Source organism: Pseudomonas anguilliseptica, assembly GCF_021375795.1.
In the GTDB taxonomy this organism is placed as follows: domain Bacteria; phylum Pseudomonadota; class Gammaproteobacteria; order Pseudomonadales; family Pseudomonadaceae; genus Aquipseudomonas; species Aquipseudomonas anguilliseptica_A.
On sequence record NZ_JAEIOI010000001.1, the window covers coordinates 677,644 to 902,236 of the forward strand.

Below are 224,593 nucleotides of genomic sequence, written 5' to 3' on the forward strand. Positions count from 1 at the left end.
GTGAATTCGTCGCCGCCCATGCGCGCCACAGTGTCGTCGCTGTCCACGCAGGCGCTCAGGCGCACGGCCACATCCTTGAGCATGCGGTCGCCGGCGGCGTGGCCGAGGGAGTCGTTGATCGGCTTGAAACGGTCGAGGTCAAGGAACATCAGCACCACCCATTCCTGGTGCCGTTCGCCGTGCTGCAGCGCGCTGTGCAGGCGGTCCTGGAACAGTGTGCGGTTGGGCAGCTGAGTCAGGGCGTCGTAATAGGCCAGGCGATGGATGCGCTGTTCGCTGGCCTTGCGCTCGCTGATATCGCTGAAGAAACACACGTAGCTGACCAGGTCGCCTTCATCATCCCGGACCGCTGTGATGCCGACCCAGGCCGGGAATTTCTCGCCGCTCTTGCGCTTGAGCCACACCTCACCCTCCCAGCTACCCTGCTGGTTGAGCTGTTTGATCACATAGGCCAGGTGGCTGGCCTGTTGAGTGTCTGCCGTCAGCACGCTGGGCAGTTGATCGAGAATCTGCTGCGAGCTGTAGCCGCTGACCCGGCTGAACGCGTTGTTGACCTGAACGATATAACCGGCCGGGTCGGTGACCAGAATCGCCGCCGTGGAGTGTTCGAATACCGTGGCGGCCATGCGCAGGTCTTTTTCTGCGCGGCGTTGCAGGCTGATGTCGCGGCCCACGCCGAGCAGGCCCTCGAAGCGCCCGCTGTCATCCCACATTGGCACCAGGCGCAGTTCCACCGGGATTTTCTGGCCGTCGGCGCGCAGCGCATCGAAGACGAACAGCTGCGGCAGGAACTGCGCGCGCAGTTCAGCCAGGCGCTGTGGGTCGCCCAGGGCGTTGCGCACGCGGTCGAGCAGGGCGTAGAAGCCAATCAGCTGGCGCGGGTTGGTGGCCAGGCTCTGGAAGCCGTTGGTCAGCGCCCATTCGCTGTCATAGCCGAGCACCGGTTTGACCGACGGGCTGACGTAGTTGAGTTGCAGGTGACTGTCGGTTGAGAAGATCACGTCGCTGATGCTTTCCGCCAGCAGGCGATAGCGCTGCTCACTGGTGCGCAGCGATTCGCTGTGGGTGATCTGCTCGGTGATGTCCTTGGCCACGCCGATCAGTCGGCTGACCCGGCCGTGTTCATCGCGGGCCAGGGCCTGTTCGCGGATATCGAACCAGTGCCAGCTGCCGTCGCGGTGTCGCCAGCGCAGCTCGAACTGCATCAGCAGGCCGTTGCCGACCACCTGCTGGATATTGCGCATGCGCTGGTACAGCTCGACGTCATCGGGGTGCAGGATCTTTTCCCACAGGCGATCGCCGAGCTGATGAATCTCGGCCTTGCTGTAACCCAGTTGCGGGCCGAGGTGGTTGTTGCTGTACATCACCCGCTTGCTGCACATGTCGTGCACATAGATAGTGTCCGGCACGGCCTTGACCACATCAGACCAGAAGCGCTCGCGCTCGATCAGCGAGGTTTCGATGCGCTTGCGGTTGGTGATGTCACTGATGCTCAGGGTGACCGCTTGCAGGTCATCGACGCTGTCTGGCAGGCGCAGCAGCAGCCACAGGTGGCGCTCATGGCCCTGCGGGGTGCGGATCTGTCGCTCCATTTCCAGCTGGCCGCTGCCGTTGATCAAGGCGTTGAGCAACTGCATGCGGAAACCATCCGGGCGCAGCGGGCCGCTGTTGAACAGGTGCTGCCACGCCTGCTGGTTAGTCTCCACACCGAGCAGTTGCAGGGCCACCTGGTTGGTCTCGGTGAGGCGCAGGCGCTGGCACAGCTCCGTGTGTCGCTGTGGCTCGCTGTCTAGCCAGTGCTGCAATTGCGCCGGGCTGTGCAGCTGATGCTGTTGCAGATAATGGTGCAATTCGGTGAGGTCGAGCACGCAAAGGGCGGTGCCGGTGCCGTCGAAAATATCCTGGTAACGTCGACGGGTTTCCTGCAGCACGTGGGAAGCGTGCTGTTCTTCGGTGACATCGCGTAGCACCCAGACAAAGCCGGCGCGTCGGCTGTCTTCATTGAAGTCGCTGCGGCTGATATCGAACAGGTGGGTGCGACCGTCCTGTTGGATCTCCACCAGGTCGGGACCAAGGTCGTTGTGCAGTGCAGTGTCATGCAGCAGCAGTGGGTCGAGGCGCGGCAACAGCTTGAGCAGGTGCCAGTGCTGAGCTTCCTCGCTGCGCAGGCCGAACATCGCCTCGGCTTGCGGGTTGAGGTACTGCAACTGGCCTTTGCTGTCGGTGACCAGTACGCGCTCCTCGATCGCCCCGAGCACGCTGGCAGCCTGTTGCAACGAACGCCGTGAGGCGGTGTTGAGCGCGTGCAGGGTGCGCTGTTCATGCAGCAAGCGATACAGCGCGAGCAGCGTCAGGCTGGCGCAGAGAATGAACAGCAGCAGTTTGCTGGCCTGTTGCGGCAGTTGCTGGGCGCGTACCTTGCGTTCGTTGAACAGCGCGCGCAGCTGCCAGTCGCTGCCCTTGAGCGGGGTTTCCAACATGCTCTGGTCAAGGTTCTCTGCGGTCACTGGTGGCGCTACGGCGGCGCTGTCGGTGGCCGGCGAGACATTGCTGGCAATCACCCGCTGCACGTTGCGATCTTCCAGCAGCCACTGGTGCGGGCTCTGGTGGTGCTCATGTAGCCAGCTGCTCAGGGCGCGATTGGTCAGGCGCAGCACCCAGAAACCGCTGGCCGGGCTGTCGGGGTTGTGTCGCAACAGCAGGTAGATGCGGCCCTTGTCGTTGGCACTGAAGGTATAGAAGAAGCTTTCACCACGACCACGCTGCACCAGCTCATCCAGGTACAGGCGGTCTTCGGTCGGCGCATGGCTGTCGGCGATCACTTCGCCACGGGCATTCAGCCAGGCCAGGCTGCGCAGGGTCGGGAACACGCCGCGCAGAGTTTGCAGCAGCTCCTCCAGCTCGTCAGGGCTGCTTGGTGGCAGCACATGGCCTTGCAGCAGGGCCTGGCCAGCGCTGGCCTTGAGGTCCATGTTCAGGCTCAGGTGGTTGGCCAGTTGCGAGCTGTAGGCCAGGCCCAGCTGGCGCTGGTTGTCGAGCAGTTGCTGGGACTCCTGACGCAGTTGCCAGAGCAGTAACACCAGCATGCACAGCACCAGAACCACCAGCGCGCCACGGGTCGGCCCACGCATCGCCTCAGCCGGCGGAGCGCCAGGTGTACGCGGTGGAGGTGTGGGCGTGACTGTTGGCAAAGAGGTGCATCCTGGGGCTGGGGGCTTTCGGCGAGTCCCTGGGTGGTGCGCGCTCGGAGCGGCAGGCAGGGGGCGGCTAGCATGCCATAACCGTGGCAAAGTGCCAGCGCTGCCGACGAGCGTTGTTTGCCCTGTCTCGCGCATTCCGGTAGCTTTGCCGCACGCGCGCGCGACTGTGCAAAGCCCGAGGCTACACGCCTGCGTTGGCATCGTCTGGCGGCTCCGCCCCGCCGTGCAGCTTTAGCCAGCATGCACGCATTTGTTGGCGGCTCTCTTTCGTTTCAACCCAGAACCAAGGTCACCATGGCTCAATACGTTTACACCATGCATCGGCTCGGCAAAGTTGTGCCGCCGAAGCGGGAAATCCTCAAGAACATCTCCCTGTCGTTCTTCCCGGGCGCCAAGATTGGCGTGCTCGGCCTCAACGGCTCGGGTAAATCCACTCTGCTGAAAATCATGGCGGGCGTCGACACCGAGTTCGACGGTGAAGCGCGGCCGATGCCGGGGCTGAATGTCGGTTACCTGCCGCAGGAGCCGCAGCTCGACCCGAGCAAGACCGTGCGTGAAGTGGTGGAGGAGGCAGTCAGCCAGATCAAGGACGCCCAGGCGCGTCTGGACGAGGTGTACGCCGCCTACGCCGAGCCGGATGCCGACTTCGACAAGCTGGCCGCCGAGCAGGCCAAGCTGGAAGCCATCCTGCAGACCAGCGACGGCCACAATCTCGAGCGTCAGCTGGAAGTCGCCGCCGACGCCCTGCGCCTGCCGGCCTGGGATGCCAAGGTCGAGCACCTCTCCGGTGGTGAGAAGCGCCGTGTCGCGCTTTGCCGTCTGCTGCTGTCGGCCCCGGACATGCTGCTGCTGGACGAACCCACCAACCACCTGGACGCTGATTCGGTAGCCTGGCTGGAGCACTTCCTGCACGACTTCCAGGGCACCGTCGTGGCGATTACCCACGACCGTTACTTCCTGGATAACGTCGCCGGCTGGATTCTTGAACTCGACCGCGGTGCGGGCATCCCTTATGAGGGCAACTACTCCGGCTGGCTGGAAGCCAAATCGGAGCGTCTGGCCCAGGAATCCAAGCAGCAGTCGGCCCATGAAAAGGCCATGAAGGAAGAACTGGAGTGGGTGCGCAAAGGCGCGAAAGCCCGCCAGTCCAAGTCCAAGGCGCGCTTGCAGCGCTTCGAGGAAATGCAGTCGCAGGAATTCCAGAAGCGCAGCGAAACCAACGAGATCTATATCCCGGTCGGCCCGCGTCTGGGCGACAAGGTCATCGACTTCGTTAACGTCAGTAAGGGTTACGGCGACCGCATGCTGATCGACAACCTGTCGTTCAGCATGCCCAAAGGTGCCATCGTCGGCGTGATCGGCGGTAACGGTGCCGGTAAGTCGACCCTGTTCCGCATGCTGATGGGCAAAGAGCAGCCGGACTCCGGCAGCATCGAGATCGGCGACACCGTGCAGATGGCTTGCGTGGATCAGAGCCGCGACGACCTCGACGGTGGCAAGACCGTGTGGGAAGCCGTGTCCGATGGCTTCGACATGATCAAGGTCGGCAACTACGAGATGCCGTCGCGTGGTTACGTCGGTCGCTTCAACTTCAAGGGCGCGGACCAGCAGAAGTTCGTCAAGGACCTCTCTGGTGGTGAGCGTGGCCGGCTGCACCTGGCCCTGACCCTGAAAGAGGGCGCCAACGTGCTGCTGCTGGACGAACCGTCCAACGACCTCGACGTGGAAACCCTGCGTTCGCTGGAAGAGGCACTGCTCGACTTCCCTGGCGCCGCCATTGTGATCTCTCACGATCGCTGGTTCCTGGACCGCGTGGCGACCCACATCCTGGCGTATGAAGATGACTCGCATATCGAGTTCTTCGAGGGTAACTACACCGAGTACGAAGCCGACCGCAAAAAACGCCTGGGTGATGCTGCCGCGCAGCCGCACCGCGTGCGCTACAAGAAGCTGGCTCAGTAAGCCAGGTCGTCAACAGGAACGGAGCCGCAAGGCTCCGTTTTTGTTTGGCATTACAGCAGCCAGGTGGCCAGGCTGAAATAGAACAGCAGGGTGCAGAGGTCGGCCAGAGCCAGCGTCACCGGGCCGGCGGCAATCTTCGGGTCCAGTTTCAGGGCGTGCAGCAGGGTGGGAATGCTCAGGCCGATCAGGCTGGCGGCGCACAGTGAAAGCACGATGCTGCTGCCGATGACCAATCCGGCAAAGGCTTCGCCGCGCCACAGCCAGACGATCAGCGCAACCACACTGCCGCAGGCGCTGCCGAGCAGAAGGGCGGTGCTCAGCTCCTGGCGCAGGTTGTGCGCATACCCGTGCAAAGTCGGTCTTACGCTGCGCAGGGCCTGGATAGTCAGCGACATCGACTGGATGCTCACGCTTTCGCCCAAACCCAGTACCAGAGTGAGAAAAAAGGCCAGCACCAGGCTGTTGGCCAGGGTCAGTTCATAGAAACTGGCGAGAATGGCGCACAAGGTGCCGCTGGCAATGGTTGCCATCAGCCACGGTACGCGCAGGTGAAAGGCGCGCAGCGGCGATGCGCTGCCCAGTTGCGCCATATGAAAACCCAGGGTTTCAAACAGCGCATCGGCCTGATCGCGTTGGCGTAGGTCATAGCTCTCGTCATGCAGCAGGGCGATGTCGACCAGGCCGCAGATGCGCTGCTGGGCATCCACCACGGGCAGCGCCAGGTACTTGTGTTGGGTCAGCAGCTGGCAGGCCTGGAGGATGCTGGCGTCGTCTCGCAGGCTGACCACGGCGGTGTCCATCAGCTCGTTCAGGCGCGTATCCAGTGGCGCGGTCAGCAGGCGACGGCTGGGCAATACACCGAGTAGCACCTGCTGGTCGTCGACCACATAGAAATAGATGATGCGCTCGCCCAAGCCTTGCTGGCGGATATCCTCCAGTGCTTCGCGCACGCTGAGGCGGTGCGACAGGGCGGCGAAGTCATGCCGCGCCACATGCAGGACGGGCAAGTGCAGGTGCTGCTGAGTAGGCATGGCGGTTTATCCGTGACACAGGTTCTAGCGCGCAGGGTACACCACCGTTGCGTCCAGGCTTTTGTGCTGAATCAATCCTTGATCGCGGCCGTGGCGCTGGCCCAGAATCAGGGCATCTTTGCGGCTAGAGCCGCCCGATGTAAGGATTCATCATGCCCAAGCCCAACCTTGCCGCTTTACGTTTGTCCCCCGAAGCCCTGACCCGCCCCTTTGCCCCCGAGCAGTTCAACTTCAGCAGCACCGCAGATCTGGAACCCTTCCGTGGCGTATTGGGCCAGGAACGCGCCGTCGAGGCGCTGCAGTTTGGCGTGGCGATGCCGCGTCCCGGTTACAACGTGTTTGTCATGGGCGAGCCTGGTACCGGCCGCTTCTCTTTCGTCAAACGCTACCTCAAAGCAGAAGCCAAACGCCTGGAAACCCCGGCAGACCGGGTTTACGTCAATCATTTTGATGAGCCGCGCGAGCCGCGTGCACTGGAGCTGCCGTCTGGCACTGCCAGCGAGTTTATGGCCGATATCAACGGCCTGATCGACAACCTGCTGGCGACCTTCCCAGCAGTGTTCGAGCACCCTTCGTTCCAGCAGAAGAAGAACGCCATCGACCGCGCCTTCAACAAGCGCTACGACCAGGCGCTGGATGTGATCGAGCGGCTGTCGCTGGAAAAAAGCGTGGCCCTGTACCGCGACAGCAGCAACATTGCCTTCACCCCGATGCTTGAAGGCAAGGCGCTGGATGAGGCCGAGTTCGCCCAGCTGCCGGAAGCCGAGCGCGAGCGTTTCCACGCCGACATCGCCACCCTGGAAGAGCGTCTCAACGAGGAGCTGGCCAGCTTGCCGCAGTGGAAGCGCGAATCGAGCAACCTGCTGCGTCAGCTCAACGAAGAAACCATCACCATCGCCCTGCAACCGCTGCTGGCACCGTTGTCGGAAAAGTACGCCGAGAACGCCGGCGTCTGCGCGTACCTGCAAGCGGTGCAGGTCAATCTGCTGAAGACCGTGGTCGATCAACTGGTTGAAGTGGAAAAAGCCGATGCACAAACCCGCAAGCTGCTCGAAGAGCAGTACTGCCCGAGCCTGGTGGTCGGCCATCACGCTCAGGGCGGTGCGCCGGTGGTGTTCGAGCCGCACCCGACCTACGACAACCTATTTGGCCGCATCGAATACAACACCGACCAGGGCGCGCTCTACACCAGTTACCGCCAGCTACGCCCCGGTGCGCTGCACCGCGCCAACGGTGGTTTTCTGATTCTCGAAGCTGAGAAGATGCTCGGTGAGCCGTTTGTCTGGGATGCGCTCAAGCGTGCCCTGCAGTCGCGCCAGCTGAAAATGGAGTCGCCGCTGGGTGACCTCGGCCGCATCGCCACCGTGACCCTGACCCCGCAGATGATTCCGCTGCACCTCAAGGTGGTGATCATCGGCTCGCGTCAGCTGTATTACACGCTGCAGGACCTCGACCCGGACTTCCAGGAGATGTTCCGCGTGCTGGTCGACTTCGATGAAGACATCCCGCTGGCCGACGACAGCCTGGAGCAGTTTGCCCAGCTGATGAAAACCCGTACCTCGGAAGAGGGCATGGCGCCGCTGACGGCGGCGGCGGTGGCGCGGGTCGCGACCTACAGCGCGCGCCTTGCCGAGCACCAGGGGCGCTTGTCGGCGCGGATTGGTGATCTGTTCCAGCTGGTCAGTGAAGCGGACTTTATCCGCAGCCTGGCGGGCGATGAAGTGACCGACGCCGGGCATATCGAGCGCGCACTCAAGGCCAAGGCCACCCGCACCGGGCGTGTGTCGGCGCGGATCATCGACGACATGCTGGCCGGGATCATCCTCATTGATACCGCCGGCGCCGCTGTGGGCAAGTGCAACGGTTTGACCGTGCTGGAAGTTGGCGACTCGGCCTTCGGTGTGCCGGCGCGAATTTCTGCCACGGTCTATCCGGGCGGCAGCGGCATCGTCGACATCGAACGCGAGGTGAATCTCGGCCAGCCGATCCACTCCAAGGGCGTGATGATCCTTACCGGTTACCTGGGCAGCCGTTATGCCCAGGAATTCCCTCTGGAAATCTCCGCGAGCATCGCCCTGGAGCAGTCTTACGGCTATGTCGACGGTGACAGCGCCTCGCTGGGTGAGGTGTGCACGCTGATCTCGGCGTTGTCGCGCACGCCACTCAAGCAGTGCTTCGCCATTACCGGCTCGATCAACCAGTTCGGTGAGGTGCAGGCAGTCGGCGGGGTCAACGAGAAAATCGAAGGCTTCTTCCGCCTCTGCGAGGCACGTGGCCTGACCGGTGAACAGGGCGCGATCATCCCGCACTCCAATGTCACCACCCTGATGCTCGATGAGCGGGTGCTGCAGGCGGTGCGTGCCGGGCAGTTCCATATCTATGCGGTGCGTCAGGTCGATGAGGCGCTGAGCCTGCTGGTCGGTGAAGATGCCGGCTCGCCCAATGAGCAGGGGCAATTCCCGGCCGGTAGCGTCAATGCGCGGGTGGTTGAGCGTCTGCGCGATATCGCCGCCATGGGCATGGAAGAGGACGATAAGGAAGAGCCGAAAAAGGCCGAGCCGGTGGCCGCCAAGGAGAAGAAGCCACGGGCGAAAAAGCCAGCGGCGGAATGACCTGCAGGTACGCACCATTCGTCCGGTGGCTGATCAGTCACTGAACGAATGGGCTGGGTGGGCGGGGCGACTGGCTCTGCCCGCCTTTTCCTCACTTCATCCACACAGTTATCCACAGCTTGCGGGGATAACTGCTGGCTTCCCAGGGGCGTGTGCCCGGGTGTAGGCTGAAACCCTGCTCCCGAGAGGGTCGTCGCCATGTCGCGTCACCTCAACCTCACCCGGCACTGCCTGGGCCTGGATACCCGAATCGAGTGCGTGGTGCTGCCACTGGCCGGCAATAATGGTCTCTGGACGCTGATCTGCGCGGCGGGTATGTCCGGTGCGCAGCCTTCTGCCATGAAGGCGCAAGGCCCATTCCACGGGGCTTTCGCGGCAGAAGATATCCTCGCTGAAATCGCTGAAAACCTCTGCGGCATGGGTTATGAGCCCTGTACCGATATGCCCATCTGGCGTTTGCATATCCAGGCCGAGCTGCGTCGGTTGAATGCCGAGCGTGGGCATGCGCTGAGCGATTGCCAGTTCCGCCCGGAAACCTGAGCTGCGACCTGGCGCGTATTTGACCAATCGCCGAAAAGCCTTTGTCGGGCTGGCTTGGCGCAATTAATCCTGACCCCATGCACAAGGTTATCCACAGTTCTCGGGGATAACCCGGCAGCGCCTTTACTGCGCTTACGCCAGGCTTGTCTGGCCCGGTGCGCTGGGTATACTCGCCGGCAGTTTTGAACCCCTGAGTGAGCCCTTATGGAACGCTTTATCGAGAACGCCATGTACGCCTCCCGCTGGTTGCTGGCTCCCATCTATTTCGGTCTGTCGCTGGCTCTGCTGGCGCTGGCGTTGAAGTTCTTCCAGGAAGTCTTCCATATCCTGCCGAACGTGTTTGCCATGGCTGAGGCCGATCTGATTCTGGTGCTGCTGTCGCTGATCGACATGGCGCTGGTGGGCGGCCTGCTGGTGATGGTGATGATCTCTGGCTACGAGAACTTCGTGTCGCAGCTGGATATCAAAGAGGGCACCGAAAAACTCAGCTGGCTGGGCAAGATGGACTCCAGTTCGCTGAAGATGAAAGTGGCAGCGTCCATCGTGGCGATTTCCTCGATCCACCTGCTCAAGGTCTTCATGAATGCGCAGAACATCGATGACAGCAAACTGATGTGGTACGTGATCATTCACATGGCCTTCGTGCTGTCGGCCTTCGCCATGGGCTACCTGGACAAGCTGACCAAGCACGATCACTGATCGACTGCCTGCGTGACCCGCCGCCCGGCCGTTGCAAAACGGACGGGCGGTTTGCTTTGTGCCTTGTGCTTTTGCTTGATTGTACAAAAATTGTATTTGTATAGATTTTTGTATAACTTTGCTCGCCCGAGGACATGCCATGAACCTGCAAGATCTGTCGCTGCACGCCCATGCCGGGCATATCGACGCCCTCAACCTGATCTCCATCGAAGGTGGCATCTACCTGTTGGAGGCGCATATGGATGGCCGTGCCCACCCGCTCAGCGATGGCCATGGCAAGACCCTGCACCTGCGTTCGGTCGAGCATGCCCGCGACCTGCTGCAGGATCTGCCGCGCGTTCCCTTCCACCTGGTGCATGCGGTGGTGCATGACGAGATGTGCGGTATGCAGGACGGCACCCAGGACACCTTGCGCGTGCCGATTTCCTTCAACTCGTCCTGGTAATGCCTTGAGTCCCTCAACTCCGCTGTTTGCGCGCCCGCTTGCCGTGATTGATGTACAGGTCACCGGTCTGCACCCCATCAAGGACTGCATTTGGGAAATTGCCGTGCTGCAGATTGAGGCGGGCGCGGTTGTCGCGCGACATGCCTGGTTGTTGAGGCCCGATTGTGCGCTGCCAGCCAGCGTCTCGCGGCTTTGCGGCGTGCTGCCGGCCGAACTGGACGCACAGCCGACCTTTCGCGAGATCGCCAGCGAATTGGCCAGCGTGCTGGAAGGGCGAGTGGTGGTCGGGCACAACCTGCGTATTGCCCATGCCTTTCTGCGACGTGCATTTGCTGTGGCGGGTCAGTCGGTGCGTTACCGGCAGCTGTGCACCTTGCAGTTGGCCCGCGCCGCCTGGCCGGATTTGCCGGAGTATGGTCTGGATGCGCTGTGTGAGGCCCAGCAGATCAGCCGCTTCTTTCGTCACCGGGCGCTACCGGATGCTGAAGCCATCTGGCTGTTGCTCACGTGTCTGCTCGAGCAGGTGCCTGCGGATTCTTTGCAGCGGCAGATTGGCCGGCAGCTGCGCAAGGCAGCAGTGCCGCGCTATTTAAGCGCCGAGCGTTTGCAGGCGCTGCCGACGCGCCCGGGGGTGTATTACTTCTATGGCGAGAATCAGGCGCTGCTGTATATCGGCAAAAGCCGCAACCTGCGCCAGCGCGTGCAGTCGCACTTCCAGAATGACCACCACAGTCGCCGAAGCCTGCAAGTGGCTCAGCAGATCCGCGACATTCGCGTGCAGCCCACGGCGGGTGAGCTAGGTGCGCTGTTGCTCGAGGCTGCGGAGGTCAAGCGCCTGTTGCCGCTGTACAACCGCCAGTTGCGGCGCCAGCGGGAGTTGCTGAGCTGGGGGCTTGAGCATGCTGAGCAGGGGTGGCGAGTTACCTTGCAGGACGTGGATGCAAGTGCACAGGTCTGCGACAGTGTTGGCCTGTTCCGCTCGCGACGGCAGGCTCAGAGCTGGTTGCGCAACCAGGCGCGCCAGCATCAGCTGTGCTTGCGGCTGCTCGGTCTGGAGGCAGGTGCCGGAGCCTGTTTTGCCACGCAACTGGGCGGCTGTAAGGGCGCGTGCTGCGGACAGGAACCGCGTGCCGAGCATGACGCACGGCTGCTGGCGGCGTGCGAGCAATTGCGCGTGACGGCCTGGCCTTGGCCGGGCGCGGTGGCGCTGGTTGAGCGCGACCCTGAGCATGGTTTCGCGCAGTGGCATGTGCTGGATCAGTGGCGCTACCTGGCCACTGTCGATGATCCGGCCTTGATCGATGCCGCCCGTCAGCAACCGCCCCAGGCATTCAGCCTGGATGCCTATCACATTGTGCTCAGCCATCTGCGGCGCTACCCACACACCGAGGTTGTTGTGTTATGACCATTCGCCGGCTCGCCCTGATCCTGGGTGATCAGCTGTCATTCGACCTGCCCAGTCTGCAGGCCCTGGATTCGCAGCAGGACGCCGTGCTGCTCGCCGAGGTGGCGGCAGAGACCGACTATGTGCCACATCATCCGCAGAAGATCGCGCTGATCTTCAGTGCCATGCGCCATTTTGCCGAGGCTCTGCGTGAGCGCGGCTGGCGGGTGCATTACGTGACGCTGAACGATGCGCAGAACAGCGGCTCGCTGCCGGGTGAGTTGCGGCGCTGGGCGGCGCAGTTGCACGTGGCTGAGGTGCATATCACCGAGTGCGGCGAATGGCGGCTGGAGCAGGCGCTGCAGTCTTGCGGTCTGCCGATCACCTGGCATGCAGACAGCCGCTTTATCTGCGGCCGGGGCGAGTTCGCGTGCTGGGCCGAGGGGCGCAAGCAGTTGCGCATGGAGTTCTTCTACCGCGAGATGCGTCGCAAGACCGGTTTGCTGCTCAATGGCGACAGCACCCCGGTGGGCGGGGCGTGGAACTTCGATGCGGAAAACCGCAAGGCGCTGCCCAAGCAGATCAAGGCACCGATGACCGTGCGCTTTCCGGCGGATGGCATCACTCAGGAAGTATTGGTGCTGGTGGCCGAGCGCTTCAGTCATCACTACGGCAGCCTGGCAGCTTTCGATTACCCGGTAACCCACGCCGAAGCCGAGGCGCTGTGGCAGCACTTTCTCGATTTTGCCCTGCCGGCTTTTGGTGACTATCAGGACGCCATGGCCGTCGGTGAGCCGTTTCTGTTCCATGCGCGGATCAGCGCGGCGCTGAATATCGGCCTGCTGGATGTGCGCCGGCTGTGTGCGGATGTCGAGGCCGCCTACTGGCGCGGACAGGTGCCGCTTAACGCTGCCGAGGGTTTTATCCGCCAGTTGATCGGCTGGCGCGAATACGTGCGTGGCATCTACTGGATGCACATGCCGGAGTACGCCGAGCGCAACGCCTTCGGCAACACGCGGCCGTTGCCGGAGTTCTACTGGACCGGAAAAACGCGGATGAAGTGCATGAGCCAGGCCATCGGCCAGACCCTGGAGCATGCCTATGCCCACCATATCCAGCGGCTGATGGTCACCGGCAACTTCGCCCTGCTGGCCGGTATCCAGCCCAGCCAGGTCTGCGACTGGTACCTGGCGGTGTATATGGACGCCTTCGACTGGGTCGAGCTGCCCAACACCCTGGGCATGGTCATGCATGCCGATGGCGGCTACCTGGGCTCCAAACCCTATTGCGCCAGTGGTCAGTACATCAAGCGCATGTCCAATTACTGTGGCGACTGCGCTTATAAGGTCACGGAAAGCGTGGGTGAGCAGGCCTGCCCGTTTAATGCGCTGTATTGGCATTTCCTCATGCGGCATCGCCAGCAGCTGTCAGGTAACCACCGCTTGGGCATGATCTATCGCGGCCTGGACAAGATGAGCGACGCCAAGCAGCAGGGCTTGTGGGCGCGCGGTGAGCAGTTGCTGGCGCGGCTGGATGCCGGTGAGGCGCTGTGAAGAAGGCCGAATTGCCGATCAAGACTTGCGCGGTGTGCGGGCTGCCTTTCACTTGGCGCAAGAAATGGGCGCGCTGCTGGGATGAGGTGAAGTACTGCTCCGAGCGTTGTCGACGTCATCGTCAGGGTGCAGCAGGCGGGTAGGGCGGGCAGGTTGTTTGTGCTAGGCTGGCCGACCTTTTTTAGCCCCTAGCGGAGCCGTGCTATGTCCGAACTCAATCTCTCGACTGACGAAACTCGCGTCAGCTACGGCATTGGCCGTCAGCTGGGTGGTCAGCTGCGCGACAACCCGCCGCCGGGCGTGAACCTGGACGCGATTCTGGCCGGCCTGACTGACGCCTTCAACGGCCAGGCAAGCCGCGTCAGCGAAGCCGAACTGTCGGCCAGCTTCAAAGTTATCCGCGACATCATGCAAGCCGAAGCCGCTGCCAAGGCTGAAGCCGCTGCAGGTGCTGGCCTGGCATTCCTGGCTGAGAACGCCAAGCGTGATGGCATCACCGTACTGGCGTCCGGTCTGCAATACGAAGTGCTGACCGCAGGCAGCGGCGCCAAGCCTTCCCGTGAAGACACCGTGCGTACCCATTACCACGGCACTCTGATCGACGGCAGCGTATTCGACAGCTCCTACGAGCGCGGTGAGCCGGCTGAGTTTCCGGTGGGCGGCGTGATCGCCGGCTGGACCGAAGCCCTGCAACTGATGAACGCTGGCAGCAAATGGCGCCTGTACGTGCCGAGCGAGCTGGCCTACGGCGCACAAGGCGTGGGCAGCATCCCGCCGCACAGCGTGCTGGTATTCGACGTGGAGCTGCTGGACGTTCTCTAACGTTTAGTCGCTTCACCTTCGCGGGCATGCCCTGCTCCTACGCTCCAGTAGAAGCCGGCCATGCCCGCGATGCGTTTAAGCGCAGATAGTCAGGGGCGCAAGGCCCGGGCGTAGCAGTAGAGAAACAGATTGCGCACCAGCTCCTTGAGCACCAGCGGCTCGCTGGAATTCAGCTCGTGCAGATCCAGATCGCCCTGGTCGCGCAGCTCATCCAAGGCGTCTTCCTTGAGCAGAGCACAGACTTCGCCGGTGTTGCGGTTGAGGATGCGCAGGTAAGGGTGCGGGCGGTCCAGCCAGGCATCGATCAGATAGGTCATGACTCATCTCCCTTCAAGTGGTTAGATGAGAATAATTCTTATTGTATTTATAGCAAGACTTAATCGCTGCCTTTTGTCGTGCGGTGGGGTTGTAGCGGATCGTGGGCAATAAAAAGCCCGCCATATGGGCGGGCTTTTGTTTGCTCAGGCGGCTTTAGTGCGTGCGGGCTACGGCAAAGCGGCTGAGTTCGATCAGGGCGTCGCGGTATTCGCTGGCGGGCAATGCATCCAGGCAGGCGATGGCGCGCTCGGCGTAATCGCGTGCCTGTTGAGCGGTGTAGTCCAGTGCGCCGGCAGCCTCCACGGCGTTGCGGATGCTCTCCAGATCCTCAATGCCGCCTTTCTGGATCGCCTGGCGTACCAGTGCGGCCTGTTCGGGCGTGCCTTCGCGCATGGTGTAGATCAGTGGCAGAGTCGGTTTGCCTTCGGCCAGGTCGTCACCGACGTTCTTGCCCAGGGTGCTGGCATCGCCCTTGTAGTCGAGCAGGTCGTCGACCAGTTGGAAGGCCACGCCAAGATGATCACCAAAGGTGCGCAGGGCTTCGCTCTGTTCGGTGCTGGCACCGGCCAGTGCCGCTGCGCTATGGGTTGACGCCTCGAAGAGCATCGCGGTCTTGCCGCGGATGACTTCCATATAGGTTTCTTCGGTGGTGCTGGCGTCGCGGATCTTCGACAGCTGCAGCACTTCACCTTCGGCAATCACGCGCGTTGCCTTGGAGAGGATCTTCATCACCGGCATGGAGCCGAGTTCGACCATCATTTCGAAGGAGCGCGAATAAAGGAAGTCGCCGACCAGTACGCTCGGCGCATTGCCCCACTGGGCGTTCGCGGTGCTGCGGCCGCGGCGCATGTCGGACATGTCGACCACGTCGTCGTGCAGCAAAGTGGCGGTGTGCAGAAATTCGATGGTAGCGGCGAGCAGGCGCAGGTTGTCGCCTTCAATGCCCAGGGCCTTGCCGCTGAGCAGAACCAGTAGCGGACGCAGGCGTTTGCCGCCAGCGGAGATAATATAGTCGCCGATCTTCTCTACCAGCGGTACGCGCGACACCAGTTGGGCGCGGATGATGCCGTCGACGGCGGTAAAGTCATCCGCCACCACGCGGTAGAAAGCCTGGGGTTGCATCGCTTGCACCTGCTACTCATGGGTTGCGCGGCATGCTAGGGGGCAGGGTAGGGGCTGTCAAGGCGAGTGGCTGGGCGTGAGTGCCTGGGTCTTGCGTCGTGCGGGCGGCTTGCGTACAATCGCGCACCCTGAACTTCCCCCTGGGTATTTCCCTGCCTTACGCAATTGCAAGGGTGTCCTTCCGGCCCCAAGCAGCCATGCCAGCCGACACTTATTCCTATAAAGCGCTGGGTGAGCAGGATTAACGGAGATTTACCATGTACGCAGTAATTGTTACTGGTGGCAAGCAATACAAAGTCACCGAAGGCGAATTCCTCAAGGTCGAAAAACTCGAGCTGGCCACTGGCGCAGCTGTGACTTTTGACCGTGTTCTGCTGGTCGGCAATGGCGACGACGTAAAAATCGGCGCTCCGGTTGTTGACGGTGCCAAAGTTGTGGCTGAAGTGGTTGCTCAAGGCCGTCACGACAAGGTCACCATCATCAAGTTCCGTCGTCGTAAGCATCACATGAAGCGCCAGGGCCACCGTCAGTGGTACACCGAGATCAAAATCACCGGTATCCAGGCCTGATTCGTTTCGGTCTGATCCCTTTATAGGAGTATTGAACTCATGGCACACAAAAAAGCTGGCGGTAGTACCCGCAACGGTCGCGACTCAGAAGCCAAACGACTTGGCGTGAAGATGTATGGCGGCCAGGCTATCAAAGCAGGCAACATCATCGTGCGTCAGCGCGGCACCCAGTTCCACGCCGGTTACGGCGTTGGCATGGGTAAAGATCACACCCTCTTCGCGAAAATCGAAGGCGTGATCAAGTTTGAAGTAAAAGGCGCGTTCAACCGCCGTTACGTGAGCGTCGTTGCGGCTTAATTGCGCGACTGCTGGGAAAGCCCCGTCCATGCGACGGGGCTTTTTTGTTTCTTGGGGTTCTTGCCAAACTGTCCTGGGTGTTAGCGTTCGATTTGAATGCAGGTCAATTTTGCAAGAACCTAGTGTTTCTCGTTAGAGCCTGTTCAAGGTCTCGCGAGCTAGAGTCCGGCAAGGCAAAAGCAGGCGATAAATGAGCATTCGAGCCTGTTTTTAGCGCAGTAGGGTCGGCGCGCAGCAGACGTTGAGCAAGTTCTTAGATAACCCGCTTGATTGCGGGAGGCGTACCCATGAAATTCGTCGATGAAGTATCGATTTATGTAAAAGCCGGCGACGGCGGTAACGGCATGATGGCTTTTCGCCGTGAAAAGTTCATTGAAAAGGGCGGCCCCAACGGTGGCGATGGTGGTGACGGCGGCTCGGTGTATATCGAGGCAGTCGAGAACTTCAATACCCTGGTGGATTATCGCTATACCCGTCGTTTCCAGGCGCAGAATGGCGAGAAGGGCGGCAGTACCGATTGCACCGGCGCCAAGGGCGAGGATTTGATTCTGCCTGTGCCGGTTGGTACCACTGTGATCGATGCAGGTACCCAGGAAGTGATTGGTGATCTGGTCAAGCCAGGTCAGCGCCTGCTGGTGGCGCAAGGTGGTTGGCATGGTCTGGGCAATACCCGTTTCAAATCCAGTACCAACCGTGCGCCACGTCAGACCACGCCAGGCAAGCCGGGCGAGGCGCGTGATCTCAAGCTGGAGCTGAAGGTACTGGCTGATGTTGGTCTGCTGGGTTTGCCAAATGCCGGCAAGAGCACCTTTATCCGTTCGGTATCGGCAGCCAAGCCGAAGGTTGCGGACTACCCGTTCACTACCTTGGTGCCGAACCTGGGTGTGGTCAGCGTGGATCGCTACAAGAACTTTGTCATTGCCGACATTCCGGGGTTGATTGAGGGGGCGTCTGACGGTGCGGGTCTGGGGATTCGCTTCCTCAAACATTTGTCGCGTACCCGTCTGCTGCTGCATTTGGTCGATATGGCACCGCTTGATCTGACTGATCCGGCTGAGGCGGCCGCGACCATCATCGCAGAGCTGACCAAGTTCAGCCCGGCGCTGGCCGAGCGTGAGCGTTGGCTGGTACTGAACAAGGCTGATCAGATACTTGATGAGGAGCAGGAGGCGCGGGTTGCTGAAATCGTCGAGCGGATTGAGTGGGATGGTCCGGTTTATGTGATTTCCGCATTGGCGCGCCAGGGCACTGAAAAGCTCTGTTATGACATCATGGACTTCCTTGAGGCGCGTGCTGAGCGCATCCAGGAAAATCCAGAGTACGCCGCCGAGTTGGCCGAGCTGGATGCGCGCATCGAAGATGAAGCGCGTGCTCAGTTGCAGGCGCTTGATGACAAGCGTGCGCTGCGTCGTTCTGGGGTCAAGGCGGTTGGTGATGTCGATGAAGACGACAGCTTCTGGGATGAAGAAGACGAAGAGGATGGCCCGGAAATCATTTACGTCCGGGATTAAGCAACTACAAAACGCCGCTTAATTGCGGCGTTTTTGTAATCACAGGTCGCGGCTAGGGTTGGATGATCATGCGTGACAAGGTAACCGGTGCTCAGCGCTGGGTGGTGAAGATTGGCAGTGCGTTGCTGACGGCCGATGGTCGTGGTCTGGATCGGGCTGCCATGGCGGTATGGGTCAAGCAGATGGTCGCGCTGCGTGAGCAGGGCGTCGAGTTGGTGTTGGTGTCTTCCGGTGCAGTGGCGGCGGGGATGAGCAAGCTGGGCTGGAGCGCGCGTCCGAGCGCCATGCATGAGCTGCAAGCGGCTGCGGCGATCGGTCAGATGGTGCTGGTGCAGGCCTGGGAATCGAGTTTTGCCGAGCACGGCCGGCGCACCGCGCAGATTCTACTGACTCACGACGATCTCTCGGACCGCAAGCGTTACCTGAATGCGCGCAGTACCTTGCGCACGCTGGTTGATCTGGATGTCGTGCCGGTGATCAATGAGAACGACACTGTGGTCACTGATGAGATCCGCTTTGGCGACAACGACACGTTGGCTGCATTGGTGGCCAATCTGGTCGAGGCTGACCTGCTGGTAATCCTTACCGACCGTGACGGCATGTATAACGCCGACCCGCGACATAACCCTGATGCTGAGCTGATTTTTGAGGCGCGCGCCGATGACCCTGCACTGGATGCTGTCGCTGGCGGTGTCGGTGGCGCCCTGGGGCGTGGCGGTATGCAAACCAAGCTGCGTGCGGCGCGCCTGGCTGCGCGTTCTGGTGCGCATACGGTGATCGTGGGTGGTGCGATTGAACAGGTGCTGGCGCGGCTCAAGGCTGGTGAGCGGCTGGGTACGTTGTTGGCGCCTGAGCGCGGCATGCTGGCTGCGCGTAAGCAATGGCTGGCCGGGCATCTGCAGACGCGCGGCACGCTGGTGCTCGACGATGGCGCGGTCAAGGCGCTGGCCACTGGTACCAAGAGCTTGTTGCCGGTGGGTGTCAAGGCGGTGCAGGGTAGCTTCCGGCGTGGCGAGATGGTCGTGTGCGTGGCGGCAGATGGTCGTGAGATTGCTCGTGGCCTGGTCAACTACAGCGCGCTTGAGGCGCAAAAGATCATTGGCCAGCCCTCCGATGCCATCGAGAAGCTGCTGGGGTATGTTGACGAACCCGAGTTGGTGCATCGGGATAATTTGATCCTGGTATGAGGGGAAGTTGATGCGAGTACTAAAGGGATTGCTGGGTGTGCTGGTGCTGTTGCCCGGGTTGGTGGCGGCTGAGCAGATTGGTGAAGTGTCGACGGTGTTCAAAATAATGGGGCCGAACGACAAGATTGTCGTCGAGGCCTTTGATGATCCGAAGGTGGCGGGGGTGACCTGCTACCTGTCGCGCGCTAAGACTGGTGGGGTCAAGGGTGGTCTAGGTCTGGCCGAGGATCGTGCCGAAGCCTCGATTGCCTGTCGTCAGGTGGGGCCGATCAGCTTTCTGGATAAGCTCAAAGAGGGCGAAGAGGTGTTTCGTGAGCGCACTTCGCTGGTATTCAAGACCATGCAGGTGGTGCGTTTTTTCGATCAGAGGCGCAATACCCTGGTCTATCTGGTCTACAGCGATCGGGTAATTGAAGGTAGTCCGCAGAATGCGGTGACCGCCATCCCGATTCTGCCCTGGCCGGAAAAGCCCTGAGCTGAGTGCTGTGATTGAAAAAAAGCCCGAAACCATTCGGGTTTTTTTATGGGGGTATTTTTCAGGCAATAAAAAACCGGCGTTTAAGCCGGTTTTTCAAGAACAGCAGCGAGTGCTTGCAGCTTAGGCTGCAGCAGCTTCGCCCAGGGCCTTGATGTGGCCATTCAGGCGGCTCTTGTGGCGAGCTGCTTTGTTCTTGTGGATGATGCCTTTGTCGGCCATACGGTCGATTACCGGCACAGCCAGGGTGTAGGCGTTTTTAGCCAGATCGAGGTCTTTGGCTTCGATAGCCTTGACCACGTTCTTGATGTAGGTACGAACCATGGAGCGCTGGCTGGCGTTATGGCTACGACGCTTCTCAGCCTGTTTTGCGCGTTTTTTGGCAGAAGGTGTATTGGCCACCGTCAAGCTCCTCGAAAAAACTGGGGGGTTACAAACAAATAAGGCCGCGAATCATGCCGATATGAGGGAGTGCTGTCAAGCCTGTTGGCTTTTCCCTGTGCTGGCCTGACCAGTGGCGGCCCGTTACACTCGACGCCTTTGTGCGCCAGTGCTGGTTTGCGGAGCCGGGATATTACATGAATTTGCTCAAGTCGTTGGCCGCTGTCAGCTCCATGACCATGCTTTCGCGTGTGCTGGGCTTCGTGCGCGATACCATCATCGCCCGCACCTTCGGCGCTGGCGTGGCCTCGGACGCTTTTGTGGTGGCGTTCAAATTACCCAACCTGTTGCGCCGGATCTTTGCCGAGGGCGCATTTTCCCAGGCTTTTGTGCCGATTCTGGCTGAGTACAAAACCCAGCAGGGCGATGAGGCGGCGCGCACCTTCCTGGCTTACGTGAGCGGTTTGCTGACCCTGGTGCTGGCGCTGGTGACCTTTATCGGTATTCTGGCGGCGCCCTGGATTGTCTGGATATCTGCGCCGGGTTTTGCAGATGAGGTGGAGCGCTTTGCACTGACCACTGATCTGCTGCGCATTACCTTTCCTTATATTCTGCTGATCTCCCTGTCTTCGCTGGCCGGCGCGGTGCTCAATACCTGGAACCGCTTTTCGGTGCCTGCCTTTGTGCCGACGTTGCTGAATATCAGCATGATCGTCTTCGCCCTGTTTCTGACGCCCTATTTCGATCCGCCAATCATGGCGCTGGGCTGGGCGGTGCTGGTGGGTGGTTTGGCGCAGCTGCTGTTTCAGCTGCCGCATCTACACAAGATCGGCATGCTGGTGCTGCCACGCCTGAATCTCAAGGACGCCGGCGTATGGCGCGTGGTCAAGCAGATGGGGCCGGCGATCTTCGGGGTGTCGGTCAGCCAGATTTCGCTGATCATCAATACCGTCTTCGCGTCCTTTCTGGTCGCAGGTTCCGTGTCCTGGATGTATTACGCCGACCGTCTGATGGAGTTGCCGGCCGGTGTGCTCGGTGTGGCGCTCGGGACCATCCTGCTGCCGGCTTTATCGAAAACCCATGCTGGCGCCAGTCGTGAGGACTACTCCAAGTTGCTCGATTGGGGGCTGCGTCTTTGTCTGGTATTGGCGCTGCCCAGTGCGGTGGCGCTGGCGATCATTTCCGAGCCGCTGATTGCCTCGCTGTTTCAGTACGGCAAATTCACTGCTGCCGATACCTTGATGACCCAGCGCGCTTTGATTGCCTACTCGCTGGGTTTGGTCGGGATCATTCTGGTGAAGATTCTTGCCCCGGCCTTCTACGCCCAGCAGAACATCAAGACGCCGGTGCGTATCGGTCTGGTGACGCTGCTGGCAACCCAGGCGATGAATGTGCTGTTTATCTTCGTGATTCCCTTGGCGCATGCCGGCTTGGCGCTGGCCATCGGTTTGGCCGCTTGTCTGAATGCGGGCTTGTTGTACTGGCAGCTGCGCAAACGTGACATGTTTCAGCCACAGCCCGGATGGGCGCTATTCCTCTGCAAGCTGATGTTGGCGTTATCGACGATGGTGGGTGTGCTGCTACTGGCCATGCAGCAGCTGCCCGCCTGGGCGGACGGCACCATGCTTTGGCGTTTGCTACGCCTGGGGGGGCTGGTTAGCGTGGGTATGTTGGCCTATTTGGCCGTGCTGGCGCTGCTGGGTTTTCGTTTGAAGGACTTTGCGCGCCGCAGCGTGCTCTGATGGCGGCTGATTTGCCGCCTGTTGTCCGCTGCGTGGTGTGCGTATAATCGGCCACTTTATGAGCAAGAAGCGCGCTATGCAGCTGGTTCGAGGCCTACACAATCTGCGGCCCCAACATCGGGGCTGTGTTGCCACCATCGGTAATTTCGACGGCGTCCATCGTGGCCATCAGGCCATTTTGGCGCGTTTGCGTGAGCGTTCCGCCGAACTTGGTGTGCCCAGCTGTGTGTTGATTTTCGAGCCGCAGCCGCGCGAGTTCTTTGCTCCGGATGCGGCACCGGCCCGCTTGGCACGGCTACGTGACAAGGTCGCTTTGCTCGCGGCCGAGGGCGTTGATCGGGTTTTGTGCCTGAGTTTCAACCGGCGTTTACGCGAGCTCAGTGCTGCCGAGTTCGTCGACCGTGTGTTAGTGGAAGGCCTTGGCGTGCAGCACCTGGAAGTGGGCGACGATTTCCGTTTTGGCTGTGATCGGGCAGGTGATTTTGCCTTCCTGGCCGAAGCTGGTGAGCGCGAAGGCTTTAGCGTCGAGGCCGCCACCACGGTTGAGTTGGATGGCATTCGTGTCAGCAGTACGCGGGTGCGTGAGGCTCTGGACGTGGGTGATTTCGCCCTGGCGCAACACCTGCTCGGGCGACCTTTCCAGATTGCCGGGCGTGTCCTGCATGGACAGAAACTGGGGCGTCAGCTGGATGCGCCGACTGCCAATGTGCAACTCAAGCGCAAGCGGGTGCCGCTCAAGGGCGTGTACCTGGTGAGCACCGAGATTGATGGCCAAACCTGGCCGGGGGTTGCCAACATTGGTGTGCGCCCAAGCGTGGCCGGTGATGGCCGCGCTCATCTGGAAGTGCATTTGCTGGACTTTGCCGGTGATTTATATGGCCGGCGTTTGACGGTGGCTTTCCACCACAAGCTGCGCGATGAGCAGCGTTTCGCCTCCCTTGAGGCATTGAAAACGGCTATTGCTGCCGATATTGCTGCCGCCCGTGCCCATTGGCGCGTTTAAGCCCCGGTTTCAAGTGCCGGGTGCCAATCGCTTACGAAGAGCCTGAAATGACCGACTACAAAGCCACGCTGAATCTGCCTGATACCCAATTTCCGATGAAAGCCGGCCTGCCGCAGCGCGAGCCACAGATTCTGCAGCGCTGGAACGAGATTGGCCTGTATCAGAAGCTGCGCGCGCAAGGCGAAGGTCGGCCGAAGTTCGTCCTGCACGACGGCCCGCCCTATGCCAACGGCAGCATCCACATCGGTCATGCGGTCAACAAGATCCTCAAGGACATCATCACCCGTTCCAAGACTCTGGCCGGCTTCGACGCGCCCTATGTGCCGGGCTGGGACTGCCACGGTCTGCCGATCGAGCACAAGGTGGAGACCACCTTTGGCAAGAATCAGCCGTCCGACCTGACCCGCGAGCGCTGCCGCACCTATGCCGCCGAGCAGATCGAAGGGCAGAAAGCCGACTTCGTTCGCCTCGGGGTGTTGGGCGACTGGAGCAACCCGTACAAGACCATGGACTTTGCCAATGAAGCCGGCGAAATCCGTGCGCTGGCCGAGATGGTCAAGCAGGGTTTTGTGTTCAAGGGCCTGAAGCCGGTCAACTGGTGCTTCGACTGCGGTTCCGCACTGGCGGAGGCCGAGGTCGAGTATCAGGACAAGAAGTCCGACGCCATCGACGTGGCCTTCGTGGTTGAAGACGCCGATAAGCTGGCTGCCGCGTTTGGCCTGGCCAGTCTGCCGAAACCGGCTTCCATCGTGATCTGGACCACCACGCCATGGACCATTCCGGCCAACCAGGCGCTGAACGTTCACCCTGAATTTACCTACGCGCTGGTCGATACCGGCGAGCGTCTGCTGCTGCTGGCTGAAGAGTTGGTGGAGGGTTGTCTGGCCCGTTATGGCCTGCAGGGCGAAGTCATCGCCACCGCGCCAGGCGCGGCGCTGGAGCTGATTCGCTTCCGTCATCCGTTCTATGAGCGCTTTGCCCCGGTCTATCTGGCCGACTACGTTGAGCTGGGCGCTGGCACTGGCGTGGTGCACTCGGCGCCTGCCTATGGTGAGGATGACTTCCGTTCCTGCAAAGGCTACGGCATGAGCAACGACGACATCCTCAGTCCGGTGCAGAGCAACGGCGTGTATGTCAGCGATCTGCCGTTCTTTGGTGGCCAGTTTATCTGGAAGGCCAACCCGGCCATCGTCGCCAAGCTGGAAGAAGTCGGCGCGCTGCTCAAGCACGAAGCCATCCAGCACAGCTACATGCATTGCTGGCGCCACAAGACCCCGCTGATCTACCGCGCCACGGCGCAGTGGTTCGTCGGTATGGACAAGCAGCCTAATGAAGGCGGCACCCTGCGCGAGCGCGCGCTGGCAGCCATCGAGCAAACCCAGTTCGTCCCCGCGTGGGGTCAGGCTCGCCTGCACAGCATGATCGCTGGGCGTCCGGACTGGTGCATCTCGCGTCAGCGCAACTGGGGTGTGCCAATCCCGTTCTTCCTGCACAAGGCTACGGGTGAACTGCACCCGCTCACTGCCGAGTTGATGGAGGATGTGGCCAAGCGTGTCGAGCAAGAGGGCATCGAGGCCTGGTTCAAACTGGATGCCGCCGAGCTGCTCGGCGATGAAGCCGCCGACTACGACAAGATCAGCGACACCCTGGACGTCTGGTTTGACTCCGGCACCACGCACTGGCACGTGCTGCGCGGCTCGCACAATCTGGGCCACGCCAGCGGCCCGCGTGCTGACCTGTATCTGGAAGGCTCCGACCAGCATCGCGGCTGGTTCCATTCCTCGCTGTTGACCGGCGCGGCTATCGACGGCCATGCGCCGTACAAAGAGCTGCTGACTCACGGTTTCGTGGTCGATGAGAACGGCCGCAAGATGTCCAAGTCTCTGGGCAATGTGGTCGCGCCGCAGGAAGTGAATGACAGTCTGGGTGCCGATATCCTGCGTCTGTGGGTGTCGTCCACCGACTACTCCGGCGAGATGGCGGTGTCCAAGGTCATCCTGCAGCGCAGCGCCGATTCCTACCGGCGTATCCGCAACACCGCGCGCTTCCTGCTCTCCAACCTCAGCGGCTTCGACCCGGCCCAGCACCTGCTGCCGGCGGAAGATATGCTGGCGCTGGACCGCTGGGCTGTAGATCGCGCCCTGCTGCTGCAGCGCGAAATCGAAGAAGCTTACGACAGCTACCGTTTCTGGAACGTCTATCAGAAGGTGCACAACTTCTGTGTGCAGGAGCTGGGCGGTTTCTACCTCGACATCATCAAGGACCGTCAGTACACCACCGCCGCCGATAGCGTGGCGCGTCGCTCCTGTCAGACCGCGCTGTTCCATATTGCCGAAGCCCTGGTGCGCTGGATCGCCCCAGTGCTGTCGTTCACTGCCGATGAGCTGTGGGAATACCTGCCAGGCGCGCGCAACGAGTCGGTGATGCTCAATGGCTGGTATCAGGGGCTGAGTGAATTGCCGGAAGGTTTCGAGCTGGACCGAGCCTTCTGGGAGCGCGTGATGGCGGTCAAGGTCGCGGTAAACAAGGAAATGGAAAACCTGCGTGCAGCCAAGGCCATTGGCGGCAACCTGCAGGCGGAAGTGACCCTGTATGCCGAAGACAGTCTGATCGCCGATTTGAACAAGCTCGGTAACGAACTGCGCTTTGTGCTGATCACCTCCACCGCCAGTCTGGCTCCGCTTGCCAGTGCGCCAAGCGATGCCGTGGAGACAGAAGTGGCGGGGCTCAAGCTGAAAGTATTGAAGTCCGGACACGCCAAGTGCGGTCGTTGCTGGCATCACCGCGAGGACGTTGGGGTGAACCCGGCGCATCCGGAAATCTGCGGTCGCTGCGTGGATAACATCGAAGGCGCGGGCGAGGTTCGTCATTATGCTTAACAACGGCACGCCTAACGCCAGTCGTTTCGGGCGCCTGGCCTGGCTGTGGCTGAGCCTGCTGGTGTTTGTGGTCGACCAGGCGAGCAAGTTCTGGTTCGACAACAACCTGACCATGTACCAGCAGATCGTGATCATCCCCGACTACTTCAGCTGGACCCTGGCTTACAACACCGGTGCTGCCTTCAGTTTCCTGGCTGATGCCGCCGGCTGGCAACGCTGGTTCTTCGCCGCAATTGCCGTGGTGGTCAGCGCAGTGCTGGTGGTCTGGCTCAAGCGCCTTAAGCCAAATGAAACCTGGTTGGCGGTGGCTTTGGCGTTAGTGCTGGGTGGTGCGCTGGGTAACCTGGTGGATCGCGTGGTGTTTGGCCATGTGGTCGACTTTATCCTGCTGCACTGGCATCAGCAGTGGTACTTCCCGGCCTTCAACGTGGCCGATATGGCCATCACCGGCGGTGCCATCCTGCTGGCGCTGGATATGTTCAAAAGTGAAAAGTCCGGAGAAACAGGCAAATGACTGACGTGCGTATCGGTCCGGACAGGGAAGTGACTCTGCATTTCGCCCTCAAGCTGGACAACGGCGATGTAGTCGACAGTAACTTCGATAAAAAGCCCGCCACCTTCAAGGTCGGCGACGGTAATCTGTTGCCAGGCTTTGAACAGGCCATCTATGGCTTGAAAGCGGGCGACAAGCGCAGTCTGTCGATCAGCCCGGAGCAGGGCTTTGGTCAAGGCAATCCGCAGAATGTCCAGGTTATGCCACGCAGCCAGTTTCAGGATATGGAGCTGTCGGAGGGCCTGCTGGTGATCTTTAATGACGCCGCCAATGCCGAGTTGCCGGGGGTGGTCAAAGCTTTTGACGATAACCAGGTAACCATCGACTTCAACCACCCGTTGGCCGGCAAGGCGCTGAGCTTTGAGGTGGAGATTATTGAGGTCAAAGCGCTCTAAGGTTTAGCCCGCTCCTGTGGGGGCGGCTTTAGCCCTGAGTGTTCCCGCGTGCTCCTCGCGATCACGGCGGCTTATACAGATTGCTTTCCCAGTGCCTGCGGCCGCGCCGTACACTAGTCCGCAAGGCCTACCGTCGAGATACCCGCCATGTATATCAAACTCGCCAATCCCCGTGGCTTCTGTGCCGGTGTCGATCGCGCCATTGAGATCGTCAACCGTGCCCTGGAAGTGTTCGGTCCGCCCATCTATGTGCGCCATGAAGTGGTACACAACAAGTTCGTGGTCGAGGACCTGCGTTCGCGTGGCGCGGTGTTTGTCGAGGAACTGGATCAGGTACCGGACGACGTCATCGTCATCTTCAGTGCCCACGGCGTCTCTCAGGCGGTACGCAGCGAAGCTGATCGACGTGGCTTGAAAGTCTTCGATGCCACCTGCCCGCTGGTGACCAAAGTGCATATGGAAGTGGTGCGCTATAGCCGAGAAGGGCGCGAATGCATCCTCATCGGCCACGAAGGGCACCCGGAAGTCGAAGGCACCATGGGCCAATACGACGCCAGCAACGGTGGCAGTATCTACCTGGTGGAGGATGAAGCAGATGTGGCCGCGCTTGAGGTACGTAACCCCGAAGCGTTGGCGTTTGTGACCCAGACCACTCTGTCCATGGATGACACCAGCAAGGTAATCGATGCCCTGCGCAGTAAATTCCCCGCCATCGGTGGCCCGCGCAAAGACGATATCTGCTACGCCACCCAGAACCGCCAGGACGCCGTCAAGCAGCTTGCTGCCGAATGCGATGTACTACTGGTGGTCGGCAGCCCCAACAGCTCCAACTCCAACCGCCTGCGCGAGCTCGCCGAACGCATGGGTACGCCCGCTTACCTGATCGATGGTGCAGAAGACCTCAAGCAAGAGTGGTTTGCAGGTGTTGCGGGTATCGGCATTACGGCAGGTGCATCAGCGCCTGAAGTGCTGGTGCAAGGCGTAATTCAGCAACTGAGCGAGTGGGGGGCAAAAGGCGCCCAAGAGCTGCTGGGGCGCCCGGAGAACGTGACGTTTTCGATGCCGAAGGAGTTGCGGGTCATTACTCGGCAGTAGGCACGTCTATTGCGCAATAAAAAGGCCGGTATCCCGGCCTTTATTCGTTCTACCAGCAGGTAGCTGCAGTTCCTGTTCCCCCTGTTATGCCTTTAACACCGCGACTGTTGATAGTTAGCGTGCTGCATGTGGCATCCGCAGCTTGAGAGCCCTGAGGCGCTGCTCTTAACAGCACGCAAGCCGCTATGGGGATGCCTGCCGCACAAACTGCTGCAGTTATCAGGTAGCGCCTGTCTTCTGAAGGGGCAGCCGCATTGGCGGCTACACCTGCATACCCAAGTCCGCCTGCTCCGGCTCCAAGATTAGTGGTATAGGTCTGGTTCTGTGAGTAGAAGCGTTCCTGCATCTGCATCACTTCTAACAGCTTGGCCTGACCTTCGCTGCGACCACTCCTCAATAGGTATTCCTGGTAGTTAGGCACCGCAATGGCTGCTAATACAGCAAGAATCACTACGACGATCATCAGTTCGATCAAACTAAAGCCTTGCTGGCGGTGCATTAATTTTCTCTCCAGTAGGTTGGTTTCAGTCCACCTGCGTTTGGATCGCAGAACAGAGCGGTAGGTTTGCACTTAGGCGGTGGTTTAATTCCATCGTCTTCACCACCTTCGCAACGCTCTGCACCGCAGAGTAAGCCTGGACGACCGTCTTCGCGAAGAATAACTGCAGGCTGAGGTGGAATTCCTCCGTGAGTCAGGTCAAATCCGCGCTTATCTGTAGCTACACCGCTTATTGTTTCAGTAAAGATTGATGTGGCGTCTGTCAGGTTGAGGGCATAGAACCTTCCACGTCCGACATCTGGTCCGCAGGTCGTTACCTGCTGTCCACTGGGGCGGAATGTCGAGAACAGCACTGCGCCGCGGAAGCTTATTGAGCTAGACAGTACTTTTTCGCCAATTGGGAAGCGCATAAACCAGCCTTTGCTGTTATTGAGTGCAGACAGATCTGGAACATAACTATTGCCAGGACTGAGTTGTGCATACAGTTCATTGATGTCGTTGCGCAGAGTTGGTATTCGGTTTACTGCCTCCAGGCGTTTGGCTTCAATTAAGTAGTTAAAGGCATCAAAAATACTCAGCGGTGGTACAACGTCCGCTGCTGTTGCCGCCGCCACCTGCGCTGGCGTGAGAGCGGGTTCGCTGCCGTCATAGGGTTTGTCACTGATCGCTGCAAGATCGGCGAGTTGGCTGGCTGCCTGGCTGTTCAGAGCGGTCTGCTCACTTTGCAGCGTTGAAAGGCGTGCCGCCTCGCTGTTCAGCGGTGTGCTGATTGCAACACTGTCGGCTTGGCTTTGCCGAGTAGCTGCTTCTACAGAAAGAATGTCGCTGTTGGTTGTTGGTCCGGTCGCATTCTGGCTCAAACCTGGGATTAACGAACTGACCTCTGTTTTGAGCGTGTCTAGTGCTGCCAAATCTGCACTTACATTAGTAGCGTCATTATTGATAAGTGTTTGGAATATGCTGTTTTGTAGTGCCAGAATTTGATTGAGTTTGTTTCCAAGTTCGCTCTGGTTGTCAACTATCTCTTGCCGCTGAATAAAGGCCGATGACGCTTCGTGGGCAGCAACGGCAGAGGCAAGTGATGCTTCCAAGGCTGTTGTATCAGGTTGGTTGTTGGCCCGTGCCGTTTTGAGCGCATCTTCTGCTGCTACTACGGCCTGATATTCAGTGTCGGGGATTGTGTTAAGAACCTGTAGGTTCAAATGAAGTTGCCCCCAATCCGCTGTGTTGGCATTGCTAAGCTGGGCAGCCAGGAATGCCTGGGCATTAGGGTGTGTTACGGGGGCCGAAAGCGAATTTAATGACTTGAGTCCATCAAGTGTTTCAACAATAAGGTTGTTGAGTTGTGCGCGCGCATCCATTTCTGTTGCGTGTTCAACAATAAAAGGGTCAGCGCTTATGATCGCTTCAATTGCCGCCTGTTTGGAGTTGATGTCATTGTTGGTTTGTAAGAGGGCCTGTTGTTTTGCAATGTAGCCGACACTTGACTGGTAGTTTGATAGCGCGTCGCGCGCAGCTGCTTCAGCCGCGGTCAGTGTGGCAATTTCAGTGCGTTTTCCATTGATACGGTTTTGTATATCAGTTGCAGTCGTTCCGGTCGGATCAATGCTGCTGACATCTACCATGTCAGATTCAGTAATGGTGACGTAAGTAGCAGGCTTCTTGGCTACATTCGTATCTCGGATTACATAGAACCGATCAATGGTGTCTTCGTTAAGTGGATGACCGCGATAGCCGGAGCCCAGTGCGATCGTATAAAAGGGTTGCTTACCTCGTTCTTTTATCAGGGCTACGTCTGGTGCGTTATAGAACCGACGGTTGTCCAGTGCGGTTGTTCCGCCAAAATTGGCAACCCGTCCACCTGTTGCCAGGTTGCTTGCACCCGTGCTGAGTGGGTCAAGGTCAAAGCGAAATAGTTGTCCGCGCGTATCTGCGACAAAAATAGTATCAATCAAGCCGTCACCCGTGATGTCGATCAAGGTTGGGTCTGCTGGGATACTATTGGTCATACTTGTTATACGCAGGTTTGCAGGTGAAGTTTCTCCTGTGACTGGGTTAGGGCCAGCCATCCAGAGACGTTCACCTGTGTTTGCGTCAGCAATATAGAGTGCATTTCCGTAACTGTCATTGCTAGGGGTATTTGGTGTGTCATCGTCTTGATTAGGATCATAACCACCGGTGAAGATGAGTACGTCCCGCGCACTGCCGTTCCACTTTATTTTGCTAACTTTCGGGGTCGACCACGTTTGGCCTAACCGCTGGTAGGGTGTGCCATTTGTCCCACCAACAATTGCCCATTTCAATTTTGGCTGAATAGTGGAAGGCTCTCCGCTGTTCGCTGGGCTAACATCCAGAGCATAGTAATTACGGCCACCGCGTCCCATGCCTGCATACAGTATGACTTCAGAAACCGGGCGAACCTTACGTATTGCATCCGCCGAGCCGTAGCTAACTTTAAGGCCGAACTGCCCGTCTATACCATACTTCTTGCTAGCGCTACCTTTAGGGTTGTCATAATAAGCCTTGAGATTTGGCAGGAGTTCTTTCGGGATATAAACAAAAAGCTCTGCGCCTGTCTCTGGGTCTATCGCAGCAATGTGACCTTCGTTTGTGCCATAGAACAAGACGAGTTTGTCCTCTGTATTTCCTGCATCTACACGGGCCAAGTCCTCATCACTAATATAGGCGACAACTTTGGGGGCGTTGTGCAGTACATCGGCAACTTGAAGGCGCGCCGGAGAGCCTGCTAAACCTGGGTCGCTACCGCGTGCCCAACTGATGAGTTTAGTTTTATAGTCATCTGACATAGAGGCATCGCCCAGCAATGCTTTTGAAACATTGCTGGTGTTTAAGGCATTCGAACTGAGAGTCAGGTTGATTGTGCCGGTAGCTCCTGGGCCCGCCAGTGGAGTTGTGCCTGTATATGTAAACATTTTCCTCATGCTAGGGTTGGTAAGTTTGCTTGCTGCGCCACCACTTTCAGCATTTCGACCATCAGCCGAGGGGCTCCAGAAACTTTGTGCGGTATCCTTGAAAAAGCCTGTCGAAGAATCAACAGCGTTGCGGCCGTTAACATCAGTAACGATAAGGTCGCCAGTTGTTGTGTCGGTTACGGCCTTGTATTTTTTTACGTTACCGACCCAGCGGGCACCTTCGGCAGGTCTGAATAGTGCGTAGTAAAGATCGTTGCGATAGCCAAAGTTACTGTAGGCGCTTACTGATACAGTGGGCGTGGTAAATGATGTGTTTTCTGCAAGAATGTCCACCACAATACTTTTTAAAGCACTGACCAAGCCCGACGTATCGCTGGTTGTGAAGAATTTTCCGCCGCCATAGTCTGCTGTGTCTTGAAGCAGTTGCGAATTGCCAATATTGCCGAAGCCAACTGTGTAGGTGTTGATGGTTTGTTTGCCAGCTGCTGGGGAGTTGTCCTGATTCGCGAGGTACTCGGAGAGCCCCGGCATCCAGCAGCCATCGGCTGCCGCACCGTCTGTTGGGTAGTTTCGGTTGCACGAGGTGTATTGAGTGTTCTTGCCCGCTACCAAGGTCTGAATGGCAGAGTTACTTCCTACGTCGCCGTTAGGTAGTCCGTCAGTCAGTACAATAATGTTGGACTTCTGGCATGAATTTTCTATTGGTGACTTGTAACTGCTGCCTGTAAAAGCGGCGCTATTGCTTCTCCATGGGTTCACGGTTCGTGAGCCGGTCCCGTCTTCTATGACTCCACGTGTAGAGTTGCCATAGCGTGGGCTTTCTCCGCGCAGATAAAGTGCTGCTTCGTGATAACTTTCAAGGAGTGGTGTTCCCCCACTGGCATAGTAGCTGCGGAGTTGTGTCTTGAAGTTGCTGGCAACAGTTGCAGCGCGGCCAACAGGAACATTGATAAAGCCGCCGTTGCTGTTCGAGTCAAAGCGTGCAAGGCCAATATTTGAGTCGTTGGAAACAGCCAGTTCATCTACCAGTTGGCTAACGACTTGTTTGACCACTTCCATGCGTGTAAGCGTGCCATTGTTCCTACTGTCGTTGGGTAGCCTGGTGCTTGTGCACCAGTTCTGTGGTGTTGATCCATAGTTATTAGGGACAACTAGGGCGCGACAGTTTGTGCCGGGTACGCCGTTTAGCATGGAGCCTGATGTGTCAATAACAAACATGATGTTAGGACGGACACGTTGGTCGGCAGGAAGCTCCCGCGTCAAATAAATTTCAGTGTCATCGGCAAAGGTTATGCCGCTTTGTAATGATAGGAATAGGTAGCTGAATGCTAGTGTGCCGGTCGCTATTTTTTTCTTTTCGAACATGATTTTTTCCTCAGCTCACTGCAGCATTAGTCGAGTGGCTATGGCAGGTGAGCCACTGTTGAAAAACACCATGCCTTGCCAGTCAATTTTCAGAGCCAATGCATCTAATTTTGTAGGTTTTCCATTCAGGAATATTTCGGTGTACTCATTTACTTCAATACGGGTCTGTGTGCAGTTTTCGCACGGTTTTGCGAGTAAATAACCGTGGGCATTCTCTGTTCCGTCAGTGCGCTCCAGGTTAAGAATTATTTCTGCATGCTCTATGTATCTTTCGCCTGGCGTCTCCGCATTGGCAAGGCTATATGCAGTAGTCGCAAAAATAAAGATAAAGGCGCTAAGTAAAATTTTCATCGGGTGTCCTCGATTCATTTGGGCGTGGACATAACCAGCCCGCCGACTTGTTCGGAGAAGGCTCCGCTGGTTAGGGTTGAGCGTGTTGTTAATTCAAACTGGTCGCAGTTAAATTTTTCTGCAGAAGTACCGTCGCCGAATAATAAGCAGTCAACGCTACCCAGCGAGTTTGTGTTAGTTGCTTGGGTGAGGTTTGCTTCGGCTATGCGGGGCGCGAGCCCTAATGCAGCACGGCGTTCAGGGTAGCGTGCGGTTGCTTCCAGTGGTCTGGCTTTAGCATTTAGCAATGGTTGCCTATTGGCTACGCTCGTGTTCATGTTGAAAACTTGCGCTTTTAATTCACTCTGAGCCAATTGAAATGCAGATCCTCTGAATTGGCTGTTGCTTGCCATGTGTTCACTAGTGGTTGATAGTCTGACAGCAGTGACACCTGCAACGGTTAATATCAACAGAAATACAAGGGCGACAATCAGTGTTGCGCCTTGTTGTTTGTGTGGTCCGGCTGTGCTTGGCATACCAACCTCAATAAATATTTTTGAGTTGAACTGTTGTTGTGAATATCTGCCGGGATAGTTGATCGCCTGCCGCTGGGGTGATTGGAGGGGCATCCAACAAGTAATAATTTCGCTGTACGGGTGGTGGGCTAACCGGGTCAAGGCTATTGGCTAGAACTGCAATCCGCACGGCGAGTACATCTTTCCATTTGTTTTGAGCTTCCACTCTGTCGGCAGAAATAAAGCTTCCGACACTGAATGGGTCTGCGTTCGACGCAATACCGTAGAGCACTTGAAGCGACTCAATGCCGTCAATCAGTCGTTGATTTTGCACCAACCAATCACTATCCGATCGGTTATAGGAGCTGCAGCCTAGTGAAGGCTGCGGGTTGTTTGCATCTGGAGGGATGATGAAATATGAGTTGATTATGATTTTGTTAATCGGAACAGCGCTGCCAGTACAGTCACGCAGGCTCCCATCAATTACAACCGCGGGTTCGGCACTGAAACTAACTCGGTCGGACGCGTTTCCAGCCCCACTGAATGTACATGGGTTGCTAGCTGCGGAGCCTCTCCCACAGTTAATAGGCTCTACCGGAAATGGCATGCCTTCTGATGAACCGGGCGAGAGGTAACCGGCCTGTCTTGCCGTTGCTGCAATGAACTCTAGGGCGAATCGTCCATTTTCCTGAAGTTTGGTCATTGCATCATTGGTTGCGAAGGTTTGCCGGCTGGAGAGGAAAACCTGACTCACGCCCAGCAGCAGAATCAGTCCAATTACCATCGCTACCAGTAGCTCAATAATGCTGAGGCCTTTTTGCCGTGTACTAATCACCGCTGTACCTCCAGGCGATTCGAAAGATTCTCGCCTGCGCCCACGCCGGCTGCCGATCGGGACGCAGTGCTTAGCCAGTTGGTCGTTATGCTCAGACGAGTGCCGTTGACCTGAAGTGCAAGGGGGGGGGCTGCGCCGGCAGGTCGGGCAAGAAAGTCACGGCTGTTGTAGCGGCCTTCGGCAGCCACTGCATCCGCTTGGTAGGTAGCTGTGCCACTGTATGTGCACCTTGCCTCCCAGAGATCAAAGGCTGCCATTTGTGCAGCTGTGCAATTCGCAGCGTTGACCTTGGCAGAATTGACTGGGTCATAGTGATCAGCACAGATCTGGGCCGGTAGTGCGGCGCAGTTGGTAGCCACAGCAGCATAAACCGCGTTGCTAGCTTCAGGGTTCGCCCGGATACGTTCTGCAAGCTCCTGGCTGATCCATACCGCCTGCGATCGCTGGCTGCTATCAGCTGTACTTTGTAAGGCGTTGAGTTGCAGCCCCGCAAAACCCAGAAGCCCCACCGCAAAGATGAGTAGCGTAATCAGAACTTCGATCAGTGATGATCCCTGGCAAAACTGGTTGAATTTAGCAGTCGACATCAGGTTTCACCTTGGTGATTGTGGCTTTTCCGAGGCCGTTGAGGTTGACACAGCGGGCATTACTACTTGTTGCAGTGAGGCGAACGGAAGTGATCTTGAATGGTGCCGCAGCACCTGGAGCCAGTAGGGTCCCATCGCGCCGAAAAGTCAGGCGGTTACCGCTTTCCAAGTAAGTAGACGTAATAGTCACGTCGCTGGCTTTGGGTTGGTAGTGGGTAATTACATCTGCATGGAGGCAGTTATTAATGGTCGCAGGGCCTGTACACCAGCCTCCACTCCAGCCATTGGGGGCGTTCGTGACTGGGAGCACAACAATATTTGCATTGCGTTTACTGGCCTCGCTACGTGCGAATGCCAGAGAGCTGATCAGTTCGTTGGCTTGAGCCGAGACGCGTTGATTGACAAGGAACTGCGTCATGTTTGGAATTGCAACTCCCATGAGAATGGCTAGCAGCGCTAGCGTTATTAGAAGCTCAATCAGCGTGAAACCATTTTTTCTGTGCATGCCAGACCCCTTATGCCTTAGGTTGACCATAAGGTTACGAGCGGTATAGGGCAACCACGGGGGGATGGTCGGCGTTACTCAGGGCGTAGGCGGCGCAGCGATTACTTCGGATTTGATTTTTCCCAGGCGGTTGATGGTCAATCGTATCGTTCGATTGCCGCCTCGTAAGTGAAAGCTGCCATTGCTGACAAACGTGATGCCCTGGCGGTTGAAGTGAAGGCTTTTACTGTTGCCCATTCCTCGCCAGCTGATTTCTACAGAGCTGGGGCTTTCATAGGTATTGAGGATTTGATCCTCTGGATCAAGCCGGCGATTACCATTGAGATCTGTAAAAATGCTGATTGGTAATTGCCAGTTGGCTGAGCATTCGCCAGTCATAGCAAGTGGGCACAGTGAAACTCTTGTTTGACGGTTTATTGCGCTGAGTCTTGCCTGATGCGTCAAGCTATAGAGTGCGTTGCTGGTGTTTGTTAGCTGATGTCTGGTAAGTGCGTCCTGTAGAGTGGGTATGGCCAGCGACGCGCTGATGCTTAGAATGCCTATACCTGTCAAAAGCTCAATCAGGCTCGTACCTTTACTATTCCGTTTCATCCTGTCTGTATCCCTATCCGTGGGAGCAATTTGATTAAAGATGATTATTCAAGGGTTGCCAGTTTGAAATCTTCATGCCGCGATATTGTTATTGGTGGTGGGGTTGTCGGGTTGCTTTCTGCGTTGTCTTTGGCAAGGCAAGGCAGGCCTCTTGAACTTGTCGAGAGGTGTCTGGCAGGCAGCGAATCTTCCTGGGCCGGTGGCGGTATCGTCTCGCCGCTTTACCCCTGGCGTTACAGTTCCGCAGTGACTGCATTGGCGCATTGGTCGCAGGATTTCTATCCGCGGCTGGCCGAGCAGTTGCTGGCGCAGACGCAGATTGATCCTGAGGTGCATGTCACGGGGCTGTATTGGCTGGATCTGGACGATGAAGCGGGCGCGTTGGCCTGGGCGCAGCGTGAGGGTCGGTCGTTGCGGTCTGTGGATATGTCCGCTGTGCGACGTGCGGTGCCTGCGCTGGCGGAAGGCTTCGGGCGGGCGGTGCAGATGGCGGATGTGGCTAATGTGCGCAACCCGCGGCTGGTCAAGGCACTGCGTGCGGCGCTAGAGCAGATGCCCAATGTCACCGTGCATGAGCAATGCGCGGTCAGTGGCTTTATCCGAGAGGGTGGCCGTGTCACGGGGGTGCGCACGGCGCAAGGCGATATGCATGCTGATCAGGTGGTGCTGTCTGCGGGTGCCTGGAGTGGTGAGCTGATGAAAACCCTCGGTATCGAGTTGCCGGTGGTGCCGGTCAAGGGGCAGATGATTCTGTACAAATGCGCCGAGGATTTCCTGCCGGCGATGGTGTTGGCCAAGGGGCGTTATGCGATTCCGCGGCGTGACGGTCATATCCTGATTGGCAGCACGCTTGAGCATGCAGGCTTCGACAAAACGCCGACCGACGAGGCGTTGGCCAGTCTGAAAGCATCCGCAGTCGAGTTGTTACCGGCGCTGGCGGATGCCGAGGTGGTGGGGCATTGGGCTGGCTTGCGCCCGGGGTCGCCAGAGGGCATTCCGTTTATTGGGCCGGTGCCCGGGCATGAGGGTTTGTGGCTGAACTGCGGGCATTACCGTAATGGTCTGGTGCTGGCGCCGGCGTCCTGCCAACTGCTCACAGACCTGATGTTGGGGCGAGAGCCCATTGTCGATCCTGCGCCTTATGCGCCTGCTGGGCGGTTAGATTTGGCCGTTTAAGGTTAAGGCGCTTTGCGGCTAAAGCGTCTCGTGTCGTTGTGTATTAATCGATACCAAGCTTCTTCAGGCGATAGCGCATTGAGCGAAAACTCAGGCCCAGGCGCTGTGCCGCGGCGGTGCGGTTCCAGCGGGTTTCTTCCAAGGCCTGCATGATCAGTTTGCGTTCGATGGCTTCGAGGTAATCTTCCAGATTATCGATCTGCGCAAGATTGGCTTCGCCGTTCTCGCTGAGCGGCATGCTGTCGGCCAGGCGCAGGTCGCTGGCGGTGATGCGGTCGTCTTCGCAGAGGGTATACGCGCGTTCGAGCATGTTTTCCAGTTCGCGCACGTTGCCGGGGAAGCGATAGCTCTTGAGCTTTTCCAGAGCTTCGTCATCTAGTTTGGCGGCGCTCAAACCAGTGCCCTCGGCCAGGCGCTTGAGCATGATGTCGGCCAGCAGGGCGATGTCTTCGCGTCGTTCGCGCAGGGCGGGCACGCGCAGTTCGATCACGTTGAGGCGGTAATACAGATCCTGGCGGAAGCGTCCGGCCGCGACTTCGCCGGCGAGGTCCTTGTGGGTGGCGCAGAGGATGCGCACGTCGACGATCAGTTCCTGTTGGCCGCCCACAGCACGCACGGCTTTTTCCTGAATTGCACGCAGCAGTTTGACCTGCATCGGCAGCGGCAGATCGGCGACCTCATCGAGGAACAGGGTGCCGCCGTTGGCCGCCTGGAACAGCCCTTGTTTGTCCTCAATGGCACCGGTGAAGCTGCCTTTTTTGTGGCCGAAGAACTCGCTTTCCATCAGTTCGGTGGGAATGGCGCCGCAGTTGACCGGAATAAAGGGCTGTTCACCGCGCGAGCCTTGCTCGTGAATCAGGCGCGCGACCAGTTCCTTGCCGCTGCCGGATTCGCCGCTGATATAGACCGGCGCCTGGCTGCGTGCCAGTTTGAGGATCTGTTTGCGCATCGCCTTCATCGGTGGCGAGTCACCGAGCAGGCGGCTGTCTACGGGCAGTTCTTCACTATCGGCACTGCGCAGACGCAAGGCAGCAGCGACCAGCTCACGCAGGCGGCCGAGATCGACCGGCTTGGTCAGGAAGTCGAATGCCCCGGCTTTCAGGGCATTGATCGCGGTGTCCAGGCTGCCGTAAGCGGTGATCATCGCCACTGGCACTTGCGGGTGGCGTTGCAGAATGTGTTGCACCAGTTCGAGGCCGGTACCGTCGGGCAGGCGCATGTCAGTCAGGCACAGGTCGAACGGTTCCTTGGCCAGCCATTCGCGTGCTTCTTTGACGTTGCGCGCGCTGCGGGTGTCGAGCTTCATGCGCCCCAGGGTGATTTCCAGCAGTTCGCGAATATCGGGTTCGTCATCGACGATCAGGGCTCTCTGGCGGGTCATGGTCAGCTCAGTTTGCGCGGGTGGGCGAAGGTGATACGCAGGCAGCTACCGCCACCTTCACGCAGTTTATAGTCGAGGCGTGCCTGGTTGCTTTCGCACAGTTCACGGGAAATATACAAACCCAGCCCAGTGCCTTTGTTTTCCGTGGTGTAGAAGGGTTCGAACAGGTGGTGCAGTTGTTCTTCGGCAACCCCGGGGCCGTCGTCCAGCACTTCGAGCACGGGTAGCTCGCTGTCCGGGTCGCGAAACAGCTTCAGCCAGACCTGGCCCTGCTTGTGCTTCTGCGCGCTGTAGCGCAGGCCGTTCTCCACCAGGTTGCTCAGCACCTGAGTGAGCTGGTGCGGGTCCATGCGGGTCTGGATACTGCCGCTGCTGGTTTCCAGGTGCAGGGTCTGGTTGGGTGCTGCGCTGTTGCGAAATTCGCTGGCAAAACGGTGCAGCCAGTATTTCAGATCCAGTAATTGCGGCTCGGCCTGGCGTCGCCGTGACAGTTGCAGGACGTTCTCGATCACCAGATTCATTCGGCGCGAGTGATCCTGAATGATTTGCGCCAGGCGAAGGTCTGGGCCTTGAAGTTCTTCTGACTCCTGCAGCAACTGTGCGGCGTGGCTGATCGCGCCTAGCGGGTTACGGATCTCGTGAGCAATGCCGGCTGTCAGGCGGCCCAGGGAAGCCAGCTTGAGCTGTTGCGCCTGTTGCGCAATCTGCGAGATGTCATCGAGGAAAATCAGTGTGTGTTTGTGCGCACCACGCTGCAGGGCAATAAAACTGGGCTGTAATACACGGCCATCGGGCGCTGCCTGCAGGCTGGCGGGGCGCAGGCTGGGGTTGTGCAGCCATTGCTGCATGCGTTTGATCAACTCGGGGCAGTGCGGGTCGAGGATCTTGCCGGTCAGGTCGGCATGCCCCAGCAGGTGATTGGCACCCTGGTTGGCCAGCAATACGCGGTGCAATTCATCGAGTACCAGAATGCCGGTGCGCATGCGCTGCAGGATTAGGGCGTTCAGTGCTTCCAGATTGGCCACGTCGGCGGCGCGTTGTTCAGCCAGGCTTTCGCTGACCTGCAGGCGGCGGGTCAGGCCTTGTACAAACAGGGCCGCGGCAAAGCACAGGGCGCCAAATGCCCCGACCTGCACATACTGACTGGTGGCAGCTGGACGGCTGAGACTGAGGTAGAAGGTCAGGTAGATCATGCCGATGGCTGCGATGGCGGCAATCAGCAGGCCGATACGGCCGCGCAGCAAAATGTTGGCAATTGCTACAGCGACGATCAGCAGGTTGCCGATGCCACTGGGGGTGCCGCCGGCGGCGTAGAACAGGCCGGAGAGCAGGATGACGTCGACCAGCGCCAGGCTGAATATCTGCGCCAGGCGCTTGGGGCGGCGCACGGTGGCGATGATCAGGATGTTGAGTGCCAGGTACAGCCAGCTGCCATTGCGAAACAGCGTCGGATGGGCCATTTCCAGCAATTCTGTGTGCAGCTCGCTGGAGACTACCATTACCAGCGTCAGGCCGATCACTAGGCGGTACAGGTGGTAGAGCCGCAGGATGCGCCGGCTTTGCTCTCCGCTCAGGGCGAAGTCAGCGCTCATTATTGCGGGGGCCTTGCTCAAGGTGGGCCTGGCTGCAATACCACTGTTCGTCCATGGCTAATGCGTGGTCGCGCGGTACATGCACGCCGCAATGCTGGCAACGCACCATTGGTGCTGGTTGTGCAGAAGTGTTTTGCGCCTCAGGGCGGGTGGTTGTTGGTCGGCTAAAGCGTCGCCACAGCCAGAAGGCGCCGGCGATGATGGCAATCCAGAACAGCAAGCGAAACAGGCCCATGGTGTTCTCTTCTTATCGGTAAGCAGGCAGTTTAGCTAACCCGTCTATGTGCGCCCAGCGTTGAAACAGTCTGCTTGGCGTCGTTTTATGAGGTCTTATCAGGTTTTGTGCCGCGGTGCTGCGGCTAATAAAAAGGGAGGCACCTGGCCTCCCTTTTTAATGATGTGCCTTGGCTTAGTCGAACAGGCCAAAGGTCAGGTAGCTGAACCAGGAGCGGCTTGGCTGCTCTTCGGTTGCGCCGGCTTTGAGTTCATCCGGGATCTGCTCTTCTGCGTCTTCGTACTGACGAATCACATCCTGGCTGGCGCGGGTTTCACCTGGCGGCAGCGGTGTGTCGGTTTCGATCAGGCCCAGGGTCGCCTTGGCCAGCCAGGAGCGGCTGTCGGCTTCTGCTTCGCGCGGGACGAACTGGCCGTCGACCAGACTTGGGTGATCTGGGTAGTTGAGCTTGAGGGTTTCCAGGCTGGTGGCTGCCAGGTCGTCCAGAGTCAGGCGCTGGTAGGCTTCGGTCATCACGGCCAGGCCGTCGCCAACGGCTGGGGTTTCCTGGAAGTTTTCCACCACGTAACGGCCGCGGTTGGCCGCTGCTACGTAGGCGTTGCGGGTCAGGTAGTAATGCGCCACATGAATTTCGTAAGCCGCCAGCAGGTTGCGCAGGTAGATCATGCGCTGCTTGGCGTCTGGCGCATAGCGGCTGGTGGGGTAGCGGCTGGTGAGCTGGGCGAACTCATTGTAGGAGTCGCGTGCGGCGCCGGGGTCGCGCTTGGTCATGTCCAGCGGCACAAAACGAGCAATCAGGCCGCGGTCCTGGTCAAACGAAGCCAGGCCTTTGAGGTAGTAGGCGTAGTCGACGTTGGCATGCTGCGGGTGCAGGCGGATAAAACGGTCGGCTGCGGATTTGGCCGCTTCCGGCTCGACGTTCTTGTAGTAGGCGTAGATCAGCTCCAGCTGTGCCTGCTCGGCGTAGCGGCCGAACGGATAGCGCGACTCCAGTGCCTTGAGCTTGGCTACGGCAGCGGTGTAGCTATTATTGTCCAGGTCGGCTTGTGCCTGCTGGTAGAGTTCGGTCTCGCTCAGGTTTTCGTCAACGACCTGCTTCGACGAGCAGGCGGCAGTGAGGGCGAGGATTGCGATCAGCAGCAGGTGTTTCACTTGCATGGCGGCTTGCGTCCCTGTGACGGCGGCTGTCTTGAGCAAAGCCGTCCTGTTATGATGAGCGCCCCCGGTACCCCTGGGGCAAAGACGCCGTATTTAACCACAAGCGTGTAGCCGAAACCAAAGGCTAGACCCCCTCTGTTGCCGAGCATGTCCTCTATTAATAAGCAGATCATTGAACTGAACGCCGAGGTGCCCTATGAAATGGGCGGTCAACGCCTCGATCAAGTCGCCGCACTCCTGTTTGCCGAGCACTCGCGTTCGCGTCTGTCTGCCTGGATTAAAGAGGGGCTGCTGACGGTTGACGGTGCGGTGTTGCGTCCGCGCGACATCGTCCATGGTGGTGCCCTGTTGGCACTCAAGGCCGAACAGGAAGCGCAGGGCGAGTGGGTTGCTCAGGATATCGCGCTGAATATCGTCTACGAAGACGAGCAGATCCTGGTCATCGACAAACCGGCCGGCCTGGTGGTGCATCCGGCTGCCGGGCACGCCGACGGCACCTTGCTCAACGCCTTGTTGCACCACGTGCCGGACATTATCAACGTGCCGCGTGCCGGCATTGTGCATCGTCTGGACAAGGACACCACCGGCCTGATGGTGGTGGCCAAGACCATCGAAGCGCAGACCCGCCTGGTCGATCAATTGCAGAAGCGTAGCGTCAGCCGGATCTACGAGTGCATCGTGATCGGGGTGATCACCTCGGGCGGCAAAATCAATGCACCGATCGGGCGCAGTTCTTCGCAGCGTCAGCGCATGGCGGTGAGCGATGGTGGCAAGCCAGCGGTCAGTCATTACCGCGTGCTGGAGCGCTTCCGCTCGCACACGCATACGCGGGTCAAGCTGGAAACCGGGCGCACGCACCAGATTCGCGTGCACATGAGTCATATTGGTTATCCGTTGGTGGGTGACCCGGTCTACGGCGGGCGTTTCCGCATCCCGCCGGCAGCCAATCCGAGCATGGTGCAGACGCTCAAGGAGTTCCCGCGTCAGGCCTTGCATGCGCGGTTTCTCGAACTGGATCATCCGCTTACCGGCGAGCGGATGAAGTGGCAGTCGCCATTGCCGGATGATTTTGTCTGGTTGCTGACGCTGCTGCGCCAGGACCGTGAGGCGTTTATTGGTTAACCAGATTGGGTGAAGGGATGCACGACTGGCTGACACCGCAATGGCCTGCTCCGGCAAGGGTAAAGACCTGTGTGACCACCCGCACTGGCGGTGTGAGTCTGGCGCCTTATGACAGCTGCAACCTGGGTGAGCATGTCGGTGATCAGTCGCCAGCGGTGCAGAAGAACCGTCAGCGTCTGGTCAGTCTGCTCGGCTGCAAGCCGGCCTGGTTGCAGCAGGTGCATGGCGTGGCTGTGGTTGAGGCCGATCCGCTGCGAGTGCACGAAGCCGATGCCAGTTGGAGCAACAAGCCAGGCGTCGCTTGCACCGTGATGACTGCCGACTGTTTGCCGGTACTGTTTTGCGACCGCGCCGGCACCCGTGTTGCCGCCGCACACGCCGGTTGGCGTGGCTTGGCTAACGGCGTGCTGGAAGCCACGCTGGACAAACTGGGCGTTCCGGGTGAACAGGTGCTGGTCTGGTTTGGCCCCGCAATCGGGCCGCAAGCCTTCGAGGTAGGCGGGGAGGTGCGTGACGCCTTTGTCGCCCAGCACGCATCGGCTGCAGCGGCCTTTGTGCCGAGTGGCAATCCAGGCAAGTTCCTCGCCGATATCTATCAACTGGCACGTATACGCCTGGCCGCTCGTGGTGTTGAAGCGGTGTATGGCGGTGACTTCTGTACGGTCAGTGATCCGCGTTTCTTCTCCTATCGCCGCGCTGCGCAGACCGGGCGCTTCGCCAGCCTGATCTGGCTGGTCAACTGATTCTGGCCTGCCGCGTCTGCGGCAGCTGACTCAGGTCAACGTCGCGCGGCTTGAAACCCGCACAATCGACCTCATCTACTCTTCATCCGCAGGCTTTTCTGTTTTGGGTGCGATTCAGTGCACCGGCCTGCCACCACCACGAGGGTTGATTGTTTATGCGTATTGATCGTTTAACCAGCAAGTTGCAACTCGCGCTCTCTGATGCGCAATCCCTGGCTGTGGGGCTGGATCACGCAGCCATCGAGCCGCTGCACCTGATGCAGGCGCTGCTTGAGCAGCAGGGTGGCTCGATCAAGCCACTGCTGATGCAGGTCGGTTTTGATGTCAACAGCCTGCGTCTGGCCCTGGGTAAAGAGCTCGACCAGTTGGGCAAAATCCAGAATCCATCCGGCGACGTCAACCTGTCGCAGGATCTGGCGCGCCTGCTCAACCAGGCTGATCGCCTGTCGCAGCAGAAGGGCGACCAATTTATCTCCAGCGAGCTGGTGCTGCTGGCGGCCATGGATGAAAACACCAAGCTGGGCAAGCTGCTGCTCGGCCAGGGTGTCAGCCGCAAGGCGCTGGAAAATGCCATCGCCAACCTGCGCGGTGGCGATGCGGTTAACGACCCGAACGTCGAAGAAAATCGCCAGGCCCTGGACAAGTACACCGTCGACCTGACCAAGCGCGCCGAAGAAGGCAAGCTCGACCCGGTGATCGGTCGAGACGACGAGATCCGCCGCACCATTCAGGTGTTGCAGCGTCGGACCAAGAACAACCCGGTGCTGATCGGTGAGCCGGGCGTGGGCAAGACCGCGATTGCCGAAGGCCTGGCCCAGCGTATCGTCAACGGCGAAGTACCCGATGGCCTCAAAGACAAGCGCCTGCTGTCGCTGGATATGGGCGCGCTGATCGCGGGCGCCAAATTCCGTGGCGAGTTCGAGGAGCGCCTGAAGGCTGTGCTCAACGAGCTGAGCAAGCAGGAAGGGCGAATCATCCTGTTTATTGACGAGTTGCACACTATGGTCGGCGCCGGCAAAGGCGAAGGCTCAATGGATGCCGGCAATATGCTCAAGCCATCCCTGGCGCGCGGTGAGTTGCATTGCGTCGGGGCGACCACGCTCAATGAGTACCGCCAGTACATCGAGAAGGATGCGGCGCTGGAGCGGCGTTTCCAGAAGGTGCTGGTCGATGAGCCGAGTGAAGAAGACACCATCGCCATTCTTCGTGGCCTGAAAGAGCGCTATGAGGTGCACCATAAGGTGGCTATCACCGATGGCGCGATCATCGCCGCGGCCAAACTGTCGCACCGCTATATCACCGACCGTCAGCTGCCGGACAAGGCCATCGATCTGATCGACGAGGCAGCCAGCCGCATCCGTATGGAGATCGATTCCAAACCTGAAGTGCTGGATCGTCTGGAGCGTCGCCTGATTCAGCTCAAGGTTGAAGCCCAGGCACTGAAGAAGGAAGACGACGAGGCGGCGATCAAGCGTTTGGCCAAGCTCAACGAAGACATTGCCCGTCTGGAGCGTGAGTACGCCGACCTGGAAGATATCTGGAAGTCGGAAAAGGCCGAGGTGCAAGGTTCGGCGCAGATCCAGCAGAAGATCGAGCAAGCTCGGCAGGAGCTGGAAGCGGCGCGGCGCAAGGGCGATCTCAATCGTATGGCTGAGTTGCAGTACGGGATTATTCCCGATCTGGAGCGCAGCCTGCAGATGGTCGATCAGCACGGCAAGAGTGAGAACCAACTGCTGCGCAGCAAGGTCACCGAGGAAGAAATCGCCGAAGTGGTGTCGAAGTGGACCGGTATTCCGGTGAGCAAGATGCTCGAAGGCGAGCGCGACAAGCTGTTGAAAATGGAAGGCCTGCTGCATCAGCGAGTGATCGGTCAGGATGAGGCCGTAGTGGCCGTGGCCAATGCGGTGCGGCGTTCCCGTGCCGGTTTGGCCGATCCGAATCGGCCGAGCGGCTCGTTCCTCTTTCTCGGCCCAACCGGCGTTGGCAAAACCGAGCTGTGCAAGGCGCTGGCCGAATTCCTCTTCGACACCGAAGAGGCGCTGGTGCGCATCGACATGTCCGAGTTTATGGAGAAGCATTCCGTGGCACGGTTGATCGGTGCGCCGCCGGGTTATGTCGGCTACGAGGAAGGTGGCTACCTGACCGAGGCTGTGCGCCGTAAGCCCTATTCGGTGATCCTGCTGGATGAGGTGGAGAAGGCGCATCCGGATGTGTTCAACGTGCTGTTGCAGGTGCTGGAAGATGGCCGCCTCACCGACAGCCATGGTCGCACCGTGGACTTCAAGAACACCGTGGTGGTGATGACCTCCAACCTGGGCTCGGCGCAGATTCAGGAGCTGGTCGGTGATCGTGAGGCGCAGCGTGCGGCGGTGATGGATGCGGTGGGCTCGCACTTCCGGCCGGAATTTATCAACCGGATCGATGAAGTGGTGATCTTCGAGCCGCTGGCCCGCGAGCAGATTGCCGGTATTGCGCAGATCCAGCTGAGCCGTTTGCGCCAGCGTCTGGCTGAGCGTGAGCTGAGTCTGCAGCTGTCCGATGAGGCGCTGGACAAGCTGATTGCTGTTGGTTACGACCCGGTTTACGGCGCGCGGCCGCTCAAGCGAGCCGTACAGCGCTGGATCGAGAACCCGCTGGCACAGTTGATCCTGTCGGGCAAATTTGCCCCTGGCGGCAGCATTGTCGGGCGGGTTGAGGCCGACGAGATTGTCTTCAGCTAAATCATAGTCAGGCGAAAAAATGAAAACACCCCGGTTCAGCTAGGCTGGCCGGGGTGTTTTTATATAGGGCTTACAAGTGTTTGAGCAGAACTTCCAGTGCGGCAGCCTGGTCATCGGCCAGGTCGATAATGTGAAAGCCCGCCCAACAGTGCTGGCCATCAGCGCCTGGGCGGCTCCATAGACAGTCGGCGCCCAGGGTGATCTCACAGACCCCCTCAATTTCCTGTTCGCTGACCAGACGGCATTCAATCAGTTCATCTGCGGTCAGCGGGGTATCGCTGAACAGCATGAAGCCATCGGCAGACAGGTCCACCACGCGGCCCAGGCGCTGGCCTGAGTGCAGATCGAAGACCTCCAGCTGCAGCTCGGCGTTATGCCGGCTATGCAGGCGACGTTCGTCATCCATACGACTTCCTTATTCTTGAGGCTCTGTCGCGCGCCCGGTAAAACGCTGCAGCACGCGATAAATGGCGGTAAGGGCACGGTCCACCAGCGGTGCACCTCGTTCAGGGGTGACGATGCGCGCCAGCCCTTGTTCCATTTCGCTGGCCAGTTGGGTGATCGGTTTGATGGCCACCCGTTGGCCGCTTTGATCGACAAACATGTAGTTGCGGGTTGTCGGGCTGAACCAGGACAGCTTGAGTGTGCGCACCTGCTGGCCGTTGACGAACTCGAACCAGGTGCCGAACTCGATATGGCTCAGCTCCTTGATCAATGCCTGGGCGCGCGCTGAGAGGGTCGACTCGCGGGGCGCCAGGGTGGCCAGGGCAGCATCTTCGCCGAGCATGGCGCCCAATGGGCTTTCGGGTAGATTGGGTGTGAGCTTGGCTGCAACCAGGGGCTGTTTGGCCTGTACGGCGTGTTGGCAGGCAACCAGGTCCTGCAGCAGGCGGCGAATGCCGTCCTCGTGGTAGCCGCCGAGCAGCTCCAGGCCTTTGCGCAGGTCTTCAAGCAGCGGCACGCGCAGTTTTTGCAGGCGCTCACGGCCGGCTTCGTCGAGCAGGGTGCCGCTCCAGGCCAGTTGCTCGGCTGCTTCGCAGGCGCGTTGCCATTCCGGGCTGCGTTCGCCGTTGCGCAGCAACACGAAAACCAGGACGTCGGCCCAGGTCAGCCCAAGGAAGTTGCGAATGATGGTGGGCGGTTGGCGATCGGTCAGGCTCTTGGCGATGACCTCTACTGCGCGCTGGCGTGCGCCGAGCAGCTTGTCGCGACCTTTGGCAGCCTCCACGGCGCGGCGTTCGCGCAGTTCGACCTTGTGTCTGAGGGTGGCAACGAATTCGTTGAACTCTTCCAGCAGTCCTTCAAACAACTGCAGGTCGCCGAAGAAATCATGGATGACTCGTTCGACCACCCACTGCATCTTGGCTAGCAGGCCGCGCTCATCGCCTTCGCCGCCATACAGCACGCCAGCCTGGGCCATGGCGTTGAGCAGGCGGCGGGCCGGGTGGTGGTGTTGGGTAAACAGCGCTTTGTCCTGCAACGCAACCTTTAGATATGGCGTGTGCAGGTGGGACAGGGTGGTCTTGCAGCTGTCAGGCAAGTTGTCGTCGTCGAGAATAAAGTCGAACAGCATGCCCACCAGGTCGATTACATCGGCTTCCTGATCGGAAACTTTCTGCTGGCCAGGCAGCTCGCTGTGGGCTTCCAGCTGTTGTTGCAGGTCCGCTTTGAGGCCTTCTACCTGCTGCGGGCGGCTCAGGCGCTGTGACAGGTCATTGGCCGATTGCTGCTGCATGCGGTTGAGGGCATCCAGCAGGGCTGAGGCGCTGTAGGTGCTGGTCGCTTCACGCGGGGTGAAGCTGGCAATGCTGCGTGTGCCGCCAAGCAGCGGGGCGTCGAGGTCGCGTTGGCGGTGTTCGCCGAGCAGGGCTGCCAGGCTGCCGAGCAACTCCAGCGGGTCGTTAGGCGGAGGGCCGCTCAGATCCGTATTGCTGGAGTTGTATGTGCTTGCGCCTGGTTGCGTGGGCGTTGGGTTGGCGGTGTTTCTGCCAGCACCGCTGTGGGTTTCTTGCGGCGTCTCGGCCGTGGCGCTTGTGGGGCTCTTGGGGCGCGCCTGGCTGTTGCGTTGAGCGCTGTACTTCAGATTGGGCAGTACGCCGGCTTCGATCAGGCGCTGGTTGAGCGCGGTGTAGATGCTGTCCAGGCTCTGCATGACGTGGGTGTCAAACAGGGTATAGAGGATCACCTTTATACGCAGTGGAAACGGGCAGGGCGTCAGGGCGTCACGGAACGCCTGGGCAATCATCTGTGGGCCGAAGGGGTTGATGTCTTCGCCAAGTTTCTGGCCGTTGTTTAACAGAGCCAGGCGTTGTTCCAAGGCAAACAGCGGTTGGGCACAGCGTGCTTTGACCCGGCTGACCATGTTGGTGACTTGCAGGCTTTCTTCGTAATCCTCGTTCTGCACCAGTGCCATCTGCTCAGCATCCAGCTCGGTGGTGCTGGGCAGCGGCTTGAGCTTGCCTTCGAGGAAGTCGGAGAAGTTCTGCGCGATCTGTTGGTGGTAGCTGCGCTCTATGTGCGGACGCTGTTTGCGGATCTCACGCATGTTGTCGAAGAACAGCGTTTGTACCTGATTGTTCTCGGCTTTTTCAGCGCACTCGAACAGCGTGTCGTCGACCTGGGCGAAGACCCCGGTCAGGTGCTCAGCCAAACGATTCATCACCAGCTTGCGGCAGCTCTGCACCAGTTCGCCGAAGCGTGGCTGAATGCCACGGTTGGCAAGGGTCTGCACTGAAGAAGGTGGGGTTGGCGGTATGCCCTGGTTGCTCATGGACTTTCCTGGCTGGAGCCTTGCGGCTGGTGCGTCCTGCAATGAATACAGACATAGGGAAGATATAGCAGCCGCTCACGCAGCTGCAAATCATTGTACTAAAAGCAATTTAAGGGGTTGACAGGTGCGCGCGGAACCGTAAAATGGCGCGCCTCAGAACAGCAAACGAGATTAACACCTCCAAGCGACTTCTGAGAAAGGATGTAAGTAGTTCCGCGATAGCTCAGTCGGTAGAGCAAATGACTGTTAATCATTGGGTCCCTGGTTCGAGTCCAGGTCGCGGAGCCAATCCTTCATCGGGGTATAGCGCAGTCCGGTAGCGCGCCTGCTTTGGGAGCAGGATGTCGGGAGTTCGAATCCCCCTACCCCGACCATTTTTGGGTCGTTAGCTCAGTTGGTAGAGCAGTTGGCTTTTAACCAATTGGTCGTAGGTTCGAATCCTACACGACCCACCATTTCAAGCGAGCTTGAAAGTAGAAAACCCGCCTAGAGCGGGTTTTTTATTGCCTGCGATTTATTCCGGCAACTGCCAGGGGCGTCGCGCGGGTGGCACTGCCTGCAGGCGCGGCGACGGCCGCTCCTGCAGGGCTGGCGCACAAATCAGTGCAGCTTGAGGCGAGGTTCGGTGCTGCGGCCGATACGGTCGCCCAGCATCATCAGCAGGGTGCGCGTCATGCCGTACAGGGCAACCTGGTGCATGCGATAGAGCGACACGTAGAACATGCGGGCCAGCCAGCCTTCGAGCATGACGCTGCCAGTCAGATTGCCCATCAGGTTGCCAACGGCGGAAAAGGTCGACAGCGAGATCAGTGAGCCATAATCGCGATAACGATATTCCGGCAGCAGCTTGCCCTCGATGCGCAACTTCAGCGATTTGGCCAGCAGGGACGCTTGTTGGTGCGCCGCTTGTGCGCGCGGCGGCACGTTGCGGCCCTCGCTACCCGGTTGCGGGCAGGCAGCGCAGTCACCGAAAGCAAAGATGTTGTCATCCTGGGTGGTTTGCAGGGTCAGGCGCACCTGCAACTGGTTGATGCGGTTGCTTTCCAGGCCATCCAGATTCTGCAGAAACTCCGGTGCACGGATGCCGGCTGCCCAGACTTTCAGGCTGGCCGGGATGATCTGCCCCTGGGCGGTGTGCAGCGCGTCGGCCGTGACCTGGCTGACGGCTGCGCCGGTGAGTACGGTGACGCCAAGTTTCTCCAGAGTCTGGTGTACCGGCTGGCTGATGCGTTCAGGCAAGGCAGGCAGTACCCGTGGGCCGGCTTCGATCAGGGTGATGCGCATGTTTTCCGGGCTGATGCGGTCCAGGCCGTAGGCGGCCAGCTCGTGCGCGGCATGGTGCAGTTCGGCGGCCAGTTCGACTCCGGTGGCGCCGGCGCCGACGATGGCAATGTTGATCAGCTCGGTGGCTTCACTCTGGCTGGCGTGGGCACGCAGGTAGTGGCTCAGCAGCTGGCGATGGAAGCGCTCGGCCTGCTCGCGGGTATCGAGGAACAGGCAGTGTTCCGCTGCCCCGACGGTGCCGAAGTCATTGGTGGTGCTGCCCACGGCAATCACCAGGCTGTCATAAGTCAGCTCGCGTGCCGGCATCAGCACCTGGTCGTTATCATCCAGGGTGGCAGCCAGGCTGATGCGTTTTTCCGCACGGTTGAGGCCGCTCATTCGTCCCAGCTGGAACTCGAAGTGATTCCACTTGGCTTGGGCCACGTAGTTCAGTTCGTCACCGGAGGAGTTCAGTGAGCCGGCGGCTACTTCATGCAGCAGCGGTTTCCAGATGTGCGTCAGGTTGGCGTCGACCAGGGTGATTCTCGCCTGGCCACGCTTACCCAAGGTTCTACCCAGGCGGGTAGCAAGCTCCAGTCCGCCGGCGCCACCGCCGACAATTACGATTTGATGAGTCATCAGACACGCTCACAAGGCTTTTAAGAAAAGGCAGTGAGTCGGTATGGGCGAGCGCCAGGCAGCTCATAGCACCAATCGACTCAGAAGACGGCTCAGCACGCCGAGGGCAATCACCACGATCACGATGATCAGCAGCAGTCGCCAAACCTTGAACGGCTGTCGCTCGACCTGATGCTGTGGCGCGCTCAGGTAGTGCTCGACACGCTTCTGGTCATCAGGGTTAAGGCGACTGGGCATGGTGGCCTCGAATAAATGGGGCAATCAGGGGCGATTGCGGGCTGAGGAGGGGCATTCTAGCTGCCCGGCTTATAAGGGCTCAACGCGCAGGCTGTCATTCAGGCGAATAATGCCGCCTTGCAACACACGTGCGGTGATTCCGCCGTGGCCGCGCATGGCTTGGAAGGTGCCCGGTCCCAGGCGCTCTTCCAGTTTTGCGCAGGGTTGGCACCAGCCGGTGGTCTCGAGTATCGCCTGACCAAGGCGAAAGCGCCGCCCCTTGAGGCTGAACAGGTTGATGCCGCTGATAGCGATATTGCGCCGCAACTCAATAGCGCCGATGGGCGCGTCTGCAGCGCGACCCATGAGCGCACTGATGACGGCCAGGTGTTCCCACTGGATCAGGGTGACTTGCCGGGCATTACGCGAGCCGGGACGGCTATGGTCGCCCGTGAGTCCTGCTTCGCGGCGCGCTTCGACAGCATCCAGTTCGATCATTGCGGCACGCGAGCTGGGGCGCACGCCAATCCAGCGTACACAACCCTGTTGCGGCACTGCGGCGAGCAGCTCATGCAGCGGGCTCACAGGCTGATCCCTACATCAAAGAGCACGGTACGGCCGAGATTGTTGCGCAGAAATTCCGGTGCATCCGGGTGGGCGAAGAGTACGCGGGCAAAGGTTGGGCCCACCAGTGACAACGAGCGCCAGCCTTGGCGGAGGAACTCGGTTGGTGGCGGGAAGTGGCTATTGAAATCCGGCACCGCGCGTTTGAGGTTGACGTAGGCAAGCAGATCCAGATCGCCCAGGTCGAGGCCGCGTTCTTGGTAGTTACGGGCTTTCTTGCGCAGTGTCGGTGTCAGGCGTTGTTGCAGCTCGCTGGCACCAATACGCCTGGGTTTGGCCTCGCGCCGCACCAGTTGGCTGAGAGAGAAGGCGCTGCGCCGGCGTTCCAGTTCGGCGCGCCACTCATCATTCAGGCGGCGGCCCTCGTCGAGAACGAAGAACACTTCAAAGCTGGCCTCGCGGAACAATACGTCAGGCGGCTCATGGCCGGCGGCGCTGAACTCATCGATGCGGTGGCTGACATTCAGAGCCTGCAGCAAGCGCTGGCAGACCCAGCGCTCGCGCTCCCACTTGCGGGCGTTGGAGAGAAAGGCGTTGGCCTGTTCGGCCTGGTGCGTCAGCAGGCGCAGGTAGTCGGAGTCATCCATGGCTTCAGCTTAGCGCGCCGGCTTGGCGTCGTGGTAGCCCTCTGCGGCGGTTGTTTCAGGCTTGCCATGTGCGGCGGTAGACTGCTCCAGATTAGCCCACGGGTGTGGAGTGCTTCTGCATGATTGCCGCGCAATTGTTGTCTTCAACCAGCCTGCTGTTGGGATGGCTGATTTATCTGCCTCTAGTGTGCTGGGCGATCTGGCGTGCTCCCTGGGTTGAGCTGTGCACTGATCTGCGGCGCCAGCACCTGCTGGGTGGCACGGCGCTGGCGCTGTTTCTGCTGTGGCTGGTGCGCCGCGATTTCGACTCTGGCCTGTCCTTCCACTTTATTGGCATGACTGCGGTGACGCTGCTGCTGGATTGGCCGCTGGCCATGCTGGCGGGACTGGTCGCGCAGTTGGGGTTGCTGGCGCTGGGGCGGCAGGATTGGGCTGCGTTGGGGGTGAATGGCGTGTTGTTGGTGGTGATTCCGGTTTGGGTCACCGAGGCCTGCGCCCTGTGGGTTGAGAAAAAGCAGCCGCGCAACCTGTTCGTCTACATCTTCTGCAGTGGCTTTTTCGCCGCGGCGCTGGCGACACTGCTATGTATTGCGACGGCCTTCACCTTGCTCTGGATTGATGGGTTGTTCCCAATGCCGCCGTGGCTGGAGGATTTCATTGGTTATCTCTGGTTGGTGATTTTCCCCGAAGCCTTTATCAATGGCATGCTGGTTACTGCGTTGGTGGTGTTCTACCCAGACTGGCTGGAAACCTTCAATCGCACGCGCTACCTGGCTGCACCATGGAAGGATGACGATGCACCGCGATGATGGTGTTGCCTTCGCTGCAGTGATCCGCCCACCTCATTTGATGCAGGTCAAACTCTTGCAGTCGGTCTGAGTCATGCTGATGGCAACAGTCAGGAGGGTGAAGAATGGGTGTGTATCAGTGGGCCAGGCAGGAGATAGAGCGCAGTTTGCAGGGCGTAGATGGCCAGGGTTTTGATCAGGCCATGGCGTTGCGGGCGCTACTGAGTGCCGTGGTTGAGCGCAGTCGTAGTGGTCGCAGTGCTGCGGATCTGGCCGCAGAGCTGCAGTTTCTCGCCGACAATCTGGATGATGAGCGCGACTACAGCTTTATGCGGCCTTAATGATCAGTGCTGGCGTGGCGGCAACTCGCCGGAAAACACATCATCTTCCAGCGGGTCGCCGGCAATGGCATGTTCTTCCGCTGCCCAGGCGCCGAGGTCAATCAGCTTGCAGCGCTCGGAGCAGAAGGGGCGATTCGGGCTTTGTGGGCCCCATTCAACAGGTGCCTTGCAGGTTGGGCAGGCAACCAAGGTTGGGGTGCTCATATTTGGCCTCCGCGTAGAGTCAGGTAATAGCTGTGCAGGCGTTCCACTTCCGTCTGTAACCAGTGCAGATCACGGTCGTTGAGCAGCACATCATGGGCATGGCGCAGGCGCTCTTCGCGGCTAGCCTGGGCCTTGAGAATGGCCTGTACCTGCTCATTCGAGCTCTGGTCGCGAACCATGGTGCGCTCTACTTGCAACTGCTCGGGTGCATCCACCACCAGTATGCGCTGGGTCAGGCGATGTTGGCCGGACTCAACCAGCAGCGGTGAAACCAGGATGGCATAAGGTGATTCCGCGCGTGCCAGGTACTGGATGATTTCCTGGCCGATCAGCGGGTGCAGCAGGGCTTCCAGCCAGCGTCGTTCATCAGCGTCGGCAAAAATTCGGCTACGCAGCGCTGTGCGATCCAACTGGCCGTCCGCCTGCAGCACATCGCCGCCAAAGTGCTCGGCGATCTTGGCCAGTGCCGGCTTGCCGGGCTCAACCACCCAGCGCGCCGCATGGTCAGCGTCAACCAGATGCACGCCAAGATCGATAAAGTGCTGGGCCACAGCACTCTTGCCGCTGCCAATACCGCCGGTTAGGCCAAGAATCCAAGGTTTTGTGCTCAAGGTGCGCGCTCGTGTCAGCCATCCAGGGGCGCGATTGTAGTGCAGCTGCTTGGTTGGTGGCGAACAGTAGGAGCGGGTGTATCTACAGGCTCGCTGGATTGCGATCAAAAGTCGGCGCCGGAAGAGCCTGGGGGGAAGATTCCCTAGATTGCATCCGGGCTGCGTCCGTAGGGGCGCTTTAGCCGCGATAGCTCTTTAATCGCTCGCTGCTAAAGCGCCTCCCAGCGTAGGTGGTTTTATTAGAGCCCGACAATCTGCAAGTAGCTGGAGGTGATTTGCTCGCCCCAGAGCAAAGCAATCCAGCCGGCGATCGCCAGATAGGGGCCGAAAGGGATAGGCGTGCTGGATTCGGCATTGCGCATGCGCAGCATGATGGTGCCCAGCACCGCGCCCACCAGTGATGACAGCAGGATGGTCAGCGGCAACACCTGCCAACCACCCCAGGCGCCAAGCATGGCCAGCAGCTTGAAATCGCCATAGCCCATGCCTTCCTTGCCGGTAACCAGCTTGAACAACCAATACACCGACCACAGGCTCAAATAGCCTGCAATCGCACCCCAGAGAGCATCTTCCAGGCTGGCAAACAGGCCAAAGCTATTGGCAATCAACCCAAGCCAGAGCAGCGGCAGTACCAACGAGTCCGGTAGCAACTGATGGTCGACGTCAATCAGGCTCATCGCCAGCAAGCCCCAGGTTAGTAGCAACATACCGCCAGCCTGCCAGGTAAAGCCGAAATGCCAGGCGATAAAAGCCGACAGCAAGCCGCAGGTCAGCTCAACCAATGGGTAGCGCAGGCTGATGGGCGATTTGCACCTGGAACACTTGCCGCGCAGAAACAGGTAGCTGATGATCGGGATGTTTTCCCAGGGTTTTATTTCATGATTGCAGTGTGGGCAGCTTGAGTTGGGTAATACCAGATTGAACGTTGTGGTCTGCGTTTCGGCGGGCTGATCCAATATCTCGCGCGCCTGCTCACGCCAGTCGCGTTGCATCATGATGGGCAGGCGGTAGATCACCACGTTGAGGAAGCTGCCGATTAACAGGCCCAGTGCCAGGCATACACAAACAAAGGCCGGCAAGTTGCCGGCCAAAATGTCGAACATCATTGATTATCCAACCACTGCGCCAAGTTGGAAGATAGGCAGGTACATTGCCACGATCAAACCACCAACAAGAACACCAAGTACCGCCATAATCATTGGCTCCATCAGTGTGGTCAGGTTGTCTACGGCGTTATCAACCTCCGCTTCGTAATACTCGGCAGTTTTGTCGAGCATTTCGTCAAGCGAGCCAGACTCTTCACCGATCGCGGTCATCTGCACGGCCATGCTGGGAAATACTCCTGTGGTACGCATGGAGAAGTTGAGCTGAGTACCGGAGGACACGTCATTACGGATTTTTGCCACTGCCTGACGGAACACCACGTTACCGGCTGCGCCTTCCACGGATTGCAAGCCTTCTACGAGTGGTACACCTGCCGAGAAAGTGGTGGAAAGTGTGCGGGCAAAGCGCGCCACAACGGCTTTGTAGAGAATATCGCCGAAAATCGGGGCTTTAAGTAAGGTGCGATCAAGAAAATCGCGGAATTTTTCGGAGCGTTTATGGGCTTCTTTGAAGGAAAAACCAATGATGAAAAACGCAAACAGGAAGACAAACCACCACTCTTGCAGCCCGCGGGACATGTTTACTACAACCTGAGTGAATGCAGGTAGTTCGGCACCGAACCCTTGGAAAACAGCCTCAAATTGCGGCACAACCTTGATCAGCAAAATGGCTGTCACGATAACGGCCACCACCATTACCGCAATTGGATAGGTCATTGCCTTTTTGATTTTTGCCTTGAGGGCTTCGGTTTTTTCTTTGTAGGTGGCAATTCGATCCAGCAAGGTTTCCAGTGCGCCTGACTGCTCGCCTGAATCAACCAGGTTGCAATACAGATCGTCGAAATACTGCGGTTTGGTGCGCAGCGAGGCAGCAAAGCTGTTACCGGCGGCGACCTCTTGCTTGATGCTATCAATCAGGGTGCGCATATTCGGGTTGTCAAAACCCTCGCCGATAATGTCGAAGGCCTGTAGCAACGGAACGCCGGCTTTCATCATGGTCGCCATCTGTCGAGTGAACAGGGCAATATCCATGGGTTTGATCTTTTTGCCGGCAGCAAACAACGGCTTAGGCTTCTTTTTTACCTTCAGTGGGTTGATGCCTTGCTTGCGTAGCTGGGCTTTAACCAGGGCTGGGTTCTGGCCGTTGATTTCACCTTTGATCTTTGCACCTTTTTTATCGGTGCCTTCCCACGAAAAGGTGCTGAGGCTTGGAGCTTTGGCCGCCATGGCTTAATCCTTGGTCACTCGGTTGACTTCTTCAAGGCTGGTGATGCCCTGCATTGCTTTCAGTAGAGCGGAGGTGCGCAGGTCATTGAAGCCATCTTTACGCATTTGTACGGAAATATCGATGGAGTTGCCTTCCTCCATGATAATCCTCTGCAGGGCCGGCGTGTTTTTAACCACTTCATATATTCCGACACGACCTTTATAGCCGCCGTTGCAGTTTTCACAGCCTACAGGGCCGTAAAGTTTGAGTGTGTCGACTTTGTCTGCCGGGAAGCCTTCCTCTATAAGAGTTTCGCGCGGAACCTTGACCTCTTTCTTGCAGTGGCTGCACAGCTTGCGCGCCAGGCGCTGGGCAATGATCAGGTTTACCGAGGTGGCGATGTTGAATGATGGAACACCCATATTGCGCAAGCGGGTCAGGGTTTCTGCCGCGCTGTTGGTGTGTAGCGTTGACATCACCATATGTCCGGTCTGGGCTGCTTTTACTGCAATTGATGCTGTATCCAGGTCGCGAATCTCGCCCACCATGATGATGTCCGGATCTTGTCGCAAAAAGGATTTCAGCGCAGCGGTAAAGTCCATTCCCTGCTTGGGGTTAACGTTGACCTGGTTGATCCCTTCAAGGTTGATTTCCACCGGGTCTTCAGCGGTAGAAATATTCACGTCAACAGTGTTGAGAATGTTCAAACCGGTGTAGAGCGAAACCGTTTTGCCGGAGCCGGTAGGTCCTGTCACCAAGATCATGCCTTGCGGCTGCTTCAGTGCCGTCAAATAAAGCTCTTTTTGCGACTCTTCATAGCCTAGAGCGTCGATACCCATTTGCGCGCTGGCGGAGTCGAGAATTCGCATTACGATTTTTTCGCCCCATAGAGTTGGGCAGGTGCTCACGCGAAAGTCGATGGATTTACTTTTGGATATACGCATTTTAATGCGGCCATCCTGCGGTTTGCGTCGCTCGGAAATATCCAGGCCTGCCATTACTTTGAGTCGGGCGGAGATGCGCGGAGCTAGCTGAATGGGTGGGCGAGCAATTTCCTGCAGGATGCCGTCAGTGCGGAAACGCACGCGATAGGCTTTTTCATAAGGCTCGAAGTGCAGGTCGGATGAGCCCTTCTTGATCGCATCGAGCAACATCTTATGCACAAAACGTACAACGGGTGCGTCATCCGCAGAGTTGCCATCGTTGCTGTCCTGTTTATCGTCGTCGACCGCTTCAATGTCCACGCCGTCAAGGTCGACATCGCCCAGTTCTTCCATGCCGCTATTTGCAGCTTCGAAGAACCTCTCGATAGCATCGGTAAGCTTGTCATCTTCAACCAGCAGCGGTTCGGTGGTCAGACCGGTGGAAAACTGTACATCGGTAACGGCTTGGTGGTTGGTGGGGTCCGAAACGCCAACAAATAGCTTATTTCCACGGCGAAATAGAGGAATAACCCGATGCTGGCGAACCAGCTTTTCGCTGATCAGGTCGCGGGGTTGGCTTTCTTTCTCAATAGCGCTTAGGTCGCAGAACGGCACGCCAAATTGCTCGGCAGCCACCTCAGCCACGGCTTTGCTGCTGGTGAGCTTGTTTTGTACAAGATAGGAAACCAGCGGGATTTTATTGCGCAGTGCTTGGGCTTGCGCCTGGGACGCAGCGCTTTCGCTTAGCAGCTCCGCGTTGACCAGTTGTCGGGCCAGGCCTGTCAGATTGGGGGCTTCGCTCATGATTAATAGGGTGCTTCTTGCCGGATAGAGTTGTTGTCTTATAGCTCAAATTAGGCAGTAGCCCAAGCAAGGCAGTGTGGAGTGACAAAAAACGGCAGATGGTGCCCTGTTGAGAGATGTGCGCATTGTCGTTGTTGGATGCTGAGCTGTTAAAACGGGTGCTGTCGAGTGTTGGCATGGCCTGTGCTATACCTTATGCAGGTCGCTGACCTTAACCACAAATAGGAGCTTATCCATGAAGTCTCTCAAGAAACAAAAAGGTTTTACCCTGATTGAGCTGATGATCGTTATTGCGATCATTGGCATTCTGGCTGCTATCGCTATTCCGCAATTCAATGACTACCGTGCCAAAGCGAACGATTCGACTGCGTTGGCTGATGTTAAAAATGGTGTAACCGCGTTTGCTGCGGCGCAACGTTAATTACGTAATTATTGAGTGTGGAGATCAACATGAAAAAAACTAGTCTGTTTGGTATCGCTGCAGTAGCGCTGTTTACTTCTGTATCGGCCTATTCGGCGCCAGCTGCGATTCAAAATAATGCCATGATTCAGGTGCCAGACTGCCCCTTGCTGGCGGAAGATGTTCGTATTCCGCTGTCCAATAGCGTAATTGCTGCACGCAACTGCGTAGGTGGGCCTGCCAACTCCATCCGCATGGCGGCTTGTCATACGGCTGGTCGTGAGGGTAGTCGTACTATTGAAGTGCCTTGCACGAACGATACAGTTGCTAACCCTGGCGTACCGCAGTGTGCTGATCCGGCGGTAGCTACTAACCGTGTGACTAACACTGGTGCAGCGATTATGCTCGGTACAACTACAGGTGGTCAGGTCGGTCCTACTGCTCTAGATGGTTCGGCATGTAACGCGGGTACAGTTGCGGGTCGTATCCCTGACTAAATGCTGTACGGGGGGGGCTTTGCCTCTCCCGGCTCCTCTATATGTTATTGTTGTGCTTTTTAGGGTGGTTACCTCCAAAATCTTTCGTAGTTACTTGCGCTGGCTCAAGATCTTTTTTTAAGTAGCCCTTACTGCTGTTTTCTTACATAAAGACTTCCCTTTCCTTCTTGTGCCTTTTTCAATCGAAATGCCTATCATTCGAGATTTTTCAACAGCATTGCGCTTGGTGATCAAGGCCAAGTTTTCCTGGATTTTCGCCGGCGTCTTGATGGCGGTGATTCTTGCCACTCTTTTGTCGGCCTATTTCAGCGGTCGCCAGCCGGCTACTGTGGCGTTGGATGTGGGTTTTTCCACTATCCGTCTTCTGGTGCCACTGCTGATCGTGCTGTTGGTGCAGGAGCTGCTGTCGCATGAGTTCGATAAGCGCTATTACCTCAATTCGCTGACCTATCCTCGGGCACGTAGCAGTGTCTTACTCGGGCGTTTTGCTGCGGTGCTTGCGCTCGTACTGTGCATTCTCCTTGTGTTGGGGGGGCTGCAGGTCGGTCTGGTGTATTTTATTGAAGGTATCTATCCACAGGCCACGCCGGTGGCGCTTGGGCAGTCCTACTTGATTGTTAGTGCTTTTATGGCTCTCGATATGTTGATTCTGATCGCACTGGCGACCCTTCTGGCGGTGGTGGCTTCTACGCCGAGCTTCGTGTTAATCGGCACCTTCGGTTTTATGCTAATTGCGCGTTCTTATAGTGCTATCGTCGAGCTGCTCGGTCGCGACGCAGGGTTGGTGAGCAACTCCGAGGGCTATCGCACCGGTCTAGGTGTTCTGGGTTACCTCTTGCCGGATCTCGGCGCGCTGGATATCCGTATGCTTGCGCTCTACGGTAAACCGGAGTTTCTCCCTACTGATTGGCCCTGGCTGTTGCTCTCTAGTATTGGGTATACCATCGCCTTGCTGGCGGTGGCAGTGTGGTCGCTACAGTGCAAGCGATTCAGTTGACTATGCGCCGTCGGCCTTATCTGCCTCTATTGCTCGCTCTGCTTGGGTTTAGCCTATTCTCCATAGTCTCGCAGTGGCGTACCCAAATGCCTGAGCAGACGTCGCCAGCTATTGAGGGGCGTGTGGTGATAGCCGCTTCTATGTTACTGGTGTTGTTCGGTGGTGACCGCTTCTTGGCTGCCAACTTGGAAACCATGCGCCTAGCGGCTACTGGGGTGGATTGGGGGCAGGCAGATACCGACTATCTGGTTCGCGCCCAGCAGGAAGTGGCTAGGCTCAATCCCTGCCATGAAGATAATTACTATCTGGCCAACGGCCTGCTGACTTGGGGGGGGGCGGATCTTGAAGGCACTGAGGTGTTGCGCCGGGCCATGCAGTGTCGTTTCTGGGATGAATTGCCAGCATTTTTTTATGGATTCAATCAGGCGTTTTTTAATAAGGATATTGCTGAGGCCGGGCGTTCGCTTGAGTTAGCCGCGCAGCGGTCTACAGATAACTCCGCCGCTTTTCGCAAGCTCGCCATCATGCTCAAGACTGAGCAAATCCAGGATGAACAACTGGCCCTTGATTTTTTGCAGAGTGAGCACGACCGGGCTTCTGACCCCAAGCTGAAGGCGATGCTTGTCAAGCGTGTTCAGCGCTTGCAAGGGCTTGTTGCGTTGCGTGAGGCTCAGCGCCGTTTTGAGGCGCTGAGCGGTAGTTCGCTCGCTGACCCTGAGCAACTATTCGAGTATGGTTTGCTGGCAGCGTTTCCTGAGGATCCACTAAAGCTGGGTTATGAGTTTGTTGATGGGCGCTTTGTGCTTAAAAAGCTGAAGGTCGCCGGTGTGGAGGATCGGTAGTGTCAGCAGTTCTTGAGTTCTCTAGCGTCAGTCATATTTTTCGCAGCAAAGGCAAGGAAGTTCAGGCTTTGCGCGATGTCAGCTTTGGCCTGGCCGAGGGTGAAGTCTTCGGTTTTGTCGGCCCCAATGGCGCAGGCAAGTCCACCACCATCAAAGTGATGTTGGACATTATCAATGACTATCAAGGCGAAGTGCGTATCTATGGCGTGGATGCGCACCATGCTGAGGCACGACAGCCGCTGGCCTTTGTGCCTGAGTCCCCTGCGCTGTATGAGCAATTTACCCCGCTGGAAATCTTGCGCATGGGTTTGTCCATGTATGGCATTAAACGCAAAGACGCCGATGCCTGGTGTATGCAATGGCTGGAGCGTTTTTCCGTTGCACAGAATGCCAAGCGGCGGATTCGCGAACTGTCTAAAGGTAATGTTCAGCGTGTAGCGCTGGCTCATGCCATGGTGGTGCAGCCTAAATTGCTGGTGCTGGATGAGCCGTTGTCAGGGCTTGACCCTGTGGGGCGCAAGGATGTGGTGGATATCCTTACGGAGTACAAGCAGCAAGGCGGGGCGATCTTCTTTACTTCCCATGTTTTGCATGACGTTGAGCGTATTGCTGATCGTTTTGGTTTTATCAATAAAGGCGAACTGTTAACGGTTCGTTCGCCGCGCGAGTTGGCGGCTGAGCGGGTTGATCAGATGTTGGTGCGCTTCAATGCGCAACAGCCACTGCTTGAAGGCTGCAAACAGTTGCGTGAGATGGAGTTTGAGTGCGAGTTGTCGCAGGCGGATCTACCGGCTTTTATTGCTCAGCTCAATAGCGTGGGCGGTCATCTGGTGACGGTCAAGCCGGCCGTGTCGTTGGAGACTGTGTTCTTCAAAATTTTGGAGCAGACAGCGCGCTAAGTGCGCTGTCTTCACTTTCATTGGCTACAGCGCCAGTCGCATCGACAAATCGACCGCCTTTACATCCTTGGTCAGTGTGCCAATCGACACATAGTCCACGCCTGTCTCGGCAATTGCACGCAAGGTGTTTTCGTTTACCCCGCCCGAGGCTTCCAGTTTGGCCTGGCCTTGGGTGAGGGCGACGGCTTGGCGCATTTCGTCCAGGCTCAGTTCGTCCAGCATGATGATGTCCGCCCCGGCGTCGAGTGCCTGGCGCAGTTCTTCCAGGCTTTCTACTTCAACTTCCACCGGCTTGCCCGGGGCAATCTTGTGAGCAGCAGTCACGGCTTGGGTGATGCCGCCACAGGCGGCGATGTGGTTTTCCTTAATAAGGAAGGCGTCATACAGGCCGATGCGGTGGTTGTGGCAGCCGCCTTGGGTGACGGCGTACTTTTGTGCCAGGCGTAATCCGGGCAGGGTTTTGCGGGTGTCGAGCAGTTTGACGTTGGTGCCTTGCACCAGGTCGGCATAGTGCTGGCAGCGGGTGGCGACGGCGGAGAGGGTTTGCAGGAAGTTCAGGGCGCTGCGTTCGCCGCTGAGTAGGGCGCGGGCGGGGCCCTCCAACTCAAACAGCACTTGGTTGGGCTCGGCACGTTGGCCGTCCTGAACGTGCCAGTGCACGCTAACGCGGTCGTCGAGTTGGCGAAACACCGCATCCACCCAGGCGGTGCCACAGATAACCGCTGCTTCGCGGGTGATCACCTTGGCGTGGGCCAGGCGCTCGGCGGGGATCAGCTGGGCGGTGATATCGCCGCTACCAATATCCTCTGCCAGTGCGCGGCGCACGTTGGCCTCGATTTCGTGGGCGAGGTCGGCGAGGATAAGGTTAGGCATGATGAGCTCCAGTCAGCAGAATGCGCCGATTATAGGGATTGATGGCTATTTGCGCAGTCTTTGCCGCTGTTCACCAGGCGCTGTAGCGCTATGCTGATGAAGGTTCTTTGTGAGTTGTGTGCGGCCATTGTTCGAGGCAGGGTTGCGTTGGTCGTGCGCAGATAACCGTTGGGAGGCTGTAGCGCTACATCTGTGACCTGGGTCATGTCTGGAAGAAAAGTCAGCTTGGTATGTGTGCGTGCATCCCTATAATGGCTTTACTTTTTAAAATTGTTGACGCCAGGCCTTTGACGTTACGGATGACGCTCAGTTGATCGCTGTGCAGATCGGTTCGCCCAAGAGGGGCAGTCTGCAGGAGACTCGCAATGAAGACTGATGCGAATGTGGTTCACCTGAGCAAGGTGGTCCCTGAGCAATCGCCCACTTCGCCGGTAGGAAGACTGCCTGTGGCGCTGACAAATGTGCGGGATAAAGCGGCGCAACAGCTGAAAACAGCGTTGCAGGCGCTGTTCGACAATGCCGACGATACGCTCTTCGAGATGGCGGATCGGGCCACCAGCAATGCTGAGCAGAATGCTTTTTTCGAGGCAATGCGCGACCTGCGCCTGAAGCGCAAGAACATCGAGCGCGGCTTCCTGCAGAAGGTGTTTGAAGCCTTCGCCACCCTTAATCAATACGAAATCGGTAAGCCGGCACCCTTGGATGCGGTGTCGTTCGACAGCCTGTCTCTGGTGCAGAACGATGCGCTGGAAGAGTCGGTAGCGCTGGACTCGATGGTCGCCAAGGTGATGAGCCGCGACGGCGCAGCGCTCAGCCACCTGACCACGCGTTTCAACGCCATGGTCAGCAAGAAGCTGGACGACAAGAGCAACCCGGTCGGCCCGACCTGCTTGTGCGAGTTCTTTCTGGATGCCTGTAGCAGCCTGGGTGTGGAGATCAGGGTCAAGCTGATCATCCTCAAGCTTTTCGAGAAATACGTTCTCAGCGACCTTGATCAATTGTATGGCGAGGCCAACCAAGCCTTGATTGCGGCAGGTGTTCTGCCTGAGCTTAAATCTGCGCCCGTGCGGCGTAACCCGTCGCGGGCTAGTGCGCCTGCGGGCGGCGCCCGTGCGGATGCGTCGCCAGAGCTGAGTGGCGAGTTTGCAGATGAGGGCGTGCAGGAAGTCTTCGGCGCGCTGCAGGAGCTGTTGTCGCAGGCGCGCGGTACGCTGATCCCACGGCGTAACCGGCCGGCTGATGCCATGCCGATTTCGACCAATGATTTGATGCGCCTGCTCTCGCACATGCAGCAGAAGGCGCCGGCGCAGGTAAGTGATGACTTCGACCTGCGTGAGCAGCTGGAAGGCCTGTTGACCCGCGCCAGTGCCAAGGCGGGTAAAGCCCGCGTGGTGGGCGAGGTTGATGAAGATGTCATCAACCTGGTGTCGATGCTCTTCGAGTTTATTCTGGATGACCGTACCCTGCCGGACTCGCTCAAGGCACTGATTGGTCGTCTGCAGATCCCGATGCTGAAAGTCGCGGTCATCGACAAGACCTTCTTCAGCCGTGGCAGCCATCCGGCACGCCGGCTGCTCAATGAAATCGCCTCTGCTGCATTGGGCTGGGGCGAACAGGATGATGCACAGCGTGATAGCTTGTATCAGAAGATCGAGCAGGTGGTGCAACGCTTGCTCAATGATTTTGTTGACGATCCGGTGATCTTCTCCGAGTTACTTGCGGACTTCCTGGCCTTTACCGGGGATGAGCGTCGGCGCAGCGAGTTGCTTGAGCAACGTACCCGCGATGCCGAAGAGGGCAGTGCCAAGGCTGCGCTGGCGCGCCGCGAAGTCGAACAGGCATTGAACGAACGGCTGCTCGGCAAGACGCTACCGGAAGTGGTGGTGCGTTTGCTCCAGGAAGCCTGGAGCAAGGTGCTGATGTTGACTTGCCTGAAGCATGGCGTTGAGTCGGCCGAATGGCAGGCAGCGTTGGCGACCATGGATGATCTGGTCTGGAGTGTGGAACTGCACGAAGAGCCAGAAGCACGCATGCGCCTGCTGGAGATGGTACCGGGTCTGCTCAAGGCGCTGCGTGAAGGCATGGCCAGTGCGGCGTTTGATCCGTTCTCCACCGGTGAGTTCTTCAGTCAGCTGGAAGCGTTGCACGTGCAAGCCTTCCAGCGCTTCAAGCGCAGTCTGCCGGAGGAAGCCCCGGCGGCGGATGCCGAGCCACTGGTCGAGTTTGATGAGCAGCAGCGTGCAGCATTGGCCGAAGCCGGCATCGAGCTGCCGTTGCTGGAACTGCCTGCCGCCGAGGCCGTGGAAGAGCCGGCCATGGTTGAGGTGGTCGAAGAAATCATTCTGCTGGCGCCAGGCGAGTTGCGTCCGCTTGAGCCGGAGGCCAGCCTGCCGGACGATGACGAGTCTCTGCAGCAGGTCGACAACCTACGTGTTGGCAGCTGGGTCGAGTTTCAGGAAGACGAAGAGCACAAGCTGCGTTGCAAGCTGGCCGCAATCATCAAGCCAACCGGCAAGTACATCTTCGTTAACCGCACAGGCATGAAAGTGCTGGAGAAAACCCGCATGGGGCTGGCGGTGGAGTTCCGTCGCAGTGCCATCCGCCTGCTTGATGATGCGTTGCTGTTTGACCGCGCGCTGGAGTCGGTGATCGGCAATCTGCGCAAACTCAAGGGCGCCTGAACCCGCTGTCTGAACTGTACGAATCACGCCGCCGGCCTCTGTCTGGCGGCGTTTTCATTTGTGCGGCAGTTGGCCTTGGGGCGTCGCTGCACTAGAGTGGGGGCTCGTTCAAGGAGCTTTGTATGCAGCTGGACCCTTCCAGCGGATGGTGTGCTGGCATTCAGCATTGTCCGTCCCCCAACTTCAACCAGCGCCCGCAGGGTGAAGTGTCGCTACTGGTGATTCACAACATCAGCCTGCCGCCTGGGCAGTTCGGCACTGGCAAAGTGCAGGCGTTCTTTCAGAACCGTCTGGAGGCCACCGAGCATCCGTATTTTGCCGGCATTGCCAGCATGCAGGTCTCGGCGCATTTTCTGATCGAGCGCGATGGTGTCGTTACCCAGTTCGTTTCCTGTAACGAGCGCGCCTGGCATGCCGGGCTGTCGCTATTTGCCGGGCGGGAGAACTGCAATGACTTTTCCCTGGGCATTGAGCTTGAAGGCACCGACGATCTACCGTTCACTGCAGCGCAATATGCGGCGCTGATTGCCCTGACCCGGCAGTTGCAGGCGGCCTATCCGGCTATCACCCTGGAGCGGATCTGCGGTCATAGCGACATTGCGCCAGGGCGCAAGACCGATCCGGGCCCGGCATTCGATTGGGCTGCGCTGCGCCTGGGGCTGCAGCAAGACAAGGAACTGACATGAATTTTCTAGTGTTACTGCTGGTGTTATGGGTTGAAAAGTTTTCGGCCTGGCGTGCCCGCATCCAACAGGACGGTCCCTGGTTGCACCTGCTGGCTGCCACAGAACGTAATGCGCAGAGCGCCGCGCAGCCCTGGCTGGCGTTAGCGGTTTTGGTGCTGTTACCGATTGCGCTGCTGGGTGTGGTTTTGCTGGTGCTGGAGCCGGTGGCTTATGGCTGGCTGGCCTTGCCGGTGCACCTGCTGGTAGTGATTTACAGTCTGGGACGGGGCGATCTATTGGCGGCATTGGGGCCGTTCCGTGACAGTTGGCGACGGGGTGATGCCGAGGCGGCTTACCTGGTGGCCCGGCGTGACCTGGCCCTGGAGGCAGAGGAGGAGGGCGAGTTGCTGCAGCGCGTACAGGGGCATCTGGTGTGGCAGGCCTACCAGAGTTTCTTTGCGGTGATCTTCTGGTACGCGCTGCTGGGCCCTTTGGCGGCGCTGGCTTATCGCCTGGTGGCGCTGAGCAGTGAGCAGGCGGCTCAGCCGGCCCTGCGTGAAGCAGCGGTACAGATCCGCCATGGCTTCGACTGGTTGCCGGTGCGGGTGCTGGCGGCCAGTTTTGCTCTGGTGGGCAACTTTGCCGGCGTCAGTCGGGCCTTGCTGCATGAGTTGCTCAGTTGGGATATCAGCGCCGCCCAACTGGCGATCATGACCGCGCGGGCGGCGGGCGAAACGCCGGAGCCGGTGATTGGCGAGGCTGGCGTCAGCAGTCTGGATGGCCTATGGCAGCTGCTGGTGCGGGCGGCGGTGTTCTGGTACGCGGTGTTTGCCGTGTGGACGCTGCTTATCTGAGGTCGTCATTCCACAGCCAGGCGGCTCCGCGTACGCCGCTGGAGTCGCCGTGTTTGGCCGGCAGCAGGCGCGTATTGACCTGGTCGGAAAACACGTAGCGCGGCAACAGCGGTATTACCTGCTGGTACAGCTCGGCCGTATTGGACAGGCCGCCACCGAGCACGATGACGTGAGGGTCAATCAGGTTGATCACTGACGCCAAGCCGCGCGCCAACTGATCGCAGTAACGGTTCAAGGCCTGTTGTGCTGCCGGGTTGCCGCTTTGGGCAGCCGGTACAATGGCGCTCGCTTCAAGGCCCAGCTCACTGCGTGCCGCCCAACCCGGGCCGCTGAGAAAGGTTTCGATGCAATCATCCAGGCCGCAATAGCAGCGCCTCACCGGGCCATCGTCGGCGCGCCGCCAGGGCAGGGGATTGTGTCCCCATTCGCCGGTAATCGCATTTGGGCCGCCGAGCAGTTGCTGGCGCACGACCAGGCCGCCGCCCACGCCTGTGCCGAGAATTACCCCGAACACGCTGGGAGCGCCTGCCCCGGCGCCATCGCAGGCTTCGGAAAGAGTAAAGCAGTCCGCATCATTGGCCAGGCGTACCGGGCGTTGCAGGCGCTGCTCGAGATCGGCCTGGAGGTCCTGGCCGATCAGGCACTGCGAGTTGGCATTCTTGATGCGGCCGTGGTCGGGTGAGCGAGTGCCGGGGATGCCAACGCCCAGGCTGCCTTGCTGGCCCAGTTCGCGCTCGCAATCTTCAACTAAGCTGGCAATCAGACCAACGGTTTTCTGGTAGTCACCCTGGGGTGTCGGGGCGCGGCGGCGTATGACAGGCTGGCCGCCTTGCAAGGCGATAATCTCGGTTTTAGTACCACCCAGATCAATGCCCAGTTTCAGTGATGTGCGCATCATTAACCTTAAGTTACACAGATTGAGGTCGATAAGAGGTATACATGGCGCCATGCTCGGCCGCTATTTTGTGACATTGATCACGTTAATCTGCCCCTATTTACCCCACTGATCCATATGCCGCAGGTCGAGCAGCAAGGGACATACAGGCCGCCATTTGCCATTCTGCGCGGCCAATTTGTAACCTGACACGACAATAATTAGAACTGGAGACGTCCTGTGAAGACCGTGTTGTATCCGGCCATCGCGCTAATGAATCGCCTCAGCTTCGGCATGAAGTTCAGTCTGATCAGTGTTCTGTTCTTTCTGCCCATGCTGGTCACCAACTTCTATCTGGTACGTGACTCCTACCGGCAGTTCATCAGCACCCAGGCGGCACTCGAAAGCATCGACCTGCTCGGCGAGAGCCTGACGCTGCGGCGTAACCTTGAAGATTTTGTCGATCTTATCGAAATCAACGCGATGATCGGTCAGTCTGGTCAGGCGGGCGATCTGGAAACTCGCCTGAGCAAACTGCAGCAGGAGATTTCCAGCGAGCTGCAAGGCCTGGCGGCGGTGGTGCGTGAAACCGAACAGATCGATGAGTTCAACAGCAAGCGCGATGAGCTGATCGCGGAGCTGGCAGCGGTGCAGAGTGAGACGTCCCTGCACGGCAAGATTGCCCTGGCCGAGAAGCTGCTGGGTTCCTCCCAGGTGTTTATCAAACTGGTCGCCAGCCAAGCCGGCCTGAGCCAGGACCGTGAAGGTGCTGTGCGGCAGATGGTCGAGCTGATCACTGTCGAAACGCCAAAGGTCACTGCTGCCCTCAGTGAGGGGCGTGCCATTGGCTCCTACTCGCTGGCGCAGGGCTTTCTAAATTCCTCGGCCAGTACCGCTTTTGACGAATTGTTGTTGGAACTGGAGAAGCTGCACGCCGAGTACGGCCTGAACCTGCAAGCCTCGCTCAACAGCAGTGCCCAGGCGCGTACCAGCCTGGCGACCCCAGCAGCCAGCAGCCTGGAAACCCTGAAAACCATCGCCGTGGTCTTTGAAGATCAGGTGGTGGTAGCCGACTCCTTGGATACGCCGTGGGCGCAGTTCTACAACGATGTCAGCGCGGCGATGGAGCAGACCTACCAGCTCAACAGCGCGGTGCTGGTGTTCCTCGACAAGCAGCTGGAGCAGCGTCTGGAAGAAAACCGTACGCAGATGGTGTTGCTGGTGGTGGCGCTGGTGGTGGTGTTCCTGCTGATCGTCTACCTCTATGGCGGCTTCTACGTGTCGATTCGCACCACGCTGAAGAAACTCGGCCAGGTGATGAACCAGGTTGCCGCAGGCGACATGACCGTTAGCTTCAAGGCGCAGAGCCAGGATGAGCTGGGCGAGCTGGGTCAGGTGTTCAATGAAACGGTGAGCAAGATCCACGAGCTGATCGAGCGCGTCGGGCAGACCGTGGTCGAGGTCGAGCGTCAGGCCGAGCGTGTGCAACTCGTTTCCGGAGAAAGCAATCAGGCGGTAACCGGTCAGCGCGGGCAGATTGACCAGGTGGCGACGGCGATGAATCAGATGTCGGCCACCGCGCAGGAAGTTGCCAGCAGCGCCGCAGCCGCCGTAGGCAGCGCGCAGAGCGTAAATGATGAGACGGTGACTGGCCGCGCGCTGGTCGAATCGCAGGTGGGCAGCATCCAGCGTCTGGCCGGAGAGATCGACCAGTCGGTGGCGGTGATCAACAAGCTGGCCAGCGATAGCGCTTCGATCAGCCAAGTGCTGGACGTGATCAAGGGCATTGCCGAACAGACCAACCTGCTGGCGCTCAACGCGGCCATTGAAGCGGCACGTGCCGGCGAGCAGGGCCGTGGTTTTGCCGTGGTGGCCGACGAGGTACGCAATCTGGCCAAGCGTACGCAGCAGTCCACCGAAGAAATCGAGTCGATGATCGCCAAGCTGCAAAGCGGCGTTGGCGCGGCGGTCAAGGCGATGAGCACCAGCCACCAGATGGCCGATAACACGGTGAACGAGTCGGCCAAGGTGCAACTGGCGCTGGAGAACATCCTTGGGGCGGTGGGCATGATTGTCGACCAGAACCAGCAGATTGCTACGGCCGCCGAAGAACAAACTGCTGTGGCGCAGGATATCGATCAGAACATCGTGCAGATCAGCCAGGCGGGTGAGCGCACCGCAGACGGCGCAAGCCAGACCGAGCAGGCCAGCCTTGAACTGTCCGGGCTGGTGGCACGCTTGAAGCAGCTGATTGGTGCCTTCCGCGTCTGATCAGTTGCTGCTCCAGAAAAGCCCGCCACCTTGGCGGGCTTTGTGTTTTCTGCATTGTTGATTGTCAGTTGGTGGGGGCCGTGGCGATGTTGGTGGTGAGCTCTCTGGATTGCATTCGAGTGAGGGCGTCAGTATTCCAGCCAAACAACTCGGCTGCGTTGCGGCTGCTGGCGCTGGCCAGTTCATCCGCGCTGATGCCGCGCAGCTCGGCCAGGGCGGTGCAGATGTCTGGCAAGTATTCCGGGCTGTTGCGCTGATTGGCATGCATCGCCGGGGCCATGTCGGGTGAATCGGTTTCCAGCACGATGGCGTCCAGCGGCAGCTGCGCCACCACCTTGCGCAGCCGCAGCGCCTGCGGCCAGGTCGGTGCGCCACCGAGGCCGAGTTTGAAACCGAGCTTGAGGTATTCGCGGGCTTCTTCGGTGCTGCCGGCAAAGGCGTGGATAATTCCACCGCGTTTGGGTTTGTAGCGCTTGAGGGTGGCGATAGTCGCGGCATGAGCGCGGCGTACATGCAGCAGGGCGGGCAGCTCGAATGCTATGGCCAGTTTGAGTTGCGCCTCGAACAGCTGTTGTTGCCGCTCGCGATCCAGTTGCTCAAGAAAATAGTCCAGACCGAATTCGCCCACGGCGCAGAGCTTGCGGTGGCCGGCGCAGCGAGTCAGCCAGTCACGCAGTTCGCTCAGGTGTTCTGGCTGGTGTTCATCCAGGTACACCGGGTGCAGGCCGAACGCCGCATAGAGGCTGTCTTCGCTTTGCACCAGGTCCCACACCCGCTGCCAGTTGGCCTGATGCACACCCAGCACCACCAGGTGCTCGACGCCTTGATCGCGGCAGCGGGTCAGCAGCTCGCTGCGATCGGCATCGAAGTCGGGGAAGTCCAGGTGGGTGTGGGTGTCGATCAGGTGCATGGGCTGAGCATCGACGATTTGTGGCGGTTGCGCCAGCTGGCAAGTACCGCAAGCTGGCTCCTACACAGGGTAGTGCAACCCTTAGTGATGCTCGCGTGTCGCGCGGAACTTGATGTCTGGCCAGCGCTCTTCCATCAGGCTCAGGTTGACTCGGGTCGGGGCCAGGTAGGTGAGGTGGCCGCCGCCATCCAGGGCGAGGTTTTCCACCGCCTTGTTGGAAAACTCCTCAAGCTTCTTCTTGTCGCTGCACTCAATCCAGCGTGCTGACCACACGGTGATGGGCTCGTAGGCGCACTCGACCTTGTATTCCTCTTTCAGGCGGCTGGCGACCACGTCGAACTGCAGCACACCGACGGCGCCGAGAACGATGTCGTTGCTGCGCTCGGGGAAGAACACCTGGGTCGCGCCCTCTTCGGCCAGCTGCTGCAAGCCTTGGCGCAGCTGTTTGGACTTCAGTGGGTCTTTCAGGCGTACGCGGCGGAACAGCTCCGGGGCGAAGTGAGGAATACCGGTGAAGCCCAGCGCTTCACCCTCGGTAAAGGTGTCGCCGATCTGAATGGTGCCGTGGTTGTGCAGGCCGATGATGTCGCCGGCAAAGGCCTCGACCAGCATTTCCCGCTCGCTGGAGAAGAAGGTCAACGCGTCGCCGATGCGCACGTCCTTGCCGGTGCGCACATGGCGCATCTTCATGCCTTGGCTGTACTTGCCCGAGCAGATGCGCATAAAGGCGATGCGGTCGCGGTGCTTGGGGTCCATGTTCGCCTGAATTTTGAACACGAAGCCGCTGAACTTCTCTTCAACCGGCTCCACCGTGCGCTCATGGGCGACGCGAGCCAGCGGGCGCGGAGCCCAGTCGACCACGGCGTCGAGTACATGGTCGACACCGAAGTTGCCCAGCGCGGTGCCGAAGAATACCGGGGTCAGCTGGCCGTTCATGAATTCGTCCTGGTCGAATTCGTGGCAGGCCCCTTGCACCAACTCAAGCTGCTCGAGGAAGCGCTCGTACTCATCACCCAGGTGGGCGCGGGCCTCATCCGAGTCGAGTTTTTCGATGATCTTGGTTTCGGTGCGCTCGTGGCCGTGGCCTGGGGTGTAGACGATGATGTAGTCGCCGGCCAGGTGGTAGACGCCCTTGAAATCCTTGTAGCAGCCAATCGGCCAGGTGATCGGCGCGGCCTTGATTTTCAGTACCGCCTCGATTTCGTCGAGCAGTTCGATCGGGTCGCGGATATCACGGTCGAGCTTGTTGACGAAGCTGACAATCGGCGTGTCGCGCAGGCGGCACACGTCCATCAGGGCGATGGTGCGTGGCTCAACGCCTTTACCGCCGTCGAGCACCATCAGCGCGCTGTCCACTGCGGTCAGGGTGCGGTAGGTGTCTTCCGAGAAGTCTTCGTGGCCGGGGGTGTCGAGCAGGTTGATCATGTGCTCGCGGTAGGGGAACTGCATCACCGAGGTGGTGATGGAGATGCCGCGCTGCTTCTCCATTTCCATCCAGTCGGAGGTGGCGTGGCGATCGGACTTGCGCGACTTCACCGTACCGGCCACGGCAATCGCCTTGCCCATCAGCAGCAGCTTCTCGGTAATGGTGGTTTTACCGGCGTCGGGGTGAGAGATGATCGCGAATGTACGGCGTTTGCCGACTTCGGTGGCCTGGATGGTCATTGTGCGGGAACCCGTCGACTGAATAGTCGGTCTGTCAAAAAAGGCGGCGATTATAACGGTAAACGTCAGCGCGCGCGGCGACCTGTAGTCAGGGGAGAAAACCGCGAGTTCTTAACGCGTTGTGCAGCATTTCATAACGTTTTGTTTTGAATATAAAACGATCAATCAATAAGGCGACAAAGAGGAGCAAAAGTACGGCATTTTTGATTGATCTCAGCCCCCCATGGCCCTAAAGTTCGCGCCCGAACGTCCATGCTGGCAACGATCCATCCGGCTCAAGTACTGACGACGAGAGGTTGCTCCGATGCGGGTAATCCTCGGCGACATGCCTTGGGAAGTAGGCGAACCAAAGTGGGGAAACTGATCAGACGTTCTGCCTGTGCGGGTTAGCCGCCAGGTCTCCCTGAATGGTGGGTGAGTGGCGCTAATGCCGGCTCATCTGCTGAATGCGTTTTAACTGGTTCTGCCAACTGGAGTCCGAGCATGTCGATCAAGGTCGAAGACTATTACGCACCCGCTACTTTTCAGCGCATGAAAGCCTTCGCTGATACCCAGGAAACCCCGTTCGTACTGATCGATACCTCGATCATCAGTCAGGCCTACGACGACCTGCGCGCCGGGTTCGAGTTCGCCAAGGTGTACTACGCGGTCAAGGCCAACCCGGCGGTGGAAATCATCGACCTGCTCAAGGAAAAGGGTTCCAGCTTCGACATCGCCTCGATCTACGAGCTGGACAAGGTGCTCAGCCGTGGCGTGACGCCTGACCGCATCAGCTACGGCAACACCATCAAGAAGTCCAAGGACATCCGCTACTTCTTCGAGAAGGGCGTGCGCCTGTTTGCCACCGACTCGGAAGCCGACCTGCGCAATATCGCCAAGGCCGCGCCGGGCGCGAAAGTCTATGTGCGCATCCTCACCGAAGGCTCGACCACCGCTGACTGGCCGTTGTCGCGCAAGTTCGGCTGCCAGACCGACATGGCCATGGATCTGCTGATCCTTGCCCGTGATCTGGGTCTGGTGCCATACGGCATCTCCTTCCACGTCGGCTCGCAGCAGCGCGACATCTCGGTATGGGATGCGGCGATTGCCAAGGTCAAGGTGATCTTCGAGCGTCTGAAAGAAGAAGACGGTATCGAGCTGAAACTGATCAACATGGGCGGCGGCTTCCCGGCCAACTACATCACCCGCACCAACAGCCTGGAAACCTACGCCGAGGAGATCATCCGCTTCCTCAAGGAAGACTTCGGCGATGACCTGCCGGAAATCATTCTGGAGCCGGGTCGTTCGCTGATCGCCAACGCCGGCATTCTGGTCAGCGAAGTGGTGCTGGTGGCGCGCAAGTCGCGCACCGCCGTGGAGCGCTGGGTGTATGTGGACGTGGGCAAGTTCAGCGGCCTGATCGAAACCATGGACGAGTCGATCAAGTTCCCGATCTGGACCGAGAAGAAGGGGGAAGTGGAAGAAGTGGTGATCGCCGGCCCGACCTGTGACAGCGCCGACATCATGTACGAGAACTACAAGTACGGCCTGCCGCTGAACCTGTCGATCGGTGACCGCCTGTACTGGCTGTCCACCGGTGCCTACACCACCAGTTACAGCGCGGTGGAGTTCAACGGCTTCCCGCCGCTGAAGTCGTTCTACCTGTAATAGCTGCTGCGCAGGGCCAGAAGGCACGGAGTGACCTCCGTGCCTTTTTTCTGTCTGCACCATTTGTGAGTAGCCGCTGGGGCGTGCTGACAGGCGCTATTGCCTGTACTAGAGGCTTCTGCTTGAAGAGTGTGCGCGAGGTTTCAGCGGCGCATCGAGGTGCCTGACAATTTTGTTACAAATTGGTTCCAGTAAACGATATGTAAAGATTGATTGAGAGTGCTTATTAATTAGAATCGCGCCAGTTTCTTAATCCTGGAGTGATTCTCATGCACAAAAATAAGAAGCGCGGTGCTCTTCCGCAGCCTCGCCTGCTGGCCAGCGCCATCGGTTTTGCCATCGCCTCCTGTGCTGGTAGCAGCTTTGCCGCTGAAGCCGAGAAAACCCCGGTTGAGCTGGGTGGCGCAACGATCAAGGGGCAGCAGGACAGCGGTTACAAGGTCGATAAGGCCTCCTCGCCGAAGCAGACTGCGGCCTTGCTGGATACGCCGCAGACGTTCAGCGTGATCCCGGAAGCGCTGTTCAAGGAGCAGGGCGCACGCAACCTGACGGATGTGCTGAGCAACACCCCAGGCATCAGTTTCAACGCCGGTGAAAACGGCTTTGCCAGCGGCACCAACAATTTCAGCCTGCGTGGTTTCGATACCAGCGGCAGCATCTTTATCGACGGCGCGCGCGACAACGGCAGCTACACCCGTGATGTGTTCAACGTCGAGTCAGTTGAAGTGGCCAAGGGCCCGGCGGCCGACAACGGCCGGGGTGGTGCCGGTGGTTACGTCAACCTGGTGACCAAGACCCCGACCATGGAAGAGTTTATTGGCGGCGGCATCAGCTATGCCTTTGACCAGTACGATTCCGAAGCCCGTAAACGCCTGACCCTGGATACCAATCAGGTGGTCAACGACAGCACCGCCGTGCGCCTCAACCTGCTGCTGGAAGACAGTGGTGTGGCCGGGCGTGAGCATGCCGAAAAGAACAGCTGGGGCATCGCGCCTTCGGTGGCGTTCGGCTTGGGCACTGATACCCGAGCAATCGTTGCCTTTGAGCATGTGCAGATGAATGATCGTCCGGATTGGGGTGTGCCGGGTGCCGCGGTCAAGGGTCTCAAAGGCAACACGCCTTATGATCCGGCACTGTCTTCGCTGGATCGTGACACCTTTTACGGCCTCAAGTCCGACTATGACGACACCACTAGCAACACCTTCCTGGCTCGTATTGAGCACGACCTATCGGACGCCATGACATTGAGCAACCAGACGCGCTGGGCGCGGGTTGACCGTGATGCGCGTTACACCATGCCTTTCCAGTACCGCCCGGCTCAACGTGACCTGCTGACGGACACCCAATTCTATGATCGGGTCAACACCAGCTTGAGCAACCAGACCAACCTGGCGGCACAGTTTGCCACCGGCACCTTGCAGCACAATCTGTCCGTCGGCCTGGAGTTGACGCGCGAGGAGTCAGAGGCGCGCGCCTATGCGGAGGTGCGACCGCAGGTTACGGTTGATCCATTCAACCCGGATTGGCAGCGCACAGGGCCAACTGCCAAGCGCGGTCAACTGCGTGAAACCAGCGAAGTCACCGTTGATACTGTTGCCTTGTATCTGTACGACACCATCCAATTGAATGAGCAGTGGCAGCTCACAGGCGGGATGCGCCTGGAAAACTATCAAGTTGATATCAGTAGCAAGACCGTTGCTGGTGCGCCTGTTGGCCCGGATGGCTACGATGACACCGAGTTCACTGTGGCCGGCAAGCTGGGTCTGGTGTACAAGCCGGTCGAGTACGGCAGCATCTATGTGGCCTATGGTCGTTCGATTCAGCCGGCAGGTTCTTTCCTGTCTGGTACGGATATTTCGCGGGTCAATGGCCAGGCCATGCCGGGGCTGTTGAAAGGTGCCGATCCAGTCAAGGCTGACAACTACGAGCTGGGCACCAAGTGGGATTTCTTCGATCAGCGTTTGTCGACGGCTGCCGCACTGTTTTATACCGAGAAGCGGGTTGCGATCAGTGGTCTTGATAACGGTGAGGCGGGGACTGCCTATCTCAAGGGGTATGGCGAGCAGATCGTTAAAGGTCTGGAGCTGAGTGCCACCGGCAAGATTACCGACAACTGGAATGTGTTTGCGGGCGTTGTCTTCATGGATAGTCAGCGTAAGCACAGCGCCTATCTGGACCAGGTGCGCAAGAACGCCAACCCAGGTGACTATGGCGTGGTTGATCGTACCAGTGGTGACGAGCTGGCCTTCAGTCCGCGAGTGTCTGGCAGCCTGTGGACGACATATCGTCTACCGGTTGGCGTGACCATTGGCGCCGGCGCCAAGCATGTGGGCTCATCCTACTTAGGTCGCCCGGACGATGCCGAGCGCATTATCCCCAACGGCGCAGTGGGCAAGCTGCCGAGCTACACCACCTTTAATGCGATGGCGTCCTACGCGGTCAATCCAAACCTGGATGTACGGGTCAACCTGGATAACCTGACCGATGAGGAATACGCCGTTTCCACCAACTGGAATGGTCGTCGCGCCATGCTTGGTGATCCACGCACCCTGACCCTGAGCACCGACTTCCGCTTCTGAGTTGCTCAGGCCGTAAACGCGCCCCGGATGCCTTGGTATCCGGGGCGTTTTTATTGGTTCTGCGGCATCCTCGTGGAGGATTTATTGGGCTGGATCAACGGTCCTGGTGCGCGGCGCTGTCATAGTGCGTCTCAGCTATTTAGAATCATTTGCAACTGTTTGGTGGCGGGCGCTCAGGGCGACCGGTGAGGAGGGCAAATCATGATGTTGAACATTGCCGATGTGCTGACGCCCGAGCAGGTGCGTGAGTGCCGTCAGGTGTTTGAACAGGCCAGTTGGCAGGATGGTCGGCTGACTGCCGGGCATCAGGCGGTGAAGGCCAAGGCCAATCAGCAACTGGCGCAGGATGATCCGCTGACGGTGCAGATTGGCGACTTTATCGTGCAGCGCCTGGGCAACCATCCGCAGTTTGTTTCGGCCGCCTTGCCGCTGAAGGTATTGCCGCCGCGCTTCAACCGCTATACCGGTGGTGGCACCTATGGCAACCACATCGACAATGCGATTTTCAGTGTGCCGGGCACGCCGCATCGGGTGCGCAGTGACCTGTCGGCCACGCTGTTTTTCAGTGATCCGGACGAGTACGACGGCGGCGAGCTGGTGGTCGAAGACAGTTACGGCAGCCACCGCGTCAAGCTGCCGGCCGGGCATCTGGTGCTATATCCCGGCAGCAGTTTGCATCGGGTTGAGCCGGTGACTCGGGGTACACGCTATGCGGCGTTTTTCTGGATTCAGAGCCTGGTGCGTGATGACACCCAGCGCAGTCTGTTGCTGGAACTGGACCGGGCAGTGCAGGCGCTGACCCTGGAAGTGCCGGAGAGTGCCGAACTGGCTCGCTTGACCGGGGTTTATCACAACCTGCTGCGCCAATGGGCCAACACATGACCGACCTGCCGTTGCCGAAACTGACGCAGATCCCGCCAAGCGTCGCCGCTGTGGCGGACTATGAGCCCCTGGCCCGCGAGCGCATGAGCGCCCAGGCCTGGGCCTATATCGCCGGTGGTGCGGCTGATGAGCTGACCCTGGCGCAGAATCAGGCGGCGTTTCAGCGCATTCGCCTGCGCACGCGGGTGTTGGCTGACCTCAGCGGTGGTAATACCCATCTGCAGCTGTTTGGTCAGGCCTTTGCTCATCCGATTTTCCTCGCGCCGGTGGCCTATCAGCAGTTGGCGCATACTGACGGTGAATTGGCTACGGTGCTGGCGGCATCGGCGGTACAGGCCGGTATGGTGCTGAGCACTCAGGCCAGCGTGTCGCTTGAGGCGGTGGCCGAGCAGGCGCATAACCCGTTGTGGTTCCAGCTGTATATCCAGCCGGATCGGGCTTTTACCGAGGCGCTGGTCAGGCGCGCCGAAGCAGCGGGATATCAGGCGTTGGTGCTGACGGTGGATGCACCGGTCAACGGCGTGCGCAACCGTGAACAGCGCGCCGGTTTCTTTCTGCCCGAGGGCGTTGAGGCGGTCAATCTGCGTGGCATGCAGCCGCTGCGCGAGAGTGCGCCGCCCAGCGGTGGCCTGTTGCTCGGTGGTGCGTTAATGGCGGCAGCGCCTGGCTGGGCGGACGTGCAGTGGCTGCGTTCACTGACGCGCCTGCCGATCCTGCTCAAAGGCGTGATGACTGCCGAAGATGCGCAGCGCGCGGTAGCCGAAGGCGTCGACGGCATCATTGTCTCCAACCATGGCGGGCGCACTCTGGACGGCCAGCCGGCGACCATCGAAGTGCTGGCGGATATCGCCGCCGCAGTGCAAGGGCGCGTGCCGCTGCTGCTCGATGGCGGTATCCGTCGCGGTACGGACGTATTCAAGGCCCTGGCCCTGGGTGCCGATGCCGTATTGGTCGGGCGGCCCTATGTGTATGGCCTGGCTGCGGCGGGGGCGAGTGGTGTGGCGCATGTGGTGCAGTTGCTGCGTGCTGAGCTGGAAGTGGCCATGGCGCTGACCGGGTGTCGTGATCTGGCCAGTATTGGTGCGGAGAGCCTGATGTAGAAAAAGTAAGACGCAGGGAACTTAATGCAAATAAAAGTGTAAATTTGTATTGCTTGGTAATGATTATCAAATAGAATCACGCCTCGTTTTTATCTGGGGGTGGTTCTCATGGGTATGGGTCAACAAGTCGGCAACCTGCCGCAGCGTCGTCTTCTGGCTACGGCCATCGGTCTGGCTGTAGCGTCCTGGACGGGCGCAGGCATGGCAGCCGAGCAAGTGCCGCAAAAGACCAAAACACCGGTCGAACTGGGCAGCGTGACGGTCAAGGGCCAGCAGGCCGAAAGTTACAAGACCGAAACCTCGTCTTCCGCCAAGTACGCGGTGCCGCTACTCGATACCCCGCAGACCATCACCGTGGTGCCACAGGCGCTGCTCAAGGAGCAGAAAGCCCTGAGCATGAAAGAAGTGCTGGCCAACGTCTCCGGTATCACCTTTAACGCCGGTGAGGGCGGTGGTGGTTCAGGTGACAGCATCAACATCCGTGGCTTCAGTGCCAACGCCAACATGCAGATCGATGGCCTGCGCGACAGCTCGCAGAACAACCGTACCGACACCTTCAATATCGAAGCCGTCGAAGTCATCAAAGGCCCCAACTCGGTCTTTGGCGGCTCCGGTACCACCGGCGGCAGCATCAACCAGGTCAGCAAGCAGCCACGTCAGCGTGACTTCACCGAAATCGGTGCCAGTCTGGGCACGGACAACTACCACCGCCTGACTCTGGACACCAACCAGACCCTGGAAGGCGTGGGCACCGGCAGTGCCGTGCGCCTCAATCTGATGGCCCATGAGAACGATGTTCCGGGTCGTGACTATGTCGACCGTCAGCGCTGGGGTATTGCTCCGTCGCTGCTGCTGGGCCTGAGCGAATCGACTCGTCTGACCCTCAGCTATCTGCATCAGAACGATGACAACCTGCCTGATTACGGTGTGCCGGCTTTCGACGGCAAGCGCCTGGCTGGTGTTGACCGCGAAGGTTTCTTCGGCTGGAAGAACATCGACAAGGAAGAGATTCAGACCGACGCCTTTACGGTCAAATTCGAACACGACTTCAACGACAACCTGCGCTTGCAGAACCTCAGCCGTTACAGCCAGGTCAAGCGTGATACGGTCATTTCGGCCTCCCACGTCAACCTGGCCGTCGCCCCGGCTGGGCAATACCGGCCTGCCGGTCCGCAGGGCTATGGCCGTGATGTGACCAGCGAGATGTGGATCAACCAGACCAACCTGACCGCGTATTTCGACACCTTCGGCCTGGGCCACACCCTGGTGACGGGTGTTGAGGTCTCGCGTGAGGATTACCACCGCAACACTTACAGCTATGGTTTGAATTTCGCCGGCCGCAGCTTCGATCTGGGTAACCCGCCAGGTTATTACACCGGGCCGATCAACAAGGCTCGCTCCGCTGAAACCAGCACCCAGCTGGATAACGAAGCGATTTATGTCTTCGACACCCTGGCCCTGAACGAGCAGTGGGACCTGAGCCTGGGCCTGCGTTATGACTGGATCAAAGGTGACTCGAAGAACGTCGCGCTGCCAGCTGGTACCGTGACGCGCCTGGATTCGCGTGACAAGGAGCTCAGCGGCCGTGCCGGGGTGGTCTACAAACCGACCGAAAATGGACGCATCTACCTGGCTTACGGTACGTCCTTCAACCCGGCGGCGGAGAACCTGGCGTCTTCCGGGGCACTGACTGCTGCTGCCACCGAGCTGGACCCGGAAGAGAACGAAACCTGGGAACTGGGTACCAAGTGGGAGCTGCTCAATAACCGCCTGCAACTGGATGCTGCGCTGTTCCGTGTCGAAAAGACCAACGCCCGTGAAACCATGGCCGATGGCTCGACCCAGCTGGCAGGTGAGCAGCGTGTGCAGGGCGTTGAGTTTGGTGTGACCGGTCGGATTACCGATCAGTGGAACGTCTACGCCAACTACACCTTCCTCGACAGTGAAACCCTCAAGGCCGCAGACACTGCTGCCGGTATCGCCCGTGAAGGTCAGGCGCTGGGCAACACCCCGCCGCGTTCGTTCAACCTGTGGAGCACCTACGAGCTGCCAGCCGGCTGGCGCGTGGGTTACGGTGCGCGTTATGCCAGCGAGCGTAACGTGACTTCCAGCGACAACGCCAAGCTGGATGCCTACTGGGTGCACAACGCCATGATCGGCTACAAGGTGACCGATGAGCTTGATCTGCAGTTGAACATGAACAACCTGTTCGACAAGGAGTATGTGCAAAGCGTGCGGCAGAACGTGGGGCTGAATACCCGCTCTTCGGCGATCGAGTACGGCGATGCACGTTCGGCGGTGCTCTCGGCGACTTACAGCTTCTAAGCCTGTCAGGGTCGCTACCGCCAGATTGGGTTGGCCGGTAGCAACCATCCGCTGACGCGAAACCCCGGCCACTGCCTGCAGTGGCCGGGGTTTTGTTTTATGCAGCTATTCAATGGTTGCGCGGGAGTTGGCAGGCTGACGGTGATACATCGTTGGGATCAAGTGAACGTATCGCTGCCCGCGTCTACACGTGTTGGCATCGACATAAGGCTAAGCGTCGGCGTGCCAGCCGTTGTGCTGTGTATCCCAGGGGCGGTTTGCTCGCACGCGCTTATCGCGCTGGCGCGTGTGGTCTTGTCAGTCGAGCAATGTGCTGTCAGTACAGATCGCGGCGGTAGCGGCCGCTCTGACTCAGCTGTTCCAGCTGCTCATCACCCAGCAGTTGGCGCAGGCAGGCGTCGACATCGCGGCCCATGCCGTCGAGGCTGCCGCACAGGTAAATGGCTGCGCCGTCAGCCAGCCAGGCGTGCAGGGTACTGGCGGCGTCGCGCAGGGCGTCCTGCACATAGCGTTGCGGGTTGCCGTCACGCGAATAGGTGAGGTCGAGGCGTGCGAGGTGGCCGCTGTGCTGCCAGGCGCGTAGCTCGTCGATCAGCAGGGCGTCGTGGGCGGCGTGGCGTTCGCCAAACAGCAGCCAGTTGCGTGAGTGTGGATTGGCTGTGCGCTCCTGCAGGTGCGCGCGCAGGCCGGCGAGACCGCTGCCGCTGCCGATCAGAATCAGCGGTGTGGCGGCGGCCGGGCCATGAAAGCCGGGGTTGCGGCGGATACGCAGGTCGATCTGGCTGCCCACTTCGGCATGCTGGCACAGCCAGCCGGAGCCCAGTCCTGGGCTGCCGTCAGCCTGGTGCTGCAGGCGTACCAACAGGTCGAGGCTGCCACTGCTGCGGCATGAGGCAATTGAATATTCGCGGTGTGGCAGGGGCGTCAGTGTGGCAAGCCACTGCGCGATGTCGCCGTCAGCTGGCCGGCTTGTCGGCAGATGGCGATGGCTCAAGGCATCGCTTAGCAGCTGGCCATCCGTTAAGCGCTGTTGCGGATCAAGGCCGAGTTGCTGCAGGCAGGCATTGATGCGCTGCGGGGCATGCCGTGGGCCGACTTCGACAATATCGCCGGCGCGCCACTCGACGTCTTCGCTGCTGCTCAGGCGCAGTTGGAAGATCGGGGCGCCGATGCTGTCAGGGTTGAGACAGTGGCGCTGCGTCAGTTGCCAAGGGCGATAGTGCGCGGGCTGCCAGTCGACAAAATCGCTGTTGCCGCTGAGGTGGCCAAGTTGTTGCTGCCAGTGGCGCAGGGTACCGGCATCGAGGTTGTCGACGCACAGCAGGTCGAACAGTGGCTGCGCTTTAAGTGCGTGCAGGCGTTGCTGCAGGCGTTGGCCAAAGGCGCAGAACTGCGGGTAGCTGCTGTCACCCAGGGCCAGGATGGCGAAGTGCAGTTGCGGCAGCGGTTGTTGGGCATGCAGGGCACGCTCAAAGCGTGCGGCGTTATCGGGTGCTTCGCCGTCACCGTAGGTGCTGACTACCAGCAGCAGGCGCTCAAGCGTTGCCAGTTGTGTGCTGTCCAGTTGGTTGAGTGCGATACACCGTGTCGGTGTGCCGCTGGCGAGCAGTTGCGCGCAGCTGCGTTCGGCCAGGTGCTGCGCCTGGCCGCCCTGGCTGGCGTAGGCAATCAGCAGTTCGCCGGCCTGGCCGGATGGAGTACGGCGCTGTGGCCAGCAGTAGTGCAGGCACAGGGCGAGATAGGTGAGGCTGATCAGCCCCGCGCTGAGTTCGCGCGCAGGTTGCAGCCAGAACAACAGACCGGCCAGCAGCAGGCAGGTCGGCAGTGGCCAGTGGCGCAGGGCGTGAAGTCGTGGGGCGGTGATCAAGTCGAGTCGTCAGCTAAAAGGTGGGAAGCGCTGTCGCCGGGCGGCGACAGCGTTCGGGCTGGCATCAGGGCGCCAGCACTTCCAGGGTCGCGCTGTAAGAGGCGCGGCGCTCGGTGGCGGGTGCAGTGACGCCGTCCTTGCTGCTCAGCTCGGCTTCCAGCCAGTACATGCCGGCGTTCGGCCAGGTGATGCTGATCTTGCCGGCGGCGTCGCTGGTGGTTTTGATCTCGCCCAGATCGTCGCGGTAACGGTTGCCACCGGGGATCACGCTGACCTCAACGCCAGCGGCCGGCTTGCCATCGAGCAGCAGGGTGAATTCCGCGGTTTCACCGGCGAACAGGTCGTTGGGGTGGGTGATCGGTGCCAGCTCAAGGCCCACGCCGGTGGTTTTCAGCACCGTAGTGGTCGGGTTGCCGGAGGTGACGAAAACTTCCATGCGGCTGTTGTTCTGCGCCACTTTCAGCTCGGCGGCGCCTGCCGGTATCTGCTTGGCGAAGTCTTCGGCCTTGCCCATCCAGCGCTTGTTCTCCTGGCCTTCTTTCCAGCTGGCGAACAGACCGCTGTTGGCAATGGCCAGCTTGTAGGTGCCTTTCTGGGTCAGGTGCAGGTCGAAGGTGCTGCGGTAACGGCCGATGCTGCCGTTCTCGGCTTTGGCGGCGCTGCCATCCGGAGCGAACAGTTGCAGCACGGCGGCCGGGCGCGGGCGCATGCCGGGTGGGCCGCCAGCGGGGGCGTTGTCGAGATTGCCGATGCCCTGAATACGCAGCGGGAAGTGCTCGAAGTAGAACAGGTCATTGGACACGGCGGCGTCGACGGTGACCCAGGGATCTTCACCGGACAGGACCGTGGCCGATGGCAGCATCCAGGCGCGGTGGGCCTGGGCGGACAGCGGCAGGCAGATGGCCAGGGTCAGGGCGGTCCATTTTACGAGTGGGTGCATGGCAGTCTTCCTTAATGGCAGTGATGCAAGGGGCTGAGGTTCAAGGCGTCAGTTGCAGGGTGATCTGGCCTAGCTCGCTGCTGCCCTGAACGCTCTGGTTGGAGGCTTGCTTGGGTGGCCAGGTGAACGGCAGGCGCAGCAGTTCGCGGCCGCCCACTTCACGGGCGGCTTCCACCACCACGCGGTATTCGCCGGCGGGTAACTGTTTGAAAGGCGCATCGGCGCTGCTGAAGCTCAGGCTCTGCGCGCCCACTGCGCGGGTTGCGCCGCTGACGCCGTCAACCGGCATCTCCAGGCTGCGGCCGCTGCGGCGCCACCATTGGCGCAGGTCTTTGAGCCACTTCTCGCCTTCCTTGTCCTTGAGCTTCTGGTCGTACCACACCGCCAGGTTGGCGACATGCTTCTGGTCCGGTTGCTCCAGCCAGATGGCCACATAGGGGCGGTGGTATTCGGCCACCTGCAGGCGCGGGATTTCCACCTCCAGCTTCACGTCGGCAGCCAGCACCGGGGTGCTCAAAAGGGCGCACAGGGGCAACAGCAAGCGTTTTGGCATAACGATGTCCTTAGTGAATAAACAGCAGAGCCAGCAGAACAGGGAGTACCAGGCCCAGGCCGAGCATCGGCCAGGTGCTGGGGCGGTTGCCGGCATAGCGTTGCAGCAACAGCAGGCCGCTGAGGCTGAACACCACGCAGAGCACGGCAAATACGTCGATAAACCAGGCCCACGCAGTGCCGGTATTACGGCCCTTGTGCAGGTCATTCAGGTAGGCGATCCAGCCCCGGTCGGTGGACTCGAACTCCAGTGCGCCGGATTCGATATCCAGGCTCAGCCAGGCATCGCCACCGGGGCGCGGCAAGCCGATATACAGCTCGCCATCCGACCATTCGGCGTCTCGGCCATCCAGGCGAATCGCCAGCTCGGCCTCCAGCCACCGACGCAGCTCCAGCGGCAGGCCCTGGCTGGGTTGTTTGTCTTGCAGCGCGGTCTGCAGCGCCTCGGGCAGTTGCGCCTGATGATTGGTCACCCGGGGTTTTGCTTCGATCTGCGTGGCATGGTTCAGGGTGATGCCGGTTACGGCAAACAACAGCATGCCGGCCAGACACAGCGCCGAGCTGATCCAGTGCCATTGGCGCAGGGTGCCGAGCCAGAAGGAGTGAGGCATAGCCAAGTCTTGTCAGTGGGTTTGGGGTTCAGGGTGGCGATTCTAGTGAATTTTTAATGCTAAGCATGATTATTTACAAACAATATACATTCCTATTGAAGTGTGATGATCTCTTCGTACCTGGACACGGCCGTGGCTGGGCATGCTTGGGCGGGCTTCCCGTCGCCGCAATGCGCCACTAAGCTGATGGGCATGAAAAGAATCCTGCTGAACTGCGACATGGGTGAAAGCTTCGGCGTATGGCGCATGGGCGATGACGTGCATGCCATGCCGCTGATTGATCAGGCCAACCTGGCGTGTGGCTTTCATGCCTCCGACCCGTTGACCATGCAGCGCACCGTCGCCCTGGCGGTAGAGCATGGCGTGAGCATTGGTGCGCACCCGGCCTATCCGGATTTGCTTGGTTTCGGCCGTCGGCATATCGCCTGCTCGCCAGAGGAGGTCACCGCGCTGGTGCTGTATCAGCTTGGCGCCCTAGAGGCTTTCTGCCGCGCGGCTGGCGCCCAGCTGGCCTACGTCAAACCGCATGGCGCGTTGTACAACGACCTGGTGCGTGACGATGCGCTGTTCAACGCGGTGCTTGAGGCCTGCGCCAGTTACCGCAAGGGCTTGCCGCTGATGGTGCTGGCGCTGGCCGACAACAGCCGCGAGCTGCGCCTGGCTGATGCTGCGGATGTGCCGTTGATGTTCGAGGCCTTTGCCGACCGCGCCTATCTGGCCGACGGGCAGTTGGCTCCCCGGCGTTTGAGCGGTGCGGTGCACCATGATCCGCAGCGGATTTTTCAGCAGGCCCTGGCGATTGCCCAAGGCGAGCCGTTTGCCGATATCGATGGCAAGCCGCTGCAGTTGCGCGCCGACAGCCTGTGCGTGCATGGCGATAACGCCGATTCGCTGGCCGTACTGCGGCGTTTGCGGGCCAGCCTGGACGCTCTATGATCCGCCTCGAACCGGCCGGTGCCGAGGCGCTGCTGCTGGTGCTTGCCGAGCAGCCGGATACGCAGTTGCCGCAGCGGATCGCGTTGCTGGCCGAGCGTATCCGTGGCGAGTTGGGTGAGGTGCTGACGGATCTGGTGCCGGGTTGGACCAGCTTGTTGTTGCACTACGACCTGCTGCGCACCGATCACCTGGAGCTGGCCGAGCGACTCAAACCGCTGCTGGAGCGCTGGCTGGCCGACCCCTTTGTCACGCAGGCCGGGCGGCTGCATGAAATCCCCATTTGCTACAACGGTGAAGACCTTGCCGAGGTCGCGCGTCTGTGTCAGCTCAGTGTCGCTCAGGTGATCGAGCTGCATGCGGCGACCGAGTACCGCGTTGGCGCGATTGGTTTTGCTCCAGGCTTTGCCTACCTCGGCGAGCTGGACGCGCGCCTAGCGTTACCGCGCCGCGCCACCCCGCGTCTCGCGGTGCCGGCCGGTAGCCTGGCAATTGCCGAGCGGCAGACGGCGATCTACCCGCACAGCTCGCCCGGCGGCTGGCACCTAATTGGTCGTTGCCCCTGGTCGTTGTTCGACGCTGCACAAACCCCGCCATGCCCGCTGGCGCTGGGTGACCGGGTGCGTTTTCGCCGTATCGACGAGCGCGACTTTATTCGCGAAGGCGGTCAGCCATGAGCGGCCTGCGGGTGCTCAAGCCAGGGCCGCAAAGCCTGTTGCAGGATGCTGGGCGGCGCGGCTGGCAACACTTGGGCGTATCGCCCGCCGGGCCGCTGGATTGGCACGGTGCGGCCTGGGCCAATCATCTGCTGAACAATCCCTGGGGCACGCCGCTGCTGGAAATCGCCTTGGGCGGCGTCGCGTTGCAGGCCGAAGTCGATACCTGGGTGGCGGTGTGCGGCGCTCAAGTGCCGCTGAGTCTGGATGATCAGCCGCAGCCGCTGTGGACGCGCCTGCCATTGCGCAAAGGCCAGCTGTTGCGCCTGGGCTTTGCCCGTAGCGGTCAACGTGCCTATCTGGCAGTGGCTGGCGGTTTTGTCGCCAAGCCGCTGCTGGGCAGCGTTAGCGTGCAACTGCGCGAAGGGCTGGGACGGACTGTGCAGGCGGGTGATCTGCTGGCCTGCCGGCCCGCACATTTCACTCATGTTGCCAGCGTGCCCTGGCCTTATCTGCCGGATTACCGCTGCAAACCCTTGCTGCGGGTGATTACCGGCGGCGATGCGGCGAGTTTCGGGGAAGACCAGTTGCAGGGCTTTTTCGCCCAGACCTGGCAGCTCAGCCCGCACTCTGACCGCATGGGCGCGCGACTGCTTGGCGAGGCCATGCAGCCGCCTGTGCGGCAATGGTCATTGGGCGTTGCTCGTGGAGCGATTCAGGTGCCGCCGGATGGTCAGCCGATCATCCTCCAGGCCGACCACCAGAGCATGGGCGGTTACCCGCTGCTCGGTTGGTTGCACCCGCTCGATCAGGGCCGTCTGGCGCAATGCCCGGCGCACCATCCGCTGCGTTTCACCCCGGTGAGCATCGGTGACGCGCAGGCTGAGCTGCGCGAGTTCTACCGATTTTTTCGTCGTTAAAGCGTTTTAGCCATACGACTGGCCATCAACGCCCAGGCAAATAGCCCCAGGCAGATAATCAGCATGGGCCAACCACGCCACTGCAAATAAGGCGTGAGTCCCTGCATTGGTTGTACCTGGCCATAGAGCACTGCCTGTTCGAATTGCGGCAATTGCATGGTGATCTGGCCTTGCGGGTCGATCAGCGCGGTGACGCCGTTGTTGGTGGCGCGGATCATCCAGCGTCCAGCTTCCAGGGCGCGCATCTGCGCCATCTGCAGGTGCTGCAGCGGGCCGATGGAGCGGCCGAACCAGGTGTCGTTGCTGATGGTCAGCAGCAGGTCGCTCTGTGCGGCCAGGCTGGCGGCGAATTCGGGGTAGACCACTTCGTAGCAAATCAACGAGGCCAGGGCGTAGCCCTTGGCTTGCAGCAGGCCCTGGTCGGCCGAGCCACGGGCGAAGTCGGACATTGGCAGGTCAAAGAAGGCGATCAACCCGCGCAGCAGGTCCTGCAGTGGCACGTATTCACCAAAGGGCACCAGCTTCTGTTTGAGGTAGTCGCCGCTGCCCTGACCGACCACGCTGATACCGTTGTAGTAACGCGGTTCGCCGCGCTCGTTGCTCTGACGAATCGGCACGCCGGTGATTAGTGCGGCATTGCGGTCGTTGGCGAAGCGATTGATCACGCCCAGGTAACCCTGGGCGCGGTCCTTGAGCACAGGGATGGCGGTTTCCGGCCAGATGATCAGGTCGGTCGGCTTGGCGCTGAAGGTCATGTCGCGGTACAGCGCGAGCTGCGCATTGAGCTGCTCGGGGTCCCACTTCAGGTTCTGTTCGATATTGCCCTGCATGGCGGCCACGCTCAGCGGCTCACCCTGCGGCTGGGTCCAGGCGTGGTCCTTGAGGGCGATGCCGGCGACCCATGGCGCAATTAACAGCACCACGCCGATGGCGAGAAACGTCTTGCGCGCGCGCAGTTGCGCCAGATTCACCAGCAGCGCGGCACTCAGGGCCAAGGCAAAGGACAGCAGCCATACACCACCGACTGGGGCCAAGCCGGCCAGCGGGCCATCCAGTTGGCTGTAGCCGGCGTAGAGCCAGGGAAAACCGGTGAGAAACCAGCTACGGAAGGCCTCTTGGGCTAGCCACAGGGCGGCGAAGGCCAGGGCGTCGGCCAGCGGCGCTTCGACCCGGCGCAACCAGCGTGTCCAGACCCAGGCGCTGAGGGCGAACAGCAGGCCAAGGCCGCCGACAAACAGCAATGTCAGAAACACCGCCAGCGGCGGCGAGGCGGCGCCGTAATCGTGGATGCTCACATACACCCAGCTGGTGCCCGCAGCAAACAGGCCAAAGCCGTAGCTCCAGCCGCGCAGAGCGGCGTGGCGTGGCGTCAGGTCACGCAGGCCGAGGTAGAACAGGGCGATGGACAACAGGGCCAGCGGCCACAGGTCATAAGGTGCCAGCGCCAATGGCGTGATGGCCCCCGCGACAAGCGCGATCAGGGTGCCGGGCCAGCCAGGTCGAGTTATCCAGTGCATTGCATGCAGGTCCTTGGATTGCGGTGGCGCAAGGGTAAAGCGCGCGAGCAGGCGGGGGAAGTGGCCCGCCGGCCACCATTGCCGGTGGCCGGCTGCAGATCAGTTATTGATCGGCGTCAGGCGCAGCAGATGAATGCGCCGGCTGTCGGCGTTGAGCACGCGGAAGCGGAACTCGCCGATCTCGGTGACTTCATTGCGCTTGGGCAGGTGGCCGAAGGCGCTCATCACCAGGCCGCCGACGGTGTCGAATTCATCGTCGGAGAATGTGGTGTCGAAGGCTTCGTTGAAGCTGTCGATCGGCGTCAGCGCCTTGACCAGGAAATCGCCGGAGGGCAGCGGTTTGACGTAGCTGTCTTCTTCCACATCGTGCTCGTCTTCGATGTCGCCGACGATCTGCTCAAGCACGTCCTCAATGGTCACCAGGCCGGCAACGCCGCCGTACTCATCGATGACCACGGCCATGTGATTGTGGTTGGCGCGAAATTCACGCAGCAGCACGTTGAGGCGCTTGGACTCGGGCACGAAGGTGGCCGGGCGCAGCAAGTCCTTGATATTGAAGTTGGGCTGTTCGCCCGAGAGGATCAGTGGCAGCAGATCCTTGGCCAGCAGGATGCCGACCACATCGTCGAGGCTTTCGCCCACCACCGGGTAGCGTGAGTGCGCCGCTTCGATGATCGCCGGCAGGAATTCCTTGGGCGACTGATTGGCCTTGATGCTCATCATCTGTGAGCGCGGCACCATAATGTCGCGTACCTGCAGGTCGGCGACCTGAATTGCACCTTCAACGATGGCCAGTGCTTCGCTGTCGAGCAGCTTGTTCTGGTGCGCTTCGCGCAGCACTTCCAGCAGTTCTTTGCGGTTCTTCGGCTCATGAGCAAAAGCCTGGGTCAGTCGGTTGAACCAGGACTTCTGCTCGTTGCTCGATCGATCTTCGCTCATGGTGGTTACTCAGGAACCTTCTGTTGTGTCTGTGGGGGTGGCAAATAATTATTCGTGGTCGGCGTAAGGGTCGGGATGCCCCAGCTCAGCCAGCAATTCGCGTTCCAACGCTTCCATCTCTTCGGCTTCTTCATCCTCGATATGGTCGTAGCCGAGCAGATGCAGGCAGCCGTGGATCACCAGATGTGCCCAGTGCGCTTCACTGGTTTTCGCCTGTTCCTGGGCTTCGCGCTCAACCACCGGCACGCAGATCACCAGGTCGCCGAGCAACGGGATGTCCAGCAGTTCATCCGGCACATCGGCAGGGAAGGATAGTACGTTGGTGGCGTAATCTTTATGACGCCAGGTGTGATTGAGCTCGCGGCCCTCGGCTTCGTCGACCAGGCGGATGGTCAGCTCCGAATCGGCTGTGCGCTGGCGCAGGGCGATCGCGCACCAGGCGCGAAACTGCGCCTCGCTCGGCAGGTTCGCGGCGTCGCTGGCGATTTGCAGGTCAAGCTCAAGCATTGCGCTCATCCTGCTCGTCATCCAGCTTGCCGTGCATGCGGTTGTCGTAGCGCTCGTAGGCTTCGACGATGCGTTGCACCAGCGGATGGCGCACCACGTCCTTGGGTTTGAAGTGGGTAAAGCTGATGCCCGGCACATCGCGCAGCACGTCGATCACATGGGTCAGGCCGCTTTTGGTGCCACGCGGCAGGTCGACCTGGGTGATGTCACCGGTGATCACCGCTGTCGAGCCGAAGCCGATGCGGGTGAGGAACATCTTCATCTGTTCCAGGGTGGTGTTCTGGCTTTCATCGAGGATGATAAAGCTGTTGTTCAGCGTGCGGCCGCGCATATAGGCCAGCGGTGCGACTTCGATCACCTGTTTCTCGATCAGCTTGGCCACCTGCTCGAAGCCGAGCATCTCGTACAGCGCGTCGTACAGCGGACGCAGGTACGGGTCGATCTTCTGCGACAGATCGCCGGGGAGGAAGCCGAGCTTTTCACCCGCTTCTACCGCCGGACGCACCAGCAGGATGCGGCGAATCTGTTCGCGCTCCAGGGCATCTACGGCAGCTGCTACGGCGAGATAGGTTTTGCCGGTGCCGGCCGGGCCGATGCCGAAGTTGATATCGTGGTCGAGGATGGCTTTGACGTAGCGCTGCTGATTGGCGCCGCGTGGGCGAATCATGCCCTTGCGGGTGCGCAGGGCAACGCTGGCCTCGACGGTCGGATTGCTCAGCTCCTCGATACCGGATTCCTGCAGAAACAGGTGCACCAGGTCGGGCGACAGTTCGGTGCTTTGGGTTTCGCGGTAGAGGCGGCGCAGCAGTTGCTCGGCGGCGCGGGTCTGGCCGGCGGTGCCGACCAGTTCGAACTGGTTGCCACGGTTGCGCAACTCGATGCCCAGGCGCTGTTCGATCAGGCGCAGGTGTTCATCAAATTGGCCGCACAGGTTGGCGAAGCGGCGGGCCTCAAAGGGTTCAAGGATAAAGCGGAGCGGTTCTATGGGCGCGTTCAAGGTCGTGTGATGGCCGCCAGTCGGCTGGGGTAGTGAACTGAAGAATAGCGCCAGCGGCCGCGAGGGGGAAGCTCGGGCCGCTGCACCTTTAGTTGCAGACGGTTTCGCTGATCAGCGTGCCGCGCAGTGAGTTGGGCATGGCTTCGTCGATATGGATGTCGGCGAACTGGCCAATCAGGCGTGGATTGTCACAGCGGAAGTTGACCACGCGGTTGCTCTCGGTGCGACCCTGGAGCATGCCGGGGTCTTTCTTCGAGTAGTCGCTGACCAGAATGCGCTGCACGGTGCCGACCATGCGCCGGCTGTTTTCGAAACCCTGCTGGCTGATGCGGTGTTGCAGCAACGCCAGGCGCTGCTTTTTCAGTTCCAGCGGGGTGTCGTCGGGCAGATCAGCCGCCGGGGTGCCGGGGCGCGCGCTGTAGACGAAGGAGTAGCAGAAGTCGAAACCGACGTCTTCGACCAGTTTCAGGGTCTGCTCGAAGTCCTTCTCGGTTTCACCGGGGAAGCCGACGATAAAGTCCGAGCTGATCAGGATGTCCGGCACGGCGGCTTTCAGCTTGCGGATACGCGACTTGTATTCCAGCGCGGTGTGGTTGCGCTTCATCGCCGCGAGAATCCGGTCGGAGCCCGACTGCACCGGTAAGTGCAGGTACTTCACCAGCTCCGGGATATCGGCGTGAGCCTGGATCAGCGCGTCAGAGAACTCCAGCGGGTGGCTGGTGGTGTAGCGGATACGGTCGATGCCATCGATGGCGGCCACGGCATACAGCAGCTCGGCGAAGTCGGCGATCTGCCCATTGGTGGTCGCGCCGCGGTAGCCGTTGACGTTCTGTCCGAGCAGGGTGATCTCACGCACGCCGTGTTCGGCCAGGTGGATGATTTCACTGAGCACATCGGCCATGGGGCGGCTGACTTCTTCGCCACGGGTGTAAGGCACCACGCAGAAGGTGCAGTACTTGCTGCAGCCTTCCATCACCGACACGTAGGCGCTGGGGCCATCGACGCGCGGCTCAGGCAGGCGGTCGAATTTCTCGATCTCGGGGAAGCTGATATCCACCTGGGCGGTCTTGGTGCTGCGCGCGGCGTCGATCATTTCCGGCAGGCGGTGCAGGGTCTGCGGGCCGAAGACCACGTCGACGTAGGGCGCGCGGTCACGAATCGCCGCGCCTTCCTGGCTGGCCACGCAGCCGCCGACACCGATCACCAGATCCGGGTTGGCCAGCTTCAGCTCACGCCAGCGGCCAAGCTGCGAGAACACCTTGTCCTGGGCTTTTTCGCGGATCGAACAGGTGTTGAGCAGGATGATGTCAGCGTCTGCCGCCTGCTCGGTGACTTCCAGGGCTTGATGTTCACCCAGCAGGTCGATCATGCGCGAGCTGTCGTACTCGTTCATCTGGCAACCGTGGGTTTCGATATAAAGCTTCTTGGTCATGCGCGCTCAACAAGGGGATTTGAAGAACCGCGCATTATAGGGGGCGAAGGCGTGGCTTCCTAGCATTGGCTGCTCGGCGGCTATGCTATGATCCGCGCCCTTTCAATAACCCGCCGGTACGAACTGCATAGCCATGAGCAAGCGCGAACCCATCTACAAGGTGATTTTCCTCAACCAGGGTCAGGTGTATGAGATGTACGCCAAGCAGATCTTTCAAAGCGATCTGTGGGGTTTTCTGGAAGTGGAAGAATTCGTCTTTGGTGAGCGCACCCAGGTGGTGGTCGACCCCAGTGAGGAAAAGCTCAAAGCGCAGTTCGACGGTGTGGTGCGCAGCTTTATCCCGATGCACGCGATCATCCGCATTGATGAAGTCGAGCGCCTGGGTACGCCGAAGATCAGTGATGCCAAGGGTGGTGGCAATGTCATGCCGTTCCCCATGCCGATGCCGGACAAGTAAGCTGTCTTAGGCTGTCGGGTGGGTGTCGCTTTTTATATCCACCGCTCTAAGGCCGTATGGACACTGTTTCGCTCATCCATCCGAACGCTACGGCAGTGGCGCGAACGGTGAGGTAAAGGTGTCGGCGTTCTGCAACTCCAGCAGGTAGTTGCGGAATATCTGCCCAAGCACCTGGCTGGCAATTTCCAGCTCATCGCGGGGCATCTGTGCGGCGATCAGGTCGGCGCTGTCCATGGCTTCGTCCGAGCCATTGACTGCCGCCATCTTCAACACGATATAGGCCTGCACCGCATTTGCTGGTACGCCTTCGCCACGGAAGAACATCATGCCCAGGCGGTATTGTGATTGTGCATGACCTTGCAGCGAGGCTTGTTCAAACCATTTCAGCGCCTGACTCAGGTCGCGTTCGATGCGCTTGCCGTCGTAGTAGAACTCGCCCAGTTCGTATTCCGCCTGTAGGTCGCCGTTAAGCGCGGCCTGCTGGCAGGACTCAAGGGCGGCCGGCAGTTCTTCGGCGGTGGTATTCAGGGAACAGCTGCCTGGCGCGGGGATCAGCAAGGAGTTGCCGCCCGCCGAAGCGAGCAGTGGCAGCAGGAGCAACAGGCAGCCCAGGGACAGGGTGCGGCCGGTGCGTTTCATGAAAATCCGTTTACCTCAGGATGCACAACAGGCGATGTGCCTGGCCGCCGGAACGCGGCAGCCATCACATTATGAAATAAGCAGCGGCGTTCTTACAAAGTCTTTACCGGGTTTTCTTCCGTGCGGCCATGTTTTGCGCTGCCGGGTAGGCTCAGCAGGAGCCAGGCTAATAACGGATAAGCGAGCGTCAGCAAGACATGGAACAGATCGACCCTGCGTAACGGATCTATAAAACCCTGGGTGCCCACGACCAGCCCTGCCAGCAAAAACAGCCCCACCACCGTCACCGAGGTGGCCAGGGGCGGGCGCTTGGGCCACTGCACGGCGCCGGCGTAGAGAATCAGTAGCAGCGTTGCCAGGTTGAGCAGCAGGCGATAATCCTCCAGCTGGTTCAGTTGGCGGAACAGTTCGAAGAAAGCGCACAGCCCCAGCAGGATGCGTCCCCAGTTGGCGCGGCTCCATTGCCAGCCGCGGCCCAAGGCCAGCGCGGCGGCGCCGACTAACGGTAAACCGAGAAAACTGCTGGCCTGGCTTAGCCACAAGTGCGCGGCCTGCGCGCCGGGGTCAATGCCGAAGCGAATCACCCCGACGGCCGCTGCAGCGGCCGGCAGAAGAAACCCCAGCAGCGCACAGAACAGCGCCGGCTGGTCACTCTCGCCATAGTGCTTGCGGGCTTTGCCGATGGCGATTGCGCAGGCCAGGCAGGCCAAGGCCAGCACGCCATCGGAGAGTGCCGTGCTGTACTGCATCAGGCGTTCTTCAACGCAGCGAAGGCGCGCTCGGCGGCGTCGAGGGTGATCGCCAGCTCGGCATCGCCATGGGCGATGGAGGTGAAACCGGCCTCGAAGGCGCTCGGGGCCAGGTACACGCCACCCTCGAGCATCAGGTGGAAGAAGCGCTTGAAGCGCTCGACATCGCTGGCCATCACATCGTCAAAGGTGACGATGTCGTCGGCACCGCTGAAATACAGGCCGAACATGCCGCCCGCCTGGGTGGTGACGAACGGAATGCCGGCCGCATCGGCGCGGTCCTGCAGGCCCTGGAGCATGCGGCTGGTGTAGTCGGTCAGCTCGGCGTGGAAACCCGGGCGTTTGATCAGGCGCAGCGTGGTCAGGCCTGCGGCCATGGCCAGCGGGTTACCCGACAGAGTGCCGGCCTGGTACACCGGGCCGAGCGGGGCGATGCAATGCATGATTTCGCGCTTGCCGCCGAAGCAGCCGACGGGCATGCCGCCACCGATGATCTTGCCGAAGGTGGTCAGGTCCGGGGTGACGCCGTAATACGCCTGGGCGCCGCCGAGGGCGACGCGGAAACCGGTCATCACTTCATCGAAGATCAGCACCACGCCGTGTTTGTCGCACTGCTCGCGCAGGCCTTGCAGGTAGCCGGGTGCCGGCGGCACGCAGTTCATGTTGCCGGCCACCGGCTCGACGATGATGCAAGCGACGGTCGAGCCAACTTCGCTGAGCATCTGCTCAACGGCGGCCAGGTCGTTGAACGGCAGGGTCAGGGTGTGTTTGGCAAAATCCGCCGGTACGCCGGCCGAGCTCGGTACGCCCTGGGTCAGCAGGCCGGAGCCGGCTTTTACCAGCAGGCTGTCGGAGTGGCCGTGGTAGCAGCCTTCGAATTTGATGATGTTGTCGCGGCCGGTGTAACCACGGGCCAGGCGGATGGCGCTCATGGTGGCCTCGGTGCCGGAGCTGACCATGCGCACCATTTCCATGGACGGCACCAGGTTGCACACCAGGTCGGCCATCTCGGTTTCCATGGCGGTCGGCGCGCCGTAGGACAGGCCGTGCTGCAGCTGATTGCGCACCGCGTCGAGCACGTCCGGGTGGCTGTGGCCGAGGATCATTGGGCCCCAGGAACCTACGTAGTCCACATAGCGCTTGTCGTCTTCATCGGTGACGTAGGCACCTTCGGCATGTTTGAAGAACAGCGGAGTGCCGCCAACGCTTTTAAAAGCGCGCACCGGCGAGTTGACGCCACCAGGGATGTGCTTTTGCGCGTTGGCGAAGAGGGTTTCGGAACGGGACATGGCAGGGCCTCTCAAGCAGGGAGTTGGGGCGAACCGTGCCGCCCCTGATGACGATTAGTTAGAAATAAACAGGGCGCTAAAGGCGCGGGCGCGGCGCTCGACTTCGGCGGCCGAGTCGGCGCCGAACAGGCCGTGTACCACGGCAACCATGCTGGCGCCGTGGGCAATCAGCTCGGGGGCGTTATCCAGGGTCACGCCGCCGATGGCGACAATCGGCAGGTTGACCTTGGCTTTCGCCGCCGTCAGCAAGGCGATGTCAGCCGAGGGCGCGCCAGGTTTTGTGGTGGAGTTGAAGAAACGGCCAAAGGCAACGTAATTGACGCCTTCCTTGGCAGCGGCTTCGGCCAGTTCCAGTTGGGCATGGCAGGTGCCGCCGATAATCGCCTGGCGGCCGAGCAAGGCGCGGGCGGCAGACAGCGAGCCGTCGCCCTGGCCGAGGTGTAGGCCCACGCCGAGGCGCGCGGCCAGTTCGGCGTCGTCATTGATGATCAGTGCCGCGCCATAGCGGTTGCACAGCTCGCGCAGCGCTTCGGCTTCGCGCAGGCGGCGGGCGTCATCGCTGGATTTGTCGCGATACTGCAGCAGCGTCGCGCCACCCTTGAGTGCCGCCTCGACGTAAGGCAGCAGCTTGCCCTTGAGCAATTCGCTGTCGGTGATGGCATACAGGCCACGCAGTTTCATCGGGTACTCCATCAACTGCTTTCTATTAATAAGCATCCAGCGGCAGGCGGCGCGGGATGTACTGGCCGTGGCCCGGTTGTTCGGCGTCACGCAGGGTGCGCCAGGTGTAATCGAGGGCAAACTGCACGGCGCTGACCAGTTCCTGGCCCAGGGCCAGGCGGCCGGCCAGGGTGCTGGCCAGGGTGCAGCCCGAGCCATGGTAGCTGCCGGGCAGGCGCTGGCAGGTAAAGGTGTGGCGGCTGCCGTCGCGGCTGTACAGGCGGTTGTGCACTTCGTGCTCATCGCCATGACCGCCGGTGATCAACAGGTGCTGGATATAGGGCAGCAGTTTTTCCGCGCACTCATCTGCTGTGCCGTCCGGCAGTTCGGCGAGTATTTGGGCTTCCGGCAAGTTCGGTGTGGCGATTGTCGAGACGGCAAACAGTCGTTCGCGCATGGCGTAGCCGACTTCGTCCTTACCCAGTGCGCCGCCGCCGCCAGCACGCAGCACCGGGTCGCAGACCAGCGGGATGCCCGGCAGGCGCTGCATGATTTCCAGTACGGTTTCGACCATCTCGACCGAGCCGAGCATGCCGAGTTTTACGGCCTCGACCGGCAGGTCGTTGATCACCGCATTGGCCTGGGCCAAAACCCAGTCGCGGTCGAGCACACGGAAGTCGGACACATTGACGGTGTCCTGCACGGTCAGTGCAGTCACGGTGGGGGCAGCGTGACAGCCTTGGGCGAGCAGGGCTTCGATATCGGCTTGCAGGCCGGCACCACCACTGGGGTCGTGACCGGACAGGCACAGCACTACGGGGCGAGAGGTAGGCATTTTCATGGTGCGCGAGCTTATCACCAAACCAGGTGTTGCAGACCCCGTAAGACCAGCAAAGCGTTGCAAGCGGACGACCTGCATGCCACCGGGAGGTGTTCGCCACTTCGTGAATCTCCCGCGCTATTTCAGCTTTTTCACGGCTTTGCGCCACGGGTGCCTATGCTAGAGTGCCAACCCCATGAATACACCGCTCCAGCGGCGCGCAATGGCGCTGCTGGCCTACTCTGGCTGAGCTGCATGCACTACATCCTTCTCTGCTTTTTAATGCTGGTGCCAGGGTTGGCCGGCGCATTGGTTTTTGATGAAACCACCCGCAGCCTGCCGCTCGGCAAGGCCATGGCGGTATTCGAGGATGTGCGCGGTGATGCCAGCATCGAGGACATCACCTCGCCAGCGCTGCAAGGCAGCTTTCGTCAGCACGACAAGGGCGTGCTGAACGCTGGTTATTCGCGCTCGGTGTTCTGGTTGCGTCTGGATCTGGAATACCGTCCGCAGCAGACGAGCACGACGCAGCCCTGGCTGCTGGAGCTGGCCTACCCGCCGCTCGACCATGTGCAACTCTACTTGCCGGATGCCGCAGGCCGTTATCACTTGCGTCAGCACACCGGCGATGCCTTGCCGTTTTCCAGTCGCGAGATCAAACAGCACAACTATCTATTCGAACTGCAACTGCCGCCGGGGCAGCCGCAGCGCGTCTACCTGCGCCTGGAAAGTCAGGGCTCTATCCAGGCCCCGCTGACCCTCTGGGCCCCCAATGCCTACCTGGAAGAGCAACCGGCGCGCATCTATGTACTGGGCATCATCTACGGCGTGCTGCTGGTGATGCTGATCTACAACCTGTTTATCTTCCTCAGCGTCCGCGACACCAGTTACCTGTATTACATCCTCTATATCGCTTCGTTCGGTTTCTATCAGCTGTCGGTCAACGGCGCGGCCATCGAGTATTTCTGGCCCAGCAGCCCCTGGTGGGCGAATGCGGCCACGCCATTTCTGATTGGCGCGGCGGCGTTGTTCGGCTGTCAGTTCGCCCGCAGTTTCCTGCACACCGCTGAACACAGCCCCTGGGTTGATCGCGCCTTGCTGCTGCTGATGGCCTGTGGCGTGCTGGTGATGACCCTGGCCCTTACGGCCAGTTACGCGCTGTCGCTGCGCCTGGCCACCTATCTGGCTCTGCTGTTCACCGTGGTGATTTTCAGCGCCGGGATTCTCGCCTGGCTGCGCGGCATGCGTGTGGCACGCTATTTCATCATTGCCTGGAGCGCCTTTCTGGCCGGTGGGGCGATCAATACCCTGATGGTGCTGGGCTATCTGCCGAATATCTTCCTCACCATGTATGCCAGCCAGATCGGCTCGGCGCTTGAGGTGGGCCTGCTCTCGCTTGCGTTGGCCGACCGCATCAACGCCATGAAGGAAGAGCGCACACGCATCCTCCAAGAGGCCGGACTCAAGCTCGAAGCCTTCAACCAGGAACTGGCGACCAGCAACCGGCTCAAGGATGAATTCCTCGCCACCGTTACCCACGAACTGCGCACGCCGATGAACGGCGTGATCGGCTCGCTGGAGCTGATGCAGATGCTCAATATCGAAGGCGAGCTGGCGAATTATCAGAAAACCGCCGCCAGTTCAGCCCGCGACATGATGCGCATGGTCAATGACATCCTTGCCCTCACCGAGCTGCAGGCTGGGCGTCTGTATCCACGGCGCGAGCCTTTCAGTCTGCGTGGTCTGTTCGACGGTCTGCGCGCGCAGTACGCGCCGCGTGCTGCAGAAAAAGGCCTGGGTTTTGTGCTGGAGCTGGATGACAGCCTGCCCGACACGCTCGAAGGTGATGCCAGCAAACTGCAGCAGAGCCTGGGCTGTCTGCTGGATAACGCCATCAAGTTCACCCTGCATGGTGAGGTGCGAGTGCGCGTCAGCCGTGGCGGTACGGCCAGCGACACCCTGCCGCTGTGTATCGAGGTGATCGATAGTGGCGCGGGTTTTGTGGTGCCGGCCGATGGCAAGCTGTATCAGCGCTTTCAGCAACTGGACGGCTCGATGACCCGCGAGTACGGCGGGTTGGGTATTGGCCTGGCCATCTGCCGGCAGCTGGTTGACCTGCTAGGTGGCAACCTCAGCCATCAATCGCAGCCGGGGCAGGGCAGCTGCTTTCGTCTGGAGCTGCCGCTGGCCTTGCCGGTGCAGCTGGCAGCACCGGCTCAACTGCCGCCCAAGGTCACCGGGCCGGCGTTGCGCCAACCGGGGCAGTGCACGGTATTGATTGTCGAGGACAACGCGATCAATCAGCTGGTGACCCGCGGCATGTTGCTCAAATTGGGCTACCAGGTGCGTACCGCCGATAACGGCAGCGAGGCCCTGGATGTGCTGCGCAATGAGGCGGTCGATGCGGTGTTGCTGGACTGCCAGATGCCGGTGATGGATGGTTTTGCCACCTGCCGGGCGTTGCGCAATCTGCCCGGTTGTGAGGCCTTGCCGGTGCTGGCGATCACCGCCCACAGCCACAGCGGTGACCGTGAGCGCTGCCTGGCTGCCGGCATGAGTGATTACCTGGCCAAACCCGTGAAGTTCGAGCAGCTGCGCAATCTGCTGCATGACTGGGTGCTCTGCCGTCCGGCATAGCGGCGTCTGGCTTGTAGGGTGCGCCGTGCGCACCACGGAGCCTGGCACATTCAGCTGAGTCCTCCGTGTTATATGCGTCAATGGTTGGCGCTTATGCCGCCTACTGTGCCCGGAATCGCCCTTTAGCCAAACTCTGAATCCTGATTCACTTGATGCATCGTGAATCAGGATTCAGACCATGGCTTATCGCACCACCGCCCTGCGTATCGATCGTGATCAAGCATTGCGGGAGCGCATTATCAGCGCCGCCCTGGCACGGGTGGCTGAAGGCGGCTTTGCTGCGCTGACCATGCAGGCGCTGGCCGAAGATGTCGGCATTGCCACCGGTAGCCTGTACCGCCATGTGCGCAGCAAGGGCGAGCTGGCGGCGGAAGTGTTTGCCGTGGCCAGCCAGCGTGAGGTGGATGCCCTGGCCGTCACCGTGCGCGGGCCGGGTAGCCCGGTGCAGCGTCTGGCCGAGGGGTTGCAGCGCTTTGCCGCGCGGGCTTGGGACAGTCGCCGCTTGGCTTTCGCCCTGATTGCTGAGCCGGTTGACCCGGAAGTCGACGAGCAGCGCCTGTTCTACCGCGAAGCCTATGCCGATCTGTTTGTCGAATTGCTGCAGGAGGGTGTCGCCCAAGGCGTGTTCCATGTGCAGCAGATCAACCTGGTCGCAGCTTGCCTGGTCGGCGCCATTGCCGAAGCCCTGGTCGGGCCGTTGTCGCCGCCTGCGCGTGCCGCCCGTGAAGCCGGATACCCCGCCCCCAGTCTGGCCGAAGTCAGCCAGGCTCTGATTACGTTCTGCCTGCGCGCCGTTGGCGCCCCATTGCCCGAAGAGGAGCCTCAGCCATGAATGCCAGCCAACACGCCGAAACCCATGAAGTGTTCAATCAGGTGCCGCCGCTGGATGGCGCCAACCTGTACCGCGTTGACCTGCCGCTGCAGGAGTGGACCAAGCGCTTTGGCGGTGGTTGGGCCGAGCAGCGCCTGGATGTGTATGGCGGCCTGGCCGGTGGTGAACTGATGGCCGCAGGCTTTCTCGCCAACGAAAATAAACCGGTGTTCAAGAGCCACGACCGCTACGGTCACCGCGCCGATCTGGTGGAGTTTCACCCGGCCTATCACCAGTTGATGAGTGCAGCCATCGAGCATGGCTTGCCGTCCATGCCCTGGACCGACCCGCGCGCCGGCGCCCAAGTGGCGCGCGCCGCCATGAGTTACCTGCACAGCCAGGCCGAGGCCGGCAGCGGTTGCCCGCTGACCATGACCTTTGCCAGCGTGCCCGCACTCAAGCTACAGGCCGATGTGGCCGAGAAGTGGTTGCCGAAAATTCTGTCTACCCAGTACGACCCGCGCAACCTGCCAATCGAGCAGAAAGCCGGTGCGACCATCGGCATGGCCATGACCGAAAAGCAGGGCGGCACCGATGTGCGCGCCAACACCACGCGCGCCTACCCGGTGGGCCTCGGTGGTCCCGGTCAGGCTTATGAGCTGGTGGGGCACAAGTGGTTCTGCTCGGCGCCGATGTGCGACGCCTTTCTGACCCTGGCGTATACCGCCAAGGGCCTGACCTGCTTTCTGCTACCGCGCCACCGGCCGGACGGCACGCGCAACGAGTTCTATATCCAGCGCCTGAAAAACAAGCTGGGTAACTGGTCGAACGCCTCCAGTGAAGTGGAGTTCCGTGGTGCCCTGGCCTGGATGGTCGGTGAAGAAGGCCGTGGCGTGCCGACCATTATCGAAATGGTCGCGCTGACCCGTTTCGACTGCATGATCGGCTCCAGCGCGCTGATGCGTCAGGCCCTGACTCAGGCTGCGCACCATTGCGCGCACCGTCAGGTCGGTGGTCGGGTACTCAGCGAGCAGCCACTGATGCAGAACGTGCTGGCTGATCTGGCCCTGGAAAGCGAAGCAGCGCTGGCGCTGACCATGCGCATGGGCAAGGCGCTGGATAATCCGCACGATGAGCAGGAAGACAAGTTCGCCCGTCTGGTCACCGCCGTGGGCAAGTATTGGATCTGCAAACGCGCGCCGGCCATGATCAACGAGGCCGCCGAATGTATGGGCGGCGCCGGGTATGTCGAGGATACCATCCTGCCAAGGCTGTACCGCGAAGCACCGGTCAACTCGACCTGGGAAGGCTCGGGCAACGTGCAGTGCCTGGACGTGCTGCGTGCGCTGTCCAAGGAGCCAGGCGTGCTTGATGCACTGTTTGCCGAGCTGGGCGACGGTCACGGCGATGCGCGGCTGAAAGCCCATATTGCGCAACTGCAGGCGGATTTCCGCGACACCGCCGATATCCAGTACCGCGCCCGTCAGCTCACCGAAGACGTAGCCCTGGCATTGCAAGCCAAGCTGCTGCTGGAGGCCGGCAATTCGGTGGTAAGCGATGCCTTTATCGCCAGCCGTCTCGGCGGTCAGGGCGGGCGGGTCTACGGCACCTTGCCGCGTGGGGTGAATGTCGAGGCGCTGGTGGCGCGCAGTACGCCGCACCTGATCTGAGGTCTGAACATGCACAGCAGTCTCTTTGAGCGCTTAAAGGCCTGGCTGACCGGCGATATTGCGGCGGATTACGGTATCTCCCAGCTGCGGGCTGCAGCCGGGGTGGCGAGCTTCAGCAGTCAGCCGCCGGCTGTGCACTTCAATCCGCTTGGCGGTGTGCATGGCGGTTACACCGCCACGCTGTTCGATGCGGCGCTGGGGTTAGCGGTGTATTCGCAGGCCAGTGCCGAGGAGGTCTACGTGACCGCCAGTCTGCAGGTGAATTACCTGCGCCCGATTGGTCTTGCGGCCTTGCCGTTGCATACCGAGGCCTGCGTGCAGCAGCGCGAAGGGCGACAGGTCGCGGTGCAGGCCACGCTGCATGATGCCCAGGGGCAGCTGTGTGGCACCGGCAGTGCGGTATTCACCTGCTTGCGCAGTTCGTTACAGGCTACAGGCTGAGGCCTGCCTGGCGGAGGTGCTGTTAACAGGCTTTGCCGGGTGCGATCCGGCCTGCGCGCTTCAACGGCGCTGCCAGATCATCTTGCCGGTGTTGCTTTCGGTCACCAGGTACTGGTCGCTGAAGTGGTAGTGGGCGGCCGGCTGGTAGTCGTTCTGGCCTTGCAGCTGCACTTCCAGCAAGCCGGTGTGGGTGGTTATCCAGCGGCCGGTGTATTGCAGCTCGCCGGGGGCGTCGTAGTTCCAGTCGGCGCCGCCAGCGACGGTACGGCTCCATTGGCTCACGCCGCCATCAACGGTCAATTGCAGAATCATCTGGGTGGTCATTGAGGCGAAGTTGGCGCCGCCGCTGTTGGTGATTTTTTCATGCATCCAGGTGCCGACCAGTGCTGGGTCGCGGAATTGGCGATTGGCCTTGCTGGCGATGGCGGCGTCGCTGAACGTCTGGCGATGGAACACGGCACTGCGCTCCAGGGTTTCGCCCGTGCGCGGGTTGCGCGCTGCAATGTGGCTGTCGAGCACGCCGTTGGCATAGGTGGCCGTCATGTTGGCGATTGCCTGTCCGGATTGTGTTTCGCTGATCTTCGCTGTGAGCAGCTGTCCGTCGAAGCTGCCGCTTATCTGTAGGCGCAACCGGCCCCCTTCGACGTATTCACCACTGACCTGTGGCCCCTGGCTGCGCAGGTGCAGCTCGGCGGGTTGACCGTCCAGGGTGGCCAGGTAGTGACCGTCCAGGCTGTCGGCCAGTAGCAGGCTCGGCAGTAAACTCAGGAACAGGATGAGCAGGGCGCGCAGCATGCGGTGTCCTCGGGGCAATGGGTGCAACAAGATTAGCGGGTATTGGGTGACTGGGTGGTCAACGCCGCGCTATCCCAAGCGCGGTGGATCAGGGCAAGATAGAGCCTGTCCGATCAGCCAGGAAGATGCCTTGTGAGCCTTTGTTCCGATGACTTCGTTGTCGCCACCACCGCCGAAGAGGCGGTGGATCGCCTTGCCGCGTTGCACCAGCAGGCTACCAGCGCTCTCAGTCAGGCGCTCAAGCGCTACCTCAAAGAGCGCGTCAAACCCGATGCCGCCCAGCACTGCCTGTTCCGCTACCCCGAATTGCGCCTGACCTACCTGTGTCAGGGCGAGGTGCCGACCACCGTGCGTGCCTACGCCAAGGTACAGGTGCCAGGCACCTACGCTATCACCGTGACCCAGCCGGCGGCCTTCCGCAAATACCTGCTGGAGCAGCTGCGCCCGTTGATGAACGACTTCACCTTGCGTGTGGAAGTCGGCCGCAGCCAGCAGAACATTCCTTACCCGTACGTGGTCGAGGGTGGCGATGAACTGGCCGGCAGCGGTGTGACCGCCGCCGAGCTGGCGCGGGTATTCCCCAGCACCGACCTGTCCGCCGCCACCGACGGCACCGCCGATGGCCTGTACGACTGGGAGAACATCGACCCGCTGCCGCTGGCACTGTTCGATGCGGCGCGCACCGACTTCTCGCTCAAGCGCATCCAGCATTACACCGGCAGCGACTGGCGCCATGTGCAGCCGTGGATCCTGCTGACCAACTACCACCGTTACGTCGACCAGTTCATCCGCCATGGCCTGGACATGCTGGTGGGCGACTCACGCTTCACCCGCATGGTGCTGCCGGGCAATGTGGTGGTCGAGCGTGGCATGGCCGAAGGCGAGATGCAGGCGATCATCGAGAACGTGGTCTGGCACCGCTACCAGATGCCGGCCTACCACCTGCAGGCCGAGGATGGTCACGGCATTACCCTGGTCAATATCGGCGTCGGCCCGTCCAACGCCAAGAACATCACCGACCACCTGGCCGTGCTGCGCCCGCACTGCTGGCTGATGATCGGCCACTGCGGCGGCCTGCGCCAATCGCAGACCATCGGCGACTACGTGCTGGCCCACGCCTATATGCGCCGCGACGGCATTCTCGACCGCGTACTGCCGCCGCATATCCCGCTGCCGGCGCTGGCCGAGGTGCAGCAGGCATTGCAGCAAGCGGCCAAGCTGGTGACTGGTGAAGAGGGCGACGAGCTGAAAAAGCGCCTGCGCACCGGCACCGTGCTGACCTACGACGACCGCAACTGGGAACTGCGCTGGGCTCAGGAGCGGCCGCTGATCAACCTGTCACGCGCGGTGGCGGTGGATATGGAAAGCGGCACTATCGCCGCCCAGGGCTATCGCCTGCGGGTGCCCTACGGCACGCTGCTGTGCGTGTCGGACAAACCGCTGCACAGCGAGATCAAACTGCCTGGCGCGGCCGGTGCTTTCTACGAACGCGCCGTGACCCAGCACCTGCATATCGGCATCACTGCCCTGGAGCTTATGCGCAGTCAGCTCAACTCGCTGCACTCGCGCAAGCTGCGCAGCTTTGATGAGCCGCCGTTCCGGTAGGTTGGGTTGAGGCGCGTAGCGTCGAAGTCCAACAGCTAGTGAGCGTTTCCTGTTGGGCTTCGCAGGCTCAACCCAACCTACGATTTGCTTGCTGGGCTGCCGTTCAGGGCGTTTTCCAGCCAAGCGCAAAAGCTGCGGGTCAGTGGATCGCCCTCACTGTCGCGGTGCACCAACCAGGCCCAGTTGGGGCCGCGCACTGTCTGTTCCGCCAGCGGTTGCAGTAGGCCGTTACGCCGAGCCTGGTCAGCCAGCAACTGGCTGACCAGGGCGATGCCCAGGCCTTGGCTGGCGGCATCCAGCAGCAGGCCAGGGTCGGAGAAGTTAAGTCCGTTGCTCTGCTGGCCTACATCCTGCCCGCCTTGCACTGCCCAATGACTCCAATCCATCTCTCGTTCGCCATGCAGGGTGCAGCGCTCGTCTGGTTGTTGCGCCAGCAGGCTGGGGTGTGCCGCCGAATAGAGGCGGTCTTCCAGCAACACGCGAAAGCTGCACTCGGCCTGGGCGGTGAGGTCGTCACGCACGGCAATGTCGATGGTCTGAGTGGCCATGTCCGGCACCTCATCGCTGGTGAACAGCCATAGGTCGATTTCCGGGTGCAGGCGATGAAATTCACCCAGGCGCGGCACCAGCCAGTGGCGGGCGAAGGCCGGCGTGGTGTTGACCACCAGTTGGTTGGGCTTGCGGTACTGCTCCAGGCGACGGATGCCCACGGCCAGTTGCTGCAACAGCGACTGGGTGGTGCTGAGCAGGTCATACCCGGCATCGGTGAGGCTGACGCTGCGTCCACTGCGGTAGAACAGCGGCTGTTCGAGAAAGCTTTCCAGGCTACGGATCTGCTGGCTGATCGCCGACTGGGTGAGGTGCAGTTCCTCGGCGGCCTTGTGGAAGCTGCCCAGGCGGGCGGCGGCCTCGAAGCCGCGCAGGGCGTTTAGCGGGGGCCAGTGTTTCAACATGATTGATAAGTCCTGCTAATCAGAATTGTGCAAAATCTATCGTTTGTTACGGCATTTTTACAGGCCTAGCATGCAAGTCATCACCGCATTCGCGGTTTTCAGTGATAACAAAGACTTAACTGAAGGCACTTGTATGCAGCATAACGCAGTCGCAGAAAACGCTTGGTTCATGCCCGCTGAATGGGTTCCGCACGCCGCCACCTGGATGGTCTGGCCGCATAACCAAGGGCTGTGGGAGTCCGGCTGGGGCGTGACCCTGACCGAGGTGCAGGTGGACTTCGCCCGGGTGGCCAACGCCATTGCTCGCTTCGAACCGGTAAAGATGGTGGTTGATCCATCGGCAGCGCTGCGTGCCCGTGAGTTGTGCGGGCCCAACATCGAGCTGATCGAGTTGGCCGTCAACGACAGCTGGTGTCGCGATTCCGGGCCGAGCTTTGTCTGCCATCCGCAGCGTGGGGTGGCCGGGGTGAGCTGGCGCTTCAATGCCTGGGGCGGCAAATCCGAGCATGATCTGGATGAGAGCCTGGCGCGGCGTATTCTCAACGGCCTGGGCATGGATTGCTTCGGCACGCCGCTCTCCAACGAAGGCGGGGCGATCCATGTGGATGGCGACGGCACGCTGATCACCACCGAATCGGTGCTGCTCAACCCCAATCGCAATCCGGGCATGAACAAGGCCGAGATGGAGGAAATCTTCGCCCGCCTGCTGGGCGTGAAGAAGACCATCTGGCTACCGGGTGACCCGCAGTACGTGACGGGCGATATGACCGACGGCCATATCGACGGCGTGTGTGCCTTCGCCAAACCCGGCGCGCTGCTGGTGGACGCCACCCGCGATCAGGGCTCGGTGTACGCCGAAGTGGTGCGCGAAAACCGTCGCGCCCTGGAGCTGGCCACCGATGCCCGTGGCCGCACGTTCGAGCTGCTCGAACTGTACGAGGCCACCGACGCGGTGGACACCGAAGCCGAGGTGTTCTGCGCCTCCTACACCAACTTCTACATCTGCAACGGCGCGATCATCATGCCGGCCTACGGCATTGCGGCGGACGAGGAAGCGGCGGCGACCCTGCGTATGGCCTTCCCGGGCCGCGAAGTGGTGGCGGTGCAAATCAATCAGCTGGCCCATGGCGGCGGTGGCGTGCATTGCATCACTCAACAGCAGCCGGCTTGGCCGTTGAAGGGGTGAGGTGATGAGCAAACTGACCGTCGCCACTACCCAGTTCGCCTGCAGCTGGAACCTTGAGCAGAACCTTGACCAGGCCGAGCGTCTGGTGCGCGAGGCCGCCGCCAAGGGCGCGCACCTGATCCTGTTGCAGGAGCTGTTCGCCACCCCGTACTTCTGCATTGAGCAGGACCACAAGCACCTGGCGCTGGCCGAGGAATACAGCCAGAGTCGCGTGCTCAAGCGCTTCTCCGCCCTGGCCAAGGAACTTGGCGTGGTGCTGCCGTTGTCCTGGTTCGAGAAGGCCGGCAATGCCTGTTTCAATTCGCTGAGCGTGGCCGACGCCGATGGCCGCCTGCTTGGGGTGTACCGCAAGACCCATATCCCCAACGCCATCGGCTACCAGGAGAAGGAATATTTCAGCCCCGGTGATACCGGCTTCAAGGTCTGGGACACCGCCTTCGGCCGCATCGGCGTGGCCATCTGCTGGGACCAATGGTTCCCCGAAACAGCGCGTTGCCTGGCCCTGCAAGGTGCCGAAGTGCTGCTGTTCCCCACCGCCATCGGCTCCGAACCGGGGGCGCAAACGCTGGATTCCCGTGACCACTGGCAACTGACCCAGCGCGGCCATGCCGCCGCCAACATCCTGCCGGTGATCGCCGCCAACCGCGTCGGCCGTGAAGTGGCGAGCAGCGATCCAGCCCTGCAGATGAGTTTCTACGGCTCGTCCTTTATCACCGACCACAAGGGCAAGTTGCTCGCCGAGGCTGACCGCGACAGCACGGGCGTACTGGTACGTGAACTGGATCTTGCCGCCATGCGTGAGGAGCGCCTGACCTGGGGCATCTACCGCGACCGCCGCCCGGAAATGTACGGCCCGCTGCTGGGCCTGGACGGACGGCAAACCCATGTGTGCTGGAATCACCAAGGAGTCTGAGCATGAAACCTGCGAACGCATTGCTGATTGGCTCGCTGAGTCTCGTCCTGGGTTGTGCCCAGGCCTGGGGTAAGACCGAGGAAAAGACCCTGCGCCTGTACAACTGGGCCGACTATTTTGCCGAGGACACCCTGGCTAGCTTCACTAAGGAGACTGGCATCCGGGTGATCTACGACGTCATGGAAGGCAGCGAAACGCTGGAAGCCAAGATGATGGCCGGCAACAGCGGTTATGACCTGATCTTCCCCGGCGACACCGTGGCCGAACGGCTGATGCGTGCCGGCGCGTTGCAGAAGTTGGACAAGTCCAAGCTCGAACATCTGGATGAGATCGAGCCGGGCCTGCGCAATTTGCAGACCCAGTACCCCTATTCGCGTCACGCCACAGTGCCTTACACCTGGGGCAGCATTGGCATTACCTATAACGCCGCGATGATCGAGCAGCGTATGCATGACGCGCCGGTAAACAGCCTCGATCTGCTGTTCAAACCGGAAAACGCGGCCAAGTTCGCCGACTGCGGCATCTCGATGATCGACTCGCCGGACGAAGTGCTGGCCGTGGTGCTCAACTACCTGGGGCGATCACCACGCAGTGCCAAACCCGACGATCTTAAGGCTGCCGGAGAATTGTTGGCGGCGATCAAGCCCTATATCCGCAAGTTCCAGTCGCAGCCGGTTACCGAACTGGTCAATGGCGATCTGTGCCTGTCGCTCGGTTACAGCGGCGATGTCACCCAGGCCCAGCGCGCTACGGCCGGAGCCGGCAAACAGGTGGATTTCCGTTTCCACATTCCACGCGAAGGCACCACGGTCTGGATGGACACCATGGCTATTCCAGTGGATGCCCGGCACCCGCAGTACGCCTACGCCTTTATCAATTTCGTCATGCGTCCTGCGCATATGGCGGCGATCAGCAACTTCACCGGCTACCCGACTTCGAGTGCCGCAGCCCGGCCATTGGTCGATGCCGACATGCGCAATAACCCGGAGATCTATGTCGATCAGGCCGTTTATGCGCGGCTGATCCCCGGCAAGGACATTCCCCAGCGTGACATGCGTGCGCGCATGCGTGCCTGGAGCCAATTCAAAACGGCCCGTAGTCACTGAGCCGCTGCCAGCCCCTCACCCTTCACAGCCGCCCCACTTACAGAGGATGCAGAACCATGTCGACACGTCGTGATTTCATTAAACAGCTGACTGCCGTCGCCGGCCTGGGCGTGGTCGCTTCCATGGGCGTTGGCCTGAATGCGCCGCGTGTACGAGCGGCGCTGGGCAACAGTTGGTATATGCCCGACGAGCATGCGCCGCAGGAGCGGGTGTTTCTCGCCTTCGCGGCCTCCAGTGCGGTGTGGGAGGACTGGGCAACGCCGGTCAACGATTGCATCGCTCTGCTGGCCAAGACCATCGCCAAGTACCAGCCGGTAACTGTGCTGTGCCGCGCCAATCAACTGACCCTGGCTCGGCAGAAGTGCGGCACGACTAATACCAAGTTCCTGACCATGCCGCTGGACGACATCTGGGTGCGTGACTATGGCGGTTGCTTTGTGGTCGATGGGCAGGGCGGTCGTGGCCTGGTCGACTTTCATTTCAACGGCTGGGGCGGCAAGCAGCGCGCCAGCAACGACACCCAGGTGGCCGATAACCTGAGCTACGAGCTGGATGCCAGCTACATCGCCAGCCAACTGGTGGGTGAGGGCGGCGGTATCGAGGTGGATGGCCACGGCACGGCGATCATCACCGAGAGTTGCTGGGTCAACAGCAACCGCAACCCGGGCATGAGTCGCGCACAGATCGAGTCCGAGCTGAAGGCCAATCTGGGGCTGCGCAAAATCATCTGGCTGCCGGGGATCAAGGGCAAGGACATCACCGATGCCCATGTTGATTTCTACGCACGCTTCGTCAAACCTGGTGTGGTGATCGCCAATCTGGACAACGACCCCAAGTCCTACGATTACGCCGTGACGCGCACCCACCTGGACATTCTCAAGAACGCCACCGACGCCGACGGGCGTCGCCTGGTCGTGCACACCCTGCCGCCACCCTTGAAAGTGCGCAGCAACGTCTACACCCGTAACAATCCGGATTTCGCGCCGGGTTATATCAATTACCTACCAATCAATGGCGCGGTGATTGCGCCGCAGTTCGGTGACTCGGCGGCCGACAAGTACTGTAAAGACCTGCTGACCCAGCTTTATCCGGGGCGTGTGGTGGTGCAGGTGAATATCGACCCGATCGCCGGTGGCGGTGGCGGCATTCACTGCGTAACCAAGAACATGCCGCGCCTGTAATTGGTCAGTGGGCCGACTGTTCGAGGCGCAGGTGCAGAATCGGAAAAGGCCGTCCGCCATCATCCAGTGGTGAGCGGCCTGCTACTGCGAAGCCCTGGCTCAGGTAGAAGTCCAACGCCTTGGGGTTCTGTTCGTTGACGTCGACCTGGTTTGCGCCAAGGCGCACCACTGCGTCGTTGAGCAGGGTACGGCCTATGCCCGTGCCGTGCTTCTGCGGGTCAACGAACAGCATCTCGATCTTGCCTTCTGCATAGCCGAGAAAACCGCTGACATTGCCATCCGCGCCACGGATGCAGCTGAGCTGAACCTGGGGGAAGTACTGCTCGATCAGCAAAGGTTTGAGCAGTTGAATATCGTGCTCTTCGAGAAAGTCGTGGGTGGCGCGTACTGCCGCCTCCCACACTTCAAGCATGCGCGGGAAGTCGCTGGAATGGGGTGTTTCGACCAAGTGTGGCATGTGTGGCTCATGGGGCGGTGAAAAAGGGCAAATCATGCGACTGATTTGCCCCTGTTGTCACTTGCTGGCATCCAGCACCACGCGGTAGCGCGCTTTACCGGCACGCAGGTGGTCGATGGCCTCGTTGACTTTGCTCATGGGGAAGTGCTCGACCTGCGGCAGGATTTGATGGCGCGCGCAGAACTCCAGCATGGTCGCCATGTTGCTGGGGGAGCCGACCGGTGAGCCAGACAGGCTCTTCTGTTTTGGAATCAGATTGAACACATGCACCGGGATGGCGCTGGGCACGATGCCAACAAAGTGCAGGCGGCCTTTGCCGCTGAGGGTGCCGAGCATGGCGTTCCAGTCCAGGTCGGCGCTGGCGGTGACCAGCAGGAAGTCCAGGCTGCCGGCAATCGCCTTGAGTGCCGCACTGTCGGTGGAAGCGACTACCTTGTGCGCGCCCAGGCGTTTGGCTTCATCCTGTTTGTTCAGTGATGAGGTGAAGGCGGTGACTTCGCAGCCCCAGGCATTCAGAAAGCCCAGCGCCAGATGGCCGAGGCCGCCGATACCGACTACGCCGACCTTGTCAGTGGGTTTCACGTTGAAATCCAGCAGCGGGCTGAACACCGTGGAGCCGGCGCAGAACAGCGGGCCTACCAGTGCTGGATCAAGGCCGTCAGGCAGCGCTACCGCCCAGGCCCAGTGACTGCGCAGGCGGTCGGCGAAACCGCCGTTGCTGCCGACAATGGTCGGTTTTACCGTGCCGCATAGTTGGTGCGAACCTTCCATGCACGAGCTGCAATGCATGCAGCTGCCCTTGTACCAGCCGATGCCCACCCGTTGCCCGAGCTTCAGGCCACGGGCCTGCGGGCCGAGGCGTACCACGGTGCCGACCACTTCATGACCGGGAATAAAGGGGTAGCGCGCATTGCCCCATTCGTTGTCGATCATCGACTGGTCAGAGTGGCAGATGCCGCAGTATTCCACGGCCACCTCGACCTCTTCGGCACCCAGCGGGCCGGGGTCATAACTGTGCGGTTCGAGGGGCGCGCCGGGGGCTTTGGCAGCCCAGCCGGTAAAGGTGTCGACGATGGATTCGGACGAACTCATAACAATGGCCTCGGGACGGGAAACACAACCCTGCCAGCATAGCCCGCTACGCCGCTGCAGGTTGCGCCGATCACTCAGCCTGATAGTTCAACCGTGGCCTCGGTTACACTGGCCGCCTAGTAACCTGTTGCTGGATCACCTATGTCGCGCCCACCTCGTCCTGCGTCCTCCCGTCCGCACAGCGGTAAACCTGCCGTGCGCCGTGTGGCCAAGGCACCACCTGCCGAGCCGCGTTTGCTGGTGCTGAACAAGCCGTTCGACGTACTTACCCAGTTCAACGACGAGCAAGGTCGCGCCACCCTCAAGGATTTTGTCGATGTGCCTGGCGTTTATCCGGCTGGCCGGCTGGACCGTGACAGCGAGGGCCTGCTGCTGCTGACCAATGATGGCGGTCTGCAGGCGCGTATCGCCGACCCCAAGCACAAACTGGCGAAAACCTATTGGGTGCAGGTGGAGGGCGAGCCGAGCGAGGCGCAGTTGCAGCAGCTGCGCGACGGTGTGCAGTTGAATGACGGCCCGACCCTGCCGGCCGAAGTACGGTTACTGGATGAGCCGCAGCTGTGGGAGCGCAACCCGCCGGTGCGTTTTCGTAAAAGCATCCCGACGGCCTGGCTGGAACTGGTGATTCGTGAGGGGCGCAACCGTCAGGTGCGACGCATGACGGCGGCCGTGGGCCTGCCGACCCTGCGCCTGGTGCGCGTACGTATTGGTCCGTTCAGCCTGGACGGCTTGCAGCCCGGAGAGTGGCGCGAAGTGCCGGCCCGGCTGAGCTGATCAGTAGCCGGCTTTGATCACCGCGATACCTTTTTCCAGTACCTCATTCCAGGCGTTACGGGTTTTGCTGCAGCACTGCTGATCATGCTCGCCGATGGTGCGCAGCAACGCCTGCTGCCACAGCACATACAGCTCTGGGCGAATATCCATGGCCGCACGGGAGTGGCTGCAGCCCAGTGCGCGCAGCTTGGTGTCTGGCATACCGCGGGCATGCATCACCAGGTTGAGAATGCCCTGGCGCAGCAGCAGCTTTTGCCCGTTCATCTCGGTATTAACGAACTTCTCGCGCACCTCGGGTGAGCTGGCGAGGAAGTGGCGGTAGAAACTGTCAAAGAAGTCAGGGCTGGCGCAGCAGCGGCCATAGCTCTGCATCACCAGATCAGCGGGGGACATGAAAACTCCTGGGCAACGACTGAAGACCGCAGGCGAGTGCGGTCAGGAACCACTAGGCGCGCTGGGCTTGTCAGCCGTGGATGTCGCGAGCGGTTTCGATGATGTAGGTGATGATCGGCTTGGCCAGAAAAGCGAACAGGCACAGGCCCAGGGTGAGGAACAGAATGGCAGTGCCCATGCGGCCGGCTTTGGACTTCTTGGCCAGGTCCCAGATGATGAAGAACATGAACAGAATCAGCCCGCCCACCAGGGCGTACATCATCAGCGATTCAAATTGTTCGGTTTCCATTCGGGCCTCGTGAACCTGCAGGTGCTCGGCTGGGTGCCGAAAATCGATGCGAAGGCGGGCGCGGTGATGCTCGCCAGAGGGCAGCGATTATACGCGCCGAGGGCGGCCCTGCCAGCCGCGTGTGGCGAGGGTGCGGCGATCAGCCGCGCAGGTGCTGCAAGGGCAGCTGTGTAGTGGAGAGAATCTGCTGCAGAACGAAGCTGGAGCGCACGCTGGATACGCCTTCGATGCGGGTCAGGGTGCCCAGCAGCAGCTTCTGGTAGTGATCCATGTCCGGCACCACCACCTTGAGTTGATAGTCGGCGTCCATCCCGGTCACCAGGCAGCATTCGAGCACTTCTGGGCATTTGCGGATTTCGGCCTGGAAGTGCTCGAAGCGTTCAGGAGTGTGCCGGTCCATGCCGATCAGCACATAGGCGGTCAGCGTCAGACCGAGCTGCTTGCGGTCAAGCAAGGCGACCTGGCCGAGGATGTAGCCATCGTCCTGCAACTGCTTGACCCGCCGCGAACAAGGCGAGGGCGACAGGCCGATGCGCTCGGCCAGGTCCTGGTTGGACAAGGTGGCATCGCGCTGCAATTCGGCGAGGATATTCAGGTCGTAGCGATCAAGTCTGTTCATCTTTGCCATGCTTTTGTTTTTTGATTGCTGATAATCATGCGCTTGTGGTGATTAATTGCGCAAGTGATGGCTATATCAGCAATGTTCGCAATCTTTCACTGCGCCATCAGGCGTAAGCTTTACCTCAACTTCAAGGCCCGGACGACACGTCCAGCCGCTTCGCCCAATCAGGTGAGCGGTCGCCGCCGATCCCACCGGATCGGCACGGCACCCGGGTCCGAACTGCCCAACCAGGCAGGCGAAGAAAAGGCGTTACCATCGCCACAATGACGGACACGCAAAAAAGGGAGGCCTCGGCCTCCCTTTTTGTTGCTTGGGATTAATCAGCCCGCCAGGCCGGCGAACTGCAGCAGCCACCAGGCGAGAATCGCCAGTTGTACGAAGAACGCGGCAAAGCGCAGCCAGACAAACAGCGGGCTGGTGCTGATCAGATGCATCAGGCTCTGGAACAGGCGCGCACCGAGCAACAGTAGGGCCAGCGGCTCGGTGATGTCGGTCTGCGCGCTGGCCATGGCATAAAGCAGCAGTGCGGCCTGTAGCGGCAGGTTCTCCAGGCAGTTGGCGTGGGTGCGAACCAGGCGTTGGCCAAAGTTGCTGGGGGTGTTGCTGCCATCAGGGTTGAAGGCATTGACGGCCATCTTGCCGCTGAGCACCAGCAAGCCGCGCTGGTTGACCAGTAGAACAATCAGCAGCAGGGCCCAGGCGACCAGGCCAAGCAGGGCCGTGGCGGTTGCAGTCAGGGTCATGGGTTCGCTCCTTGGTTTTCTTGTTGTGGGGTGGGGCGAAAGCAGTCTACGGGTTTTAGAGTATTTGCTCTAGTCGGGTGCCTGCGCAGTACCTGGAGGGCTGACCACACTGCCAGGGTCGGCATGCACCAGCACTTCGGCGCGTGGGTAGTGCTCGTGAATCGCTTTCTCCACTGCCACGCAGTGGTTGTGCGCTTCCGATAAACTCATTTCGCCGGGCAGTTCCAAATGCAGCTGGACGAACCAGCGTGTGCCGGAGATGCGTGTGCGCAGGTCGTGGGAGCCGAGCACACCGGGTACGGCGTTGGCCAGTTCATACATGTGCTGCGAGGTTTCGCTGGGCAGTTCCTCGTCCATCAGTACGGCGATCGAGCCGCGCACGATGCTGATGGCGCTCCAGAAAATGTAGAAAGCGATGCCGATGGCGAAGATCGCGTCCATCTGCTGCCAGCCGAAGCGGGTCAGTAGCAGCGCGAGAAGGATGCTGCTGTTGAGCAGGATGTCGGAGCGGTAGTGCAACGAGTCGGCATGGATGGCGGTAGAACCGGTTTCGCGTACCACCTTGCGTTGAAAGGTCAGCAGGGCGATGGTCAATGCCAGCGACAGCAACATGACCGCGATACCCACGCCTTCGGCTTCCAGCGGTTGCGGCGTTTGCAGGCGCTCGATGCCCTGCAGGCCGATGAGCACGGCGCTGACACCGATGAACAGCGCCTGGCCCAACCCTGCCAGGGCTTCGGCCTTGCCGTGGCCATAGCGGTGATCATCGTCCGCCGGGCGCAGGGCGAAGTGCACCGCGATCAGGTTGATCAGCGAGGCGGCGCTATCGAGCAGCGAGTCGGTAAGCCCGGCCAGCAAGCTGACCGAGCCGCTCAACCACCAGGCAAGTGCCTTGGCCAGCACCAGAGTCAAGGCTACCGCCAGCGCTGCCTGAGTGGCCAGGCGCATCAGCCTGGCGTGGTGAGGGTTGGCCATGGATTCAGGCGGCCGGACGCAGGCCGTAGGCTGCCAGTTGCTCAACGCTGCCGCTGTGCTGGATCAGGCGCGGGTCATCCAGCGGCAGGCTGTGGCCGGTTTGTACCTCGATCAGCGTCTTGAGCTTGCCCGCGTCGATCTTGCCGTCGGCATCCACCACGTTCTGCAGGTCTTGTGGATCCACCTGGGAGGTCAGGCCGCCGGGCAGGTAGATTGCGCCACTGGCGAAGTCGATGCCGAAGGCAATCAGCCCAGGGATGACATAAAACAGAATGCCGATGGCGTTGAGCCCAGCGACCACAGGGTCGATGCGGCCTTCGATCTGGCCACGGCGGTCTGGGAAGAACAGGGTGCCGCAGGCGCTCAGTTGGGTAAGCAGAGTGGCGACGAGAAGGCCACCGATAACGCGGGTTTGGGTGCGCATTGAACATCTCCATGGAAAAAGTGGCGCAACTATACCAATGCCTGTATTGCAATGCCGCTGCGTCAGGCGCTGCCGACGCGATCACGCGTCGTGGCCTGAGCCTCAGACAGCGGCAATGGCCCAGCGGTTCGCGGTTATAATCGTGGCCCTTGAATGGAGCCTGCATGAATTCCCTGCCAATCGATGTGCTGCTGCCTGAGCTGTGTCAGGCGCTTGCCCTGCGTGACGAAGCGGTGCTGGAAGCGCCGCCCGGTGCCGGCAAGACCACCCGTGTGCCACTGGCATTGCTGAGCCAATCCTGGCTGGCCGGGCAGACCATCATCATGCTCGAGCCTCGGCGCTTGGCGGCGCGGGCGGCGGCCGAGCGGCTGGCCAGTGAGCTGGGCGAGGCCGTGGGGGAAACGGTCGGCTATCGCATCCGTCTGGACAGCAAGGTCGGCCCGCGTACCCGTATCGAGGTGGTCACCGAAGGCATTCTGGCCCGGCGTCTGCAGGACGATCCGGCGCTGGAAGGTGTCGGCCTGGTGATTTTTGATGAGTTTCACGAGCGCAGTCTGGACGCTGATCTTGCGCTGGCGTTGACCCTTAATGGTCGGGCGATGTTTCGCAGTGCGGACGCCGGCGAGCTGCCGCTGAAGGTGTTGCTGATGTCGGCGACCCTGGAAGGCGAGCGGCTGGCGGGCCTGCTCGACAATGCCCCGGTGCTGCGCAGTGAAGGGCGCATGTTCCCGGTGGATATCCGCTGGGGCGCACCCTGGCAGGTGGGCGAGTGGGTCGAGCCGAAAGTGCTGCAGGCCATTCAGCACGCGCTGGCCGATGAGCCGGGCAGTCTGCTGGTGTTTCTCCCGGGGCAGGCGGAGATTCGTCGCGTCAATGAACAGCTGGCCGAGGCGCTGGCTGGGCGTCGCGATGTGCTGTTGTGTCCGCTGCATGGCGATCTGGACCTCAGTGCTCAACGCATGGCTATCGAGCCCGCTCCATCGGGGCAGCGCAAGGTGGTGTTGGCCACCAATATCGCCGAAACCAGCCTGACCATCGACGGCGTGCGGGTGGTGATCGATGCCGGTCTGGCGCGCGTACCGCGCTTTGATCCGAACAGCGGCATGACCCGTCTGGACACCCAGCGTATTTCCCGCGCCTCGGCCACCCAGCGTGGTGGGCGCGCCGGGCGTTTGCAGCCGGGCGTTTGCTATCGGTTGTGGTCACAGGCGCAGCATGAGCAATTGGCTGCTTACGGTACGGCGGAAATACTTCAGGCCGACCTTGCCGGGTTGGCGCTGCAACTGGTGCGTTGGGGGGTACAACCGGCCGAGTTGGTTTGGCTGGATCCGCCACCGGCAGCCGCTTATGCCCAGGCGCTGGAGTTGCTGGCGCGGCTGGGCGCGGTGGATGCTCAGGGCAAACTGACCGCTCATGGCCAGGCCATGGCCGAATTGCCGACGCACCCGCGTATTGCTCATCTGCTGCTGCGCGGCCAGGAACTGGGCTTGGGTGCACTCGCTTGCGATTTGGCCGCCTTGCTCGGTGAACGTGACATTCTGCGGGGGGCAGGGGCTGATCTGCACAGCCGCTTGGCTCTGCTTGCGGGTGAGTCGCGGGCCGCCCGTGGTGCCCAAGGCGGTGTACAGCGTGCCCGGCAACTGGCCCGGCAGTTTCAGGGTTACCTCAAACGCAAGCCCAGCCCGCAGGCAGTCAGTGATCCTGAGCATCCGCGCTGGCTGGGCGCCTTGCTGGCGTTTGCCTACCCCGATCGGATTGCCCAGCAGCGCCGCGAAGGCGGCGCGGAATACCGCCTGGCCAATGGCCGTGCCGCGTTGTTTGCTGAAGCCGATGGTCTGATGAAATACGCCTGGCTGGTGGTGGCGGACCTGGGCAGCCGTCAGGGGCAGCGAGAGGAACGCATCTACCTGGCGGCCGAGCTGGAGCCGCAACTGTTCGACACGGTGTTGGCTGAGCAGGTCAGCACGTTGGAGGTGCTGGACTGGGATGAGCGTGAGGGCGCCTTGCGTGCCGAGCGTCAGCGCAAGGTCGGTGAGCTGGTGCTGGCGCGCGAAGCCTTGACCGGGCTGGACGCTCAGCAGCGCAGCCGGGCCATGCTCGGCCTGGTGCGGCGCAAAGGCCTGGCACTGCTGCCCTGGACCCCGGAGCTGCGTCAGTGGCAGGCGCGTGTCGGCCTGATGCGGGGGTTGGAATTGGCCGTTGCAGGAGCCAGCGAGTGGCCGGACGTCAGTGATGCGGCCTTGCTGGCGACGCTGGAAAGCTGGCTGCAGCCCTATCTGGATAACGTTACCCGGCTCAGTCACTTCGCCAGCCTGGACCTCTCCAGCATCCTCCACAGCCTGCTGCCCTGGCCGCTGCCACAGCGCCTGGATGAACTGGCCCCGCGCAGCCTGGCGGTGCCTTCCGGCTCGCGCATCAGTCTGGACTACAGCGAGCAACCGCCGGTATTGGCCGTGCGCCTGCAGGAGCTGTTCGGCCTGGCCGAGACACCACGCATTGCCGGTGGGCGGCAGGTGGTCAAGCTGCACCTGCTGTCGCCAGCGCGGCGGCCTGTGCAGGTGACTCAGGATTTGGCCAATTTCTGGCGCAGCACCTATGCCGAGGTGAAGAAGGACCTCAAGGGGCGCTATCCCAAACACTACTGGCCGGATGATCCGCTGATCGCCGAGCCCACGGCGCGGGCCAAACCGCGCAAGTAGGCCTTAAGGCAGGCGCAGGTCTTCGCCGGCTGCTTGCAGTTCGGCGTAGGCGCGATCCAGCGCATCGCGCAGGGCTTCTGCGCCGGGCGCATGGCTGGAGACGATCAGCTTCAAGGGGATGCGTTGCAGCTGAACAAACGGCAGTTCGGACATGCCCAGGCGCTTGCGCGCCTGTTCCACGGGCGTCTGGTAGTCGAGGAGGAAATCGCCACGGCGGCGCTGCAGCATTTCCAATGCGGCGGTATGGGTGCCGGTACGGTGCTGCTGCACGGCCAGTTGCGGGTCGTCGAGCATCTGATTGATCGACTGCCAGTAGGTGTAACCGCTGATCATGATCACCCCACGGCCCTTGAGGTCCTCGGGCAGGCGCGGCATCAGGGTATCGCGGCGGAAATACAGGTTGAGGACGATTTCGCCCAGCAGGGTACGGGTTTCCAGGGTGTGCTCGCGCAGCTCCGCCTTGCCGGGGGCGCCGGGCCAGACCTGGACGCTGCCATCTTGCAGGGCGTTGTACAGTCGGGCGCTGGGGTAGGAACGCAGCTGGGCGCGGTAGCCGGCATGTTCCAGCAGGCGTTTGCTCAGTTGCAGGATGGCCCCGCGCGGTTGGCCCTGGCTGTTGGTGTAGGAGTAGGGCGGAAACTCGTAATAGCCCACCTGCACCAGAGGGCGAGTGGCGGCAGGGGTGGCAGCGTGGCTGAACCCGCAATAGAAGGCTGCGAGCAGCACTAAGCAGAGAGATCGTGGCATCAAATGGGTACGTACTGCGGCTATCTGCCGTCTTTTAGTTATAAAACCGTCATATTTCCTGAGCATGGCTAAATGCCAGCAAGTTTGTCCAGTCCATTACTGAAAAAGCTTAGTCGACAGTGGGTAAAAGCAGGCGGGTAAGCACGGGCAGGTGGTCGGAAATTCCCAGGGTGTCGTGCTGGCGCACCTGGGCCTCGAGTTGTATTAGCTGTGGGCTGTGGAACAGGTAATCGAGGGTTCGATCCGGGCCGCTGACGCTGGGGTCATTGGGGTAGTGGGTATACCAGCGCGCTTGCTCGGGGCCGCTGGCCTGTTCCAGGCTGGGCACCATCGGGTAGCGCTCGGCCAGTTGTTGCAGTTCGCTGGCAGGGCTGTACCAGCTGCGCTGGCTTGCCGGCAGGCGCTGGTACTGGCCGGGCGGGAGCAGGTTGAAATCACCGCCCAGTACCCAGGGCGTGCCGTCGGCCTGGAGCTGATCAAGCAGGCTGGTGGTCATGGCGACCTGGCGCTGCATGGTGTCGTTGCCCTGGGCGAAGGCATCCAGGTGGGTGTTGATGGCCGCCAGTTCACCACCGCCACGGATGGGCAGGTGGCTGACCAGCAAGGCACGCTTGAGGTTGAACTGCCGGCTGATCGGGTCGGCAGGCATCAGTGGCAGTTGCAGGCGTTCGGCGCGGCTGATCTGAAAGCGGCTGAGGGTGCCCAGTTGCATGCCGACGCTGCCGAGAATCTGCGGGTGTGGGACAAACGCGGCTTTCCAGTAATAGGCCTGAGTGCTGCAAGGGTAGAGGTCGTTCAGGCGCTCGTGCAGCAGTGCCAGCTGGTTCTGGTAGTCGCTGGCCTTGGCGCCGTTGTGCACTTCCTGCAACAGGACAATATCCGGCTGCTCAGCGCGCAGGATGCGCACTACTTCATCCAGGTTGAAAGCCAGGTCTTCGGCGCTGGGGCGCTGGTCGGGGCCGCTGCCGTCGGCCAGGTCGTACCAGAACACATAGCGTTTGCCGGCCAGGTACTGGACGTTCCAGCTCATCACCTTCAGGGCCTGGCCAGGCTGCAAGGTGGGCGCGCTGGTCTGGCAACTTACGGTGGCGGCTTCGCGCGCAGCGGGGTGCCAGGTGAGGCTGTAGACCAGGGCCGCCAACACGCACAGCAGGCTGGCCAGGCTAAGCAGAAACAGGCGCAGAAATCGGGGTAGGGGCATAAAGGGCGTGGCCGCAGGCTGGACTATGCTGAGGGAGCATACCGGAGATGCGCTGTGCTGCCGATGTGTCGTTGGGCCTGTTGCGATGCTCGCCATAACAGGTTGTAGTAACCGCTATGTCGTAACGGGGTCGGGGGCAGTTTATGTACCGCAAGGTGTTCGCCAACAAGGTGTTTGATCGCAAGGTGGTGCTGATCACCGGTGGTTGTGCCGGTATCGGTCGCGCCCTAGCCATGCGTCTGGCTCAGGCTGGGGCGCGCCTGGTGATTTTCGATCTGCAGCAGCAGGCGCTCGACAGCCTGGTGCAGCACCTGGCCGACCACCACAACGCCGAGGCCCTCGGCGTGCTCTGCGATGTGGCGGATGCAACGTCTGTGGAGCGAGCGATGGCGCTGACCATCGAGCGTTTCGGCGGCATCGATGTGCTGGTCAACAACGCCGGAATTACTCACCGCAGCAGCTTTGCCGACACCGAATTAGCCGTGTTCCAGCGGATCATGGCGGTCAACTATTTTGGCGCGCTGCACTGCACCAAGGCGGCGCTGCCCAGCCTTATCGCCCGAAGCGGGCAGATCATCGTACTCAGCTCGCTGTCAGGCTTCGCCCCGCTGCTTTATCGCAGCGCCTACAACTCCAGCAAGCATGCCCTGCATGGGCTGTTTGAAACCCTGCGCTACGAGCTGAAAGGCTCCGGGGTCAATGTGATGCTGGTGTGTCCTGGTTTTACCGCCACCGATCTGCGCAAGAACGCCCTGGTTGGCGATGGCTCGGTGGCGGCGCAACCACCACTGGCGATGGGCAAGGTGGCCTCGCCGCAGGATGTCGCCGAGGCCATTTATCAGGGGGCGCTGAAACGCCGGCGCCTGCTGGTGCTGTCCAACGTGGACTGGCGCGCACGGGTGCTGGCGCGCTTCTTTCCGCGGGTGTTCGAGCGCGTGCTGTTGCCGCGTTTGTCCGGTCTCAAGCCGCAGCGTGGCGGGCCGTTCTGATGCGCGTGTTCTGGTTTGCACTGCTGGTGCTGCTGGGTGCGCCGTTGCACGCCGAAGAGACGCCGCCATTACTGGTGATGACGGATGTCTGGCCACCGTTTCGCATGCAATCGGCCGATGGCGCGCTGCAGGGGTTGGGTATCGACCTGCTGAATCAACTCAGTGCTCGCACCGGGCTGCGCTTCGAAGTGCAGCGCGCACCCTGGGCGCGTGGGCTGGCGGCGCTGCAGAATGGCAAGGCCGATCTGATGACCGGGTTGGCGAAAACCCCGGAACGTGAGGCTTACATCAATTACCTCACCCAGCCCTACTATGCCTGTGCACCCCGTTTCTATGCCGCGCCTGCCCAGGCCAAGGCATTGCATAGCTACGCCCAGTTGGCCGGGCTGACCATTGGCCACGTGCTGGAGTCCGCCTATTTCGAACCCTTCGATTCGGATACGCAGCTGCGTAAGACAGCAGTCAACACCGAGAGCCAGTTGCTGGAAATGCTGAGTCGCGGACGGTTACAGGCGGTGATCGGTACGGACTGTCAGGTCGACTACGAGTTGCGCGATGCCCGCTGGAAGGGGCTGATTGCCAAGGCGGCCTTTCGCCCTGAGGCGCGCACGGATCTGTATATCGGCTTCTCTCGCCAGCGTGATTTGCGGGCGCAGTATCAGCAGATCAGCCAGGCGCTTGCCCAGTTAAAGGCCGAAGGCTGGATCACCCAGGCGGCGCAGCGCTATCAGTCAGGTACGCCCTGACCGCACCTTAGTGTTCGTGCGGTTCGATATACAGCTCGTAGACCATTTCCAGGTCCCAGAACGTCGCCTCGATCTTGTGTCCGTCCAGGTCGCGGACAAAGCAGCCGTAGTAAGGCTCGCCATATTCGGCGCGCGGGCCGGGCGCACCTTCGTCACGGGCACCGGCTTCCAGGGCGGCCTGGTAAAAGTCATGCACGGCGGCTTTATTGGGCGCGACAAAGCCGAAGTGGCAGCCATTGCCGATACTCGCTGGCTGGCCATTGATCGGCGTTTGCACCCAGAACTCCGGGTACTCGCGGCCATAGGCAACCGCGCCGGGATGGGCGAGTACGCGCTTGCAGCCGAGGGTGGCGAGCACCTGGTCGTAAAAGGCCGTGGCCTTTTCGAATTGATTGGTGCCGATGGAAATGTGCGAAAGGATGCTGGGGTTGGCGTCAGCCATAAGACCGTCCTCCTTGGTTGGTGCTGGCGCTCACTCGACGTCGGGCTGGGTGCTACGCAGCATAAATAGACGAAACAGCACTACGCTGGAGAATAGCTGGAGAAAGCGGTTCGTGCAGTCCATCAACAGGCTGAGCAGGCTGTCATCAGCCAGGCTTGCCTGGGTCTGGCTCCAGGCATCCAGCAGCCACAGTGGCAGCATCACAATCAGCACGCAGCCGAGTATGGGCCAGAAGTAACCGGTGCTCATGGCAAAGCTTTCCTGCAGGGCTTTCAGCGGGGGCATACCGCGCAGCACCAGCAGGTACTCGGCAAACGCCAGTTTGACGATCAGCCAGATGCCCGGCAGGACATACAGTGAAGCGCCCAGCAGGATGGCCAGGGTCATGATGGCCGCGAGCAGGGCGAAACGCGGCCATAAACGCAGCGCCGCAGCCAACAGGTCACGCACAGGTGGTTGCAGGCCGTTGCTGCGTGCATCCAGAAACAGAATGAGCGCTGCGCTGTACAGCGGATAGAACAACAGTCCTGCCAGTAGCCGCCAGGAGTCCGCTGACTGTGCTGGTGCCAGGCTACTGACCTGCTGCAGAAACAATCCTTCAAGCACGATCAGTGGCAGACACAGACGGGTGATTGCCAGCAGGTTGTGGCTGAAGAAGTACCAGGAGTCACGCAGGACGGAGAACATATGCATGGCGGATTTTTCGGGGTTGAATGCAGGAGCGCACTCTAGCTGATCTGAATTAGCGCCCCAATAACGAATCAAGCAGCGCTTCGGTTTCCAGTACGTCAGCATACTCGTCGCGCAGATTAGCCATGGCCATGGCGTGAACGTCAGAGGCGCTGCGCAGGTGTCCGTGATAGTCGGTTTTGTCGAAGGTGTAGCACGCATCTGCTACGACTTGCGTCATAAACCCCAGGCAGCTGGCGCTGCGGGCCGTTGCTTCAACCGAGTTTTCACTGGCGACACCCACTATGACCAGGCGGCGAATAGTACGGGCATGTAACCAGCGTTCTAGGCCGCTATGGGCGAAGGCATCGGTTACGTTTTTCTCGAATACCTGCTCGTTAGCCCGTGGCGCCAATACCGGCTGGAAGAGCGCGCCACTTTGCCCTGGAGCAAATACCGAGTCGGCCTGGCGGGACATATGGCGGATATGCACCAGCGGCAGGTCTGCACTGCGCCAGTATTCGAGCAATTGAGCAATCTGCGTTTCAGCCTGCGGGTTGTTACGCGGTGTGCTGACGCGTTGGATGCCTTGCTGCATATCGATGATCAGCAGCGCGGGTGTTGCGATTCTATTGACTGGGAGTGGATGCATTTCGACCGTCCGTGGCTGTGGGCTGGCATACTGCGCGCTGACTTTAACCTGAGGGCTTTCAGCCCGTCAGCCGCATGATGAGGATTCCCGGTGAAGAAGATCGCCGTATTCGCCGATGTACAGAACCTCTATTACACCGTGCGCCAGGCCTATGGGTGTCATTTCAACTATGCCGCGCTGTGGGCCGATATCAGCCAGCATGGGCAGATTGTCGAAGCCTATGCCTATGCGATTGATCGTGGTGATCAGAAACAGCAGCAGTTTCAACAGATCCTGCGCAACCTCGGTTTTACCGTGAAGCTCAAACCCTTTATCCAGCGCAGCGACGGTTCGGCCAAGGGTGACTGGGATGTGGGTATCACCATCGACATCATGGATGCCGCGCCAAGGGTGGATGAAGTGGTGCTGGCCTCCGGTGACGGCGACTTTGACCTGCTGCTGGACAAGATTCGCAGCAGCTACGGCGTTGAGGCCGTGACCTATGGCGTGCCGGGGCTGACGGCGCAATCGCTGGTGCGCGCCGCCAGTCGCTACGTGCCGATCGACGGTGCGCTGTTGCTGAGAAATTGATTGATGCTTGCAGATTCCATCGCCGTACTCGACTTTGAAACCACCGGCATGTCGCCGGCCCAGCAGGCACGTGCCACGGAAATCGGCGTGGTGATCGTCGAGGGCGGGCAGATTGTCGCGCGCTACCAGAGCTTGATGAACAGTGGGGCCTGGGTGCCGCCATTTATCGAACAGCTCACCGGCATCAGCAACGCCATGCTGCGCACCGCTCCGCCTGCTGCGCAGGTGATGCAGGAGGTGGCGGAGTTTGTTGGCAATCGCCCGCTGCTGGCGCATAACGCGAGTTTCGATCAGAAGTTCTGGGACGCCGAACTGGCGCTGATTCGTCGTCAGCGTGTGCAACCGTTTGCCTGTTCCTTGCTGCTGTCACGCAGGCTGCTGCCCATGGCGCCGAGTCATAAACTGGGTAATCTCAACCAATGGATCGGTCTGCCCGATACCGGCAAGGCGCACCGCGCGCTGGCCGATGCGGAGATGGCGGCCAACCTGACCTGCTATATGGCGGCGCTGCTGCGCGAGCGGCACGGCATTACCGAGATTTCACATGAGCTGCTGTGCAATCTGCAGCGGGTGCCGGCGGCGAAGATGTCGCTGGCGTTGCAGAAAATCCGCGAGCAGCGCTGACGGTCCGGAGGGTGGCCGCCAGGGATGGTAGACCATAAAAAAGGCTGTCATCAGGCAGCCTTTTTGCGTTTCAGCAGGGCTTAGTTTTGCGCCAGCTTCTGCTGGTGTTGGGCGAGCATTTTCTGCGCGTGGGCTACTTCCAATGCTTCCATGGCGTTGATTGGTTTGATCGCTACGGCGCGTTTGAGGTGTTGCAGGGCCTTGGCTTGTTCGTCGTCGCCGTACACGTAGGTCAGGGCGTTGGCGTATTCGTAATGGCCGATGGGCAGATCGTCCTGGGCCTGGAAGCTGCGGCTGAAGTACTTCTCCATATTGTCGGCGCTGACGCCGTAGGTCATGCGGCCAACCATCTTGCCGACCTTGCGAATGACCCCAGCCTCATAGCCACCATACAGGGCCAAGGCGAATGGCTGCTGCGGGTGTTTGGCCAGCAGTGCCTTGAGTTCGTTGGGGATCTGCGAGGTGTAGCCGCGCTTGAGCACCACTGGCACTGACAGCTCCTCGCCCAGGCGTGCCTTGGCATAGACGCGGCCGAATTGTGCAGCCACGTCGGCTTGAACCAACTCGCCGGCCTGGTCGGTGTAGGTGATCACTTCTTCCAGCAGGCGGTGCTTCTCTTCCTGCTCTGGCACCAGAAACATGGCGTAAATTACCTGCGCGAACATCGCTGGGATCTGCCCGCCAACCCCAAGGGCCAGGCCCTGTTGTTTGGCCTCGGCAAAGTCGCCGCGAAACACCAGGCGCCAGACGTCCTGCAGTTTGGCGGCGTAGAGTTCGGCTTCCTCGGGTTTGCCGGTAAAGCCAGTATTGGCCAGTACGGTTTTTTCCAATGCCTGCGGGTGAGTGGTGGCCATGGTTACCACCCAGTCGGCGTCGGGGAAGGGGTAGTCGGCGCCGAATCCACGGGTCAGTTGCGGCCAGGCCTGGCGCAGCTTGTCGCCTGAATAGTCGTAGGCGCTTTGGTCGTAGGGGAAGGGTTTCCAGTTGTCGGCAGCGACTGCGCTGAAGCTGCAGGCGGCAAGTAAGGCAATAAGTGTGCGGCGCATGGCGATGACCTGATTGTTGTTGTAGGAGTCCCGCAAGGGATGCGCCGATCATAGAGCGCTACTTCCCGCGCCCCACCCATCCAAGGATGAGTTGCGCGGGTTTTCAGTGTGTCCACTGCCCGCTGTGGCCAGCCTTAAGCATGGCTGTCCTTGTGCTGGAACTGCCGGCGGTACTGGTTGGGTGACAGTTCCGTGTGCTGACGAAACAGGCGCGCGAAGAAGCTGGCATCGTCGTAACCGACTTCGTAGCTGATGGTCTTGATGCTCTTGCGGGTAGCGCTGAGCAGGCCCTTGGCGGTTTCGATGCGCAGGCGCTGCAGGTAGTGCAGCGGTTTATCACCGGTGGCGGTCTGGAAGCGGCGCATAAAGTTGCGGATGCTCATGCCGTGTTCGCGGGCCACATCCTCGAAGCGGAATTTGTCAGCGAAGTGATCTTCCAGCCATTGCTGGATTTGCAGGATGGTCATGTCGTGGTGCAGTTTCTGCCCGCCAAAACCAATGCGCCCTGGGGCGTAGTTGCGCTGCACTTCATAAAGGATATCGCGGGCAACGCCCTGGGCCACGCTGGCACCGCAGAAACGTTCGATCAGGTAGATGTACAGGTCGCAGGCCGAGGTTACGCCGCCTGCGCAGTACAGGTTGTCGGCATCCGACAGGTGCTTTTCCTGATTGAGCAGCACCTTGGGGAAGCGCTCGGAAAATTCGTTGAAGAAGCGCCAATAGGTGGTTGCCTCCTTGCCATCAAGTAGGCCTGCTTGGGCCATCCAGAACACCCCGGTGGCCTCGCCGCAGATCGCACTGCCGGCGGCGTGGCGTTGTTTCAGCCAGCTGAGTACCTGTGGGTGGCGTTGGCACAGGGCGTCGAAGTCATCCCAGAAGGCCGGCAGGATGATCACGTCGGCATCGTCCAGGGCGCCATCGACCGGGATCAGCACATCACTGAAGCTGCGCACCGGCTGCCCGTCGGGGCTGACCAAGTGGATTTCAAAGGTCGGGGTCAGGCCCAGGCCTTGCTGCTTGCCATAGCGCAGGCTGGCCATATGAAAGAAGTCTTTGGCTTGCATCAGGGTCGAGGCAAACACCCCTTCGGTAGCCAGGATGCTGACTCGGTGCAGCGGCGCTGGTGACGGATTCGGCATAGATATTGTTCTTATTAAGGCTAAGTGGTCATGAGCTGGCTGGATCGTCTTATTTTTTGGCGCTTGTGTCCAGTGTGACCAAGCGTTTGCTTGGCTAAAGTCGAGGCCACTTTAAAACCGCCCCATCAAGCAGGTGTTGCCATGATTCCCAGAACGATTTTCAGCTCCGAGCACGAACAGTTTCGCGACAGCGTGCGCAAGTTCCTTGAGCAGGAAGCCGTGCCTTTTCACCATCAGTGGGAGAAGGATGGTCACATCGATCGTGCGCTGTGGAACAAAGCGGGAGAGGCGGGGATGCTCTGCTCGCATATCCCGGAAGAGTACGGCGGTATGTCGGCAGACTTCCTCTATAGCACTGTGGTGATCGAGGAGGTTGGGCGTCTGGGGCTGACCGGCATCGGCTTCTCGTTGCACTCGGACATCGTTGCACCTTACATCCTGCATTACGGCAGCGAAGCGCAGAAGCAGCACTACCTGCCCAAGCTGGTGTCCGGCGAGATGGTCACCGCTATCGCCATGACCGAACCGGGTGCTGGCTCCGACCTGCAGGGGGTGAAAACTACCGCGGTGCTGGATGGCGACGAGTATGTGATCAACGGTTCGAAGACTTTCATCACCAACGGCTTTCTCGCCGACCTAGTGATCGTGGTGGCCAAGACCGATCCGAAAGCCGGGGCTAAAGGTACCAGCCTGTTCCTGGTTGAGGCCAACACCCCTGGTTTCTCCAAGGGCAAGCGTCTGGAAAAAGTCGGCATGAAGGCTCAGGACACCTCCGAGCTGTTCTTCCAGGACGTGCGCGTGCCCAAGGAAAACCTGCTGGGTCAGGCCGGTATGGGCTTCGCCTATCTGATGCAGGAGCTGCCGCAGGAGCGTTTGACTGTAGGGATCGGCGCTCTGGCGTCAGCCGAGGCGGCGCTCAAGTGGACGCTTGAATACACCCGCGAGCGCAAGGCCTTCGGCAAGGCAATTGGTGACTTTCAGAACACTCGTTTCAAATTGGCCGAGATGGCCACAGAGATTCAGGTTGGTCGAGTGTTTGTCGATCGCTGCCTGGAGTTGCACCTGAATAAGAAGCTGGATGTGCCGACTGCCGCCATGCTCAAGTACTGGGGGACAGACCTGCAGTGCAAGGTGCTGGATGAGTGTGTGCAGCTGCACGGTGGCTACGGCTATATGTGGGAATACCCGGTGGCGCGTGCCTGGGCCGATGCGCGGGTGCAGCGCATTTACGCTGGTACCAACGAGATCATGAAAGAGATCATCGCCCGCTCGCTGTGATCAAGAGCTGAATAAAAAGCCCGGCTATTGCTGGGCTTTTTTATGTCGTTGCTATTGGTCAGGGGGCTGGGTTGGGCTGGGCTTTGTGAATCGCCTCGATGCCAGCCAGTACCTCGGCAGAGAGTGTCAGTTCGCTGCTGGCCAGGTTGCTGTCCAGCTGCTCCAGGCTGGTCGCACCAATGATATTGCTGGTGACGAAGGGTTGCGCGGTGACAAAGGCCAGGGCCATCTGTGCGGGGTCAAGACCATGCTCGCGCGCCAGGGCGACGTAACGTGCACAAGCGCTTTCGGACTCCGGGTTGGTGTAGCGAGCAAAGCGGCTGAACAGGCTGATGCGCGCATTGGCGGGGCGTGCGCCGTTTGCGTACTTGCCGCTGAGCATGCCGAATGCCAGCGGCGAGTAAGCGAGCAGGCCGCATTGTTCGCGAATGGCCACTTCTGCCAAGCCGACCTCGAAGCTGCGGTTGAGCAGGTTGTAGGGGTTCTGGATCGAGACTGCGCGCGGCCAGCCGCGTTGTTCGGCCAGTTGCAGAAATTTCATGGTGCCCCAGGGGGTTTCATTGGAAAGGCCGATATGGCGAATCTTGCCGGCCTTGACCTGCTCGTCCAAGGCTTCCAAGGTTTCTTCCAGTGGCGTGAAGTCGCTGTCCTGATGGCGATAGCCAAGCTGGCCGAAGTAATTGGTTGGGCGCTCTGGCCAATGCAGTTGGTACAGATCGATCCAGTCGGTTTGCAGGCGTTGGAGGCTGGCATCCAGTGCCGCAACGATATGCGCACGGTTGTGTTTGAGCTGGCCACCGCGGATATAGCCGATGCCATTGCCGGGGCCGGCGATCTTGCTGGCTAGTACCCAGTCAGCACGATCACCGCGCTGCTTGAAGTAGTCACCGATAATCTGTTCGGTCTTGCTGTAGGTTTCGGCACGGGGTGGTACCGGGTACATCTCGGCGGTGTCGATGAAGTTCACCCCGTAGGCCTTGGCGCGTTCAATCTGGGCGATGCCTTCGCTGGCGCTGTTTTGCTCACCCCAAGTCATGCTGCCCAGGCACAGGCTGCTGACCTTGATTCCACTGCGGCCGAGTTGGCGGTAATCCATTGCAAGCTCCTTAAAAACCGGTTGGCATAATCGTGTTGAAATTCTCTGCGCAATCTGCATAATTGCGCACCTCTTTCTGCAGTGGAAGTGATGCGCCGCCTGCCGAAGAATCTTGCCGTATTACGGACGCGCTGACCCGAGCCCCCGATAGCGCCTGTTTTCGGCTGCCTTTGACCTTGTCAAAGTACGCACTATTCAGTAAGATCCGCCGTCTTATTTATCAGGGCGGCCCCTGAGGCTATAAAGAATGAAAACTTTTACTGCTAAACCGGAAACAGTTAAGCGCGACTGGTTTGTCGTCGACGCTGCAGGTCAGACCCTGGGTCGTCTGGCTACCGAAGTTGCAAGCCGTCTGCGTGGCAAGCACAAGCCTGAATACACTCCGCACGTTGATACCGGTGACTACATCGTCATCATCAACGCTGAGCAGATTCGCGTTACCGGTGCCAAAACCACTGACAAGATGTACTACTCCCACTCCGGTTTCCCGGGCGGCATCAAGTCGATCAACTTTGAAAAGCTGATCGCCAAAGCTCCTGAGCGCGTGATCGAGACTGCGGTAAAAGGCATGCTGCCGAAGAACCCGCTGGGTCGCGACATGTACCGTAAGCTGAAGGTGTACGCGGGCGCTGCCCATCCGCACACTGCTCAGCAGCCCCAAGAACTGAAGATTTAACGGAATAGTTCATTATGTCGGCGACTCAAAATTACGGCACTGGCCGTCGCAAGACTGCAACCGCTCGCGTTTTCCTGCGTGCTGGTACTGGCAAGATCTCCATCAATAATCGTGCTCTCGACACCTTCTTCGGTCGTGAAACTGCCCGCATGGTAGTTCGTCAGCCGCTGGAGCTGGTTGAGATGGTCGAAAAATTCGACGTCTACGTCACTGTTGTTGGTGGTGGTGTTAGTGGTCAAGCTGGCGCAATCCGCCACGGCATCACTCGCGCTCTGATGGACTACGACGAGGCTCTGCGTCCTGCTCTGCGTAAAGCGGGCTATGTGACTCGTGATGCTCGTGAAGTTGAACGTAAGAAGGTTGGTCTGCGTAAAGCGCGTAAGCGTCCGCAGTACTCCAAGCGTTAATTCGCTACCTGCGTTCACAAAGACGCCCAGTTTCCTTTCGGAACTGGGCGTTTTTTTATGGGTGCTGAAAGTTCGTGCGGCATCATGCCGCATCCGCGGATGCCCTGATTTGTAAGGGGTTGAGTCCGTTGTGCGTGGGTAATTACCTTGTCAGTAAAGGGGCTTTTCTTTACCATTTGGCAAATTTTTTGCGCGACTCGATTTTTACCTAGTATAGGCCTGACCAACAGGCCATAAAGCTGATGGGAGACGACTGAATGAGCAATGACGGCGTGAATGCAGGCCGGCGTCGCTTTCTGGTAGCGGCCACCTCTGTGGTGGGCGCTGCAGGAGCGGTGGGTGCCGCGGTCCCGTTCGTGGGGTCCTGGTTCCCAAGCGCCAAGGCTAAAGCTGCCGGAGCACCCGTTAAGGTGAACGTCAGCAAAATTGAGCCGGGCCAGCAGATGGTTGCTGAGTGGCGGGGGCAGCCGGTGTTTATCGTGCGCCGTACCGAGGAAATCCTCAGTAACCTGGTGAAGATCGAGGGTCAGCTGGCTGACTTCGATTCCAAGGCGTCGGAACAGCCGAGCTATGTCGATCCGAAAACCCGCTCGATCAAGCCAGAAGTTCTGCTGCTGGTAGGTCTGTGTACTCACCTGGGCTGTGCACCATCCTTCCGCCCGGAAGTGGCGCCTGCTGACCTGGGTGCTGACTGGGTGGGTGGTTATTTCTGCCCATGCCACGGCTCGCGCTATGACCTCGCTGGTCGCGTGTACAAGGCTCAACCTGCGCCCTTGAACCTGCCGGTACCGCCGCACACGTATGAGTCGGATGATGTGATCATCATCGGTGTGGACCAGGAGAAAGCATGATGAATAAATTCATGGAATGGGTTGATGCGCGCTTTCCCGCGACCAAGATGTGGGAAGACCATCTGTCCAAGTACTACGCGCCAAAGAACTTCAACTTCTTCTACTTTTTCGGCTCCCTGGCGTTGCTGGTTCTGGTTAACCAGATCGTTACCGGTGTCTGGCTGACCATGAGCTACACCCCGTCGGCTGAAGAGGCGTTTGCTTCGGTCGAGTACATCATGCGTGATGTGGAGTACGGCTGGATCCTGCGTTACATGCACTCCACCGGTGCTTCGGCGTTCTTCGTGGTGGTCTACCTGCACATGTTCCGTGGCCTGCTTTATGGCTCTTATCAGAAGCCGCGCGAGCTGGTATGGATCTTCGGCATGCTGATCTACCTGATGTTGATGGCTGAAGCCTTCATGGGTTATCTGCTGCCATGGGGCCAGATGTCCTACTGGGGCGCCCAGGTGATCATCTCGCTGTTCGGTGCCATTCCGGTGATCGGTGCGGACCTGACTCAGTGGATTCGTGGTGACTACCTGATCTCCGGTATCACCCTGAACCGTTTCTTCGCCCTGCACGTTGTGGCTCTGCCGATCGTGATTCTTGGCCTGGTGGTTCTGCACATCCTGGCCCTGCACGAAGTCGGTTCGAACAACCCGGACGGCGTCGACATCAAGAAGAAAAAGGACGAGAACGGCATTCCGCTCGACGGCATCGCCTTCCATCCGTACTACACCGTGAAAGATATCGTCGGTGTCGTGGTGTTCCTGTTTGTCTTCTGCTTCGTGATCTTCTTCTTCCCGGAAATGGGTGGTTATTTCCTCGAGAAACCAAACTTCGAAGCAGCCAACCCGTTCAAGACGCCTGAGCATATTGCGCCGGTTTGGTACTTCACGCCGTTCTACGCGATTCTGCGTGCGGTGCCGGACAAGCTGCTGGGTGTAATTGCCATGGGTGCAGCGATTGCGGTGCTGTTCGTGCTGCCGTGGCTGGACCGTAGCCCGGTCAAGTCGATGCGTTACAAAGGCTGGATGAGCAAGGTTTGGTTGCTGATCTTCTGCGTGTCTTTCGTGATTCTCGGTGTGCTGGGTGTACTGGCGCCGACACCAGGCCGTACGTTGCTGTCGCAGGTATGTACCTTCCTGTACTTCGCGTACTTCATCCTGATGCCGTTCTATACCAAAATCGAGAAGACCAAACCGGTTCCGGAAAGGGTGACTGGCTGATGAAAAAGCTATTTGCTGCACTCGTAATTGCTGCAATGCCAGCCCTTGCTCTTGGCGCTGGTAGTGGTTATCCGCTGGATAAAGTGGAAATCGATCTGACTGACAAAGCGGCTCTGCAGGATGGTGCGCGTACCTTCGCCAACTACTGCATGGGCTGTCATGCGGCTCAATACCAACGCTATGAGCGTGTTGCTGATGACCTGGGTATTCCGCATGAAGTCATGCTGGAAAATCTGGTTTTCAATGGCGCCAAGATTGGCGATCACATGAAGATCGGTATGCAGCCGGCAGACGCCAAGGCCTGGTTCGGCGCTGCGCCGCCTGACCTGACTCTGGTTGCTCGTGTACGTGGTAACGACTGGCTGTACACCTACCTGCGCACCTTCTATGAAGACACTGCGCGTCCGCTGGGTGCCAACAACAAGGTGTTCCCGAATGTGGGCATGCCGAACGTGTTGGTGGGTCTGCAAGGTCGTCAGTACATCGGCTGCAAGCAGGTTCAGGTGGTTGAGAACGGCAAGAAGCAGTTCGATCCGCTGACCGGCACGCCGATCACTCACGAAGCCTGTGATCAGCTGACCATTGAGCCCAAGACTGGCCAGCTGAGTACCGAAGAATTCGATGAAAAGATCCAGAACCTGGTGACCTTCCTCGCTTACTCGGCTAACCCGGTCAAATTGCAAAGCCAGCGTATCGGTACTTATGTACTGCTGTATCTTGCCTTCTTCTTCGTCTTCGCCTATCTGCTCAAGCGCGAATACTGGAAGGACGTGCATTAATCCTTTGCATCTCCGCTGTTGACCTGCGCGCCCCTTTGGGCGCGCAGGTCTTTCTGCTTCATATAACTCTATAAGCGAGGAGGATCGCCATGGGCGTGACCAATCGGTTGGCCTGTTACTCCGACCCCGCCGACCACTATTCCCACCGCGTACGTATTGTGCTCGCCGAGAAGGGTGTCAGCGCCGAAATCATCAGTGTCGAGAAAGATCGTTACCCGGCCAAGCTGCTTGAGGTTAATCCCTACGCCAGCCTGCCAACTTTGGTTGACCGCGATCTGGCGCTGTATGAGTCGACGGTGGTGATGGAATATCTGGATGAGCGCTACCCCCATCCGCCGTTGTTGCCGGTGTATCCGGTGGCGCGTGCCAATAGCCGGCTGCTGATTCACCGTATCCAGCGTGATTGGTGTGCTCAGGTTGACCTGATCCTCGATCCACGCAGCAAGGAACCGGCCCGTGCGTTGGCACGCAAGGAACTGCGTGAGAGCCTGACCGGCGTGTCACCGTTGTTTGCTGACAAGCCGTATTTTCTCAGTGATGAGCTGAGTCTGGTCGATTGCTGCCTGCTGCCGATTCTTTGGCGTTTGCCGATTCTGGGGATAGAGTTGCCAAAACCGGCCAAGCCGCTGCTCGATTACATGGAGCGCCAGTTTGCCCGTGAGGTGTTTCAGAGCAGTCTGTCGCCTGCTGAACGTGACATGCGTTAACCCGAGGAGGTAGTCATGAAGTCGAGCCGTCCTTATCTGGTGCGTGCCCTCTATGAATGGATCGTGGACAACGATTGCACCCCGCACCTGCTGGTGAATGCCGAGTTCCCCGGTGTTCAGGTGCCTGCCGGCTTTGCCAATGATGGGCAGATTGTCCTCAACGTTTCGCCCACTGCCGTGCGTCATCTGCATATGGATAACGAAGCGGTGAGCTTTGAGGGGCGCTTTTCCGGTGTACCGCAGAGCTTGTACATCCCAGCAGCAGCGGTGTTGGCGATCTACGCGCGGGAAAATGGGCAGGGCATGGTCTTTGACGCCGAGTCGTCGATGCTCGACGGAGGCGAAATTGACGATCCGGATGATCAGACTCCGCCTGATGACGAGCCGTCACGGCCCAGTGGGCGGCCCAGTCTGAAAGTGGTCAAGTAAAGACAAAAAAGGCGATCCGAAGATCGCCTTTTTTATGGCCGCCGCAGGTGCGGTTCGCTGAAGTTATCAGTTGGTGTACTGGAACAGCTTCACCACTTTCTGTACGCCAGACACGCTTTGCACCAGGTTAGTGGCGTGAGTGGCTTCGGTTTGCGAGACCAGGCCAAGCATGTAGACGATGCCGTTCTCGGTTATCACCTTGATGCGCGTGCCTGGCACGGCGCTGTCAGCGAGCATTTGGGTCTTGATACGGCTGGTCAGCAGCGAGTCATTGCTGCGCACCAGCAGCGAGGTGGGTTGCAGAACCTGCAGCTCGTTGTGCACTTTCTTTACGTTGTTGACCCGGCGAGCGGCCTGTTCGGCCATGGCCTTGAGCTCGTTACGCGGTGTCTGGCCCGCCAGCAAGACAACGCCGTTGTAGCTGGTGACAACGATGTGCGACGTCGGGCTGGTCAGGTCAATGTGCGCGCGGGCAACGCTGGAGCTGACTTCCGAGGGGATGAACTGGTCGTCGATCTTGTTGCCGACGCTGCGGTTGCCGCAGCCGGCCAGGGCGAGTGTCAGGGCAAGGGTGGCAAGGATCAGCGGTGAGCGGGTCATTCTTCACTCCCAAACAGTTGGCTGTCGATCAGGTCGCACAGGCAGTGGATGGCCAGCAGGTGGACTTCCTGGATGCGTGCGGTGACTTTCGAGGGGACACGGATCTCCACGTCTTCCGGCAACAGCAGTGACGCCATGCCGCCGCCATCGCGGCCGGTGAGGGCCACTACGGTCATTTCGCGGTCGTGAGCGGCCTGGATGGCCTGGATCACGTTGGCCGAACTGCCGCTGGTGGAAATCGCCAGCAGCACGTCGCCAGGCTGACCGAGTGCGCGAATCTGTTTGGAGAACACCTCGTTGTAGCTGTAATCGTTGGCGATCGAGGTGATGGTCGAGCTGTCAGTGGTCAGGGCGATGGCCGGCAGGCTGGGGCGTTCGCGCTCGAAGCGGTTGAGTAGCTCGGAAGAGAAGTGCTGGGCATCGCCGGCTGAGCCGCCATTGCCGCAGGAGAGGATCTTGCCTTCACTGAGCAGTGCCTGGACCATGGCCTGGCTGCCTTGCTCGATAAAGGGGATGAGCACTTCCATGGCCTGCTGCTTGGTTTCAATGCTGGCTTGGAACAGGTGGCGAATACGGGCTTGCATGTCCATCGGAGTTATAACCTTCAGTGTGGCTTCTGGTCAGGTATCAAAGGCGTTTTGAATCCAGTCCAGCTGCGCGGGGGCTTGGCTGTCGGCGTTTATGGCAATCACATCAAAGCGGCATGGGTACTTGGCCCAGCGTGATTCTTGTTGCAGGAAGTGCTGAGCGGCGCGGCTGAGTTTCTCACGTTTGCGTGCATCCACGCTCTCTGCTGCGCCGCCCCAGGCGCTATGGCGCCGATAGCGAACTTCTACGAATACTACTGTATCGGTGTCGAGCATGACCAGATCGAGCTCGCCGAGGCGGCAGCGCCAGTTCTGTGCAAGCAGGCGCAGGCCGTGTTGCTCGAGATGCTGCCGAGCCTGTGCTTCGGCAGCATCACCGCGTTGTTGCGTGCTGATGCGCTCGCTCAATTGACACTTTCAGGCAGTGGTTGCACCTGGCCGTTGCGGAACTCGGCCCAGGGCAACTGGCGCTCGATGCGCTGATTGGGGCTCAGGCTCAGATTGCCTGACAGGCCTTGCAGACGGGTGTCGGGCAGCGCTTTCAGTTGGGTCAGGCGCGGTGCCAGGAGGTAAGCGTCTGCACCCATGGCGTACAGGCGGCCGAGGCTGCCACCGGCCTGTGGCCATTGTGTGCTGGCCTGCTGGCGCAGTGGGTCGTTGACGTTCAGCAGCCAGGGTGTTTCGCAGAACATGATGCCGTTGAGGTCAAGGTACTGCGCCTGGTTGTAGGCTCCGGTGAACAGATGGGACGTGGCGTAGACCGGCACATCGCCGGCGTATTGGAAGGCCAGCGTCGGTTTGATCTGCTGGGCCTGTTGCGGGGTGGCGGCGAGGAAGATGAAATCAACATCGCGGCGTCGCGACGGTGCGGCGGCAATCGCGCTGCCCAGGGTGTTCTGCAGGCGCTTGCTGCGTGCTTCGCTTTCGCGCAGCTGGAACAGGTCGGCGATCTGGCGGGCCAGTTCGACGGGCTGATCAACATGTTCAGCAGCAATCAGGGTGCCGCCCTGGGCTTGCCAGCTTTGGCGGAAGGCGGCAAGGACGCGGTCGCCCCATTCGCCGTTGGGCACCAGCGCGACCGCTCGGCGCATGCCGTCGGCCCAGGCGCGACGGGCGACTTCGCGGGCTTCATCTTCGGCTGCAAGGCCAAACTGGAACAGTTGCGCCGGACCTTCCTGGCTGCTTTCGCTGTAGTTCAGGGCAAGGGTGGTAATCGGCAGTTGTTCGCGGCTGCTCAGCTGGCTGACCAGGTTCTTTTCCAGTGGACCGATCACCAGTTGCACGCCAGCAGCCTGGGCCTGGGTGTAGAAGGCGTCCATGGAACCAATGCGCGAGCTGTCGAATATCTGAATGTTCGGCGGGTTCTGTCCGGCCTGCTGGGCCTGGTAATGGGCGGCCAGAAAGCCGTCACGCAGGGCGCGGGCTACGCTGGCCAGTTGACCATCCTGGGGCAGCAGCAGGGCAATTTCGGTCAGGGGTTGGCTGGAGAGCTTTTTCAGCTCGACCAGCGCCTGCGGCAGTTGTTGTGCGGCGGGATGCTGCGGGTTGGCGGCAACCCAGGCATCGACCGCGCTTTGTTGCTGCTCCAGCGTGCCGGCACTTTTGGAGGCGCGGGCCAGTTCCAGCCAGCCATCGAGATCAGTGTCGCCACTGGCCTGCAGCTCGTTTGCGGGCAAGCTGGAAACCAGTGTCCAGATAATTTCCTGATTCTGTGCGGCGCTGGTAGCGCTGAGCAGAGGCGCAATAAAGACCCGCTCCCGGGCTGCTGCCAGGGTTTGTCCGCTGGCTTGCAGGGCGCTGGCGCGTACCAGTTGGCTGCGCACCTGCTGCTCAACCGGCAGCTCACCGAGGCGTTCCATGCTCGGGTGGCTGAGGGCGCGCAGGGCGGCTTTGGGCTTGTTGCGGCTCATGTCCAGCTCGGCGCGCAGGGTGCTGGCGTAGATCTGCTGGGCGGGTTTCAGGCTTTCCAGTTGCACCTGTTCGAGAATGCTGCTGGCGCGTGCCAGATCCTTCTGTTTATAGGCCAGGTCGGCGGCTGACAGGCGCAGTGCTGCGGCCTGTTCAGCGGGGCTTTCGGCTGCTTGCTGCAGCAGTTGTTCGATGCTGGCTTGCGGCGTACGGGGTAGCTCGCCCAGTGTCGATGAGGGCTGGCTGGCGCAGGCTGCAAGCAGGCCGGCAAGGCAGAGGGCGGAAAGAGGGCGCAGGCAGGCGATCATGTAAGCGTTCCTGATACTTGATCAAATTGAGCGTCGAATTGTACCCAAGCCCGCCGGGTGACGCGATGTCGAAGGTTGGAAACGGGCTACAATGCGCGCTTTGCTGATTTTGAGAGGCCTGTGCTGTGACCACTTCCGCTGCTGCAAATTCGCCGTTGGGCAGTCTTTATGTGGTGGCTACGCCTATTGGTAACCTGGATGACATCAGTGCGCGGGCGTTGAACATCCTGCGCAGCGTGGCACTGATTGCCGCCGAGGATACCCGGCATTCGGCGCGCCTGATGCAGCATTTTGGTATCAGTACGCCGTTGGCAGCCTGTCATGAGCATAATGAGCGTGATCAGGGTGGTCGCTTTCTGGCGCGCTTGCAGGCGGGTGAGGACGTGGCCTTGATCTCCGATGCTGGTACCCCGCTTATTTCCGATCCTGGCTATCACCTGGTGCGTCAGGCGCGCGCTGCCGGCATTGCCGTGGTGCCCGTGCCGGGTGCTTGTGCGCTGATTGCTGCGTTGTCGGCTGCGGGCTTGCCGTCGGATCGCTTTATTTTCGAAGGTTTTCTCCCGGCCAAGGCGGCAGGTCGTCGTGCGCGCCTTGAGCAAGTAAAGGAAGAGTCGCGCACGCTGATCTTCTATGAGGCGCCACACCGCATCCTTGAGTGTCTGCAGGATATGCAGGCGGTATTTGGCCATGAGCGCCCAGCGCTGCTGGCGCGCGAACTGACCAAAACCTTCGAGACGCTTAAAGGCATGCCGCTGGCTGAGCTGGCCGCCTGGGTGGCGGCGGACAGCAATCAGCAGCGCGGTGAGTGCGTGGTGCTGGTGGCGGGCTGGCAAGCGCCTGAGGGCGAGGATGCCATCAGTGCCGAGGCCATGCGCGTGTTGAATCTGCTGTTGGCGGAAATGCCGCTCAAGCGCGCGGCGGCGCTGGCTGCGGAAATCACCGGGGTGCGCAAGAACCTGCTCTATCAGGTTGCGTTGGAGCAGCAGAAAGACGTTTAAGCCTTGTCCAATGGTGCACGGGCCGTTAACCTTGCCGGCGGAGAGTCGATCGGACAGTCGCTGCCTTCGCAAGAAGGGGGAGGAAAGTCCGGGCTCCATAGGGCGGAGTGCCAGGTAATGCCTGGGGGGCGTGAGCCTACGGAAAGTGCCACAGAAAATAACCGCCTAAGCGCTTCGGTGCCGGTAAGGGTGAAAAGGTGCGGTAAGAGCGCACCGCACGGCTGGCAACAGCCCGTGGCTAGGTAAACCCCACTCGGAGCAAGACCAAATAGGGTTCCATCGGCGTGGCCCGCGCTGGAACCGGGTAGGTTGCTAAAGGCGTGCAGTGATGTACGTCGTAGAGGAATGACTGTCCTCGACAGAACCCGGCTTACAGATCGACTCTCCACCTTCCTCATTTATCCGCTTCACTGTTTCGCCTCCTTTCTAATACCGAAAAAATCTTACTCTTAACAAATCACTTTAACTTCGAAGCTCAGCTCGCTGTTTGGTCTTGTTTTTGTGCTCAAAACTTCGAGTTTTTTCTCCGTTTTGCCCCTCTCAAAGTTCGCTAAATCGCCGTTCTATAAGGATTTTTCCCGCCAAGCGTGCCTTGACGGTGGGGTGCGTGCGTTCCTATAGTGTGCGCGAGTGGTAAGAAGTGGCACAAAGTGGGTTTCTTGGGCATGGATAGCTAATAAAAAGGGGAAACGCGATCGTGTTTCGCGGAGCTAACGCCATCAGTCTCGACGCCAAAGGGCGACTCGCGATGCCAAGTCGGTATCGGGACGAGCTCGTGTCGCGTTGCGCCGGCCAGCTTATCGTCACGATTGATGCCATCGATCCTTGCCTGTGTGTCTATCCGTTGTCCGAGTGGGAGCTGATTGAAGCCAAGCTCCGTGAGCTCGCCTCCTTTCGTGAAGAAAACCGCCGTCTGCAGCGCCTGTTGATCGGTAACGCCGTTGACCTCGAGCTGGATGCCAGTGGTCGTTTCCTGGTGCCGCCGCGCCTGCGCGAGTACGCCAAGCTGGACAAGCGAGCGATGCTGGTTGGCCAACTCAATAAATTCCAACTGTGGGATGAAGATGCCTGGAATGCCGTGGCCGATGCCGATCTGGCCGCGATCAAGCAACCGGGCGCTTTGTCCGACGACCTACGTGACTTGATCCTGTGACTATGACCAGCAGCTTCCGCCATATCACCGTGCTCCTCGACGAGGCTGTCGAGGGGCTGGCTGTGCGCGCCGATGGTTGTTACCTAGATGGCACCTTCGGGCGTGGCGGGCACAGCCGGCTGATTCTGGAAAAGCTCGGGCCAGACGGTCGTTTGCTGGGGTTTGACAAAGACCCCCTGGCAATTGCGACCGGGAATGCGCTGGCGGCCGAAGACGGCCGCTTTGTCGTTGTGCAACGCAGCTTTGCCGAGCTGGCTGATGAACTGGCGCAGCGTGGTCTGGCAGGGCAGGTCAACGGCATTCTGCTTGATCTCGGCGTATCTTCGCCGCAGCTGGACGACGCCGAGCGCGGCTTCAGCTTTATGAACGACGGTCCGCTGGATATGCGCATGAACCCGGACGCCGGCATCAGTGCTGCGCAGTTCATCGCTACGGCCGCTGAAGAAGAAATCGCCCGGGTGTTCAAGGAGTACGGTGAAGAGCGCTTCGCCAAGCGTATGGCCCGTGCTGTGGTGCTACGTCGCGCCGAGCAGCCGTTCGAGCGCACGGCCGATCTGGCACAGGTACTGACTGTGGCCAACCCTGCCTGGGAAAAAGGCAAGAATCCGGCGACTCGGGCTTTCCAAGGGTTGCGTATCCACGTCAATAACGAGTTGGGTGATCTGGAGCGTGGCCTGGATGCTGCCCTGGATAATCTGGAAGTGGGCGGCCGTCTGGCGGTGATCAGCTTCCACTCGCTGGAAGATCGCATCGTCAAACTCTTTATGCGCAAGCATGCCAAGGGTGAGATGGACAAGCTGCCACGTGACCTGCCGATCATTCCGAAAGCCTTCGAGCCACGCCTGAAGTTGATCGGCAAACCGGTGTTCGCTTCTGAGGCCGAGCTTGCCGCCAACCCGCGTTCGCGCAGTGCAGTGATGCGTATTGCGGAGAAGGTGCGATGAGCGCGTTGTTCGCCAAGCCATTGCCCAGCGGCAGTCTGCTGATGCTGCTGCTGTTTCTGGCTGTGCTGGTATCGGCTGTGGGGGTTTCCTATAGCGCGCACTGGAACCGCCAGCTGCTCAATGAGCTGTATGCCGAACTCAGTGTGCGCGACAAGGCGCAGGCCGAGTGGGGCCGGCTGATTCTTGAACAAAGCACCTGGACCGCGCACAACCGCATTGAAGCCCTGGCCAGCGAGCGCCTGGGCATGCGCATTCCGGATGCCGCCGAAGTGCGCATGGTGGCACCATGATGGGTCTTGAAGGCGCACTCTACCCGTGGCGTTTCCGTCTGGTGCTGCTGTTGCTGGCGCTGATGGTCGGAGCGATTGCCTGGCGCATCGTTGACCTGCAAGTCTTTGATCAGGGCTTTCTGCAGGCGCACGGCGACGCACGCAGCGTGCGGCATATTCCGATTCCGGCGCACCGTGGCCTGATCACCGACCGTAATGGCGAGCCACTGGCGGTCAGCACTCCGGTGACCACGCTATGGGCTAATGGCAAAGAGTTGCAGCACGGTAAAGCCAAGTGGAACGAACTGGCAGCTGCTCTGGGGCAGGAGCCCAAGGCCTTCAGTGTGCGCCTGCAGGCCAATGCCGAACGCGAGTTTATGTACCTGGTGCGTGGTCTGACGCCTGAGCAGGGGCAGCGCATTCTCGATCTGAAAGTGCCGGGCGTGTATGGCATTGAAGAGTTCCGCCGCTTTTATCCTGCTGGTGAAGTGGCTGCTCATGTAGTGGGCTTTACCGACATCGACGACCGTGGCCGTGAGGGCATGGAGTTGGCCTTCGAAGACTGGCTGGCGGGTGTGCCGGGCAAGCGCCAGGTGCTCAAGGACAGGCGTGGTCGGCTGATCAAGGACGTCCAGGTTGCACAGAATGCCAAGGCCGGTAAGGCCTTGGCATTGTCGATTGACCTGCGTCTGCAATACCTGGCGCACCGCGAGCTGCGCAATGCCGTTACTGAGTTCGGCGCCAAGGCCGGCAGCCTGGTGCTGCTTGATGTGCAGACCGGCGAAGTGCTGGCCATGGTCAATCAGCCGACCTACAACCCGAACAACCGGCGCAACCTGCAACCGGCCGCCATGCGTAATCGGGCGATGATCGATGTGTTCGAGCCAGGCTCGACCGTCAAGCCATTCTCCATCGCCGCAGCCCTCGGCTCCGGCCGCTGGACCCCGGAAATGACCGTAGACACCGCGCCAGGTAGCCTGCGTATCGGCCGTTACACCATCCGTGACGTGTCGCGCGGTGGCGTGCTCAACCTGACCCAGATTCTGATGAAGTCGAGCAACGTCGGCATCAGCAAGGTGGCTTTCGATATCGGCGCCGAGCCGATTTACGCCGTGATGCAGCAAGTCGGCCTGGGGCAGGACACCGGTCTGAGTTTCCCCGGCGAGCGCGTTGGCAACCTGCCGAACTACCGCGTCTGGAAGCAGGCCGAAACCGCCACCCTGGCGTATGGCTATGGTCTGTCGGTAACCGCCGTGCAGCTGGCGCATGCCTATTCGGTACTGGCCAACCACGGCAAGAACGTTCAGCTGTCGATGGTGCGCCTGGATCGCCAACCCGTCTCGACCCAGGTGATCGACCAGCAGATCGCCAAGACCGTGCTTGGCATGCTCCAGGCCGTGGTCGAAGAGCCAGGCGGCGGCGGTGCACGGGCCAAGGTGCCCGGCTACCACGTCGGCGGCAAGAGCGGTACGGCACGTAAAGCTGCCACTGGCAGCAAGGGCTATGTCGACAAGGCTTATCGCTCGTTCTTCGCCGGTGTCGCACCCATCGACAACCCACGTATTGCTGCCGTGATCATGATCGACGAGCCAAGCGAAGGTGGTTATTACGGCGGCCTGGTTTCCGCTCCGGTATTCGGCAAGGTCATGTCCGGCGCCCTGCGCCTGATGAACGTGGCCCCGGATAACCTGCCGGCGCCTGAAGCTGCGAAGGTCGAAACCGCCGCTGCCGCACCCGTTAAAGGAGGGCGTATCTGATGCCCATGCCCCTTAATCAGCTGTTGCCGGAAGCCGCCAGCTCAACCCTGATTCGCGAACTGACCCTGGACAGCCGCAAGGTGCGCCCGGGCGACCTGTTTCTGGCCGTGCCAGGCACCCAGCAGGATGGTCGCGTGCATATCGCTGATGCGGTTGCCCGTGGTGCCGCTGCCGTGGCCTATGAGGCGGAAGGCGCTGCCGTGATGACCGCGCATAGCGCGGAACTGGTTGCACTCAAAGGCCTGGCGCAGCAACTGTCGGCAATTGCCGGGCGCTTCTATGGCGAGCCGAGCCGTGGCCTGCACCTGATCGGTATCACCGGCACCAATGGCAAAACCAGCGTCAGCCAGTTGTTGGCCCAGGCCCTGGATCTGCTTGGCGAGCGCTGCGGCATCGTTGGCACCCTGGGTAATGGCTTCTACGGTGCACTGGAACAAGGTCGCCACACTACCCCGGACCCGATTGGTGTGCAGGCCACCCTGGCTGACATGAAAAACGCCGGTGCGCGCGCCGTGGCCATGGAAGTCTCGTCCCACGGTCTGCATCAGGGTCGCGTGGCTGCCTTGGCATTTGATGTGGCGGTGCTGACCAACCTGTCGCGCGACCATCTGGATTACCACGGTTCGATGCAGGCCTACGCTGAAGCGAAGGCCGCGTTGTTCGCCTGGTCGGGCCTGCGTTGCCGGGTGCTCAACCTGGACGATGCCTTTGGTCGTGAACTGGCGGCTGCCGAGCATGATTCCCGGCTGATCAGCTACAGCCTGCACGATGCCGAAGCCTACCTGTATTGCCGCGACGCACAGTTCGACGAGCAGGGCGTGCGCGCCACGCTGGTCACTCCACGTGGCGAAGGCAGCCTGCGCAGCTCGCTGCTCGGGCGCTTTAACCTGAGCAACCTGCTGGCAGTGGTCGGCGCGCTGCTCGGCCTGGATTACCCGCTGGATGAAATTCTCCAAGTGCTGCCGCAGCTGCAGGGCCCTATTGGTCGTATGCAGCGGTTGGGTGGCGGCAAGCAGCCGTTGGTGGTGGTGGATTACGCACACACGCCGGATGCCCTGGAAAAAGTCCTCGAAGCGCTGCGCCCGCACGTCAAAGGCCGCCTGCTGTGCCTGTTCGGCTGTGGTGGCGACCGTGACAACGGTAAGCGTCCGCTGATGGCTGCGGTGGTTGAGCGTCTGGCCGATGCGGTGCTGGTCACCGATGACAACCCGCGCACCGAGGCACCTGCACAGATTTTCAGTGATATCCGTGCCGGCTTCGTCACTCCGGAGTCCGTGCAGTTTGTGCATGGCCGTGGCCAAGCGATTGCTCAGCTGATAGCCGCTGCTAGTGCCGATGATGTGCTGGTACTGGCCGGCAAGGGCCATGAGGACTATCAGGAAATCAACGGCGTGCGTCAGCCGTTCTCCGATCTGGTTGAGGCAACAAAAGCTTTGGCGGCATGGGAGGTGGCGCATGCTTAAGGCGCTGCGGTTGAGCGAAGTGGCTGGCCCATTGAGTGCCAAGGTGATTGGTGCCGATGTGGCATTCAGTGCAGTTAGCAGCGACAGCCGGGCGATTCAGCCAGGCCAGCTGTTCGTCGCCCTGGCCGGCCCGCGTTTCGATGGTCATGACTACCTGGCTGACGTCGCCAGCAAAGGTGCTGTGGCGGCGCTGGTCGAGCGTGAAGTCGTCGGTGCAGCGCTGCCGCAACTGCTGGTCGCTGATACCCGTCTGGCCCTTGGCCAATTGGGCGCACTCAATCGTCAGGCGTTCAACGCGCCTGTGGTGGCGATTACCGGTTCCAGCGGCAAGACCACAGTCAAGGAAATGCTCGCCAGCATCCTGCGTGAAGGTCTGCAAGGTCCTGTGCTGGCCACCCGTGGCAACCTGAATAACGACCTCGGCGCACCGCTGACTTTGCTGGAGCTGGCTCCTGAACATGTTGCCGGGGTGATCGAGTTGGGTGCCAACCATGTCGGCGAGATTGCCTACACCGTCAGCCTGACCCAGCCACAGGTGGCCGTACTGAATAACGCCGGCACCGCGCATGTTGGCGAATTCGGCGGCCCTGAGAAAATTGTTGAGGCCAAGGGCGAGATCCTCGAAGGCCTGAGCGAAAGCGGTGTGGCCGTGCTCAACCTTGATGACCGGGCCTTTGCCATTTGGCAGCAGCGTGCCAAAGGACGCCGCGTCAGCAGTTTCGCCCTGGTTAATCCTGCGGCTGATGTCTACGCCAGCGAATTGGCCCGCGACGCCCGTGGCTGCTCGGCCTTTACCCTGCATTGCGCCAGCGGCCAGGCGCGCATCCAGCTCAATCTGCTCGGTGAGCACAATGTCGCCAATGCCCTGGCCGCTGCCGCCGCTGCTTTGGCGTTGGGCATTGAGCCTGTAGCCATCAAAGTCGGGCTGGAAAATCTGCAACCGGTCAAGGGGCGCGCTGTTGCGCAGATCACGCCGAACGGCCTGCGCGTGATTGACGACAGTTACAACGCCAACCCGACTTCGGTGTGCGCCGCTATCGATATCCTTGCTGGTTTCCCTGGTCGCCGCGTGCTGGTGCTAGGGGATATCGGCGAGCTGGGCGCCTGGGCCGAACAGGGCCATCGCCAGGTCGGCAGCTATGCGCTGGGTAAGGTCGATGCGGTGTATGCCGTCGGCCCGCTGATGGCTTTTGCTATTGAAGAATTCGGCACACAGGGTCGGCACTTTGCCGATCAGGCCAGCCTGATCGACGCGCTGCTCGCCGAACAAAGCGGCGAGCAGGGCGACACCACTGTTCTTATTAAAGGTTCACGCAGCGCGGCGATGGAAAAAGTCGTAGCGGCGCTGTGTGGCACATCCGGGGAGATTCACTAATGCTGCTGCTGCTGGCGGAATACCTGCAACAGTTCCACAAGGGTTTCGCAGTGTTTCAGTACCTGACACTGCGCGGGATCCTCGGCGTACTCACGGCGCTGGCATTATCGCTGTGGCTCGGTCCGTGGATGATCCGCACTCTGCAGATCCGCCAGATCGGCCAGGCGGTGCGTAACGACGGCCCTCAGTCGCACCTGTCGAAAAAAGGCACACCAACCATGGGCGGTGCGCTGATTCTGTCGGCCATCGCCGTCAGCACCCTGCTCTGGGCTGACCTGTCTAACCGTTATGTCTGGGTGGTGCTGGCTGTCACGCTGCTGTTTGGTGCCATCGGTTGGGTCGACGACTACCGCAAGGTGATCGAGAAAAACTCGCGGGGCCTGCCAAGCCGCTGGAAATACTTCTGGCAGTCGGTGTTCGGTCTGGGCGCGGCATTCTTCCTTTATATGACCGCACAGAGCCCGGTGGAAACCACCCTGATCCTGCCGATGATCAAGGACTTCGGTCTGGAGCTGGGCCTGGGTTTTGTGGTGCTGACCTACTTTGTGATCGTCGGCTCGAGCAACGCGGTCAACCTTACTGACGGCCTTGATGGCCTGGCCATTCTGCCGACGGTGATGGTTGGCGGTGCGCTGGGGATCTTCTGTTACCTGTCGGGTAACGTGAATTTCGCTGAATACCTGTTTATCCCTTATGTGCCGGGTGCGGGCGAGCTGATCGTGTTCTGCGCAGCACTGGTCGGTGCTGGCTTGGGCTTTCTCTGGTTCAACACCTACCCGGCCCAGGTATTCATGGGGGACGTAGGCGCACTGGCACTGGGTGCGGCTCTGGGCACCATCGCGGTGATCGTGCGCCAGGAAGTGGTGCTGTTCATCATGGGCGGCATCTTCGTGGTGGAAACCCTGTCGGTGATCATCCAGGTCGCCAGCTTCAAGCTGACCGGCAAGCGCGTGTTCCGCATGGCGCCGATCCATCACCACTTTGAACTGAAAGGCTGGCCTGAGCCGCGCGTGATTGTGCGCTTCTGGATCATCACCGTGATTCTGGTGCTGATCGGCCTTGCCACCCTGAAGCTGCGTTGAGGAAAGCATGAGCCTGATTGCGTCTGACCACTTCCGCATCGTTGTCGGCCTCGGCAAGAGCGGCATGTCTCTGGTGCGTTTCCTCGCACGCCAGGGCCTGCCGTTTGCCGTGGTTGACACCCGTGCCAACCCGCCGGAGCTCGCCACCTTGCGTGAGCAGTTCCCGCAGGTGGAAGTGCGTTGTGGCGAACTGGATGTGGAGTTCCTTTGCCGCGCTAGCGAGCTGCTGGTCAGCCCTGGCCTGGCTATCGCGACCCCGGCGTTGCAGGCCGCCGCTGCCCGTGGCGTGAAACTGTCGGGTGACATTGACCTGTTTGCCCGTTATGCCAAAGCACCGATCGTCGCCATCACCGGCTCCAACGCCAAGAGCACTGTGACCACTCTGGTCGGTGAAATGGCTGCCGCAGCCGGCAAGAAGGTTGCTGTGGGCGGTAACCTCGGTACCCCGGCGCTGGACCTGCTGAATGATGAGGTCGAGCTGTACGTCATGGAGCTGTCGAGCTTCCAGCTGGAAACCACCGATCAGCTGAATGCCGAGGTGGCGACCTGCCTGAATATCAGCGAAGACCATATGGATCGCTACGCCGATCTGCCGGCTTATCACCTGGCCAAGCACCGCATCTTTCGTGGCGCGCGCCAGGTGGTGGTCAACCGCGATGACGCACTGTCGCGTCCGCTGGTGGCCGATCAGCTGCCCTGTTGGTATTTCGGTTTGGGCAAGCCGGACTTCAAGCGCTTTGGTCTGCTTGAGGAGAACGGCGAGAAGCACCTGGCCTATCAGTTCGACACCTTACTGCCGGTGCGTGAGCTGAAGATCCGTGGCGCGCACAACCAGTCCAACGCCCTGGCGGCGCTGGCGCTGGGTCATGCCGTGGGCCTGCCGATGGACGCCATGCTGGCTACTCTGCGTGAGTTCGCGGGTCTACCGCATCGCTGCCAGTGGGTCGGTGAGCGCAATGCGGTGAGCTACTACGACGACTCCAAGGCTACCAACGTCGGGGCTGCACTGGCTGCCATCGAAGGCCTGGGCGCGGATATCAGCGGCAAGCTGGTGCTGATCGCCGGTGGTGATGGCAAGGGTGCGGATTTCTCGGCGCTAAAAGCACCTGTCGGCAAGTTCTGCCGCGCCGTGGTGCTGCTGGGTCGCGATGCCGAGTTGCTCGCCAGTGCCCTGGGTGATGCTGCGCCGCTGATCCGGGTGAAAACCCTGGAGGAAGCCGTGCAGCGCGCTGCCGAGCTTGCCGAGTCGGGCGATGCCGTGCTGCTGTCGCCAGCGTGCGCCAGCCTGGACATGTTCAAGAATTTCGAAGAACGCGGACGTTTGTTCGCCCAGGCCGTGGAGGGTTTGCGCTGATGCTTGCCCGCCTGCTCGCCGCCCCTTCGCCGCTGCATACCCGTCGTGGGATCGATATTGATTTCCCGCTGCTGGCCGGCTGCCTGGCGCTGCTGGGGCTGGGTCTGGTGATGATTGCTTCGGCGTCCTCAGAAGTGGCCGCGGCACAGTCGGGCAACCCGCTGTATCACATGATCCGCCACCTGGTTTATCTGGCGCTGGGCACGGGTGCGGCGTTGGTCACCCTGCTGGTGCCAATGTCGTTGTGGCAGCGTTACAGCGGCACGCTGCTGTTGGTGGCCGTCGTACTGCTGATTCTGGTGTTGCTGCCGGGGATTGGCCGTGAGGTCAATGGGGCCAAGCGCTGGATCGGTTTTGGCATCTTTAACCTGCAGCCATCCGAACTGGCCAAGCTGTTCAGTGTGATGTTCATTGCGGCCTATCTGGTGCGTCGCCAGGAAGAGGTGCGCGAGAAACTCACCGGCTTTATCAAACCGATGCTGGTGCTGGGGCCGATTGCTGCACTGTTGCTGGCCGAGCCGGATTTCGGTGCCACCGTGGTACTGGTCGGTGCGGCCATCGCCATGCTGTTCCTCGGTGGGGTCAACCTGCTGCGCTTTATTCCGCTGGCCGCTGGCGTACTGGGGCTGGGCGTGCTGGTGATGACCAGTCAAGCCTATCGCCTGCAACGCCTGACCAACTTCGTCGACCCCTGGGCGGATCAATACGGCGCCGGTTACCAGTTGAGCCAGGCGCTGATCGCCTTTGGTCGTGGCGAATGGTTCGGTGTCGGTCTGGGCAACAGCGTGCAGAAGCAGTTCTATCTGCCGGAAGCGCATACCGATTTCGTGTTTGCCGTGCTGGCCGAAGAGCTGGGCATGGTCGGCGCGCTGATCACTGTCGGCCTGTTTGTCTTCGTCAGCGTGCGCGCCCTGTATATCGGCCTGTGGGCCGAGAAAGCCAAGCAGTTTTTCTCCGCCTATGTGGCCTACGGCCTGGCGTTTCTGTGGATCGGCCAGGTGTTGATCAATATTGGGGTGAACATCGGCCTGTTGCCGACCAAGGGTCTGACCCTGCCATTCCTCAGCTACGGCGGCAGCTCGCTGGTGATCTGCTGCATCAGCCTGGCGCTGTTGCTGCGCATCGAGTGGGAACGCCGTACTCAGCTGGGCAGCGAGGATGTCGACTTCAGCGAAGCCGATTTCTTCGACGGCCAGGCTGCCGAGGAGGTTCGCCATGCGCGGTAATGTACTGATCATGGCCGGCGGTACCGGCGGTCACGTGTTCCCGGCGCTGGCCTGTGCTCGCGAGTTCAAGGCGCGCGGTTACAGCGTGCACTGGCTGGGCACACCGCGTGGGATCGAGAATGAGCTGGTGCCGGCGGCCGGTCTGCCGCTGCATCTGATTGACGTCACGGGCCTGCGCGGCAAAGGCAAGTTGTCGCTGCTGAAAGCGCCGTTCCAGCTGATCAAGGCACTGTTCCAGGCGCGCAAGGTGATGCGCGAGCTGCAACCTGTGTGCGTGCTGGGTATGGGCGGCTATGTCACCGGCCCCGGCGGCCTGGCCGCACGCATGACTGGCGCACCGCTGATCATCCACGAACAGAACGCCGTGGCCGGCACCGCCAATCGCAGCCTGGTGCCATTTGCCAGCCGCGTCTGCGAGGCCTTCCCGAATACCTTCCGTGCCAGCGACAAGCGCCGCACCACCGGCAACCCGGTGCGTGAAGAGCTGTTCCTGGAGACCCCGCGTGATTCGCTGCGCAGTCGCCGCCCGCGTTTGCTGGTGCTGGGCGGCAGTCTGGGGGCCGAGCCGCTGAACAAGCTGCTGCCCGAAGCCCTGGCACTGGTGGCCGCCGAGCTGCGCCCTGAAGTGTTCCATCAGGCCGGCAAGCAACATGACGCGATCACCACTGAACGCTATGCCTCCGTTGGCGTCGAAGCGACCGTTGCGCCATTTATCAAGGACATGGCGCGGGCTTACGCCTGGGCTGATCTGGTGGTGTGCCGCTCCGGTGCGTTGACCGTAAGCGAGCTGGCCGCCGCCGGCCTGCCAGCGTTTCTGCTGCCGCTGCCGCACGCGATCGACGACCACCAGACCCGCAATGCCGATTATCTGGCCAGTGCCGGCGCTGCCGTACTGCTGCCACAACGTTCCACTGACGCCGCCACGCTGGCCGCGCAGCTGACCGAGGTTTTGATGCACCCCGAACGCCTGAATGAAATGGGCCAGACCGCACGTCGACTGGCCAAGCCCGATGCAACCTGCACCGTTGTCGATATCTGCCTGGAGGTGGCCCGTGGCTAAGTCTCCCGCCGCTGCACGCTCGGAAATCCGCCGTATGCGCCGCATCCGCCGCATCCACTTTGTTGGCATCGGCGGCGCCGGCATGTGCGGTATCGCCGAAGTGCTGCTCAACCTCGGCTATGAAGTGTCCGGCTCCGACCTCAAGTCCTCGGCCGTGACCGAGCGTCTGGAAAGCTTCGGTGCGCAAATCTTTATCGGCCATCGCGCGGAGAACGCCGAACAGGCCGACGTGCTGGTGGTGTCCAGCGCGGTGAATACCAGCAACCCGGAAGTGGCCACTGCACTGGAGCGTCGTATCCCCGTAGTGCCGCGCGCCGAGATGCTTGCCGAGCTGATGCGCTATCGCCACGGCATTGCCGTGGCCGGCACACACGGCAAGACCACCACCACCAGCCTGCTGGCTTCGGTATTCGCCGCCGGCGGCCTGGACCCGACGTTCGTGATCGGTGGTCGGCTGAATGCTGCGGGCACCAATGCCCAATTGGGCAGCAGCCGTTACCTGATCGCTGAGGCCGATGAGAGCGACGCCAGCTTCCTGCACCTGCAGCCGATGGTCTCGGTGGTCACCAATATCGACATGGACCACATGAGCACCTATGGCGGTGACTTCAACAAGTTGAAGAAAACCTTCATCGAGTTCCTCCACAACCTGCCGTTCTACGGTCTGGCAGTACTTTGTGTGGATGACCCGATCGTGCGTGAAATCCTGCCGCAGGTGGCACGTCCGACCGTGACCTACGGCTTCGATGAGGGTGCCGACGTCCGTGCGATCAACGTGCGTCAGCAGGGCATGCAAACCTTCTTCACCGTGTTGCGCCGCGACCGCGAGCCGCTGGACGTCTCGGTGAACATGCCGGGCAACCACAACGTACTCAACGCCCTGGCGACCATTGCCATCGCCAGCGACGAGGGCATCAGCGATGACGCCATCGTCCAGGGCCTGTCGCAGTTCCAGGGTGTCGGTCGGCGCTTCCAGGTCTACGGCGAGCTGCCGGTGGACGGTGGCAGCGTGATGCTGGTCGACGACTATGGCCACCACCCGCGTGAAGTGGCAGCAGTGATCAAGGCTGTGCGCGGCGGCTGGCCGGAGCGCCGCCTGGTGATGGTTTACCAGCCGCACCGTTTCAGCCGTACCCGCGACCTGTACGACGATTTCGTTCAGGTGCTCGGCGATGCCCAGGTGTTGCTGCTGATGGAAGTCTACCCGGCCGGTGAAGCGCCGATTCCCGGGGCGGACAGCCGCAACCTGTGCCACAGCATTCGTCAGCGCGGCCAGCTCGATCCGATCTATATCGAACGCGGCGTGGACCTCGCGCCCATCGTCAAGCCGCTGCTGCGTGCGGGCGACATTCTTCTCTGCCAAGGCGCCGGCGATATCGGCGGCCTGGCTCCGCAACTGTTGCAAAGCCCGCTGTTCGCAGCGGCCGAAGGTAAGTCGAAATGAGTGCTGCCAGTCTGCAATCACAATATCCGGTCAGCGCCTTTGGGCGTGTGGCTGTACTGTTCGGCGGCAAGAGCGCCGAGCGTGAAGTTTCGCTGAAATCCGGCAATGCCGTGCTGCAAGCGCTGCTGGCTGCTGGCGTGGATGCGTTCGGTATCGATGCAGGCGATGACCTGCTGCAGCGCCTGACTGCCGAGAGAATCGACCGTGCCTTTATCGTGCTGCACGGCCGTGGCGGTGAAGACGGTTCGATGCAGGGATTGCTTGAGTGTGCCGGAATTCCTTACACCGGCAGCGGCATCCTGGCTTCGGCCCTGGCCATGGACAAGCTGCGCACCAAGCGCGTGTGGCTGAGCCTTGGCCTGCCAACACCGGCTCACGCCGCGCTGGCCAGTGAAGCCGACTGCCATGCAGCCGCTGCCGAGCTGGGTTTCCCGCTGTTCGTAAAGCCGGCCCATGAGGGTTCGAGCATCGGCATGGCCAAAGTCAGTGATGTCGATGCCCTGATTGCTGCCTGGAAAGATGCCAGCCGCTACGACTCGCAGGTACTGGTTGAGCAGATGATTGCCGGTCCCGAGTTCACCATCGCCATGCTGCGTGGTCAGGTGCTGCCACCGATTGCCCTGGGCACACCGCACAGCTTCTACGACTACGACGCCAAGTACCTGGCCAATGACACCCAGTACCGCATCCCGTGCGGCCTCTCGGTGGAGAAGGAAGCCGAGCTGAAAGACCTCACCGCGCGCGCCTGTGAAGCGGTCGGCACCCAGGGCTGGGCCCGTGCCGACGTGATGCAGGACGCCGATGGCAAGTTCTGGCTGCTGGAAGTCAACACCGTACCTGGCATGACCGACCACAGCCTGGTGCCGATGGCAGCCCGTGCTGCTGGCCTGGATTTTCAACAGTTGGTGTTGGCGATTCTGGCCGACAGCCTTGAGGCGAGGGGTTAAGTCATGACGGCTACTCTGCGTCACCAGCCAGGCTCGAACCGCGCCCCCGTGCGCGGCAAGCCTGCGCAGCGCGGCGCCAGCCGTTTGGTGGCGAAAGAGCCGATCAGCCTGCGGGTGAGCCTGCCGAAGACCAACTTTGCCTGGCTCAAGCGCCTGACCTGGCCGCTGCTGTTGCTTGGTCTGGGTTATGGCACCTACGAGTTGTCGTTGCGTGCGCTGCCCTATGCCGATCAGCCGATTGCGCGGATCAGCGTTGAGGGCGACCTCAGCTACGTCAACCAGCAGGCCGTGCAGCAGCGCATTGCGCCCTATGCCAACGCCAGCTTCTTCAAGGTTGATCTGCTCAGCCTGCGTCGCGAGCTGGAGCTGATGCCGTGGATCGCCAGCGCCCAGGTGCGCCGCGTGTGGCCGGATCAGTTGGTGGTGCGTTTGGAAGAGCAACTGCCGATTGCCCGTTGGGGCGATGAGGCACTGCTGAACAATCAGGGCGAGGCGTTTGCCCCGCAGGAAGTCAGCAATTATCAGCACCTGCCGCAGCTGTACGGCCCACGCCGTGCCCAGCAGCAGGTGATGCAGCAATACCAGGTGCTCAGCCAGATGCTGCGGCCCATGGGCTTTTCCGTGGCGCGCCTAGAGCTGCGTGAACGCGGTAGCTGGTTCCTCTCCACCGGGCAGGGCATCGAGTTGCTGCTGGGACGTGATCATGTGGTGGAAAAAATGCGCCGCTTCTCGGCCATCTACAACAAGGCCTTGAAAGAGCAACAAACGAATATTGCGCGTATCGATCTGCGTTATGCCAACGGCCTGGCCGTGGCCTGGCGCGAGCCGGTAGCGCCCGCAGCGGCAACCACCGCTGTCGTGCAGTGAATCAGGAGAAGACAAGAGCCATGGCAAACGTGCAGAGCGGCAAGATGATCGTCGGCCTCGACATTGGCACCTCCAAGGTGGTGGCGTTGGTCGGTGAAGTAAATGCGGACGGCCAACTGGAAATCGTCGGCATCGGCACTCATCCGTCGCGTGGTTTGAAGAAGGGCGTGGTGGTGAATATCGAATCCACCGTGCAGTCGATTCAGCGCGCCGTGGAAGAAGCCCAGCTGATGGCCGGTTGCCGTATCCACTCGGCTTTCGTCGGTGTGGCCGGCAACCATATCCGCAGCCTCAACAGCCACGGCATCGTCGCCATCCGTGATCGTGAAGTCAGTCCGGCCGACCTTGAGCGTGTACTGGATGCCGCCCAGGCCGTGGCCATCCCAGCGGACCAGCGTGTGCTGCACACCCTGCCGCAGGATTACGTGATCGATAACCAGGAAGGCGTACGTGAGCCGCTGGGTATGTCCGGCGTGCGTCTGGAGGCCAAGGTGCACGTGGTGACCTGTGCGGTGAACGCGGCGCAGAACATCGAGAAGTGCGTGCGTCGCTGCGGCCTGGAAGTCGACGACATCATCCTTGAGCAACTGGCCTCGGCCTATGCCGTGCTGACCGACGACGAGAAAGAGCTGGGCGTGTGCCTGGTCGATATCGGCGGCGGCACCACGGACATCTGCATCTTCACCGAAGGCGCGATCCGCCACACCGCGGTAATCCCGATTGCTGGCGACCAGGTCACCAACGACATCGCCATGGCGCTGCGTACACCGACCCAATATGCCGAAGAGATCAAGATTCGGTATGCTTGCGCGCTGGCCAAACTGGCCGGTGCCGGCGAAACCATCAAGGTGCCGAGCGTCGGTGATCGTCCGCCGCGCGACCTCTCGCGTCAGTCCCTGGCCGAAGTGGTCGAGCCGCGCTACGACGAACTGTTCACCCTGATTCAGGCCGAACTGCGCCGCAGCGGCTACGAGGATCTGATTCCGGCCGGGATCGTCCTCACTGGCGGCACAGCGAAGATGGAAGGAGCCGTCGAGCTGGCCGAAGAAATTTTCCATATGCCGGTACGCCTGGGCGTGCCGCAAGGTGTCAAAGGATTGGCCGACGTAGTGCGCAACCCCATCTATTCCACAGGTGTAGGCCTGCTGCTGTACGGACTGCAAAAGCAGGCCGACGGCATCTCCATGTCTGCACTTGGCAGCTACAGCGATGAACCCAAACAACCTGTGCTGGAACGGCTGAAACGCTGGGTCCAGGGCAATTTCTGATTTTGCAGTAGGCGTTACAAAACTAGAAAGTAAAAAGGAGAGGGAAAATGTTCGAACTCGTAGACAGCGCTCCAGCAAGTGCAGTTATCAAGGTGATCGGCGTGGGCGGTGGCGGCGGCAACGCAGTCAACCACATGGCGAAGAACAACATCGAAGGCGTCGAGTTTATCTGCGCCAACACCGATGCTCAGGCTCTGAAAAACATCGGCGCACGTACCGTACTGCAACTGGGTACTGCGGTGACCAAAGGCCTGGGCGCCGGTGCCAATCCTGAAGTCGGCCGTCAGGCGGCCATGGAAGACCGCGAGCGTATCGCTGAGGTGCTGGCCGGCACCGACATGGTCTTCATCACCACCGGCATGGGCGGCGGTACCGGTACCGGTGCGGCCCCTGTTATCGCTCAGGTGGCCAAGGAGATGGGCATCCTCACCGTCGCGGTGGTAACCCGTCCGTTCCCGTTCGAAGGCAAGAAGCGCATGACCATTGCCGAAGAAGGTATTCGCGCGCTGTCGGAAAGTGTCGACTCGCTGATCACCATTCCGAACGAAAAACTGCTGACCATTCTCGGCAAAGACGCCAGCCTGCTGTCGGCTTTCGCCAAGGCTGACGATGTACTGGCCGGTGCCGTGCGCGGTATCTCCGACATCATCAAGCGTCCAGGCATGATCAACGTCGACTTCGCCGACGTGAAAACCGTGATGAGCGAAATGGGCATGGCGATGATGGGCACTGGCTGCGCCAGCGGTCCGAACCGTGCACGTGAAGCCACCGAAGCTGCCATTCGCAACCCGCTGCTGGAAGACGTCAACCTGCAAGGCGCGCGCGGCATTCTGGTGAACATCACCGCCGGTCCTGACCTGTCCCTGGGTGAGTACTCCGACGTGGGTAACATCATCGAGCAGTTCGCCTCCGAGCACGCCACCGTCAAGGTCGGCACCGTGATCGATCCGGACATGCGCGACGAGCTGCACGTGACTGTGGTTGCCACCGGTCTGGGTGCGCGTATCGAGAAGCCGGTCAAGGTTATCGATAATACTGTGCAAGTTTCTGCCAGCACTGGCGGCAACGCCGCAGCCCCGGCGCGTGCCGAGCAAAGCGTCAATTACAAGGACTACGAGCGCCCGACCGTTCAGCGTCAAAGCCACAGTGGCGCGGCCACTGCAGCCAAGCTGAACCCACAGGATGACCTGGATTACCTGGACATCCCGGCGTTTCTGCGTCGTCAGGCTGATTGATGAAATGTATCAGGAGTATTGGGGTGATTGGTGTTCAGCAAAGGCCGGTTCTGCTATCATCGCCGGCCATTGTTGAAAACAATTCGCAACTAGTGCTATAGCGGCCAAAGCCATGATCAGACAACGCACCCTGAAGAACATTATCCGCGCCACCGGCGTCGGCCTGCATTCCGGGGAGAAGGTATACCTGACCCTGAAGCCGGCACCTGTGGACACCGGTATCGTGTTCCGTCGTACCGACCTCGACCCTATCGTGGAAATTCCCGCGCGAGCAGGCAATGTCGGTGAAACCACCATGTCGACCACGCTGGTCAATGGTGATGTCAAGGTGGATACGGTAGAGCACCTGCTTTCGGCCATGGCTGGCCTGGGCATCGATAACGCCTACGTCGAGCTCTCCGCGTCCGAAGTGCCGATCATGGATGGCAGTGCGGGTCCCTTTGTATTCCTGATTCAATCGGCGGGCCTGCAAGAGCAGGAAGCCCACAAGAAGTTCATCCGCATTCTTCGTGAGGTCACGGTAGTAGAGGGCGACAAGCGCGCCACCTTCGTGCCTTTCGAGGGATTCAAGGTGACCTTCGAGATCGATTTCGATCACCCGGTCTTCCGCAATCGCACCCAGTCGGCCAGTGTTGACTTCTCCAGCACCTCGTTTGTGAAGGAAGTCAGCCGTGCGCGTACGTTTGGTTTTATGCGTGACATCGAGTTCCTGCGTTCGCAGAACCTGGCACTCGGCGGCAGCGTGGACAATGCCATCGTGGTAGACGAGTTCCGCGTGTTGAACGAAGACGGCCTGCGGTATGAGGACGAGTTCGTCAAACACAAGATTCTCGATGCGATCGGTGACCTCTACCTACTGGGCAACAGCCTGATCGGTGAGTTCAAGGGCTTCAAATCGGGGCATGCGCTGAACAATCGCCTGCTGCGTACCCTGATCGAGCAGACCGATTCGTGGGAAGTTGTCACCTTCGATGATCCCAACACCGCGCCAATCTCTTACATGCGCCCGGTTGCGGCCGTGTAACGCAACACCCTCCTTCTTTCTTTACTTTCAAAGGTCACCCTCGGGTGGCCTTTTTTATGCCCGAGTATTGGCCAGTTTGAAGGTCTACTGCTCGCTTTGGCGATGCTTGGCCAGGCGCTCAAGGGCGGCGCGTAGCTTGGGATCGCTGATGCTATCGGCGGTCGCCTGGATGTTTTCCGCGGCGCTGTCGGAGAGGCTGATTGTGCGACCCGCAGCACGCCTTTCGGCAGTCGGAGGTTGCACCTTGAACAGAATCTTCGTTAAGGTCGCGAACTCTTCGAGTGCCTGCAGTTGTTTCAACAAGCGTTTTTGTTGATAGCGCAGGCGCGTGGCCCAGTGGCCATCGGTGATGATCAGCAGCAGGCAACCCTCGCGCCATGACGCTACGTGGCAGTGTTCGCGAGCCGCCGGCTGCAGCTGGCTTTCCACCAGGTGCTGCAGACGATCAATGCGTTGCGCTTGATTGAACAGTGCCTTCAGGGGTTTCGCTTCGCGCAATAACGCGGCGGGAGCTTTGGCCGGCAAAGGACGAAAAGTCATGGCAGGACGCCTGAAAAAGTGAAGCCGCCATGGTAGCAGAATCGCTGTTGCCGACTGACGCTTCACCACGAGGGGAAGGCCGTGCAGATTATCTTACTCAGTCGGCACCACGGTGCTGCGCGTTCGCTTAGCCTGGACTTGCGGTGGCTGTTGTTGGCGTTCGTCCTGTCCCTGGCGGCCGCGTTGGGCGGCGGGGTTGCTGTGGGTGCCTGGTGGGCACCGGCGACCGTAGCGGTGCATGACGACACACAACTCAATCAGGTGCTTGATCAGCAGCGTGCCGAAGTCGGCGAGGTGCGGCGCGATGCTCAGCGTCAACTGGATGCCTTCGCGGTACACGTGGCCGAATTGCAGGCCCGTCTGACCCGTCTGGATGCTTTGGGTGCGCGGCTCACCGAGCTGGCAGATCTGGATGCCAGTGAGTTCGACTTCTCCCTCAACGTGGGCCAGGGTGGTGCCGAGGATGCGCTGGGTGACGCGGCCTATGCGCCACCACCGTTCATGGATGAGCTGGATCAACTCAGCCTGCGTCTGGACAGCCGCGAGCAGCTGCTGGAGGTGCTTGAGCAACTGATCGGCGAGCGCCAGTTGAACGAGGCCGAGTACCTGTCCGGCATGCCGGTGCGTCATGGATACATGTCTTCGCCCTTTGGCCGGCGCGTGCACCCGCTGACCGGGCGCAACACCCAGCACAAGGGCGTCGATTTTGCCGCCAAACCGGGTAGTGATGTGGTGGCAGTGGCCGCAGGCGTGGTGAGTTTTTCCGGTAATCGCTCCGGTTACGGACATACCGTGGAAATCAGTCATGCCGATGGTTACACCACGCTATACGCGCACAATCAGAGCAATCTGGTGCAAATCGGTGACCTGGTACAGCGCGGGCAGACCATTGCGCGGGTCGGCCGTAGTGGTCGCGCCAGTGGCTACCATGTGCATTTCGAGGTCAGCAAGAAGGGGCGTCTGGTCAATCCAGCCAGCTATATCGCCCGCGTGAGCGACGTCGAATAACGTAGCTTTCCTCATTCGCATTTCCGAGTAGAATGCCCGCTTCGCACGCAGCCATGAAGGCTGTATGGGGCGCTGTTCGGTGCCCCTCAATCCATACGCCTGGAAGATCCTGTCGATATGTTTGCGCCTTTGTTGAAGAAACTCTTTGGAAGCAAGAACGAGCGTGAAGTCAAACGCATGCTCAAGGCGGTTCAGGCCGTCAATGCCTTCGAGGAGCAGATGCTTGCTTTGTCCGATGAGCAATTGCGTGCCAAGACGGCGGAGTTCAAAGCCCGTCTGGCCAAAGGCGAAACTCTTGACCAACTGCTGGCCGAAGCCTTCGCTGTAGCCCGTGAAGCGGGCAAGCGGGTGATGGGCATGCGTCACTTCGACGTGCAGCTGATCGGCGGCATGACCCTGCACGAAGGCAAGATCGCCGAGATGCGTACCGGTGAGGGTAAGACCCTGGTGGCGACCCTGGCGGTGTACCTCAATGCACTGTCCGGCAAGGGCGTGCACGTGGTGACGGTCAACGACTACCTGGCCCGCCGCGACGCTAACTGGATGCGTCCGCTGTATGAATTCCTCGGCCTTTCGGTGGGTATTGTTACTCCGTTTATGCCGCCGGAAGAAAAACGCAGTGCTTATGCGGCCGATATTACCTACGGTACCAACAACGAATTCGGTTTCGATTACCTGCGCGACAACATGGCCTTCAGCCTGGAAGAAAAATTCCAGCGCGAGCTGAATTTCGCCGTAATCGACGAAGTTGACTCCATTCTGATCGACGAAGCGCGCACCCCGCTGATTATCTCCGGCCAGGCTGAAGACAGCTCGCGCCTCTACACCGAGATCAACAAGCTGATCCCGCGCCTCAAGCTGCACATCGAGGAAGAAGAGGGCGTGGTGACTCAGGAAGGTCACTACAAGGTTGACGAGAAATCCCGTCAGGTCGAGTTGAACGAAGCCGGTCACCAGTACGTTGAGGAAATGCTCACCGAAGTTGGCCTGCTGGCCGAAGGCGAGAGCCTCTATTCGGCGCACAACCTAGGCCTGCTGAGTCACGTGTATTCGGGCCTGCGTGCGCACAAACTGTTCCACCGCAACGTCGAATACATCGTGCAGAACAACCAGGTGCTGCTGATTGACGAACACACCGGCCGTACCATGCCGGGTCGTCGTCTGTCCGAGGGCCTGCATCAGGCCATCGAAGCCAAAGAAGGCCTGCCGATCCAGGCTGAGAGCCAGACCCTGGCCTCGACCACCTTCCAGAACTACTTCCGCCTCTACACCAAACTGTCCGGCATGACCGGTACAGCGGATACCGAAGCGTTCGAGTTCCATCAGATCTACGGTCTGGCGGTGATCGTGATCCCGACCAACCGTGCCCTGGCGCGCAAGGACTTCAACGACCTGGTCTACCTGACCGCGGACGAGAAGTACGCCGCCATCGTCACCGACATCAAGGAAAGCATGGCCCTGGGCCGTCCGGTGCTGGTCGGTACGGCCACCATCGAAACCTCCGAGCACATGTCCAAGCTGCTCAATCAGGAAGGCATCGAGCACAAGGTGCTCAACGCCAAGTTCCATGAGAAGGAAGCCGAGATCATTGCACAGGCCGGTCGCCCGGGTGCGCTGACCATTGCCACCAACATGGCCGGTCGTGGTACCGACATCCTGCTGGGCGGTAACTGGGAAGTCGAAGTGGCCAACCTGGAAAACGCCACACCTGAGCAGATTGCGCAGATCAAGGCCGATTGGCAGAAGCGTCATCAGCAGGTGATCGAAGCCGGTGGTCTGCACGTGATTGCCTCCGAGCGTCATGAGTCGCGCCGTATCGACAACCAGCTGCGTGGCCGTGCCGGCCGTCAGGGTGACCCGGGCTCCAGCCGCTTCTACCTGTCGCTGGAAGACAACCTTATGCGCATCTTCGCCTCCGATCGGGTGAAGAACTTCATGAAGGCCCTAGGCATGCAGTCCGGTGAGGCCATCGAACACCGCATGGTCAGCAACGCCATCGAGAAGGCCCAGCGCAAGGTCGAGGGCCGCAACTTCGACATGCGTAAGCAACTGCTCGAATTCGACGACGTGGCCAACGAGCAGCGCAAGGTGATCTATCACATGCGCAACACGCTGCTGGCGGCCGACAACATTGGCGAAACCATCGCCGATTTCCGCCGCGAAGTGCTGGATAACACCATCAATGAGCACATTGCGCCGCAGTCGCTGCCTGAGCAGTGGGACATTGCCGGCCTGGAAGATGCCCTGTACAGCGGCTTCAACCTGCGTCTGCCGGTTCAGCAGTGGCTCGACGAAGACGACAAGCTGTACGAGGAAACCCTGCGCGAGCGCATCCTCGACGAGTTGCTCAAGGCTTATAACGAGAAAGAAAACGAAGCCAGCGCCGAAGCCCTGCGTACCTTCGAGAAGCAGATTCTGCTGCGCGTGCTGGACGACCTGTGGAAAGACCACCTGTCGACCATGGACCACCTGCGTCACGGTATCCACCTGCGTGGTTATGCGCAGAAGAACCCCAAACAGGAATACAAGCGCGAGTCCTTCACCCTGTTCCAGGAGCTGCTGGAGTCGATCAAGCGCGACACCATCCGTGTCTTGTCGCATGTGCAGGTGCGCCGCGAAGATCCGGCCGAAGAAGAAGCCCGTCTGCGCCGCGAAGCCGAAGCGTTGGCCGAACGTATGCAGTTCCAGCATGCCGAGGCTTCGGCCCTGCTGCCGGAAGCCAGCGAGGAAGAGGGTGACCTGGCGGTGGCTACCGCACCCGTTCGCACCGAGCCGAAGATCGGCCGTAACGAGCCGTGCCCGTGCGGTTCCGGCAAGAAGTACAAGCACTGCCACGGTCAGGTCAACTAAGCCTGTCGTGTACCGAGGGTTGAGCCGACAGTGACGTTGGCTATGCTTGACCCCGCTTGATTAACGCCGCGAACGGTCTGGCCGCTCGCGGCGTTTTACCATCGCATTCAGATGTATTACCGCCTTAAGGAGCGTTCGCTATGGCTGTTGGTCTTGGCCCGTTGTCTACCCTGCACCCAGTTCCAGGTTTCGAATTGGGCATCGCTTCGGCGGGCATCAAGCGTCCAGGGCGCAAGGATGTGGTGGTGATGCGCTGCGCCGAAGGCTCCACCGTAGCCGGGGTGTTCACCCTCAATGCGTTCTGCGCCGCACCGGTGATTCTGGCCAAGAAGCGTGTTCAGGGCGGCGTGCGTTACCTGCTGACCAACACTGGTAATGCCAACGCCGGCACCGGCGAGCCGGGCCTTGCCAATGCTACGCGTACCTGCGCGGCGCTGGCCAAACTGACCGGCGTGGACGAGGGCGCGGTACTGCCGTTCTCCACCGGGGTGATCGGCGAGCCGCTGCCGGTCGAGAAGATCGAAGGCGCTCTGCAGGCCGCGCTCGATGACCTGGACGAAAACCACTGGGCCGAAGCCGCCACCGGCATCATGACCACCGACACCCTGCCTAAAGGCGCCAGCCGCCAGTTCCAGTACGATGGCGTGACCGTTACCGTGACCGGCATCAGCAAGGGTGCCGGGATGATCCGGCCGAACATGGCGACCATGCTCGGCTACATTGCCACCGACGCCAAGGTGGCGCGCAGCGTGCTGCAGGACCTGGTGCGCGACGCAGCGAACAAGTCGTTCAACCGCATCACCATCGACGGCGACACCTCGACCAACGATTGCTGCATGCTGATTGCCACCGGCCAGGCCAAACTGCCGGAAATCAGCGAAGCCAGCGGTGAGCTGTTCGCCAAGCTCAAGCAGGCGGTGCTTGAGGTATTCATGGAGGTGGCGCAAGCCATCGTGCGTGATGGTGAAGGTGCGACCAAGTTCGTGACCGTGCAGGTCAACGGTGGTGGCACGCATCAGGAGTGCCTGGATGTGGCCTATGCCGTGGCGCATTCGCCGCTGATCAAGACCGCGCTGTTCGCTTCCGACCCGAACTGGGGGCGCATCCTCGCCGCCGTTGGTTACGCCGGCGTGGCGCAGCTGGACGTGAGCAAGATCGACGTGTTCCTCGGTGAAGTGTGCATCGCCAGCAAGGGCTGCCGTGCGGCCAGCTATACCGAAGAGCAGGGCGCTGCGGTGATGGCCCGTGAGGAAATCACTATCCGCATCGAACTGGGCCGCGGCGCGTGCAGTGAGACTATCTGGACCACCGACCTGTCCCACGAGTACGTGAAGATCAACGCCGAATACCGTACCTGATCGGCCGCGTCCCAGCTGTTTGATGGCCTGCATTCCCGTTGCTCATGCCCCCATGAGCAACGGGAATTTGCTATTGCGCCAGTCGCCTTTTAAGGTCATTCGACCTTCCCGCATCGAGTACAGCCCATGTCACTTACTCTGGTTATTGGCGATAAAACCTATTCGTCCTGGTCGCTGCGCGCGGCGCTGGCCCTGGAGTTGACCGGCGAGTCCTATACCGAACAGCTGATAACCCTGAACCGGCCTGATACTCGTGCGCTGATTTTGCAGCACTCGCCGAGCGGCAAGGTGCCGTTGCTGCTCAGTGATGATGGGGCGATCTGGGATTCGCTGGCGATTGCCGAGTACCTGGCCGAGTGTTTCCCTGCCGCTCAGTTGTGGCCAGCGGCACGCGACGCGCGCGCGTTGGCACGCAGTGCCTGCGCGGAAATGCACAGTGGCTTTGTCGCGTTGCGCAGCCACTTGCCGATGGACCTCAAGCGTAACCAGGCGCTGACTGAAATCCCGGCCGATGCGCTGGCCGATATCCAGCGTATCTGCGCCCTGTGGGCCGAGTGCCGGCAGCGCTTTGGCCAGGGTGGCGGCTTTCTGTTTGGTCAGGCCAGCCTGGCGGATGCCTTTTTTGCTCCGGTCGCCACGCGTTTACGCAGTTATCAAGTGGCGCTGCCGGCTGGCGCCAGTGCCTATGTCGAAACGATTTATCAGTGGCCGGCGTTTCAGCGCTGGTACCACGCTGCCCAGGAGGAACATCTGGCGTGAAACGTATTCATGTAGCCGCAGCGGTGATTCGCGGTGTCGACGGGCAGATTCTGCTCGCCAAGCGTCCTGATGATAAGCATCAGGGCGGCCTGTGGGAGTTTCCCGGCGGTAAGGTCGAGGCCGCTGAAACGGTGCAGGCTGCCTTGGCCCGCGAGCTGGAGGAGGAGCTGGGTATTCGTCCCAGCGCTGCACGGCCGTTGATTCAGGTGCGCCACGATTACCCGGACAAGCAGGTGCTGCTGGATGTCTGGGAGGTTTCGGCGTTTAGCGGTGAGCCGCATGGTGCCGAGGGTCAGCCGCTGGCCTGGGTCAGCCCGCGGGAACTGGGCGACTATGAGTTTCCGGCGGCCAACCGGCCTATCGTGGCGGCAGCGCGCCTGCCTGAGCGTTACCTGATCACCCCGGAAGGGTTGAGTGGGCCTGAGTTGCTGCGCGGTATTCAGGCTGCGCTGAAGAGCGGCATCCGCCTGTTGCAGCTGCGTGCGCCAGCGATGTTCGATGCGCAGTACCGCGACTTGGCTGTGGATGCCCTCGGTCTCTGTGCAGGCAAGGCGCAACTGATGCTCAAAGGGCCGCTGGAGTGGCTGGGCGACTTTCCCGCTGCCGGTTGGCACCTGACGGCGCAACAGTTGCGCGAGTTGAGTGCGGCAGGGCGGCCGTTTCCGCCACAGCGCTGGCTGGCAGCGTCCTGCCACTCGGCGCAGGAGCTGGAGCTGGCCACGCAAATGGGCGTGGATTTCATCACCCTGTCACCGGTGCAAGCCACTCAAACCCATCCCAATGCGCAGCCGCTGGGTTGGGCGCAGGTAACCGAGTTGTTGCAGGGGTTCAATCAGCCGGCTTACCTGCTCGGTGGTGTGACCCCGGCCGATGTGGAGCGCGCCTGGCAGGCGGGGGCTCAGGGCGTGGCCGGGATTCGCGCGTTCTGGCCGCAGTAGCTGCCGGTGCAGGGCAAAGGGCGTTATAGTCGCGCCCTTAAATGGTGCGTGACGGGTGGGTAGTTGACGGTGCAAGGCATCAAGGCGTGGTTGAAGGGCTTCTGGCCGGCACCCATGGCGGTCAGCCTGAGTGAGCGCGGGCTCAGTTGTGTTGGCGCAGTACTGGGGCTGCTGTTCAGCGGCTGGCTCTGTCATGAGGTGCTGGGCAGTGCCAGCCCCTGGTTGATTGCGCCCATGGGCGCATCGGCGGTGCTGCTGTTTGCCGTGCCTGCCAGCCCGTTGGCCCAGCCCTGGTCGATCCTCGGCGGCAACCTGATTTCTGCCCTGGTGGGCGTCACCTGCGCGACCTGGCTCGGCCACCACGCCTGGGTGGCAGCATTGGCCGGCGGTGCGGCGATTGCCGCGATGTTCGCCCTGCGCTGCCTGCATCCGCCGGGTGGTGCCGTGGCGCTGACGGCGGTGCTGGCTGGTCCGGAAGTGGCTCAGCTGGGCTATCACTTTGCCCTTTACCCCGTGGGGCTTAACTCCATCGGCTTGCTGTTGATCGCGCTGCTGTTCAATAACGCCCTGCGCCGTCAGTACCCGCATCGTCCGCTGGAGCACGGCAATGTGCACAAAACCCGTGATCCGCTGCCGCGTGATCGCCTGGGCTTCACCCCGGCGGACCTGGATGCGGTACTCAAGGCGCGTGGTGAGTTGCTTGATATCTCCCGCGAAGACCTGGAAGAAATCCTCCTGCAAACCGAAGCACGGGCCTATCAGCGCCGTTTTGGCGAGGTGCGCTGCGCCGACATCATGTCCCGCGATGTGCTGAGCTTGAGCGAGCAGGCCAGCCTTGCCGATGCGCGCACCAAGCTGCATGAGCATCGCCTCAGTGCCCTGCCGGTGCTCAACGCCGCAGGGCAGTTGCAGGGCATGCTGGGACTGCATGATGTGCTGCTGGCTGAACCCGAGAAGGCGACTGTGAGCAGCTGCATGCGCCGTCAGGCACCGACCTGTCGCCCTGAGTGGCCAGTGACTTACCTGTTGCAGACGCTTACTGATGCTGATGTGCACCAACTCCCGGTGGTCGATGAGCACCGCCAGTTGCTGGGCATCGTCAGCCAGTCGGATTTGCTGGCGGCGCTGTTTCGCCTGTCACTGCAGCCATCCCCTACGCCCGCCGGTGGTTGAATGCGTTTATGTCAGTAGATGCCCGTTCTCCCTCGAATATGCGCCCCAGCACCCTGCATTTGCCGCGCGGTAACTGGGCGACGGTGTTCGAGTGCCTGTGCGCGCATTTCCCGGCGATTGCCGCCGAGGTCTGGCAGGAGCGGATTGCCCGTGGCCGGGTGCTGGACGCGCAGGGTCAGCCGCTCGGCATGGCTGCGGTTTATCGTGAAGGGCTCAAGGTGCATTACTTTCGCGAGGTCCCCGCGGAGACGCCGATTCCTTTCGAAGAAACCGTGCTGCATGTCGATGAACACCTGCTGGTGGCGGATAAACCGCATTTTCTGCCGGTGATGCCCGCCGGCGAATACGTCGAGCAGACGTTGCAGGCGCGCCTGGCCAAGCGCCTGGGCAATGCCGACCTGGTGCCGCTGCACCGGATTGATCGGCACACCGCTGGCCTGGTGCTGTTTTCCACCAACCGCGCCAGCCGGGGTCAGTACCAGGCGCTGTTTCGTTTGCGGCAGATGGACAAGTGCTACGAGGCGTTGGCGGCGGCTTTGCCGCAGCTGGACTTTCCGCTGTTGCGGGCAACGCGGTTGGAGGGCGCTGAGCCGTTTTTCCGCATGCAGGAAGTGGCCGGGGAGGCCAATACGGAAACGCGCATCGAGGTTGCCCAGCGTCTGGACGAGCACTGGCTGTACCGGTTGTACCCGGTGACCGGCAAAAAGCACCAGTTGCGCGTACACCTGGCCGCATTGGGCGCACCGATCCTCAATGATCCGTTCTACCCCGAGGTTACGGATGCACCGGACGCCCCGGACGACTACAGCAAGCCGCTCAAGTTGCTGGCTCGGGGACTGAGCTTTATCGATCCGCTAACCGGTCAGCCGCGTAGCTTCGCAAGCCAGCTCAGCCTGCTCTAGTTTTGCGTTTCTTTGGCAGCCGCCTGCCAGAGCACTTCATCGACTCCCTGGCGTTTGGCGATCAGCCGTGCGGCGACGAACAGCAGATCGGACAGGCGGTTGACGTAGGCCAGGCCGACGCCGCGAATCGGCTCCACCGCATTCAGGTGCTGGCAGCGGCGCTCGGCGCTGCGCGCCAGGCTGCGGCACACGTGGGCCTGAGCGATCAGGCGTGAGCCACCGGGCAGAATGAAATTCTCCAAGGGACCGACTTCTTCGTTCCAACGGTCGATGGCGGCCTCCAGGCGTTGGATTTCCGGGGCTTGCAGGGCTTGATAGTCCGGCATCGCCAGCTCGCCACCGAGATCGAACAGGCGATGCTGGCAGGGCGCGAGCACCTCGATGATCTCGCCCAGGCCCGGGCACTTGGCATGCTGTTCGGCCAGCTCAGCCAGCAGCAGGCCGATATGGCTGTTGAGGGTATCCACCTCGCCCATGGCATCCACCCGTGGGTGGTCCTTGGTCACGCGGCGGCCATCGGCCAGGCCGGTTTCGCCTGCGTCGCCGGTGCGGGTGTAAATCTTCGAGAGGCGGTAACCCATGTTCAGAGCCCTGTGTCGAGGTGGCTGGCGGTGAGTGGCAGGCGCAGGGTAAAGCAGGTGCCCTGGCCAGGCTTGGACTGCACCTCCATCTGCCCTTTGTGGTTGTTGGTGATGATGAAGTAGGACACTGACAGGCCGAGCCCGGTGCCCTGGCCGACCTCCTTGGTGGTGAAGAACGGCTCGAAGATGCGTTTGCGCACCAGCTCGGACATGCCCACGCCGTTGTCTTCCACCTGAATTTCCGCCCAGGGCGGCGCCAGGCGCAGGCGTAGGGTGATCTGCCCGGGTTGCCGGTTGTCGGTGCGTTGGTGGATGGCCTGGGCGGCATTCTTCAACAGGTTGAGCAGCACCTGCTCCAGCTCGTTGGCGGTGGCCGGCACGGTGGGTAGGTTGTCGGCGAAGTCGCGCTGAATGCTCAGGCTCTTGAAGTCGAAGCTGTCGGTCAGGTCGAAGTCGTTGCTGGCGATTTCCACCGCCTGGTCGATCAGCGCCGGCAGGTTACAAGGGGCCAACTGACGGTCGCTGCGGCGGCTGAAATTGAGCATGTGGCTGACGATCTTTGCCGCGCGGCTGCCGGCCTGCTGGATGCCGTCGAGCAGGCGCGGGATCTCCCGGGCACTCAAGTAGCGGTCGATGGCTTGCAGGCTGATGCCGGCCTGTTCGGCTTGCTCGCGGTTCTTGTCCAGCTCGGCTGACAGGCGCCGACGAATGTTCTGCACGTTGTGCAGGATGGCGCCCAGCGGGTTGTTGATCTCATGCGCCATGCCGGCGGCCAGGCCACCGACCGAGAGCATCTTTTCCGACTGCACCATCATCTCTTCCAGATTCAGGCGCTGGGTGATGTCGTCAATGCGGATTACCACGCCGCGTCCGCTGCCGCCGCTCAATGGGTAGAAGGTCAGGGCAAAGTGGCGGGGCTGTTCATTGCTGCCCCAGGTGACCCGCTCGATCTTCTCCACCTGATGCTGTTCAACGGTGCGCTTGAGTTGCGGCAGGAAGGGCTTGAGCGGCGCGAAGGCGAGGAAGATCGGTTGGTTCAGCGCTTCGTCCAGGCGCGTGCCGGAGAGGCTGCTGGCTTCCTGGTTCCACTGCGTGACGTAGAGCTGTTCATCGAGGGCGATCAGCGCCGAGGGCATGGAGTCGATGATGCTGTTGAGGTAGTTCTGAAAGCCGGTGAGCTTTTTCTCGATCTTGCTGCGCACCTGCACTTCCAGCTCCAGCTTGCGGTTGGAGTGACGGGTTTCTTCGGCCAGGTGCTGGGCCTGGTCGAAGGCCTCCTGAGCGTCGTCGCGGGCGCGCTTGAGCTGCTGTTCACGGGCTTCGATGCGGATCAGCATGGTGTTGAAGGCATCGGCCAGGCTGCCGATCTCGTCGGCGTTACCGCGGCGCGCGCGCAGGGCGTAGTTCTCTTCACGGGTGACCTGGCGCGAGAGTTCTTCCAGGCGGCGGATCGGACGGGTGATCAGGCGCCGCACCTGGCGCGAGACGATCAGCCAGAGCAGTACGCTGAGGGCGAGAATCACTCCGCTGGCCGTCAGGGTGCCGGTGTAGAACACCCCCGGCAGCTCGCTGGAGGCCACCAGCAGCAGGTGCCCCGGATTGCCCGTAGTCTGCGGCAGCTCGACCAACTGGTTGATGCGAAACTCCTGATGGCGCCAGGACTCCACCTCTTCGATGCGCTGCGGCAGGCGCAGTTTGTCGCCGCGTTGCAGCTGCGCCAGGCTTTGCCCATTGCCGTCGTAGATCACTGCCGCGCGCAGGGGCGCGTAATCATCCAGGCGTTTGAGCAGGGCCTCTGCCGCTGTCGGTGAGCTGAGTGCCTGTTTGCTCAGGGGCGGGCTGGCAATCAGCCGGCCGAGGGTGTGCAGGGCTTGCGGGGCGACGCTTTCCTGGGAGATCCAGTAGGCGGCGCTGATAAAGGCCAGGTTGGCCACCAGCAGTACGGTGGCTAGCAGGGCCAGCAGGGCGACCAGCAGTTTGCGGCCAACCGGGAGGTTCTCAAGACGCTGACGCAAGGGCATGGCAGGGCGGGTCGTGGTGGTGAACGTGCAGGCAGGTTAGGGGCTGTTGCGGTGTGCGTGCAAGCGAGGAAAACCTCAACCGCTTCAGTGGCTGGGCAGGCCGCGGCTGTCGAGGTGGGCCAGCAGTTGCGTGTGCAGGGCGTGCAAGTGCGGCAGGTGCAGCTGATGGCGTTGGGCGGCCTGACAGGCGTAGCCCAGCAGGTAGACAATTTCCGTGCGGCGGCCCTGGCTGACGTCCTGATGCATGGAGGAGTAGTTCAGCGCGGTGGCCTGGATGACCCGCAGCACATCCTCATGCAGGCCTTCGGCGGCGTTACTCTGGCCGCAGCGCTGTAGCAATTCGCTCAGTTCGCCGCTCAGGCAGGCAAGCTGCGCTGGGTGCTCGCGCAGTTCGCCATTGCGGCAGTCGTGCAACACCGTCAGCGGGTTGATCGCACAGTTCAGCGCCAGTTTGCGCCACAGTCGGCTGAGGATATCCAGGCTCCAGTCGTGGGCGATGCCGGCCTGGCGCAGGTCTGCCAGCCAGGCTGGTGGCTGCATGTTCTGTGGGTCGCCGAGCCAGGTATGGCCGTGGCCGGCAAACACCACCTGAAAATCAGCCTGACGAAAGGCGCCTTCGGTGCTGGAGGCAAATATGCAACGTGCCTGCGGCGCGGCGCGGGCTACTTCGTCCTGGCTGCCCAGGCCATTTTGCAGCAGCAGGATATCGGCATCAGGCGTCAGGCGAGGGGCTAGCTGCGCCACTGCGGGCGCGGCGTCATAGGCTTTGCAGGCCAGCAGCAGGCGTTGGATCGGTTGTGTATCCGCTACGGTCTGGGCTGCAATCGGGTAGTGCTGTGCCTGGCCTTGTTCGATCAAGGTCAGGCCGCCAGCCTGCTGGTAGCGGTGCAGCCGTTCAGCATCGCGCAGCAGCAGCTGCACCGGGACGCCGGCACGGGCCAGGCGAGTTGCCCACAGGGTGCCGAGGCTACCCGCACCGAGAATGTGCCACATAGACGCTGCCGCTTAAGGCAAGGGCAGGCGCAGGGCTGTAACCCGGCCGCTGCTGTGTGACTCGGGCAGCAGTTTTTCCGCGTAGCTGATGATCTGTTCGGGCGTGCAGGGCAGGCCCTTGGCGTCCAGCCCGACCAGGCTGATGCCGGCCTTGAGGCTGATAAAGCCTTCGCTGGTCTTGAACGCTTTGAGGTTGATGCCGTCGTGCAGGCGTTTGAAGCTGCTCGGTGAGCATTCGTGCAGATCGGTCAGCAGGGTGATCAGGCCGAAATGGCTTTCATCCAGGCGCACCAGAATATCCAGTGGCCGTACCAGCTGCTGCAGGCGACGGGCGACGCCGGTGAGCAGTTCGTTGTAGAACGTGTCGCCGTACTGCAGGTGCAGTTCGTGCATGTCCTGCAGGCCAATCAGCAGGTAACACAGCGCACCGCCACGGGATTCGACCTGGCGCAGGCTGTCGAGGGTTTTCTGGTGCAGGTAGCGGCTGTTGCCCAGACCTGTGAGCGGGTCGATCAGGTTGCGCTTTTCCAGGCTGGCGATGTTTTCCGTGAGCAGGCGGTTTTCCTGCAACAGGCGCTGCAAGGTGTTGCACAGGCGATCGGCGGCATAGACCCGTGGCACCAGCTGCTCGTTCATCGCGGCTTTGCTGATGAAGTCATCGACACCGCTGTCGAAGGCTTCCCCCAGGACGTTTTCGCCTTCCTTGCCGGTGAGCAGGATGACGTAGGTGTAGTGGTGGGCCATTTCGTCGAACTGGCGCACCTGCACGGTCAGTTCCAGGCCGTTCATTTCCGGCATCAGCCAGTCTGCCAGGAGCACGCTGGCCGGGCGCTGTTCGAGCAGTTTGATGGCTTCGGCGGCACTGCTGGCGAAACGCAGATCCTGATAGCCCGCCTGGCTCAAGGCGCGCCCGATCATGGCGCTGGAGAACTTAGCGTCATCGACGACCAAAATGCTCAGGTGGGGGTTAGGCATGGGGCAGGCTCGCTAGGGGGAAATCACAAGAGCCCGATACTTCGCCGGGCAGTGTTTGTTGCTACCGCTATATAATGGCCGGGTTTTTTTATCGTCAAGCCAGGCGTGTCCCATTCGTGATGCAGGGCGCGCCGTCTATCTGGAGCAAACCCATGCCTTCGTTCGACGTGGTGTCCGAGCTGGACAAACATGAAGTTACTAACGCCATCGACAACGCAATCAAAGAGCTGGAACGTCGTTATGACCTGCGCGGTAAAGGTAGCTTTGAACTGAAAGAGCTGACTGTCAACCTGACAGCCGATGCGGATTTTCAGTTGGAGCAGATGATCGAGATTCTCAAGCTGGCGCTGGTCAAACGCAAGATCGACGTGCAATGCCTGGAGTTCAAGGATGCCTATCCGTCGGGCAAGAGCGTCAAGCAGGAGGTGATTCTGCGCGAGGGCATCGAGAAAGAGCTGGCGAAGAAGATCGTCGCCCACATCAAGGACAGCAAACTCAAGGTGCAGGCCGCTATTCAGGGCGAGCAGGTACGTGTCACCGGCAAGAAACGCGATGATCTGCAGGAGGCTATCGCCGCCCTGCGTGCCAAGGAATTTGGTATGCCACTGCAGTTCAACAATTTCCGCGATTGAACCTTTGCCGCGTTGTAGCGTCGCAAACAGCTCTATCCATCTGACCGCCATGGCTTGCCATGGCGGTTGCGTTTCATGCACAGGAAACAGGAGTAGCCCATGGAGATGAATGTCGAGCAATTGGTCAAACTATCGGAGGCTTGGTTGCCTGTGATGCTGGAATACAGCGGCAAGTTGACCCTGGCCCTGATCACTTTGCTGATTGGCTGGTGGCTGATCAGCAAACTCACCAGCAGCATTGGTCGTTTGCTCAATATGCGTCAGGTCGATCGGGCGCTGAGCAGCTTTATTGGCAGCCTGGTGAGCATTGTGCTCAAGGTGCTGCTGCTGATCAGCGTGGCGTCGATGATCGGCGTGGAAACTACGTCATTTATTGCCATGATCGGTGCGGCCGGTCTGGCGATTGGTCTGGCCTTGCAGGGCAGTCTGGCAAACTTTGCCGGCGGTGTGCTGATCATGCTATTCCGGCCATTCCGGGCCGGTGACTGGATCGAGGCGCAGGGTGTGGCCGGTAGTGTCGACAGCATCCAGATATTTCACACCACCCTGAAAACCGGCGACAACAAGGTGGTGATTGTGCCCAATGGCAGCCTGTCCAACGGCCATATCACCAACTATTCGCGCGAGAACAAACGGCGCGTCGATATCAACCTGGGGATCGATTACTCCAGCGATATCAAACAGGCCCGCGAAGTGCTGCTGAAGATTGCTGCTGACCCGCGAGTGCACCGCGACCCTGAGCCTGTGGTGTTTGTCACCGGATTGGGGGACAACGCGATCAACCTGTCGCTGCGCGTCTGGGTGGCTACGGCGGATTTCTGGCCAGTGACCTTTGCCTTTACCGAACAGGCCAAGGAGCGCCTCAGCGAGGCCGGTATCGGCATCCCGTTCCCGCAGCGGGTGGTGCATTTGGTGCAGCAGGCGGGCTGAGGTTCGCCTGCCGGGATAGCGCCGTCCTCAGGGGCGGCGTGCTCCACAAAGCCGGGGAAAGACCTGCCCCATGGCCGTCTGGTAGTGATTAATCAGAAACTGCCAATCACCCTCGTGCCACGGTGAATGGCGGCGCAACTGAAGCATGTCATGCAGGGCCGCTTGCTTGCGATTGAGGCGACGGCGAGCCTTTTCCAGATCCAGCAGGGCAATCTCGCAGTTGCTCTCCTGTATGCGGACAAAGATATGTTTGGCATACATGCAGCCATGTTGCAGGCGCGCTGTATGCAGCTTGGCCAGGCACTCGGCGATGCCTTGTAGCAATTGCTGATGCTGTTTCTCGTCGCAGCGCTCGCGAGGGTGCTCGACATACCACTGATCGATAGGCAGAAAACCTTCCAGCGCCTTGGTTACGAGCAGCGCTCGCCAACCATCGGTTCCTCGTTCTGCGCCGCAGTAAACGATTTCTGGCACGGCGACCCCGGCTTTTGCCGCATTGAGCAGCGCATCGCGTTCACGCAGTACGGTGGGGCGACCCAGAGGGTATTTCAGGCTGCGGTAAGTGTGCCCCGCCTGCCTTTTGGCATAGAGCAACTGCCCTTGCACGGTGATGCGTTGCACGCCGCTCTGGCCGCCGCGGCGGTCATTGGGTTCTTCGACCCACTCGCCTTGGGTTTGCCACCAGCTGTTGAAGTCGTCTGACGGCGAAGTGTTGCGAGTGTTACTGCTGGTGGCGGCCATGATGTGTCCTTATATGCATATCAATTACCAGCAAGACGCCTGCCATTGCGCCTGATATGCCATTGGGTGAGTTCTTATTGTTGTTCGATTGTCGTCGCTGTTGCATCGCGCAGTTGCCCGCGCTCACGCCGCCATTGCAGCACAATCAGAATCAGTGTCGGGATGCCCAGCAGTGCAGTGGCCAGGAAAAATTGGGCATAACCGAGCTTCTCCACCATCACCCCGGAGTAGCCACCGATCAGGCGCGGCAGCAGCAACATGATCGAACTGAGCAGGGCGTACTGGGTGGCGGAGAACTTCAGGTTGGTCAGGCTCGACAGGTAGGCGACGAAGGCCGCAGTGGCCAGGCCAGCGCTGAAATTGTCAGCCGAGATGGTGAGGATCAGCATCTGCAGATCTGCGCCCATGCCGGCGAGCATGAGGAACAGCAGGTTGGTCGCGGCTGACGCTGCGCCGCCGATAAACAGGATCGGCAGGATGCCGAAGCGCACGATCAGCAAACCGCCGAAGCCTGCACCAATCAGGGTCATGACCAGACCGAAGAGCTTGCTGACGCTGGCGATCTGATCCTTGGTAAAACCCTGGTCGATGTAGAACACGTTGGCCATTACGCCCATCACCGTGTCCGACATGCGGTAGGTGGCAATCAACCCCAGCAGCAGAAAGGCTTGCCAGCGGTAACGCAGAATAAAGTCATTCACCGGCGTCAGCACCGGCGCCAGGCCGCGGCGGCCCATGGACGACAGGCACATGGCAGTCAGGATGGTGTAGAGCAGGGCACGCAGGAAGGCGCGATCTTCCAGCAGCAGGTCGAGCAGGCTGGCCTCGCCGTTGACCAGGCTGGCGAAGTCGGTGTTGTAGAACTGGGTAAACATCGCCGGTACGGACACCAGCAACACGATCAGCACCAGTACAGAGGCAATCTGATGGCTGAAGCCATAGCGGGCGGCAGCCAGCTGGGTGCGCAGCGGCACATCAGGTTCGCGCATCCACAGGCTGGTGAGCAGGCCTGGCAGCATCAGCAGGGCGAACAGCAGGTAGGTGCCGGCCCAGGCGCCATGTTGATAGAGCAGCGCGGTGGAGCCAAAGCCTTCGGCGAAGTACAGCGCGCCGGCGGTAGCCAGCAGGGCGGCGACCCGGTAGCCAGCCATGTAGCTGGCGGCCAGTGCAGCCTGGCGCGTGTCATCGACGATTTCCAGGCGGTAGGCATCGACGGCGATGTCCTGGGTGGCAGAGGCGAAGGCCACCAGCACGGCCAGGGAAATCAGCCAGGTCAGATGGGTTTGCGGGTCGCACAGGGCCATGCCGGCCAGGCCGATGGCAATCAGTACCTGCGACAACACCAGCCACGAGCGGCGCCGACCAAGCCTGCCGAGCAGCGGTAGGCGCCATTGGTCGAGCAGTGGCGACCAGACCCATTTGAAGGCGTATGCCAGGCCGATCAGGCTGGCAAAACCGATGGTTTCACGGGCCACGCCGGCCTCGCGCAACCAGACCGACAGGGTGGAAAACACCAGCATATAAGGCAGGCCGGCGGCGAACCCCAGGAGCAGCAGCACCAGTGTCGAGGGGCTTGAGTAGGCAGCAATGGCATCGCGCCAGCTTTTACGGGGCATTGAAGGGGTATCAGCCTGAGTTTGACCTAATAAAGGGCGCACTCTAGGGTCTGTTACCGTTTTAGCGCAAGCCGCGTTGCCGCGAAAAATCTCGCCAGGCTAGGCGGAGGACGCAGGAAATGGCGTTCCCTTGCCAAGTCCTCCAACACCGCATGGCGAGATTTTGCGCGCAACCCTCAGGGCCGGGCCTGTTTTAGCGCGATGCGGCGTTTCTCGACGGCTCATTTGAACGACCAAACTTCGCCTCTCGTGCCTTGCCTCGCGCTAAAACAGGCTCCGGCGCGGTCGCGATAAAACGGCAAAAGACCCTACCCGCTGTGTTCCATTGGGCGCCAGCCGTAGCGCAGCATATCCACCCGATCGTTGTGGATTTGCACGCCTTCCTCACGTAGACGGCTGCGTTGCTCCGCGCCGGACAGACTGCCTGCGGGCAAACTGAGGCGCCCGGCGGCGGCAATGACCCGGTGCCAGGGCAGGGTGCTGCCGTCCGGCAGTTGGCTGAGGGTGCGCCCGACCCAGCGCGCGGCGCGGCCTAAGCCTGCGTATGCAGCCAGTTGGCCGTAACTCACCACGCAGCCGGCTGGTATCTGCGCCAGCACCGCATAAAGCGCTGTGCGGCGTTCGGCCTGGCTTGCTGTCGGCAGGGCCGAGCCGGCATGCTTGCTTCCCTGTTCTGGCTGGTTGGTTGGCGCTTTCATCATGTTGCTACGTACCCTGTTGTTCCTGCTGATGGCTACTGTGGGCGTGCCGGTCTGGGCGGATACGGTGTGGTTGAACAACGGTGATCGGCTGACCGGTGAGATTATCTTGCTCGATGGCGGCAAGCTGGCGCTGAAAACCAAGTACGCCGGGCAGGTGCTGATCGCCTGGAAGGATATCGACACCCTGCGCTCCGATAAACCTCTGCTTGTGCGCCGCGAGGGCTTCGACAGTGAACACAGCAAACAGTTGGAGGCGGCCGGCAAGGGCATGGTGCGGGTGGTCAATGCCAGTACCCAGACCATTCCGCTGGCCAGTATCAATCGTTTGATTCCGCCGCGTCCTGTGCTGCGTGATCGGGTCTGGGAGGGCAACCTGGATGCCAAGCTGGACATGAAGCGCGATGACAGCGAAACCGACGAATGGAAGCTCAAAGGCAATACTCGTGTCGAGCATGGTCGTTGGCGTCATGTGCTCAGCAGCGAGCTGGAGCGCAAGGTCAAGAATGATGTGAAAACCGCGGATAACTGGCAGCTGGAATACGATCTCGACCGCTTTATGACCGATCACTGGTTCTGGCGGGTTGGTGCAGAACATGACGAGGATGAGTTTGCCTTTTTTACCCACCAGCGCAGCATCGGCACCGGGCCCGGTTACCGCTTCTGGGATAACGAGCTGGGCCGTTTTGACATGATTGTTCAGCTCAATCGTCTGCAACTGCGTAGCAGCGAGGCCGAGCTGGATTTCAATACCTATTCGCTGGAGTGGGATTACAAGCGGCTGCTCTGGGGTACGCGGCTGGAGTTGTACAGCAATGCCGAATTGCAGGTGCCGGAGATCGAGCAGGTCGACTACGTGCTCGACGGTGAGGTGGGCCTGCGCTACCGCCTGAATGACTGGACGCGGCTGTCGCTGCTCTACGAGCTGGATATGGCCCGAGGGCTAGGACAGACAAGCAGCGAGCGGCGCTATCTGCTGGGGGTTGGCGTGGGCTGGTAGCATCCGTCACGGGAAAAGCTGAACTCACGGTGATTCTGTCGGTCAGTGCTTGTTCTGGCGTCGTGCATACGGATAATGCGCGGCCTTCCGTGACCCCGAGACTGACAAGCCTTACCTATGTTTTCCAGAACCCTGCTGTGCCTGGCCCTTTGTGCGACTGCAACCTCCGCGCTGGCGGATACCGTCTGGCTGAAGAACGGCGATCGCCTGAGCGGCAAGATCAAGTTCTTCGACGGCGGCAAGCTGCTGCTGGAAACCGACTACGGCGGTGCCATCGCCCTGGACTGGAACAAGATCGCGACCCTGGAGAGCGACCAGGAACTGCTGGTCAAGGAAAGTGCCGTCGGGGGTGAGCGGGCCAAAGCCCTGCAACCGGCCGAACCTGGCAAAGTCACCCTGGCCAATGGAGAAGCGCCGAAAACCGTCGAGCTGGCCAGCATTCAGCAGATACTCAAACCCAAACCGCTGATCGAGGACTTTGTCTGGAAGGGCAATATCGATGCCGCGCTGGACTACAAACGCGCTGAGCGCGACACCGACGATTACGACGTGCGCCTGAAGACTCAGGCCCGTCATGGGCTGTGGCGACACAATGGACAAGCCGAATACAACCGCGAGCTTCGCGATGATGTACTGAGTACCGATAACTGGGGCGTGGAATATGCCTTGGACCGTTTCCTGACTGAGCAGTGGTTCTGGCAGGGTCGTTTGGAGTACAAGCGTGACCGCATCGAAGACCTGCGCCGCCAGCGCACCGTGGGTACTGGTCCGGGTTATCAGTTCTGGGATAACGAGCTGGGTGCCTTCTCCGTGGCCGGGTTGCTCAACCGTACCGACTACGAATATGCCAATGGCGAGAACGACAACTTCTACGCAGTCAGCATGAAGTGGGATTACAACCGTTACTTGGTCGGCAAGAGCGTTGAGCTGTTCAGCGATGGCGAAGTGGGCAAGCCGCTGGCCAACGCTGCCGACTACACCTTGGATGCCGCCGTGGGCCTGCGCTACAAACTGACCGACTGGGCCTCGTTGAATATGAAGGCCGAGAAGGACCTGGTCAGCGGCTCGGAAGGCGAGCTGGACGAGACCCGTTATAGCCTGGGTTTCGGCGTGGGTTGGTAAGGTCGTTGTCGTATAAAAAAGCCCCGCGTTGGCGGGGCTTTTTGTTTGCGGAGTGCTCAATCTAGCGGATTACAACCGCAGACCGCCATCCAGCTCCAGAACGCGACCGGTGTAATAGTCGTTTTCCAGGATGTAGGCCACCGAATGAGCGATCTCGGTCGGTTTGCCCATGCGGCGCAGCGGGATAACCGAAGTCATGCGCTCCAGCGCTTCCGGTTTCATGCTGGCGACCATTTCAGTCTCAATAAAGCCCGGTGCTACACCGGCGACACGGATGCCGTAACGCGCCAGTTCCTTGGCCCAGACCACGGTGTCAGCGGCTACACCGGCCTTGGCGGCGGAGTAGTTGGCCTGACCGATGTTGCCGGCACGGGAGATAGAGGAGATGTTGATGATCGCGCCTTCGTTCTTCAGTTCGATCATCTTCGCCGCCACTTCACGGGTGCAGAGGAACACGCCGGTGAGGTTGACGTCGATCACCGATTGCCACTGCGCCAGGCTCAGCTTGGTGATTTCGCCGTCCTTGACCTTGATGGTCAGACCGTCGCGCAGGATACCGGCGTTGTTGACCAGGCCATTGATCGCGCCGAAGTCTTCGGCCACCTGGGCCACGGTCTGGGTCACTTGTTCTTCATTGGCGACGTTGCACAGGTAGGAACGCGCTTCCACGCCCAGCGCCTTGCAGGCGGCTACGGCTTCGTCGAGTTTTTCCTGGTTCAGGTCGACCAAGGCCAGCTTGGCGCCTTTTTCCGCCAGGTATTCGGCCATAGCGCGGCCCAGGCCCTGACAGCCGCCAGTGATGATGATGACTTTGTCTTTAAGTTGCATCGCGTGTCCCCTCAAATGGTGTCGTGTGGCCTTGCCGGCGGTTAATCTAGGCGCCTCCCGTTCTGTGACGGAATCTATGCAAGGAGTCATAAGGTGAGCGTGAAAGCCGGCAAGCATGCCCGAGAATTGCTGCTCAAGGAATACCGGGGCGTGCTCAGCACCCATTCCAAGGCCATGCCGGGTTTCCCTTTCGGATCAGTGGTGCCCTATTGCCTGGATGCTGACGGTTATCCGCTGATCCTGATCAGTCGCATTGCCCAGCACACCCATAACCTCAAGCAGGACGGTAAGTGCTCGTTGCTGGTGGGCGAGCGCGGGGCGGAAGATGTGCAGGCAGTCGGCCGCCTTACTGTGCTCGCGCAAGCACGACAATTGGATGACGAGGCACAGATTGCAGCGGCGGCGCAGCGCTATTACCGCTATTTCCCCGATTCGCGCGGCTATCACCAGGCCCATGACTTCGACTTCTGGCGTCTGGAACCGGTGCGCTGGCGCTATATCGGCGGTTTTGGCGCGATTCACTGGCTGGAGCAGGTGGCGCTGGCCAATCCCTTTGCCGGTGACAGCGAAATCAGCATGCTCGAACATATGAACAGCGATCATGCCAAGGCCATCGCTCACTATGTCGAGCTGGCCTGTCTGCCTCGTCATGCGCCGGCCGAGTTGGTCGGTATCGACAGTGAAGGTTTCCATCTGCGTATCGGGCAGAGTCTGTATTGGCTGGCCTTTCCAACATCCTGTAACAGTCCGCTTGAAGTGCGCCAGGCCTTGGTGGCGCTGGCCCACGCCGAGGTTTGGCCGACCGACGGTCAGGCTTCAGCTTGAATTCAGCCCGACACCCCATACTTCTTGCTTACTGGAAGCTGATCTTCCGTTAAGGACCCTGTGATGCGCGCGTTTCTGTTTTTGTTTCTGCTGTTCCCGATCATCGAGCTGGCGCTGTTGATTCAGGTGGGCAGCGCCATCGGTGTGTTACCGACTCTGCTGTTGGTGGTTGGCACCGCCATTCTCGGCAGCATCCTGCTGCGTGTCGCCGGTGTTGCCACAGCCTGGCGCGCGCGGGAGAAACTGGCCCGTGGCGAGTTGCCGGAGCAGGAAATGCTCGAAGGCCTGCTGATCGCCGTCGGCGGCGGGTTGTTGCTGTTGCCCGGTTTTATCAGCGACATCTTCGGTGTGCTCTGCCTGATCCCCTTCACTCGCCGCTTGCTGGTGGGCCAGGTGCGCAAGCGTGCCGCCGAGCAGGCCATGCGCCAGCGTGCCTTCTATGACGACCAGGCCGCCCGTTCCGGGCAGACCCGCCCGCAGGTGCTGGAAGGCGAGTACGAGCGCCGCGACTGAGTCCGCTTGGTTGTGTTGCGGCTTGCTAGTAGACCGATCTGCCAGGCCGGTGAATCAATAAAAAATTCACCGACAGCCCTTGAAATCCCCTTGCACGCCCTTATGTAGCGGACACCGCAAGGTTTTCTGTCATTCAGACAGATCAGACTTCAGCGCTACGCCTGGCGCAGCGCTACCGGCCCCGCCGGACTTTGCTAACCCGCCGGTGACTGCACCGGCCGACAAACCACCTATTGGGAGAGATCGACAATGAAGCTTCGTCCTCTGCATGACCGCGTCGTAATCCGTCGCAGCGAAGAAGAAAAGAAAACCGCAGGCGGCATCGTGCTGCCAGGTTCCGCTGCCGAGAAGCCGAATCAGGGCGAGATCGTGGCGGTAGGTACCGGCCGCGTGCTGGACAACGGTGAAGTACGCGCCCTGAGTGTTAAAGTCGGCGACAAAGTGGTGTTTGGCCCTTACTCCGGCAGCAACACCATCAAGGTCGATGGTGAAGACCTGCTGGTGATGAGCGAGAGCGAAATCCTCGCTGTCGTTGAAGCTTGATTGCAGCGCCCCGTCGCTACGAATTCCGCTCTATCTGAACGAATCAAGGAATAATCATCATGGCTGCTAAAGAAGTTAAATTCGGCGATTCCGCCCGCAAGAAAATGCTCACTGGCGTCAACGTTCTGGCTGACGCAGTAAAAGCCACCCTCGGCCCGAAAGGCCGCAACGTGGTGATCGAGAAGAGCTACGGCGCTCCGCTGATCACCAAGGACGGCGTATCGGTTGCCAAAGAAATCGAGCTCAAAGACAAGTTCGAAAACATGGGCGCGCAGCTGGTCAAGGACGTTGCGTCCAAGGCTAACGACGCTGCTGGTGACGGCACCACCACCGCTACCGTTCTGGCTCAAGCCATCGTCAACGAAGGCCTGAAAGCCGTCGCTGCCGGCATGAACCCGATGGACCTGAAGCGTGGTATCGACAAAGCCACCATCGCCATCGTTAAAGAAATCAAAGCCCTGTCCAAGCCGTGCGCGGACACCAAGGCGATTGCCCAGGTTGGCACCATTTCCGCCAACTCCGACAACTCCATCGGCGACATCATTGCCGAAGCCATGGAAAAAGTTGGTAAAGAAGGCGTAATCACCGTTGAAGAAGGCTCGGGCCTGGAAAACGAACTGTCTGTCGTAGAAGGCATGCAGTTCGACCGCGGCTACCTGTCGCCGTACTTCATCAACAAGCCGGACACCATGGTCGCCGAACTCGACGGCCCCCTGATCCTGCTGGTTGACAAGAAAATCTCCAACATCCGTGAGCTGCTGCCGGTTCTGGAAGCTGTCGCCAAGTCCGGCCGTCCGCTGCTGATCGTCGCTGAAGACGTTGAAGGCGAAGCTCTGGCAACGCTGGTTGTGAACAACATGCGTGGCATCGTCAAAGTCGCTGCCGTCAAGGCACCGGGCTTCGGCGACCGTCGCAAGGCCATGCTGCAGGACATCGCCATCCTGACCGGCGGTACCGTGATCTCCGAAGAAGTCGGCCTGAGCCTGGAGAGCGCCACCCTGGAGCACCTGGGTAACGCCAAGCGCGTGATCCTGAGCAAGGAAAACACCACTGTGATCGACGGTGCTGGTGCGCAGGTTGATATCGAAGCCCGCGTTGCGCAGATCCGCAAGCAGGTTGAAGACACCACTTCTGACTACGACAAAGAGAAGCTGCAAGAGCGTCTGGCCAAACTGGCTGGCGGTGTTGCGGTAATCAAGGTCGGTGCTGGCACCGAAGTGGAAATGAAAGAGAAGAAAGCCCGCGTTGAAGACGCCCTGCACGCTACCCGTGCAGCCGTTGAAGAAGGCGTGGTACCTGGCGGTGGCGTGGCGCTGGTGCGTTCGCTGCAGGCCATCAGCGAGCTGAAAGGCGACAACGCCGATCAGGACGTCGGTATTGCCCTGCTGCGCCGTGCTGTTGAAGCACCGCTGCGTCAGATCGTATCCAACGCCGGTGGCGAGCCGAGCGTCGTGGTCGACAAGGTCAAGCAGGGTTCGGGCAACTACGGCTTCAACGCCGCTACCGACACCTACGGCGACATGATCGACATGGGTATTCTCGATCCGGCCAAGGTCACCCGTACTGCGCTGCAGGCCGCTGCCTCCATCGCCAGCCTGATGATCACCACCGAAGCGATGATCGCCGAAGTGGCTGAAGACAAGCCGGCTGCTGGCGGTATGCCAGATATGGGCGGCATGGGTGGCATGGGCGGCATGATGTAAGCCAGCCCGGCTCCCAGCAGGCCATCGCCAGATGGCTTGCACGCTGTAAAGAAAACCCCGTGCCTGTCACGGGGTTTTCATTTTTCTCGGCTATAACAGTCCTGCACGGCAAAGCGGTACGCCAATTGCTTTGTGTGAAGCGCGCTCCCGGACTGGAGCCTGTCAATCCGCGCTGTGCTGCTGTTCAGCATTGCCGCTTCTTGTTTTGACCTCACCTGGATGTGTTCTACCACGCGGCCTGCGCTGTGCTGGTGGAGGGTTGGGCAGTCTTAGGCAGTTTTAAAACCATGGGTTCTAGTGCGCCCAATACTGATGCGGTTGGGCAATAAAGTGACCCTGAGGCTGTTACCCAAGGCCTGGGTGTTGGTGTGGCCAATCCTTGGTTGGTCTGGGGTTGAACCAATTCACCGGCGTGCGCTCGAAGGCTGGCTGTCGAGTGGTGTGTGAGGGGATCAGGACGATCCTGTAACGGGAAACAAACATAGCCGTCGGTCGCCAAGGGCGCTGCTGCGGTTGTCCATGATCTAGGGTAATTACACAGCGTTTGGCAGCGCTATCAAGAGGTTGCAGTGATGAAGCTAGAAATCGCACGAGGTTTTTTTCTGGTGACCGCGCTTAGCGTGGCCTCGCTCGCGGCGGCGGCCTGGCAGGAAGCCGGCCCCCAGGTCATCACGCTGAACGAGCAGCTGGGTTATTGCCCATTACCCCCGCAGGCGCGAACGGCCGAGGCAGTACGTCCGGATCAGGATCTGCTGCTGTTTATGTTCAGCCTGTCCCAAGGTGTGCGTTCGCAGGGTTAGACTCGTTGCGGTGGTTATACAGGTAGAAAAAAGCCCGGCTTAGTGCCGGGCTTTTTGTTGCGCGCATCCTTGCGCAGCGTGCGTTCTATCCGTGGGTCTTGGTGGTTGTTGTGGCTGGCGCATCAGGCTGCGCCAGCAGGCTGTACACGCAGGGCAGTACGAACAGGGTGAACAGTGTGCCAATCGACATGCCGGTGGCGATCACCAGGCCGATGTCGAAGCGGCTCACCGCACCCGCGCCGCTGGCCAGAATCAACGGCACCATGCCGAACACCATGGCGGCGGTGGTCATCAGCACCGGACGTAGACGAATCGCTGCCGCTTCTTCGACCGCGGCGCGGCGCGACAGGCCTTTTTCATGGCGCAGCTGGTTGGCGAACTCGACGATCAGAATGCCGTGCTTGGTGATCAGGCCGATCAGCGTTACCAGGCCCACCTGGGTGTAGATGTTCATGCTCGACAGGCCAAGGAACAGCGGAATAAGTGCACCACAGATCGACAGCGGCACCGTGACCATGATCACCAGCGGGTCGCGGAAGCTCTCGAACTGCGCCGCCAGCACCAGGAAGATCAATGCCAGTGCCAGGCCGAAGGTGATGTACAGCGCATTGCCTTCCTGCACCAGCTGGCGTGATGCGCCGGCAAAGTCATAGGAAAAACCAGCAGGCGCTTCTTCCTGCATGATCTGCGTTACCGTCTCGATGGCTTCGCCCATGCTGACAATCGGCACGCCCTGGATGATCGCCGAGTTGAGCTGCTGGAACTGGTTGAGCTGGGTCGGTCGCGCACGGTCGCTGACCTTGACCAGGGTCGACAGCGCCAGCATTGCACCGCTTTCGCTCTTCACGTAGTAGCTGTTCAGCCAGCCCGGATTGTCACGGTAGGCGCGTTCGACCTGGGCAATTACCTTGTAGCTGCGGCCGTCGATGGTGAATCGGTTGATTTCACCTTCGCCGAGCAGGCTGGCCAGGGTCAGACCGAGGTCTTCCATGGACACGCCCATCTGCGCGGCTTTCTCGCGGTCGATTTCCACCACCACTTCCGGTTTGTCGAAGGCCAGGTCAACGTCGAGGAAGGCAAACTTGCCGGATTCCACCGCGCGCTGCTTGACCCGTTCAGCCACCTGCAGCAGCGACTGGTAGTCGTTCGGCGTGTTGATCACGAACTGGAACGGCAGGCCTTCGCCAGTGCCCGGCAGCGACGGCAGGTTGAAACCGAAGATCTGCAGGCCGGCAATCTGCGACAGACGCCCTTGCACCTCAGGGAGGATTTCCATCTGGGTGCGTTCGCGCTCGTTCCACGGCGTCATCAGGAAGCCGCCAATACCCGATTGCACACCGTTGAAGCCGTTGATCTGGAACGATGAGTAGTACTCGGGAAACTCCTTGAAGATGTTCACGAACTCGTCGGTGTACTTGTTCAGGTACTCCAGGTTGGTCGGTTGCGGGGCGTTGGCGATCATGAAAATGATGCCTTGATCCTCTTCCGGGGCCAGCTCGCTCTTGGTGAATTTGAGCAGCACCGGAATCAGGCACATGACGATCACCGCAAACACCAGCACCACCGGACGGGTGTCCAGGGTGCCGTGCAGGGCGCGCTGGTAGCGGCGCTTGAGGCCGTCGAAGATCTGATCGAGCTTGTGTGCCAGGCCCGATGGATTCTCCTCGTGGCGCAGCAGCTTGGCGCACATCATCGGTGACAGGGTCAGGGCGACGATACCGGAGATGATCACCGCGCCGGCCAAGGTCAGGGCGAATTCCTTGAACAAAGCACCAGTGAGGCCTTCGAGGAAACCGATAGGGGCGTATACCGCCGCCAGGGTGACGGTCATCGACACCACCGGCACGGCGATTTCCCGCGCGCCCTCGATGGCCGCATCGAAGGGCGTTTTGCCTTCCTCGATATGCCGGTGGATGTTCTCCACCACGACGATGGCATCGTCCACCACCAGACCGATGGCCAACACCATCGCCAGCAGGGTCAGCAGGTTGATCGAGTAGCCCATCAGCTGCATAAAGAACAGCACGCCGATCATCGACAGCGGAATGGTGATCACCGGGATCAGCACCGAGCGGAAGGCGCCGAGGAACAGGAACACCACCACAATGACGATCAACACCGCTTCGCCGAGGGTCTTCACCACTTCGTCGATGGAGGCCTGGATGAACAGCGTGGCGTCATAGGCGATGGAGACTTTCAGGTTCGGCGGCAGCTGCGCTTCCAGGTCAGGCATGACCTTGCGTACTTCCTTGATCACGTCCAGCGGGTTGGCCCCTGGCGTGCCCTTGATGGCGATGTACACCGACGGGGTGCCGTCGAAGGAGCTGATCGCATCGTAGCTTTCCGCGCCCATTTCCACCCGTGCCACATCGCGGATCAGCACGCGGCTGTCGCCCACGGTCTTCAGTGGGATGGCGGCAAAGGCCTCGGCGGATTTCAGGTCGGTTTCGGCGTTGATGCTGGTGACCACGTACTCGCCTTTCACTTCACCGGCTGCGGCGAGGAAGTTGTACTTGCGCACGGCGTCGTTGACGTCGCTGGCGGTCACGCTATAAGCCGCCATCTTCACCGGGTCGAGCCACAGGCGCATGGCGAACACCTGATTACCGAGAATCTCCGCTTCGGCCATGCCCGGCAGGGTGGCCAGCTTGGGCTGGATAACCCTTGAGAGGTAGTCGGTGATCTGCGGGTTGCTCAGCTCCTGGCTGTAGAAACTGATGTACATCAGTGCCGTGGAGTCGGCCGCTTCCTTGCTCAGCACCGGGTCTTCGGCGTTCTGCGGCAGCTGGTTCTTCACCTCGTTGGCCTTGGCCAAAAGTTCGGTGAACAGGCGGTCGCTGTTGGCGCCGATGCGCGCATAGATCGAGATGATCGACACATTCTGCCGGCTCACCGAGGTCATGTAGTCAATGCCGTCGGCGCTCGCCAGGCTCTGCTGCAGCGGCTGGGTGATATAGCCCTGGATAGTCTCGGCATTGGCCCCGGGGTAAGCCGTGGTCACCGTGATCAGGGCGCTTTCCATCTGCGGGTATTGGCGGATGGTCAGTTTGCTGAATGCCTGGAAGCCAAGCAGGATGATCAACAGACTGACCACGGTCGCCAATACCGGGCGACGGATAAAGGGATCAGTAAAAGCCATAAATAAGTTCCTTTGCACCGCGCCGGATTAATCGGCGCTCGGCTTGGCCTGCGCGTTGGCGATGCTGACATGGGCGCCGTTATCCAGCTTCAGCTGGCCGGCGGACACCACCTGCTCACCGGCCTGCAGGCCTTTGAGAATCACCACCTGGCCTTCGCGGCGCTCGCCGGTTTCGACGAAACGGCGCTCGACGCTCAGCTCGGCCTGTCCTTTGTCGTCTTTGACTACCTGGCCGTCTTCGCCTTTCTTCTCGCCGATGACGTACACCGAGTTGCCGTAGAGGGTGTAGGTGATGGCAGTTTCCGGAATGACGATCTGTGCCTGTTCGCCGGGTAGCAGCACTTCCAGGTTGGCAAACATGCCGGGCAGCAGCTTGCTCTCCGGGTTGGCCAGCATGGCGCGCACCTGCACGTTACGGGTGGTGTCTTCGACTTTGGGGTTGATTGCGGCGATCTCGCCTTCGAATACTTCGTCCGGGTACGCCGCTACGCTGAAACGCACGCGCTCACCGATGGCCAGTTTGGGCACCGCCTGCTCGGGCAGGAAGAAGTCGACGTACAACTTGCTCAGGTCTTGCAGGGTAGCGATGGTCGTGCCCGAGGCGAGGTAGTCGCCGACATCCACCTGGCGGATACCGATGGTCCCGGCAAACGGTGCAAGGATGCGCTTTTTCGCCAGTTGTGCCTGCAGCTGGGCCACGCTGGCGTTGGCTTTCTGCAGGCTGGCGGAGAGGCGGTCGAACTCGCTTTTCGAGATGCTCTGACGGCTGACCAGGCTGCGGCCGCGCTCATATTCCACGCGGGCCAGACCCAGTTCGGCCTGAGCGGTGGCCAGGCTGGCCTGCTCGACATCGCTGTCCATCTGGATCAGCGGCTGCTGCAGGGTGACCTGTTCACCGGAGCGGAACAGTACCTGTTGCACGGTGCCGCCGACCTCCACGGTCAGGTCAACACCCTGGAAGGCCTTGAGCGTACCGATGGCGGGCAGGCGACTCTGCCATGGGTGTGCTTCTGCCGTCGCGGCATCGACGCTGATGGCCGGCTGCGGTGCCGAGAACATCTGCACTTGTTGGTAGATGGAGAAGCCTTTGTAGGCAGCGAGGGCGAGTACCACGACGAGTACTGCGCCGAGCATGATCAGCATGCGGCGAAGCAACATATTCCGGTTCCTTGGCAAAGCGGAAAGAGGGCCTGGGAATAGGCAAGAGGGGCACATTAGACCCCTCGCCTTCACCTGTCAAAGATTCGCATTTAGCAGACGTTGCTAGGTGTGTGGGGCTGATCAATGGGTCAGTTATTAAGCAAAATGCCAGCATTTGCTGGCATTTTGCTTACAGGTGTGAACAGCGTCAGGCACTCAGGCGTTGTGTGACCTCGTTGAGCTGCCCTGACAGTTCGTGCAGGTTGCGCCCGGCGCTTTCCGTGCGCTGCACGTTCTCCTGGTTGGCGGTGGCGATGGCAGTGATTTCGGTGAGGTTGCGTGAGATGTCTTCGGCGACCGAGGTCTGTTCTTCGGCGGCGGTGGCGATCTGCCGGTTCATATCACGAATCGCTTCCACGGCACGGGTGATCAACTGCAGGGTGGTGCCGGCTTCGGTGACCTGGGTCACGCCTTCTTCACTGCGGTTTTGCCCGCTTTCGATGGCGCGCACGGCATTTACCGCGCCAGTCTGTACGGTGTCGATGATCTGGTGGATTTCTGCCGTCGACTCAGCGGTGCGCTGGGCCAGGGTGCGCACTTCGTCGGCGACCACGGCAAAGCCACGGCCCTGTTCACCGGCGCGGGCGGCCTCGATAGCGGCGTTGAGGGCCAGCAGGTTGGTCTGCTCGGCGATGCCGCGAATCACTTCCAGTACCTTGCCAATGCGCCCGCTGTCACTTTCCAGGCGGCGAATTACCTCCGAGGTGTTGCTGATTTCACTGCGGATATCGGTGATGGTCTTGATGGTGGCCTGCATCACCGTTTCACCCTGACGTGCGGCGTTGTCGGCTGCATCCGCCGCTCCGGCGGCTTCGGCGGCGTGGCGCGCAACTTCCTGGGCGGTGGCGGACATTTCGTGCATGGCGGTAGCGACCTGATCGGTGCGCGAGAACTGTTCGCGGGTGCCCTGGGCCATCAGCGTGGCGATCGAGTTGAGCTCGCCGCTGGCGGTGTCCAGGTCGGCGGTGCTGCGTTTCAGGCGGGTAAAGGTGTCAGCGAGAAAGTCACGCAGGATATTCGCGGCCACGGCCAGGTTGCCCAGTTCGTCCTGGCGGGTGGCGTCGACACGTTTGCCGAAGTTGCCCTGGCTGAGTTGGGCGATATGCTCGATCAGCTCGCGAATCGGGTTGATCAGGTTGCGGTTGACCAGCCACAGGCTGAACAGCGCAATCACCACGGTGGCGCCGAGCATCAGCAAGGTGCCGTAGGTAATGGTGCGGTCGGCCGAGGCATTGATCAGGCTCGCTTGCTCCAGACTCTGCTTGTGCAACTCGCTGGCCAGGGCTTCCATCTGCTGGGTGGTGTTGCGGTCAATGCCGGACACCGCCTTGTCGCCGACCGCCGCATCACCGCCGGCAGCGATAAAGGCATCGCGGCCCTTGCGATAGTTGGCACCGAGCGTCTGGTGTTCGCTGCGCAAGGTATCAACCTTGGTCTTCAGCGTGCGGTCGGCGCCTGCCAGCTCGCTCAATTTGCCCAACGAGTCCTGAACCTTGCGTTCCTGCGCTTCAAACTGGCTCCAGTACTTGTCCAGTTGGGCTTTGTCGCTGCCACGCAGGAGGACGTTTTTCCATTCCTGCACTTGGGTCTTGAAGTTCAGGTTGGTCGAGTCGATCAGCGCTGAGGCTTCCAGCGGCCCTTCAAGCAGGCCGCGGTAAGCCTGCATACCGCTGGAAAGGAAGCTGAAACAGGCCAGTGCGGTGACCAGAATCAGTGCCAGGCTGCCGGCGAGCAAGGCGAGGATTTGCGCGCGCAAGGATTTCTGCAGAAACATGGGTGGATACCCCTGAATGTGAACGGCGGGATGCCAGTGACGCCAGGTGCGCCCTAACTGCGAAGATCCCTATCGACTGGTATCAGTTGGGCCGTGATGAACGGCCTCTGAGGAGTATAGATCGGCTCTGCGGCAGCGTTCTTTAGCTTGCCGCAGGTGTGTTACAGGCGTGTGCGGTGCTCTGACTCGCAGGCTCAGGCCAGGCGCAGGTGGTTGTCCCACAGACCTGCGGGCAGTTGCAGCGGTTGGCTGCTGATCTGGGCGCTGCGGCAGTCATACAGGCGGCAACGACCGACGCCACTGCTGACCACAAATCCGTCGGCCACCGCGCCCACCCCGGCACAATCCGGCAACGGCGCGTCGAGGCGCAGTGCGGCGCTGTCCAGGTCCCAGATAAACACCCGGTTGCCGCGCGGTGCGGTCAGGGCCAGCAGGCGCAGCTTGCTGTGGATTGCCACGCTGGCGGTGTACTGATTCATCAGTTGACGCTGTGCATCGGCCACCGGGAAGTGCTGGAAGGGCTGGCCGGGGCGTTTGATCGCCAAGAGCGGCACCACATCGCTGAGTTCGCCCATGTATTGCTGGCCGGTGATCAGGGTGCCGTCGCTGGCCACGGCCATATGGCGCACGCTATTCATGCGCTCGGGCAGCTGTTCCTTGCTGATCAGGCTGCCGTCGCGGCGCATCAGCACCAGGCTGGACTCCATGGCGTCGAGGTTCATTTCCACCCGGCTGTCGGCCTCGGTGCGGATGCCGCCATTGGCCACCACCAGGGTTTCGCCATCGGGCAGCCAGAGCAGTTGGTGCGGGCCTAGGCCGTGGGTCGACAATTCGCTGCTGCGCAGCAGTTGCTCACCTTGTAGGCGGTAGACGCCGAGTACGCCGCGACCGGGGTCGGAGGTGTCGTTCTCGGTGGCATACAGCCATTCGCCGTCCTTGTGGAACACTGCATGGCCGTAGAAATGACGCTGCGCCGGTGAGTGCAGGGTTTGCAGCAGGCGGCCATCGCGGGTGTCGATCAGGTAGCTCTGGGTGCTCGGGCGGCGACCGACAAACAGTGCCATCGGCAGAAACGGATGGCCGATGACGTCGTGGCAGCGCTCGCTGACGGCGGTGGCGAACACCTGGCTGCCGTCCAGGCGGTAGCCCACCGCAAAGTGCTTGCCGCTGCTGTCGTTACGCGCTGACAGCAGCAGCGGCTGGGCGTTGCTGTGCATCAGCGTCCAGCCGCCATAGGTGCCGGTGGCCGCTGCCGTAGCGGCAATAGCTGCGACGCTCAGGCCGAGAAAAGTACGACGATTGATCTGCATGCGTCAGTCGCCGTCATGGGCGTTGAAGCCCAGCTGGATGCCAAGGGCTTTCGCCAGCTCGGCTTCGTGCAGGCGGTGCAGAGCATTCAGGCTGTCATACAGCGCATTCAGCTCGGCGCGGCCGGCTTCGTCGCCCAGCAATTCGCCGAGCGGGCGCTGGGCTGCTGCCAGGCGTTGGCGGGCATCGCTGTAGGCGGCATTGATGCGTTGTTTCAGTTCATCCTGATCGCTGCCGAGCAGTGCCTGGATGCCGTTCTGCTCGGCTCCCAGCCAGATGCGTTCGGCGCTGGCCAGGCTGGCGGCAAGGTTGGCCAGGCTGGCTTTGCTGCGCCAGGCTTCTGCCTGGTAAGGCTGCGGCTGGCCTTTGCTCTGCCGGCCGAGCGGTGTGCCGAGTTTTTTCTTCAGCCCGTCGATGGCACTGACCTGGGTGCGCAGCAATTCGGCCACCGCTTCCGGTGCCTCGGCGTAGCGCTCATTGGGGAAGTTTTTCAGCTGGGCGGCCATGCCGTCCTTGCTCTGCCAACTGGCCAGAATGTCAGCGGCGAGGCTTTGCTGGTGTTCACCGATGGCGACGAGCAGCGGGCAATAACGGGCTTTCTGCTCGCTGTTGTTGAGGTCCAGGGCTGGGTCGAACAGCAGGTATTCATAAGCGGTCAGGCCCTGCACCACGACACTGGCGTTATCCAGATCGGCCGCTGTCAGTCCGGGTTTGCTGTTGAGCAGCGCTTCCACCTGGCGCGCCACCAGGTTCTTTTTGTCTGGCCAGAACTGGATCTGCCAGGCGCGGTTGCCTTCTGCCAGTGGGCCGAGGGCGGCGGGTTGTACGGCGGCCCAGGCACTTTGCGCGCTGGTAAAGGCCTGGCGCGCTTCGACCAGGTTCTGTTGCCCGGCACAGAAGGCCTGGGCGCTGCTGGCCAGTTGCCGATCAGCTTCGCTCCAGGCGCTGTAGATGGGCAGCAGCACGCCATCGGTCAGCGCCTGGCTGACCTGTTGCTGCGGGTTGCCTGGGCTGCAGGCAGTCAGGGTCAGGCTAAGCAGGGCCAGGGTGAGGGGTGAGCGGATCATGGGCGGCTCCTTACAACGAATTCAGAAAAGCCAACAGCGCGCTGCGCTCATCGGCATTGAAAGTCAGTACCTGCTGCTTGGCTGCTTCGGCTTCACCGCCGTGCCAGAGGATGGCCTCCAGCAGGTCGCGTGCACGGCCGTCATGCAGGAACTGGGTGTGGCCGTTGACTGTTTCGGTCAGGCCGATCCCCCAAAGTGGCGGGGTGCGCCATTCGCGGCCGCTGGCGAGATACTCCGGGCGGTTGTCGGACAGGCCTTCACCCATGTCATGCAGCAACAGGTCGCTGTAGGGGCGAATCAACTGATTGGCCAACTCAGGCTCGGCGGCGTCACTGGCGGTGGTGAACTGCGGGGTATGGCAACCCTGGCAACCGGCCTGGTGGAACAGGTTTTTGCCGGCCAGCACCTGCGGCGTATCGACGCCACGGCGGGCCGGCACGCCGAGGTTGCGGGTGTAGAACAGGACGCTGGCGAGGATGTTGTCGCTGACTTCCGGTTCACCGCCATGGGGTGCATTACGGCAGTCGAACTGCGCTTCGGTGCAGTTGTCATGTGGGATCAGGGTAGATGTCAGGCCCATGTCATTGGCAAAGGCTTCGGCATTTTGCTGGTTGAGCGATGGTTGGCCAGCCTTCCAGCCAAAACGGCCGAGCACCGTACGTTGCTGCGTGCGGTCCCAGACCTGGTTGGCGCGCCCGGAAATGCCATCGCCATTGCGGTCTTCGGGGTCGGAATTGGCCAGGATGGCGGCTTCGGGAATGGCTTCGAGCAGACCGAGGCCGATCATCGGCGGGGCGATGCGTGCCGAGAACAGCGTGCCGGGATGCAAGGCGCCATAACCGAGCTGGCTGATCTCCAGGCTGGGCTTGCGCAGCTCGATCTGGGTGCCATCGGTAAAGCTGACCTGCTGTGTGGTGTAACTGACGCGCACTTTGCCTTCTGGGGCCACGCCGGGGTTGGCCATGTCCTGCAACTGGCCACCGTAGGTGGGCTCGGCCAGTACGCCAAGGCGCTGGATGATCTCGGCATGTTCGCTGCCCGCTGGAATCGACAGGCGCACCAGCATCGAGACCGAGCTGATCGCATCAGGCGCCGGCGGATGGCCGCGGCCGTCCTTGATGTGGCAGTTCTGGCAGGCGTTGGTGTTGAACAGCGGGCCAAGGCCATCGCGCGCCGTGGTGGTGGCGGGGGCGGTAACCCAGGGGTTGCGGAAGAAGCTGTTGCCGACGCTGAAATCCAGACGGCGTGACGGTGAAAGGTTGGCGGAGGGCAGGGAAAAGGCATTCTGGTCAGCCTTGCGCACGGTGGCGCTTCCGGCGGACAGAGCTTCGCCTGGCTCGGCTTGGGTGAACTGTGGCGTCTTATCGCAGGCAACCAGGCTCAGGCTCAAGGCCAGCAGCAGCGCAATGCGATGCGGGGCAAACATGAAAGGACATCCGCAACAGAAAAACAGGCGGCTGATCTTAACAGTCTGGCTGGTTTTAAATAAGACGGATTTGCATTATCGCTGGTGGTTAAAGGTCGCAGGGTGCCAAAAAAAGGCTGTACCCGAGCGGGCTGTTGTTGGCGGTTTAGGTCCTGTAGGGAGGGCTGACCGTAATCGGGGTCAGCCAACGCTCCACTGCGGGAAGCGCTTCAGTGGTGAGCTTTCGGTGGTGGTTGTCGCGGCTGAAGCCCCTCCCACATGAGTCTCGCCATAAAAAAGACGGGCGTAAAAAAGCCGCGACTCGGGCAAGGAATCGCGGCTTTTTCATCACTACACGCCAGGACTTCGTGAGTCGCAGCAAGTCCTACACAGCTTAGAAGCTGTGGTCAGCGGTATCCGGATTCAGATCACTGATCCCCAGCTTGCCGGCCGCCTGCTCGATGGCGCCGGTCTGTTTGACCAGTGCGGCGATGGCATCACGGACGATCTGCTGGCCTTCGGCGTTGTCGGCGGCGATCAGCTGATCGAAGTGCTTGCCATTGTTGGCGCTATCGACCAGCGCCTGCAGCTTGCCTTCGGTGGCTTCGAGGTCGGCTTTCAGGGTGCTGTCAGCGGCGGCGTCAACCTTGGCCACCAGTGACGATAGGCTTGGGCCGGTCAGGGTGGTGCCGTCGACCTTCTTGTACTCGCCCAGGTAGACGTTACGGATACCTTTGCCGTTGTAGAAGTGCGAGTTGTGGGTGTTGTCGCTGAAGCAGTCGTGCTCGTCTTCGGTGGAGTTGGCTTCCAGTGCGACCTTCATGCGCTCGCCAGCCAGTTCGCCGAGGGACAGGCTGCCCATGCCGAAGAGCACCTTGCGCAGTCCGTTCTCGGCCGATTCGGCTTCCAGTTTGGCGCGGTAGTTGTCGGCGTTACCGGCTTGCCACTGCACAACCATGGCGTCGAGGTCGCTGACCAGCAGGTCGGTGGCCGCCTTGAGGAAGGCGCGGCGACGTTCGTTGTTGCCGCCAGTTGCACCTTCACCGACCACGTAATCGCTGGCCGGGCGCTCGCCAGCACCTGGGTTGGTACCGTTGAGGTCCTGGCCCCAGAGCAGGAATTCGATGGCGTGGTAGCCGGTGGCTACGTTGGCTTCGGAGCCGCCCAGCTCATTCAGGCTGGCCAGCAGTTCCGGGGTGATGGTGCTGACGTCGATCTTGTCTTCGCCGACCTGAATCTCGGTGTTGGCGATGATATTGGCGCTGGCGCCTGGGTTACCCAGGGCGTGCTGATAGTCGGTGGCGACGTAGTCGATCAGGCCTTCGTCCAGCGGCCAGGCGTTCAACTGGCCTTCCCAGTCGTCGACCACGGCGTTGCCGAAGCGGAATACTTCGCTCTGCATGTAAGGCACGCGAGCGGCCAGCCAGGCTTCACGGGCGGCTTTCAAGGTGTCGGCATTCGGGTTGGCGAGCAGGGCATCAACGGCCGCTTGCAGCGTTTTGCCGGTGCTGGCCGCGTCGCTGAACACGGCCAGAGCCAGGTCCGCGTAGTGGCTGACCACTGCCTTGGCGGCGGCTTCGTCGACCTGGCTGGCAACTGCTGCTGGCGCGCTGGCGCTGCTGGCAGCCGGTGCTGCAGCTTGGTTGGCTGGCGCTTTGTCGTCGCCGCAACCAGCGAGAGAAATGGCAATGGCGAGCAGGCTGGCCGAAGCCAGGGGCATACGAAGCATGGCGAAATCCTTTGCAAGTGGGAGTAGGGCACCCATACGAGTGAGTGCAAAAACCAAAGCATAATGCGAAAGATTTGCATTTTGCGCAAAGGGTCGTTGTGGTTTTTTCCGTAAAAGCTGTGGTGAGAGTCTGCTTCAGTGTTGAGCGCTGACGCTAGAATGCTGCATCTCACCCCCTCCAAAACCTCTTCGGGAGTTGTGCATGAGCCTTACCAGCGTTGTCGTGAGTGTGTTGCTGATCCTGCTCGCGGCCTATGCCGTGATGCTCTACAACGCACTGGTACGCCTGAAGCACGGCGTCAGTAAGGCCTGGTCGAATATCGATGTGCTGCTCAAACAGCGCCATGATGAGCTGCCCAAGCTGGTGGAGACCTGCAAGCAGTACATGCAGCATGAACGCACCACCCTGGAAGCGGTGATCATGGCGCGTCAGGCGGTTTCCACTGCCCAGGCCAGCGGCGACATGGGCGCCCTGGGCAAGGCCGAGACGGGGTTGCGCGCCGGTCTCGGCCAGCTGTTCGCCCTGGCGGAGAATTACCCGGAATTGAAAGCCAATGAAAGCTTTCAGCATCTGCAGCAGCGTATCAGCGGCCTGGAAAACGGCATTGCCGACCGCCGCGAGCTGTACAACGAGGCGGTCAACCTGAACAACGTGCGTATCGAGCAGTTTCCCGATGTGTTGATCGCCCGCATGTTTGCCTTCAAGGAAGCCGTGCTACTGGAATTCAGCGAGTCGGAAAAAGCAGATGTCGATCTTAAATCGCTGTTTGGCTAGGTCATGGATATTCAAGGACAGATTTTCGGGCTGACCTGCAGTGTGGCGGCTTGTGCCGGCGGGGCCTGGTGGTTTGTGCTGCGCTTTTCTCAGGCCCGGCATCTGCTCGATACGCCCACCTCAAAGATCCGCTCGGCGGCGCAGGGCTATGCCGAGTTCTACGGTGTGTTGCACCCGCAAGGCGAGGAACAGCAACGTGGACCGCTGACCAATACGCCGTGCCTGTGGTGGCGTTACAAGATCGAGGAAGAGCAGCGCTCTAGCGATAACAAGGGTAGTAGCTGGCGTACGGTAGAGAGCGGTAGCAGCGAGGCGCTGCTGCAACTCGATGACAGCACTGGCAGCTGCTTTATCGACCCGCGCGGGGCGCAAGTGCGCCCGGTGACGCGCGAGGTGTGGAGGGGAAGTGAGCGTCATCCGCTGGGCCTGGCGAAAACCGGCTGGAGCGCGTTTTTCAGCGGCAGTGGGCAATACCGCTACACCGAAGAACGTCTGCATGCGGGGCAGCCGTTGTATGCCATCGGGGATTTTCGCAGCAGTGGTGGCGGTCGTCAGGGGCTGGATCTGGCCTCGGCCAAAGGTGCCGTGATTCGCGAGTGGAAAAGTGACTTCAGCGGCTTGCTGCAACGCTTTGACAGCGACCGCAATGGTCAGCTCGATGAGCCGGAGTGGAGTCGTGTGCAGTTGGCTGCGACTCTTGAGGCTGAGGATCGCCATCGTCAGCAGAGCACGCAGCCGGCGCAGCACCACCTGGCCAAGCCGAGTGAGGCTCGGCCATTTATCTTGTCCTGCGCGGGCGAGGATGAGCTGGTGCGGAGTTTCTACTGGCAGGCGGCCGGTGCTGTTGTGCTATGCGTGTTGGGCGCAGTGGCGACCGCCTGGCTGCTGGGGGTTAACCGCTTCTAGTGTCGAGCACGCAAGAAAAAGCCCGCCAATTGGCGGGCTTTTTTGTCGCCGGATTTAGAGTGTGGCCGGGTTGGCGGTGCTGTTCAGGCGGCGGGCCTGTTTCAGGTAGGTGGTCAGCTCGCGCGCGGGCAGCGGCTTGCTGTACAGGTAACCCTGACCTTCGTTACAGCCCTGAGCGATGATGTAGGCCTCCTGCTCGACCGTTTCCACCCCTTCGGCGATGACCTGCATGCCCAGGCTCTTACCCAACTGGATGATGGCGCGCACGATGGTGGCATCGTCTTCGTCTTCCAGCAGGTCTTGCACGAAACTCTTGTCGATCTTGATCTTGTCCAGCGGCAAGCTCTTCAGGTAGCTCAGCGAGGAGTAGCCAGTACCGAAGTCATCAATGGCGATCAGCGCGCCGGAGCGGCGCAGGCTGAGCAGGTGCTGGGCGGCGGTGTTGATGTCTTCCATCAGGCCGGTTTCGGTGACTTCCAGCTCCAGGCTGCGCAGCGGCAGGCGGTAGACCTGCATCAGGTTGTTCACTACGCGCGGCAGTTCGGCGTGGTGCAGCTGCACGGTGGACAGGTTGACCGCCATGCGCAGCTCGGTGAAACCCTGGTCATGCCATTCGCGCAGTTGGCGGCAGGTCTGGTCGAGAATCCATTCGCCAATCGGGATGATGGTGCCGTTCTGTTCGGCCAGCGGGATAAACAGATCTGGCGGTACGAAGCCATGCTGCGGATGCTGCCAGCGCAGCAGTGCTTCGACACCGACCACACTGTGGTCGCGGTAGTCGACCTGCGGCTGGTAGACCAGGTGCAGTTGATTCAGCGCCAGGGCGTCGCGCAGATCTTTTTCCAGTTCGCGGCGGCGGCGCATTTCGCTGTCGACGCTGGCGATATAGAACTGGTAGCGGTTGCGTGAACGGCTCTTGGCCAGTGTCATGGTCTGTTCGGCTTTCTGCAGCAGCTTCTCGGTGCTGTCGCCATCTTCCGGGAACAGGGTGATGCCGATGGTGGCGCGCAGGCGCACTTGCTGCTGATCGAGCATAAACGGGTTGTCGAGGTCGTCGAGTACGCTCTGCGCCAGCTCGGCGGCTTCGTAGGGTTGCTCGATATCGGCTTGCACCAGGGCGAACTGGTCGCCACCCAGGCGGGCCAGCGCACCGAGGCGGCCGCTGTGGCTGCGCAGGCGGTCCGAGAGGGCCAGCAGCAATTGGTCGCCGGTCTGGTAGCTGAACTGTTCGTTGATACCCTTGAAGTCATCCAGGCCGACGCACAGCACGGCGACGCGACGCTGCAAGCGGCCGGCGTCTTCGAGAATCTGGTCGAGTTGCTGTTGCAGTTGCTGGCGGTTGGGCAGGCCGGTGAGGAAATCATACTGGGCCATGCGCAGCAGGCTGTTCTCCGCTTCGCGGCGCAGATTGGTATTGCGTTCGATGGAGGAGAGCAGCTGGTTGGCGGTGTTGATCCACAAGCCCAGTTCGTTTTTCTCGTTGCCCTTGAGCATGGGTAGCTTGTGTTCGCTGGGGCGGTCCGGGTTGATGTTGGTCAGATGTTCGATGATCTTCGACAGCGGCTTGGTCAGCAGCCAGTGGTAGACCAGGTACAGCACCAGGCCCATGGCCAGGGCGCGCAGTACACCGGAGATAAAGATGATCACCGAGTTGGTGACGAAGCTCTCGCCGTAAGGCGCTGTGTCGAGGGTGATGCTGAGGTCGCCGTAGTATTCGCTGTAGGGGCCGCGGCCGACCAGTTGGGTGGTGAAGTTCTGTTCCTTGCCTAGGATCGGGTCAGTCAGCCAGCGGGTGGGGATATCAACCTGCTCGCGGGCCTTCTCTGCCAGCATCGGCTCGTTGGGATGGCCAATGGCGGCCATGCGCACCGACTCGTGCTGGAACAGGCCTTCGATGACCTGCATGCCCATTTCCCGGTCGAGGCTGTAGACCGCCTGGGTGGACGGGTCACGGAACATGCCGAGGATCCGGTGCGCGTCGTTGGCGACTGCCTGGCGTGTTTTGTACACGTCGAAAACAATCTGCGCAAAGCTCAAGACCACGCCGACGATAAGTGCCGAGAGCAGCACTACGCGGAGCAACTTAAGTGACAAGCTGTTTTTGAGTTCCAGCTTCAAGTGACGATTCCTTGTTTGAGGCCTGCGGCGTCAGACGCTACTGAGTATTGGCAAAGTCGCGCTTGCAGTCAAAGGGCCATTACCAAAGTTTGTCGAACAAAATTCAGTTGCGCAGCGATGGCGCGGATGTAGGCGGCTGTACTAGGTGTCTGCACTGTGTCGGTGCGGGTTGCCCGCGGCTTGAGCGCCGTTTGGCGGTTTTTTTTGGCATGAGAGTTGCGAAGCCCCGCTATACACCGGATGGGGGATGCTGCAATGAAAGCTCGATTGGTAGGGTCTGTTGCCGTTTCGTCGCGAACCGCGTTGCCGCGCAAAATTTCGCCAGGCCAGGCGGAGGGCGCAGGTAATGGTTGTTCCCTTGCCAAGTCCTCCAACACCGCATGGCGAAATTTTGCGCGCAACCCGAAGGGCCGGGCCTGTTTTTGTGCGATGCAGCGTTTCTCGACGCTCATTTGGAACAACCAAACTTCGCGTCTCGTGCCTTGCCTCGCACCAAAACAGGCTTCGACGCGGCCGCGAACGAAATGGCAACAGACCCTCGGGATAGCTGCATTTGGGGTTTCCCCTTTGGCTCAGGCGGCCAGCGATGAGGCGATCAATACCGCCTGGCTGGTGTTGGCCAGTGTGCTGGTGTTCTTTATGCAGGCCGGCTTCGCCTTGCTGGAAAGCGGCATGTCGCGGGCGAAGAATGCGGTCAATGTGATGATGAAAAATTACATGGACGGCTGCGTCGGTGGCATCACCTTCTGGCTGCTGGGCTTCGGCCTGATGTTCGGCAGCAATATCACCGGCTGGTTTGGCATGAGCCATTTCGCGCCACATACCGGCGAGCCTTGGGATTTCACCTTTTTGCTGTTTCAGATGATGTTCGCGGCCACGGCGGCGACCATCGCCAGTGGCGCGATGGCCGAGCGCACGCGTTACTCGGCCTACCTGATTGGTGCGGTGGTGATCAGCGGCTTTATCTATCCGGTGTTCGGCAGCTGGGTATGGAGCGGCATTTACGGTGGTCAGGGATGGTTGGCGGCCATGGGCTTTATCGATTTTGCCGGCTCGACCGTGGTGCACAGCATCGGCGCCTGGTGCGCACTGGCCGGCATTCTGGTGCTGGGGCCGCGCCTGGGACGTTTTGCGGCGGACGGTACGCCGCGCAGCATTCCCGGGCATAACCTCAGCCTGGTGGCCTTGGGTGGTTTTATCCTCTGGGTCGGCTGGTTTGGCTTCAATGCCGGCAGCAGCCTGGAGATGAATGTCAGCCTTGGCCTGATTGCCCTGAATACCCATCTGGCAGCCTCGGCCGGAGCGCTGGGGGCTTTTCTGGCGCAGCGCAGCACCTCCAGTCCGGTGCTGCTGACGACTACAGTGAATGGTTCGCTCGGCGGCCTGGTCGGCATCACCGCTGGTTGCGCAACCATGTCGCCGCTGTTTGCCCTGCTGACCGGGTTGGTGGCCGGTGGTGTGGTGGTGTTCGGTATGCGCCTGCTGGAGCGCTGGCAGCTGGATGATGTGGTCGGCGCCGTGCCCGTGCATGGCTTTGCCGGTGTCTGGGGCACCGTGGCGGCCGGGCTGTTCTTCAGTGGTGACCTGTTCAACTGGTCACGGGTCGGGGTGCAGCTGCTGGGCGCCGGGGTGGCCTTTGTCTGGGCTTTCCCGCTGGCGCTGATGCTCTACCTGTTGCTGGCGAAAACCCTTGGTCTGCGCACGTCTACCCAGCACGAGCAGCGCGGCCTGGACTATGCCGAGCATGCCGAGGTGGGCTATCCGGAATTCAACCTGGCGGTGACCTTCGACAACAACGACATGCCAAGGAGGGCGTGAGATGAGTCTGACTACTCGCCGACGGGCGATCTATACCGGCCTGGCCGGACACTTCGCCGAGGACGAGCTGCTGGCCGTGCTGGCGCTGTGGGAAAGCAAATACGCCGATAAGCCACCGTTTGCCCTCAATGAGTTTCTCGGTGAGGTGGCTGCTACCAGCGAGCGCAAGCTGGAGCGCGCCAAGCTCTACCGCGAATTGGTGGGGGCGCTGACCGGGCCGTTGTCGGCGTTGCTACCAGACCCGGAACCGCAGTTGCTCAGTTGGCGGCAGCGCATGGGCCTGGGTGCGCCAGCGAGCGTTGCGGCGGACGTACAGGCGCGGCATACCTTCGAGGCCTTGAGCCGGGTGCTGTTCAACGAACTGGATGCCGGCCTGCTGCCACGCCTGCAACGCTTTGCTGCGGGCAATCTGAGCAACCTGCGCGGCAGCAATGAGCAGCGCCTGCGCGTGCGGGCCTGGCTGGAGCAGGGCGCGGAATTGGAACTGGCTGGCCTGGGGCTGGAGCAGCTGCGGCAGTTGCTCAATCTGCTGTACATAGGCCTGTGTGAGTACCTGGGGCCCGTGGTGGCCGATCAGCGTCTGACTCAGGCGGTGCAGCAAGTCGAGGCGCTGCACCTGGCTTTTGCGCCGCGCAAGCTCTTGTAAAACGCAGGTGCAGAAAACAAGAAACCCGGCACATGGCCGGGTTTCTTGTTATTCGGGAGCGCTGACTTAGGCGGCGTAGTTTTTCGCTACGAAGTCCCAGTTCACCAGGTTCCAGAATGCCTCAACATACTTCGGACGCAGGTTGCGGTAGTCGATGTAGTAGGCGTGTTCCCAAACGTCGCAGGTCAGCAGCGGGGTGTCGCCGCTGGTCAGCGGGCAGCCGGCGCCGATGGTGCTGGCCAGAGCCAGGGAACCGTCAGCCTTTTTCACCAGCCAGCCCCAGCCGGAGCCGAAGGTGCCGATGGAAACCTTGCTGAACTCTTCCTTGAACTTGTCGAAGGAACCGAAGGCAGCGTTGATCGCATCAGCCAGGGCACCCGTCGGCTGGCCACCGGCGTTAGGCGCCAGGCAGTTCCAGTAGAAGGTGTGGTTCCAGACCTGAGCGGCGTTGTTGAAGATGCCGCCGGAGGAGGTCTTGACGATCTCTTCCAGGGTTTTGCCTTCGAACTCGGTGCCTGGGACCAGGTTGTTCAGGTTCACGACATAGGTGTTGTGGTGCTTGTCGTGGTGGAATTCCAAGGTTTCCTTGGAAATGTGCGGCTGCAGAGCGTCATGTGCGTAGGGCAGCGGCGGCAATTCGAAAGCCATTGTCTATCTCCTAATCAGGTCAGGTGCGGTGTGCGCGAAGCCGATCACGGGCGGCCATCTCAGCGGCGTGAGTTATCTCTTTGCGCCGCAAGCCCTGAATCATAGCACCGGCCCTGCGCCTTAAACACGCGGCAACTGTGTGGAAAACCAACTTGGCGCGCTCTGCGCCGGCCTGCGGCAGTGCGGTTTCAGCCTACTTGGCTGCCGTTGAGCAACTGCCAGGCAATACTGAACATCATCAGTGCCACGCCCAGGTCGATAAAACGCCAGGTGCTCGGGCGCGCCAGCCAGGGGGCGAGCCAGGCCGCGCCCAGAGCCAGGCAGAAGAACCAGAGCAATGAAGCGCTGGCCGCACCCAGGGCATAGGCGCCGGGCACCGGCTGTTGTGCGCCGAGTGAGCCGATCAGCAGGACTGTATCGAGGTACACATGCGGATTGAGCAAGGTCACCGCCAGGGCCGCCAGCAGCACGGCCTTGCGTGAGCGCGGGCCGCTGTCGGCGCTGTAGCCCATGGCCTGCGGGCGGCTGGCCCGCAGCAGAGCCTGAGCGCCATACCAGAGCAGAAAAGCCGCGCCGCCCCAGCGCGCCACGCCCAGCAGAATCGGGTTTTGCGCCAGCACGGCAGCCAGGCCAAAGACGCCGGCGGCCACCAGTAGGGCATCGCAAACCACGCAGAGCAGCGCCACCGGCAGGTGATGCTCACGGCGCAGGCTTTGCGCCAACACGAAGGCGTTCTGCGCGCCGAGGGCAATGATCAGCCCGGCGGCGATCAGTAATCCGTTGCTGTAGCTTTGCCACATCTCAGTTACTCCGTCTGTGCACTGAGCTGTTGCAGAACCGCCAGTGCGCGCGGCCCATCGACATGGGCGACGAACAGGTGGTCGTGGTAGAAGCCGGCGATCACGTTGCAGCTGATCCCGGCTTGCGCCAGAGCGCTGGCAACGGCAGCCGTCAAGCCGACGGCTTCCAGCGCCGAATGCACATGCAGCGTCAGCCAGGCGGCCACGTAGCTGAATGGCAAGCCCAAGTGTTCGGCTTGCTGGTGCGGCAGGATCACCGTGAGGCCTTCGGCTTCCTGAAAGCTGCCCAGCGGTTGTATGCCTTGTAGCTGCGCGGCGTCGCTTAAACAGCAGAACACGTAAGCGCCCTCGTTCAGCTGTGGGCTCATGCTGCGCAGCAAGGTGGTCAGTGAGGTTTCGCCGGCCATGTGGTTTGCCTGTTCCGAGTGGTGATGCTGGTCAGTCTGCTGTGGCTGGGTATATAAGAGAAACCAATAATCCTGATTGCTCATTAGGAATTCTTATTTTGCTGGATTACAAACTACTCGCCGCTTTGGCCGCTGTTGTCGAGCAGGCCGGCTTCGAGCGGGCGGCGCAGGTGCTGGGATTGTCGCAGTCGGCGGTGTCGCAGCGGATCAAGCTGCTCGAGGCGCGCGTTGGTCAGCCGGTGCTGGTGCGTGCGGTGCCGCCGGCGCCCACGGAAATCGGTCGGCGTCTACTTAACCATGTGCAACAGGTACGTTTGCTGGAGCGTGATATTCAGGCGCAGGTGCCGGGGCTGGATGAGGGCGGTTTGCCGGAGCGCCTGCGTATTGCCCTAAATGCCGACAGCCTGGCCACCTGGTGGGCTGGCGCTGTAGGCGCGTTCTGCACCGAACAGCGCTTGCTGCTGGATCTGGTGGTGGAAGATCAGGAGGTCGGCCTCAAGCGCATGCGCGCCGGTGAAGTCGCCGCTTGTGTATGCGCCAGCGAGCGCCCGGTAGCTGGTGCTCGGGCTGTCTTGCTGGGGGCGATGCGTTATCGCGCCATGGCCAGCCCGGCGTTTATTGCCCGACATTTTCCAACAGGTGTGACGGCGCAGGCGCTGGCCCATGCGCCTGCCATCGTCTTCGGCCCGGATGATCTGTTGCAGCACCGCTACCTGTCCGGCCTTGGCGTGGAAGGCGGGTTTGCCCATCACCTGTGCCCGTCATCCGAGGGCTTTATCCGCCTGGCACAGGCCGGGTTTGGCTGGGGGTTGATCCCCGAACTGCAGGTGCAGCAGGAAACGGCCCGTGGCGAGCTGGTCGAATTGATCAGCAACCGGCCAATCGATGTGCCGCTGTACTGGCACCACTGGCGTAATGGCGGTGAGCTGCTTAATCAGCTGACGCGCTACCTGACCCAGGCAGCAGGCCAAAGCCTGGTAGCGCTCAGGAAATAACCACCTTGCTCGAGCCCGGCAGCTGTTCCACGCAGCGCTCGCCAAGCAGCTTGCTGGGGGTGAAGTAGCCGCCGGGGCCGTTGTAATCGAGCAAATGCCGCACGCTCAGCAAGGCGCCGTGCACGGTGACGTCATAACCATTGGCGGTTTCTAGGTGCGCGGTTTTTATCTCACCGGCGGCATTGCGCGCCTCACCCCACAGCCAGGTTCGCTGACGAGCGCGACTGGCTGCATCGGGACCGCTGACGCGCTTTTCGATCAGCCGCTTGAGCCAGTTCTGCACCGCATCCAGGCCCAGCAGGGCGCGCAGCGGGTCGATCAGGCGCATCACGATGGCGGCTGCCGTCGGCGTTGGCAGGTACACCTCGATATTGTCGATGCCGGTGGAGTGGTAGGCGGTGGACACGTCGCCCCAGGGAATGGTGACCGCCGGCTTTTCACCGCGGCCAAAGTTGATGGTGCGACGCTTATAGCCCAGTGGCACATCGGTGATCACTCCTGCACGGCGTACCTTGCCGCCAAACTTCAGGCCTTCCACCGAGGTTTTTGCGGTACCGGGCGACAGCCCGCTGCCACTGTCAAAACCCAGCGCCAGGTGTGTGGCATCGGGCAGGGCCTGGTGCAGGCAGGCGGCCAGGCAATCACTGGGAATCACATCGAAGCCCACACCGGGGCAGACCACCACGCCCAGTTCGCGAGCCTGCTGATCACACTGGTGCGCGGCTTCGAATACGCTGATCTCGCCAGTGATATCGACATAGTGGGTGGCGCTGGCCAGGCAGGCTTCCAGCATCGGTGCGCTGGTGGCGGAAAACGGCCCAGCGCAGTGGGCAACCACGGCGACATCCGCCAGTGCTTCCTTGGCGCGATCCAGTTGCTGGATATCGAATATCCGGCATTCCAGGCCGAGCAGGCTGCCCAGCGCGTGCACCGCAGCCGGGTTGCGTCCGGCGAGAATGGGCGTGAGGCCCTGGCGCTTGGCTTCGGCTGCGATCAGGTGCCCGGTGTAGCCGTTGGCGCCGTAAATCATCCAGTGCGTCGACATCCCATGCTCCTTTGTTGTTATCAGGTTTGCGCCTGGCAGCTTAGCCGCTGTGGGCGGCGCTGTTGCCTATCGCAGGGTGTGTGCGGTCGCTGATATGGCCTGCAATGCCACAGCGTGCGCTGCTAGAGTGGCGCATCAGCCAGGCTAAACGGGGGTTGCAATGAAGATTCTGGTGACCGGAGCCAGCGGTTTTATCGGTGGGCGTTTTGCCCGTTTTGCCCTGGAGCAGGGGCTGAGTGTGCGGGTCAACGGGCGCCGCGCCGAAGGCGTCGAGCACCTGAGTTCGCGCGGTGCGGAATTTATTCAAGGCGATCTGTCTGACCCCGAGTTGGTGCAGCAGCTGTGTCGGGATGTCAATGCAGTGGTGCATTGTGCCGGCGCGGTTGGCGTGTGGGGGCGTTACGAGGATTTCCACCAGGCCAACGTCACGGTCACTGAGAACGTGGTGGAGGCCTGCCTCAAGCAGAAGGTGCGGCGCCTGGTGCATCTGTCGTCGCCGTCGGTGTATTTCGATGGCCAGGCGCATGTCGGCCTGCGTGAAGAGCAGCTGCCCAAGCGCTTTTCCGATCACTACGGCAAAACCAAGTTTCTTGCCGAGCAGCAGGTATTTGCTGCCCAGGAGTTCGGCCTGGAAGTGCTGGCGCTGCGTCCGCGTTTTGTCACCGGCGCAGGCGATACCAGCATTTTTCCACGTTTGATCAATATGCAGCGCAAGGGACGCTTGTCGATCATCGGCAACGGCCTGAACAAGGTCGATTTCACCAGTGTGCACAACCTCAATGAAGCGCTGATGAGCTGCCTGCTGGCCGCCGGGCCAGCGCTGGGACAGGTGTACAACATCAGCAACGGCGCGCCAGTGCCGCTGTGGGACGTGGTCAACTATGTGCTGCGCAAACTCGACCTGCCGCCGGTCACTCGTCATCTGCCCTATGGCCTGGCCTATGGTGCGGCGGCGCTGAATGAAGGCGTGTGCAAGCTGCTACCCGGTCGCCCGGAGCCGACCCTGTTCCGCCTGGGCGTGGCAGTGATGGCCAAGGATTTCTCCCTGGATATCAGCCGCGCCCGCCAGTACCTGGAGTACGAGCCCAAGACCAGCCTGTGGACTGCTCTGGATGAATTTTGCGCCTGGTGGCAGGCGCATCACCGGAGTTGATGTTCGGGTAACCAGGCTCAGGCATAAACGCGCTGTCCGCGATACATACGTACCGACCCGCTGGCCGGGCGGTGCGCATGCTCTTCCACCAGCAGCGGGTGGCCGGCCTGCATCCGTGGTGTGCTTGCGGGCTCGCCGAAGGGGCGATCGCTGTATTGGGCCAGCAATTGCCCCAGTTGGCGGGTTTCCTCATTGCTTGAGGTGAGACAGGCGCTGAGCATGCTGTTGATCGCATCAGGCTGGCTCATGCGAATGTCCACAGTCAGTTCTTCGCGCAGCCTGCGGCGCAGGCTCATCATGCAATCCAGTACTTCTCTGTTCAGCTCCATGGACCTTTCCCCCGTTGTACAAGTGGGCTGGGTGTCATCCATCCTGAATGCCACCGGCCTGGTCTCGCCGCGTTTGCCGCGTGCGGATCGCGCCTGTACGGCCGGTTTCCCTGGCCCTACGAAAACGTCGCAAATAGACAAGTGCAAAGCGCGTACCAGCTCACATTCTGCGGAACTGCGCGGCCTGCAGCGGGTCGATGGGCTGAGCCGTGCCCTTCGTCGGTGCGTTTCGCACTGGCATGGCGCGACACTGAAGCGCTGCGCGCGAACCGTTATACTGCGCGGCAATTTGCATGGAGCCTGTCGGGCTTGATCGTTCGTAGCGAGGGGAAGTCCGGTTTGAGTCAGTTTTGTTGGTCTTTTGAGGCGAATAGCCCGCTATTTAACGAAAAAGAGCAGCTAAAGTGGCCAATCCGGCTTTTCCGCAGCCGAGCAGTGTTAAGTCCGACAGGCTCCTCACCCCGCGCTTTCTTGAAGGTTGACCCATGCGTAACGATGCCCACGACGAACTCGATCATGTGCCCAGCCTGCGCGCTGACCACCGCGATCACGATGACTATGCCGCCGAGCAGGCGGAGCCGGCGCGCAGCCCTGCCTATGGCCGCGCGGCGACCGCTGCCCCGGTGAAATCGGCCAGCACCGGCCCGCTCTGGGCTCTGGTTGGCGCCTTGATGATCGCCCTGGGCGGGCTCGGCTGGTGGAGCTTCCAGCAGATCAGCCTGATGGAGCAGCAACTGGTGGCGACTCAGGAAAGCTTTGCGCGCATCAGCGAGGAAGCCGCCGGTCGTATTCAGGACATTTCCGGCAAGGTAGTGGCCACTGAATCGTCAGTCACCAGCGGCAGTGAAGCGCTAAAGCTGCAGGTCAAGCAGCTGGAAAGCAAACTGGCCGAGCTGAGCAAGCAACAGCAGGGCGTCAGTGGGCAGAATAGCGAGCAGAGCAAGCGCCTTGAGCAGCTGGCCGCGCAGCTGAAAGGCCAGGAAGGTGGGGATGCCAAGCTGGAAGGTATCCTCAACAAACTCAGCGCTGAACAGGCGGTGCTGAAAAATGAGCAGGCCACCCTGAAAAGCGCACTGGCCGGGCAGAGCAAGTTCGACGAGAAGATTGCCGGTCTGCGCAGCGAGATCGATGCGCTGAAGAAGCAAGGCAACTCCAGCCAGGCGATTGCCCGGGTTGAGCAGGACCTGTTGGTGTTGAAAAGCGATCTGGAAACCCGCTCGGCCGGCAGCAGTACCGCCGAGTTCGATGCGTTCCGCGCGCAGATGAGCCGCAATATCAGCACCCTGCAGGCGCAGGTGTTGAACCTGCAGCAGCAGATCGACGCACGCTAAGGATCTGTCTGCTGCGCGTCGGCGATACGGCGTTAGAAATGGCCTCGGAAAGCGGCTTGCCGCTAACGCGCTTTAGCGCGGCCCGAAGGGCGAGTGAAACGAGTACTGCTCATTTACAACCAGTAAACTCCGCGCCCTCGGCCATTTCTGCCTTGTCTCGCTCTAGCTCGCTAGACCTGAAGTAGTTCTAAAAGTGTTGCAAAGAAAAGCCCGCCAATTGGCGGGCTTTTTTATGCCGGTTTGACCACCTTGTTACAGCGTTGGGTAGTCGAGGTAGCCGACCGGGCCTTGGCCGTAAAAGGTTTCCGGGTGCGGTGTATTCAGCTCGGCATCCTGCGCCAGGCGCGCCGGCAGGTCCGGGTTGGCGATAAACGGAATACCGAAAGCCACTGCATCGGCTTTGCCTTCAGCCAGCCAGGTATTGGCCTGCTCCTTGGTGAAGCGTTCGTTGGCGATAAACACACCGCCGAAGGCTTGTTTCAGGCTTGGCGACAGACTGTCGTCGGCTTCCTTCTCACGGGCGCAGATAAAGGCGATGCCGCGTTTGCCCAGTTCACGAGCGACGTAGGTGAAGGTCTCGGCGCGGTTGGCGTCGCCCATGTCATGGCTGTCGGCACGCGGTGCCAGGTGCACGCCCACACGGCCAGCGCCCCAGACTTCGATGGCCGCATCGGTGACTTCCAGCAGCAGGCGTGCACGGTTTTCCAGGCTGCCGCCGTAGCGATCAGTGCGCTGGTTGGTGCTGCTCTGCAGGAACTGATCGAGCAGGTAACCGTTCGCGCCATGAATTTCAACGCCGTCAAAACCGGCGGCCTTGGCGTTTTCCGCGCCCTGGCGATAAGCATCGACGATGTCGGCGATTTCTTCGGTTTCCAGGGCGCGCGGGGTGACGAAGTCCTTCATCGGGCGCACCAGGCTGACGTGACCCGCCGGCTGGATGGCGCTCGGTGCGACCGGCAGTTGGCCGTTCAGGTAGATCGGGTCGGAAATGCGCCCGACGTGCCACAGTTGCAGAACGATCTTGCCGCCTGCAGCGTGCACAGCCTTGGTTACATTGCTCCAGCCGCGTACCTGCTCATCCGACCAGATACCGGGGGTGTCCGGGTAGCCGACGCCCATCGGGGTCACGGCGGTGGCCTCGCTGATGATCAGCCCGGCGCTGGCGCGTTGCACGTAGTACTCGGCCATCAGCGCATTGGGTACGCGGCCTTCATCGGCGCGGCAGCGGGTCAGCGGGGCCATGATGATGCGGTTGTTGAGTTGCAGATCGCCAATCTGGATCGGGTCGAAAAGCGTAGTCATGGGACGGTCCTCTCAGGTTATTCGTTGAGTGCAAGTTCGGGTTCAGGGGTACGGGTACTGAAGGTCAGCAGGGTGGCCAGCAACGCCAGTACGGCCAGGGCGGCAGCGGCCAGGGGTACGCGGGTCAGGCCGAAACCTTCGGCAATCACCAGGCCGCCAACCCAGGCGCCGAGGGCGTTGCCGAGGTTGAAGGCGCCAATATTCAGGGTCGACACCAGGTTCGGCGCGCCGCTGCCAAAGGCCACCACATTGACCTGCAAGGCCGGTACGGCCGCGAAGGCGGCGGTGGCCCAGAGGAACAGGGTGATTTCGGCGGGGATCAGCGCCTGACTGGTCCAGCTGAACAGGGTGGAAATCACTGCCATGGCGACGAATACGCCGACCAGGGTGGCTTTCAGGCTGCGGTCGGCCAGACGCCCGCCGAGCACGTTACCCAGGGTCAGGCCTAGGCCGATCAGCAGCAGGGTCCAGGTCACGCCACTGGGCGATACACCCGTGACTTCACCAAGCAGCGGCGCGATATAGGTGAACAGGGCAAACATCGCCGCGGAGAACAGCACCGTGGTGCTCAGCGCCAGCCACAGGCCGGCACCACGCAGGGCACGCACTTCGCTGGCGAAGTCGGCCTTGGCTTCATCGGTTTTGTTGGGCAGCACGCGCCACAGGCCGATCAGGGCAATCACGCCGATCAGGGTCACGGCCCAGAAGGTCGAGCGCCAGCCGGCGTACTGACCGAGCGCGGTACCCAGCGGCACGCCGAGCACGTTGGCCAAGGTCAGGCCGGTAAACATCAAAGCGACTGCTGACGCGCGGCGATTGGCTGGCACCAGGCTGGCGGCCACCACCGAGCCGATACCGAAGAAGGCACCGTGGCAGAGGGCGGTGATCACTCGGGCGAGCATCAGCATCTGGTAATCGCTGGCCAGGGCGCAGAACAGGTTGCCGGCGATAAAGATGCTCATCAGTGTTAACAGTGACGCTTTGCGCGGCCAGCTGGCGGTGGCCAGGGCCATAAAGGGCGCGCCGATGGCGACGCCCAGGGCGTAACCAGTGACCAGCCAGCCGGCGCCGGGAATCGACACGCCAAGGTCGCCGGCCACTTCCGGCAGCAGGCCCATGATGACGAATTCCGTGGTGCCGATGGCAAACGCGGACAAAGCGAGGACGAGAAGCGCTGCAGGCATGCCGTCAGCTCCTGAAAAAAGGTGAATGAAAAAGGGTTTTTAGAGCGCTTGGCTCATGTGGTTGAGGAATGCCTGGATGGCCTCTTCATTGCGCTTGAAGAAGTTCCACTGGCCGACCTTCTTGCTGCTGATCAGGCCGGCGCGCTGCAGAGTCGCCAGGTGCGCCGAGACTGTTGATTGCGACAGCCCGGTGCGTTGGTCGATCTTGCCGGCGCACACACCGATTTCCAGCGGGTGATCCTGGTCGGCGAAATACGCCTGCGGATCCTTCAGCCAATGCAGGATGTCGCGCCGCACAGGGTGGGCCAGAGCCTTGATCACTTCATCGATGTCGAGTTGCATACGGGTTATCCCCTGTGCGCTGTAACGCTATATCGCGATGGAGCGAACTTTATATCGGCTGCTGACGATATACAGATCGTTCGTGGCGATAGTCATCATCATGGCGACTGATGTGTAAGCTGTAGCCATGAATTACCTCGCGCATTTACACCTCGGCGGCGACGCGCCGGCACAGCTGCTGGGCAGCCTGTATGGCGATTTCGTCAAGGGGCCGCTGGCCGGGCAGTGGCCGGCAGATATCGAGGCGGCGATCCGTCTGCACCGACGCATTGATGTATTCACCGACAGTCACCCGCTGCAAGCGCAGGCACGGGCGCGTTTTGCCATTGAGCGGCGGCGTTATAGCGGCATCTTGCTGGATGTGTTTTTCGATCATTGCCTGGCGCGGAACTGGGCTGATTATGCTGCTGAGCCACTGCCGCGCTTTACCGGGCGGGTGTATCAGGTGTTGGCCGCCGAGCCACTTCTGCCTGAGCGTCTGGCGCATATTGCGCCGCGTATGGCCGCGCAGGATTGGCTGGGCAGTTACCGCGATTTTGCCGTGCTGGAGCAGGTGGTAGCGGGGATTGATCGGCGGCTATCGCGGCCAGGCTTGCTGGCCGGTGGTGCGGCCGAGCTGGAGCGGCTGTATCAGCCGCTGCTGGAGGATTTTCGCCAGTTCTATCCGGAGTTGCAGGCCTTCGTGGCGCATGAGCGCGGACTCGTTGGTTAAGCGGCCCGGCTTTCTTCCTCGCGTAGTTCAGCGGTGCCAAACAGCGCCTGGCTGATCGCTTGCTGCGCCGCGCGAGCCAGGGCGTTGCGGTTCAGCTCGCGGCTGGCAATCGGTGTCAGTAGCTGGATCTGCACTTCACCCAGTTCGCTGCCGAGCAAACGCAGCAGGTGCGAGAGCATGTCGTCATCGCCGATAAACGGCGCCACGCTGCAGGGTTTGCCATCACGCAGGTAGCGGATGGCCACTGGCTGTATGTAAACCCCGCTGTCGATCGCGCTGCTCAGCAGGCGGCCGTGAAAGGTACGCAGCCCCAGCCCATCGGTGGTGGTGCCTTCGGGGAAGATCAGCAGGTTACGCCCGCGTTGCAAATGGTTGCCCAGTTGCTGGCTGAGCAGGCCGCTATCACCCGAGCCGCGGCGGATAAACAGGGTGCCGGCCTTGTGCGCCAGCCAGCCGGCTACCGGCCAGGTGCGCACTTCGGCCTTGGACAGGAAGGACAGCGGAGTGAGCATGCCGAGCAGCGGGATATCGGTCCAGGACACATGATTGCTGACCCACAGCATCGGCTGACGCGGCAGCTCGCCCTGCACCTGCAAGCGGAACGGCAAGGCTGCCGCCAGATGTGCGAGAAACCAGCGGGTCAGGCGCTGACGGGTCGGCATCAGGTCATGCCGCACCAGACGTTCGAGCAGGGTGATGCCTGCCGCCAGCAGGGTGCCGAGGCTGATCACCAGCAGCAGGCGCGCCAGGCGCAGGTATAAACGCACTTTCTTCATCGAACTCTCTCGCTGCAAAAATACAAACGCCGGCACTGTCTACAGAGTGCCGGCGACTTGTGCAACATTACTCCGACCTGCTGTTAAACAGCAGCTTTGAAATGCCGTGCATAGCGTGGGCAAAGCTCATCACGCTTGAGCAGGATAAACACGTCGGCGACCTGGAAATCCTGGTCCCAGCACGGCTCGCCGCAGATCTTCGCACCCAGGCGCATATAGGCCTTGAGCAGCGGGGGCATTTCGGCGATCACGTTGCTCGGCACATCCAGCGTAGGCAGCGGGGTCTTCGGTTCGGCGCGCAGGTGTTCGGTGCACAGGTAGCGTTCGCGCAGGCGCTGCATGATTGCCTGGGCCTGGATGCCGCCGTCCTGCATGGAGATGCTCGCGCAGCCCATCAGGTAGCGGTAACCGCCTTGGTTGAGCACTTCGGCCAACTCGCCCCAGAGCACGGCGATGGTCGCGCCGTTGCGGTAGGCGGCGTCGACGCAGGTGCGGCCGATTTCCAGCACCGGGCCTTCGAGGTGCGGCAGGCCGTGCAGGCTGAATTCTTCTTCGCTGTAGAAGCGCCCCAGGCTGGAGGCTGCGCAGTGGTCGAGCAGGCGCGTCGTGGCTACCAGCTCACCGCTGTTCAGGTCACGTACGCCGATGTGTTGGCAGTGAATGTCGTAGTCATCCATGTCCAGGCCCAGCTCGGCCCCCTTGAGCTTGGCATCGAATTCGACGCTGAATACACGAAAGCGCAGTGCCTGGGCTTCGCGCAAGGCTGCAGCGCCGTGCAAACGCTCGGCCTGCAGGCGACGAGCTGGGGTAGTGCGGTCGCGGGTGATTGCCATCTGGGTCATGCCGTCATCTCCATTTCGGCCGTGTGAAAACTACTGCGCTCGGTTATGCCGCGTTGAAAGCAACCTCGGAATGCTCATGTACAACTCGTACACTCCGCTTCCTCGCTTGCTTTCGCCTTGCCTAACCTTCGCTCGCGACGTTTTCACTTGGCCTAGTTAGCCGGCTTTTTGCCTTGCAGCCGGTCGATCTTGTTGGGCAAGCTCAGGCTAGGTAGCGCTGGTGTCACCTCCGTGAATCTTTGGTGATGCTTGTGTGACAGTGCTTTCGATAACCCCAACAAGGAGCAATGCATGCCCTGGCAACAGCTGTTAAGCCCGCAAACGCGTCTGCCGGTCGCGGGGCTGGAGGAGTGGTACGCCAGCCTGCTGGAACGCATCGGCAACCCAACCCCGTTGCAGCTGGCCTTGCTCGGCGGCCGGCTGGCAGCTACGCCGGGGCTGGCGTTTCTCGCCGGTTATCAGGGCGCGTTGCGCGCACTCTGGCCGGCCGCGTCCTGGACCTTGGGCGCGCTGTGCGTAACCGAGAACCGCAGCACGCGTCCGGCCGATATGAGCACGCGGATCAACGCGCTAACCCTCGAGGGCCGCAAGGATTTCGTCACCGCCGCCGAAGCCGCCGACTGGCTCTTGGTGGCTGCGCGTGAGGAAGCAGCTGGCGCGCCGGTGCAGCTTGCGCTTGGGGTGGTGCGCAATGGCGCGCCGGGGGTGCAGGTCGAGACGCTGCCGGCATTGCCGCTGATGCCGGATGTCAGTCATGGCCGCCTGCATCTGCAGGGCGCGCATTGCGAGCGACTGCCCGGTGACGGTTGGGATGCCTACGTAAAACCCTTCCGCACCCTGGAGGACACCCACGTGCTGGCGGCGCTGACGGCCTGGCTGTTCGGCGTAGGCCAGGAATCGGCCTGGCCGCAGGCCCTGCAATTACGCCTGCTGGGTTTGCTGGCCGGCTGCGCGGAAGTGGCGCGGCAATGCCCAAGTGCCGCAGGCAGCCATCTGCTGCTGGCCGGACTGTTTGCCCAGTTCGACAGCCTGCGCAGTGATCTGGACAACGCTTTTGCTGCCGGTGACGAGCATTGGGCGCAGCTCTGGCAGCGCGACAAAGGTCTGCTGGCGATTGCCGGCAGCGCGCGCAGTAAACGTTTGCAGAAGGCGCAGGTGGTGCTCGGCATCAACCTGTAAGCCGGCATGGCGCGTCGGCTTGATCCAGATCAGTAAGGCCGAGCCGCTGCGCCAGTAAGCTCGCGGGCTTTCGGGAGAGAGCCTGCCATGCGACGCGAGCCCATAGTGCTGTTCGATAACGGCGAGCATCAATGCATGATGTTCGATGACCTGGTCAGCGGGGAGGGCGTGCAGTCCAACCAGTTTCTGATCACCGACAACGAGCAGTACCTGCTGCTCGATCCGGGCGGCGACCTGACCTACACGCCGTTGTCGCTGGAGCTGTCCAAGCACATCCCGGTGCAGGATCTGACCTATATCTTCGCCTCGCACCAGGACCCGGACATCATCGCCTCGCTGGACAAATGGCTGCTGCACACCCGCGCGCGGGTGATCTGCTCCAAACTCTGGGCGCGCTTTCTGCCGCACCTGACGGCCAACTACCTGGCGCTCAGTCGTGGCATCAACACCTTTGACCGGATCATCGCGCTGCCGGATCGCGGCCAGTCGTTTGCCTTGGGTAAATGCACGCTCAAGGCGGTGCCGGCACATTTTCTCCACTCGGTGGGCAACTTTCAGTTGTATGACCCGGTGAGCAAGATTCTGTTTTCCGGTGACATGGGCGCCTCGATGGTCGATGACGCACACCCGGTGACGGACTTCGTCAACCATGTGCCGAACATGCTCGGTTTTCACCGACGCTATATGGCGGGCAACAAGGCCTGCCGGCTTTGGGCGGCGATGGTCCGCGAGATGGATGTGGCGATGATTGTGCCGCAACACGGCCGGCCCTTTGTCGGTGCGGAAATGATCAATGCCTTCCTTTACTGGATCGAGAACCTGGAGTGCGGCATGGATCTGATGGGGCCAGAGGATTACCGCCTGCCGAAGTAGTGGCGTTCCATGCACTGACTTTTCGCGCCGAATTGCCGGCTAAACCGGCGTGTTCGGCGCTTTTTGTCGTCATCAGCGCCATGCTAGGGTGCCGCCTTCGATCCCAGCAGAGGCGGCTCCATGTCCTTCACTCCCTTTCCCGTGCGGCGGCTGATGCTGGCGTGCGTCTTCGCTCTGGGCTGCGCCACAGCGCAGGCCGAGAACTGGCCTGGCAGCGACTGGGACAGCCAGTTGGCCGCGCCGAGCAGCGCGCTCAGCGAGCTGGAAAGCTACGCCTTTCCCGCCCGCGATGACGCCACCCGCAAAGGTGTGCGCACCGATGCCCTGCTGGTAATCCGCGATGGCCAGGTGGTTTATGAGCGCTATGCCGCACCGACCACCGCCGCCACGCCGCACCTGACCTGGTCGATGGCCAAGAGTCTGCTGGCTACTACGATGGGCGTGGCCTACGGCCAGGGCCGCTTCCGTCTGGATGCGCCGGTGGCCGATTACTACCCGCCGTTTGCTGCACACCCGCAGGTCAAGGTCGGCCACTTGCTCAACTGGGCCTCGGGGCTGGACTGGCAGGAGGACTATGAATACGCGCCGCTGAAGTCCTCGGTGGTGGCGATGCTCTACACCCGTGGCCGCGGTGATATGGCGGCGTTTACCGCCGCGCACAGCGCCGATGCCCAGCCGGGCGAGCGCTTCCGTTATTCCAGTGGCGATACCAACGTACTGGCTGCCGCGTTGAAGAACATGGTGGGCGAGGCGGCTTATGCCGATTATCCCTGGACCGCCCTGTTCGACCCGCTCGGTATCACCACCGCCGTGTGGGAGCGCGATGCTGCGGGCACCTTTGTCGGTTCCTCATACGTCTACATGAGCGCTCGTGACCTGGCCCGTGTTGGCCTGCTGATGCAGCGTGATGGCCGCTGGGGTGAGCAGCAGTTGCTGCCCAAGGCCTGGGTCGAGTTCAACCGCACGCCGTTTGCCAATTACCAACCGCAGGCCGGCAAGCCGGGTGAAGCCGTGCCCGGCGGCCAATGGTGGCTCAATGCGGCAGTCTCCGGTGCGAGCAGGCCGTGGCCGGATGCGCCGGAAGACACCCTGGTGGCGTCCGGGCACTGGGGGCAGGGGCTGTATGTAATCGCCAGCGAGAACCTGGTGATCGTACGCTATGCCGATGATCGCGATGGCAGCTTTGATCGCAACCATTTCCTCAAACTGGTTCTTGCCGCGTTGGCCGATGAGGTGCAGCCATGATTCGTCGTCGTCCGTTCAGCAGCCTGTTGCTGCTGATTGCGCTATTGCTCGCCGCTCTGGCCTGGCAGAACCGTACCCATTTGCAGGCCTTTCCGGGGATCATCGGTGCCTACTCGGCCAAGGAATACTGCTCGTGCCGTTATGTGGCGAACAACCCGGCCGACTACTGCGAGGCGTATGTGGCGCAGTATGTTTCGCTCTCCGGCTTCTTCGATGACTCGGCCAACAAGCGCGTGACCGCGCGTGGCCTGGGCAGTACCCAGAGCGCGCAATGGCTGGGCCCACGCCAGGGCTGTCAGCTGTTACCGCAGGCTGCGCCGCTGCCGTAACAGGGCAGCGTCTGGCTGAGCGCCCGGCAGGGTTTGCAAGGCCCTGCCGGGCAGCTATGGTGGCGACTCCATTTCCCATGCGTGAGCCGCAATGCGCAGACTCAACCGCCGCGTGAACGCGCATGCCGCATAACGTCTTTCCCTGGCGACGCGGTAACGCACTGAGCTTGCTGATCGATGGGCCGCAGTTCTTCGTGCGGATGCTGGCGCGCATCGACGCCGCGCAGCGGCAGGTCGAGCTGGAGCTTTACCTGGTGGAAAGCGGGGCGTGCAGCCGCGTACTGATCGATAGCCTGTGCGCTGCCGCGCAACGCGGCGTAGCCGTGCGTTGCCTGTTCGATGCGTTTGGCGCGCAGGGGTTGCAGGTGACGGATCGGCAACTGCTGCAGGCGGCCGGTGTACAGGTGCAGTGGTACAACCCGCTGCGCTGGAAGCATGGCGTGCGCAACTTTCACCGTGATCACCGCAAGTTATTACTGGTCGACGAACAGTTTGCCTTTGTCGGTGGCACCGGTTCGACCGATGAATTCTGGCTGCCCGGCCACAGCAGCAGTACCTGGCATGAGGTGATGGTGGAAATCAGCGGGCCGCTGGTGGTCGACTGGCAGCAGCTGTTTGAACGCCAATGGCTGACTTGCCAGGCCTGGATCGGCTGGCGACCGCGCATGCCGCTGCGCCTGAAGAACCTGCCAGCTTTGCCGGCTCTGGGGCAGGGTTTGGGCCGTGTGGCTTTTGCCGATGCTTCGCAGCACCGCGATATTCTGCTCTCGCTGGTACGCGCCTTGCGCGGTGCCAAGCGACGTATCTGGTTGGCCACACCGTATTTTCTGCCGACCTGGCGGGTACGCCGCACCCTGCGCCAAGCGGCCAAGCGCGGTATTGAGGTGCGCTTGCTGCTGGCCGGGCAGCATACCGATCACCCACCAGTACGTTTTGCTGGCCAGCGTTACTACGCCAGCCTGCTCAAGGCTGGGGTGCAGATATTCGAGTACCAGCCGCGCTTTCTGCACCTGAAGATGGTGCTGGTAGACGACTGGGTCAGTGTCGGCTCATGCAACTTCGATCACTGGAACCTGCGCTTCAACCTGGACGCCAACCTCGAAGCGCTCGATCCTGCCTTTACCGCCAGCGTGGCGGCGAGCTTTCAGGCGGACTTTGCCGAGAGCGAGGAAATCACCCTGGCCGACTGGCGCGCACGGCCCTGGTGGCGGCGCGTGCAGCAATCCATCTGGGGCGCGCTGGATCAGTTGCTGGTCAACCTGCTTGATCGCCGCCGCTGACCCGCACTTTTGTCGGGTGTCGGCTGAGTAGGGCACAGCTATGCTCGGCCTATAACTCGAATAAGGATGCTGTCGATGCGTGCGCTGTCTTGCCTTGTGCTGTTGGCCACCGCCCTGAGTGGCTGTTCGACCCCGGGGGCGTTCTGGGGCGCGACCGAGGGCGAGGTATTCCGCGAGCATGTGCTCAGTGACGAGAACCACGCCCTGGTTTACCTCTACCGCCCGCAGAGCGACTGGGCCGATCAGGAGCTGGAAGCCCCTGCGCTGTTTCTGAATAACGCACGTATTGGCAGCCTGCCGAGCAATGCCTACATGGTGCTGGAGTTCGATATCGCCAGTTACCAGCTGGAAATGCGTCGTCCGCTGTTCGGTACGCACTGGACCTTTTTCGCCGACGGCCCGCTGGATTTCAACCTGATCAGCAGCTTTGCCCTGGATGCCGAGGCCGGCGGTATCTATTACCTGCGTTATGACGAACTCAACCCGCCGCCGGTAAACGAGCAGGCACCGAGCCAGGGCGACGGCCCGCTGCAACTGGTATCCAAGGCGGTGGCGGACGCGGAAATCGGTGCCACCCGGGAAATCCAGCCCTTCGAACGGATTGCCTCCAGTGGCGAAACCGAGCGCATGCAGCGCAGCTTCTGGCGCAAGGTTGGCAAGTCGCTGGACAAGATCGGCATCTAAAACGTAACGGGCCAGCGCAAGGCTGGCCCGTTACTGCGGCTTTCACATGGCCATTGCGGCCATGCATCGATCCTTTTAAATCAGCTCAACCGCTACAGCAGTGGCCTCGCCGCCACCGATGCACAACGAAGCGATGCCACGCTTGCCGCCGGTGTTTTTCAGCGCATTGATCAGGGTCAGGATGATCCGCGAGCCGGTAGAACCGACCGGGTGGCCCTGAGCGCAGGCGCCGCCGTAGACGTTGACCTTGGCGTGATCCAGGCCGTGTTCACGGATCGCCAGCATGGTAACCATGGCAAAGGCTTCGTTGATTTCGAACAGATCAACTTCGGCCTTGTTCCAGCCGGTTTTCTTCAGCAGGTTGCTGATCGAGCCGATCGGCGCAATGGTGAACTCGCTGGGGTCCTGGCTCTGGGTGGCGTGCGCAACGATCTTCGCCAGTGGCTTGAGGCCGCGCTTGGCGGCTTCTTCAGCGGTCATCAGCAACAACGCCGAGGCACCGTCGGAAATCGAGCTGGCGTTGGCCGCGGTGATGCTGCCGTCCTTGCGGAAAGCTGGCTTCAGGCCTGGGATTTTCTCCAGGTTGGCGGTCAGGGGTTGTTCGTCATCCTTAACCACAACGTCGCCCTTGCGGCCGCTGACGGTGACTGGAACGATTTCCGCATCCAGTGCACCGCTGGCGATGGCGCTCTGTGCACGTTTCAGCGACTCGATGGCATAGGCGTCCATTTCTTCGCGGGTGATGCCGTACTGGTCAGCGGTTTCCTGGGCGAAGGAGCCCATCAGGCGGCCAGTACGCGCATCTTCCAGGCCGTCGAGGAACATGTGGTCCTTGATCTCGCCGTGGCCCATGCGCAGGCCCGCACGAGCCTTGGTCATCACGTAGGGCGCGTTGGACATGCTTTCCATGCCGCCAGCGATCATCACGCTGTTGCTGCCGGCTTTGAGCGAATCAAACGCCATCATCACGGCCTTCATGCCCGAGCCGCACAGTTTGTTGATGGTGGTGCAGCCAGTGGCCGACGGCAGGCCGGCGTTCAGCGAGGCCTGGCGCGCCGGGCCCTGTTTGAGGCCAGCCGGCAGCACGCAGCCCATGATCACTTCCTGCACGTCGGCAGGGGCAACGCCCGCGCGTTCGACGGCTGCGCGAATGGCGGCGGCACCCAGGTCAACGGCGGCAATGCTCGACAGGCTGCCTTGAAAACCACCCATCGGCGTACGGGCGCCGCTGACGATGACGATATCGGACATCGGAAAAACTCCTCGTTTTGTAATAGGTCGCAGGCCAAACACATCGAATGCGAGCCGCTGATTCTACTGCGTGACTAAAAATGCCCAAAGAGTCACGCGGAAAATCATTCTTTGGGCTGATTTGAGCAGGGATGGAGGGCTCTAGATTGGCCGCACTGAAAAAAGCCAATAATAGGTACCGCCATGCTGCAGACCCGTCTGATTGCTCCCGCTGACAATGCCCACAATGCACCGCTGCTGATCAAGCGCCTGCTGCTGTCGGGTATTCGTTACGAGAAAACCCGCGAAATCGTCTACCGCGATCAGCTGCGCTACAGCTACGCGACGCTCAATGAGCGCGTGGCGCGCCTGGCCAATGTGCTCACCGAGGCGGGCGTCAAGGCCGGTGACACCGTAGCCGTGATGGACTGGGACAGCCACCGCTACCTGGAGTGCATGTTTGCCATCCCGATGATCGGCGCGGTGCTGCACACCATCAACATCCGCCTATCGGCTGATCAGATTCTCTACACCATGAACCATGCCGACGATAAGTTCGTGCTGGTCAACAGTGAGTTCGTGCCGCTCTATAAAGGTATCGAAAGCCAGCTGACCACCGTGGAGAAGACCATCCTGCTGACCGATGCCGCCGATAAGACCGCCGAGCTGGGTGGCCTGGTTGGCGAGTACGAAAACCTGCTGGCTGCCGCCAGTCCGCGTTATGACTTCCCGGATTTTGACGAAAACTCGGTCGCCACCACCTTCTACACCACCGGCACCACCGGTAACCCCAAGGGCGTGTATTTCAGCCACCGCCAACTGGTGCTGCACACCATGGCCGAAGCCAGTGTGCTGGGCAGCTTGGACAGTATTCGTCTGCTGGGTACCAATGATGTGTATATGCCGATCACCCCGATGTTCCATGTACATGCCTGGGGCATCCCGTATGTCGCCACCATGCTGGGCATCAAGCAGGTCTATCCAGGGCGTTATGAGCCGGACATGCTCTGCCGTCTGATCAAAGAAGAAAAAGTCACCTTCTCCCACTGCGTGCCGACCATTCTGCAGATGGTGATGGCCGCTCCTACCGCGCAGGGCCACGATTTCGGCGGCCTGAAAATGATCATCGGCGGCAGCGCGCTCAATCGCTCGCTGTACGACGCGGCCAAGGCGCGTGGCATCCAGCTCACCGCTGCCTACGGCATGTCGGAAACCTGCCCGCTGATCTCCTGCGCTCACATCAATGAAGAGTTGCTGGCCGGCAGCGAAGATGAGCGCACCACTTACCGCATCAAGGCTGGCGTGCCAGTGCCGCTGGTGGAGGCGGCGATCATGTCCGCCGATGGCACCCTGTTACCGGCTGATGGCGAAAGCCAGGGCGAGCTGGTGCTGCGTGCGCCGTGGCTGACCCAAGGCTACTTCCGCGAGCCCGAGAAGGGCGCTGAGCTGTGGGAACACGGCTGGCTGCACACCGGCGACGTGGCGACCATCGACGACTTCGGCTTTATCGATATCCGCGACCGTATCAAGGATGTGATCAAGACCGGTGGCGAGTGGATTTCCTCCCTGGAGCTGGAAGACCTGATCAGCCGCCACCCCGCCGTGCGTGAGGTTGCAGTGGTCGGTGTGGTCGATCCGCAGTGGGGCGAGCGCCCATTTGCCCTGTTGGTACTGCGCGAAGGCCAGAGCCTGGATGCCAAAGGCCTCAAGGAACACCTCAAGCCGTTTGTCGACCAGGGCAGCATCAATAAATGGGCGATACCGTCGCAGATTGCTCTTGTTACCGAAGTTCCCAAGACCAGCGTCGGCAAGCTGGATAAGAAACGCATTCGTCTGGATATCGTCCAGTGGCAAGCCGCCGGCAGTCCATTTCTTTCCACGCTGTAAGGTTTTTTGTAACGGGCGCAGCAGCAGGTTGCGCCTGTTACACGGCACACATTCAGTGCCGCGCAGGCCAGGCAGATCAAGGCCTTCAGGTGTCTGTAGGGCGATGAGCAAGTGGCTCGGGGCAGGTCAGCTCGGCTGTTCAGATAACGGCAAATCAGGTCGTTTTGAGTGACTGCTCGGTCAAACAAGCGTTTGGCTTGCTAATTGCTCATTCCAAGCCATTCTTGGCTCTGCCGGTCGTGCTCAACACGCCGAAACCTGCGAGCCAGAGTGCCTGGGGGCTGCAAATCACACTTTCGAGGGATCAAGCAGAAGTACCCGCTGGCTATAGTCCGCACCATCCATAACAAAAAACACATGGAGTAGCGTCGATGACAAAAACAAAACAAACCTGGCGCCTGGCAAAACTGCCACTGGCCGTCAGCCTCGCATCCACCCTCGCCGCACCTGCATTCGGCGTTACTTTCAATATCGGTGAGATCGAAGGCCAATTCGACTCGTCTCTGTCGGTTGGTGCCAGTTGGTCGGTGCGTGGCTCCGATCCAGATCTGATTGGTTTCAATAACGGCGGTCGTGGTCTTTCGCAGACATCCGACGACAGCAAAATGAATTTTAAGAAAGGTGAAACCTTTTCGAAAATCTTCAAGGGTACCCACGACCTTGAGTTGAAGTACGGCGATACTGGTGTATTTGTTCGTGGTAAGTACTGGTATGACTTTGAGCTGAAGGACGAGAGTCGTCTGTTCAAGGATATTAGTGATAGCAATCGTAAAGAAGGTGCACAGTCTTCTGGTGCGCAAATTCTCGATGCCTTTGTTTATCATAATTATTCGATCGGTGATCAGCCAGGTTCTGTTCGTCTTGGCAAGCAAGTGGTTAGCTGGGGTGAAAGTACTTTTATCCAGAACAGCATAAACGCAATTAACCCAGTGGACGCTGCTGCATTCCGTCGTCCGGGTGCTGAAATCAAAGAAGGTTTGATTCCGGTTAATATGTTTTATATTGCCCAGAGTTTGACTGAAAACCTTTCGATGGAAGCGTTTTATCAGCTGGAATGGGATCAGACAGTCGTAGATAACTGCGGTACTTTCTTTGCCCAACCAGATATTGTTGCAGATGGCTGCGATAGTAACTTAGCAGTGCTGCGTACTCGTGAGGCCGTGCAGGCTCTTACTGGTAATGCCGGTGCTCCATTTCTAGAGGCGCGTGGTGTTGAGTTCTCTAGCGAAGGTGTTGTTGTTCCTCGAGGCGCCGACCGCGATGCTCGAGATAGTGGCCAGTTTGGCCTCGCGTTCCGCTACTTGTTCGAGCCACTTGACACAGAGCTTGGCTTTTATGCAATGAACTACCACAGTCGTACTCCTATGTTTAGTGCGACAGGTGCTGATGCTCGGTTTTATAACGCAGCAACAATGGGGCCGTTCGGAGCGTTGACACCTTTGCGCGTAGCCGGTAACTCTAGTTATTTCATGGAGTATCCTGAAGATATCCAGTTATATGGTATGAGTTTTGCGACTACCCTACCTACTGGAACTTCATGGGCCGGCGAGCTTAGCTATCGTCCTAACGCACCCCTTCAGCTGAACTCTACAGATGTGCTCTAT

Annotated in this window: 213 protein-coding genes, 3 tRNA genes, 1 other RNA gene and 1 pseudogene (2 of these 218 running past the window's edge); 121 read left to right on the forward strand and 97 right to left on the reverse strand. The window is 60.7% G+C overall.

Translation table 11 applies throughout. The features are described 5' to 3' along the window. On the reverse strand, positions 1–3,131 hold the 5' portion of the coding sequence (locus IOD17_RS03065; protein ID WP_233683633.1) for an EAL domain-containing protein. The gene continues 1,057 nt to the left of window position 1, outside the view; only the first 3,131 of its 4,188 coding nucleotides appear in the window; the start codon lies at positions 3,129–3,131; its stop codon lies beyond the left edge, outside the window. Between the two features lie 363 nt (positions 3,132–3,494). Here IOD17_RS03065 and ettA point away from each other — a divergent pair, with 363 nt between their 5' ends. Beyond that, the gene (gene ettA / locus IOD17_RS03070) at positions 3,495–5,162 is read left to right on the forward strand and encodes an energy-dependent translational throttle protein EttA (protein ID WP_233683634.1); all 1,668 of its coding nucleotides are present in this window, start codon (positions 3,495–3,497) and stop codon (positions 5,160–5,162) included. Positions 5,163–5,212: 50 nt separating this feature from the next. Here the strand turns inward: ettA and IOD17_RS03075 are convergent, their stop codons facing one another. Further along, complete coding sequence (locus IOD17_RS03075) at positions 5,213–6,193, reverse strand: magnesium transporter (protein ID WP_233683635.1); 981 nt, start codon at positions 6,191–6,193, stop codon at positions 5,213–5,215. A 152-nt stretch (positions 6,194–6,345) separates the two neighbouring features. Between IOD17_RS03075 and IOD17_RS03080 the strand changes: the two genes are divergently transcribed. The 8 genes from IOD17_RS03080 to IOD17_RS03115 all read left to right on the forward strand — a co-directional run bounded on the left by IOD17_RS03080 (position 6,346) and on the right by IOD17_RS03115 (position 14,248). Next, on the forward strand, positions 6,346–8,805 hold the full coding sequence (locus IOD17_RS03080) for a Lon protease family protein (RefSeq protein ID WP_233683636.1): 2,460 nt from the start codon (positions 6,346–6,348) through the stop codon (positions 8,803–8,805). A 198-nt stretch (positions 8,806–9,003) separates the two neighbouring features. Continuing rightward, positions 9,004–9,345 carry a hypothetical protein gene (locus IOD17_RS03085; protein WP_233683637.1) on the forward strand — a complete coding sequence of 114 codons (342 nt, stop codon included), beginning with the start codon at positions 9,004–9,006 and terminating at the stop codon, positions 9,343–9,345. A 204-nt stretch (positions 9,346–9,549) separates the two neighbouring features. Next, complete coding sequence (locus IOD17_RS03090) at positions 9,550–10,044, forward strand: TIGR00645 family protein (RefSeq protein ID WP_233683638.1); 495 nt, start codon at positions 9,550–9,552, stop codon at positions 10,042–10,044. Positions 10,045–10,183: 139 nt separating this feature from the next. Further along, positions 10,184–10,489: a DUF6482 family protein gene (locus tag IOD17_RS03095; RefSeq protein WP_233683639.1), complete on the forward strand. Its 306-nt coding sequence runs from the start codon at positions 10,184–10,186 to the stop codon at positions 10,487–10,489. 4 nt (positions 10,490–10,493) lie between these two features. Continuing rightward, positions 10,494–11,894, forward strand: coding sequence for a 3'-5' exonuclease family protein (locus IOD17_RS03100; protein ID WP_233683640.1), 1,401 nt, complete (start codon positions 10,494–10,496; stop codon positions 11,892–11,894). After that, positions 11,891–13,426: a cryptochrome/photolyase family protein gene (locus IOD17_RS03105; protein ID WP_233683641.1), complete on the forward strand. Its 1,536-nt coding sequence runs from the start codon at positions 11,891–11,893 to the stop codon at positions 13,424–13,426. The genes IOD17_RS03100 and IOD17_RS03105 overlap by 4 nt, the downstream gene beginning before the upstream one ends. Then, on the forward strand, positions 13,423–13,569 hold the full coding sequence (locus tag IOD17_RS03110) for a DUF2256 domain-containing protein (protein WP_233683642.1): 147 nt from the start codon (positions 13,423–13,425) through the stop codon (positions 13,567–13,569). The genes IOD17_RS03105 and IOD17_RS03110 overlap by 4 nt, the downstream gene beginning before the upstream one ends. Positions 13,570–13,630: 61 nt before the next feature. Continuing rightward, on the forward strand, positions 13,631–14,248 hold the full coding sequence (locus IOD17_RS03115) for an FKBP-type peptidyl-prolyl cis-trans isomerase (RefSeq protein ID WP_233683643.1): 618 nt from the start codon (positions 13,631–13,633) through the stop codon (positions 14,246–14,248). Positions 14,249–14,337: 89 nt separating this feature from the next. On the opposite strand, the gene IOD17_RS03120 is transcribed toward IOD17_RS03115, so the two are convergent. Next, a complete protein-coding gene (locus IOD17_RS03120) occupies positions 14,338–14,565 on the reverse strand; it encodes a hypothetical protein (protein WP_233683644.1) in 228 nt (75 codons plus the stop codon). A gap of 154 nt (positions 14,566–14,719) precedes the next feature. Next, the gene (locus tag IOD17_RS03125) at positions 14,720–15,688 is read right to left on the reverse strand and encodes a polyprenyl synthetase family protein (RefSeq protein WP_233683645.1); all 969 of its coding nucleotides are present in this window, start codon (positions 15,686–15,688) and stop codon (positions 14,720–14,722) included. 257 nt (positions 15,689–15,945) lie between these two features. On the opposite strand from IOD17_RS03125, the gene rplU reads away from it, so the two are divergent. The 5 genes from rplU to IOD17_RS03150 all read left to right on the forward strand — a co-directional run bounded on the left by rplU (position 15,946) and on the right by IOD17_RS03150 (position 19,727). After that, on the forward strand, positions 15,946–16,257 hold the full coding sequence (gene rplU / locus IOD17_RS03130) for a 50S ribosomal protein L21 (RefSeq protein ID WP_160013129.1): 312 nt from the start codon (positions 15,946–15,948) through the stop codon (positions 16,255–16,257). Positions 16,258–16,296: 39 nt separating this feature from the next. Beyond that, entirely contained in the window at positions 16,297–16,554 is a 258-nt protein-coding gene (gene rpmA, locus IOD17_RS03135; RefSeq protein WP_085584170.1) for a 50S ribosomal protein L27, read from the forward strand. Between the two features lie 287 nt (positions 16,555–16,841). After that, positions 16,842–18,065 (forward strand): Obg family GTPase CgtA, encoded by a 1,224-nt coding sequence (cgtA, locus tag IOD17_RS03140; protein WP_233683646.1) that lies wholly within the window; start codon positions 16,842–16,844, stop codon positions 18,063–18,065. Positions 18,066–18,133: 68 nt separating this feature from the next. Beyond that, positions 18,134–19,252, forward strand: a complete 1,119-nt coding sequence (gene proB, locus IOD17_RS03145; protein ID WP_233683647.1) for a glutamate 5-kinase — start codon at positions 18,134–18,136, stop codon at positions 19,250–19,252. A gap of 10 nt (positions 19,253–19,262) precedes the next feature. After that, entirely contained in the window at positions 19,263–19,727 is a 465-nt protein-coding gene (locus tag IOD17_RS03150) for a CreA family protein (protein WP_233683648.1), read from the forward strand. A 123-nt stretch (positions 19,728–19,850) separates the two neighbouring features. Here IOD17_RS03150 and rpsT read toward each other — a convergent pair whose 3' ends face one another. Continuing rightward, positions 19,851–20,129: a 30S ribosomal protein S20 gene (gene rpsT, locus IOD17_RS03155; RefSeq protein WP_108486905.1), complete on the reverse strand. Its 279-nt coding sequence runs from the start codon at positions 20,127–20,129 to the stop codon at positions 19,851–19,853. 176 nt (positions 20,130–20,305) lie between these two features. Between rpsT and murJ the strand changes: the two genes are divergently transcribed. From murJ to ispH, 6 genes are all read left to right on the forward strand, one after another. Then, positions 20,306–21,850, forward strand: coding sequence for a murein biosynthesis integral membrane protein MurJ (murJ, locus tag IOD17_RS03160; RefSeq protein ID WP_233683649.1), 1,545 nt, complete (start codon positions 20,306–20,308; stop codon positions 21,848–21,850). A gap of 76 nt (positions 21,851–21,926) precedes the next feature. Further along, on the forward strand, positions 21,927–22,853 hold the full coding sequence (gene ribF, locus IOD17_RS03165) for a bifunctional riboflavin kinase/FAD synthetase (RefSeq protein ID WP_233683650.1): 927 nt from the start codon (positions 21,927–21,929) through the stop codon (positions 22,851–22,853). 47 nt (positions 22,854–22,900) lie between these two features. Further along, entirely contained in the window at positions 22,901–25,732 is a 2,832-nt protein-coding gene (gene ileS / locus IOD17_RS03170; RefSeq protein WP_233683651.1) for an isoleucine--tRNA ligase, read from the forward strand. After that, entirely contained in the window at positions 25,725–26,246 is a 522-nt protein-coding gene (gene lspA, locus IOD17_RS03175; protein WP_233683652.1) for a signal peptidase II, read from the forward strand. The genes ileS and lspA overlap by 8 nt, the downstream gene beginning before the upstream one ends. Then, complete coding sequence (locus IOD17_RS03180; RefSeq protein ID WP_233683653.1) at positions 26,243–26,680, forward strand: FKBP-type peptidyl-prolyl cis-trans isomerase; 438 nt, start codon at positions 26,243–26,245, stop codon at positions 26,678–26,680. The genes lspA and IOD17_RS03180 overlap by 4 nt, the downstream gene beginning before the upstream one ends. A 147-nt stretch (positions 26,681–26,827) precedes the next feature. Continuing rightward, positions 26,828–27,775, forward strand: coding sequence for a 4-hydroxy-3-methylbut-2-enyl diphosphate reductase (gene ispH / locus IOD17_RS03185; protein WP_233683654.1), 948 nt, complete (start codon positions 26,828–26,830; stop codon positions 27,773–27,775). Positions 27,776–27,824: 49 nt separating this feature from the next. Here the strand turns inward: ispH and IOD17_RS03190 are convergent, their stop codons facing one another. The 8 genes from IOD17_RS03190 to IOD17_RS03230 all read right to left on the reverse strand — a co-directional run bounded on the left by IOD17_RS03190 (position 27,825) and on the right by IOD17_RS03230 (position 35,935). After that, complete coding sequence (locus IOD17_RS03190) at positions 27,825–28,274, reverse strand: type IV pilin protein (protein WP_267925206.1); 450 nt, start codon at positions 28,272–28,274, stop codon at positions 27,825–27,827. Further along, positions 28,274–32,572, reverse strand: coding sequence for a pilus assembly protein (locus IOD17_RS03200; RefSeq protein WP_233683655.1), 4,299 nt, complete (start codon positions 32,570–32,572; stop codon positions 28,274–28,276). Before IOD17_RS03200 ends, IOD17_RS03190 begins: the two co-directional genes overlap by 1 nt. Positions 32,573–32,587: 15 nt before the next feature. Further along, positions 32,588–32,923, reverse strand: coding sequence for a hypothetical protein (locus IOD17_RS03205; protein ID WP_233683656.1), 336 nt, complete (start codon positions 32,921–32,923; stop codon positions 32,588–32,590). Positions 32,924–32,937: 14 nt separating this feature from the next. Further along, positions 32,938–33,438, reverse strand: coding sequence for a pilus assembly PilX family protein (locus tag IOD17_RS03210; RefSeq protein WP_233683657.1), 501 nt, complete (start codon positions 33,436–33,438; stop codon positions 32,938–32,940). Between the two features lie 7 nt (positions 33,439–33,445). Then, positions 33,446–34,252 (reverse strand): PilW family protein, encoded by an 807-nt coding sequence (locus IOD17_RS03215; RefSeq protein WP_233683658.1) that lies wholly within the window; start codon positions 34,250–34,252, stop codon positions 33,446–33,448. Next, entirely contained in the window at positions 34,249–34,839 is a 591-nt protein-coding gene (pilV, locus tag IOD17_RS03220) for a type IV pilus modification protein PilV (protein ID WP_233683659.1), read from the reverse strand. The genes IOD17_RS03215 and pilV overlap by 4 nt, the downstream gene beginning before the upstream one ends. Next, entirely contained in the window at positions 34,826–35,344 is a 519-nt protein-coding gene (locus IOD17_RS03225; RefSeq protein ID WP_233683660.1) for a GspH/FimT family pseudopilin, read from the reverse strand. Before IOD17_RS03225 ends, pilV begins: the two co-directional genes overlap by 14 nt. A gap of 78 nt (positions 35,345–35,422) precedes the next feature. Continuing rightward, positions 35,423–35,935 carry a GspH/FimT family pseudopilin gene (locus IOD17_RS03230; RefSeq protein WP_233683661.1) on the reverse strand — a complete coding sequence of 171 codons (513 nt, stop codon included), beginning with the start codon at positions 35,933–35,935 and terminating at the stop codon, positions 35,423–35,425. A 63-nt stretch (positions 35,936–35,998) separates the two neighbouring features. Between IOD17_RS03230 and thiO the strand changes: the two genes are divergently transcribed. Then, positions 35,999–37,111, forward strand: a complete 1,113-nt coding sequence (gene thiO, locus IOD17_RS03235) for a glycine oxidase ThiO (protein WP_233683662.1) — start codon at positions 35,999–36,001, stop codon at positions 37,109–37,111. Positions 37,112–37,154: 43 nt separating this feature from the next. Here the strand turns inward: thiO and IOD17_RS03240 are convergent, their stop codons facing one another. The 4 genes from IOD17_RS03240 to IOD17_RS03255 all read right to left on the reverse strand — a co-directional run bounded on the left by IOD17_RS03240 (position 37,155) and on the right by IOD17_RS03255 (position 41,477). Continuing rightward, positions 37,155–38,492 (reverse strand): sigma-54-dependent transcriptional regulator, encoded by a 1,338-nt coding sequence (locus IOD17_RS03240; protein ID WP_233683663.1) that lies wholly within the window; start codon positions 38,490–38,492, stop codon positions 37,155–37,157. 2 nt (positions 38,493–38,494) lie between these two features. Next, positions 38,495–40,084: a sensor histidine kinase gene (locus IOD17_RS03245; RefSeq protein ID WP_233683664.1), complete on the reverse strand. Its 1,590-nt coding sequence runs from the start codon at positions 40,082–40,084 to the stop codon at positions 38,495–38,497. Continuing rightward, positions 40,074–40,319 (reverse strand): PP0621 family protein, encoded by a 246-nt coding sequence (locus IOD17_RS03250; protein ID WP_233683665.1) that lies wholly within the window; start codon positions 40,317–40,319, stop codon positions 40,074–40,076. Before IOD17_RS03250 ends, IOD17_RS03245 begins: the two co-directional genes overlap by 11 nt. Positions 40,320–40,493: 174 nt before the next feature. After that, a complete protein-coding gene (locus tag IOD17_RS03255; RefSeq protein WP_233683666.1) occupies positions 40,494–41,477 on the reverse strand; it encodes an outer membrane protein assembly factor BamD in 984 nt (327 codons plus the stop codon). A 147-nt stretch (positions 41,478–41,624) separates the two neighbouring features. Between IOD17_RS03255 and rluD the strand changes: the two genes are divergently transcribed. From rluD to clpB, 3 genes are all read left to right on the forward strand, one after another. After that, positions 41,625–42,599, forward strand: coding sequence for a 23S rRNA pseudouridine(1911/1915/1917) synthase RluD (gene rluD, locus IOD17_RS03260; RefSeq protein WP_233683667.1), 975 nt, complete (start codon positions 41,625–41,627; stop codon positions 42,597–42,599). A 17-nt stretch (positions 42,600–42,616) separates the two neighbouring features. Beyond that, the gene (pgeF, locus tag IOD17_RS03265) at positions 42,617–43,342 is read left to right on the forward strand and encodes a peptidoglycan editing factor PgeF (RefSeq protein WP_233683668.1); all 726 of its coding nucleotides are present in this window, start codon (positions 42,617–42,619) and stop codon (positions 43,340–43,342) included. Positions 43,343–43,497: 155 nt separating this feature from the next. Beyond that, entirely contained in the window at positions 43,498–46,062 is a 2,565-nt protein-coding gene (gene clpB / locus IOD17_RS03270) for an ATP-dependent chaperone ClpB (RefSeq protein WP_233683669.1), read from the forward strand. Between the two features lie 70 nt (positions 46,063–46,132). Here clpB and IOD17_RS03275 read toward each other — a convergent pair whose 3' ends face one another. Both IOD17_RS03275 and IOD17_RS03280 read right to left on the reverse strand, forming a co-directional pair. Then, positions 46,133–46,468, reverse strand: a complete 336-nt coding sequence (locus IOD17_RS03275; protein WP_233683670.1) for a PilZ domain-containing protein — start codon at positions 46,466–46,468, stop codon at positions 46,133–46,135. 9 nt (positions 46,469–46,477) lie between these two features. Beyond that, positions 46,478–48,832: a DUF1631 domain-containing protein gene (locus IOD17_RS03280; RefSeq protein ID WP_233683671.1), complete on the reverse strand. Its 2,355-nt coding sequence runs from the start codon at positions 48,830–48,832 to the stop codon at positions 46,478–46,480. A gap of 212 nt (positions 48,833–49,044) precedes the next feature. On the opposite strand from IOD17_RS03280, the gene IOD17_RS03285 reads away from it, so the two are divergent. The 3 genes from IOD17_RS03285 to IOD17_RS03295 all read left to right on the forward strand — a co-directional run bounded on the left by IOD17_RS03285 (position 49,045) and on the right by IOD17_RS03295 (position 49,287). Next, positions 49,045–49,120 (forward strand) — tRNA-Asn (locus IOD17_RS03285). Between the two features lie 9 nt (positions 49,121–49,129). After that, positions 49,130–49,206, forward strand: a tRNA-Pro gene (locus IOD17_RS03290). Positions 49,207–49,211: 5 nt separating this feature from the next. Next, positions 49,212–49,287, forward strand: a tRNA-Lys gene (locus tag IOD17_RS03295). A 145-nt stretch (positions 49,288–49,432) separates the two neighbouring features. On the opposite strand, the gene IOD17_RS03300 is transcribed toward IOD17_RS03295, so the two are convergent. From IOD17_RS03300 to IOD17_RS03315, 4 genes are all read right to left on the reverse strand, one after another. Further along, on the reverse strand, positions 49,433–50,734 hold the full coding sequence (locus IOD17_RS03300) for an NAD(P)/FAD-dependent oxidoreductase (RefSeq protein ID WP_233683672.1): 1,302 nt from the start codon (positions 50,732–50,734) through the stop codon (positions 49,433–49,435). Between the two features lie 63 nt (positions 50,735–50,797). Beyond that, positions 50,798–50,971: a DUF3094 family protein gene (locus IOD17_RS03305; protein WP_233683673.1), complete on the reverse strand. Its 174-nt coding sequence runs from the start codon at positions 50,969–50,971 to the stop codon at positions 50,798–50,800. A 69-nt stretch (positions 50,972–51,040) separates the two neighbouring features. Further along, positions 51,041–51,535 (reverse strand): MOSC domain-containing protein, encoded by a 495-nt coding sequence (locus tag IOD17_RS03310; protein WP_233683674.1) that lies wholly within the window; start codon positions 51,533–51,535, stop codon positions 51,041–51,043. Beyond that, the gene (locus IOD17_RS03315) at positions 51,532–52,161 is read right to left on the reverse strand and encodes a DUF1780 domain-containing protein (protein WP_233683675.1); all 630 of its coding nucleotides are present in this window, start codon (positions 52,159–52,161) and stop codon (positions 51,532–51,534) included. Before IOD17_RS03315 ends, IOD17_RS03310 begins: the two co-directional genes overlap by 4 nt. A gap of 119 nt (positions 52,162–52,280) precedes the next feature. On the opposite strand from IOD17_RS03315, the gene IOD17_RS03320 reads away from it, so the two are divergent. Together IOD17_RS03320 and IOD17_RS03325 are read left to right on the forward strand one after the other, a co-directional pair. Then, on the forward strand, positions 52,281–52,970 hold the full coding sequence (locus tag IOD17_RS03320; RefSeq protein WP_233683676.1) for an energy-coupling factor ABC transporter permease: 690 nt from the start codon (positions 52,281–52,283) through the stop codon (positions 52,968–52,970). A 104-nt stretch (positions 52,971–53,074) separates the two neighbouring features. Next, the gene (locus IOD17_RS03325) at positions 53,075–53,290 is read left to right on the forward strand and encodes a hypothetical protein (RefSeq protein WP_233683677.1); all 216 of its coding nucleotides are present in this window, start codon (positions 53,075–53,077) and stop codon (positions 53,288–53,290) included. A gap of 3 nt (positions 53,291–53,293) precedes the next feature. On the opposite strand, the gene yacG is transcribed toward IOD17_RS03325, so the two are convergent. The 5 genes from yacG to pilB all read right to left on the reverse strand — a co-directional run bounded on the left by yacG (position 53,294) and on the right by pilB (position 58,142). Then, a complete protein-coding gene (gene yacG, locus IOD17_RS03330) occupies positions 53,294–53,494 on the reverse strand; it encodes a DNA gyrase inhibitor YacG (RefSeq protein ID WP_233683678.1) in 201 nt (66 codons plus the stop codon). Then, the gene (gene coaE / locus IOD17_RS03335; protein ID WP_233683679.1) at positions 53,491–54,105 is read right to left on the reverse strand and encodes a dephospho-CoA kinase; all 615 of its coding nucleotides are present in this window, start codon (positions 54,103–54,105) and stop codon (positions 53,491–53,493) included. Before coaE ends, yacG begins: the two co-directional genes overlap by 4 nt. 239 nt (positions 54,106–54,344) lie before the next feature. Further along, positions 54,345–55,211, reverse strand: a complete 867-nt coding sequence (locus tag IOD17_RS03340; protein ID WP_308219296.1) for an A24 family peptidase — start codon at positions 55,209–55,211, stop codon at positions 54,345–54,347. A gap of 3 nt (positions 55,212–55,214) precedes the next feature. After that, positions 55,215–56,435, reverse strand: a complete 1,221-nt coding sequence (locus IOD17_RS03345) for a type II secretion system F family protein (protein WP_233683681.1) — start codon at positions 56,433–56,435, stop codon at positions 55,215–55,217. 3 nt (positions 56,436–56,438) lie between these two features. Then, positions 56,439–58,142, reverse strand: a complete 1,704-nt coding sequence (gene pilB, locus IOD17_RS03350) for a type IV-A pilus assembly ATPase PilB (RefSeq protein WP_233683682.1) — start codon at positions 58,140–58,142, stop codon at positions 56,439–56,441. 235 nt (positions 58,143–58,377) lie between these two features. On the opposite strand from pilB, the gene IOD17_RS19360 reads away from it, so the two are divergent. From IOD17_RS19360 to IOD17_RS03375, 5 genes are all read left to right on the forward strand, one after another. Beyond that, positions 58,378–58,563, forward strand: coding sequence for a prepilin-type N-terminal cleavage/methylation domain-containing protein (locus tag IOD17_RS19360; RefSeq protein ID WP_308219297.1), 186 nt, complete (start codon positions 58,378–58,380; stop codon positions 58,561–58,563). Positions 58,564–58,592: 29 nt separating this feature from the next. After that, on the forward strand, positions 58,593–59,039 hold the full coding sequence (locus IOD17_RS03360; RefSeq protein ID WP_233683683.1) for a hypothetical protein: 447 nt from the start codon (positions 58,593–58,595) through the stop codon (positions 59,037–59,039). A gap of 187 nt (positions 59,040–59,226) precedes the next feature. Further along, complete coding sequence (locus IOD17_RS03365; RefSeq protein WP_233683684.1) at positions 59,227–60,036, forward strand: hypothetical protein; 810 nt, start codon at positions 59,227–59,229, stop codon at positions 60,034–60,036. 86 nt (positions 60,037–60,122) lie between these two features. Continuing rightward, complete coding sequence (locus tag IOD17_RS03370) at positions 60,123–60,878, forward strand: hypothetical protein (protein ID WP_233683685.1); 756 nt, start codon at positions 60,123–60,125, stop codon at positions 60,876–60,878. Further along, positions 60,878–61,777 (forward strand): ABC transporter ATP-binding protein, encoded by a 900-nt coding sequence (locus tag IOD17_RS03375; RefSeq protein WP_233683686.1) that lies wholly within the window; start codon positions 60,878–60,880, stop codon positions 61,775–61,777. The genes IOD17_RS03370 and IOD17_RS03375 overlap by 1 nt, the downstream gene beginning before the upstream one ends. Positions 61,778–61,801: 24 nt before the next feature. Here IOD17_RS03375 and nadC read toward each other — a convergent pair whose 3' ends face one another. After that, on the reverse strand, positions 61,802–62,650 hold the full coding sequence (gene nadC, locus IOD17_RS03380; RefSeq protein ID WP_233683687.1) for a carboxylating nicotinate-nucleotide diphosphorylase: 849 nt from the start codon (positions 62,648–62,650) through the stop codon (positions 61,802–61,804). A 365-nt stretch (positions 62,651–63,015) separates the two neighbouring features. Here nadC and IOD17_RS03385 point away from each other — a divergent pair, with 365 nt between their 5' ends. From IOD17_RS03385 to ampE, 3 genes are all read left to right on the forward strand, one after another. After that, positions 63,016–65,331: a DUF1631 domain-containing protein gene (locus IOD17_RS03385; RefSeq protein WP_233683688.1), complete on the forward strand. Its 2,316-nt coding sequence runs from the start codon at positions 63,016–63,018 to the stop codon at positions 65,329–65,331. Positions 65,332–65,453: 122 nt separating this feature from the next. Further along, complete coding sequence (gene ampD, locus IOD17_RS03390; protein WP_233683689.1) at positions 65,454–66,017, forward strand: 1,6-anhydro-N-acetylmuramyl-L-alanine amidase AmpD; 564 nt, start codon at positions 65,454–65,456, stop codon at positions 66,015–66,017. Then, positions 66,014–66,850, forward strand: a complete 837-nt coding sequence (ampE, locus tag IOD17_RS03395) for a regulatory signaling modulator protein AmpE (RefSeq protein ID WP_233683690.1) — start codon at positions 66,014–66,016, stop codon at positions 66,848–66,850. Before ampD ends, ampE begins: the two co-directional genes overlap by 4 nt. Here the strand turns inward: ampE and IOD17_RS03400 are convergent. Beyond that, a complete protein-coding gene (locus tag IOD17_RS03400) occupies positions 66,843–67,745 on the reverse strand; it encodes an ROK family protein (RefSeq protein WP_233683691.1) in 903 nt (300 codons plus the stop codon). The genes ampE and IOD17_RS03400 overlap by 8 nt on opposite strands. 1,188 nt (positions 67,746–68,933) lie before the next feature. Here IOD17_RS03400 and IOD17_RS19445 point away from each other — a divergent pair. Beyond that, a pseudogene (locus IOD17_RS19445) lies at positions 68,934–69,137 on the forward strand (HAMP domain-containing protein); the annotation flags it as partial. A 153-nt stretch (positions 69,138–69,290) separates the two neighbouring features. Further along, positions 69,291–69,995 (forward strand): methyl-accepting chemotaxis protein, encoded by a 705-nt coding sequence (locus IOD17_RS19450; RefSeq protein WP_374528017.1) that lies wholly within the window; start codon positions 69,291–69,293, stop codon positions 69,993–69,995. Between the two features lie 64 nt (positions 69,996–70,059). On the opposite strand, the gene IOD17_RS03410 is transcribed toward IOD17_RS19450, so the two are convergent. Together IOD17_RS03410 and IOD17_RS03415 are read right to left on the reverse strand one after the other, a co-directional pair. Beyond that, on the reverse strand, positions 70,060–70,905 hold the full coding sequence (locus tag IOD17_RS03410) for a TatD family hydrolase (RefSeq protein ID WP_233683693.1): 846 nt from the start codon (positions 70,903–70,905) through the stop codon (positions 70,060–70,062). A gap of 81 nt (positions 70,906–70,986) precedes the next feature. Continuing rightward, positions 70,987–72,570, reverse strand: a complete 1,584-nt coding sequence (locus tag IOD17_RS03415; protein WP_233683694.1) for a peptide chain release factor 3 — start codon at positions 72,568–72,570, stop codon at positions 70,987–70,989. A gap of 483 nt (positions 72,571–73,053) precedes the next feature. Here IOD17_RS03415 and IOD17_RS03420 point away from each other — a divergent pair, with 483 nt between their 5' ends. The 5 genes from IOD17_RS03420 (at position 73,054) to IOD17_RS03440 (ending at position 81,103) form a co-directional block, all read left to right on the forward strand. After that, a complete protein-coding gene (locus tag IOD17_RS03420) occupies positions 73,054–74,217 on the forward strand; it encodes a type III PLP-dependent enzyme (RefSeq protein WP_233683695.1) in 1,164 nt (387 codons plus the stop codon). A gap of 269 nt (positions 74,218–74,486) precedes the next feature. Then, positions 74,487–76,796: a TonB-dependent receptor gene (locus tag IOD17_RS03425; RefSeq protein WP_233683696.1), complete on the forward strand. Its 2,310-nt coding sequence runs from the start codon at positions 74,487–74,489 to the stop codon at positions 76,794–76,796. A 201-nt stretch (positions 76,797–76,997) separates the two neighbouring features. Continuing rightward, on the forward strand, positions 76,998–77,678 hold the full coding sequence (locus IOD17_RS03430) for a Fe2+-dependent dioxygenase (RefSeq protein WP_233683697.1): 681 nt from the start codon (positions 76,998–77,000) through the stop codon (positions 77,676–77,678). Further along, positions 77,675–78,778 (forward strand): alpha-hydroxy acid oxidase, encoded by a 1,104-nt coding sequence (locus tag IOD17_RS03435; protein ID WP_233683698.1) that lies wholly within the window; start codon positions 77,675–77,677, stop codon positions 78,776–78,778. The genes IOD17_RS03430 and IOD17_RS03435 overlap by 4 nt, the downstream gene beginning before the upstream one ends. 114 nt (positions 78,779–78,892) lie before the next feature. Then, the gene (locus IOD17_RS03440; protein ID WP_233683699.1) at positions 78,893–81,103 is read left to right on the forward strand and encodes a TonB-dependent receptor; all 2,211 of its coding nucleotides are present in this window, start codon (positions 78,893–78,895) and stop codon (positions 81,101–81,103) included. Between the two features lie 316 nt (positions 81,104–81,419). Here the strand turns inward: IOD17_RS03440 and IOD17_RS03445 are convergent, their stop codons facing one another. The 4 genes from IOD17_RS03445 to IOD17_RS03460 all read right to left on the reverse strand — a co-directional run bounded on the left by IOD17_RS03445 (position 81,420) and on the right by IOD17_RS03460 (position 85,073). Further along, complete coding sequence (locus IOD17_RS03445; RefSeq protein WP_233683700.1) at positions 81,420–82,970, reverse strand: sulfite reductase subunit alpha; 1,551 nt, start codon at positions 82,968–82,970, stop codon at positions 81,420–81,422. A 64-nt stretch (positions 82,971–83,034) separates the two neighbouring features. After that, positions 83,035–83,910, reverse strand: coding sequence for a DUF4198 domain-containing protein (locus tag IOD17_RS03450; RefSeq protein WP_233683701.1), 876 nt, complete (start codon positions 83,908–83,910; stop codon positions 83,035–83,037). Between the two features lie 40 nt (positions 83,911–83,950). Beyond that, the gene (locus IOD17_RS03455) at positions 83,951–84,463 is read right to left on the reverse strand and encodes a DUF2271 domain-containing protein (RefSeq protein ID WP_233683702.1); all 513 of its coding nucleotides are present in this window, start codon (positions 84,461–84,463) and stop codon (positions 83,951–83,953) included. 10 nt (positions 84,464–84,473) lie between these two features. After that, positions 84,474–85,073, reverse strand: a complete 600-nt coding sequence (locus tag IOD17_RS03460; protein WP_233683703.1) for a PepSY-associated TM helix domain-containing protein — start codon at positions 85,071–85,073, stop codon at positions 84,474–84,476. Positions 85,074–85,265: 192 nt separating this feature from the next. Here IOD17_RS03460 and IOD17_RS03465 point away from each other — a divergent pair, with 192 nt between their 5' ends. Genes IOD17_RS03465 through IOD17_RS03475 form a run of 3 tightly spaced genes read left to right on the forward strand, consistent with a single transcriptional unit; the run spans position 85,266 to position 87,582 of the window. After that, on the forward strand, positions 85,266–86,009 hold the full coding sequence (locus IOD17_RS03465) for a 5-oxoprolinase subunit PxpA (RefSeq protein ID WP_233684503.1): 744 nt from the start codon (positions 85,266–85,268) through the stop codon (positions 86,007–86,009). Then, positions 86,006–86,683: a 5-oxoprolinase subunit PxpB gene (gene pxpB / locus IOD17_RS03470; protein ID WP_233683704.1), complete on the forward strand. Its 678-nt coding sequence runs from the start codon at positions 86,006–86,008 to the stop codon at positions 86,681–86,683. The genes IOD17_RS03465 and pxpB overlap by 4 nt, the downstream gene beginning before the upstream one ends. Continuing rightward, positions 86,680–87,582: a biotin-dependent carboxyltransferase family protein gene (locus tag IOD17_RS03475; protein WP_233683705.1), complete on the forward strand. Its 903-nt coding sequence runs from the start codon at positions 86,680–86,682 to the stop codon at positions 87,580–87,582. Before pxpB ends, IOD17_RS03475 begins: the two co-directional genes overlap by 4 nt. Here the strand turns inward: IOD17_RS03475 and lnt are convergent. The 5 genes from lnt to miaB all read right to left on the reverse strand — a co-directional run bounded on the left by lnt (position 87,579) and on the right by miaB (position 92,974). Beyond that, a complete protein-coding gene (lnt, locus tag IOD17_RS03480) occupies positions 87,579–89,099 on the reverse strand; it encodes an apolipoprotein N-acyltransferase (protein WP_233683706.1) in 1,521 nt (506 codons plus the stop codon). The two genes, IOD17_RS03475 and lnt, sit on opposite strands and share 4 nt — an antisense overlap. 99 nt (positions 89,100–89,198) lie before the next feature. After that, positions 89,199–90,038: an HlyC/CorC family transporter gene (locus tag IOD17_RS03485; RefSeq protein WP_233683707.1), complete on the reverse strand. Its 840-nt coding sequence runs from the start codon at positions 90,036–90,038 to the stop codon at positions 89,199–89,201. A gap of 48 nt (positions 90,039–90,086) precedes the next feature. Beyond that, positions 90,087–90,545 carry an rRNA maturation RNase YbeY gene (gene ybeY, locus IOD17_RS03490; RefSeq protein ID WP_233683708.1) on the reverse strand — a complete coding sequence of 153 codons (459 nt, stop codon included), beginning with the start codon at positions 90,543–90,545 and terminating at the stop codon, positions 90,087–90,089. Beyond that, positions 90,538–91,542 carry a PhoH family protein gene (locus IOD17_RS03495; protein WP_233683709.1) on the reverse strand — a complete coding sequence of 335 codons (1,005 nt, stop codon included), beginning with the start codon at positions 91,540–91,542 and terminating at the stop codon, positions 90,538–90,540. Before IOD17_RS03495 ends, ybeY begins: the two co-directional genes overlap by 8 nt. Before the next feature lie 88 nt (positions 91,543–91,630). Next, complete coding sequence (gene miaB, locus IOD17_RS03500; RefSeq protein WP_233683710.1) at positions 91,631–92,974, reverse strand: tRNA (N6-isopentenyl adenosine(37)-C2)-methylthiotransferase MiaB; 1,344 nt, start codon at positions 92,972–92,974, stop codon at positions 91,631–91,633. Between the two features lie 133 nt (positions 92,975–93,107). Between miaB and IOD17_RS03505 the strand changes: the two genes are divergently transcribed. After that, positions 93,108–93,431, forward strand: a complete 324-nt coding sequence (locus IOD17_RS03505) for a DUF1820 family protein (RefSeq protein WP_108486963.1) — start codon at positions 93,108–93,110, stop codon at positions 93,429–93,431. An 87-nt stretch (positions 93,432–93,518) separates the two neighbouring features. Here the strand turns inward: IOD17_RS03505 and IOD17_RS03510 are convergent, their stop codons facing one another. The 5 genes from IOD17_RS03510 to IOD17_RS03530 all read right to left on the reverse strand — a co-directional run bounded on the left by IOD17_RS03510 (position 93,519) and on the right by IOD17_RS03530 (position 97,609). Next, the gene (locus IOD17_RS03510; RefSeq protein ID WP_233683711.1) at positions 93,519–94,070 is read right to left on the reverse strand and encodes a tetratricopeptide repeat protein; all 552 of its coding nucleotides are present in this window, start codon (positions 94,068–94,070) and stop codon (positions 93,519–93,521) included. 92 nt (positions 94,071–94,162) lie between these two features. Beyond that, entirely contained in the window at positions 94,163–94,819 is a 657-nt protein-coding gene (locus IOD17_RS03515; RefSeq protein WP_233683712.1) for a DUF6962 family protein, read from the reverse strand. Further along, entirely contained in the window at positions 94,819–96,108 is a 1,290-nt protein-coding gene (hemL, locus tag IOD17_RS03520; protein WP_233683713.1) for a glutamate-1-semialdehyde 2,1-aminomutase, read from the reverse strand. Before hemL ends, IOD17_RS03515 begins: the two co-directional genes overlap by 1 nt. Positions 96,109–96,162: 54 nt before the next feature. Continuing rightward, positions 96,163–96,789 (reverse strand): thiamine phosphate synthase, encoded by a 627-nt coding sequence (thiE, locus tag IOD17_RS03525; protein ID WP_233683714.1) that lies wholly within the window; start codon positions 96,787–96,789, stop codon positions 96,163–96,165. A gap of 25 nt (positions 96,790–96,814) precedes the next feature. Beyond that, positions 96,815–97,609 (reverse strand): hydroxymethylpyrimidine/phosphomethylpyrimidine kinase, encoded by a 795-nt coding sequence (locus IOD17_RS03530; RefSeq protein WP_233683715.1) that lies wholly within the window; start codon positions 97,607–97,609, stop codon positions 96,815–96,817. 234 nt (positions 97,610–97,843) lie between these two features. Here IOD17_RS03530 and IOD17_RS03535 point away from each other — a divergent pair, with 234 nt between their 5' ends. The 4 genes from IOD17_RS03535 to IOD17_RS03550 all read left to right on the forward strand — a co-directional run bounded on the left by IOD17_RS03535 (position 97,844) and on the right by IOD17_RS03550 (position 103,147). Next, the gene (locus IOD17_RS03535; RefSeq protein WP_233683716.1) at positions 97,844–100,225 is read left to right on the forward strand and encodes a hybrid sensor histidine kinase/response regulator; all 2,382 of its coding nucleotides are present in this window, start codon (positions 97,844–97,846) and stop codon (positions 100,223–100,225) included. A 178-nt stretch (positions 100,226–100,403) separates the two neighbouring features. Further along, positions 100,404–101,057: a TetR/AcrR family transcriptional regulator gene (locus IOD17_RS03540; RefSeq protein WP_233683717.1), complete on the forward strand. Its 654-nt coding sequence runs from the start codon at positions 100,404–100,406 to the stop codon at positions 101,055–101,057. Next, positions 101,054–102,706: an acyl-CoA dehydrogenase family protein gene (locus IOD17_RS03545; protein WP_233683718.1), complete on the forward strand. Its 1,653-nt coding sequence runs from the start codon at positions 101,054–101,056 to the stop codon at positions 102,704–102,706. The genes IOD17_RS03540 and IOD17_RS03545 overlap by 4 nt, the downstream gene beginning before the upstream one ends. Positions 102,707–102,715: 9 nt before the next feature. Beyond that, positions 102,716–103,147 (forward strand): PaaI family thioesterase, encoded by a 432-nt coding sequence (locus IOD17_RS03550; RefSeq protein WP_233683719.1) that lies wholly within the window; start codon positions 102,716–102,718, stop codon positions 103,145–103,147. A gap of 60 nt (positions 103,148–103,207) precedes the next feature. On the opposite strand, the gene IOD17_RS03555 is transcribed toward IOD17_RS03550, so the two are convergent. Beyond that, complete coding sequence (locus IOD17_RS03555; RefSeq protein ID WP_233683720.1) at positions 103,208–103,942, reverse strand: hypothetical protein; 735 nt, start codon at positions 103,940–103,942, stop codon at positions 103,208–103,210. Positions 103,943–104,074: 132 nt separating this feature from the next. Here IOD17_RS03555 and amn point away from each other — a divergent pair, with 132 nt between their 5' ends. Beyond that, positions 104,075–105,547, forward strand: a complete 1,473-nt coding sequence (gene amn, locus IOD17_RS03560; protein WP_233683721.1) for an AMP nucleosidase — start codon at positions 104,075–104,077, stop codon at positions 105,545–105,547. 77 nt (positions 105,548–105,624) lie between these two features. Here the strand turns inward: amn and IOD17_RS03565 are convergent, their stop codons facing one another. Next, a complete protein-coding gene (locus IOD17_RS03565) occupies positions 105,625–106,500 on the reverse strand; it encodes a LysR substrate-binding domain-containing protein (protein WP_233683722.1) in 876 nt (291 codons plus the stop codon). 133 nt (positions 106,501–106,633) lie between these two features. On the opposite strand from IOD17_RS03565, the gene IOD17_RS03570 reads away from it, so the two are divergent. From IOD17_RS03570 to IOD17_RS03585, 4 genes are read left to right on the forward strand one after another with little or no spacing between them, the layout of a single operon-like run. After that, complete coding sequence (locus IOD17_RS03570; protein WP_233683723.1) at positions 106,634–107,686, forward strand: agmatine deiminase family protein; 1,053 nt, start codon at positions 106,634–106,636, stop codon at positions 107,684–107,686. A gap of 4 nt (positions 107,687–107,690) precedes the next feature. Next, a complete protein-coding gene (gene aguB / locus IOD17_RS03575) occupies positions 107,691–108,599 on the forward strand; it encodes an N-carbamoylputrescine amidase (RefSeq protein WP_233683724.1) in 909 nt (302 codons plus the stop codon). A gap of 2 nt (positions 108,600–108,601) precedes the next feature. After that, a complete protein-coding gene (locus tag IOD17_RS03580) occupies positions 108,602–109,705 on the forward strand; it encodes an extracellular solute-binding protein (RefSeq protein ID WP_233683725.1) in 1,104 nt (367 codons plus the stop codon). 56 nt (positions 109,706–109,761) lie between these two features. Then, positions 109,762–110,886 (forward strand): agmatine deiminase family protein, encoded by a 1,125-nt coding sequence (locus IOD17_RS03585; RefSeq protein WP_233683726.1) that lies wholly within the window; start codon positions 109,762–109,764, stop codon positions 110,884–110,886. Between the two features lie 4 nt (positions 110,887–110,890). On the opposite strand, the gene IOD17_RS03590 is transcribed toward IOD17_RS03585, so the two are convergent. Both IOD17_RS03590 and ahr read right to left on the reverse strand, forming a co-directional pair. Next, complete coding sequence (locus IOD17_RS03590; RefSeq protein ID WP_233683727.1) at positions 110,891–111,343, reverse strand: GNAT family N-acetyltransferase; 453 nt, start codon at positions 111,341–111,343, stop codon at positions 110,891–110,893. Between the two features lie 57 nt (positions 111,344–111,400). Continuing rightward, a complete protein-coding gene (gene ahr / locus IOD17_RS03595) occupies positions 111,401–112,435 on the reverse strand; it encodes an NADPH-dependent aldehyde reductase Ahr (protein WP_233683728.1) in 1,035 nt (344 codons plus the stop codon). A gap of 204 nt (positions 112,436–112,639) precedes the next feature. On the opposite strand from ahr, the gene IOD17_RS03600 reads away from it, so the two are divergent. Then, positions 112,640–113,209 (forward strand): pseudouridine synthase, encoded by a 570-nt coding sequence (locus IOD17_RS03600; protein WP_233684504.1) that lies wholly within the window; start codon positions 112,640–112,642, stop codon positions 113,207–113,209. Here IOD17_RS03600 and IOD17_RS03605 read toward each other — a convergent pair whose 3' ends face one another. The 6 genes from IOD17_RS03605 to IOD17_RS03630 form a co-directional block, all read right to left on the reverse strand. Beyond that, on the reverse strand, positions 113,210–113,602 hold the full coding sequence (locus IOD17_RS03605) for a globin (protein ID WP_233683729.1): 393 nt from the start codon (positions 113,600–113,602) through the stop codon (positions 113,210–113,212). Positions 113,603–113,672: 70 nt separating this feature from the next. Then, a complete protein-coding gene (locus IOD17_RS03610; protein ID WP_233683730.1) occupies positions 113,673–113,891 on the reverse strand; it encodes a DUF2788 domain-containing protein in 219 nt (72 codons plus the stop codon). 139 nt (positions 113,892–114,030) lie between these two features. Further along, on the reverse strand, positions 114,031–114,510 hold the full coding sequence (locus IOD17_RS03615; RefSeq protein WP_233683731.1) for an Lrp/AsnC family transcriptional regulator: 480 nt from the start codon (positions 114,508–114,510) through the stop codon (positions 114,031–114,033). 323 nt (positions 114,511–114,833) lie between these two features. Next, positions 114,834–115,256 (reverse strand): MAPEG family protein, encoded by a 423-nt coding sequence (locus tag IOD17_RS03620; RefSeq protein ID WP_233683732.1) that lies wholly within the window; start codon positions 115,254–115,256, stop codon positions 114,834–114,836. A gap of 69 nt (positions 115,257–115,325) precedes the next feature. Next, positions 115,326–116,231 (reverse strand): cation diffusion facilitator family transporter, encoded by a 906-nt coding sequence (locus IOD17_RS03625; protein ID WP_233683733.1) that lies wholly within the window; start codon positions 116,229–116,231, stop codon positions 115,326–115,328. A gap of 4 nt (positions 116,232–116,235) precedes the next feature. Further along, positions 116,236–116,655 (reverse strand): polyribonucleotide nucleotidyltransferase, encoded by a 420-nt coding sequence (locus tag IOD17_RS03630; protein ID WP_233683734.1) that lies wholly within the window; start codon positions 116,653–116,655, stop codon positions 116,236–116,238. A gap of 164 nt (positions 116,656–116,819) precedes the next feature. Here IOD17_RS03630 and hrpB point away from each other — a divergent pair, with 164 nt between their 5' ends. After that, the gene (hrpB, locus tag IOD17_RS03635) at positions 116,820–119,354 is read left to right on the forward strand and encodes an ATP-dependent helicase HrpB (protein ID WP_233683735.1); all 2,535 of its coding nucleotides are present in this window, start codon (positions 116,820–116,822) and stop codon (positions 119,352–119,354) included. A 3-nt stretch (positions 119,355–119,357) separates the two neighbouring features. Here hrpB and IOD17_RS03640 read toward each other — a convergent pair whose 3' ends face one another. Then, a complete protein-coding gene (locus IOD17_RS03640) occupies positions 119,358–120,101 on the reverse strand; it encodes a substrate-binding periplasmic protein (protein ID WP_233683736.1) in 744 nt (247 codons plus the stop codon). A 109-nt stretch (positions 120,102–120,210) separates the two neighbouring features. Continuing rightward, the gene (locus IOD17_RS03645; protein WP_233683737.1) at positions 120,211–121,302 is read right to left on the reverse strand and encodes an endonuclease/exonuclease/phosphatase family protein; all 1,092 of its coding nucleotides are present in this window, start codon (positions 121,300–121,302) and stop codon (positions 120,211–120,213) included. A 143-nt stretch (positions 121,303–121,445) separates the two neighbouring features. On the opposite strand from IOD17_RS03645, the gene IOD17_RS03650 reads away from it, so the two are divergent. Both IOD17_RS03650 and IOD17_RS03655 read left to right on the forward strand, forming a co-directional pair. Continuing rightward, positions 121,446–122,291, forward strand: coding sequence for an SDR family oxidoreductase (locus IOD17_RS03650; RefSeq protein WP_233683738.1), 846 nt, complete (start codon positions 121,446–121,448; stop codon positions 122,289–122,291). Beyond that, positions 122,291–123,037 (forward strand): substrate-binding periplasmic protein, encoded by a 747-nt coding sequence (locus tag IOD17_RS03655; RefSeq protein WP_233683739.1) that lies wholly within the window; start codon positions 122,291–122,293, stop codon positions 123,035–123,037. Before IOD17_RS03650 ends, IOD17_RS03655 begins: the two co-directional genes overlap by 1 nt. A 7-nt stretch (positions 123,038–123,044) precedes the next feature. Here IOD17_RS03655 and IOD17_RS03660 read toward each other — a convergent pair whose 3' ends face one another. Genes IOD17_RS03660 through IOD17_RS03670 form a run of 3 tightly spaced genes read right to left on the reverse strand, consistent with a single transcriptional unit; the run spans position 123,045 to position 124,800 of the window. Next, the gene (locus tag IOD17_RS03660) at positions 123,045–123,479 is read right to left on the reverse strand and encodes a VOC family protein (protein ID WP_233683740.1); all 435 of its coding nucleotides are present in this window, start codon (positions 123,477–123,479) and stop codon (positions 123,045–123,047) included. Between the two features lie 30 nt (positions 123,480–123,509). Continuing rightward, positions 123,510–124,172, reverse strand: coding sequence for a YciC family protein (locus tag IOD17_RS03665; protein WP_233683741.1), 663 nt, complete (start codon positions 124,170–124,172; stop codon positions 123,510–123,512). Between the two features lie 49 nt (positions 124,173–124,221). Continuing rightward, positions 124,222–124,800 carry a cysteine hydrolase family protein gene (locus IOD17_RS03670; RefSeq protein ID WP_233683742.1) on the reverse strand — a complete coding sequence of 193 codons (579 nt, stop codon included), beginning with the start codon at positions 124,798–124,800 and terminating at the stop codon, positions 124,222–124,224. A 90-nt stretch (positions 124,801–124,890) separates the two neighbouring features. Between IOD17_RS03670 and IOD17_RS03675 the strand changes: the two genes are divergently transcribed. Then, a complete protein-coding gene (locus tag IOD17_RS03675; RefSeq protein ID WP_233683743.1) occupies positions 124,891–125,370 on the forward strand; it encodes an NYN domain-containing protein in 480 nt (159 codons plus the stop codon). Between the two features lie 3 nt (positions 125,371–125,373). Continuing rightward, positions 125,374–125,994 (forward strand): PolC-type DNA polymerase III, encoded by a 621-nt coding sequence (locus IOD17_RS03680; RefSeq protein ID WP_233683744.1) that lies wholly within the window; start codon positions 125,374–125,376, stop codon positions 125,992–125,994. Positions 125,995–126,074: 80 nt separating this feature from the next. Here IOD17_RS03680 and IOD17_RS03685 read toward each other — a convergent pair whose 3' ends face one another. Continuing rightward, the gene (locus tag IOD17_RS03685) at positions 126,075–127,040 is read right to left on the reverse strand and encodes a hypothetical protein (RefSeq protein ID WP_233683745.1); all 966 of its coding nucleotides are present in this window, start codon (positions 127,038–127,040) and stop codon (positions 126,075–126,077) included. Positions 127,041–127,174: 134 nt separating this feature from the next. Continuing rightward, entirely contained in the window at positions 127,175–128,080 is a 906-nt protein-coding gene (locus tag IOD17_RS03690) for a GlxA family transcriptional regulator (RefSeq protein ID WP_233684505.1), read from the reverse strand. Positions 128,081–128,320: 240 nt separating this feature from the next. On the opposite strand from IOD17_RS03690, the gene IOD17_RS03695 reads away from it, so the two are divergent. Beyond that, positions 128,321–129,457, forward strand: a complete 1,137-nt coding sequence (locus tag IOD17_RS03695; RefSeq protein ID WP_233683746.1) for an acyl-CoA dehydrogenase family protein — start codon at positions 128,321–128,323, stop codon at positions 129,455–129,457. Between the two features lie 58 nt (positions 129,458–129,515). Here IOD17_RS03695 and IOD17_RS03700 read toward each other — a convergent pair whose 3' ends face one another. Then, positions 129,516–130,553 carry an NADP(H)-dependent aldo-keto reductase gene (locus IOD17_RS03700; protein WP_233683747.1) on the reverse strand — a complete coding sequence of 346 codons (1,038 nt, stop codon included), beginning with the start codon at positions 130,551–130,553 and terminating at the stop codon, positions 129,516–129,518. A gap of 247 nt (positions 130,554–130,800) precedes the next feature. Here IOD17_RS03700 and rplM point away from each other — a divergent pair, with 247 nt between their 5' ends. The 7 genes from rplM to IOD17_RS03735 all read left to right on the forward strand — a co-directional run bounded on the left by rplM (position 130,801) and on the right by IOD17_RS03735 (position 135,613). Further along, positions 130,801–131,229, forward strand: coding sequence for a 50S ribosomal protein L13 (gene rplM / locus IOD17_RS03705; RefSeq protein ID WP_090382254.1), 429 nt, complete (start codon positions 130,801–130,803; stop codon positions 131,227–131,229). Positions 131,230–131,243: 14 nt separating this feature from the next. Next, the gene (gene rpsI / locus IOD17_RS03710; protein ID WP_233683748.1) at positions 131,244–131,636 is read left to right on the forward strand and encodes a 30S ribosomal protein S9; all 393 of its coding nucleotides are present in this window, start codon (positions 131,244–131,246) and stop codon (positions 131,634–131,636) included. A 257-nt stretch (positions 131,637–131,893) separates the two neighbouring features. After that, positions 131,894–132,487: a ubiquinol-cytochrome c reductase iron-sulfur subunit gene (gene petA / locus IOD17_RS03715; protein ID WP_090249148.1), complete on the forward strand. Its 594-nt coding sequence runs from the start codon at positions 131,894–131,896 to the stop codon at positions 132,485–132,487. Beyond that, positions 132,487–133,698: a cytochrome b gene (locus IOD17_RS03720; RefSeq protein WP_233684506.1), complete on the forward strand. Its 1,212-nt coding sequence runs from the start codon at positions 132,487–132,489 to the stop codon at positions 133,696–133,698. The genes petA and IOD17_RS03720 overlap by 1 nt, the downstream gene beginning before the upstream one ends. Continuing rightward, positions 133,698–134,477 (forward strand): cytochrome c1, encoded by a 780-nt coding sequence (locus tag IOD17_RS03725; protein WP_233683749.1) that lies wholly within the window; start codon positions 133,698–133,700, stop codon positions 134,475–134,477. Before IOD17_RS03720 ends, IOD17_RS03725 begins: the two co-directional genes overlap by 1 nt. Positions 134,478–134,566: 89 nt before the next feature. Next, positions 134,567–135,184 carry a glutathione S-transferase N-terminal domain-containing protein gene (locus IOD17_RS03730; protein ID WP_233683750.1) on the forward strand — a complete coding sequence of 206 codons (618 nt, stop codon included), beginning with the start codon at positions 134,567–134,569 and terminating at the stop codon, positions 135,182–135,184. 15 nt (positions 135,185–135,199) lie between these two features. Beyond that, positions 135,200–135,613 (forward strand): ClpXP protease specificity-enhancing factor, encoded by a 414-nt coding sequence (locus tag IOD17_RS03735; RefSeq protein ID WP_233683751.1) that lies wholly within the window; start codon positions 135,200–135,202, stop codon positions 135,611–135,613. A gap of 66 nt (positions 135,614–135,679) precedes the next feature. Here IOD17_RS03735 and IOD17_RS03740 read toward each other — a convergent pair whose 3' ends face one another. From IOD17_RS03740 to IOD17_RS03755, 4 genes are read right to left on the reverse strand one after another with little or no spacing between them, the layout of a single operon-like run. Continuing rightward, positions 135,680–136,213, reverse strand: a complete 534-nt coding sequence (locus IOD17_RS03740) for a BON domain-containing protein (RefSeq protein WP_233683752.1) — start codon at positions 136,211–136,213, stop codon at positions 135,680–135,682. Then, positions 136,210–136,803: a phosphoheptose isomerase gene (locus IOD17_RS03745; RefSeq protein WP_233683753.1), complete on the reverse strand. Its 594-nt coding sequence runs from the start codon at positions 136,801–136,803 to the stop codon at positions 136,210–136,212. The genes IOD17_RS03740 and IOD17_RS03745 overlap by 4 nt, the downstream gene beginning before the upstream one ends. Before the next feature lie 30 nt (positions 136,804–136,833). Then, the gene (locus IOD17_RS03750) at positions 136,834–137,208 is read right to left on the reverse strand and encodes a YraN family protein (protein WP_208600176.1); all 375 of its coding nucleotides are present in this window, start codon (positions 137,206–137,208) and stop codon (positions 136,834–136,836) included. Beyond that, a complete protein-coding gene (locus tag IOD17_RS03755; protein WP_233683754.1) occupies positions 137,205–139,016 on the reverse strand; it encodes a penicillin-binding protein activator in 1,812 nt (603 codons plus the stop codon). The genes IOD17_RS03750 and IOD17_RS03755 overlap by 4 nt, the downstream gene beginning before the upstream one ends. Positions 139,017–139,171: 155 nt before the next feature. On the opposite strand from IOD17_RS03755, the gene rsmI reads away from it, so the two are divergent. The 18 genes from rsmI (at position 139,172) to lpxC (ending at position 158,482) form a co-directional block, all read left to right on the forward strand. Next, positions 139,172–140,014, forward strand: a complete 843-nt coding sequence (gene rsmI / locus IOD17_RS03760; protein ID WP_233684507.1) for a 16S rRNA (cytidine(1402)-2'-O)-methyltransferase — start codon at positions 139,172–139,174, stop codon at positions 140,012–140,014. 41 nt (positions 140,015–140,055) lie between these two features. Beyond that, positions 140,056–140,403: RNase P RNA component class A (gene rnpB, locus IOD17_RS03765), an RNA gene on the forward strand. Between the two features lie 308 nt (positions 140,404–140,711). After that, positions 140,712–141,167 (forward strand): division/cell wall cluster transcriptional repressor MraZ, encoded by a 456-nt coding sequence (gene mraZ, locus IOD17_RS03770; protein WP_090249128.1) that lies wholly within the window; start codon positions 140,712–140,714, stop codon positions 141,165–141,167. 2 nt (positions 141,168–141,169) lie between these two features. Next, a complete protein-coding gene (gene rsmH / locus IOD17_RS03775) occupies positions 141,170–142,111 on the forward strand; it encodes a 16S rRNA (cytosine(1402)-N(4))-methyltransferase RsmH (protein WP_233683755.1) in 942 nt (313 codons plus the stop codon). Beyond that, a complete protein-coding gene (gene ftsL / locus IOD17_RS03780) occupies positions 142,108–142,401 on the forward strand; it encodes a cell division protein FtsL (RefSeq protein ID WP_233683756.1) in 294 nt (97 codons plus the stop codon). Before rsmH ends, ftsL begins: the two co-directional genes overlap by 4 nt. Continuing rightward, entirely contained in the window at positions 142,398–144,137 is a 1,740-nt protein-coding gene (locus IOD17_RS03785; protein ID WP_418904247.1) for a peptidoglycan D,D-transpeptidase FtsI family protein, read from the forward strand. Before ftsL ends, IOD17_RS03785 begins: the two co-directional genes overlap by 4 nt. Further along, positions 144,137–145,600 carry a UDP-N-acetylmuramoyl-L-alanyl-D-glutamate--2,6-diaminopimelate ligase gene (locus IOD17_RS03790; RefSeq protein WP_233683757.1) on the forward strand — a complete coding sequence of 488 codons (1,464 nt, stop codon included), beginning with the start codon at positions 144,137–144,139 and terminating at the stop codon, positions 145,598–145,600. Before IOD17_RS03785 ends, IOD17_RS03790 begins: the two co-directional genes overlap by 1 nt. Next, positions 145,593–146,975, forward strand: coding sequence for a UDP-N-acetylmuramoyl-tripeptide--D-alanyl-D-alanine ligase (locus IOD17_RS03795; protein ID WP_233683758.1), 1,383 nt, complete (start codon positions 145,593–145,595; stop codon positions 146,973–146,975). Before IOD17_RS03790 ends, IOD17_RS03795 begins: the two co-directional genes overlap by 8 nt. Continuing rightward, positions 146,975–148,057 (forward strand): phospho-N-acetylmuramoyl-pentapeptide-transferase, encoded by a 1,083-nt coding sequence (gene mraY, locus IOD17_RS03800; RefSeq protein WP_233683759.1) that lies wholly within the window; start codon positions 146,975–146,977, stop codon positions 148,055–148,057. The genes IOD17_RS03795 and mraY overlap by 1 nt, the downstream gene beginning before the upstream one ends. Before the next feature lie 7 nt (positions 148,058–148,064). Further along, positions 148,065–149,411, forward strand: coding sequence for a UDP-N-acetylmuramoyl-L-alanine--D-glutamate ligase (gene murD, locus IOD17_RS03805; protein WP_233683760.1), 1,347 nt, complete (start codon positions 148,065–148,067; stop codon positions 149,409–149,411). Further along, positions 149,411–150,637, forward strand: coding sequence for a putative lipid II flippase FtsW (gene ftsW / locus IOD17_RS03810; RefSeq protein WP_233683761.1), 1,227 nt, complete (start codon positions 149,411–149,413; stop codon positions 150,635–150,637). The genes murD and ftsW overlap by 1 nt, the downstream gene beginning before the upstream one ends. Next, positions 150,627–151,697 carry an undecaprenyldiphospho-muramoylpentapeptide beta-N-acetylglucosaminyltransferase gene (murG, locus tag IOD17_RS03815; protein WP_233683762.1) on the forward strand — a complete coding sequence of 357 codons (1,071 nt, stop codon included), beginning with the start codon at positions 150,627–150,629 and terminating at the stop codon, positions 151,695–151,697. Before ftsW ends, murG begins: the two co-directional genes overlap by 11 nt. A 34-nt stretch (positions 151,698–151,731) precedes the next feature. Continuing rightward, positions 151,732–153,141 carry a UDP-N-acetylmuramate--L-alanine ligase gene (gene murC / locus IOD17_RS03820; RefSeq protein ID WP_233684509.1) on the forward strand — a complete coding sequence of 470 codons (1,410 nt, stop codon included), beginning with the start codon at positions 151,732–151,734 and terminating at the stop codon, positions 153,139–153,141. Next, a complete protein-coding gene (locus IOD17_RS03825) occupies positions 153,138–154,088 on the forward strand; it encodes a D-alanine--D-alanine ligase (protein ID WP_233683763.1) in 951 nt (316 codons plus the stop codon). The genes murC and IOD17_RS03825 overlap by 4 nt, the downstream gene beginning before the upstream one ends. Before the next feature lie 3 nt (positions 154,089–154,091). Further along, complete coding sequence (locus IOD17_RS03830; RefSeq protein ID WP_233683764.1) at positions 154,092–154,955, forward strand: cell division protein FtsQ/DivIB; 864 nt, start codon at positions 154,092–154,094, stop codon at positions 154,953–154,955. Between the two features lie 20 nt (positions 154,956–154,975). Continuing rightward, positions 154,976–156,223, forward strand: a complete 1,248-nt coding sequence (gene ftsA / locus IOD17_RS03835; RefSeq protein WP_090251236.1) for a cell division protein FtsA — start codon at positions 154,976–154,978, stop codon at positions 156,221–156,223. A 47-nt stretch (positions 156,224–156,270) separates the two neighbouring features. Next, positions 156,271–157,458 (forward strand): cell division protein FtsZ, encoded by a 1,188-nt coding sequence (ftsZ, locus tag IOD17_RS03840; protein WP_233683765.1) that lies wholly within the window; start codon positions 156,271–156,273, stop codon positions 157,456–157,458. A 112-nt stretch (positions 157,459–157,570) separates the two neighbouring features. Further along, positions 157,571–158,482 carry a UDP-3-O-acyl-N-acetylglucosamine deacetylase gene (lpxC, locus tag IOD17_RS03845; protein ID WP_233683766.1) on the forward strand — a complete coding sequence of 304 codons (912 nt, stop codon included), beginning with the start codon at positions 157,571–157,573 and terminating at the stop codon, positions 158,480–158,482. 84 nt (positions 158,483–158,566) lie between these two features. On the opposite strand, the gene IOD17_RS03850 is transcribed toward lpxC, so the two are convergent. Continuing rightward, positions 158,567–159,022, reverse strand: a complete 456-nt coding sequence (locus IOD17_RS03850) for a DUF721 domain-containing protein (RefSeq protein WP_233683767.1) — start codon at positions 159,020–159,022, stop codon at positions 158,567–158,569. Positions 159,023–159,103: 81 nt separating this feature from the next. Here IOD17_RS03850 and IOD17_RS03855 point away from each other — a divergent pair, with 81 nt between their 5' ends. The 7 genes from IOD17_RS03855 to IOD17_RS03885 all read left to right on the forward strand — a co-directional run bounded on the left by IOD17_RS03855 (position 159,104) and on the right by IOD17_RS03885 (position 168,010). Beyond that, the gene (locus IOD17_RS03855) at positions 159,104–160,030 is read left to right on the forward strand and encodes a M23 family metallopeptidase (RefSeq protein ID WP_233683768.1); all 927 of its coding nucleotides are present in this window, start codon (positions 159,104–159,106) and stop codon (positions 160,028–160,030) included. A 117-nt stretch (positions 160,031–160,147) separates the two neighbouring features. Next, complete coding sequence (gene secA / locus IOD17_RS03860; RefSeq protein ID WP_233683769.1) at positions 160,148–162,880, forward strand: preprotein translocase subunit SecA; 2,733 nt, start codon at positions 160,148–160,150, stop codon at positions 162,878–162,880. A gap of 140 nt (positions 162,881–163,020) precedes the next feature. Further along, positions 163,021–164,238: a bifunctional glutamate N-acetyltransferase/amino-acid acetyltransferase ArgJ gene (argJ, locus tag IOD17_RS03865; RefSeq protein WP_233683770.1), complete on the forward strand. Its 1,218-nt coding sequence runs from the start codon at positions 163,021–163,023 to the stop codon at positions 164,236–164,238. 126 nt (positions 164,239–164,364) lie between these two features. After that, positions 164,365–164,997, forward strand: coding sequence for a glutathione S-transferase family protein (locus IOD17_RS03870; RefSeq protein WP_233683771.1), 633 nt, complete (start codon positions 164,365–164,367; stop codon positions 164,995–164,997). Further along, positions 164,994–165,935, forward strand: coding sequence for a Nudix family hydrolase (locus tag IOD17_RS03875; RefSeq protein WP_233683772.1), 942 nt, complete (start codon positions 164,994–164,996; stop codon positions 165,933–165,935). The genes IOD17_RS03870 and IOD17_RS03875 overlap by 4 nt, the downstream gene beginning before the upstream one ends. A 69-nt stretch (positions 165,936–166,004) precedes the next feature. Continuing rightward, positions 166,005–167,108, forward strand: coding sequence for an HPP family protein (locus IOD17_RS03880; protein ID WP_233684510.1), 1,104 nt, complete (start codon positions 166,005–166,007; stop codon positions 167,106–167,108). Between the two features lie 8 nt (positions 167,109–167,116). Beyond that, a complete protein-coding gene (locus IOD17_RS03885; RefSeq protein ID WP_233683773.1) occupies positions 167,117–168,010 on the forward strand; it encodes an RluA family pseudouridine synthase in 894 nt (297 codons plus the stop codon). Here the strand turns inward: IOD17_RS03885 and IOD17_RS03890 are convergent. From IOD17_RS03890 to IOD17_RS03905, 4 genes are all read right to left on the reverse strand, one after another. Continuing rightward, the gene (locus IOD17_RS03890; RefSeq protein WP_233683774.1) at positions 168,007–168,591 is read right to left on the reverse strand and encodes a cob(I)yrinic acid a,c-diamide adenosyltransferase; all 585 of its coding nucleotides are present in this window, start codon (positions 168,589–168,591) and stop codon (positions 168,007–168,009) included. The genes IOD17_RS03885 and IOD17_RS03890 overlap by 4 nt on opposite strands. A gap of 2 nt (positions 168,592–168,593) precedes the next feature. Then, complete coding sequence (locus IOD17_RS03895; RefSeq protein WP_233683775.1) at positions 168,594–170,612, reverse strand: sensor histidine kinase; 2,019 nt, start codon at positions 170,610–170,612, stop codon at positions 168,594–168,596. 84 nt (positions 170,613–170,696) lie between these two features. Beyond that, on the reverse strand, positions 170,697–171,605 hold the full coding sequence (locus IOD17_RS03900) for a putative 2-dehydropantoate 2-reductase (RefSeq protein WP_233683776.1): 909 nt from the start codon (positions 171,603–171,605) through the stop codon (positions 170,697–170,699). A 12-nt stretch (positions 171,606–171,617) separates the two neighbouring features. Continuing rightward, complete coding sequence (locus IOD17_RS03905) at positions 171,618–172,580, reverse strand: response regulator (protein WP_233683777.1); 963 nt, start codon at positions 172,578–172,580, stop codon at positions 171,618–171,620. Positions 172,581–172,732: 152 nt separating this feature from the next. Here IOD17_RS03905 and IOD17_RS03910 point away from each other — a divergent pair, with 152 nt between their 5' ends. Further along, entirely contained in the window at positions 172,733–173,212 is a 480-nt protein-coding gene (locus IOD17_RS03910; protein WP_233683778.1) for a YajQ family cyclic di-GMP-binding protein, read from the forward strand. A 99-nt stretch (positions 173,213–173,311) separates the two neighbouring features. Next, complete coding sequence (locus tag IOD17_RS03915) at positions 173,312–174,142, forward strand: mechanosensitive ion channel family protein (protein WP_233683779.1); 831 nt, start codon at positions 173,312–173,314, stop codon at positions 174,140–174,142. Between the two features lie 27 nt (positions 174,143–174,169). Here IOD17_RS03915 and IOD17_RS03920 read toward each other — a convergent pair whose 3' ends face one another. The 3 genes from IOD17_RS03920 to IOD17_RS03930 form a co-directional block, all read right to left on the reverse strand. Continuing rightward, on the reverse strand, positions 174,170–174,883 hold the full coding sequence (locus IOD17_RS03920; RefSeq protein ID WP_233683780.1) for a lipopolysaccharide kinase InaA family protein: 714 nt from the start codon (positions 174,881–174,883) through the stop codon (positions 174,170–174,172). 74 nt (positions 174,884–174,957) lie between these two features. Then, positions 174,958–176,499 (reverse strand): AmpG family muropeptide MFS transporter, encoded by a 1,542-nt coding sequence (locus IOD17_RS03925; protein ID WP_233683781.1) that lies wholly within the window; start codon positions 176,497–176,499, stop codon positions 174,958–174,960. A gap of 308 nt (positions 176,500–176,807) precedes the next feature. Beyond that, the gene (locus tag IOD17_RS03930) at positions 176,808–177,197 is read right to left on the reverse strand and encodes an MGMT family protein (protein WP_418904253.1); all 390 of its coding nucleotides are present in this window, start codon (positions 177,195–177,197) and stop codon (positions 176,808–176,810) included. 1 nt (position 177,198) lies between these two features. Here IOD17_RS03930 and IOD17_RS03935 point away from each other — a divergent pair, with 1 nt between their 5' ends. Both IOD17_RS03935 and IOD17_RS03940 read left to right on the forward strand, forming a co-directional pair. Next, on the forward strand, positions 177,199–178,197 hold the full coding sequence (locus IOD17_RS03935; RefSeq protein ID WP_233683783.1) for a DUF481 domain-containing protein: 999 nt from the start codon (positions 177,199–177,201) through the stop codon (positions 178,195–178,197). Between the two features lie 117 nt (positions 178,198–178,314). Continuing rightward, entirely contained in the window at positions 178,315–179,319 is a 1,005-nt protein-coding gene (locus IOD17_RS03940; RefSeq protein ID WP_233683784.1) for a DUF481 domain-containing protein, read from the forward strand. Between the two features lie 69 nt (positions 179,320–179,388). Here the strand turns inward: IOD17_RS03940 and IOD17_RS03945 are convergent, their stop codons facing one another. Beyond that, on the reverse strand, positions 179,389–180,147 hold the full coding sequence (locus tag IOD17_RS03945) for an SDR family oxidoreductase (protein ID WP_233683785.1): 759 nt from the start codon (positions 180,145–180,147) through the stop codon (positions 179,389–179,391). Positions 180,148–180,240: 93 nt separating this feature from the next. Between IOD17_RS03945 and IOD17_RS03950 the strand changes: the two genes are divergently transcribed. The 5 genes from IOD17_RS03950 (at position 180,241) to IOD17_RS03970 (ending at position 184,531) form a co-directional block, all read left to right on the forward strand. Beyond that, complete coding sequence (locus IOD17_RS03950) at positions 180,241–180,972, forward strand: HugZ family protein (protein WP_233683786.1); 732 nt, start codon at positions 180,241–180,243, stop codon at positions 180,970–180,972. A 63-nt stretch (positions 180,973–181,035) separates the two neighbouring features. Further along, a complete protein-coding gene (locus IOD17_RS03955; protein WP_233683787.1) occupies positions 181,036–181,485 on the forward strand; it encodes an FxsA family protein in 450 nt (149 codons plus the stop codon). Positions 181,486–181,734: 249 nt separating this feature from the next. Further along, positions 181,735–182,028, forward strand: coding sequence for a co-chaperone GroES (locus tag IOD17_RS03960; protein WP_233683788.1), 294 nt, complete (start codon positions 181,735–181,737; stop codon positions 182,026–182,028). Between the two features lie 59 nt (positions 182,029–182,087). After that, a complete protein-coding gene (gene groL, locus IOD17_RS03965; RefSeq protein WP_233683789.1) occupies positions 182,088–183,731 on the forward strand; it encodes a chaperonin GroEL in 1,644 nt (547 codons plus the stop codon). Positions 183,732–184,303: 572 nt separating this feature from the next. Beyond that, a complete protein-coding gene (locus IOD17_RS03970) occupies positions 184,304–184,531 on the forward strand; it encodes a hypothetical protein (RefSeq protein ID WP_233683790.1) in 228 nt (75 codons plus the stop codon). Between the two features lie 85 nt (positions 184,532–184,616). Here the strand turns inward: IOD17_RS03970 and IOD17_RS03975 are convergent, their stop codons facing one another. The 7 genes from IOD17_RS03975 to IOD17_RS04005 all read right to left on the reverse strand — a co-directional run bounded on the left by IOD17_RS03975 (position 184,617) and on the right by IOD17_RS04005 (position 196,153). Then, positions 184,617–187,670, reverse strand: a complete 3,054-nt coding sequence (locus IOD17_RS03975; RefSeq protein WP_233683791.1) for a multidrug efflux RND transporter permease subunit — start codon at positions 187,668–187,670, stop codon at positions 184,617–184,619. 27 nt (positions 187,671–187,697) lie between these two features. Beyond that, a complete protein-coding gene (locus IOD17_RS03980; protein WP_233683792.1) occupies positions 187,698–188,828 on the reverse strand; it encodes an efflux RND transporter periplasmic adaptor subunit in 1,131 nt (376 codons plus the stop codon). A 190-nt stretch (positions 188,829–189,018) separates the two neighbouring features. Then, positions 189,019–190,644, reverse strand: coding sequence for a methyl-accepting chemotaxis protein (locus tag IOD17_RS03985; protein ID WP_233683793.1), 1,626 nt, complete (start codon positions 190,642–190,644; stop codon positions 189,019–189,021). A gap of 194 nt (positions 190,645–190,838) precedes the next feature. After that, complete coding sequence (locus IOD17_RS03990; protein ID WP_233684511.1) at positions 190,839–191,948, reverse strand: DUF1513 domain-containing protein; 1,110 nt, start codon at positions 191,946–191,948, stop codon at positions 190,839–190,841. A gap of 9 nt (positions 191,949–191,957) precedes the next feature. Then, positions 191,958–193,019, reverse strand: coding sequence for an imelysin family protein (locus tag IOD17_RS03995; protein WP_233683794.1), 1,062 nt, complete (start codon positions 193,017–193,019; stop codon positions 191,958–191,960). Positions 193,020–193,029: 10 nt separating this feature from the next. Next, positions 193,030–194,445 (reverse strand): di-heme oxidoredictase family protein, encoded by a 1,416-nt coding sequence (locus IOD17_RS04000; RefSeq protein ID WP_233683795.1) that lies wholly within the window; start codon positions 194,443–194,445, stop codon positions 193,030–193,032. Between the two features lie 373 nt (positions 194,446–194,818). Further along, on the reverse strand, positions 194,819–196,153 hold the full coding sequence (locus IOD17_RS04005; RefSeq protein ID WP_233683796.1) for an imelysin family protein: 1,335 nt from the start codon (positions 196,151–196,153) through the stop codon (positions 194,819–194,821). 202 nt (positions 196,154–196,355) lie between these two features. Between IOD17_RS04005 and IOD17_RS04010 the strand changes: the two genes are divergently transcribed. Both IOD17_RS04010 and IOD17_RS04015 read left to right on the forward strand, forming a co-directional pair. After that, positions 196,356–196,928, forward strand: a complete 573-nt coding sequence (locus IOD17_RS04010; RefSeq protein WP_233683797.1) for a LemA family protein — start codon at positions 196,356–196,358, stop codon at positions 196,926–196,928. A gap of 3 nt (positions 196,929–196,931) precedes the next feature. Next, entirely contained in the window at positions 196,932–197,834 is a 903-nt protein-coding gene (locus tag IOD17_RS04015; RefSeq protein ID WP_233683798.1) for an E3 ubiquitin ligase family protein, read from the forward strand. Between the two features lie 54 nt (positions 197,835–197,888). Here the strand turns inward: IOD17_RS04015 and IOD17_RS04020 are convergent, their stop codons facing one another. Together IOD17_RS04020 and IOD17_RS04025 are read right to left on the reverse strand one after the other, a co-directional pair. Then, positions 197,889–199,952: a putative bifunctional diguanylate cyclase/phosphodiesterase gene (locus tag IOD17_RS04020; protein ID WP_233683799.1), complete on the reverse strand. Its 2,064-nt coding sequence runs from the start codon at positions 199,950–199,952 to the stop codon at positions 197,889–197,891. Between the two features lie 68 nt (positions 199,953–200,020). Beyond that, complete coding sequence (locus IOD17_RS04025) at positions 200,021–200,404, reverse strand: hypothetical protein (RefSeq protein ID WP_233683800.1); 384 nt, start codon at positions 200,402–200,404, stop codon at positions 200,021–200,023. A gap of 115 nt (positions 200,405–200,519) precedes the next feature. Here IOD17_RS04025 and IOD17_RS04030 point away from each other — a divergent pair, with 115 nt between their 5' ends. After that, a complete protein-coding gene (locus tag IOD17_RS04030; RefSeq protein WP_233683801.1) occupies positions 200,520–201,770 on the forward strand; it encodes an ammonium transporter in 1,251 nt (416 codons plus the stop codon). A 1-nt stretch (position 201,771) separates the two neighbouring features. Next, a complete protein-coding gene (locus IOD17_RS04035) occupies positions 201,772–202,416 on the forward strand; it encodes a hypothetical protein (RefSeq protein WP_233683802.1) in 645 nt (214 codons plus the stop codon). Positions 202,417–202,482: 66 nt separating this feature from the next. On the opposite strand, the gene IOD17_RS04040 is transcribed toward IOD17_RS04035, so the two are convergent. From IOD17_RS04040 to IOD17_RS04050, 3 genes are all read right to left on the reverse strand, one after another. Then, complete coding sequence (locus IOD17_RS04040) at positions 202,483–203,064, reverse strand: superoxide dismutase (protein WP_090249029.1); 582 nt, start codon at positions 203,062–203,064, stop codon at positions 202,483–202,485. Between the two features lie 188 nt (positions 203,065–203,252). Further along, positions 203,253–203,864: a LysE/ArgO family amino acid transporter gene (locus IOD17_RS04045; RefSeq protein WP_233683803.1), complete on the reverse strand. Its 612-nt coding sequence runs from the start codon at positions 203,862–203,864 to the stop codon at positions 203,253–203,255. A gap of 5 nt (positions 203,865–203,869) precedes the next feature. Beyond that, positions 203,870–204,271: an ACT domain-containing protein gene (locus IOD17_RS04050; RefSeq protein ID WP_233683804.1), complete on the reverse strand. Its 402-nt coding sequence runs from the start codon at positions 204,269–204,271 to the stop codon at positions 203,870–203,872. A gap of 89 nt (positions 204,272–204,360) precedes the next feature. Between IOD17_RS04050 and IOD17_RS04055 the strand changes: the two genes are divergently transcribed. Then, positions 204,361–205,266, forward strand: a complete 906-nt coding sequence (locus IOD17_RS04055; RefSeq protein WP_233684512.1) for a LysR family transcriptional regulator ArgP — start codon at positions 204,361–204,363, stop codon at positions 205,264–205,266. Here the strand turns inward: IOD17_RS04055 and IOD17_RS04060 are convergent. Further along, entirely contained in the window at positions 205,256–206,311 is a 1,056-nt protein-coding gene (locus tag IOD17_RS04060; protein ID WP_233683805.1) for a saccharopine dehydrogenase family protein, read from the reverse strand. The genes IOD17_RS04055 and IOD17_RS04060 overlap by 11 nt on opposite strands. Before the next feature lie 160 nt (positions 206,312–206,471). On the opposite strand from IOD17_RS04060, the gene IOD17_RS04065 reads away from it, so the two are divergent. Beyond that, positions 206,472–207,464: an NAD-dependent epimerase/dehydratase family protein gene (locus IOD17_RS04065; protein ID WP_233683806.1), complete on the forward strand. Its 993-nt coding sequence runs from the start codon at positions 206,472–206,474 to the stop codon at positions 207,462–207,464. Between the two features lie 17 nt (positions 207,465–207,481). On the opposite strand, the gene IOD17_RS04070 is transcribed toward IOD17_RS04065, so the two are convergent. Next, positions 207,482–207,793: a hypothetical protein gene (locus IOD17_RS04070; RefSeq protein ID WP_233683807.1), complete on the reverse strand. Its 312-nt coding sequence runs from the start codon at positions 207,791–207,793 to the stop codon at positions 207,482–207,484. Positions 207,794–208,278: 485 nt separating this feature from the next. Here IOD17_RS04070 and IOD17_RS04075 point away from each other — a divergent pair, with 485 nt between their 5' ends. Next, the gene (locus tag IOD17_RS04075) at positions 208,279–209,124 is read left to right on the forward strand and encodes an ATPase (RefSeq protein ID WP_233683808.1); all 846 of its coding nucleotides are present in this window, start codon (positions 208,279–208,281) and stop codon (positions 209,122–209,124) included. A 252-nt stretch (positions 209,125–209,376) separates the two neighbouring features. On the opposite strand, the gene IOD17_RS04080 is transcribed toward IOD17_RS04075, so the two are convergent. The 3 genes from IOD17_RS04080 to IOD17_RS04090 are packed head-to-tail and all read right to left on the reverse strand — an operon-like array spanning position 209,377 to position 211,952. Beyond that, a complete protein-coding gene (locus tag IOD17_RS04080; protein ID WP_233683809.1) occupies positions 209,377–210,426 on the reverse strand; it encodes an alkene reductase in 1,050 nt (349 codons plus the stop codon). Between the two features lie 17 nt (positions 210,427–210,443). Beyond that, positions 210,444–211,610: an MFS transporter gene (locus IOD17_RS04085; protein ID WP_233683810.1), complete on the reverse strand. Its 1,167-nt coding sequence runs from the start codon at positions 211,608–211,610 to the stop codon at positions 210,444–210,446. A 39-nt stretch (positions 211,611–211,649) separates the two neighbouring features. Beyond that, complete coding sequence (locus tag IOD17_RS04090; RefSeq protein ID WP_233683811.1) at positions 211,650–211,952, reverse strand: ArsR/SmtB family transcription factor; 303 nt, start codon at positions 211,950–211,952, stop codon at positions 211,650–211,652. A 127-nt stretch (positions 211,953–212,079) separates the two neighbouring features. Between IOD17_RS04090 and IOD17_RS04095 the strand changes: the two genes are divergently transcribed. Further along, a complete protein-coding gene (locus IOD17_RS04095; protein WP_233683812.1) occupies positions 212,080–212,664 on the forward strand; it encodes an ACP phosphodiesterase in 585 nt (194 codons plus the stop codon). Here IOD17_RS04095 and IOD17_RS04100 read toward each other — a convergent pair. Both IOD17_RS04100 and olsB read right to left on the reverse strand, forming a co-directional pair. Next, positions 212,661–213,440, reverse strand: a complete 780-nt coding sequence (locus tag IOD17_RS04100) for a lysophospholipid acyltransferase family protein (RefSeq protein WP_233683813.1) — start codon at positions 213,438–213,440, stop codon at positions 212,661–212,663. The genes IOD17_RS04095 and IOD17_RS04100 overlap by 4 nt on opposite strands. An 83-nt stretch (positions 213,441–213,523) precedes the next feature. Further along, positions 213,524–214,282: an L-ornithine N(alpha)-acyltransferase gene (olsB, locus tag IOD17_RS04105; RefSeq protein ID WP_233683814.1), complete on the reverse strand. Its 759-nt coding sequence runs from the start codon at positions 214,280–214,282 to the stop codon at positions 213,524–213,526. A gap of 291 nt (positions 214,283–214,573) precedes the next feature. Here olsB and IOD17_RS04110 point away from each other — a divergent pair, with 291 nt between their 5' ends. From IOD17_RS04110 to IOD17_RS04135, 6 genes are all read left to right on the forward strand, one after another. Beyond that, complete coding sequence (locus tag IOD17_RS04110) at positions 214,574–215,461, forward strand: acyl-CoA dehydrogenase family protein (protein ID WP_233683815.1); 888 nt, start codon at positions 214,574–214,576, stop codon at positions 215,459–215,461. 87 nt (positions 215,462–215,548) lie between these two features. Beyond that, on the forward strand, positions 215,549–216,334 hold the full coding sequence (locus IOD17_RS04115) for an MBL fold metallo-hydrolase (RefSeq protein ID WP_233683816.1): 786 nt from the start codon (positions 215,549–215,551) through the stop codon (positions 216,332–216,334). Between the two features lie 153 nt (positions 216,335–216,487). Then, complete coding sequence (locus tag IOD17_RS04120) at positions 216,488–217,579, forward strand: serine hydrolase domain-containing protein (protein ID WP_233684513.1); 1,092 nt, start codon at positions 216,488–216,490, stop codon at positions 217,577–217,579. Further along, positions 217,576–217,908: an amidase gene (locus IOD17_RS04125; RefSeq protein WP_233683817.1), complete on the forward strand. Its 333-nt coding sequence runs from the start codon at positions 217,576–217,578 to the stop codon at positions 217,906–217,908. Before IOD17_RS04120 ends, IOD17_RS04125 begins: the two co-directional genes overlap by 4 nt. Positions 217,909–218,030: 122 nt before the next feature. After that, positions 218,031–219,188, forward strand: coding sequence for a phospholipase D-like domain-containing protein (locus tag IOD17_RS04130; RefSeq protein WP_233683818.1), 1,158 nt, complete (start codon positions 218,031–218,033; stop codon positions 219,186–219,188). Between the two features lie 75 nt (positions 219,189–219,263). Then, the gene (locus tag IOD17_RS04135) at positions 219,264–219,872 is read left to right on the forward strand and encodes a DUF2846 domain-containing protein (RefSeq protein WP_233683819.1); all 609 of its coding nucleotides are present in this window, start codon (positions 219,264–219,266) and stop codon (positions 219,870–219,872) included. Positions 219,873–219,947: 75 nt separating this feature from the next. Here the strand turns inward: IOD17_RS04135 and IOD17_RS04140 are convergent, their stop codons facing one another. Then, positions 219,948–221,123 (reverse strand): thiolase family protein, encoded by a 1,176-nt coding sequence (locus IOD17_RS04140; protein ID WP_233683820.1) that lies wholly within the window; start codon positions 221,121–221,123, stop codon positions 219,948–219,950. Between the two features lie 183 nt (positions 221,124–221,306). Between IOD17_RS04140 and IOD17_RS04145 the strand changes: the two genes are divergently transcribed. Continuing rightward, positions 221,307–222,989, forward strand: coding sequence for a fatty acid--CoA ligase (locus tag IOD17_RS04145; RefSeq protein WP_233683821.1), 1,683 nt, complete (start codon positions 221,307–221,309; stop codon positions 222,987–222,989). A 371-nt stretch (positions 222,990–223,360) separates the two neighbouring features. Continuing rightward, positions 223,361–224,593: the 5' portion of a DUF1302 domain-containing protein gene (locus tag IOD17_RS04150; RefSeq protein ID WP_233683822.1), read on the forward strand. 702 nt of this gene lie beyond the right edge of the window; 1,233 of the gene's 1,935 nt are visible here — the first part of the coding sequence; it begins with the start codon at positions 223,361–223,363; its stop codon lies beyond the right edge, outside the window.

Excerpts from the sequence above, each read along its gene's own strand:
- ybeY (WP_233683708.1), bottom strand. The coding sequence starts at position 90,545 with ATGCTTGAGCTTGACCTGCAAATCGCCAGCGACGCCGCGAACCTGCCG.
- ahr (WP_233683728.1), bottom strand. The coding sequence starts at position 112,435 with ATGAGTTCGTCCGAATCCATCGTCGACACCTTTACCGGCTGGGCTGCC.
- hemL (WP_233683713.1), bottom strand. The coding sequence starts at position 96,108 with ATGTCCCGTTCCGAAACCCTCTTCGCCAACGCGCAAAAGCACATCCCT.
- IOD17_RS03825 (WP_233683763.1), top strand. The coding sequence starts at position 153,138 with ATGAGTGCTGCCAGTCTGCAATCACAATATCCGGTCAGCGCCTTTGGG.
- rpsI (WP_233683748.1), top strand. The coding sequence starts at position 131,244 with ATGTCGGCGACTCAAAATTACGGCACTGGCCGTCGCAAGACTGCAACC.
- IOD17_RS04110 (WP_233683815.1), top strand. The coding sequence starts at position 214,574 with ATGCCCTGGCAACAGCTGTTAAGCCCGCAAACGCGTCTGCCGGTCGCG.
- IOD17_RS03440 (WP_233683699.1), top strand. The coding sequence starts at position 78,893 with ATGGGTCAACAAGTCGGCAACCTGCCGCAGCGTCGTCTTCTGGCTACG.
- IOD17_RS04140 (WP_233683820.1), bottom strand. The coding sequence starts at position 221,123 with ATGTCCGATATCGTCATCGTCAGCGGCGCCCGTACGCCGATGGGTGGT.
- IOD17_RS04000 (WP_233683795.1), bottom strand. The coding sequence starts at position 194,445 with ATGTTTGCCCCGCATCGCATTGCGCTGCTGCTGGCCTTGAGCCTGAGC.
- IOD17_RS03680 (WP_233683744.1), top strand. The coding sequence starts at position 125,374 with ATGCTTGCAGATTCCATCGCCGTACTCGACTTTGAAACCACCGGCATG.
- IOD17_RS04045 (WP_233683803.1), bottom strand. The coding sequence starts at position 203,864 with ATGTGGCAAAGCTACAGCAACGGATTACTGATCGCCGCCGGGCTGATC.
- IOD17_RS04120 (WP_233684513.1), top strand. The coding sequence starts at position 216,488 with ATGCTGGCGTGCGTCTTCGCTCTGGGCTGCGCCACAGCGCAGGCCGAG.
- IOD17_RS03625 (WP_233683733.1), bottom strand. The coding sequence starts at position 116,231 with ATGGCCAACCCTCACCACGCCAGGCTGATGCGCCTGGCCACTCAGGCA.
- IOD17_RS03230 (WP_233683661.1), bottom strand. The coding sequence starts at position 35,935 with ATGAAACGGAATAGTAAAGGTACGAGCCTGATTGAGCTTTTGACAGGT.
- ettA (WP_233683634.1), top strand. The coding sequence starts at position 3,495 with ATGGCTCAATACGTTTACACCATGCATCGGCTCGGCAAAGTTGTGCCG.
- IOD17_RS04070 (WP_233683807.1), bottom strand. The coding sequence starts at position 207,793 with ATGGAGCTGAACAGAGAAGTACTGGATTGCATGATGAGCCTGCGCCGC.
- lspA (WP_233683652.1), top strand. The coding sequence starts at position 25,725 with ATGCTTAACAACGGCACGCCTAACGCCAGTCGTTTCGGGCGCCTGGCC.
- IOD17_RS03410 (WP_233683693.1), bottom strand. The coding sequence starts at position 70,905 with ATGCACCTGATCGACACCCACACCCACCTGGACTTCCCCGACTTCGAT.
- IOD17_RS03320 (WP_233683676.1), top strand. The coding sequence starts at position 52,281 with ATGATTGCCGCGCAATTGTTGTCTTCAACCAGCCTGCTGTTGGGATGG.
- IOD17_RS03535 (WP_233683716.1), top strand. The coding sequence starts at position 97,844 with ATGCACTACATCCTTCTCTGCTTTTTAATGCTGGTGCCAGGGTTGGCC.
- IOD17_RS03120 (WP_233683644.1), bottom strand. The coding sequence starts at position 14,565 with ATGACCTATCTGATCGATGCCTGGCTGGACCGCCCGCACCCTTACCTG.
- pilB (WP_233683682.1), bottom strand. The coding sequence starts at position 58,142 with ATGAGCGAAGCCCCCAATCTGACAGGCCTGGCCCGACAACTGGTCAAC.
- mraY (WP_233683759.1), top strand. The coding sequence starts at position 146,975 with ATGCTGCTGCTGCTGGCGGAATACCTGCAACAGTTCCACAAGGGTTTC.
- nadC (WP_233683687.1), bottom strand. The coding sequence starts at position 62,650 with ATGCCTAACCTTATCCTCGCCGACCTCGCCCACGAAATCGAGGCCAAC.
- IOD17_RS03650 (WP_233683738.1), top strand. The coding sequence starts at position 121,446 with ATGTACCGCAAGGTGTTCGCCAACAAGGTGTTTGATCGCAAGGTGGTG.
- IOD17_RS03125 (WP_233683645.1), bottom strand. The coding sequence starts at position 15,688 with ATGCAACCCCAGGCTTTCTACCGCGTGGTGGCGGATGACTTTACCGCC.
- IOD17_RS04090 (WP_233683811.1), bottom strand. The coding sequence starts at position 211,952 with ATGCAACTCGACATCGATGAAGTGATCAAGGCTCTGGCCCACCCTGTG.
- IOD17_RS04080 (WP_233683809.1), bottom strand. The coding sequence starts at position 210,426 with ATGACTACGCTTTTCGACCCGATCCAGATTGGCGATCTGCAACTCAAC.
- IOD17_RS03400 (WP_233683691.1), bottom strand. The coding sequence starts at position 67,745 with ATGCGCACATCACTGAAACTGGGCATTGATCTGGGTGGTACTAAAACC.
- IOD17_RS03425 (WP_233683696.1), top strand. The coding sequence starts at position 74,487 with ATGCACAAAAATAAGAAGCGCGGTGCTCTTCCGCAGCCTCGCCTGCTG.
- IOD17_RS04010 (WP_233683797.1), top strand. The coding sequence starts at position 196,356 with ATGAGCCTTACCAGCGTTGTCGTGAGTGTGTTGCTGATCCTGCTCGCG.
- IOD17_RS03685 (WP_233683745.1), bottom strand. The coding sequence starts at position 127,040 with ATGCGCCGCACACTTATTGCCTTACTTGCCGCCTGCAGCTTCAGCGCA.
- IOD17_RS03550 (WP_233683719.1), top strand. The coding sequence starts at position 102,716 with ATGCACAGCAGTCTCTTTGAGCGCTTAAAGGCCTGGCTGACCGGCGAT.
- IOD17_RS04115 (WP_233683816.1), top strand. The coding sequence starts at position 215,549 with ATGCGACGCGAGCCCATAGTGCTGTTCGATAACGGCGAGCATCAATGC.
- rplM (WP_090382254.1), top strand. The coding sequence starts at position 130,801 with ATGAAAACTTTTACTGCTAAACCGGAAACAGTTAAGCGCGACTGGTTT.
- IOD17_RS04050 (WP_233683804.1), bottom strand. The coding sequence starts at position 204,271 with ATGGCCGGCGAAACCTCACTGACCACCTTGCTGCGCAGCATGAGCCCA.
- cgtA (WP_233683646.1), top strand. The coding sequence starts at position 16,842 with ATGAAATTCGTCGATGAAGTATCGATTTATGTAAAAGCCGGCGACGGC.
- IOD17_RS04040 (WP_090249029.1), bottom strand. The coding sequence starts at position 203,064 with ATGGCTTTCGAATTGCCGCCGCTGCCCTACGCACATGACGCTCTGCAG.
- ftsW (WP_233683761.1), top strand. The coding sequence starts at position 149,411 with ATGCTTGCCCGCCTGCTCGCCGCCCCTTCGCCGCTGCATACCCGTCGT.
- IOD17_RS19450 (WP_374528017.1), top strand. The coding sequence starts at position 69,291 with ATGTCGGCCACCGCGCAGGAAGTTGCCAGCAGCGCCGCAGCCGCCGTA.
- thiE (WP_233683714.1), bottom strand. The coding sequence starts at position 96,789 with ATGAAACTGCGTGGCCTGTATGCCATCACCGACAGCGAATTGCTCAAG.
- IOD17_RS04075 (WP_233683808.1), top strand. The coding sequence starts at position 208,279 with ATGCGTAACGATGCCCACGACGAACTCGATCATGTGCCCAGCCTGCGC.
- IOD17_RS03970 (WP_233683790.1), top strand. The coding sequence starts at position 184,304 with ATGAAGCTAGAAATCGCACGAGGTTTTTTTCTGGTGACCGCGCTTAGC.
- IOD17_RS03255 (WP_233683666.1), bottom strand. The coding sequence starts at position 41,477 with ATGCAAGTGAAACACCTGCTGCTGATCGCAATCCTCGCCCTCACTGCC.
- IOD17_RS03670 (WP_233683742.1), bottom strand. The coding sequence starts at position 124,800 with ATGCATCCACTCCCAGTCAATAGAATCGCAACACCCGCGCTGCTGATC.
- IOD17_RS03510 (WP_233683711.1), bottom strand. The coding sequence starts at position 94,070 with ATGAAACGCACCGGCCGCACCCTGTCCCTGGGCTGCCTGTTGCTCCTG.
- rluD (WP_233683667.1), top strand. The coding sequence starts at position 41,625 with ATGTCCTCTATTAATAAGCAGATCATTGAACTGAACGCCGAGGTGCCC.
- IOD17_RS03665 (WP_233683741.1), bottom strand. The coding sequence starts at position 124,172 with ATGCATATGTTCTCCGTCCTGCGTGACTCCTGGTACTTCTTCAGCCAC.
- IOD17_RS03450 (WP_233683701.1), bottom strand. The coding sequence starts at position 83,910 with ATGCACCCACTCGTAAAATGGACCGCCCTGACCCTGGCCATCTGCCTG.
- IOD17_RS04095 (WP_233683812.1), top strand. The coding sequence starts at position 212,080 with ATGAATTACCTCGCGCATTTACACCTCGGCGGCGACGCGCCGGCACAG.
- rsmH (WP_233683755.1), top strand. The coding sequence starts at position 141,170 with ATGACCAGCAGCTTCCGCCATATCACCGTGCTCCTCGACGAGGCTGTC.
- miaB (WP_233683710.1), bottom strand. The coding sequence starts at position 92,974 with ATGACCAAGAAGCTTTATATCGAAACCCACGGTTGCCAGATGAACGAG.
- IOD17_RS03985 (WP_233683793.1), bottom strand. The coding sequence starts at position 190,644 with ATGTTTCTGCAGAAATCCTTGCGCGCGCAAATCCTCGCCTTGCTCGCC.
- proB (WP_233683647.1), top strand. The coding sequence starts at position 18,134 with ATGCGTGACAAGGTAACCGGTGCTCAGCGCTGGGTGGTGAAGATTGGC.
- IOD17_RS03590 (WP_233683727.1), bottom strand. The coding sequence starts at position 111,343 with ATGCCACACTTGGTCGAAACACCCCATTCCAGCGACTTCCCGCGCATG.
- IOD17_RS03895 (WP_233683775.1), bottom strand. The coding sequence starts at position 170,612 with ATGCCCTTGCGTCAGCGTCTTGAGAACCTCCCGGTTGGCCGCAAACTG.
- IOD17_RS03250 (WP_233683665.1), bottom strand. The coding sequence starts at position 40,319 with ATGGGCCTGTTTCGCTTGCTGTTCTGGATTGCCATCATCGCCGGCGCC.
- IOD17_RS03645 (WP_233683737.1), bottom strand. The coding sequence starts at position 121,302 with ATGCCCCTACCCCGATTTCTGCGCCTGTTTCTGCTTAGCCTGGCCAGC.
- pilV (WP_233683659.1), bottom strand. The coding sequence starts at position 34,839 with ATGTCGACTGCTAAATTCAACCAGTTTTGCCAGGGATCATCACTGATC.
- IOD17_RS03280 (WP_233683671.1), bottom strand. The coding sequence starts at position 48,832 with ATGAGCAACCAGGGCATACCGCCAACCCCACCTTCTTCAGTGCAGACC.
- IOD17_RS03725 (WP_233683749.1), top strand. The coding sequence starts at position 133,698 with ATGAAAAAGCTATTTGCTGCACTCGTAATTGCTGCAATGCCAGCCCTT.
- IOD17_RS04065 (WP_233683806.1), top strand. The coding sequence starts at position 206,472 with ATGAAGATTCTGGTGACCGGAGCCAGCGGTTTTATCGGTGGGCGTTTT.
- IOD17_RS03105 (WP_233683641.1), top strand. The coding sequence starts at position 11,891 with ATGACCATTCGCCGGCTCGCCCTGATCCTGGGTGATCAGCTGTCATTC.
- IOD17_RS03240 (WP_233683663.1), bottom strand. The coding sequence starts at position 38,492 with ATGACCCGCCAGAGAGCCCTGATCGTCGATGACGAACCCGATATTCGC.
- IOD17_RS03925 (WP_233683781.1), bottom strand. The coding sequence starts at position 176,499 with ATGCCCCGTAAAAGCTGGCGCGATGCCATTGCTGCCTACTCAAGCCCC.
- IOD17_RS03540 (WP_233683717.1), top strand. The coding sequence starts at position 100,404 with ATGGCTTATCGCACCACCGCCCTGCGTATCGATCGTGATCAAGCATTG.
- IOD17_RS03460 (WP_233683703.1), bottom strand. The coding sequence starts at position 85,073 with ATGCCTCACTCCTTCTGGCTCGGCACCCTGCGCCAATGGCACTGGATC.
- IOD17_RS03910 (WP_233683778.1), top strand. The coding sequence starts at position 172,733 with ATGCCTTCGTTCGACGTGGTGTCCGAGCTGGACAAACATGAAGTTACT.
- IOD17_RS03360 (WP_233683683.1), top strand. The coding sequence starts at position 58,593 with ATGAAAAAAACTAGTCTGTTTGGTATCGCTGCAGTAGCGCTGTTTACT.
- IOD17_RS03915 (WP_233683779.1), top strand. The coding sequence starts at position 173,312 with ATGGAGATGAATGTCGAGCAATTGGTCAAACTATCGGAGGCTTGGTTG.
- IOD17_RS03415 (WP_233683694.1), bottom strand. The coding sequence starts at position 72,570 with ATGACCATCCAGGCCACCGAAGTCGGCAAACGCCGTACATTCGCGATC.
- IOD17_RS03315 (WP_233683675.1), bottom strand. The coding sequence starts at position 52,161 with ATGGATGACTCCGACTACCTGCGCCTGCTGACGCACCAGGCCGAACAG.
- IOD17_RS03755 (WP_233683754.1), bottom strand. The coding sequence starts at position 139,016 with ATGATCGCCTGCCTGCGCCCTCTTTCCGCCCTCTGCCTTGCCGGCCTG.
- IOD17_RS03795 (WP_233683758.1), top strand. The coding sequence starts at position 145,593 with ATGCTTAAGGCGCTGCGGTTGAGCGAAGTGGCTGGCCCATTGAGTGCC.
- IOD17_RS03580 (WP_233683725.1), top strand. The coding sequence starts at position 108,602 with ATGAAACCTGCGAACGCATTGCTGATTGGCTCGCTGAGTCTCGTCCTG.
- IOD17_RS03455 (WP_233683702.1), bottom strand. The coding sequence starts at position 84,463 with ATGCCAAAACGCTTGCTGTTGCCCCTGTGCGCCCTTTTGAGCACCCCG.
- IOD17_RS03620 (WP_233683732.1), bottom strand. The coding sequence starts at position 115,256 with ATGACCCTGACTGCAACCGCCACGGCCCTGCTTGGCCTGGTCGCCTGG.
- IOD17_RS04135 (WP_233683819.1), top strand. The coding sequence starts at position 219,264 with ATGCGTGCGCTGTCTTGCCTTGTGCTGTTGGCCACCGCCCTGAGTGGC.
- ileS (WP_233683651.1), top strand. The coding sequence starts at position 22,901 with ATGACCGACTACAAAGCCACGCTGAATCTGCCTGATACCCAATTTCCG.
- aguB (WP_233683724.1), top strand. The coding sequence starts at position 107,691 with ATGAGCAAACTGACCGTCGCCACTACCCAGTTCGCCTGCAGCTGGAAC.
- IOD17_RS03790 (WP_233683757.1), top strand. The coding sequence starts at position 144,137 with ATGCCCATGCCCCTTAATCAGCTGTTGCCGGAAGCCGCCAGCTCAACC.
- ampD (WP_233683689.1), top strand. The coding sequence starts at position 65,454 with ATGCAGCTGGACCCTTCCAGCGGATGGTGTGCTGGCATTCAGCATTGT.
- IOD17_RS03630 (WP_233683734.1), bottom strand. The coding sequence starts at position 116,655 with ATGCGCACCCAAACCCGCGTTATCGGTGGCCTTCTCGTCGCCACTCTG.
- clpB (WP_233683669.1), top strand. The coding sequence starts at position 43,498 with ATGCGTATTGATCGTTTAACCAGCAAGTTGCAACTCGCGCTCTCTGAT.
- IOD17_RS04125 (WP_233683817.1), top strand. The coding sequence starts at position 217,576 with ATGATTCGTCGTCGTCCGTTCAGCAGCCTGTTGCTGCTGATTGCGCTA.
- pxpB (WP_233683704.1), top strand. The coding sequence starts at position 86,006 with ATGATCCGCCTCGAACCGGCCGGTGCCGAGGCGCTGCTGCTGGTGCTT.
- IOD17_RS03090 (WP_233683638.1), top strand. The coding sequence starts at position 9,550 with ATGGAACGCTTTATCGAGAACGCCATGTACGCCTCCCGCTGGTTGCTG.
- IOD17_RS03115 (WP_233683643.1), top strand. The coding sequence starts at position 13,631 with ATGTCCGAACTCAATCTCTCGACTGACGAAACTCGCGTCAGCTACGGC.
- IOD17_RS03515 (WP_233683712.1), bottom strand. The coding sequence starts at position 94,819 with ATGCAGTACAGCACGGCACTCTCCGATGGCGTGCTGGCCTTGGCCTGC.
- IOD17_RS03370 (WP_233683685.1), top strand. The coding sequence starts at position 60,123 with ATGCCTGAGCAGACGTCGCCAGCTATTGAGGGGCGTGTGGTGATAGCC.
- IOD17_RS03190 (WP_267925206.1), bottom strand. The coding sequence starts at position 28,274 with ATGCACCGCCAGCAAGGCTTTAGTTTGATCGAACTGATGATCGTCGTA.
- IOD17_RS03660 (WP_233683740.1), bottom strand. The coding sequence starts at position 123,479 with ATGGCTGACGCCAACCCCAGCATCCTTTCGCACATTTCCATCGGCACC.
- IOD17_RS03960 (WP_233683788.1), top strand. The coding sequence starts at position 181,735 with ATGAAGCTTCGTCCTCTGCATGACCGCGTCGTAATCCGTCGCAGCGAA.
- IOD17_RS03365 (WP_233683684.1), top strand. The coding sequence starts at position 59,227 with ATGCCTATCATTCGAGATTTTTCAACAGCATTGCGCTTGGTGATCAAG.
- IOD17_RS03870 (WP_233683771.1), top strand. The coding sequence starts at position 164,365 with ATGTCACTTACTCTGGTTATTGGCGATAAAACCTATTCGTCCTGGTCG.
- lpxC (WP_233683766.1), top strand. The coding sequence starts at position 157,571 with ATGATCAGACAACGCACCCTGAAGAACATTATCCGCGCCACCGGCGTC.
- IOD17_RS03890 (WP_233683774.1), bottom strand. The coding sequence starts at position 168,591 with ATGGGTTACCGCCTCTCGAAGATTTACACCCGCACCGGCGACGCAGGC.
- IOD17_RS03905 (WP_233683777.1), bottom strand. The coding sequence starts at position 172,580 with ATGCCTAACCCCCACCTGAGCATTTTGGTCGTCGATGACGCTAAGTTC.
- hrpB (WP_233683735.1), top strand. The coding sequence starts at position 116,820 with ATGAATTCCCTGCCAATCGATGTGCTGCTGCCTGAGCTGTGTCAGGCG.
- IOD17_RS03980 (WP_233683792.1), bottom strand. The coding sequence starts at position 188,828 with ATGTTGCTTCGCCGCATGCTGATCATGCTCGGCGCAGTACTCGTCGTG.
- ampE (WP_233683690.1), top strand. The coding sequence starts at position 66,014 with ATGAATTTTCTAGTGTTACTGCTGGTGTTATGGGTTGAAAAGTTTTCG.
- murG (WP_233683762.1), top strand. The coding sequence starts at position 150,627 with ATGCGCGGTAATGTACTGATCATGGCCGGCGGTACCGGCGGTCACGTG.
- IOD17_RS04085 (WP_233683810.1), bottom strand. The coding sequence starts at position 211,610 with ATGCCTGCAGCGCTTCTCGTCCTCGCTTTGTCCGCGTTTGCCATCGGC.
- IOD17_RS03420 (WP_233683695.1), top strand. The coding sequence starts at position 73,054 with ATGTCGATCAAGGTCGAAGACTATTACGCACCCGCTACTTTTCAGCGC.
- ispH (WP_233683654.1), top strand. The coding sequence starts at position 26,828 with ATGTATATCAAACTCGCCAATCCCCGTGGCTTCTGTGCCGGTGTCGAT.
- argJ (WP_233683770.1), top strand. The coding sequence starts at position 163,021 with ATGGCTGTTGGTCTTGGCCCGTTGTCTACCCTGCACCCAGTTCCAGGT.
- ftsL (WP_233683756.1), top strand. The coding sequence starts at position 142,108 with ATGAGCGCGTTGTTCGCCAAGCCATTGCCCAGCGGCAGTCTGCTGATG.
- IOD17_RS03080 (WP_233683636.1), top strand. The coding sequence starts at position 6,346 with ATGCCCAAGCCCAACCTTGCCGCTTTACGTTTGTCCCCCGAAGCCCTG.
- IOD17_RS03885 (WP_233683773.1), top strand. The coding sequence starts at position 167,117 with ATGTCAGTAGATGCCCGTTCTCCCTCGAATATGCGCCCCAGCACCCTG.
- IOD17_RS03180 (WP_233683653.1), top strand. The coding sequence starts at position 26,243 with ATGACTGACGTGCGTATCGGTCCGGACAGGGAAGTGACTCTGCATTTC.
- IOD17_RS03150 (WP_233683648.1), top strand. The coding sequence starts at position 19,263 with ATGCGAGTACTAAAGGGATTGCTGGGTGTGCTGGTGCTGTTGCCCGGG.
- IOD17_RS03245 (WP_233683664.1), bottom strand. The coding sequence starts at position 40,084 with ATGAGCGCTGACTTCGCCCTGAGCGGAGAGCAAAGCCGGCGCATCCTG.
- IOD17_RS19360 (WP_308219297.1), top strand. The coding sequence starts at position 58,378 with ATGAAGTCTCTCAAGAAACAAAAAGGTTTTACCCTGATTGAGCTGATG.
- secA (WP_233683769.1), top strand. The coding sequence starts at position 160,148 with ATGTTTGCGCCTTTGTTGAAGAAACTCTTTGGAAGCAAGAACGAGCGT.
- groL (WP_233683789.1), top strand. The coding sequence starts at position 182,088 with ATGGCTGCTAAAGAAGTTAAATTCGGCGATTCCGCCCGCAAGAAAATG.
- IOD17_RS04130 (WP_233683818.1), top strand. The coding sequence starts at position 218,031 with ATGCCGCATAACGTCTTTCCCTGGCGACGCGGTAACGCACTGAGCTTG.
- IOD17_RS03205 (WP_233683656.1), bottom strand. The coding sequence starts at position 32,923 with ATGAAAATTTTACTTAGCGCCTTTATCTTTATTTTTGCGACTACTGCA.
- IOD17_RS03340 (WP_308219296.1), bottom strand. The coding sequence starts at position 55,211 with ATGATGTTCGACATTTTGGCCGGCAACTTGCCGGCCTTTGTTTGTGTA.
- IOD17_RS03475 (WP_233683705.1), top strand. The coding sequence starts at position 86,680 with ATGAGCGGCCTGCGGGTGCTCAAGCCAGGGCCGCAAAGCCTGTTGCAG.
- rpmA (WP_085584170.1), top strand. The coding sequence starts at position 16,297 with ATGGCACACAAAAAAGCTGGCGGTAGTACCCGCAACGGTCGCGACTCA.
- IOD17_RS03435 (WP_233683698.1), top strand. The coding sequence starts at position 77,675 with ATGACCGACCTGCCGTTGCCGAAACTGACGCAGATCCCGCCAAGCGTC.
- IOD17_RS04015 (WP_233683798.1), top strand. The coding sequence starts at position 196,932 with ATGGATATTCAAGGACAGATTTTCGGGCTGACCTGCAGTGTGGCGGCT.
- IOD17_RS04005 (WP_233683796.1), bottom strand. The coding sequence starts at position 196,153 with ATGCTTCGTATGCCCCTGGCTTCGGCCAGCCTGCTCGCCATTGCCATT.
- IOD17_RS03570 (WP_233683723.1), top strand. The coding sequence starts at position 106,634 with ATGCAGCATAACGCAGTCGCAGAAAACGCTTGGTTCATGCCCGCTGAA.
- IOD17_RS03465 (WP_233684503.1), top strand. The coding sequence starts at position 85,266 with ATGAAAAGAATCCTGCTGAACTGCGACATGGGTGAAAGCTTCGGCGTA.
- IOD17_RS03555 (WP_233683720.1), bottom strand. The coding sequence starts at position 103,942 with ATGCTGCGCGCCCTGCTCATCCTGTTCCTGAGTTTACTGCCGAGCCTG.
- IOD17_RS04100 (WP_233683813.1), bottom strand. The coding sequence starts at position 213,440 with ATGAAGAAAGTGCGTTTATACCTGCGCCTGGCGCGCCTGCTGCTGGTG.
- IOD17_RS03850 (WP_233683767.1), bottom strand. The coding sequence starts at position 159,022 with ATGACTTTTCGTCCTTTGCCGGCCAAAGCTCCCGCCGCGTTATTGCGC.
- olsB (WP_233683814.1), bottom strand. The coding sequence starts at position 214,282 with ATGACCCAGATGGCAATCACCCGCGACCGCACTACCCCAGCTCGTCGC.
- IOD17_RS03305 (WP_233683673.1), bottom strand. The coding sequence starts at position 50,971 with ATGCCCAGTCGCCTTAACCCTGATGACCAGAAGCGTGTCGAGCACTAC.
- IOD17_RS03935 (WP_233683783.1), top strand. The coding sequence starts at position 177,199 with ATGTTGCTACGTACCCTGTTGTTCCTGCTGATGGCTACTGTGGGCGTG.
- IOD17_RS03955 (WP_233683787.1), top strand. The coding sequence starts at position 181,036 with ATGCGCGCGTTTCTGTTTTTGTTTCTGCTGTTCCCGATCATCGAGCTG.
- IOD17_RS04035 (WP_233683802.1), top strand. The coding sequence starts at position 201,772 with ATGAGTCTGACTACTCGCCGACGGGCGATCTATACCGGCCTGGCCGGA.
- IOD17_RS03075 (WP_233683635.1), bottom strand. The coding sequence starts at position 6,193 with ATGCCTACTCAGCAGCACCTGCACTTGCCCGTCCTGCATGTGGCGCGG.
- petA (WP_090249148.1), top strand. The coding sequence starts at position 131,894 with ATGAGCAATGACGGCGTGAATGCAGGCCGGCGTCGCTTTCTGGTAGCG.
- ftsA (WP_090251236.1), top strand. The coding sequence starts at position 154,976 with ATGGCAAACGTGCAGAGCGGCAAGATGATCGTCGGCCTCGACATTGGC.
- IOD17_RS03940 (WP_233683784.1), top strand. The coding sequence starts at position 178,315 with ATGTTTTCCAGAACCCTGCTGTGCCTGGCCCTTTGTGCGACTGCAACC.
- IOD17_RS03995 (WP_233683794.1), bottom strand. The coding sequence starts at position 193,019 with ATGATCCGCTCACCCCTCACCCTGGCCCTGCTTAGCCTGACCCTGACT.
- IOD17_RS03430 (WP_233683697.1), top strand. The coding sequence starts at position 76,998 with ATGATGTTGAACATTGCCGATGTGCTGACGCCCGAGCAGGTGCGTGAG.
- IOD17_RS03325 (WP_233683677.1), top strand. The coding sequence starts at position 53,075 with ATGGGTGTGTATCAGTGGGCCAGGCAGGAGATAGAGCGCAGTTTGCAG.
- IOD17_RS03345 (WP_233683681.1), bottom strand. The coding sequence starts at position 56,435 with ATGGCGGCCAAAGCTCCAAGCCTCAGCACCTTTTCGTGGGAAGGCACC.
- IOD17_RS03785 (WP_418904247.1), top strand. The coding sequence starts at position 142,398 with ATGATGGGTCTTGAAGGCGCACTCTACCCGTGGCGTTTCCGTCTGGTG.
- lnt (WP_233683706.1), bottom strand. The coding sequence starts at position 89,099 with ATGCACTGGATAACTCGACCTGGCTGGCCCGGCACCCTGATCGCGCTT.
- IOD17_RS03565 (WP_233683722.1), bottom strand. The coding sequence starts at position 106,500 with ATGTTGAAACACTGGCCCCCGCTAAACGCCCTGCGCGGCTTCGAGGCC.
- IOD17_RS03930 (WP_418904253.1), bottom strand. The coding sequence starts at position 177,197 with ATGAAAGCGCCAACCAACCAGCCAGAACAGGGAAGCAAGCATGCCGGC.
- IOD17_RS03655 (WP_233683739.1), top strand. The coding sequence starts at position 122,291 with ATGCGCGTGTTCTGGTTTGCACTGCTGGTGCTGCTGGGTGCGCCGTTG.
- murC (WP_233684509.1), top strand. The coding sequence starts at position 151,732 with ATGCGCCGCATCCGCCGCATCCACTTTGTTGGCATCGGCGGCGCCGGC.
- ribF (WP_233683650.1), top strand. The coding sequence starts at position 21,927 with ATGCAGCTGGTTCGAGGCCTACACAATCTGCGGCCCCAACATCGGGGC.
- IOD17_RS03610 (WP_233683730.1), bottom strand. The coding sequence starts at position 113,891 with ATGGAAACCGAACAATTTGAATCGCTGATGATGTACGCCCTGGTGGGC.
- IOD17_RS03720 (WP_233684506.1), top strand. The coding sequence starts at position 132,487 with ATGAATAAATTCATGGAATGGGTTGATGCGCGCTTTCCCGCGACCAAG.
- yacG (WP_233683678.1), bottom strand. The coding sequence starts at position 53,494 with ATGAGCACCCCAACCTTGGTTGCCTGCCCAACCTGCAAGGCACCTGTT.
- IOD17_RS04060 (WP_233683805.1), bottom strand. The coding sequence starts at position 206,311 with ATGTCGACGCACTGGATGATTTACGGCGCCAACGGCTACACCGGGCAC.
- murD (WP_233683760.1), top strand. The coding sequence starts at position 148,065 with ATGAGCCTGATTGCGTCTGACCACTTCCGCATCGTTGTCGGCCTCGGC.
- murJ (WP_233683649.1), top strand. The coding sequence starts at position 20,306 with ATGAATTTGCTCAAGTCGTTGGCCGCTGTCAGCTCCATGACCATGCTT.
- IOD17_RS03740 (WP_233683752.1), bottom strand. The coding sequence starts at position 136,213 with ATGACCCGCTCACCGCTGATCCTTGCCACCCTTGCCCTGACACTCGCC.
- pgeF (WP_233683668.1), top strand. The coding sequence starts at position 42,617 with ATGCACGACTGGCTGACACCGCAATGGCCTGCTCCGGCAAGGGTAAAG.
- IOD17_RS03545 (WP_233683718.1), top strand. The coding sequence starts at position 101,054 with ATGAATGCCAGCCAACACGCCGAAACCCATGAAGTGTTCAATCAGGTG.
- IOD17_RS03945 (WP_233683785.1), bottom strand. The coding sequence starts at position 180,147 with ATGCAACTTAAAGACAAAGTCATCATCATCACTGGCGGCTGTCAGGGC.
- IOD17_RS03900 (WP_233683776.1), bottom strand. The coding sequence starts at position 171,605 with ATGTGGCACATTCTCGGTGCGGGTAGCCTCGGCACCCTGTGGGCAACT.
- IOD17_RS03830 (WP_233683764.1), top strand. The coding sequence starts at position 154,092 with ATGACGGCTACTCTGCGTCACCAGCCAGGCTCGAACCGCGCCCCCGTG.
- IOD17_RS03210 (WP_233683657.1), bottom strand. The coding sequence starts at position 33,438 with ATGCCAAGCACAGCCGGACCACACAAACAACAAGGCGCAACACTGATT.
- IOD17_RS03615 (WP_233683731.1), bottom strand. The coding sequence starts at position 114,510 with ATGAACAGACTTGATCGCTACGACCTGAATATCCTCGCCGAATTGCAG.
- IOD17_RS03485 (WP_233683707.1), bottom strand. The coding sequence starts at position 90,038 with ATGAGCGAAGATCGATCGAGCAACGAGCAGAAGTCCTGGTTCAACCGA.
- IOD17_RS03095 (WP_233683639.1), top strand. The coding sequence starts at position 10,184 with ATGAACCTGCAAGATCTGTCGCTGCACGCCCATGCCGGGCATATCGAC.
- IOD17_RS03275 (WP_233683670.1), bottom strand. The coding sequence starts at position 46,468 with ATGGATGACGAACGTCGCCTGCATAGCCGGCATAACGCCGAGCTGCAG.
- ftsZ (WP_233683765.1), top strand. The coding sequence starts at position 156,271 with ATGTTCGAACTCGTAGACAGCGCTCCAGCAAGTGCAGTTATCAAGGTG.
- IOD17_RS03640 (WP_233683736.1), bottom strand. The coding sequence starts at position 120,101 with ATGCCACGATCTCTCTGCTTAGTGCTGCTCGCAGCCTTCTATTGCGGG.
- IOD17_RS03300 (WP_233683672.1), bottom strand. The coding sequence starts at position 50,734 with ATGACTCATCAAATCGTAATTGTCGGCGGTGGCGCCGGCGGACTGGAG.
- IOD17_RS03745 (WP_233683753.1), bottom strand. The coding sequence starts at position 136,803 with ATGGACATGCAAGCCCGTATTCGCCACCTGTTCCAAGCCAGCATTGAA.
- IOD17_RS03225 (WP_233683660.1), bottom strand. The coding sequence starts at position 35,344 with ATGCACAGAAAAAATGGTTTCACGCTGATTGAGCTTCTAATAACGCTA.
- IOD17_RS03605 (WP_233683729.1), bottom strand. The coding sequence starts at position 113,602 with ATGTCCCCCGCTGATCTGGTGATGCAGAGCTATGGCCGCTGCTGCGCC.
- IOD17_RS03975 (WP_233683791.1), bottom strand. The coding sequence starts at position 187,670 with ATGGCTTTTACTGATCCCTTTATCCGTCGCCCGGTATTGGCGACCGTG.
- IOD17_RS03690 (WP_233684505.1), bottom strand. The coding sequence starts at position 128,080 with ATGGCCAGCCTGCGCTATGGCAAGCAGCAAGGCCTGGGCCTGACCCCG.
- IOD17_RS04025 (WP_233683800.1), bottom strand. The coding sequence starts at position 200,404 with ATGAGCGTCGAGAAACGCTGCATCGCACAAAAACAGGCCCGGCCCTTC.
- IOD17_RS03730 (WP_233683750.1), top strand. The coding sequence starts at position 134,567 with ATGGGCGTGACCAATCGGTTGGCCTGTTACTCCGACCCCGCCGACCAC.
- IOD17_RS03585 (WP_233683726.1), top strand. The coding sequence starts at position 109,762 with ATGTCGACACGTCGTGATTTCATTAAACAGCTGACTGCCGTCGCCGGC.
- rplU (WP_160013129.1), top strand. The coding sequence starts at position 15,946 with ATGTACGCAGTAATTGTTACTGGTGGCAAGCAATACAAAGTCACCGAA.
- IOD17_RS04145 (WP_233683821.1), top strand. The coding sequence starts at position 221,307 with ATGCTGCAGACCCGTCTGATTGCTCCCGCTGACAATGCCCACAATGCA.
- IOD17_RS03385 (WP_233683688.1), top strand. The coding sequence starts at position 63,016 with ATGAAGACTGATGCGAATGTGGTTCACCTGAGCAAGGTGGTCCCTGAG.
- IOD17_RS03735 (WP_233683751.1), top strand. The coding sequence starts at position 135,200 with ATGAAGTCGAGCCGTCCTTATCTGGTGCGTGCCCTCTATGAATGGATC.
- IOD17_RS03200 (WP_233683655.1), bottom strand. The coding sequence starts at position 32,572 with ATGTTCGAAAAGAAAAAAATAGCGACCGGCACACTAGCATTCAGCTAC.
- IOD17_RS03085 (WP_233683637.1), top strand. The coding sequence starts at position 9,004 with ATGTCGCGTCACCTCAACCTCACCCGGCACTGCCTGGGCCTGGATACC.
- IOD17_RS03920 (WP_233683780.1), bottom strand. The coding sequence starts at position 174,883 with ATGGCCGCCACCAGCAGTAACACTCGCAACACTTCGCCGTCAGACGAC.
- IOD17_RS03505 (WP_108486963.1), top strand. The coding sequence starts at position 93,108 with ATGAGCAAGCGCGAACCCATCTACAAGGTGATTTTCCTCAACCAGGGT.
- IOD17_RS03530 (WP_233683715.1), bottom strand. The coding sequence starts at position 97,609 with ATGAAAATGCCTACCTCTCGCCCCGTAGTGCTGTGCCTGTCCGGTCAC.
- IOD17_RS03695 (WP_233683746.1), top strand. The coding sequence starts at position 128,321 with ATGATTCCCAGAACGATTTTCAGCTCCGAGCACGAACAGTTTCGCGAC.
- IOD17_RS03700 (WP_233683747.1), bottom strand. The coding sequence starts at position 130,553 with ATGGATTACCGCCAACTCGGCCGCAGTGGAATCAAGGTCAGCAGCCTG.